Here is a 197169-nt window from a genome sequence, read left to right on the forward strand (position 1 = left end):
TCCTAGCTTCGCTGAGCTGGAACAAGCGGTTCGCGGTCGCTAAGTCATGGAAAATAATCAGCCGATTATTATCAAGCGCGTCAAGCGCATCGCCGGCGGGCATCACGGGGGCGCCTGGAAAATCGCCTTCGCCGACTTCGCGACGGCAATGATGGCGTTCTTCCTGGTGTTGTGGCTGTTGTCCACCGCGACACCGGAACAGAAGCTCGCCATCGCCGGTTACTTCAAAGACCCGATCGGCTTTTCCGAAAGCGGTACGCCGTACATCATCGATCTGGGCGGCACGCCGACCCTGGCGCCGGAAAACACCCTCAACCCCGAGGTGAAATCCCAGCCGCAGCCGGACAAGGTGACTGTCGACGCCGAGCAGGTCGAAGGCATGGCCGAGATGGTGGAGAAGGAACGCCTCGAACTGTTGCTGCAAGAACTGCAGAACAAGGTCGAAGAGAATCCGCAACTGAAGAAATTCAAGGACCAGATTCTGTTCGAGATCACGCCGGATGGTTTGCGCATCCAGATCGTGGACGCCGAAAACCGCCCGATGTTCGACTCCGGCAGTGCGCGCCTGAAACCGTACTTCGAAGACATCCTGCTGGCCATGGCCGACACCATCAAAGCGGTGCCGAACAAGATCAGCATCAGCGGCCACACCGACGCCAAGCCGTACAGTGGCCAGGGTGATTTCGGCAACTGGGAGCTTTCAGCCAACCGTGCCAACGCTGCACGTCGTGCGCTGGTGGCGGGCAGTTATCCTGAGCAGCAGATCGCACGCGTGGTCGGTTATGCCTCGTCGGCATTGTTCGATCGCGAGAACCCGCTCAACCCGGTCAACCGCCGCATCGACATCATTGTGCTGACCAAAAAAGCCCAGCGTGCCATCGAAGGTTCGCAAGGAGCGGAGCCGACTCCGGAGCCGACGCAAGGGCAGGGTGGTCCGGGTGAAGTGCCGGCCGATCCGAATGCATTGCCGGCGGATAAAGAACCGTTGCCGGCGCATGAGCTTCGCGAGCGTTTGAATCTGTTCGATGACCCGGCACCGAAACCGGCCGAACCGCCGAAGCAGTGACCCACAAAAAAGCCGACAGCGATGTCGGCTTTTTTATTTCACGGGTTTGAAGGCCGTGTGAGGTCCCTTGTAGGAGCCAGCTTGCTGGCGATGGCGGCCTGGCTGGCGTGGGTTTTTTGGTGTGTACATATCCATTCCTGCGGTAACGGCCGCCTATGGTTTCGCTTTTACAGCGAGTCACTTGGAAAAGCGCCAAGTAACCAAGCGCTCTTGCCCCTTTCGTTCGGTGCCTCGCTGTGGCTCGGCATGCCCTCGCTCCGGTCCTGCTCCGTGGGCCCGCCGCCATCGGCCATCCATGGCCGGGGGCGGCTACCGCGGCATCCTTGCCGCGGTGCCCACTGCGCAGAACCTCCACTCGGCCTCTCGAGGGGGCGTGCACCGCCAAAGCAAAAGCGAGGCGGCCTGAAAGCCGACCTGATTGCCAGGTTATACGCATCCCTCCTGTAGGAGCCGGCTTGCTGGCGATGGTCGTCAACGATAACGCGTGCTGTCTGGTTCAATGCAGCGCGCTTGAGTCCATCGTCGGAACGCCGCCCGCAGACAAGCCGGCTCCTACGGGTATTGCGTCGTGCCATGCCGGTGCTTTTGAGGAATTTGCGTTTGCTTGGTAGTTGTAGGAACGATCTGAAATTTCGTACCGGGGTTCTCAGTCGTGCAAGCATCTGTCTATGGTTCCACCGTTGCTGCCAATGTGGCGACCGATCTTAGCCAGTCGAATACAGATGAAACCTCTCGAACGTATCTGGAGTTTTTGACCATGGCTAAGTACCACCCGCTCCAAGGCAACTTCAGCGTCGGCCCGACGCTATACATCGACACCGAAGCCCGCGCTACAGATCTCCTCGAAACTGCCGTCCACCGACTCAAAGCCGCACGTAATCTGCTCAACAGCGTCACTTGCCTGTGTGTCAAAGAAGCCGAAGGTCACGACCTGGAGCATTTCGCCAACGCCGCACACATGTTGATCCAGGACGGCTGTGATGCCTTGGATGTGCTGGGCTGGACGCTGGAAAAAGCCGCACGCTGAAAACGAAAAAGCCGCGAAATGATCGCGGCTTTTTTTTGTCTGCGGGAGTCGGCTTAGTAACTGCTCTCCGGCAAACTCGCAATAATCGAGCGATAGCTGTTCATCCGTTGCTGCTGCACGCGGCCCTCTTCCAGTGCCTTGAGCAAGGCACAACCCGGTTCGCGGTCGTGCTTGCAGTCGCGGAAGCGGCAGGTGCCGATCAGGTCGTTGAACTCGATGAAACCGGCTTCGACGTCGGAGCGGCTGACGTGGCCCAGGCCGAATTCGCGGATACCCGGGGAGTCGATCAACTCACCGCCACCGGGGAAGTGGAACAGCCGCGCGGTCGTGGTGGTGTGAGTGCCCTGGCCGGACAGCTCGGACAACGGGCCGACGCGGGTTTCGACTTCCGGCAGCAGGCTGTTGACCAGCGACGACTTGCCGACGCCGGACTGGCCGACGAATACGCTGATGCGTCCGTCCAGTTGTTCCTGAAGTTGCTCCATGCCATTGCCGTGGTGCGCCGACACTTCCAGTACCGGATAACCCAGCGTGCGGTAAACCGCGAGCAAGGCATTCAGCGCCGGGGCGTTCTGCTCGTCGATCAGGTCGAATTTGTTCAGCAGCAGCAACGGCCGGATGCCGGCGTGCTCCGCAGCGACCAGATAGCGGTCGATCAAATTGGCGTGAGGCTCGGGCAGCGGCGCGAAGACGATGACGATCATGTCGACGTTGGCGGCCACCGGCTTGAGCTGGCCACGACTGTCCGGGCGGCAGAGTTCGGTTTTGCGCGGCAGTTGCGCCACGATCACCCCGATGCCCTGGTTGCCGGCACGCCAGACCACCTGATCGCCGGTCACCAGCGCCGGCAGGTTGGCGCGCAAGTGGCAGCGGAACACCTGGCCGGCCAAATCGCCATCGAGGGCTTCGACTTCGACCTGCACACCGAAGTGCGCGATCACCAGGCCGGTCTGTTCCGGACCCAGGTCGCCACCCTCAAGTGCCTCGACAGCCGAGGACTCGCGTTTGGCGGCGCGGGCAGCGCGTTCGCCCTGAATCTTTTCGATGCGCCAGTTTTGACGACGATTGAGTTGGCGTTTGGCCATGGGTGTTCCGTATCAAGAATGCAGCGATTAGGTAAAACGGCCGCGAGTTTAGCACGCCCGGCCACCTCCCTAGGCTAAACTGCGCAGCATTGCCTAGGAGCCGACACATGCAAAACCCGCAGAATCTGATCTGGATCGACCTGGAAATGACCGGTCTGAACCCTGATACCGACGTCATCATCGAGATGGCCACCATCGTCACCGACAGTGATCTGAACACCTTGGCCGAAGGCCCGGTGATCGCGATTCACCACAGCGATAAAATCCTCGCCGGCATGGACGAGTGGAACACCCGTCAACACGGCGGCTCGGGACTGACCCAGCGCGTGCGCGACAGCCGCATCAGCATGGCCGAAGCGGAAGCCGAGACCATCGCTTTCCTGGAGAAGTGGGTGCCGAAGGGCAAGTCGCCGATCTGTGGCAACAGCATTTGCCAGGATCGCCGCTTCCTTTATACGCACATGAAATCCCTGGAAAGCTTCTTCCACTACCGCAACCTCGACGTCTCGACTCTGAAAGAGTTGGCCGCACGCTGGGCGCCGGACGTGCGCGACAGCTTCAAAAAGGGTAGCACCCACCTGGCGCTGGACGACATCCGCGAATCCATCGCCGAGCTGCAGCACTACCGCAAGCATTTCATCAAATTCTGATCAGGCGGTGCCTGTTCCGGCGCCTTCGCGGGCAAGCCTCGCTCCTACAGGGGCGCGTTGTGCCCGTAGGAGCGAGGCTTGCCCGCGAAGGGAGCAATGCGGCCTATCTCCGTGATCGCCCCCTTTTGGTGCTGCACCTAAATGGCTAGACTGCGCGCCTTCCTGCAAGGACCGCCACCATGTTGCTGATGCTTTACCTGATCGCCATCACCGCCGAAGCCATGACCGGCGCACTGTCTGCCGGCCGTCGCGGCATGGACTGGTTTGGCGTGGTGCTGATCGCCTGCATCACGGCGTTGGGCGGCGGTTCGGTGCGCGACGTGCTGCTCGGTCACTACCCGCTGACCTGGGTCAAACACCCGGAATATCTGGTGCTGACCTCGGTTGCGGCCATGGTCACTGTTTTCACGGCTCGCTGGATGCGCCACCTGCGCTCACTGTTTCTGGTGCTCGACGCCGTGGGGCTGGTGGCGTTCACCCTGATCGGCTGCATGACCGCGCTGGAAATGGGCCACGGCATGCTGGTGGCCTCGGTCAGCGGCGTGATCACCGGGGTGTTCGGCGGCATCCTGCGCGACATTTTCTGTAACGACATCCCGCTGATCTTCCGCCGCGAACTCTACGCCAGCGTCTCCTTCGCGGCGGCGTGGTGCTACATGCTGTGCATCTATCTGCAACTGCCCGGTGAACAGGCCATTCTCATCACCCTGTTTGGTGGCTTCTTGCTGCGGTTGTTGGCGATTCGTTTTCACTGGGAAATGCCGAAGTTCGTTTATAACGACGAGCAATGAGCGGCAATGCTTACGTTCGTCAAGAACGGCACGAGTGATCTATAAAGCTGCGGTATATATGTAGCGTTTGTCAGGCGAGTAATTAAATAAGCTGTGGTTTTCCACTGTTTAAAAAGGTTACTTGCATGTCTGATTCAGACTCGACAAACGCGCAGCCCGACGCGCATCAAACATTGATAATAAAGTCGATTCCCGAGTGGTTGATTCGCGCGCCTGCCGAAAGACGCCTGGCATTGAAAAACGCCGGGGTTGTTTTTCCTGACTGGTACCGCTCGGCATCCGCCGCCAGTCATGAGGCCTTGAAGCAGGCGACTCAACGTAGCTGGGTTTCGCAAACCCGGGTGGACCGCCTGTTTGAAGGCCTTGCCGACGTTCGCGCATTTGCCGAGCCGTTGCTGGTTCAGGCCCTGAAAAGTCAGTTCAAGATAGAACTGAATGTCAGGAAAACGTACCTGCGACTCTATGTCCCCAAAGATTTACCGGTCCGCTATGAAGTGACGACGATTTCACTTCTGGATGCTGCCTTGCATAACTTCGAAATGAAGGAGACGGCAGCACATTACTTTGACAGTGCTTCGTGTTTTATCACTGAGCCCGGTGCGGCCGGGCAGTTCGATATTCTTCAGATTAACAGTCGCTTGTCTGTCGCGGCATTTGCCTCGCTGTGCCGACAACTTGATATCGGAGGGCGCTATAACCAGCAACTTGAGGCGCTGTTATTACCTGCGGATGCTGCGGCCAGAGCGATGCTGGCAAACAAAGTCATTGCCAGTCAGCAGGATCGATTCCGGGTGGCGACACTCCTGGCGCGAATGAAAGGGGACATTGGGCACGCTGAACAGGTGCTGTTGCCGGGCCTGCTCACAGAGCAAAAAATACCGATGCCTGGCGCAACAGCGCTGCGTTTGTATCAACTGAGCCTCCTGGGAACGGCGTTGACCGGCATCGTGCTGTTCTCGGCGGATCCAGAACATTCTCGCGAAGTTGAACCGGTGATTGCCTACATCCCCGATGACCCTGAGCACCCGCTGAAAACCTATGCCTCCTCCCGCGAACTTGTGGACGAACTGACCCGGCAATTGCGCTCTACCGATTACCAGCGTTTTTTTGCCCGGTTTGTCGCTCACGACCAACGAGGTGCCTTTTTCGCCACGTTGCTTAATTTGCTCAACGCCGCAGCCCCCGATGCGCGTCCCAACCTCAGGATGCAAACACAGCGCGTGGGTCCGCAATTGTGGACCTGGCTGTACCAATCCAGGTTGAACCAGATCCTCAATGACGCGCACGTCATGGCCGTGTCTACCGCAGACGAAGACCGCAAGTCGCGCTGGGAACAATGGGACCGCCTGGAAAAAGTCGCCACCGTTGTGCTGGAGGTCGCGACGCTGGCGGCGATCCCGTTCGTGCCGTTTCTGGGCGAACTGATGTTGGCCTATACCCTGTACCAACTGCTGGACGACACGTTTACCGGCATCCTTGATTGGGCCGAAGGGCAGTTGATCGAAGCGTCGGCGCATTTGCTGTCCATTGCTGAAACGGTCGCCCAGTTGGGCGCGTTTGCCTTGGGCGGCCTGGCCGTCGGCAAACTGCTGTCCGTCACCCCCGGCGCTTTCGTCAGCCGTTTGAAAGTCGTTGATATGGGGGCAGGCCAGCAACGATTGTGGAATCCCGATCTGAGTGCATATGAGCGTGCGGTGCGCTTGCCAGCCGACTCCCGGGCCGATGCGCTCGGTTTGCATCGGCATCAGGGCGCGAGGGTGCTGCCTCTTGATGGGAAAACCTATGAAGTGGTGGCGCCCGAGACTGACGGGAATGTCTATCGCATTCGCCACCCGGACAGGCCGGATGCCTACAAACCACAACTTGCTCACAACGGCGCAGGAGCGTGGGCGCATGAGGTTGAGCGCCCCATGGAGTGGCGGCGCGCACAGCTGTTTCGGCGCCTGGGGCATTCGGTGGCCGAGTTTTCGGATGTCACGGCTGGACGCATTCTGGCGGTAAGCGGCATCGACGAGGCAGTGCTGCGCGACATGCACGTTCATACCCGGCGCCCCCCGGCCTTGCTCGAAGACACCATCCGGCGTTTCAAACTCGATCAGCAGATTCAGGCGTTCATCGCGCAGATGCAAAGCACCGATTCGCGGGTGTATTTGAAAGCCGATCCGCAGATGCAGGTGCAACTGCTGCGAGCTCAGGGCGTCAGCCTGCAGGACAGCCAGCTGCGAAGCGGCGATGTGGTTCGACGCGTGGTTGAAACACTTGAGGAAGCGCAGCTGAAAAAACTGCTGGGTGAAAGCCCGGCGTTTGGCGATTCTTTGCCAGGAGTCGACGTGCGAGCCGCCCGGCTGCGCCTCAGAATCGCGGGTTGGGCACAGGAACATCTCGGCAGTTTGTTCGAGGCAAGTGAGCGCCACTTTGAGCTGAGCAGTGATGAAAACACCCAGCAGATACGCCGGATTTTTCCTGATCTGCCCAAAACCATCGCTGAAGAATTATGGCGTCATGCAGAGGCTGCCGATCGTCTGCACATGCAGCGCAACCTCGGAATCACCCGGCGAATGGCGCATGAAGCGCTGTTCTATCTACGGGAAGTACGCCTCAGCAGGGCGTACGAAGGGCTTTATATGGAGACGAGTGCAAATCCGGACTCCGACAGGTTGGCGCTGCATAGGCTCGAAAGCCTGAACGGCTGGTCGCCAGAGGTGCGCATCGAAGTGCGTGACGGCGATTTTGACGGTGCATTGGTGGACAGTATCGGTGGTCCCGAGGCCCCGATTCGCAAAATCCTGGTCAGACAGAATGGCCAGTACCAGGCCTACGATGGCTTCGGCAAGGAGCTGCATGCATTCGACGATCTCTACGGCGCCGTCCAGCATGCCCTTCCCGATGCTCAGCGCCGGGCGTTGGGTTTGCCTCATGTCGGGCAGGGCGCGGGGCTCCGGCAGGCGGTCAGGCAACAAACACTGATGCCTCGCTCGCAAGCCAGGGCCTTGCTGGGACAGCCGCCATTGGAGGCGGGTGCTCGTTCGCCCATGGGGCTGGCCGTGGGGCGTTCCGGCTATCTGTTGGGTGGTGGCGATTTTGTGCCGGAGCCGGCGCGTTCCGTAGGGCAGCGGCTTCAAGCGCTGTACCCGACGCTCTCCGAGGAAGAAATGACGACGCTACGCAGCGAGCGATTGATCGGGGAGCCGGTGTTGGCCGTTGCGCGCCTGGGGAACGAGTACGTGACGTTGGTCAATGAATTGGAGATGTGGAGCCATGACGTGCCGCCCCGTCATCCGACCACGGGATCGATACTCACAGAGAATGAAATCTCTATTCAGCGCCAGGGCAGAAACCTGTTCGCGCAGGAGTTGCAGGCGAATTGGAGTCGCAGACTGACGACGGCCAACCGCTACACATCGACCACGCTTGATTACGATCTGGAGATACTCGGTGAGTTACCGGTGTTGTCGGCAGACTTCAGCCATGTTCGTGAATTGTCTTTGAGCAGCAGCGCCGGGTTGGGCGGGCATTCCTTTCTCGCCAGCTTCCCGGGTGTGCGGTACCTGACATTGTCAGGCTTCGCGCTGGAGACTTTGCCCTTGGAAATCTATCAGATGAGGGCACTGGAGACGCTGACCCTTGATGACTGTGCTATCGAACTGAATGAGGCAGCAGTCGAAGGCCTTGCACATATGGAGGGTTTGACGCTGTTGCACCTCGATAACAACCGGCTTGGGTTGACTCCCGATGTTCGTTACATGAGCAGGCTGGACAGTCTTTACTTGAAAAGCACAGGTTTGATGGAGGTGCCTGTCGGATTGTTCGATCTTGAACAGCTGGCATTTGCCGATCTGAGATTCAATCAGATCACCACATTGCCGGATGAGCTGTTTGAAGTTGCAGATGCTCGAGAGGTTAATTACAACTTGTTGGGTAATCCGTTGAGTGAGGCCTGTAGGTCGCGTATTGAGAATTATATTGAGAGCTCAAGTCTTGATAAAAAGATAATGATTCAATTTGACGGTGCGCTGGATGAAGAAATTGATTGGCAGGAAGCGCCTGATTCGGACGACAGCGGAGTTGATGAGGGTGATCCGGACTGAGTCTGCTGTAATGCTTTGTAAGTGATTGGTTGGGTGGAAAGTTTCATGTTTAAGTTTGTGGCAATTACTGCATTGAGGCGCTGATTTTTTCTTGTTATTAATCGGTGATACGACCCGTTGAATCGATTAATAACCAGCAAGGAATGCGTCATGAGTAATGTTCAAGGCTTGACTGCCGCTGTAGAAAGTAACAAACCTTCCATGTCAGGATTATCAAAACTGGAAGTCCGCTTCGAAGCCCCCGGTGTCGAATCAAAAAAAGTGTATGCCAATGGGCGAATGCAAGTTCGCGTCTGGGTATTCGTCGAAGCGGTAGATGAAAATGGTGATGCGGTTGAAATCGACCTTTCCCCGCTTCAATTCTCCGCAAAGCTGATTCATTTCCACAATGGTCAGCCATTGGAAGGGGAGTCGTATCAAAATCTGCCGCTGACGGGCTGGAATGCCAGTCGCTACGAAAACGGGTACACCCATGACATGCCCGGAGGCGTTCAGTCCGGTAGCGCAGGGAGCAGCAGCGGAACACCCATCGAGTTCTGGGTTTCATCGTCTATTGAAGGGCAAGCACAAGTCGCGGCTGAAGTGACGGTGCAGGGAAAGGTTTACCGAAGCAATAACACCCTGAATCCGGATGGCCGGAAGATTTCCAGAAGCGTTGTGATTCATGCGGAAAAAAGCCCTGTTTATGGTGTAGAGAAATTTACGTGGCAGTCGCATGAACTCCGCGGATCGTTTGAGGGCGATCTGTTGTTTCGATACCACTTGGGGCTTTATTCAGACGGCAAGCAAGTAAAATTGTTGCGTTGGGAAAGTCGTCAGTATGAAGTCGGCGGCACCTACCCTGTTTTATTCTGTGACACAGGATTGATTCTGGGGCGGGATGCGCCAAGGTCTTTCATGGGGGTAATGGCTCCTTCTCGGGCAACGGAGCTGGATGTCTATGTTTCCGGGGCGCGAAAAGTTGAAGTCAATCAGCGTGCCGGGGAGTTGACCGTCATCAAAGGAATTCCTCCCGCTTATGTTCGTAGTGAGGATGTAAGGGTTTCACCCTTTTACTTTACTGCTTTCGATGAGTTTGGTAATGCGCACAGTCTGTCGATAGAAATAGATATTCCCAATGACGAATTTATTTTGAGAAGAGGCTGAGAGTCAATTGATTCGAAGCTTTGATTAAAGCGTGTGGCGCGGCTTGTAGTGTCGCGTGACTCTTCAATATTCATGAGTTCAAAGGGTATCTGATAATGACAGTCACTGAAGTGGCGAACGTCTATTCCAATGCGTTTAATTTTGATGAGTTTCTCGCCGGCGGGGTCGATCCCCGTACCGGTATTTACACCTGTTCGTTGATGTTGGGTGACATCAAGTCCGCAGACTTGAACGGTCCCTCTTTGCCAATCAGCTTGTCCTACAGTCCACTCAACAGTACCGACAGCGGTTTCGGCATCGGTTGGTCGATGGCAATGACCCGTTACGACGCGGGCAATGAAATACTCGGTTTGTCCGGTGGCGGAAGTTTCAAGACGAAGCAGACAGCCACCCACCTGGTCTTCGATGAGTTGAAACTTGAGACGCTCAAGGTCGAACGGTCTGGACCGGGGCGTTTTGACGTCATCCATAAAAATGGTATGCGTGAAGAGCTGAAGATCTTTGAGGGCAGCGATGTCGCGGTGCCGATGAGGATCGTTGGCGCCAATGGCGCTGCCATCACGCTCGACTACACCGCCATCAACGGGCAACCGGCGCTGGTCGCCGCGCGGGATTCACAACGTACGTTGCTGACTATCTCCCGTGCCAAGGGCAAGGTTACGCTGACGCAATACCCCGGCTCCGAATGTGAAGCCAGCTTTGTGTTGTCGCTCGCTAACAACGCGGTGGCCTCCATTGATTTGCCCGTAGGCGGGTCCTGGTTTCTGACCTATGAGCCTTTCGGCAATCTCCAGTGCCTGACCCAGGTCGATTCGCCGCTAGGGGCGCGAGAGATAATCGGGTATCAGGAAGCGGGGCATCAATTCCCGCCCGGTTCACCGATTCGCTCCATGCCTTATGTGATCTCCCACACCGTGTACCCACGGCAGAATCAGCCCGCGATCACAAAAAATTATGAGTTCTCGCAGAAGAATTTTCAGGGCTTCGATGACGACGGTAGGCGTTGGTCCCCGGACGGTGACACGCTCTACAAGAGCTCGTCGGGCTATGAGTATTCTTCCACCGAAAAACTGATGGCGGGCACAAAGGTCCACAGCTCCACGGTGCGCACCTACAACAAATATCATCTGCTGGTTTCGCAGGTGACGACCTGTCAGCAGATGATCACCACCCGGTCCACGGTGTACCACATCGATTCGGGCAAGAGCTTTCTCGAGCAACCTGCGCAGTTTCGATTGCCCAAAGTCCAGACGTTACGCTACGAAAACCGCACCGCCGGAACATCGCGCGAAGAGCTTACCCACACCGAATTCGATGGGGCAGGCAACCTGCTCAAACAGGTCGGGCCGGATGGCGTCACGACCCTGTCCGAATTTTATCCCGCTGCCGGAGCGGAGGGGTGCCCTGCCGACCCATTGGGGTTTGTCCGGTTCGAGAAGCAGAGAACCATCATCCCGGCATCGCAAGCATCGGATAAACCAAACGCCGCCTCGACGGTGATGCGTTATCGCTATGCCTTGCACGCCTCGTTGCAAGGTTCGCCGGTGACCGCCGTGCTGCCTGTCGAGGAAAGCTTTTATGAGCTGAACGCAGACGTTGAAATTCTGCGTTCGAAGACACAACGGGTTTACGTCAATCAGCCTGATGATCCGCTACGCCATGGCTTGCTGCAAAAACAAACCGTCACGCAAAACGCCTTGGCGACGGTTACCGAGTTTTCCTATGTGCTCGACAACAACCGGCTTGAAATTCAGAGCACCCTCAAGGGTTTCGATGGCACCGTCAAAACCGCGGCTCAGACACTGTCATCGCTTAACGGCATGAAGCTGGGCGAGCGCGGCGAAGACCAGGGAGCGGTTGCCTACACGTTCGATGTCATTGGCCGGCCCCTGAGCGAAACGTTTTCGCCGGGCACGGCCAACACCGCCACCCGCCGTATGGTTTATCAGGCGGCCAGCAATAAAGCACCGGCGACGATGCTCACGACAGATCTGCTCGGCGTTCAGCAAAAAGTCGTGTACGACGGCCTCGGGCGCGTCGTCGCAGTCGAAGAGCAGGATTGCGATAACCCGGACGAAGTGGCCAGGACCCAATTGCTCGTTATCTATACAGCGCGCCACGATGCGCTGGGCCAGTTGGTGGAGCAAACGCATTCTGATTGGTGGGACGGGGTTGCCCGGCCGGTCAAGACCGGGTTTGTCTACGATGGCTGGGGACAGGTCAAGACCACGCTTCACGCTGACGGGCGCAAGGAGCATTGCACAATCGACCCTGTGGCCCGCACAGAAACCCGCTGGCTTGAGGGCATGGGCAAGTCTGTCACCGGCCTCAATGCTTTCGGGAAGCCTGATCGTATCGAGTCGTTCAATATTGCGGGTGAAACCCAAGGCGCAATCGTTCATGGCTATGACGGCATCGGCCGAGCCATCAGCCAGACCGATCCTGTCGGCAACACCACCACCTATGAGTACGACGTGTTCAATCGGTTGCGGCGCAGCGTCTTGCCCGACGGGAACACCGTGCAGACCGACTACGCTCTGCACAGCCAGGCGTCGCTTGCCACTGAAGTGAAAGTAGCGGGCCAACGCCTTGGGCGGCAGACATTCGATGGCTTGGGCCGCTTGAGCGAAAGCACCGTGGGTGGACGCGCGGTCACTGCGGGCTACGCGGCAGGATTCACGCAACCGATCTGGCAGAAAAGCGCCAGCGGTGAAAAAGTCGAGTTCGTTTATGCGCGTGATTTCGGCGGGCGCGTGACGCAACGCAAGGCGACCGGACTGGACGCCGGATTCACTTACAGCCCACTGCACGGGCAATTAGCCAGTTGTGTCGAGCAGGAGCGGGAAACGCGCTTCGAATATCACCCTTCCGGACGCCTGAAAAGTGAAACCACTGCGCACGCGGGCGTGGACCGGACGGCGTCGTACACGTACACGTTCGGTGGTCGGCCACTGACTTGCGTCGATGTGCTCGGTCAGGCACACAAGACGGAGTACGACGAATGGGGGCGGGCAAAGTCGTTTGAGCAGAATTCGCTCAAGGCTGACTTTATCTACAACGCCGTGGGCCTGCTGGAGCGGGTCGACTCGCAGGATACTCAGGCCAAGCGTTCCATGACGACTCGCCTGGTCTACGACGATCAGGGGCGAGAAATTTCGCGCAGCTTTGAGGTCAAGGGCGCTGCTACTCAGACCCTGAAATCGAGTTACGACCTCGCTGGCAAGCTGACGCAGAAGGTACTGGGCATCGGTGAAGACGTGCTGCGCGACGAACGCTTCGACTACGACGTCCGAGGTCGACTGGGCCACTACACCTGTAGCGGAACGCTGCGGCCACGCGATCCCTTTGGCAAAGACATTATCAAGCAGACCTACGTTTACGATGCGCTGGATAACATCGTCAGCCTGCAAAACGATTTTCCCGGTGGCAGCAACACCACGACATTCTCCTACAGCGCTGTCGATCCCACGCAACTGATCGAAGTTCAGCACTCTCACGCGGATTATCCGGCGCCGGTTACGCTGCAATATGACGCCAACGGCCAGATGATCCAGGACGATCAGGCTCGTGCGCTGAGCTACGACGCACTGGGGCGATTGACGCAAATCGCTACGGCATCCGGGGCGGTGATGCGCGGCTATAGCTACGATGCGCGCGATCGTCTGGTCGAGTTGTCACAACCCGTCGGGCCGGGTACCCAGCGCTTCTATCATGATGGGCGGGTGATCAACGAGATCAGCAGTGCTGACCGTCGTACCTGTGGGCGCCAGTCCGGTTTATTGCTGGGGGAGCAGCAACAGGGCGCGGGCGCTGGTTTGACGCTGTTTGGCACAGACCTGCAGCAAAGCGTTTTGATCGCCGAGTCCGGTGCACAGCGCGACGAAGTTGCCTACAACCCCTACGGATTTCGTCCTGCCGAAGGCGGGCTATTCAGCCAGGCAGGATTCAGCGGTGAGCAGCTTGACCCGTTGACCGGGCTTTATCTGCTGGGCAATGGTTACCGGGCCTACAGCCCGACGTTGATGCGTTTCCTCAGTCCGGACAGCTTGAGCCCGTTTGGCGCGGGTGGATTGAACCCATACGCTTACTGCCTCGGTGACCCGATCAATCGGGTTGATCCAACCGGGCATGTTTCCTGGCAATCTGCCTTGGGCGTTGGCCTTTCGCTGTTCAGCATCGCGACAAGCATCCTGACCTTCGGCACAACCACGCCGCTGGCGGTCGCGAGCCTGACGTTGGCGCTGGCGTCCGGGATCGCCGGCATTGCGAGTGAGATTGCCCATGAAGTGATGCCGCAATCGGAGCTGGGTGACGTCCTCGGCTACGTGAGCCTGGGGTTGGGGCTGGCGTCTTTTGCGGCTGGTGCCGGGGCGGCCGTTCAGGGCGCGGGCAAGGTCGCGGGAGCGTTCCGGTCAGGCTTGAACGGCGATGCGCGAGGGGCGGCCAAGGCGATGGCCAGCGGGACGGGCGGAAGAAGCGCAAGGGCTGGATCATCTACTCAGTCCGCAGAGGCATCCTCCGCAAAGTGGGTTTACAAGACTTACAATGCGCAGCGCAACCTTCCGGGTTTTGAGTCACTGGATGATGCGAGCAGGGCAAAGTTTTTCCGGTTCAAGGATGCGATCAAGGATGAGGGGATGACACCGGGCCAGGCAGCCGAACTGCTAGGCGGAAAAACCTACTACAACGAAATGGTGCCGTTCAAATCACCCAACCCCAAGCAACTCCTTGAGCCCGGATACTTCAATGACAGCGGTTATACCGAGATCAGGCTCAACCAGGGAATGCGTCTGTTTTTCTATGTGAACAAAGACACTCGGACAGCGACCATGCACAAGTTTGGCCATACGCAAAAAGGAGGTTGACGCCGGGTGGGGTGCAAAATCAGGCGTTGCGCAGTTCATGCTGACGCAACGCCCACTCCACATGCTCCCTAACCAACTCCGACGGGTATTCCCTTCGCGCCTTCAATGCTTCCAGCACCGGAATCGTTGAAGGCGCATTCCCCAGGCCCACCGCCAGATTACGCAGCCAGCGCTCATACCCCGCCCGACGCAACGGCGAGCCTTCGGTGCTGCTCAGAAACCGGTCTTCATCCCACATGAACAGTTCGGCCAGTTCAGCGTTGTCCAGGTTGTGCCGTGGCTTGAAGTCGCTTTCGCCGGACGGACGGGCAAAACGGTTCCACGGGCAGACGATCTGGCAGTCATCGCAGCCGAACACCCGATTGCCGATCAATGGCCGCAGATCCTCGGGGATCGCGCTTTTCAGTTCGATGGTCAGGTAGGAAATGCAGCGCCGGGCGTCTAGGACATAAGGGCCAACAAAGGCGTTGGTCGGGCAGATGTCGAGGCACGCGGTGCAGCGGCCGCAATGTTCGGTGGCGTGCGGTGGGTCTTCCGGCAGCGGCAGATCGACAAAGAGCTCACTGAGAAAGAAGTAACTGCCGGCCTTGCGATTCAAGACCAGCGTGTTTTTGCCGATCCATCCAAGGCCGGCCTTTTCGGCGATGGCTTTTTCCAGCACCGGTGCACTGTCGACAAATGCGCGGTAGCCGAACGGGCCGATGACCGCCTGAATCTTTTCTGCCAGTTGTTGCACGCGTTTACGGATCAACTTGTGGTAATCGCGGCCCAAGGCATAACGCGACACGTAGGCTTTTTCCGGTTGAGCCAGCAATTGCGCCATTTGGGTGTCGCCCGGCAGGTAATCCATGCGCAGGGACACCACCCGAAGCGTGCCGGGCACCAGCTCTTCCGGGTGTGAGCGTTTGCTGCCATGGGCGCCCATGTAGTCCATTTCGCCGTGGTAGCCGGCTTCGAGCCAGCGCGCCAGGTGCTGCTCATGCTCGGCCAGATCCAGGCCGCTGATGCCGACTTGCTGAAAGCCCAGCTCGCGGCCCCAGTCCTTGATGGATTGGGCGAGGGCGGGCAGGTCTGTGGTAATAGCGGGCATGAGGCGAGAGAAACCGGAGCTGAGGTGCGTATAATTCTGCCAGACATCGGAGCCCGAAGACGCATGCCGCACACTAAAGATGATTTACCCGACGTGCTGTACAGCTCCGCGCAAGTGCGAGCGCTCGATGCGAGCCTGATTGCGGCCGGTACGCCGGGCTTCGAATTGATGCAGCGGGCGGCGCGGGCAACCTGGCGTGCGCTGGTCCGGCACTGGCCGACGGCCAACGAACTGACGGTGGCCGCCGGTCACGGCAACAACGCCGGTGATGGTTATCTGGTCGCGGTGTTGGCCAAGCGTGCCGGCTGGCATGTGCGCGTGCTGGCGGTCGGTGACCCCCAGCGTTTGCAGGGTGATGCAGCCTTGGCCCACGCCGAGGCCCTGTCCGAAGGCGTCGCCGTTCAAGCCTGGAGTGCACAGTCGGAGTTGCGTGGCGTTGTATTGGACGCCTTGCTCGGCACCGGCCTGACAGGCAAGGTGCGCGAGCCTTACGCCAGTGTCATCGCGGCGATCAATGCCAGCGGCCTGGCGGTTGCGGCGGTGGATATTCCTTCGGGCCTTTGTGCGGATACAGGAAGCGTACTCGGTGCGGCCGTCCGGGCGGACCTGACCGTGACCTTCATTGGTTTGAAACTGGGCCTGTTCACGGGTGAGGCGGCGGACGTGGTGGGCGAGTGGGTCTTTAATGATCTGCAAGCTTCGCCTGAGTCTTTGAGCGGGATCGCCATCAGTGCTCGTCGTCTGACGGCCGGTAACTTGCCGTGTCTGGCGGGGCGTGCGCCGACCGCCCATAAAGGCAAATTCGGCCATGTCTTGCTGATTGGCGGTGATCGCGGTTTCGGCGGTGCCATTTTGCTGAGTGCACAAAGTGCGCTGCGCAGTGGCGCCGGCATGGTGTTGGTGGCCACTCGCAGCGAACATGTGCCGGCGGCATTGGCCAGAATTCCTGAAGCGATGGTGCTGGGCACTTCGTCGGCGAATCAACTGATGGGTTTGCTGCAAAAAGTTTCCGTGCTGGTGGTCGGTCCGGGCTTGGGGCAGGCTTCGTGGGGACGCAGTCTGCTGTCGGCGGCGGCCAATGCACCGCTTCCACAAGTCTGGGACGCCGATGCGTTGAATATGCTGGCTGACGAACTCGTGAGCCTGCCCAAGGACTGCGTGATCACGCCGCATCCGGGGGAGGCGGCGCGGTTGCTCGGGATCAGTACCGCCGAGGTTCAGGCCGACCGTCCGTCCGCCGCTCACGCATTGAGCAAAAAATATACAGCTGTAGTGATTTTGAAAGGCGCCGGCAGTCTTGTCGCCAGTCCCGACGGGCGCCTGGCGGTGTGTCATCAGGGCCATCCGGCCATGGCCGCTGCCGGTCTGGGCGATGTGCTGGCCGGTCTGGTCGGCGCGTTGCTGGCCCAGGGCATGGACGCATTCGATGCGGCCTGCCTTGGCGTCTGGCTGCACGCCAATGCCGGCGCGCAACAAGGTAAATCGGGCCGTGGGCTGGCGGCCAGTGATCTGATTCCAGCCATTCGTCAGTTGTTGGAGGAGCAAGCACCGTGTCTGAAGTAACCCTGTACCTGGCGGATGAAGAAGCGATGACCGCGTTTGGCGCCCGCATCGCGAAAACCACCGAAGGGCACGGTCTGATTTTTCTGGAAGGGGATCTGGGGGCGGGGAAAACCACGTTGTCCCGCGGCATCATCCGGGGGCTGGGGCATGAGGGCGCGGTAAAAAGTCCGACGTTCACCCTGGTCGAGCCCTACGAGATTGGCGACATCCGCGCCTTCCATTTCGATCTCTATCGTTTGGTCGACCCTGAAGAACTGGAGTACCTCGGCATCCGCGACTACTTCGAAGACGATGCCTTGTGCCTGATCGAGTGGCCCGATAAAGGTGCAGGCTTTTTGCCAAAGCCCGACCTGACCATTACCATTAGCCCGCAAGACAGCGGGCGTTCGCTGAAAATTTTGTCCCAGGGCTCGCGTGGCGAGTCGTGGTGTGCCGCTTTGGCATTGGAAATCAATTAAATGATGGGGTCAGGTATGCGCTTTCGCGCGATGGTAGCTGCCGTAGGGATGTTGTTTTTGGCGGTGACCGTCGACGCTGTGGCCGAAACGAAGGTCAACAGCGTCCGTCTGTGGCGGGCGCCGGACAACACACGGTTGGTGTTCGACCTGACCGGGCCGGTGCAACACAGCGTTTTTACCCTGACAGCCCCGGACCGACTGGTGATCGACATCAATGGCGCCACCCTCGGTGCGCCGCTGAACGTCTCCACCGCCAACACCCCGATCACCGCCATGCGCTCGGCCCAACGCACGCCGACCGACCTGCGGGTGGTCATCGACCTGAAAAAAGCCGTCACGCCGAAGAGCTTCACCCTGGCGCCGAACGCCCAGTACGGCAACCGCCTGGTGGTCGATCTGTTCGATAACGCCGCCGACGCCGCGCCGATTCCTGCGCCGACCAACGTCGCGACCGTCGCGCCGGTACCGGTCACTCCGGTCGATCCCCCGGTCAAGCTGCCGCCCGCGCCGGCCGGCAAGCGCGACATCATTGTCGTGATCGACGCAGGTCACGGCGGCGAAGACCCGGGCGCCTCTGGCTCTCGCGGCCAGCGTGAAAAAGACGTGGTGCTGGCCATCGCTCGCGAATTGCAGCGCCAGGTCAATGGCATGAAAGGCTTCCGCGCCGAACTGACCCGTACCGGCGACTACTTCATTCCGTTGCGCGGCCGTACCGAAATCGCCCGCAAGAAGGGCGCTGACCTGTTCGTTTCGATCCACGCCGATGCCGCGCCTTCGGCCGCCGCGTTCGGTGCCTCGGTGTTCGCCCTGTCTGATCGCGGCGCCACGTCGGAAACTGCCCGTTGGCTGGCCGACAGTGAAAACCGCTCCGACTTGATCGGTGGTGCTGGCAACGTCAGCCTCGACGACAAGGACCGCATGCTCGCAGGCGTGCTGCTCGACTTGTCGATGACCGCCTCGCTGACGTCCAGCCTGAACGTCGGCCAGAAGGTTTTGAGCAACATCGGCCGCGTCACGCCGCTGCACAAACAGCGCGTGGAACAAGCCGGGTTCATGGTGTTGAAGTCGCCGGACATCCCGTCGATCCTGGTGGAAACCGGGTTCATCTCCAACGCCAACGAAGCCTCGAAACTCGCGGCGTCCAGCCACCAGCAAGCGCTGGCTCGCTCGATCAGCAGCGGCGTACGCCAGTTCTTCCAGCAGAATCCGCCACCGGGTACTTACATCGCCTGGCTGCGCGATTCCGGGAAAATCGCCCAAGGGCCGCGTGATCACCGGGTGAACCCGGGTGAAACCCTGGCGATGATCGCCGTGCGTTATCAGGTGTCCCCGGCCACCTTGCGCGCCGCCAATAACCTGAAAACCGACGAGCTGAAAATCGGTCAGACCCTGACCATTCCCGGCACCGAACTGGCATCCAAAGAATGAATCAGGCCGTGATCAACAGCGCTCGCATCGAGCTGCTCAGCCCGCGATTGGCGAACCAGATTGCCGCCGGCGAGGTGGTCGAGCGCCCGGCTTCGGTGATCAAGGAGTTGCTGGAAAACAGCCTCGATTCCGGCGCCAAGCGCATTGACGTCGATGTCGAGCAGGGCGGCGTCAAGCTGCTGCGGGTGCGCGACGATGGCAGCGGCATTTCTGCCGATGACCTGCCGCTGGCCCTGGCCCGTCACGCCACCAGCAAGATCCGCAACCTGGAAGACCTTGAGCAGGTGATGAGCCTCGGGTTCCGTGGTGAGGCACTCGCCTCGATCAGCTCCGTGGCGCGCTTGACCCTGACGTCCCGCACCCGCGATGCCGATCAGGCCTGGCAGGTCGAAACCGAAGGCCGGGACATGGCGCCCCGCGTGCAGCCAGCCGCTCATCCGGTGGGCACTTCGGTGGAAGTGCGGGATCTGTTCTTCAACACTCCGGCGCGACGCAAGTTTCTCAAAACCGAAAAAACCGAATTCGATCACCTGCAAGAAGTGATCAAACGCCTGGCCCTGGCGCGCTTCGACGTGGCGTTCCATTTGCGCCACAACGGCAAAACCATCCTCAGCCTGCACGAAGCCCATGACGATGCGGCTCGCGCCCGGCGTGTGGCGGCGATCTGCGGCTCGGGGTTCCTGGAACAGGCGCTGCCGATCGAAATCGAGCGCAATGGCCTGCATTTATGGGGCTGGGTGGGCTTGCCGACCTTCAACCGCAGCCAGGCGGACTTGCAGTACTTCTTCGTCAACGGCCGCGCCGTTCGCGACAAACTCGTGGCCCACGCGGTGCGCCAGGCCTATCGCGACGTGCTGTTCAATGGTCGGCACCCGACTTTTGTGCTGTTTTTCGAAGTCGATCCGGCCGGTGTCGACGTCAACGTGCACCCGACCAAACACGAAGTGCGCTTCCGTGACGGGCGCATGGTCCACGATTTCCTCTATGGCACTTTGCACCGTGCCTTGGGCGATGTGCGACCGGATGATCATCTGGCGGCACCGGTGGCGACCGCCATCGTTCGTCCGAGCGGCCTCGAAGCCGGTGAATTCGGTCCGCAAGGCGAAATGCGCCTGGCGGCCAATGCGCTGCTGGAGCAGCCCCAAGCGCAACCGTCGTTCAACACGCCGGCGGGCTCGGGCGCTGGTGCCGGTTATCAGTATCAATACACGCCGCGTCCTCAGTCCGGCGTACCTGCGGCTGAAGCCCAGGCAGCGTATCGCGAGTTTTTTGCGCCGTTGCCGGAAGCCAATGCTGTCGCGCTGCCGGCCGGTCAGGACGATATTCCACCGTTGGGTTACGCATTGGCGCAACTCAAGGGTATCTACATCCTTTCGGAAAACGCCCAAGGCCTGGTATTGGTGGACATGCACGCCGCTCATGAGCGGATCATGTACGAACGCCTGAAAGTCGCCATGGCCAGCGAAGGCCTGAGCGGTCAGCCGCTGTTGGTTCCGGAATCGTTGGCGGTGAGCGAGCGCGAAGGCGATTGCGCCGAAGAAAACGTCGCGTGGTTCCAGCGTCTGGGCTTTGAACTGCAGCGTCTCGGCCCGGAAACACTGGCCATTCGACAGATTCCGGCCTTGCTCAAGCAGGCGGAAGCCAATCGATTGGTTAGCGACGTGCTGGCGGATCTGATGGAATATGGCACCAGTGACCGGATTCAGGCGCACCTGAACGAATTGCTTGGCACCATGGCTTGCCACGGCGCGATTCGGGCGAATCGGCGTCTGGCCCTGCCGGAAATGAACGGTCTGCTGCGTGACATGGAAAACACCGAGCGCAGCGGTCAATGCAACCATGGCCGACCGACCTGGACCCAATTGGGCCTGGACGATCTGGACAAACTGTTCCTGCGCGGTCGTTGATGAGCCAGCTCCCTCCTGCGATTTTCCTGATGGGCCCGACCGCAGCGGGCAAGACCGACCTGGCCATCGAACTGACCAAAGTCCTGCCTTGCGAGCTGATCAGCGTCGATTCGGCGCTGGTCTATCGCGGCATGGACATCGGCACCGCCAAGCCCTCGAAAGAGATTCTGGCCGAATTTCCCCATCGGCTGATCGATATTCTCGACCCGGCAGAGAGCTATTCCGCCGCAGATTTCCGCCGTGACGCCCTTGAAGCGATGGCCGACATCACCGCGCGGGGCAAAATTCCGCTGCTGGTGGGCGGCACAATGCTCTATTACAAGGCTTTGGTCGAAGGCCTGGCGGACATGCCGGCGGCCGATCCTGAAGTGCGCGCACAGATCGAAGAAGAAGCTGCGCGCCTTGGCTGGCAAGCCCTGCACGACCAATTGGCGATCATCGACCCGGAATCGGCAGCGCGTATTCACCCGAACGATCCGCAGCGACTCAGTCGAGCGCTGGAAGTTTATCGTGTCAGCGGTCAGAGCATGACCGAGCTTAGACTGAGACAATCTGCGCAAAGTACTGAAGCAGCCGCTTCGGGACTGCAACAATTGCCCTATACTGTCGCGAACTTGGCCATTGCTCCGGCAAATCGTCAGGTACTGCACGAGCGAATTAAACAAAGATTCACTTTAATGTTGGAACAGGGATTCATCGACGAGGTCGTAGCCCTGCGTAAGCGAAGTGACCTGCATTCCGGGTTGCCGTCTATACGTGCAGTAGGCTACCGACAAGTCTGGGACTACCTGGATGGCAAGCTGACGCAAGCCGAGATGCAGGAGCGTGGAATCATTGCCACGCGCCAATTGGCAAAACGTCAGTTCACCTGGCTGCGCAGTTGGGCTGATTTACACTGGTTGGACAGCCTGGATTGCGACAATCTGCCGCGCGCCTTGAAATACCTGGGGACCATCTCCATATTGAGCTGAGTCCTTGCAATTGCCGTCTATCCTTGGGGGTGTGACGGCCACAAGCCATCTGTTTACCTATTTTTTATATTGAATCCTTAAAGGAGTGCGGCACATGTCAAAAGGGCATTCGCTACAAGACCCTTACTTGAATACTTTACGTAAAGAGAAAGTTGGGGTGTCCATCTACCTGGTCAACGGGATCAAACTGCAAGGCACGATCGAGTCTTTCGACCAGTTCGTTATCCTGCTGAAGAACACCGTCAGCCAGATGGTTTACAAACACGCTATCTCTACAGTGGTGCCGGTTCGTCCAATTCGTCTGCCTAGCGCAACCGAATCCGAAGCAGGCGACGCTGAGCCAGGTAACGCCTGATAGGAGTCTCCTTTGTTCTTTGAGCGCCACGGTGGTGGTGAGCGAGTGATCCTCGTTCACTTGGATGGACAGGACCCTGAGGCGCGCGAAGATCCGCAGGAGTTTCAGGAATTGGCTAATTCGGCCGGCGCCGAGACCGTTGCGTTTTTTAACGTGCCGCGTCATCGGCCAACCGCCAAATTCCTGATCGGTAGCGGCAAGGTCGAGGAACTGCGCGACCTGGTCCATGCCGAAGAAGCCGATCTGGTGATCTTCAATCACACGCTTACGCCCAGTCAGGAACGTAACCTCGAACGTGTTTTCGAGTGTCGCGTGATCGACCGCACCGGTCTGATTCTCGATATTTTCGCCCAGCGCGCCCGTACCCATGAAGGCAAGCTCCAGGTAGAACTGGCCCAGCTTGACCACATGAGCACCCGGCTGGTTCGTGGCTGGACTCACCTTGAGCGTCAAGGTGGCGGTATCGGCATGCGTGGCCCGGGTGAAACCCAGCTGGAGACCGACCGTCGCTTGCTGCGGGTTCGTCTGCGACAGATCAAGGGCCGCCTGGAAAAAGTGCGCAGCCAGCGCGAACAGTCGCGACGTGGCCGTACGCGTGCGGATATCCCTACCGTGTCTTTGGTGGGGTATACCAACGCCGGCAAATCCACGCTCTTCAATAACGTGACGAAATCCGACGTGTACGCGGCTGACCAGTTGTTTGCCACGCTGGACCCGACCTTGCGCCGTCTGGAACTGGCCGACCTGGGGCCGATTGTCCTGGCCGACACCGTGGGTTTCATTCGTCACTTGCCCCACAAGCTGGTCGAGGCATTTCGGTCTACGCTCGAAGAGTCGAGCAACTCCGACCTGCTGTTGCACGTGATCGATGCGGCCGAACCGGATCGCATGTTGCAGATCGAGCAGGTGATGGTGGTGCTGGGCGAGATTGGTGCCCAGGACTTGCCGATCCTCGAGGTCTATAACAAACTCGATTTGCTTGAAGGCGTTGAGCCACAGATCCAGCGCGACGAAAGCGGCAAGCCTCAACGGGTCTGGTTGTCGGCGCGTGATGGCAGTGGTCTGGAATTGCTCGAACAAGCCATTGCCGAGTTGCTGGGCAGTGAGATGTTTATCGGTACCTTGCGCTTGCCGCAACGATTCGCTCGACTGCGTGCGCAGTTCTTCGAACTCGGAGCGGTGCAGAAAGAAGAACACGACGAAGAAGGTGTCAGCTTGCTGGCCGTTCGATTGCCACGCTCGGAGCTCAATCGGCTGGTCAGCCGTGAAGGCGTTGTGCCGACAGAGTTCATCGAACAACACACTTTGCAATAAAAGCCTGAGAAAGCGGTTGTGCCGCGGTGACAGGCATTCTGTAGCATTGGTCGGCGCGCCGTGGGTGCGTCTTTGCTTTATCAGATGGAGAGCGCTATGGCTTGGAATGAGCCGGGTGGCAACTCGAATAATCAGGATCCTTGGGGTGGCAAGCGTCGCAATAACGGCGACCGCAAGGGACCACCGGATCTCGACGAGGCCTTCCGAAAGCTGCAGGAAAGCCTGAATGGGTTGTTCGGTGGTGGTAAGAAACGCGGTGATGACGGCGGTGGTCCGGGCAAGAGTGGCGGCTTTGGCGGCCTGCTCGGCATCGGCCTGGTCGTGTTGGCGGCCGTTTGGCTGTACAGCGCGGTCTATGTAGTCGACGAGCAGGAGCAAGCCGTGGTGCTGCGCTTCGGCAAGTACTACGAAACCGTCGGCCCGGGTCTGAACATCTATTTCCCGCCGATCGATCGCAAGTACCTGGAAAACGTCACGCGTGAGCGTGCGTACACCAAGCAGGGGCAAATGCTGACTGAAGACGAAAATATCGTCGAAGTACCGCTGACCGTGCAGTACAAGATCAGCAACCTGCAGGACTTCGTGCTGAGCGTCGATCAGCCGGAAATCAGCCTGCAGCACGCGACAGAAAGTGCCTTGCGCCATGTGGTGGGTTCCACCGCGATGGACCAGGTGCTGACCGAAGGTCGTGAATTGATGGCCAGCGAGATCAAGGAGCGTCTGCAACGCTTCATGGATACCTATCGCACCGGCATCACCGTCACCCAGGTCAACGTACAGAGCGCAGCGGCACCGCGTGAAGTGCAGGAAGCCTTCGATGACGTGATCCGCGCCCGTGAAGACGAGCAGCGTTCGCGCAACCAGGCTGAAACCTATGCCAACGGCGTCGTGCCGGAAGCCCGTGGTCAGGCCCAGCGCATCATCGAAGATGCCAACGGCTACCGTGACGAAACTGTCTCGCGCGCCAAGGGTGAGGCCGATCGCTTCACCAAACTGGTCGCCGAGTACCGCAAGGCACCTGAAGTCACCCGCCAGCGTCTGTACCTGGACACCATGCAGGAAGTCTTCAGCAGCACCAGCAAGGTTCTCGTGACCGGCAACAAGAATGGCCAGAGCAATCTGCTGTACTTGCCGCTGGACAAGATGGTCGAAAGTGGTCGCAACACCAGCACTTCGGTGACCGGTGCGGCAGCCACCAGCAATGAAGCGAATGCACGTGCGGCAGCTGATCTGCAGCAACAGCCTGCACGTACCAGGGAGAGTCGCTGATGAGCAATAAATCGCTGATCGCCCTTATTGTCGGCGTCGTCGTGGCGATCGCAGCCTGGAACTGCTTCTACATCGTGGCTCAGACCGAGCGTGCGGTGTTGCTGCAGTTCGGTCGCGTGGTTCAGACCGATGTTCAGCCGGGCCTGCATGTGAAAGTGCCTTACGTTAACCAGGTGCGCAAGTTCGACTCGCGCCTGATGACGCTGGATGCGCCGACACAACGCTTCCTGACGCTGGAAAAGAAAGCAGTCATGGTCGATGCCTACGCCAAGTGGCGCGTGAAGGACGCTGAGCGTTACTACACCGCGACTTCCGGCCTCAAGCAGATTGCTGACGAGCGTCTTTCCCGTCGTCTGGAATCGGGCCTGCGTGACCAGTTTGGTAAGCGCACGCTGCACGAAGTGGTGTCGGGTGAGCGCGATGCGCTGATGACCGATATCACCGCTTCGCTGAACAAGATGGCGGAAAAAGAGCTGGGCATCGAAGTGGTTGATGTTCGGGTCAAGGCCATCGATCTGCCGAAAGAAGTAAACCGCAGTGTGTTCGAGCGTATGAGCTCCGAGCGTGAGCGTGAAGCTCGCGAGCACCGCGCCAAGGGTAACGAGCTGGCAGAAGGCATTCGTGCCGACGCCGATCGTCAACGCCGCGTGCTGCTGGCTGAAGCCTATCGTGAGTCCGAAGAGGTTCGCGGTGATGGTGATGCCCAGGCCGCTGCGATCTACTCCAAGGCCTACGGCCAGGATCAGGAGTTCTACGGTTTCTACCGTAGCCTGCGTGCCTACCGTGAAAGCTTCGCGAACAAATCCGACGTCATGGTCCTGGACCCAAGCAGCGACTTCTTCCGTTACCTGGAAAAAGCCAAGCCTTGATACGACGTTGACCTGAATCATCCCCCGCCTGGCGGCTAAAGCCTCGGGCGGGGTGATCCTTTGGGAAAACGTGTGTATGATGCGGCAGCCGGGAAATTCCCGGCTTTTTTGCGTCTGCACGTTTGATTGCTGTTGTTTATGCAGGCGCCCGAGTTGAATGACTCGACAGGTTTTTCGAGGAAAGTGATTGGCGAAGCTTATTTTCAGGCTTTTCGCCGCGTTGTTTATGGGTGGCTTGTAAACAAAGCCGATCATTTTCTGCTTCACTCAAGGCTCGCCCATAGGCTTGCCGCCCGGACCATAGGGGAATGGCGTAATGGCAACGGTAGACCGCTGGCTGCTGCCAGATGGCATCGAAGAAGTACTGCCACCGGAAGCGGCGCGCATTGAAGTCGCGCGTCGTCAGGTGTTGGATCTGTTCCAGAGCTGGGGTTACGAGTTTGTCGTGACTCCCCATATCGAGTACCTGGAATCCTTGCTGACCGGCGCGGGCCAGGACCTCGATCTGCGTACCTTCAAGGTCATCGACCCGCAATCGGGCCGGCAGATGGGTTTCCGTGCCGACATCACGCCGCAAGTGGCGCGCATCGATGCGCATACCCTGCGTCGCGAAGGTCCGAGCCGTCTGTGCTATGCCGGCAGCGTACTGCACGCTCAGCCACGCGCCTTGTCGTCCTCGCGCAGCCCGATTCAACTGGGCGCCGAGTTGTACGGCGATGCCAGCCCGAGCAGCGACGTGGAAGTCATCAGCCTGATGCTGGCCATGCTGCAACTGGCCGACGTGCCGGAAGTGCACATGGACCTCGGTCATGTCGGCATCTACCGTGGCCTGGCCCGCGCGGCCGGTTTGTCCGGTGAAGTTGAACAACAGTTGTTCGATGCGTTGCAACGCAAGGCCATCGACGAGGTCATTACCTTGACCGAAGGCTTGCCTGCCGATCTGTCGGGCATGCTGCGTGCGTTGGTCGATCTGTGTGGCGGCCGTGAAGTGTTGAGCGCTGCTCGCGAGCGTCTGGCGAATGCGCCGGCGCCGGTTTTGGCGGCTCTGGACGATTTGCTGGCGATTGCCGAGCGTTTGTCCGTGCGTTTCCCGGAACTGCCGCTGTACTTCGATCTGGGCGAGTTGCGCGGCTACCACTACCACACCGGTGTGGTGTTCGCGGTGTTCGTGCCGGGCGTTGGTCAGTCCATCGCTCAGGGCGGTCGTTACGATGACATCGGCGCTGACTTCGGTCGCGCTCGTCCGGCAACCGGTTTCTCTACCGATTTGAAAACCCTGGTGACCCTGGGGCGTGCTGAAATCGAGCTACCGTCTGGCGGTATCTGGATGCCTGACAGTACGGATGCAGCACTCTGGCAGCAGGTTTGCCAGTTGCGCAGTGAGGGTCAGCGTGTCGTTCAGGCATTGCCTGGGCAACCTTTGGCCGCCGCCCGTGAAGCGGACTGCGACCGGCAATTGATTCAGCAGAACGGGCTTTGGCAAGTATCGCCACTGGCTTCTTGAGTTTTCCTGCCGGCCCTTGGCCGGCACCAAGTTTGCGCGAATGAGGACAAGTGTTATGGGTAAGAATGTCGTAGTCCTGGGCACCCAATGGGGTGATGAGGGCAAAGGCAAGATCGTTGATCTGCTGACCGAACATGCTGCCGCCGTAGTGCGCTACCAGGGTGGCCACAACGCTGGTCACACCCTGGTGATCGATGGCGAAAAAACCGTCTTGCACCTGATCCCGTCGGGCGTGCTGCGCGAAGGCGTGCAGTGCCTGATCGGTAACGGCGTGGTGGTTGCACCCGACGCTCTGCTGCGGGAAATCATCAAGCTGGAAGAGAAAGGCGTACCGGTGCGTGAGCGTCTGCGTATCAGCCCGTCCTGCCCGCTGATCCTGTCCTTCCACGTTGCGCTGGACCAGGCCCGTGAAAAGGCCCGTGGCGAGCTGAAGATCGGTACGACCGGTCGCGGCATCGGCCCGGCCTACGAAGACAAGGTTGCGCGTCGTGGCCTGCGTGTCGGCGACCTGCTCAACATGCCGCGCTTTGAAGACAAGCTGCGTGAACTGGTGGATTACCACAACTTCATGCTGGTGGGTTACTACAAAGAGCCGGCCATCGAGTTCGAAAAGACCCTGGCTGAATGCAAGGAATACGCTGAGCTGCTCAAGCCGCTGATGCTGGACGTGACGGCCGAGCTGCACGACCTGCGTCGCGCCGGCAAAGACATCATGTTTGAAGGCGCCCAAGGTTCGTTGCTGGACATCGACCACGGTACCTACCCGTACGTGACCAGCTCTAACACCACCGCTGGCGGCGTTGCTACCGGTTCGGGTGTTGGCCCGATGTTCCTGGACTACATCCTGGGCATCACCAAGGCTTACACCACGCGTGTAGGTTCGGGTCCGTTCCCGACTGAACTGTTCGACGAAGTCGGTGCGCACCTGGCCAAACAAGGTCACGAGTTCGGCGCGACTACCGGCCGTGCCCGTCGTTGTGGCTGGTTTGACGCTGTTATCCTGCGTCGCGCTATCGATGTGAACAGCATCTCGGGCATCTGCCTGACCAAGCTGGACGTACTCGACGGTCTGGAAACCATCAACATCTGCGTCGGCTACAAAGATGCCGAAGGTAACGCTGTTGCCCCGACTGACGCTGATAGCTACGTGGGTCTGCAGCCTGTGTACGAAGAAGTGCCGGGCTGGACCGAGTCGACCGTGGGTGCCAAAGCCCTGGAAGAGCTGCCAGCTAACGCACGCGCCTACATCAAACGCGTCGAAGAGCTGATCGGTGCACCGATCGACATTATTTCGACGGGTCCGGACCGCAACGAAACCATCGTTCTGCGTCACCCGTTCGCTTAATAAGTCGTTGATGTAAAAAACAAAGGGCCCTTAATCGGGCCCTTTGTCGTTTATGCCTGTTGGACGGCATGACCTTTGCTGTGATCTTCATTAAGAGCGCGTCTTCTGGCGTGCTATCAATTTAATGGCGTCAATGCAGAGGGATATCAAGTGTCGGCGGTTCTCTCATTGTTACAAAGCCGTCTATTGCGGCCTGTGTTCGTTACCCTTGGTATCGCCCTTTTGGTGCAGGTGCTGGTGGCTGTTGCTCTGACGCGGAGCACAGTGACTGCGCTGGAAGCTGATTTGGGTGTGCGCTTGGGTGCCGACAGTCAAAAACTTTCCGGCGAGCTGGAGCAGGCGGGGCGCGAAGTCACGTCGAGCCTCGACAACCTCTCCACCAGCACGCGTCAGCGCCTCACGGCCGGTTTGTCCTCGCGGCTGAAGGACGAGCAGGTGCAGCTGCGTGCGACCCTGGAAAAGGACCTGAAGGACTCCGCCAATGATATGGCGCAGCTTCTCGCCTCCGTCGCGCCTCGCGCCATGTGGGACAGCGACGTTCCCACCCTGTCCGAATTCGCCCGCCGGGCCCAGCGCAATCCCAACGTGTTGTTCGTGATCTATGACGACGCAACGGGGCAGCACCTGACGCGCTACCTCAACCGCGAAAACCCGATCAACAAGGCCCTTCTGGAGAAAGGCCAGGGCGAGCGTGCGCTGGATAAAGTGCTGGATGCGGCGAAAAACGATCCATCGGTCTACTACGTCGAAGCCTCGATCAACCCTAATGGCGTGGAAATCGGCAAAGTCTTGATGGGCGTCTCCACTGCCTCGGTGGAAACCGATCTGGTGGCGTTGGACAAGCGTTTCTCGGCACTGATCTCCAGTAGTGATCAACTGGTCGGCGACAGTCTCAAAGGTGCGGCGGCTGATAGCGCCACGGCGATGCGGGCGCGTCTGACGTCTGCTCAGTCCACCGCCTCGGAAATGAAGGCCAACACCACCAGCACCGTGCAGGAAGCCGCGGCGACCTTGCGCTGGCGCATCGGTATGGGCCTGGCACTGGTCGGTTGCGGTGTGCTGCTGTTGCTGGCGGTGGTTTTGGGTCGGCGTGTAGTCAATCGCTTGAAGCTGCTGATTGCCGCGATGGACGACCTGGCGGCGGGTGAGGGTGACCTGACCAAGCGCGTGCAGATCAACAGCAAGGACGAAATCGGCGACATGGCCTCGGCGGTCAATCGCTTTGTGGATAAGTTGCAGCCGATCGTGCGCGAAGCGGGCGATGTGGCCCAGCGTACCGGCGTGGAAATCGGCGCCATGACCCTGCGTAACGCCGGTGCCGATGCGGCGGCGGGCATGCAGCGTGACGAAGTGGCCGAAAGTTTGCGCGCCTTGTCGCAAATGGCTGATGAGGCCCAATCTGAAAGCCACGCCATGCAGGCAGCCTTGAAGCAAGTGGTGGATATCCGTTCGGCCACCGATGAAAACACCCGGACCTCGGCGAAGGTCGGCAGCCTGATCGAAGCGTTGGCCGGGCAAGTCGATACCGGCGCGAAAGTCATCGAGCGACTGGCGCAGCAAAGTGAGCAGATTGAAGTGGTGCTGACCGTGATTCACGGGATCGCCGAGCAAACCAACCTGCTGGCACTGAACGCTGCCATCGAAGCGGCGCGTGCCGGTGAGACCGGTCGCGGCTTTGCCGTAGTGGCGGACGAAGTGCGGGCACTGGCGAGCAAGACTCAGAGTTCGACGGGCGACATTCAGGCGCACATCGTGGCGTTGCAGCAAGGTGCGCGTGAGGCGGTGGAAGTGATCGGCCAGGCCGGGCGCCAGGCCAGCGAGGGTTTGCTGGTGTTGCGTGACAGTGCGCAGTTGCAGCAATCGGTGCAGGTGTCGGTCGAGCAGGTGCATGCGGCGATTGGTCTGGCGACGCAAGCAGCGGCTCATCAGGCGCAAGGTGCGCAAGCGGTGCGGGGTCGGGTTGAAACCATTCATGCACAGGCTGAGAAGGCGGCTCAGGCGGTGGTGGAAACCACGGCTAGCGGCAAAGTGCTGGATGGCCTCGCGGCGCAGCTCAAGGCGAGCCTGGGGCAGTTCCGGGCTTAAGATTTGTATTGGCGGGTCTGACGCCTTCGCGGGCAAGCCTCGCTCCTACTGGGGTTGCACAATCCTTGTAGGAGCGAGGCTTGCCCGCGAAGCTTTTCAACGGCTCAAATACATCCGGGTTGTTAACAGGTACACGGGCAACCCCGACACCAATATCAACAGCGCCGCATAAGGCGCCGCCGCCGCAAATTCCACATTCGCGGTATGCGCCCAAACCTCTGTCGCCAGCGTATTGAGCCCGGTCGGACTCAGTAGCAGGGTCGCCGTCAGTTCCTTCATCGCATCCAGAAACACCAGCGCAAACGCCGCGCCCAGCGCCGGGAAGATGATCGGCAGCGTCACCCGACAAAACGCGCTGAATGACGAGGCGCCCAGCGTGCGAGCCGCCTCTTCCAGCTGTGGAGCGGCCTTGTTCAGTGCCGTGCGAATCGGTGCCTGCGCCAATGGTAGAAACAGCAGCGCATAAGCGATCAGCAGTAACGCCGATGTCTGGTACAGCGCCGGCACATAGTGCAGGGCGAAATACACCAACGTCAGCGCAATCACCAGGCCTGGCAGCGCATGCAACAGGTACGGCAAGCGCTCGGCCCAGATGGCCAGTTGGCCTTTGTAGCGCACCACCAGCAGTCCCACCGGCACCGCCAATACCAGGCACAGCGCGGCGCCACCCAGCGAAAGCGCAAGGGACGACAGCAGCGCCTCGCTGATCGCCGCCACCGGAAACGCTGCCGACGAGCCTACCGCCAGCCAGTACACCAGCATCCCCAGTGGAATGCCGCTGCCGATGATCGCCAGTGCCAGACAGTAAATCTGCCCAACAGCCCCCCAAGGTCCCAGCTGCACCTGTTCCGCCTGCCGCGCCGCGCCCTGGCCGGTGCGCACGTGCCGACCCTTGCCACGGGCTCGCAGCTCAAGCCATAAGAGCATCAGGCATAGCGCGAGCAGCACGGCGGAAAGCATTGCCGCATTGGCATTGCTGAATTCCAGTTCGAATTGCTGATAGATCGCCGTGGTGAACGTCTGCAAGCCAATAATCGACAGCGCGCCGAACTCAACGAGCATGTGCAATGCGATCAGCAGTGAACCGGCGAGCAGCGACGGCCACAGCAGAGGCAGGGTGATCCTGAAAAACACGCCCCAGCGATTCTGCCCGAGCGTGCGCGCGGACTCCTCAAGCGAGGGGTCGAGATTGCGCAGGGTCGCCGCCACCGGCAGAAAAATCAGCGGGTACTTGGACAGGGTCATCACCAGAATCGCCCCGCCCAAACCCTCGAAGTGCGCGCTCAGCGAGACCCAGGTAAAGCTGCTGACAAACGCCGGCACCGCAAACGGCAGGCACAGGATCACGCCCCACAATCGTCGGCCTGGCAGATTGCTGCGTTCCAGTAGCCAGGCCAGCGACAAACCGATCACGCCACAGGCGACCGTTACACCGACCATCAGCTCCAGGGTGTTGCGCAGCAAGCCAAACACGTAGGGCCGCCACAGCAAATGCAGTGCTTGGGCCCAACCGGCCTGCCAGGTCTTGAGCCCGACATACACCAGCGGCAACACGCTGAGCAGTACCAACAGCAAAACCGGCAGCAGCAGCCAGATCGACGGCCGCTTGCGCCGTGGCACGTAGCTTCCGCGCATGGCTGGGGCAGAGAGCGGTGCGCTCATCAGTTCAAGCCAACGTCGCGTTCCAGGTCCAGGGCTTCTTCGGCGTTGCCGAGGTCGGCTGGCGTGACTTTCGGTGCTTCAAGCTCGCTGAACGGCTTGAGGCCGCGGTCCGATTCCATGCCTTTGTGCAGCGGGTATTCGGCGGTGGTCTGGGTGATCACGCGCTGACCTTCTTCGCTGGCCATGTAGGCGAGGAATTGCTGGGCTTCTTTTGGGTGTTTGCTGGACTTCAGCACGGCAGCGCTGGAAACAGTGATCAGTCCGCCGACGTCGCCGCCGGTGAAGTAATGCAGTTTCGAGTCGAGCTGGCCTTTTTCGCGTTGCAGGGCGAACCAGTAGTAGTTGTTCACCAGCACGGTCGCGACTTCGCCGTTCTCCACGGCTTTCAAGGCGACCATGTTGTTGCTGTAGGTCTTGCCGAATGCGCGCAAGCCGGTCAGCCATTCTTCGGCTGCATCCATGCCGTGCACTTTGATGATTGCCACGGCCTGTTCCTGGAACGCGCCGCTGGTGGGCACGAAGCCAACCTTGCCTTGCCATTTCGGGTCGGAGAATTCCATCACCGATTTGGGCAGGTCTTTTTCATCGATCAGTTTGGGGTTGAACGCAACCACGCGGACTCGCGCGGTGATGCCGATCCAGGTGCCATTGCCGGCGACGTAGTCTTTCGGCAGAACGGCGAGGGTGGCGGCATCGGTTTGCGCCAGCAGGCCTTGCTCGCCGAGTTTGTTCAGCGGTGGCGATTCTTCGGTGTAGATCACATCGGCCGGGGAGCGATCGCCTTCTTCGACGATCTGGCTGGCAAGCTGGTTGCTGCTGCCTTTGCGCACGTTGACGTGGATGCCGGTCTTGGCTTCGAAAGCTTTGGCGACGGCGTCGCCGACTTCCTTGTGTTGACCGTTATAGAGTGTCAGGGAAACTGGATCAGCAGCCTGGGTGAGGGGGGTAGCGAGTGCCAGGCCGAGCAGGGTGATGGTCAGGCCGCGGCGCAGGGTATTTCGAAACATCATTCGCAGGGTTCCTCACTGTCGCATTGCAAAAACTTGAAACAATGATAAACGATATTGTTTCTCAAGTGCGCCTTGCGGAGGGTGCCTGACTCCTGTAGGAGCGAGCCTGCTCGCGATGGACGTGAACGATGACGCTTGCTGTCTGGCCAAACGCGGCGCCTGTGAGTTCATCGCGAGCAGGCTCGCTCCTACAGGGGGGTGTGGTTTTTCGAATGCCAGAAACGCAAAAACCCGCTTTCGCGGGTTTTTGTGAAATTCCAGAGCAAGCTCTGAAATTTGAATTGGTGCCCAGAAGAAGACTCGAACTTCCACGACCGTAAGGTCACCAGCACCTGAAGCTGGCGTGTCTACCAATTTCACCATCTGGGCATAATCTTCAGCGTTGCCGCTGTTGATGTGGCGCACTATACGGAGAGCAGTTTGATCTGTAAACCCCTGATTTGGTTTTAATAAATCAGAACCGCAGAATGCAAAAAACCCGCTTTCGCGGGTTTTTGTGCGAGCCTTGAAATTGATCTAATCTCAAGCTCTGAATTGGTGCCCAGAAGAAGACTCGAACTTCCACGACCTTGCGGTCACCAGCACCTGAAGCTGGCGTGTCTACCAATTTCACCATCTGGGCAGTATCGGCAACGTCTCCGTCGTCGATGGCGCGCACTATACGGAGCGTCTTTTTAACTGTAAACCCCCAGCGTCAAAAAAACCTGGAAAATTTTACCAGCGGCATTTAAATCAGCTTTGCGCTGTCGATAAAGGGCTTTAGATGGGCTCTCGTAGCCTGAAATTTCCCGTTTCATTACGCCTATGCCAAACTAACCCGCATATAGACAAGGTGAAAACTCTCTAATGGCCGATTGGCAGTCCCTCGATCCCGAGGCCGCTCGTGAAGCGGAAAAATATGAAAACCCTATTCCTAGCCGCGAACTGATCCTTCAGCACCTTGCTGATCGGGGTTCGCCTGCTAACCGCGAGCAACTGGTCGAAGAGTTTGGTCTGATCACAGAAGACCAGATCGAAGCCCTGCGCCGCCGCCTGCGCGCCATGGAGCGCGATGCTCAACTCATCTATACCCGTCGTGGCACATATGCGCCGGTGGACAAGCTCGACCTGATCCTGGGCCGCATCAGCGGTCACCGTGACGGCTTCGGCTTCCTGGTCCCGGACGACGGCAGTGACGACCTGTTCATGAGCCCGGCGCAAATGCGTCTGGTGTTCGATGGCGACCGTGCGCTTGCCCGTGTCTCCGGTCTGGACCGTCGCGGTCGCCGCGAAGGCATGATCGTCGAAGTGGTCTCCCGCGCTCACGAAACCATCGTCGGCCGTTACTTCGAAGAGGGCGGTATCGGCTTCGTGGTGGCGGACAATCCGAAGATCCAGCAAGAAGTGCTGGTTACGCCGGGCCGCAATGCCAACGCCAAAGTCGGTCAGTTCGTCGAAGTGAAGATCACTCACTGGCCGACGCCACGCTTCCAGCCGCAAGGCGACGTGGTCGAAGTCGTGGGCAACTACATGGCGCCGGGCATGGAAATCGATGTCGCCCTGCGCACCTACGATATTCCGCACGTCTGGCCTGAAGCGGTCTTGAAAGAAGCCGCCAAGCTCAAGCCGGAAGTCGAAGAGAAAGACAAAGAGAAGCGCATCGACCTGCGCCATCTGCCGTTCGTGACCATCGACGGTGAAGATGCGCGCGACTTCGATGACGCAGTCTACTGCGAAGCCAAACCTGGCAAGCTGCGCCTGTTCTCCGGTGGCTGGAAGTTGTACGTGGCGATTGCCGACGTTTCCAGCTACGTGAAAATCGGTTCCGCGCTGGACAACGAATCCCAGGTTCGCGGCAACTCCGTTTACTTCCCGGAGCGCGTAGTGCCGATGCTGCCTGAGCAGCTGTCCAACGGCCTGTGCTCGCTGAATCCACATGTCGATCGTCTGGCCATGGTCTGCGAGATGACCATCTCCAAATCCGGCGAAATGACCGACTATTGCTTCTACGAAGCAGTGATTCACTCCCATGCCCGTCTGACCTATAACAAGGTCAGCACCATGCTGGAGACGCCGAAAGTTACCGAGGCTCGCCAGCTTCGCGGCGAATACACCGACGTTCTGCCACACCTCAAGCAGCTGTATTCGCTGTACAAGGTGCTGTTGGCGGCCCGTCATGTGCGTGGCGCGATCGATTTCGAAACGCAGGAAACCCGGATCATCTTCGGTTCCGAGCGCAAGATTGCCGAAATCCGTCCGACCGTGCGTAACGATGCACACAAGCTGATCGAGGAATGCATGCTGGCGGCCAACGTGGCCACTGCCGAATTCCTGAAGAAGCACGAAATTCCTGCGCTGTATCGCGTCCACGATGGTCCGCCACCGGAGCGTCTGGAAAAACTGCGCGCCTTCCTTGGCGAGCTCGGCCTGTCCCTGCACAAAGGCAAGGACGGCCCGTCGCCGAAGGATTACCAGGCCTTGCTGGCAAGCATCAAGGACCGTCCGGATTTCCACCTGATCCAGACCGTCATGCTGCGTTCGCTGAGTCAGGCGGTGTACAGCGCTGATAACCAGGGCCACTTCGGCCTGAATTACGAAGCCTATACCCACTTCACTTCGCCGATCCGCCGCTACCCGGACTTGCTCACGCATCGGGCGATCCGCAGCGTCATTCATTCGAAAATGGACACCCCGCACGTTCGCCGTGCCGGCGCGATGACCATTCCGAAGGCGCGCATCTATCCGTACGACGAAGCCGCGCTGGAGCAGCTCGGCGAGCAGTGCTCGATGAGCGAGCGCCGTGCCGACGAAGCGACCCGCGACGTGGTGAACTGGCTCAAGTGCGAGTTCATGAAAGACCGCGTGGGCGAGTCGTTCCCGGGTGTGATCACCGCCGTGACCGGTTTTGGCCTGTTCGTCGAGCTGACCGATATCTACGTCGAAGGCCTGGTGCACGTCACTGCGCTGCCGGGCGATTACTACCACTTCGACCCTGTGCATCACCGCCTCGCCGGTGAGCGCACCGGTCGTAGCTTCCGCCTTGGCGACACCGTTGAAGTGCGCGTCATGCGCGTCGACCTCGACGAGCGCAAGATCGACTTCGAGATGGCTGAAAAAACCATCAGCGCACCGATCGGCCGCAAAAAGCGCGGGACTGAAACCGCTGCACCTGCTGGCAAGACTGCAGCAGAGCCGGCGCCGGCGAAAACCGGTCGTCGTCCTGCCAAGGAAAAAGCAGTCGAAGCCTATCGCCCAAGCGATGCGGCAGCGAAAAATGCTGAGCTGCGCAAAAGCCGTGAAATGAAGCAGGCGTTGCTGTCTGAAGCGAAAAGCGGTGGTAAAGCGGCGTCTGGGGGAAAGACCGGGTGGTCGGCGCCTGACAAGGCTCCCGGCAGCAAACCGAGCAAACACCGTAAAGGCCCGCCGAAAGCGGGCTCGGCCCCAGCCAAAAGCGGCGGGGCGCGTAAACCTAAGGCCAAGTCATGAGTCAGTTGGAAAAAATCTACGGCGTGCATGCGGTAGAAGCATTGCTGCGTCACCACCCGAAACGCGTCAAGCAGATCTGGCTGGCGGAAGGCCGCAGTGATCCGCGGGTTCAGACGCTGATCGCGCTCGCGGCCGAAAACCGCGTGGCCGTCGGCAATGCCGAACGTCGCGAGCTGGATGCCTGGGTTGAAGGCGTGCACCAGGGCGTGGTGGCGGACGTGAGTCCGAGCCAGGTCTGGGGCGAGGCAATGCTCGACGAACTGCTCGATCGCACCGATGGTGCACCGCTGTTGCTGGTGCTCGACGGCGTGACCGATCCGCACAACCTTGGCGCTTGCCTGCGTTCGGCCGATGCGGCCGGTGCGCTGGCGGTGATCGTGCCGAAAGACAAGTCGGCCACGCTGACTCCAACGGTGCGAAAGGTTGCGTGTGGCGCGGCGGAAGTGATTCCGTTGGTCGCCGTGACCAACCTGGCGCGTACGCTTGAAAAGCTCAAGCAGCGCGGCTTGTGGGTCGTCGGTACGGCGGGCGAAGCCGAGCAGAGCCTGTATCAGCAAGACATGACCGGGCCGACCATCCTGATCATGGGCGCGGAAGGCAGCGGCATGCGTCGCCTGACCCGCGATCTTTGCGACTACCTGGTGCACCTGCCGATGGCCGGCAGCGTCAGCAGTCTCAACGTTTCCGTGGCGACCGGCGTCTGCCTGTTCGAGGCCCAGCGCCAGCGCAGCGTAAAAGCCGCCACTGGCAAGAAGCCCTGACACTCCCTTGTAGGAGCCGGCTTGCTGGCGATCCAAGCGCCACGGTACTTCTGAAGCACCGCGTTGCCTGAATCGCCAGCAAGCCGGCTCCTACAGGTATGGGGTAATTGGTGGTTGTTCAAATAATCACCAATTGCCTTGCACCTCTTCTGTCCCTTCTCTACAATTGCGCCCCTTGCTGTGACGGCAGGCACGCATGTGTCTATCGCAAGCAAGTCCATAAGTGTCATTCACTCCTTGTCTGACCGCTTTTGAGCGGCAGGCTACAACCCGTAAGGAGCATTCATGCGTCATTACGAAATCATCTTTTTGGTCCACCCGGATCAAAGCGAGCAAGTCGGCGGCATGGTTGAGCGTTACACCAAGCTGATCGAAGAAGACGGCGGCAAAATCCACCGTCTGGAAGATTGGGGCCGTCGTCAACTGGCCTACGCAATCAACAATGTTCACAAGGCTCACTACGTGATGCTGAACGTTGAGTGCACTGGCAAGGCCCTGGCCGAGCTGGAAGACAACTTCCGCTACAACGATGCAGTGATCCGTAACCTGGTCATCCGTCGCGAAGAAGCCGTTACCGGCCAATCCGAGATGCTCAAGGCTGAAGAAAACCGCAGTGAGCGCCGTGAGCGTCGCGACCGTCCTGAGCACTCCGACGCCGAAGGCGTTGATGGTGATGACAGCGACAACAGCGATAACGCTGACGAGTAATCCACGGACCTTTTGAGGAGCCTATTACATGGCACGTTTCTTCCGTCGTCGTAAATTCTGCCGCTTCACCGCTGAAGACGTGAAAGAGATCGATTACAAAGATCTCAACACTCTGAAAGCCTACGTATCCGAGACCGGCAAAATCGTTCCAAGCCGCATCACCGGTACCAAAGCTCGTTATCAGCGTCAGCTGGCCACCGCTATCAAGCGCGCCCGCTTCCTGGCCCTGCTGGCCTACACCGACAGCCACGGCCGCTGAGACCGGGCAGTCGACACGTAGCAAAGGATTGAATGCATGCGTGCCATAGCTGAGTTCATCATGCGCGGCCGTATGCAGGCCACTCTCGTAGTGGCCGGATGCGCAACATTGCCGTTGTTGTATTGGTTGGGTGCTGCCGCTGGATGCCTAGTGCTCCTGCGGCGCGGATTGAAGGACGCCCTTGGCGTACTTGCTCTGGGACTGCTGCCGGCGTTGATCTGGTGGCTTTACTCCGATGACCCACGGGCACTTCTGGTGCTGCTGGGGTCTTCGAGCCTTGCGTTGGTTTTGCGCGCAAGCGAGTCCTGGAACCGCGTGCTGCTGGTCAGCATAGCGATGGGAGTGGTGTTTGCAGTGGTGCTGGGGACAGTTTTTGCTCCCCAAATCGAGATGCTGGCGCAGGCCTTGATAAAGGTCATGCCGTCGCTACTCGGTGATGTCTACCAGAAGTTGTCGGTAGACGAGCAAGCGCATTTTGCGTCCCTGATTGCACCGGTCCTGACTGGCCTGATTGCGGCCTTGTTGCAAATCGTCAGTGTGCTGAGCCTGATTGTCGGGCGCTACTGGCAGGCGTTGTTGTACAACCCGGGTGGTTTTGGTCGCGAATTTCGCGCCATCCGATTCCCGCTGGGGCTGGCGATGTTACTGCTGGCGTTCATGCTTCTGGGGCCGAACATCGGCCCGCAGATGGCCATGTTGACGCCGTTGTGCAGTGTACCGCTGGTGTTCGCCGGGCTGGCCCTGATTCACGGGCTGGTGGCGCAAAAGCGACTGGCCAGGTTCTGGCTGGTGGGGTTGTACGTCACGCTGTTGCTGTTCATGCAGCTGATCTATCCGTTGCTGGTGGTCCTGGCCATCGTCGACAGCCTGATTGATTTTCGCGGTCGTTCGACGCCGAAAGACGTCGATAGCGCGAACGGTGAAGGTTAAAAGTTAAGAGGATTTTCACATGCAACTGATCCTTCTGGAAAAAGTCACCAACCTGGGCAACCTGGGTGACAAAGTAAACGTTAAGGCTGGTTACGGTCGTAACTACCTGCTGCCTTACGGCAAAGCTACCGCCGCGACCCCAGCCAACCTGGCTGCGTTCGAAGAGCGTCGCGCTGAGCTGGAAAAAGCCGCAGCAGACCGTAAAACTTCGGCTGAAAGCCGTGCCGCCCAACTGGCTGAGCTGGAAGTGACTATCACTGCCACCGCTGGTGACGAAGGCAAGCTGTTCGGTTCGATCGGTACTCACGACATCGCTGATGCACTGACCGCCTCTGGCGTTGAAGTTGCAAAAAGCGAAGTTCGTCTGCCGAACGGCACCATCCGCAACGTAGGCGAATTCGACGTAGCCGTGCACCTGCACGCCGAAGTTGAAGCCACCGTACGCGTTGTCGTGGTAGCAGCTTAAGCAGCACTTGTCGGCTGGCACCCTCGGGTGCTTGCCGGTAACATCGGGCACGATCCTGTTTACAGGTCGTGCCCTTTGTCTTTCTGCAGTTCCTGATTTTCACAACTATTCAAGTGGCCATGAACGATATCTCCGCTCCCGAGCAATACGATCTGCAAACCGCTTCCCTGAAGGTGCCGCCGCATTCCATCGAGGCCGAACAGGCCGTGCTCGGTGGTTTGATGCTGGACAACAACGCCTGGGAGCGCGTGCTTGATCAAGTCTCCGACGGCGATTTCTATCGACATGACCACCGCCTGATTTTCCGCGCGATCGCCAAACTCGCCGACCAGAACTCCCCGATCGACGTCGTGACCCTTGCCGAGCAATTGGACAAGGAAGGTCAGACCTCGCAGGTCGGCGGCCTCGGTTACCTCGGTGAACTGGCGAAAAACACGCCGTCCGTCGCCAACATCAAGGCGTATGCGCAGATCGTTCGCGCGCGAGCGACGTTGCGGCAGTTGATCGGCATCGCCACCGAGATTGCCGACAGCGCCTTCAACCCGGAAGGTCGCACGGCTGAAGAGATTCTCGACGAAGCCGAGCGGCAGATCTTCCAGATCGCCGAGGCCCGGCCTAAAACCGGCGGCCCGGTGAGCGTCAATGACCTGTTGACCAAGGCCATCGACCGCATCGACACCTTGTTCAACACCGATAACGCCATCACTGGCTTGTCCACCGGTTACACCGACCTCGACGAGAAGACCAGCGGCCTGCAGCCGGCCGACTTGATCATCGTCGCCGGCCGTCCGTCGATGGGTAAAACCACCTTTGCGATGAACCTGGTGGAAAACGCCGTGTTGCGCAGCGACAAGTGCGTGCTGGTTTACTCGCTCGAGATGCCAGGCGAATCGCTGATCATGCGTATGTTGTCGTCCCTCGGCCGTATCGACCAGACCAAGGTCCGTGCCGGTCGCCTGGACGACGACGATTGGCCGCGCCTGACATCGGCGGTCAACCTGCTCAACGACCGCAAGCTGTTCATCGACGATACGGCGGGCATCAGCCCGTCGGAAATGCGCGCGCGGACCCGGCGTCTGGTGCGTGAGCACGGCGATGTCGCCCTGATCATGATCGACTACCTGCAATTGATGCAGATTCCGGGTTCCGGTGGTGACAACCGGACCAACGAGATTTCCGAGATCTCGCGTTCCTTGAAGGCCCTGGCCAAGGAATTCAATTGCCCGGTGGTGGCGCTGTCCCAGCTCAACCGCTCCCTGGAGCAACGACCGAACAAACGGCCGATCAACTCCGACCTCCGGGAATCCGGAGCGATCGAGCAGGATGCCGACGTCATCATGTTCGTGTACCGGGATGAGGTTTATCACCCGGAAACCGAACACAAAGGCATCGCCGAAATTATTATCGGCAAGCAGCGGAACGGCCCAATCGGCACGTCGCGACTGGCGTTCATCGGTAAGTACACCCGCTTCGAAAACCTGGCGCCGGGTAGCTACAACTTCGACGACGAGTAAATTATGTAGCGCCTGTCAGGGCCTCATTCGCGGGCAAGCCTCGCTCCTACAGGGGATCACATTCCTCTGTAGGAGCGAGGCTTGCCCGCGAATGAGGTCGCCACCAATTTCCGACCATAACCGTCGGAATTGGTCATTTTTTGTGCTATATTCCGCGCCCGCGATTTTTCATCTCAACACCGGTCATCGTCATGCAAACAGCCAAGCCGTTATTTGACTATCCCAAGTACTGGGCCGAATGCTTCGGTCCAGCGCCATTCCTGCCAATGAGCAGGGAGGAGATGGATCAGCTCGGCTGGGATTCATGCGACATCATCATCGTCACCGGTGATGCCTACGTTGACCATCCGTCGTTCGGCATGGCGATCATCGGCCGGCTGCTGGAGTCCCAGGGCTTCCGCGTCGGGATCATTGCCCAGCCGAACTGGCAGTCCAAAGACGACTTCATGAAGCTCGGCGAGCCGAACCTGTTCTTCGGTGTCGCGGCCGGCAACATGGACTCGATGATCAACCGCTATACCGCCGACAAGAAAATCCGTTCCGACGACGCCTACACCCCCGGTGGCCTGGCGGGCAAACGTCCGGATCGCGCGAGCCTGGTTTACAGCCAGCGCTGCAAGGAAGCCTACAAGAACGTGCCGATCGTACTCGGCGGTATTGAAGCTTCCCTGCGCCGCATCGCCCACTACGACTACTGGCAGGACCGGGTGCGCAACTCGATCCTGATCGACGCCTGTGCCGATATCCTGCTCTACGGCAACGCCGAGCGTGCGATTGTCGAAGTCGCCCAGCGCCTGTCCTACGGCCACAAGATCGAAGACATCACCGATGTGCGCGGCACCGCGTTCATCCGTCGCGACACGCCGAAAGACTGGTACGAAGTCGACTCCACGCGCATCGACCGTCCGGGCAAGATCGACAAGATCATTAACCCGTACGTCAACACCCAGGACACCCAGGCCTGCGCCATCGAGCAGGAAAAGGGGCCGGTTGAAGACCCGAGCGAAGCCAAAGTCGTACAGATTCTGGCCAGCCCGAAAATGACCCGCGACAAGACGGTGATCCGTCTGCCGTCGGTCGAGAAGGTCCGTGGCGATGCAGTGCTTTACGCTCACGCCAACCGCGTGCTTCACCTGGAAACCAACCCGGGCAACGCGCGCGCGCTGGTGCAGAAGCACGGCGAAGTCGACGTCTGGTTCAACCCGCCGCCGATTCCGATGACCACCGAAGAAATGGACTACGTGTTCGGCATGCCTTACGCACGTATTCCACACCCGGCGTACGGCAAGGAAAAAATCCCTGCCTACGACATGATCCGCTTCTCGGTGAACATCATGCGTGGCTGCTTCGGCGGCTGCACCTTCTGCTCGATTACCGAGCACGAAGGCCGGATCATCCAGAACCGTTCCGAAGAGTCGATCATTCGCGAAATCGAAGAGATCCGCGACAAGGTGCCAGGTTTCACCGGCGTCATTTCCGACCTCGGCGGCCCGACCGCGAACATGTACCGCATCGCCTGCAAGAGCCCGGAAATCGAATCCGCGTGCCGCAAGCCATCGTGCGTGTTCCCTGGCATCTGCCCGAACCTGAACACCGACCACTCGTCGCTGATCCAGTTGTATCGCAGCGCCCGTGCGTTGCCGGGTGTGAAGAAGATTTTGATCGCTTCCGGTCTACGCTACGACCTCGCCGTCGAGTCGCCGGAGTACGTCAAGGAGCTGGTGACCCACCACGTCGGTGGTTACCTGAAGATCGCCCCGGAACACACCGAGGAAGGTCCGCTCAATCAGATGATGAAACCGGGCATCGGCAGCTATGACAAGTTCAAGCGCATGTTCGAGAAGTACTCCAAGGAAGCCGGGAAAGAGCAGTACCTGATTCCGTACTTCATTGCCGCTCACCCGGGCACGACCGACGAAGACATGATGAACCTGGCCCTGTGGCTCAAGGGCAACGGCTTCCGTGCCGACCAGGTGCAGGCGTTCTACCCGTCGCCGATGGCCACCGCCACCGCGATGTACCACTCGGGCAAGAACCCGCTGCGCAAGGTCACTTACAAGAGCGACGCCGTGACCATCGTCAAGAGCGAAGAGCAGCGTCGTCTGCACAAGGCGTTCTTGCGTTATCACGACCCGAAAGGCTGGCCGATGCTGCGTGAAGCGCTGACCCGCATGGGCCGCGCCGACCTGATCGGGCCGGGTAAGAACCAGTTGATCCCGCTGCATCAGCCTGCGAGCGACAGCTACCAGAGCGCCCGTCGCAAGAACTCGACGCCGGCCGGCAGTCACAAGGTCGCGGGTGAGAAGACTACCAAGATCCTGACCCAGCACACCGGTCTGCCACCACGTGCCAGCGATGGCGGTAACCCGTGGGACAAGCGTGAACAGGCCAAGGCAGCGGCATTTGCCCGCAACCAGCAGGCGGCCAAGGAGCGCAAGGATGCCGCCAAAGGCAAAGGGCCGAAGCCTGCGCGCAAGCCGGTTGTGCCGCGCTAAGCCTCACTTGAGCTGAACAGAACGCCAACCTTCGGGTTGGCGTTTTTGTGTGCGGCAACCAAGCGGGCGTTTTCAGAGTCAGATAATGGGTTGTAGCTACTGGCCTCATCGCGAGCAGGCTCGCTCCCACAGGTTTTTCTTTGGATGCAGAATTTGTGAACGACAGAGATCATTGTGGGAGCGAGCCTGCTCGCGATGAGGCCACTACAGCCGCAGCCAATTCCAGCTGACAGCCCACTGGTCGCCACATTTGCGTGCAGCGCCCCCAAACCAATTTCCCGCATCGCCCGATTTTGGTGCTGTACTGCCTCAAGCAACCGGAGAAAGCGCCAGCGCCACTGGATGGCATAAGTCTTGCGCGCTTTCGATAACGCTTAAGGCTCGCAGGAGGCACGCCGTGTCGATTCATGTCGCATTGCACCACGTCACGCATTACCGCTACGACCGCGCTGTCGAGCTCGGTCCGCAGATTGTTCGCCTGCGCCCGGCCGCCCACAGCCGTACGCGGATACTGTCGTATGCGCTGAAAGTCTCGCCCGAGCAGCATTTCATTAACTGGCAGCAGGACCCTCAGGGCAATTACCTGGCGCGTCTGGTGTTCCCGGAGAAAACCGAGGAACTGCGGATCGAGGTCGATCTGCTGGCGGAAATGGCGGTGTTCAATCCGTTCGACTTCTTCCTCGAACCCTACGCGGAAAAAATCCCGTTTGCCTACGCCGCGGACGAGCGCAAGGAACTGGCGCCGTACCTGGAAACCCTGCCGCTGACGCCGAAATTCAAGGCTTATCTGGACGGCATCGATCGCACGCCGCTGCCCAGCGTGGATTTCCTCGTCGCGCTCAATCAGCGCCTGAGCGAGGACATCGGCTACCTGATCCGCATGGAGCCGGGCGTGCAAACGCCCGAACACACCCTCGAACATGCCTCCGGTTCCTGTCGCGACTCGGCGTGGCTGCTGGTGCAGCTGCTGCGTAACCTGGGCCTGGCGGCGCGTTTTGTCTCCGGTTATCTGATTCAACTGACCGCCGACGTCAAAAGCCTCGACGGTCCGTCGGGCACCGACGTGGATTTCACCGATTTGCACGCCTGGTGCGAGGTCTATTTGCCCGGTGCCGGCTGGATCGGCCTGGACGCGACCTCAGGCCTGTTTGCCGGTGAAGGACACATTCCGTTGGCGTGTAGTCCCGATCCGGGCTCTGCGGCACCGATCAGTGGCCTGGTGGAGCCGTGCGAGTGCGAATTCACCCACGAAATGTCCGTTGAGCGGATTTGGGAGGCGCCGCGCGTCACCAAGCCCTACACCGAAGATCAATGGCTGGCGATCCAGGCGCTGGGCCGGCAGATTGATGCCGACCTGCTGGAAGGCGACGTACGCCTGACCATGGGCGGCGAGCCGACCTTCGTCTCCATCGACGATCCGGACGGCGCCGAGTGGAACACCGCCGCGCTGGGGCCAGACAAGCGGCGTTTGTCCGCCGAGCTGTTCCAGCGAATGCGCAAACATTACGCACCCAAAGGACTGGTGCATTTCGGTCAAGGTAAGTGGTACCCCGGCGAGCAACTGCCACGCTGGTCGCTGAACTGCTACTGGCGTCGCGATGGTGTGCCGATCTGGCACAACAGCGCGCTGATTGCCGATGAGCAAGAAGACTACGGTGCCGATGGCGAACTGGCTGGGCGTTTTCTGGCGAGTGTCGCCGAACGCCTGAAAATTCCGACACGCTTTGTGTTCCCGGCCTACGAAGACAATTTCTATTACCTCTGGCGCGAAGGCACTTTGCCGCAGAACGTCAGCGCCGAAGATTCGCGTCTGGAAGAACCCTTGGAGCGTGCGCGACTGCGCAAAGTCTTCAGTCAGGGGCTGGATAAAGTGATCGGCCAAGTGTTGCCACTGGCGCGCACGGCCAAGGGCGATCAGTGGCAAAGCGGCCGCTGGTACCTGCGCGACGAGCACTGCCGGTTGGTGCCGGGGGATTCGCCACTGGGTTATCGCTTGCCGCTGGGCTCGCAGCCGTGGGTGAAAGCCGCCGAGTATCCGTTCATCTACCCCAACGATCCCAATCAGGAATTCCCGACGCTCCCGGATACTCAGCAGTTGAGCCGCCCCGCCGCCGCGGCCGAAGCGGTCGAGCGTGATCTGGAAATCGACGAATCCGCCGATTGGCTGACGCGCACCGCCTTCTGCGCCGAGGCGCGGGAGGGGCGGTTGTACTTGTTCATGCCGCCGCTGGAGCGAGTCGAGGATTATCTGGAGCTGGTCACTGCAATCGAGGCCACGGCTGAGGAACTGCATTGTCCGGTGCTGCTGGAAGGCTATGAGCCGCCAAGCGATCCGCGCCTGAGCAACTTCCGCATTACCCCGGACCCAGGCGTGATCGAGGTCAACGTGCAGCCGTCCGCCACCTGGGATGAACTGGTCGAACGCACCGAGTTTCTCTACGAAGAAGCGCGCCAGACGCGGCTGACCACTGAAAAATTCATGATCGACGGCCGACACACCGGCACCGGCGGCGGTAACCATTTCGTACTGGGCGGCGCGACACCGGCTGACTCACCGTTCCTGCGCCGTCCCGATTTACTGCGCAGCCTGATCAGTTACTGGCATAACCACCCTTCGTTGTCCTACCTGTTTTCCGGATTGTTCATCGGCCCGACGTCCCAGGCGCCGCGCGTCGATGAAGCGCGCAACGATGCGTTGTACGAGCTGGAAATCGCCTTCGCCCAGATGCCTCAACCCGGCGAGGAATGCGCGCCGTGGCTGGTCGACCGGCTGCTGCGCAACCTGTTGATAGACGTGACGGGTAACACTCATCGCGCCGAATTCTGCATCGACAAGCTTTATTCGCCCGATGGCGCAACGGGGCGCCTTGGCTTGCTGGAGTTGCGCGCTTTTGAAATGCCGCCCCACGCGCGCATGAGCCTGGCGCAGCAGTTGTTGCTGCGAGCGCTGGTTGCGCGGTTCTGGCGCGAGCCTTATGCGCCGCCGAAACTGGCGCGCTGGGGCACGGAATTGCACGACCGGTTCCTGTTGCCACACTTTATCGAGCAGGATTTCGCTGATGTGATCGTCGACCTCAATGCCGCGGGTTATCCGGTGCGGGCCGAGTGGTTTGCCGCGCATCTGGAGTTTCGCTTTCCCAAGGTCGGCGATTACGCCGTCAGCGGCATCGAACTGGAAGTGCGTCAGGCGCTGGAGCCTTGGCATGTACTGGGCGAGGAGGGCGCGGTCGGCGGCACGGTGCGCTACGTGGATTCGTCCCTGGAGCGCTTGCAGGTGAAGCTCACCGGCCTGGCACCGCAGCGCTATTTGCTGACCTGCAACGGCGTTCCGGTGCCTTTGCAGCCGACCGGCCGGGTGGGCGAGTTCGTCGCAGGCGTGCGCTTTCGTGCCTGGCAGCCGGCCAACTGTCTGCAACCGACGATCCCGGTCCATGCGCCGCTGGTGTTCGACCTGCTCGACACCTGGATGCAGCGTTCGCTGGGGGGGTGTCAGTACCACGTCGCCCATCCGGGCGGGCGCAACTATGACAGCTTGCCGGTGAACGCCAATGAAGCCGAGAGTCGGAGGATGGCGCGTTTCTTCCGCATCGGACACAGCCCGGGGAAACTTCCTATACCGATTCTGGAAATAAACGACGAGCTGCCGATGACTCTCGATTTACGACGTTTCTAAACCGTACGCGACGCTCGGATTTTTCGTATATCCGGGCGTCATGAGCGTGCGTTAGTCTGACCGTTCCTTGCTGTCTGCCGAGCTTTCCATGCCTGACCTGCTTGACCGCTACCCGCTGACGGCGGGCACTTATCACGAACTGCTCGACGACAGTGGCGCCGTACGTCCGCACTGGCGTCGGTTGTTCGACCAGTTGCAACGCAGCACGCCCGCGCAGCTGGTGCAGCGTCAGGCACTGCTGACCCGGCAGATCCAGGAAAACGGCGTGACCTACAACGTCTATGCCGATCCCAAGGGCGCGGACCGGCCGTGGGAGCTGGACTTGCTGCCGCACGTGATCGCTGCGGACGAATGGGAGCACTTGTCGGCCGGGATCGCCCAGCGGGCTCGACTGTTGAATGCTGTGCTGGCGGACTTGTACGGCCCGCAACGGTTGATCGCTGAAGGCTTGTTGCCGGCTGAGCTGGTATTCGGTCACAACAACTTCCTCTGGCCCTGTCAGGGCATCACGCCGCCCGATGGGGCCTTTCTGCATCTGTATGCCGTGGATCTGGCGCGCACGCCCGACGGTCGCTGGTGGGTGACGGCGGATCGGACCCAGGCACCGTCCGGCGCCGGTTACGCCCTGGAAAACCGCACGATCGTGTCCCGGGCCTTTCCTGAGTTGTACCGCGATTTGAAGGTGCAGCATCTGGCCGGGTTCTTCCGCACGCTTCAGGAAACCCTGGCCCGTCAGGCGCCAAGCGACGATGAAGTGCCGTTGGTGGTGCTGCTGACGCCGGGGCGTTTCAACGAAAGCTATTTCGAACACCTGTATCTGGCGCGGCAACTCGGTTATCCGTTGGTGGAGGGCGGCGACCTCACGGTGCGCGATGCCACGGTTTACCTGAAAACCTTGAGCGGCCTGCGCAGGGTCCACGCGATCATGCGTCGGCTCGACGACGACTTCTGTGATCCGCTGGAGCTGCGCACCGACTCGGCGCTCGGTGTGCCGGGCCTGCTCGAAGCCGTGCGACAAGGACGGGTGCTGGTGGCCAACGCGCTCGGCAGCGGCGTGCTGGAATCGCCGGGGTTGCTGGGCTTCCTGCCGAAGATCAATCAATTCCTGTTCGGCGAAGAGTTGATCCTGCCCTCTATCGCCACGTGGTGGTGCGGCGAAGCGCCGGTGCTGGCCCAGGCGCTGGAAAAACTGCCGGAATTGCTGATCAAACCTGCGTTCCCCTCACAGAGCTTCGCGCCGGTGTTTGGCCGCGATTTGAGTGAAAAACAGCGTCTGGCGCTTTCCGAGCGCATGCAGGCACGACCTTATGCCTATGTGGCGCAAGAACTTGCGCAATTGTCCCAGGCGCCGATCTGGCAGGCCGAGGGTGGCCAGTTGCAACCCCGAGCCATCGGCATGCGCGTGTACGCGGTGGCGAGTCGCGACGGGTATAGGGTTCTGCCTGGCGGTTTGACCCGGGTGGCCGCCGAGGCCGACGCTGAAGTGGTGTCGATGCAGCGCGGCGGTGCGAGCAAGGACACCTGGGTGCTGGGGGACCGGCCACCCAGCGGCGAACAATGGAAAGCCCAGCGCAACATTGGCGTGCACGATCTGGTGCGACGCGATCCGTATTTGCCGTCGCGAGTGGTGGAAAACCTGTTCTGGTTCGGCCGTTACTGCGAGCGCTGCGATGACAGTGCGCGGTTGCTGCGGATCATGCTGGCGCGCTACGTCGATGGCGATGACCCGCAAGCGCTGGAGGCCGCGGTCGATCTGGGTGAGCGGTTGATGTTGCTGCCCGAAGAAGGCGAGCTGCCTGAACGGTTGTTGGCGGCGCTGCTCGGTGACGACTGGCCGTTCAGCCTGCGTTCCAACCTGCAGCGCTTGCAGTGGGCGGCGTCGCAAGTGCGCGGCAAGCTCTCGCGAGAGAACTGGCAGGCGCTGGTGGAGTTGCAGCGTGAGGCCGTCGAACTGGAAACCGAAGAACCGGATTTCGGCGAGTTGCTGGATTTCCTCAACCGTCTGGTGATGTCGCTGGCGGCGCTGTCGGGTTTTGCGCTGGACGACATGACCCGGGACGAAGGCTGGCGCTTCCTGATGATCGGTCGACGGATCGAGCGCCTGCAATTTCTCAGCGGCAGCCTCGCGGCGTTTCTGCGCGGTAGCGGCGCCTTTGATCAGGCCGGGCTGGAGTGGCTGCTGGAACTGGGTAACAGCAGCATCACCTACCGCTCGCGGTATCTGGCGGTGGCGCAATTGATTCCGGTGCTGGACCTGTTGCTGCTCGACGAACAAAACCCGCACGCGGTGCTGTTCCAGTTGAAGCTGGTGACCCGCACCCTCAAACGTTTGAACGATGATTTTGCTGTGCCGCGCGAAGCCGGCTTGCCGTTTCTGGTGGAGCGTCTGGCGCGCTTTGATCTGGGGTGTCTGGAGAATTCGCTGTTCGGTGAAGCCAGCGTACGCGCCGCCATCAATGGCCTGGCCGACCTGCTGCAAGAGATCGCCGATGCGAGCGGGCAGGTGTCGGATCGTTTGGCATTGCGCCATTTCGCCCACGTCGATGATGTCAGCCAACGCACGGTGTCCGTCTGATGAGCGCTCATTACCAGATTTTCCATGACACCCATTATCACTACGACAGCCCGGTGTCCCTCGCCCAGCAGTTGGCGCATCTGTGGCCGCGCTCGTGCGCCTGGCAGCGTTGCACTGCGCAACAATTGCAGATCAGCCCCGACCCGACGGCGCGCCGCGACGAACTGGATGTATTCGGCAACCCGCTGACCCGGCTGGCGTTTGAACGACCTCACGATGAGTTACTGGTCAACGCCAGTCTTACCGTCGAAGTGCTGGCCCGGCCAACGCTGGATTTCAATCTATCGCCGGCCTGGGAAGAAACCCGCAACGCACTGACCTACAGCAGCCAGCCGCTTTCGTCCGACGTGCTCGAAGCGTGTCGTTACCGGTTCGAATCGCCCTATGTGCATTTGAAGCGCAACTTCGTCGAGTTCTCGGAAAGTTGTTTTCCGGCGGGGCGGCCGCTGTTGCTCGGCGTCCAGGCGTTGATGGAAAAAATCTTCAGCGAATTCACCTTCGACGCCGAGGCCACTCAAGTGGCAACGCCTCTGGTGGAAGTGCTGGAGCGCCGTCGCGGGGTGTGCCAGGACTTCGCTCACCTGATGCTCGCTTGCTTGCGTTCCCGTGGGTTGGCGGCGCGTTACATCAGCGGCTACCTGCTGACTCAGCCGCCACCGGGCCAGCCACGGCTGATCGGTGCCGATGCATCACACGCCTGGGTTTCAGTGTTTTGCCCGGTGTTGGGTTGGGTGGATTTCGATCCGACCAACAATGTGCAACCGGCGCTCGAACACATCACCCTGGCCTGGGGCCGGGATTTTTCTGATGTATCGCCGTTGCGCGGGGTGATTCTGGGGGGCGGAAATCACGATCCGGAAGTCCGGGTCACCGTGATGCCACTGGAGTAACAAAGATCCACCCTGTAGGAGCGAGCCTGCTCGCGATGGACGTCAACGATGACGCGTCCTGTCTGGAAAAACGCGCTGTCTTCGATATCTTCGCGAGCAAGCTCGCTCCTACACGGGACACAGATCCGGTGGGCCTGATCAGATCATCGGGCCCTGAGGGTCTCAGGCGTCGGGCGCCTGATCTTTCGGTGCTTCAACATCACTTTCTGCGGTCACTTCACCGTCTGCTTCCGGGTTCAGTGCGGCGGCGTCTTCTTCAGCTGAAGCTTTCTTGCGCTGAAGCTTTTCCTCTTTCTTCTGCTCCTTGGCCAAGTCTCTCTGACGTTTGGCGAAGGAATAATTAGGTTTAGCCATGGGCGATCCTCTGGGGTCGAAGGTGAGGTTGAGCGGCGCATATTCTGCCCTGTATCGGTGCCTAGCCGTTAGCTGGGTTTTTGCTCGGCCCATTTTGGCAGTACCGAAGGCTGCCAGGCGTCCAGTGCATCGAGCAGGGTGTGCGGCGATTCGCTCACTTGCAGCATGTCACGGTGTGCTTCGCGAACGAAGCCTTCGCCGACGATATGATCAAGAAAACCGGTCAACTTGCTGTAGAAACCGTTCACTTCCAGCAGTCCCAGTGGTTTGCCGTGGTAGCCGAGCTGGCCCCAGGTCCAGACTTCGAACAGTTCTTCCAGAGTGCCCAGGCCACCGGGCAGCGCGATAAAAGCGTCGCTGAGTTCGGCCATCCGCGCCTTGCGCGCATGCATGCCGTCGACCACTTCCAGGCGCGTGAGGCCGCTGTGACCGATTTCCTTGTCTTTGAGGCTTTGCGGGATGATCCCGATCACTTCACCGCCGGCCGCCAGTGCGGCGTCGGCGACGATCCCCATCAGCCCGACGGCACCGCCGCCATAGACCAGGGTCAGCTTGCGCTCGGCCAATGCTCGCCCGAGGGCGACAGCCGCTTCACGATAAGCCGGGTTGGTGCCGGTGCTGGCACCGCAAAATACACAAACGGACGCTAAAGACATGCCTTACTCCATGGTCAGGATGGCCACAGAGTAAAGGCAGAGGCGCTATGCTCCAAGGTCTAAACTTCACGCCGGGACGTTTCACAGGTGCCACTGGCGCCACAGGCGTAAGCGGCGAGCAAACTGCACAACAGGCTATTGATGGACATGACAGACGCTCCGTATAAGTGATGACGACCTGATGATAGGGCCGCCCTAGACGTCTGGCTGGTAGATTGTTTCGATAGGTGTCATAGCCCGAAAGTTGTATACAATTTTTGATTCAGGTCATAGGAACTTGCGAAGTTTTCAGGCAGTCTTCTGTCCATTCGCACTTTTGTTAACCCTGCCTTGGAGATTCACCATGTTTGCCAAACTTGTTGCGGTATCCCTGCTGACACTGGCCAGCAGTCAATTGATGGCTGCCGAGTGCAAGACGACCATCGATTCCACCGACCAAATGGCCTTCAACACCAAGGCCATCGAAATCGACAAAAGCTGCAAGACCTTCACCGTTGAACTGACCCACTCCGGCAACCTGCCGAAAAACGTCATGGGCCACAACTGGGTGCTGAGCAAAGAAGCGGACATGCAGCCGATCGCTACCGATGGCCTGTCTGCCGGCATCGACAAGAACTACTTGAAAGAAGGTGATGCGCGCATTATCGCCCACACCAAAATCATCGGCTCCAAGGAAACCGACTCGGTGACCTTCGATGTGTCCAAGCTTGATGCTGCCGAGAAATACGGCTTCTTCTGCTCGTTCCCGGGCCACATTTCGATGATGAAAGGCACGGTTACGCTGAAGTAAGCGAATTGTGCACATAAAAAAAGCGTCCACTTGGGACGCTTTTTTTGTGCCCGGCGTTTGACCGTGTAATCGTTCTTCGCGGGCAAGCCTCGCTCCTACAGGGGCGGTGTCGAAACCCTGTAGGAGCGAGGCTTGCCCGCGAAGGCGTCGGATCAGGCGCCACCTAAATCAAGGGGCGAAAGGCATCACCCGCTTGTGATGGGTCTTCCTGTACGTATCGCAAATGATCTTGAACGCTTCCTCACGCACCGGCTCACCGTGCAGGAACGCGTCGATCTCGGCATACGTCACGCCATGGGACGCTTCGTCCGGTTTACCCGGCGACAGGTCTTCAAGGTCCGCCGTCGGGACTTTTTCCACCAGCGATTCCGGCGCGCCGAAACTGCGGGCAATCGCCCGGACCTGATTTTTTACCAGGCCGCTCAACGGGGCCAGGTCGCAGGCGCCGTCACCGAATTTGGTGAAGAAACCCATCACCGCTTCCGCCGCATGATCGGTGCCGATCACCAGGCCATGGGCCGCGCCGGCGATGGTGTACTGGGCGACCATGCGCATCCGCGCCTTGGTGTTGCCGAGGACGAAATCCACCGAGACCGCGTGCTTGCCTTCGAACGCGGCCACTTCATTGGCCAGGGATTTGACCGCCGGGCCGATGTTCACGGTGTGACGCTCATCTGGCTTGATGAAGTCCACCGATGCCTGGGCGTCGTGTTCATCGAACTGGGTTTCGTACGGCAGGCGCACGGCGATGAACTTGTAGTTGTCATCACCGGTGCGGGTGCGCAGTTCACACATGGCGCGCTGCGCCAGCAGGCCGGCGGTCAGGGAATCGACGCCGCCGCTGATCCCGAGCACCAGGGTCTTGAGCCCGGAATTGACCAGGCAATCCTGGATGAAACTGATGCGCCGCGCGATTTCAGCCTCGAGGGCGGCCTCGTCGGCGAATGGCGGTTGAACCTTGAGCTGCTCAGCAATCTCACGCTGTACGGCTTGCATGAATTCACTCCTTGCTTGGTGTGCTGGAAAGGGCGGCAGGAACTTTGAAAACGTGTCGCAAATAGGCAACGAAATTCGGGTCTTTACAGTGAGTCTTGCCAGGCTCGTCGGAGATCTTTGCCACCGGCTGGCCGTTGCAGGCCGCCATTTTAAGCACGATGCTCATCGGTTCGACACCCGGAATATCGCACGTCAGGTTGGTGCCGATGCCGAAGCTGACATTGATCCGACCGCGCAATGCGCGAAATATTTCCAGCGCCTTGGGCAGCGTCAGGCTGTCGGAGAACGTCAGCGTCTTGCTCATCGGATCGATACCCAGCTTTTGATAGTGGGCGATCGCCTTTTCCGCCCAGATCACCGGATCTCCGGAGTCATGTCGCAGACCGTCAAAAAGCTTGGCGAAGAACAGGTCGAAGTCGTTGAGGAAGGCATCCATGGTGATGCAGTCCGTCAAGGCAATCCCCAGCAGGCCGCGGTACTCGCGGACCCAGCAATCGAGGGCGGCGGCCTGGCTGTCGATCAGCCGCGGGCCCAGTTGCTGGTGGGCCATGATCCACTCGTGGGCCATGGTGCCCAGCGGTTTCATGTCCAGCTCTCGCGAAAGGTGCACGTTGCTGGTGCCGACGAAGCGCCCGGGGAAATCGTGCTTGAGCACGTTCACCACTTCTTCCTGCACACGGTAAGAGAAGCGACGGCGAGTACCGAAATCGGCTACCTGCAATTCGGACAATTCGTCGCTGCCGGCATTCGCGGTCAGCCAGTCGAACTTGCGATAGAGCTGCTCACGCGCCTGCACCAGCACGATTTCCCGGTAGCGATAGCGGTTGCGCACTTCGCTGACGATGGACAGCAGCGGCACTTCGAACAGGATCACATGCAGCCACGGTCCGCGCAGGCGGATGAACAGTTCGCCGTTTTCGATGCCGGTGTGGACGTAGCGCAGATTGAAGCGGAACAACCCGAGAAAACGCAGGAAATCCGGCTTCATGAAGCTGATGCGCTCCATGAAGCTCAACTGGTCGGCGCTCAGGCTCAGCTCGGCCAGGCGCTCGATCTGAAAGCGGATTTCCGCCAGGTACGGGCGCAAATCCTCACTGTTACGGCAACGAAACTCCCATTCGACTTCCACGTTCGGGTAGTTGTGCAGCACCGCCTGCATCATCGTCAGTTTGTAGAAGTCGGTGTCGAGCAGGTTCTGCACGATGCGATCGGCAAACACACTCTCGCTCATAACGGGGTTCTCCAGGCTGGCCGCAGCCCGTGGCGGCGACGTTGCAGCTGTTTCAATGATGGGGGCTAGTGGCGCATATCAGCGCGGGGTATTGCCAGTGTTTTTTTGTGAGGGTTGTGCCGCTGCTGATGGCCTCTTCGCCGGCAAGCCCGGCTCCTACAGGACCTTTGTCTGGCCCGAAACCTGTAGGAGTACGGCTTGCCGGCGAAGGCGTCCTCAAGGCATTACAGGGCTGTCGATCTGTTCCAGCATCCACTTCACAAAATCCCGCACCTTCGGCACTTCCGCCGAATGCTCCGGGTATGCCAGGTAATAGGCGTCGGAACTGGGCATTGCATGCTGCCAGGGAATGACCAGTTTGCCGTCGGCCAATTCCTCTTCCACCAGAAACCGCGGCAACAACGCTACGCCGCAGCCGACCTGTGCGGCACGGATGCACATATAAAAGGTTTCGAAGCGCGGGCCGTGGTAGCTGTGTTCGGTGTGGTAACCCTGGCTGTCGAACCAGTCGTGCCAGGCCTGCGGCCGGGAGGCGTTTTGCAGCAGGACCAGGTCGGTAAGTTGCGTCGGATCGGTGAACGGCGTGGCCGGCAGGCTGCTCGGTGCACACACCGGAACAAGCTCTTCGCCGAACAACTTCAGGCATTCGGTGCGGGGCCGTGAGCCCTGGCCGAAATAGAACGCCAGATCGCTGCGACCTTGCAGCAGGTCATCGGCTTCCTGCTCGCTGCACAGGTCCAGATGAATCGACGGATGGCGCAGTCGCCAGCCCTTCAAACGGGGGACCAGCCAGCGGGCGCCGAACGTCGGCGGGGTCGAGACGCGCAGGACTTCGGTCTCACCGCCGTAGGAACGCAGGTAATGGGTCGACATCTCGACTTGCGTGAGGATTTTTCGTACCTCAACCAGATACAAATCACCGGCCGGGGTCATTTGCAGGCGTCGGCGTACTCGACGAAACAACAGGTGCTGCAACAATTCTTCGAGTTGCGCGACCTGTTTGCTGACGGCGCTCTGGGTCAGGTTCAGCTCTTCGGCGGCCCGCGTGAAGCTCAAATGCCGGGTCACGGCCTCGAAACACTGCAGCGCGGTGATCGACGGCAGGTAGCGTTTATTCAGCATGGGTTGTCCTTTTTTCTTGTTTCTTGCTGACCAGCAATTCGCAGCATGAATAAACGGAATGATATCTCTCTTAAAGGTCGTTTGTTGGGTAACCTCCGGCGAGCTAAAACTACAGGTCTGATCAGCCGTGATATTCCGGCTGCACGTTTTCTGTTTTAGCTCGAGGAGTGACCCATGGTTGCCGCATTGCTTGATCGTCTTGGTGTGAACCCGGCCCTGTACCAGAACGGCAAAGTGCCGGTGCATTCGCCGATCGATGGCAGCAAGATCGCCTCTGTGAACTGGGAAGGCGCCGCTGAAGTCGAGCAGCACATCAGTCGCGCAGATCATGCGTTCGAATTGTGGCGCAAGGTCCCGGCCCCGCGCCGTGGCGAGCTGGTGCGTCAACTGGGCGACATCCTGCGCGAATACAAGGCCGACCTCGGCGAGCTGGTGTCCTGGGAAGCGGGCAAGATTACTCAGGAAGGCTTGGGTGAAGTTCAGGAGATGATCGACATCTGCGACTTCGCCGTCGGTCTGTCCCGTCAACTGTACGGCTTGACCATCGCCTCCGAGCGTCCAGGCCACCACATGCGCGAAACCTGGCACCCGCTGGGCGTCGTGGGCGTGATCAGTGCGTTCAACTTCCCGGTCGCGGTCTGGGCCTGGAACACCACGCTGGCGCTGGTCTGCGGCAACCCGGTGATCTGGAAACCGTCGGAGAAAACCCCGTTGACCGCACTGGCCTGCCAGGCGCTGTTCGACCGCGTACTGAAAAACTTCAGCGATGCACCTGCGCACCTGAGCCAGGTAATCATTGGCGGTCGTGATGCTGGCGAAGCACTGGTCGATGACCCGCGTGTCGCGCTGATCAGCGCCACCGGCAGCACCCGCATGGGCCGCGAAGTGGCACCGAAAATCGCCGCACGTTTCGCCCGCAGCATTCTTGAACTGGGTGGCAACAACGCCATGATCCTCGGCCCAAGCGCAGACCTGGACATGGCCGTTCGCGCCATCCTGTTCAGCGCCGTCGGCACTGCCGGTCAGCGCTGCACCACGTTGCGTCGCCTGATCGCTCACGAATCGGTGAAAGAAGAGATCGTCACCCGCCTGAAAGCCGCGTACTCGAAAGTGCGTATCGGCAACCCGCTGGAAGGCAACCTGATCGGTCCGCTGATCGACAAACACAGCTTCGACAACATGCAGGATGCGCTGGAGCAGGCCCTGAGCGAGGGCGGCCGGGTCTTCGGCGGCAAACGTCAGCTGGAAGACAAGTATCCAAATGCTTACTACGTCTCGCCGGCCATTGTTGAAATGCCGGAGCAGAGCGACGTGGTTTGCCACGAAACCTTCGCGCCGATTCTTTATGTGATCGGCTACAAAGACTTCGACGAAGCCCTGCGTTTGAACAACTCGGTGCCACAAGGCCTGTCTTCGTGCATCTTCACCACTGACGTGCGTGAAGCCGAGCAATTCATGTCGGCGGTGGGCAGCGACTGCGGCATCGCCAACGTCAACATCGGCCCGAGCGGCGCGGAAATCGGCGGCGCGTTTGGTGGCGAGAAAGAAACCGGCGGTGGTCGTGAGTCGGGCTCCGATGCCTGGCGCGGGTACATGCGCCGCCAGACCAACACCGTGAACTACTCGCTGGAGTTGCCGTTGGCGCAGGGCATTACGTTCGACTGATGGGCCCCTTCGCGGGCAAGCCTCGCTCCTACACAGGATCACTCAACACCTGTAGGAGCGAGGCTTGCCCGCGAAGCTTTTGCTTTGTTGTTTGTTAGGTTTCTGTTGGAGTCTGGCAATGCCGTTACGCGAAGAGTGTCTGTGGGAAAAACTGACGCCGCAAAGGCCCGACAATGCTGCGCTCAAGGGCGAAGTAACGGTCGATGTCTGCGTCATCGGTGCCGGGTTCACCGGTCTGTCGGCGGCGGTGCATCTGCTGGAACAAGGCAAAACGGTGTGTGTGCTGGAAGCTCATCGTGCCGGTCATGGCGGTTCTGGACGCAACGTCGGGCTGGTCAACGCCGGCATGTGGATTCCACCGGACGAGATCGAAGCCGGGTTCGGCGAAGCGGTGGGCAGTCAGCTCAATCGCATGCTGGGTGCCGCACCGTCCCTGGTGTTCAGCCTGGTCGACAAATACAACATCGATTGCCAGTTACGCCGCGAAGGCACGTTGCACATGGCGCACAACGCCCGTGGCGAAGCGGATTTGCGCAGTCGTGAAGAACAATGGAAACGTCGCGGCGCTCCGGTGGAACTGCTGACCGGTCAAGCCTGCGAACAAGCAACCGGCACCAAAAAGATCGCCGCTGCGTTGCTCGACAAGCGTGCCGGCACGATCAACCCGATGGCTTACACCACGGGGCTGGCCAAGGCGGCTATCGGCCTTGGTGGTCGGCTGTTCGATCATTCTCCCGTGACCAGGCTCGAACGTCAGGGCCAGCGCTGGTCGGTGCAAACGGCGCAGGGTTCGGTGCTTGCCGAGCAAGTCGTGATTGCGTCCAACGCTTACACCGAAGGTGACTGGACGGAACTGCGGCGCAATTTCTTCCCCGGTTATTACTATCAAGTGGCCTCGGTGCCGCTGACTGACGACGCCGCGCAGCAAATCCTCCCGGGTGGCCAGGGTTCGTGGGACACCCGGCAGGTGCTCAGCAGTATTCGTCGCGACAAAGACGGTCGCCTGTTACTCGGCAGTCTGGGTAATGGCAATCAGAAGCCGACCTGGTTCCTCAAGGCTTGGGCCGACCGGGTTCAGCAGCACTATTTTCCGTACCTCAAACAGGTGGAATGGGAGTGCACCTGGACCGGTTGCATCGCATTTACTCCCGATCATTTGATGCGTCTGTTCGAACCGGCGCCCGGTTTAGTGGCAGTCACCGGTTACAACGGTCGGGGCGTGACCACGGGGACCGTCGTCGGCAAAGCCTTTGCCGATTATTTGTGTAACGGAAATCCTCAGGCGCTGCCGATTCCCTTCGCACCCATGCAGCCACTGGCGGGGGTGGGGCTGCGTAGCTGTCTATATGAGGCGGGGTTTTCGCTGTATCACGCGGGCCAGTGCCTGCGGATCGTGATTTGATTGTTGAAATTTGTTGCTGGAAGCGGCGCTTTTCGGCGCAGCGGCTAGCCTGTAAAAGGTGCGGGTTGTAGCAGTACCGCACCAGCAGTGTGCACTTCGGTGACGCACGTTGTTACAGGCTGGTTGCACGTCGTTTGGCGCCGCGGTTGCAATGATGGCGCGCGTGGGTTGCGCCTTAAAAAATAAATGGTTTCACCTTCCGCGGTTTAGACGGTTGCACGCCCAATGAAAATGGGCTCGAAACAGTCGAAATAACAATAAAGCAGCGACTTTTTTCAGAATAAAAAACCGATGGCACGGCCCTTGCTCTGAGCATTCAGTGAAGTCGCAGTGCCAACTAAAAAAAAACCTTGGAGCACCACCTCATGTCCCAGACGTTTTACAAGAAAGGCTTTCTGGCCCTCGCAGTGGCAGCTGCGCTGGGTGTTTCTGCGTTTGCACAGGCTGACGTAAAAATCGGTGTTGCGGGTCCTATGACAGGCGCCAACGCAGCATTTGGCGAGCAGTACATGAAGGGTGCACAGGCAGCAGCCGACGCAATCAACGCGTCGGGCGGCGTCAACGGGGAAAAAATCGTACTGGTCAAGGGCGATGACGCCTGCGAACCGAAACAGGCTGTGACGGTCGCCAAGGACCTGACCAACCAGAAAGTGGCAGGCGTGGTTGGTCACTTCTGCTCCTCGTCGACCATCCCGGCCTCCGAGATCTACGACGAAGCAGGCATCATCGCAATCACTCCGGGTTCCACCAACCCACAGGTGACCGAGCGTGGCCTGAGCGCCATGTTCCGTATGTGCGGTCGTGACGACCAGCAGGGCATCGTTGCCGGCGACTACATCGTCGACGTGCTCAAGGGCAAGAAAGTCGTGGTTCTGCACGACAAAGACACCTACGGCCAAGGTCTGGCCGATGCCACCAAGGCTCAACTGGCCAAGCGCGGCGTAACGCCGGTTCTGTACGAAGGCCTGACTCGCGGCGAGAAAGACTTCAGCGCCGTGGTAACCAAGATCCGTGCAGCCGGTGCCGATGTCGTCTATTTCGGCGGCCTGCACCCGGAAGCCGGTCCACTGGTTCGCCAACTGCGTGAACAAGGCCTCAAGGACGTCAAATTCATGTCCGATGACGGCATCGTTACTGACGAACTCGTGACCACCGCCGGTGGCCCGCAGAACGTTGATGGCGTGTACATGACCTTCGGTGCCGACCCACGCCTGCTGCCAGACAGCAAAACCGTGGTAGACACCTTCCGCAAAGCCGGCACCGAGCCAGAAGGCTACACCCTGTACGCCTACGCTTCGGTTCAGACCCTGGCGGCTGCTTTCAACGGCGCCAAGTCCAACAGCGGCGAAAAAGCGGCTGAGTGGCTGAAGAAAAACCCGGTTAAAACCGTGATGGGCGAGAAGACCTGGGACGCCAAGGGCGACCTGAAAGTCTCCGACTACGTGGTTTATCAGTGGGACAAGGATGGCAAATACCACCAACTGGAAAAACAGAAGTGATATGAGCTGTTGATCTGCCCGGCGCCTTGAGCGCCGGGCAATCGAAGAACATGTCCGTGCAGTACCTGTCTTTTCTCGTAGAGCTGCACACAACCGTGTTGCGCGGGTGGCTGAACCCCGGTCCGTCGCACCTCGCTTCTGTGCAGTCTCTCAAATGCGTGAGATTGCGTTATGGATGGTATTTTCCTGCAGCAACTGGTCAACGGCCTGACCCTCGGGTCGGTCTATGGCCTGATCGCCATCGGCTACACAATGGTCTATGGCATCATCGGCATGATCAACTTCGCCCACGGCGAGGTTTACATGATTTCCGCTTACCTCGCGGCAATCAGTCTGGCTCTGCTGGCATACTTCGGTATTGAATCCTTCCCTCTGCTGATGCTTGGCACACTGGTCTTCACCATCATCGTCACAGCGGTATATGGCTGGGTCATCGAGCGTGTCGCCTACAAACCCCTGCGTAACTCCACCCGACTGGCACCGCTGATCAGCGCCATCGGTATTTCGCTGATCCTGCAAAACTATGCACAGATCGCACAGGGCGCCCGTCAACAAGGCGTACCGACCCTGCTGACCGGTGCATGGCGAGTGGAAGTCGGAAGCGGCTTCGTCCAGCTCACCTACACCAAGATCTTCATCCTGGTTGCCGCATTCGCCGGCATGGCCCTGCTGACCTACGTCATCAAGTACACCAAGCTCGGCCGCATGTGCCGCGCCACCCAGCAAGACCGCAAGATGGCCTCCATCCTTGGGATCAACACCGACCGCGTCATTTCCTACGTGTTCATCATCGGTGCGGCAATGGCGGCCCTGGCCGGCGTGCTGATCACCATGAACTACGGCACGTTCGACTTCTACGCAGGCTTCGTCATCGGCATCAAGGCGTTCACCGCAGCGGTACTCGGCGGGATCGGCTCGCTGCCTGGCGCGATGCTCGGCGGGATCATCCTCGGGATTTCCGAGTCGCTGTTCTCGGGTCTGGTCAACTCGGACTACAAAGACGTTTTCAGCTTCTCGCTGCTCGTTCTCGTTCTGGTCTTTCGGCCCCAAGGCCTGCTCGGCCGTCCTCTTGTGTCGAAGGTGTAAGCGATGTCTTCAACCACTAAAAAAACCATTGATCTCAAAAGAAGCCTGGTTGACGCGATTCTTGCCGGTCTTGTCGCCCTCATCGTGTTCGGCCCGATTGTTGGCATAGTCCTCGACGGCTATGGCTTCAATCTGGAAACGACCCGAGTGGCGTGGATTGTCGCCATTGTCATGGCCGGCCGCTTTGCCTTGAGCCTGTTCCTGCAAACGCCGAAAGGCCTGAGAATTCTCGAAGGCTTTGAAACCACCGGTTCGGGGGTTCATGTACTGGCACCCGATTACAAATCCCGGCTGCGCTGGATCATCCCGCTGATGATCGTCATCGCCGTGGTGTTCCCGTTTTTCTCCAACTCCTACCTGCTGGGCGTGGTCATCCTCGGGTTGATCTACGTGCTGCTCGGGCTTGGTCTGAACATCGTGGTTGGCCTGGCCGGCCTGCTCGACCTCGGTTACGTGGCGTTCTACGCCATCGGCGCCTATGGGTTGGCACTCGGTTATCAATACCTGGGGCTGGGTTTCTGGACGGTGCTGCCACTGGCGGCGATCACGGCGGGGCTGGCCGGTTGCATCCTCGGTTTCCCGGTATTGCGCCTGCACGGTGACTACCTGGCGATCGTGACCCTGGGCTTCGGTGAAATCATCCGCTTGATCCTCAATAACTGGCTGACCCTGACCGGTGGCCCGAACGGTATGCCGGCGCCCCTGCCAACCTTCTTCGGCCTCGAGTTCGGCAAAAGGGCGAAGGACGGTGGTGTTCCGTTCCACGAGTTTTTCGGCATCGCCTATAACCCCGACGTGAAGTACTACTTCATCTACGCGGTATTGTTCCTGGTCGTGCTGGCCGTGCTGTACATCAAGCACCGTTTGACTCGCATGCCGGTTGGTCGCGCATGGGAAGCCTTGCGTGAAGATGAAATCGCCTGCCGTTCCATGGGTTTGAACCATGTGCTGGTCAAGCTTTCGGCGTTCACCATCGGTGCGTCGACGGCCGGCCTCGCTGGCGTGTTCTTCGCCACCTACCAGGGCTTCGTCAACCCGACCTCGTTCACCTTCTTTGAATCGGCCCTGATCCTCGCCATCGTGGTACTCGGCGGCATGGGCTCGACCATCGGCGTGGTTATCGCAGCCTTCGTGCTGACGGTGGCCCCGGAACTGCTGCGTGGCTTCGCGGAATACCGCGTGCTGCTGTTCGGCATCCTGATGGTGTTGATGATGATCTGGCGACCGCGCGGCCTGATTCGGATCAGCCGTACCGGTGTGACCCCGCGTAAAGGAGTAGCGCCATGAGCGAAGTCGTACTCTCGGTCGAGAAGCTGATGATGCACTTCGGCGGCATCAAGGCGTTGAACGATGTCAGCCTGAAGGTCAAGCGCAACTCGATCTTCGCCCTGATCGGCCCCAACGGCGCCGGCAAGACCACCGTGTTCAACTGCCTGACCGGGTTCTACAAGGCCTCGGGCGGCAAGATCGAACTCAACGTGCGCGGCGAGCGCACCGATGTCATCAAAATGCTCGGTGAACCGTTCAAGGCGACTGATTTTGTATCGCCGAAAAACTTCATCAGCCGGCTCCATTACAAGATGTTCGGCGGCACTCACCTGGTGAACCGTGCCGGCCTGGCGCGGACCTTCCAGAACATTCGCCTGTTCAAGGAAATGTCGGTGCTGGAAAACCTGCTGGTGGCCCAACACATGTGGGTCAACCGCAGCATGCTCGCGGGCATCCTCAATACCAAGGGCTATCGCAAGGCTGAAAGCGATGCGCTGGACCACGCCTTCTACTGGCTGGAAGTGGTGGACCTGGTGGATTGCGCCAACCGTCTGGCCGGTGAGTTGTCCTACGGCCAGCAGCGTCGTCTGGAGATTGCGCGGGCCATGTGCACCCGGCCGCAGATCATCTGCCTCGACGAACCGGCCGCCGGCCTCAACCCTCAGGAAACCGAAGCGCTGAGCGCGATGATCCGGCTGCTGCGCGACGAGCACGATCTGACCGTGGTGCTGATCGAACACGACATGGGCATGGTTATGAGCATTTCCGACCACATCGTGGTGCTGGACCACGGCGTCGTCATCGCCGAGGGTGGCCCCGAGGCGATTCGCAACGATCCGAAAGTGATTGCAGCCTACCTGGGCGCCGATGAAGAGGAGGTGGTGCTATGAGCAAACCGATCCTCGAACTCAAAGACCTGGACGTGTTTTACGGCCCGATCCAGGCCCTGAAAAAAGTCTCGATGCACATCAACGAAGGGGAGACCGTCAGCCTCATCGGCTCCAACGGCGCGGGCAAGTCGACCCTGCTGATGTCGATCTTCGGCCAGCCGCGCGCGGCAGACGGGCAGATCATCTATCAGGGCGTGGACATCACTCATAAGTCGTCGCACTACATTGCGTCCAACGGCATTGCACAATCACCGGAAGGCCGGCGCGTGTTCCCCGACATGACCGTCGAGGAAAACCTGCAGATGGGCACCATCCCGATTGGTGACAAGTACGCCAAGGAAGACATGCAACGCATGTTCGAGCTGTTTCCGCGTCTCGAAGAGCGGCGGACCCAGCGGGCCATGACCATGTCCGGCGGCGAGCAGCAAATGCTCGCCATCGCCCGTGCGTTGATGAGCCGGCCGAAACTGCTGTTGCTCGATGAGCCGAGCCTGGGGCTCGCGCCGATTGTGGTGAAACAGATCTTTGCCACCCTGCGGGAACTGGCCAAGACCGGCATGACCATCTTTCTGGTCGAGCAGAACGCCAACCACGCCCTGCGGTTGTCGGATCGGGCATACGTGATGGTCAACGGCGAGATCCGCCTCAGTGGCACCGGCAAGGAGCTGCTGGTGAACGAAGAGGTGCGTAACGCTTATCTCGGCGGGCATTGAGTCCTGTTGAAATACCCAAAGCCCCGACGAGCAATCGTCGGGGCTTTTTTACGCCTCCAATACACCGCAAATCCCTTGTGGGAGCGGGCTTGCTCGCGAAGGCGGTGTTTCAGTCACGTTGATGCCAGATGTGCCACCGCCTTCGCGAGCAAGCCCGCTCCCACAAAGTTGTCGGTGAATTGTGGAAAACAAATTTGCCAAGCTCTCAAAGCGCGACATAAAGCCGCTGCAAATAGTTGTTTTGTCACGGTTTTGACTTGTCCCCGTTTGCTGTGGAACTGGCTGTGAATAACGTGGGAGTAGCTGGCTGAGAGCCTTTTAAATCGTGGCTTGTAGCGATGTGGTTGTTTTTTGATCAGGCGTTTTTGCCGGGCTTGAGGTCAGCGTTGTCAACCTTTTTATTGATTGCGAAAGAGGCCTGAAACACACGATGGCAGCCTGTGGATAAGTCTGTGGTTAAACTCTGGAAAGACTCGGCTAAGGGCCGTAGTTACTGGCTTGGCGCCATCGTTGGCAAACCCGGTCAATCGTGCAAAACGCCTTGGGCTACACAGCCCGCACTTCAGGGTCAAGCGAAAAACTTTCTGATCTGCCCGCAAAGCCTTGTGCACAGCGGCTTCCAGCTTTTTCACTTGCCCCCGGAAACTGTGGACCGGCCTGTGGATAACGTGCGCGTACATAGCTACAGGCCACGGTGTATATGGCGTTGCTCGCGTTGGTTGTTTTTCGTACAGATTTTCTGATAGTTGCCGCTGTCGGCAAGGCCGGGCATGCTGCCAGCTGATTTTCTAATCCAATGGCGGCCCGTCGGCCGAAGCAAGGAGAACACGATGTCCAACACCCTGTTTATTACCGGCGCGACTTCCGGTTTTGGCGAAGCCTGTGCCCGTCGTTTTGCCGAGGCTGGCTGGAAACTGGTGCTGACAGGTCGTCGTGAAGAGCGCCTCAATGCCTTGTGCGCCGAGTTGTCGAAGCAGACCGAGGTCCATGCCCTGGTGCTCGACGTGCGTGATCGCAAGGCCATGGAGGAGGCGATCGCCAACCTGCCACCATCCTTCGCCAAGCTGCGCGGGTTGATCAACAACGCTGGCCTGGCGCTCGGCGTGGATCCGGCGCCGAAGTGCGATCTTGATGATTGGGACACCATGGTCGACACCAACATCAAGGGCCTGATGTACAGCACTCGCCTGCTGTTGCCGCGTTTGATCGCCCATGGCCGTGGCGCCGGCATCATCAACCTCGGTTCCATTGCCGGCAACTACCCGTATCCGGGCAGCCACGTGTATGGCGCGAGCAAGGCCTTCGTCAAACAGTTCTCCCTGAACCTGCGCTGCGACCTGCAAGGCACGGGCGTTCGCGTCAGCAACATCGAGCCGGGCCTGTGTGAGAGTGAGTTCTCGCTGGTGCGCTTTGCCGGTGACCAGGAGCGTTACAACGCGACCTACGCCGGTGCCGAGGCGATCCAGCCGCAAGACATCGCCGAGACCATTTTCTGGGTGCTCAATGCGCCGGCGCACATCAACATCAACAGCCTCGAGTTGATGCCGGTGAGCCAGACGTGGGCCGGGTTTGCGATTGAGCGTAACAAGGGGTAAGACTGCGTAACGTCCATTCGCGGGCAAGCCTCGCTCCTACAGGTCTATGCAAAACCTGTAGGAGCGAGCGGTGCGGCGGTCCGACTTGCCCGCGAATACGATCTATTTGTCAACGAAGATAGTCGACCAACCCGCGATAGCAGGTCGCCAAGTGATAAGGCGTAGTCGACGGCATATCCTGCCGGCTCACTTCACCGTTCTCGTCACGACACTCATACCAGCCGCGCCCATGCAGAGAACGCTGTTGCAGCGCCTGCAACTGGTGCAATACCGATGCCCCGCTGTCCGGGCGCAGCGTCAACGCACGCAAGTATTCAGCTTGAGCCCAGATGCGTTGGGTGGCATCTTTCGAATGCCCGTCGAGCGTGAGCATCGCGCGCACGGCGCCACTCGATTGATCGACGCCCAGTTGCTCGGTGAACGCAAAGGCGCGCTCCACAGAGGCGTGCAGTTTCGAACCGCGCAACAGCGGCGAAGACTCCAGCAGGAAATACCATTCGAACTGGTGTCCCGGTTCAAACCAGTTATCCACAGACCCCAGCGGCTTTTCCATCAGCACACTGTGTTGCGGGTCGATAAAGCGTTGTTGCATGGCTGTGCATAACTCGACGAGCGCACGCTGCACGGCGAGGTCTTCACGCACTGAAAGCGTGGCAAGAAACGCTTCGGCGAGGTGCATCAGCGGGTTTTGCAGCGGTCCGGTATTCAGCAACGACCAATCACGCTCAAGGCAGGCTTCGTACAAGCCATCGCCCGAACTGAAGCGCTGATCAAGCACTTCCAGCACCGCGTTGAGCACCGACTCCACCAGAGGTTCGCGGACCTTGTCCCAGTAATGGGCGCAGGCGAAGAGGATGAAGGCGTGGGTGTAGAGATCTTTGCGCTGATCCAGCGGCGCGCCCTGCGGGTCGATGCTGTAGAACCAGCCACCGTGTTCGGCATCGTGGAAATGTTGCTGCAACGAGCGGAACAACGCAGCCGCACGCTCTTTCGCGCCCGGCACCTGGCCGATCAGGCTGGAAAACAGATACAGCTGCCGCGCGCAGGCCATGGCCCGGTAGCGTTGCGGTGGCAAGGGATGATGCTCGGCATCCAGTGCTTCGTAGGGCAGCGCCAGTTCGGCATTCCAGCCGGGGCCTTGCCAGAGGGGCACGATCACGTCCTGGAAATGCTGTTGCACCGCGGCAAACAGAGCGGTCAATTCAGGCTGGGAAGCGGAGCGGGGAGCATGAGGCATTGGCTGGCGTCGTCACGGCAGGGTCGAATGCGCGACATGTTATCAGGCCTGAGAGATGTGGTGTCTGTCAGGCCTCTTCGCGGGCAAGCCTCGCTCCTACAGGAAGAGGCTATTACCGGCAAAACCGAATCAACCCGCCAACAACCAGACCCCGGTCGCCGCCGAAGCCGCGCCCGCCAGACGAACCAGCGGTGCCGCTGCTTGCGGCAACACGCGAACCAGCGCATAACCCGCCGCATGCAACGCCGCCGTTGCCGCCACAAACCCTGCGGCATAGGCCCAAGGGCTCGACATGTCCGGCAATTCCAGCCCATGCGCCACGCCATGGAACAACGCAAACAACGCCGTCGCACCCACCGCCACGCTCAGTGGCGGACGTACCGCCAGCGCCACCGCCAGCCCCAGCGCCAGTACCGACGCCGCAATCCCGCTTTCCAGCGCTGGCAGGTTCAGCCCTTCAAAACCGAGCAGGCCGCCGATCAGCATGGTGCCAACGAACGTGCACGGCAGCGCCCAGCGTGCAGCGCCTTTCTGCTGTGCCGCCCACAGCCCGACGGCAACCATCGCCAGCAAGTGATCGAGGCCGCCAATCGGGTGGCTGATGCCGGCGATCAAGCCATTGTCGCCGTGACCGGGGTGGGCGAAGGCGATGGCCGGAGTCAGCAGCAGGGCCATGGCGCCCAGGATGCGTTTAAGTGTCATGGATAAGCTTCCTTGTTGATAAGTTTGATCGTGATCAGGCTGCGGTCAGCAGGCCCTGGCGCTCGATGAAGGCGATGATTTCTTCCAGGCCCAGCCCGGTTTTCTGGTTGCTGAAGACAAACGGTTTGCCGTTGCGCATGCGCTTCGTGTCGCTGTCCATCATCGAAAGCGACGCGCCTACCAGCGGTGCGAGGTCGACTTTGTTGATCACCAGCAGGTCGGATTTGCAGATCCCCGGCCCACCCTTGCGCGGCAGCTTGTCGCCCGCCGAGACGTCGATTACGTAAATCGTCAGGTCGGACAATTCCGGGCTGAACGTGGCCGAAAGGTTGTCGCCTCCGGACTCCACCAGAATCAGATCCAGCCCCGGAAAGCGTCGGTTCAGTTGATCCACGGCTTCGAGGTTGATCGAGGCGTCTTCGCGGATCGCCGTGTGCGGGCAGCCGCCGGTTTCCACGCCGATGATCCGTTCCGGCGCCAGGGCCTGGTTGCGCACCAGAAAATCGGCGTCTTCGCGGGTGTAGATGTCGTTGGTCACGACCGCCAGGTTGTAGCGCTCGCGCAACGCCAGGCACAGGGCCAGCGTCAGGGCGGTTTTGCCGGAACCGACCGGGCCGCCGATGCCGACGCGCAGAGGTTGTGTGTTCATGTGATTCTCCAAAATAACAGGCCCTAGGAACGGAACAGACGGCTGTACTGGCGCTCATGGGCCATGCACGCCAGGGACAGGCCGAAAGCGGCGCTGCCATAGTGGTCGGGGTTGATTCGGGTGGCGTCCTGCTGGGCTTGTTGCAGCAGCGGCAGCAGTTCACTGGTCAGGCGTTGCGCGGCTTGCTGGCCCAGCGGCAGGGTTTTCATCAGCACCGCCAACTGGTTTTCCAGCCAGCTCCAGAGCCACGCGGCCAGCGCGTCTTGCGGGCTGATGTGCCAGGCGCGTGCGGCCAGCGCCCAGCCGAGGGCCAAGTGCGGTTCGGGGCGTTGTTCGAGAAAGGCACGGGCCGGTACGTCGAGTTCCGGCAAACCGTTGAGCAGTTGCTGTAAGGAATAGCCCATTTGTCGGCTCTCCTGATGCAACTCGCGGGTTTCCCGGCTGGCGCGGTGTTCTTCGCAGCGTTGCAGCAGTTCGGCCCAGTTTTCTGCGGCGGCGGCCACGCAATGGGCGAGCAGCAGGGGCGCCTCGAAGCGTGCCAGGTTCAGCAGCAATTGATCGCTGATCCAGCGACGGGCGCTGTCTGAATCATTCACCCGGCCGTTATCCACCGCCATTTCCAGACCTTGGGAATAGCTGTAGCCGCCAATCGGCAATTGCGGACTGGCCAGGCGCAACAGCGCCCAGGCCGGGTTCATTGGCGTACGCCGAACTGATGCAGTTTCGGCGGGTAGTTGAAGTCTTCGTCGCCATGCCGAGAGTGGTGATGGCCACCGCCATAGGCGCCGTGCTCCGGCTGGAACGGTGCTTCGATGTTTTCGACCTTGGCTTCAAGTTGTTCGAGCATGGCCTTGAGCACGTAGTCGTCGAGCAGGCGCAACCAGCCATCACCGACTTGCAGGGCGACGTGGCGATTGCCCAGGTGATAGGCCGCGCGGGTCAGTTCGAAGGCATTGGCGCAGGTGACGTGCAGCAGTTGTTCGGGGCGGGCACAGACGCGGACGATGCGACCGTCTTCAGCCTGTAGGCATTCGCCATCAGTGAGGGGCGACTGACCGCGCTCCAAAAACAACCCGACGTCTTCACCCTCGGCACTGAAACAGCGCAAACGGCTTTTGCTCCGGGCTTCGAAGGTCAGGTGCAACTCGGCGGCCCAGACGGGTTGAGGGTCGATTCTGCGATGAATCACCAGCATCGGAAAACTTCCAGCTATGGACAATAGTCAGGCTAGAGCAAGGGGCTTGCCAATCGGCGCAAGTGTAGGAAATGCCTGTCGGCGCATGGATGGCGTTTCAGTTTGTTGCGGCAATTTGGTGCGTGGCTGGGGAAGGCGCACCAAATGACGGCGCAGGGTGTGCTCCAGATTGTTCGCGATCCCGCATTCACCACCCAACCTTGTAGGAGCCGGCTTGCCGGCGATAGCGGTCGACCAGACGACATCTTTATTGGCTGAAGGGCGCCATCGCCAGCAAGCCAGCTCCTACAAAGGAGGTGGTGGTTCAGATGCACCGTGTTGTCTGAATCGCCAGCAAGCCGGCTCCTACAGGAGATCGGCGTGCAGGAGGGTTATTCCGTGCTGCCCAGGCCTTGCCAGTGCTTGAGGCCGATGAAGATAAAGCGCAGCTGCTGAGTGATTTTCGCTTGTGGTGTCAAATGCGCGGGCAACGCCTCGGCCGGCGGATCAATGATTTCCGGCAGGGTCGCAAACACACTTTTGACGATGAGATCGGCCATGACACTCAGACCGGCGATGTCCAGGTGCTGCAGCTTTGGCATCAGCGACAAATCGGCCGCAAGGTCCGAGCTGATGTCTTCGCGCAAGCGACCGATGGCCAGGCGCACCGGTAGCGAACCGCCGTACTGCTCGCGGGCCAGAAACAGGAATTGCGAACGATTGGCCGACACCACGTCGAGAAAAATCCGCACCGAGGCATCGATGATGCCGCCCATGACGAACTCGTTGTGACGCACCAGGCGGATGGTTTCGCGGAAGGTTTGTCCGACTTCGCTCACCAGCACCAGGCCCAGTTCATCCATGTCGGCGAAATGCCGGTAGAAACCGGTGGGGACGATGCCGGCGGTTTTCGCCACTTCGCGCAGGCTCAGGCTGCCGAATCCTCGGCCGCACTCCATCAAATGGCGGGCAGCGTCCATCAAGGCATTGCGGGTTTGTTGTTTCTGTTCGGCGCGGGGCAGCATCGCAAGGGTGTTTTCTGGACAAGACAGCGGCGCACTCTAGCAAATCGGCTTTGCCGGCGTCGAACGACTATCGGGAGTGATGCGAGGGAATGCGTGGCTTCTATAAAGTCAAAAGCCCAATCCGTGGATTGGGCTTTTTTTCAAGGCCGCCATGGGCTTAGCTCACAGCGCTGTTGCGTTCGATTACGCGGTCACCACCACCTTCAGCCAGGGTTTGGCCTTGTGGGGTACGGTCGGAACCGTCGGCAGCCAGGGTTTGGCCTTGTGGAGTGCGGTCGGAACCGTCAGCAGCCAGGGTTTGGCCTTGTGGAGTGCGATCGGAACCGTCAGCAGCCAGGGTTTGGCCTTGTGGAGTGCGGTCGGAACCGTCAGCAGCCAGGGTTTGGCCTTGTGGAGTGCGGTCGGAACCGTCAGCAGCCAGGGTTTGGCCTTGTGGGGTGCGATCGGAGCCGTCGGCAGCCAGGGTTTGGCCTTGTGGAGTGCGGTCGGAACCGTCAGCAGCCAGGGTTTGACCTTGTGGAGTGCGGTCCGAACCATCTTGAGTGATCAGGCCTTTTTCTTTCAGGCGATCATTACCACCTTCGGCAACGGTTTGACTGAACACCGAGTGGCTGTCTTTCACTTGTGGGGTGGCCTGGTCAGCGGCTGGCAGGGCGAAAGCGGTGCTGGCCAGCATGGAGAGGGTAAGGCTAAACAGTAGTTGGCGTTTCATGATCATGTGCTCCGTGGGAGGGCGGCAAAGTGGGTACGAGGCCAATGCTACTCTCGATAAGTCGATATAAAAGTTCATAAACGCAATGGTAATAATCAACAGAATTGATTGTTCCGTGCGAAGGCTCTAGACCGGGCCTTTCCGGCGGATGTTTTCGCACTGATGTGGGTATTTTCTACTCACGTGCGTCGCACAAAAGTGCGGGGTCGGTAACGCCGGATTTCGAGTGCAGGGTGTCCCCGACCGATTATTTGAACGTTAAGCCGCATTTCGATTAAACCTGCGCGCCGTTTCCCAGTCCTAGGCTTCATGCCAGGCCGGTTCTGGCCTGAGGTTTCACACGCGCGTCGCGGTCAGGGCGCTCAGTCGTATTCAGGAGCCCTGTGCAATGACGCGCACCCCGAAAGTTTTTGCCTGGACCTTTGCCAGCCTGGTTGTGTTACTGGCGATACTGGTTCTGATCATCGCGTTCTTCGATTGGAACCGGATCAAACCGACCCTCAACGCCAAAGTCTCCGAAGAGCTGCATCGACCGTTTGCCATCAATGGCAACCTCGCGGTGGTCTGGCAGCGTGAGCTTGACGAAGGTGGGTGGCGCGCCTGGGTGCCGTGGCCGCATGTGGTGGCGCAGGACCTGAGCCTCGGCAACCCGGACTGGTCGAAGCAGCCGCAAATGGCCACGCTCAAACGCGTCGAGCTGCGTATTTCGCCGCTGGCCTTGTTGGCGCAACGGGTGACGATCCCGCGCATTGACTTGACCGAACCAAACGCAGACCTCCAGCGCCTGGCCGATGGCCGCGCCAACTGGACCTTCAAGTTCGACCCGAAAGACCCGAACGCCGAACCTTCCAGTTGGGTGGTCGACATTGGTTCGATCGGCTTCGACAAAGGCCACGTCACCCTCGACGACCAGAGCCTGAAAACCCAGCTCGACCTGATCATCGACCCGCTGGGCAAGCCGATCCCGTTCAGCGACATCGTCGGCGAAAAAGCCGCGAAAACTGCGCAGGAGAAGGGCGCGGCTCCCCAGGATTACGCGTTTGCACTGAAGGTCAAAGGCCAATACCACGGCCAGAAACTGACGGGCGAAGGCAAGATCGGCGGCCTGCTGGCCTTGCAGGATTCGGCCCGGCCGTTCCCGCTCCAGGCCCAGGTCAAGATTGCCGACACCAGCGTCGAGCTCGCCGGTACGCTGACCGACCCGCTCAACCTTGGTGCGCTGGACCTGCGGCTGAAACTGGCCGGCAGCAGCCTGGGCAATCTCTATCCGCTGACCGGCGTGACCCTGCCGGATACACCGCCCTACGCCACCGACGGCCACTTGATCGCCAAGCTGCATGAGCCGGGCGGCGCGGTGTTCCATTACGAAGCGTTCAACGGCAAGATCGGCGAGAGCGACATCCATGGCAGCCTGGCCTACGTCGCAAGCCAGCCTCGGCCGAAACTCAGCGGTTCGCTGCTCTCCAATCAACTGTTGTTTACCGACCTTGCGCCCTTGATCGGCGCCGACTCCAACGCCAAGCAAAAGGCCCGAGGCGGCGAAAGCAAGCAGCCGGCGGACAAGGTGTTACCGGTCGAAGAGTTCAAGACCGAGCGCTGGCGCGACATGGACGCCGACGTCGAATTCACCGGCAAGCGCATCGTCCACAGTGAAAAACTGCCGTTCAACGATCTCTACACGCACCTGGTGCTGACCGATGGCGTGCTCAGCCTCGAACCCCTGCGTTTCGGCGTGGCCGGCGGCAAACTGGATGCGCAGATTCGCCTGAACGGTCGCACCGAGCCGCTGGAAGGCAACGCCAAGCTGACCGGGCGCGGTTTCAAGCTCAAGCAGCTGTTCCCGACCTTTGAACCGATGAAGACCAGTTTCGGCGAGCTCAATGGCGATGCCGACATCAGTGGTCACGGCAACTCGGTGGCCAAGCTGCTGGGTTCGGCCAATGGCAATCTGAAGATGCTGATCAACGACGGTGCCATCAGCCGCGAGTTGATGGAACTGGCTGGGCTGAACGTTGGCAACTACGTGGTCGGTAAAATCTTTGGCGACAAAGAAGTGAAGATCAATTGCGCGGCGGCCGACTTCGACATCAAGACCGGCCTGGCCACCACTCGGTTGTTTGTCTTCGATACCGAGAACGCGATCATCTACATCGATGGCACGGCGAACATGGCGACTGAGCAACTGGACCTGACCATCACCCCGGAATCCAAGGGCTGGCGCCTGATTTCCCTGCGTTCGCCGCTGTACGTGCGAGGCAAGTTCATCAAGCCGGATGCGGGCGTGAAGGCGGTGCCCCTGATATTGCGCGGGGCGGGGATGGTGGCCTTGGGCGTGATTGCGGCACCGGCGGCGGGGTTGCTGGCGCTGGTGGCGCCGAGTGGGGGTGAGCCGAATCAGTGTGCGCCGTTGCTGGAGCAGATGAAGGCGGGCAAGGCACCCGTCACCGTTAAGCCCACCAAATAAATCGATGACGGTCTGACAGGCGCTACAAATCTTTCAGGATGTCGGCCACAGGGAAGTGATCGCTACTCCGGTGTGAGTGACAAGCGCGGCGAAAAGTTTGATGTGATTGGCGATCTTGGCAGCAAGCCAGACAATCGGGCTTCCTCCTGCAACCACGCAAAAAATGCCCGCACCGGCGGATGGCGTTCACGACCCGGTACGCACAGCGCGCTGTAGCCGGCGCCATTCACCTGAATGTCACTCCGGTAAGCCACCAACAAACCACTGGCCACGCTCTCGGACACCAGGATATTGCTCGCCAGCACCAGGCCTTGTCCGGCGATCGCTGCTTGCAGCGCGTAATGCTCTTCGTCGTATTCGCGGACCGCCGGGTTTGCCGTCAGCCAGGTTTCTGCTGACTGCGAGCACCACGCTTCCCAGCCATGGGCGTACAGCTTCGAGTTGTGCCAACGCACGCTGATCAACGTCGGTGCCCGGATGCTGGCCTGTGCAACCTGTTCCGGCGAGCCATAAACGCCGAACGATTCATCGAACAGGCACAGGCCATAAAGGTTCGGGTAGTCATCGAGGCTATAGCGCACCACCAGATCGACGCTGGCGTCCTGATGCAAATCGATGACTTCGCAATGGGTGTCCAGCCGCACGCTGATGTTCGGATGCCGGGCGTAAAACCGCCCCAGTCGCGGTACCAGCCACAAGGCGGAAAAAGCGGCGGTGGTGGAGATTGTCAGGCTGGTGCCGCTGCGTTGCGGGCGCAAGGTGTCGACGCTTTGCGCCACTTCCAGAAAAGCGCCGTGCAGGCTGTGGAACAGACGCTCGCCGCATTCGGTCAGGCGCACTTGCCGTGGCAGTCGCTCGAACAGCGGCACGCCGAGCCAGGTTTCCAGCGAGCGGATCTGGTGGGAAACCGCCGTTGGCGTCACCGACAGTTCTTCGGCGGCGGCCTTGAAACTCAGCAGGCGTGAGGCGGATTCGAAGGCGCGCAGGGCGGTCAGTGGCAGCGAGGCAAACATTGAACACTCCATGGATGAAATGAATTCATCCAAGCTGATTTTTGCTCATTTGAGGCGAGACGGTCGCGAGCACAAGCTGCATGCCACACGCCGTTTGAGTTTAGTCCTCAGGAGTTTCAGATGAACACAATTCTTGCCATTCACGCCAGTCCACGGGGCGAACGTTCCCACTCCCGTCGCCTGGCCGAAGTGTTTCTCGGCGCTTGGCAGGTCCGCCATCCGCAAGCGCAACTGACTCGTCGCGAAGTCGGACGGGCGTTGATTCCTCCGGTCAACGAAGCGTTTGTGGCCGCCGCGTTTTACCCCGAGCCCGAGGCGCGGCCGCTGACGATGCAGGCCGACCTCGCGTTCAGCGATGAACTGGTCGCCGAGTTGCTGGGCCACGATCTGCTGCTGATTTCCACGCCGATGCACAACTTCAGCGTGCCCAGCGGCCTCAAGGCGTGGATCGATCAAATCGTGCGGCTCGGGCTGACCTTCAATCACACGCTGGACAATGGTGTCGCGCAATACGAGCCGTTGGTGCACGGCAAGAAAGCGCTGATCGTCACCAGCCGTGGCGGGTTCGGTTTCGGTCCCGGTGGTGAACTGGAAGCCTTGAACCATGCCGATACGCTGTTGCGCACGGCGCTGGGGTTTATCGGCATTACCGACGTGACTGTCGTGGCCGCCGAGGGTGAAGAATCCGCCGAGCGCACCTTCGAGATCTCCGTCGCTGAGGCCGAGCAGCGTTTGCTGACGCTGGCCAGGGAGTTCTAGATGGCCTGGGTGTTTTTGCTGATTGCCGCCGGGTTCGAAGTCACCTTTGCCATGGGCATGAAGTATGCCGAAGGCTTCACCCGGCTCTGGCCGTCACTGATCACGGTAGTGGCGGCAGTGGGCGGGATTTACTTCCTGACCCTGGCGATGCGCGAATTGCCGGTGAGCATCGCTTACCCGATCTGGACCGCTATCGGTTCGCTGGGCACGGTGTTTCTCGGGTTTGCGTTGCTCGGCGAAAGTCTGACGGCGGTCAAGCTGGTATCGGTCGGATTGATCGTGGCGGGGGTGGCGGGGCTGAAATAGAGCGGATGTCATAGACTGGTCGTCGAGCTGTCACATTCGATGTCGATGCTGGGCTGATGTCTTGTATTCAGCCTTGCGTCACCTCACCGATCACAAGGACGTTTGCCCATGTCGCAAGGTTCTGCCACGCGTTATCCGTTGGTGCTGGTCCCGGGAATGCTCGGGTTTATCCGTCTGGTGCTTTATCCGTACTGGTACGGGATCGTGGAGGCGTTGCGCCAGGGAGGGGCGACGGTGATTGCAGTTCAAGTGTCGCCGCTGCACTCGACTGAAGTGCGCGGTGAACAATTGCTGGCCCGGATCGATGAAATCCTGCGCGAAACCGGTGCCGAGAAGGTCAACCTGATCGGCCACAGCCAGGGCTCGCTGACCGCCCGTTATGCCGCCGCCAAACGCCCGGATCGCGTGGCTTCCGTGACCTCGGTGGCAGGCCCCAATCACGGCTCGGAACTGGCGGACTACTTGCACAAACATTACCCGGCGGACAGCGCGAGGGGGCGGCTGCTGGCGTTTTTTCTTCGGATCATCGGTGCGTTGATGAGTTTGCTGGAGACGGGTTATCGCGGGCCGAAGCTGCCGGTGGACATCCACGCGTCCCATGAATCGCTCACGACGGCGGGTGTGGCGTTGTTCAACCAACGTTATCCACAGGGCTTGCCAGAAACATGGGGCGGGCACGGGCCGGAAGAGGTCAATGGCGTGCGCTACTACTCGTGGTCCGGCACGTTGCAGCCAGGCAAGACCGATCGCGGGCGCAATCTGTTCGACGGGACCAACCGCAGTTGTCGGCTGTTTGCCAAAACCTTCGTGCGTGAAGTCGGGCATTGCGACGGGATGGTCGGGCGTTACAGCTCACATCTGGGCACGGTGATTGGCGATGAGTATCCGCTGGATCACTTTGACATCGTCAACCAATCGTTGGGGTTGGTGGGGAAGGGGGCCGAGCCGATCCGGTTGTTTGTGGAGCATGCGGCGCGGTTGAAGGCGGCGGGGGTTTAGCCGTCAGACCGCATTATCGTTCTTAGCGGGCAAGCCTCGCTCCTACAGGGACAGCGCATGAACTGTAGGAGCGAGGCTTGCCCGCGAAGGCGCCATGTCAGGCGACGCTAACCTTGCGTCCCAACACCATGGTCCAACGCTCCGAAACAATCACCCCACCCAACGTCAACATCCCGCCCACCAGGTGATACATCGCCAATTGCTCATGCAACACCAGCGCGGCAATCAGTGCGGTAATCACCGGCAGTAAATTGAAAAACAGCGTCGTCCGGCTCGGTCCCAGACGCACCACGGCCTGCATCCATGCCAGCGGCGCAACCATCGACGCCAGCAGGCAGGCATACAGAACCAGCGGAATGTTTTGCAGCGTCGGACCGATTTTCGGCGACACGGCGAACAACGGAAACAGCACCACCACCGCCACCCACACCTGCAGATACAACAACACCAGCGGCGGCAAACGCAGCTGCCATTTTTTCAGCAGCGTGCTGTAAATCGCATAGGCCAGCGTGGCGATCAGCATCATTGCATCGCCCAGGTTCACCCCGTGCTCAAGCAATGCACTGAGGCTGCCGGACGACACCACCACCAACACACCGCCAAACGACAACACCGCACCGGCCAGCGCGCCGGCGGTCAGGCGCTGGCCCAGGCTGACGATGGCCATGGCCAGCGACATCAACGGCATCAGCGACAGGATGATGCCCATGTTAGTGGCGGAGGTCAGCGTCGCCGCGAAGTACGCCAGGCTCTGATAAACCGCCATGCCCAGCACGCCGAGGATGAAAATCTTCCCCAGGTTCGGGCGTATGGCCGACCAATGGGCGATCACCGGTTTGAGCATAAAGGGCGTGAACAACAATCCGGCCAGCAGCCAGCGGTAAAAACCGATCTCCGCCGGGAAGATCGCCCCGGCCGACATTTTGGTGATCACGGTATTGCCAGCCCAAATGAAAATGGCCAGCAGGGGATAAGCGTATTGCATCAGGAACAACCAGAACGTTAATGAGGGAGAATTATCGCCTGTCCGGATGCAAGCCTATACTGCGATCCAGACAACCTGACCCTGATGACAGACAGCATGAGCAGCAAACACATCGACCTGCTGGATTTCAGCGAATTGCCCGCGCCGGTGTACTTCCGCTACGCCGACTTCAATAGCCACGAATATGCCTCGGCCCACCGTCACCCCTGGGGTACTCTGGAGTATTCGGCCAACGGTGTGTTGCACATGGAAATCGGCAGCAGCCGTTTCATGTCGCCGCCGCAATATGCCGTGTGGGTGCCGCCGCAGATCGAGCACAGTTTCTACAGCAATCAACCGATCAACTACCGCGCCGTCTGCCTGGCGCCGGCGCTGTGCCACGAGCTGCCGAAGCAGGCCTGCACCCTGGCGATCAGCGACATCCTCAAGGCAATCCTCAAGGACTTCGCCGCCCGTGACGTGAAGATTCCCGAGCAAGAGACCGACCAACGCCTGGCCCAAGTGCTGGTGGATCAGCTGCAGCAGGCGCCCATCCACCAATGCTACTTGCCCTACGCCAGCAGTCCCGGGCTGCTCGGGATTCTGGAAGCCTTGCAGGTTGAGCCCGGAGATAACCGGCCACTGTCGGCATGGGCCGAGCAGATTCACGTCAGCGAGCGCACCCTGGCGCGGCAGTTTGTGCGCGAGTTGGGCATGAGTTTCGGCGAGTGGCGGCAGCGTTTGCGTTTTCTGGCGGCGATCGAAGCACTGGACAGTCATCGCAGCATTCAGGAAATCGCGTTCGACATGGGCTACAGCACCGGGTCGGCGTTTATCGCCATGTTCCAGCGCCAGGCCGGGTGTACACCGGAGCAGTATCGCCGAAGCCATCTGCCGGGCAGGAAGCTGTAACAGGCTTTGTCTACACTCCAGAACGAGGCCGTGCCCCTCGGTGCGGCAACAAGGAGAAAACTCCATGACGATGTTGCGTGTCCCTTTGTTGATGATCGGTTTGCTGCTCTGCTCCCAGGGCTTCGCCGCCACTGCCCAACAGAACAAGATGACCACCTGCAATGCCGACGCTACCGCGAAAAGCCTCAAGGGCGATGAGCGCAAAGCCTTCATGAGCACCTGCCTTAAAGCCGCGCCAGCCGCCAATGACGAGAAAGCCTTGACCCCTCAGCAAGAGAAGATGAAAACCTGCAATGCCGATGCCGCGACCAAGGCCCTCAAGGGTGATGAGCGCAAGGCGTTCATGAGTGATTGCCTGAAGAAAAAATAAACGGATTTGCGGGGATTGTGAGGGCCCCATCGCGAGCAGGCTCGCTCCCACAATGGATCTGCATACACAGGACAAATGTGGGAGCGAGCCTGCTCGCGATGAGGCCGGCCAGAGCGCTGCAGAAATCGCCTCTGCCCCCGACCAAGGTCGCCCCACACAATCCCTAGTGCTGACACCCGAACGCTGGCAGACTGCCAATCCTTTTACGCCGTTCGTTTTGAGGCTGTATGCCAACGTTTTCTCAACGCCAAGTCTTGCTGCTCATCAGTTGGGTCATCATCTTTGGTGGTTTGCTGCTGGTGATTCCGTTGCGCTTGCTGCCAAGCCTTCTGGCCGGTCTGCTGGTGTTCGAACTGGTCAACATGCTCACCCCGCAATTGCAGCGACTAATCGAAGGTCGGCGTGCGCGCTGGCTGGCGGTGGCGTTACTGGGGACGTTGGTGGTCAGTGTGCTGACGCTGATCTTCGCCGGCGCCTTCAGTTTCCTGCTGCATGAGGCGGAAAACCCCGGCGCTTCCCTCGATAAATTCATGCTCGTGGTCGACCGCGCTCGCGGTCAGTTGCCGCCGTTCATCGACGCCTACCTGCCGGCCAGCGCCGCCGAGTTTCGCGTGGCGATTGGCGAGTGGATGAGCAAACACCTCAGCGACCTGCAACTGGTGGGCAAGGACGCGGCGCACATGTTCGTGACGTTGCTGATCGGCATGGTGCTCGGCGCGATCATCGCCCTGCAACGGGTGCCGGACCTGACCAAGCGCAAGCCGCTGGCCGCCGCACTGTTTGATCGCTTGCACCTGCTGGTCCAGGCGTTCCGCAACATCGTGTTCGCACAGATCAAGATTTCCCTGCTCAACACCTTCTTCACCGGGATTTTCCTGGCGGTGGTCCTGCCGATGTTCGGCATCAAACTACCGCTGACCAAAACCCTGATCGTGCTGACCTTCCTGCTCGGCCTGTTGCCGGTGATCGGCAACCTGATGTCGAACACGCTGATCACCATCGTCGGTTTGTCGCTGTCGATCTGGGTGGCGGTGGCTGCGCTGGGTTATCTGATTGTTATCCACAAGCTCGAATACTTCCTCAACGCGCGCATTGTCGGCGGGCAGATCAGTGCCAAGTCGTGGGAGTTGCTGTTGGCGATGCTGGTGTTCGAGGCAGCGTTCGGCCTGCCGGGGGTGGTGGCTGGGCCGATTTATTACGCGTATTTGAAGAGTGAGTTGAAGCAGGTGGGGATGGTTTGATCCGGTCGATATTTATTGCCTGTTCTGACGCCTTCGCGGGCAAGCCTCGCTCCTACAGGGTTTGTGTCGTTCACCGATAATGGTTACGACACCAAACCTGTAGGAGCGAGGCTTGCCCGCGAAGGGCTCACCTCGGTTTTGGATCAGTCCATCGGCCCATAACGCTTGGCCGCTTCAATCGCCAAACCACTGCCGATGCTGCCAAAGATGTTGCCTTCCACATGCCGCGCATTCGGCAACATCGCCGAGACGCTGTTGCGCAATGCCGGAATCCCGCTCGAACCACCGGTGAAGAACACCGTATCCACCTGATCGACCCGCACGTTGGCGTCGTTCAGCATCTGGGTCACGCTGTTGCGCACGCGCTCCAGCAAGTTGTCGATGGCCGATTCGAACAACGCCCGGCTCAACTCCACGCTCAGGCCCGGCTCGATGCGGTCCAGCGGCACATGGCGGCTGTCGGCGTGGGTCAGCTGGATCTTGGTTTCTTCCACTTCCATCGCCAGCCAGTGCCCGGCGCGTTGCTCGATCAGCTTGAACAGACGGTCGATGCCGCCGGTGTCTTCGATGTCGTAGCGCATGCTGCCCAAGGCCAGGGTCGACTTCTGCGAGTACACCGAGTTGATGGTGTGCCAGGTCGCCAGGTTCATGTGGTGGCTGGTCGGCATGTAGGCACCACTCTTCATCCGGCTGCCGTAGCCGAACAGTGGCATCAGGCCTTGCAGGCTCAACTGCTTGTCGAAATCGGTCCCGCCGATGTGCACGCCGCCGGTGGCGAGGATGTCCTCGTGACGGTTGTCGTGGTTGCGGCGCTCGGGAGACAGGCGCACCAGCGAGAAGTCGGACGTACCACCGCCGATGTCGACGATCAGTACCAACTCTTCCTTTTCGATGGTCGACTCATAGTCGAACGCTGCCGCAATCGGCTCGTACTGGAACGACACATCCTTGAAACCGATGGCGCGGGCCACGTCCACCAAGGTGTTTTCCGCTTCCTGGTCAGCCATTTCGTCGTCATCGACGAAGAACACCGGACGACCCAGCACCACTTCATCGAACTCGCGACCAGCGGCGGTTTCAGCACGTTTCTTCAACTGACCGATGAACAACCCGAGCAAGTCCTTGAACGGCATCGCCGTGCCGAGAACGCTGGTGTCGTGCTTGATCAGCTTGGAACCCAGCAGGCTCTTGAGCGAGCGCATCAGCCGGCCTTCGTAGCCTTCCAGGTACTCGTGCAGCGCCAGACGGCCGTACACCGGGCGGCGTTCTTCCATATTGAAGAAGACCACCGAGGGCAGGGTGATCTTGTCGTCCTCCAGCGCGATCAGCGTTTCCATGCCGGGGCGCAGCCAGCCGACGGTGGAGTTGGACGTGCCGAAGTCGATACCACAGGCACGGGCTGGAGATGCGTTTTTCATGTCTATCAGGTTCCGGTTAAAAAACGGCCGCGCAGTGTATGCCAGTGCGGCGCAGATTCGAAGGCCGACTATCCGCTAAATCTCGGTAATTAGCGCCTTGATAAGACGGCCCGATGCCCCAAACTTGTCTGCATTGGCCCTGGCAGCCATTGGGATGGTAAAAAGAACCGCCCGCCGCTGCCGATAAACTTCTGATACGCGCCCCGGTCACAATCTTGAGATCGGTCAACCCTGCGGCTGCCAATGAGCGCATGCTGCCGGTGACGGCGCGATTTTGATAATGGATGGTGATTCCACGATGGACTTCAAAGACTATTACAAGATTCTCGGTGTGGAACCGACCGCGGACGATAAGACGATCAAGGCGGCTTATCGCAAGCTGGCGCGCAAATACCACCCCGACGTCAGCAAGGAAAAGGACGCCGAGTCCAAATTCAAGGACGCGTCCGAAGCCTATGAAGCGCTGAAAAGCGCCGACAAGCGCGCCGAATACGACGACTTGCGCAAATACGGCCAGCACGGCCAACCGTTCCAGGGCCCGCCAGGTTGGCAGGGGCGTGGCGGCGGTGGTTTTGGTGGTGGTCAGGACTCGGGCGATTTTTCGGACTTCTTCAGTTCGATCTTCGGTAACCGTGGTCCTGGGTTTGGTGGTGGAGAGTCGCGCCGCAGTGCCGGACGTCGAGGGCAAGACGTGGAAATGGAACTTGGGATCTTTCTGGAAGAAACCCTCTCGAACGAATCGAAGAAGGTCACGTTCCAGGTGCCGCAGTACAACGCTGCCGGCCAGCACGTCAGCAACACCAGCAAAAGCCTGAACGTGAAAATCCCCGCCGGCGTGACCGACGGCGAGCGCATCCGCCTCAAAGGCCAGGGTGCACCGGGCATCGGTGGTGGCGCCAACGGCGACTTGTTCCTGATCATTCGCTTTGCGCCGCATCCGAAGTTCGACGTCGAAGGCGAGAACCTGATCATTACGCTGCCGCTGGCTCCGTGGGAATTGGCGCTGGGCACCGAAGTGGCCGTGCCTACACTGACAGGCAAGATCAACCTCAAGGTGCCGGCCGGTAGCCAGAACGGCCAGCGTATGCGTGCCAAGGGCCACGGCTTGCTGAACAAGGCCGGTCAACGCGGTTATCTGTTCGTGCAATTGAAGGCGGTCATGCCAAAAACCTCGAGCGATGAGGTCAAGGCGTTGTGGCAGGAACTGGCGAAAAAAGCCGCATTCGACCCGAGAGAAAACTTCTGATCCAAGAGACGGAGTAGCCCATCATGAGCAACCCCCTGATCGTTCAACTGGACATGGCAGAATTCTGTGAGGCGACCGATTTGTCGGACGTCTACGTGATCGAAATCGTCGAGCACGGCATCCTCGAACCTCAGGGCAAGCAGCCCAAGGATTGGCGTTTCACCGATTATGAGCTGGCGCTGGCCAAGCGTGCCGCGAAGCTGCGGCACGACCTGGAGCTGGAGTGGGAAGGCGTCGCCCTGGCGCTCGATCTGCTTGAAGAGGTGCAGCAACTGCGGGCCGAGAACCGGATGCTCAAGCAGCGGTTGGCGCGGTTGGTTGTCGAATAGCTGAAGCCAATTCGATTCCTGTAGGAGCCGGCTTGCTGGCGATGAACGATGATGCGGTGAGTCAGACAGACCGCGTTGCCCCCATCGCCAGCAAGCCGGCTCCTACAGTTCATGACCGTGCACGGCGGTCTATCTCGGCAACACCACGGTAAACAGCGTCCCATCAGTTTCGTTCGAACTGACCTCGATCGTCCCGCCGTGCGCATCGACCACTTCCTTGACGATGAACAACCCCAGGCCAAGGCTGGTGGACGGCTGGCCGAGTTCTTCATCGGCGCTGCGTACCAGCGGATCGAAGATCGTACCGATCGCCTCCTCGGGTATCGGCGCTCCAAAGTTATGCACCGTTAGACGAACGGTGTCTGGTTCGCCGGTGAGGGTCACTGTCACATCGCGTTTGTTCGACCCATGCTGCAACGCATTGCCGATCAGGTTTTGCAGCAGTTGCGCCAGGCGTCCGGCATCCCACACGCCTGTCGTGTCGCCCTCTGTATGAACCGTCGGATCGCATTCGGGATTACCGGCACAGGCTTCGGCAATCGCGGCGTGGGCGGCATCGGCCAGGTCCATCGGCTTCGGTTCAATCGGCAGGCTCTTGCCCAGGCGACTGCGCACCAGCTCCAGCAAATCGCCGACCATCACCGCCATATGCCGCGCACCGCGCTTGATGTTGACTGCGCAAGCCAAGGCATCGCCTTCAAGCGTGGTTTTGCGCATCAGCATTTCGGTGGACAGGCTCACGGCCTGCAAGGGGGCGCGCAGGTCATGGCCGAGAATAGCCAGGAAGATATCCCGCGAATGATTGACCTGTTCGGCATAGGCCGCCGTGGATTCGGCAAGGGCTTCATCGATGGCTTCGTTGAAACGGATCATGTCCTGGAAGTAAGCGAGGTCCGGTGATTCCAGACTGTTGACCCACAACCGGATCACACAGGCACGCAGGTGACGGAATTCGCTGGTCATCTGCATCAGATCGAAGCCCACGGTATGGCGCAGTTCACCATGGCTGGCGCCGGCTTCGTCCAGGCTCGGGGTTTTCTCCGGACCTTCGCCCCTGGCCTTGGCGAGTTGCTCGCTGGCGGTTTGCGCGGTGGTCATGTCCCGCGCTGCTGCCAACAGAATTTCCCTGGCGTGATCACGCAAGGCCACTCGATCCATATTTTCGGCCGCCGGGGTAATCGTTCTGGCGAACTGCTCCCATTCATCGACGATACGGTCTACGTGTTGCCTGATGAATTCGGATAGGCGCATGGTCGGTTTCCTGATGGCAATCCGAGGCATCTTAGCCCCTTTGGCACCCCCTAAAAACTACCACTGCGCCGGCGACCATTTTTTGGTGGCCCCAGGGTGCTAATTAAATATTTTTTAGATCCTGAAATTAAATGCATTGTTGGGCTGGCGCGGTTTTCCAAGTGGTTTTTTAAGCTTTTGTTTTTAATCGCACTCAATAGTCTGGTGGTTCTTTTCATCGCATAAGGATTTGCGAAATGAACGAACTATCGGACGCTCCGGCGTTGCAAGTTATTACCGGGCATGGAAGAAGCAAAGCCAATGTTCATCATGATTATCTGCTGGGCAAACTGCCTTCGCCGCTAAAAGACGCACCTGTTTCGCGACTGCTTACGATGGCCGATTCGACCGCGGATTTTCCACAGTGGTATTTGAATGCACGCGCCATCGACCGTCAGTACCTCAAGCAACTGACGGATGAGCGCTGGCGCCTTCAGGTCCCGTTGGACGACGTGTTGGAGAATGTACAGCGGGACATTCTTGCCTTTGCCGAACCTTTGCTCGTTAAAACATTAAAGGACCAGCTGAATCTGGATCTGGACGTCAATGCGACGCTCATTCGCCTGTACATCCCGGCAAAACTGGGCTTTGGCATTGATACCAATGCCAGTCGGCTCAGGCAATCGACGTTGCTGGAAGCGGCGCTTCACAATTTCGAGGCGCCTGAAACGCAGGCCGGTGCGTTTCGCGATGGCTCCGGCATCTTCACCCGGGACCACGAAAACGAGTTACAGCGGCATGCGCTGAAGGTCGAACAATTCGCGGCCCTGTGCCGGACGCTTGATATCGGCGCGCACTATCAGCGTCACATCAAGGCAGCACTGATGCCCGAAGATATCGCGGCCAAGGCAATAATCGAGCGGCACTGCATGGCCAGTGAAAAAGCCATCTTCAACGAATCTGCGCTGATTGCGTATTTGAAAAACGACATCAGTTCCTATGGCTACGGGAAACTTCAGCAAATTCGTGACAATGAAAAAGGCATTGCGTGGAATCATCGTCCTTTGCAATGCCATCGACTTTCGTTAATGGGCTTCAGGATGTCCGGCATCCTGTTGTTCAGTGCAGTGGCAGACCCCACTGAAGTTAAAAGAATTTACGACAGTCTGGTTCCCCGGCACCAACGCACACTGATGGAATGGTCCAGGCGTTTGACGCTGCTACCGGGCCAGGAGTTTGAGCAGTTCAAATTACTCGAAGCGTTTTTCGCCAATGGCCCCAGCGGTCTTGTCGAAGCCACTTTGCAAAGGGAGGATGGTTTTCAACAAAGCCGTCTCGACGGGACGTTGATCGTTTATGTCCCGGATGATCCTGACCATCCCTTCAAAGAGTATGCGTCGCTCACGGACTTCATGAAGGCGCTTTCGAGTCAGTTGCGCTCGCCGGACTATCAACAGTTTTTCAGCCGATTCGTGGCACAAAAAGACCATGGCAAATTCTTTGCCCGGGTTCGCGAGCGTTTCACCACGTTCATCTGGACGCAGCGTGAGCCGTTGGACATGGGGCCGTGGTGGCGAGAGACCGCGGTTGAAAACGCCAACGCAGAGCCCATCACCAACATCATTACTGGCGATCTCTGGCCGCAGATCGGTCGCTGGCGCAGGGACAAGGCGATTGCGGATGCGCGGCACATCGCGGTGCCGACCGACGATGAAGACGCGACCACCCGCTGGAATCGGTTGACCGGTTATCTGAGCATCGGCTGGAACGTGTTCAACTTCGGCGCGATGTTGGTTCCTGGCCTGGGCGAAGCGATGTTGGCGGTCATGGTCGGGCAGATGCTGTTCGAAACCATGGAGGGTATCGAGGCGTGGAGCAAGGGCGACAGGGACGAAGCGGCGGCCCATCTGACCGGTGTCATGATCAATTTTGCGCAACTGGCAATCATGGCGGCGGGGCATGTGTTGCCCGCCGGTGCGGCGGCGTCGGTCAAACCCTCGGCCTTCATCGATCAGTTGCAAAAGGTTGAGTTGCCTGACGGCAAGACACGCTTATGGAAGCCAGATCTGTCGCCCTACGCCCATGACCTGACGTTGCCGAAAGCGGCGACGCCAGGTGAGCTGGGGCTGTTCCGGCACAGCGAAAAAACCATCCTGAGGCATGAAAACAAGTACTTCGAAGTCAGAAACGACCCACTCACGGGGCAGCCTCGCCTGCAACATCCGGATCGGCCGCAGGCGTATCAGCCCACACTCGAACACGACGGTACGGGTGTGTGGAAGACCGAACTCGACCGACCTGTCGAGTGGGACAAAACCACGCTCATGCGGCGCCTGGGGTTGGCGGTCGAGGATTTGTCCGAGGCCACGCTGGAGCAGATTCGTATTGCCAGCGGTGTCGAAGAAGGCTTGTTGCGCCGGCTGCATGTCGTCAACGAGCCACCGCCAGCGCTGCTGACCGACACGATCGAACGCTTCAAGATCTGGGCTGATGTGCAAAAGCTGCCCGGGCAGATAATGCTTGATGAGGTTCCCGAAGCGTTCATCGAGCAGGTGCCCCGTTTGCTGGTCGAACTGCCGCGATGGCCTGAGCAAAAAAGCATCGAGATTTTTGACGGCGCCGAGCAGTCGGGGCGCTCGATCAAGTACGGCAATCTCGACGCATCGCCGGCCAATACGCTGACGATAAACCGTGCCGAGGTCGGTGCCGGGAAACTTCCGGAGCTTGCCGTGAAGTTTGTGAACGAGGCCGACATCCATGCGATGTTCGGACAGGGCATTTCTACTGACGAGCGCATCCGCATCGATGCCTTGAAAAACAAGCTCGCGGGGCGGGCAGGCAGTCATCCGGGACCTTTGTTTGACGCGCTCAATCGCCGTTTGCAGCAGACAGACAACCGGCAGGTGCTGGCGCTCCAGGACGCGTTCAGCAACCTCCCCACGGTGATCGCCCGTGAGTTGCTGGCCGACATCGAACCGCAAGACTTACTCGGTATCACCGAGTCTTCGCGCATCCCCTTGCAGCTCAGTGAACGCACGCGGCTGGCCTTGCGCACGTTACGCGCCGCACGTGCTTACGAAGGGCTTTACCTCGATGGCGCGTACGGTGTCGATAGCGAGCGATTGGCGTTGCACTCGTTGCAAGTGTTGCCCGACTGGCCCGCAAACGTACGGATCGAAATCCGTGAGTCTTCATTCGATGGTCCGTTGCGCGACAGTGTCGGCCCGGCAGATGCCGCCGTTCGCCGAATCCTTGTCAGCGAGGACGGTCAGTACCAGGCCCGCGATGCCGATGATCTGCATCTGCATGGGGCCGATGACCTCTATGCGTCTGTGTTGCATGCCCTGCCTGATGCTGAGCGCAACGCGCTGGGGTACCAGATCAATCAAGGCACGACGCTCAAGCGCGCCATTCAAAAAACGCCATTGCCACGTGACAGGTTCAACGCGCTTCTGGCGGATAACCCTGTTCGAAAACCTGCGTACGATCCAGCCACGATGCGTCTGCGTGGGGGCATGCGCGGGATGGCTCAAGGTCTGCGTCGAGTTCAGGGGCAAGTAACGCCGCAAGAGCGGGTCCGCGTCGTTCGCCCAGGATGGACGGAGGCAGAAGCACAGTCCTATCTGCAAGCGGGGGGCCGAGATGTCAGTCCTGAACAGAGGGCGAGCGACCTCGAAGCGGAATTCAATCGGTTGAACACCCATTTCCAACGCTGGCTGAAATCACCGACCGAGGCATTCCGCTTTACGCCCGCCGGCATCGCCGAATGGCAGTCCAGAAACGCGGTGTACAAAGCGGTCAGGGAATGTTGGCAGCACACCGGCTTGCGCGATGTGGACTCGTACGGCGAGTTGCGAGGCTTCGTGCTCGACCTCGAGAACCTGCCGTTGGGAGGGCGTCTGCGCACCATGCCCACACTGGAGGGCAACTTCGATCACGTCACCCGCCTCAATCTGACCCTGACCGAATTGACCGACGCGCAGGTTTCCTTGCTCGATCATTTTCCGCGATTGCGCTCGCTCAACATCAACGGCAATTCGCTCACCCGGTTTCCTCGTGCCATCGGCCGCATGCGCGCGCTGACGGAGCTGAACCTGCGCGCAAACCGCATTGTCCTGGATGCGCAAGGCGTCGCAGACCTGTGCAACTTGACGAGGCTTCAGATCCTGGACCTGCACAGCAATCCCCTCGGCCAGGTTCCGGATATTGGCAGCATGCGCATGTTGCATACGCTTATCCTGGCCGATACCGGCATTCGGACCTGGCCGGACGGGTTATTCGCGCAGCCGCGGTTCCGGCATTTTTACCTGGACATGCAGCGCAACGAAATTACCTATGTGCCCATGGTCACGCGTGGCTCGGTCCAGGCGGAATTGCTGGCGCGCACGGTGTTGAGCCGGGAAACGGATTTTTTGCCGGCCTTCAATCTGCAAACGCTCAGGGAGTACATCGCGTCCGTCGGCATGGACCCCGATCGACCCTATCCACCTCGCGGCGTGCGCGACAGTCTGGACTGGGAAACCGGCATGACCCGGCCGGAATGGGTGGCCAAACAGGAGGTGTGGAACAGCGTCGAGGACGAGATCGGTTCGGTCGGTTTTTTCAACGAGATTCGCAAACTCACTGAATCGGGGCATTTCAAGCACGACCTCGGGTTTCGGGTCGACATGACCGCCAAGGTCTGGCGAATGCTCGATGCGATGTCGAAAAATACCGAGCTGCGGCAAAAACTCTTCACCCTGACCACCGTGCCCACGGCGTGTGTCGATGCCGGCGCGCAGCTGTTCAACGCCATGGGGATGGAGGTGCTGATTCATGAGGCCTATGAACTGGCCAATCCCGCGCTGGTGGAGGGTGAGCTGGTGTCGCTGGCGCGGGGCAAGTCACGTCTGGATGAACTAAGCAGGATTGCGCGAAAAACGATTTCCGAGCGGGAGGCGATGGGTGAGGAATTCAGGCGCGTCAATGCGACGGGCGAGGTCACCGGCACGATTGATGAGGTTGAAGTTCACCTGGCATTCATGACGGACCTTGCCGACCGGTTGGACCTGCCCTGGCAGTCGCGAAAAATGCAGTTCAGAAAAATCGCCGGCGTCACGAACGCGATGATCGAAGATGCTTTCCAGCGTGTACTTAACCTTGAGGCGGGTGAATTGCTCGACGATTTGCTGATCGAGCAGCCGTTCTGGTCATCCTACGTGGAGGGCTCCAACCGGGCGGCCATCAAAGGTTTCAGACGGCGGATTGAAGCCACGATCGAGTTCTACTCAGCGCTTGAAAAACGAGCAACCGACACAACGCTTTCCCTTGAGCAAAAGGCTCGCTTGAAGGAAGAGCTCAGGGTGCTCGGCGCTGAGTTGAACAAACCGGAAAGTGAGTTTGCGCCGGGACGGGTCATGACCGAAGCGCAATACGCCGCCGAACTGGAAGTCATCGACGAAGACAAGAAAGCCTTTATCAAAACGTTCACACGCCAGGCAATCGAACGGGCAAAACTGCAACGGGTAGAAATCCCTTTCGCCGTACAGCCGAACAGTTGATCGCTTCTGTTTTACGCCGGAGCCAGGCACGCCAGGCTCCGGTGATTTGGCCGATTAAAACAGGAAGTAACGCTGGGCCATCGGCAGCACATCCGCTGGCTCGCACCAAAGCAGAACGCCGTCGGCCTTGACCTGATACGTCTGCGGGTCGACATCGATACTCGGCAGGTAGTCGTTGTGGATCAAGTCGGTTTTCTGCACGTCGCGGCAGCCTTTGACCACAGCGATTTTCTTCTTCAAGCCCAGTGCTTCGGGAAGTCCTGCCTCCTGCGCCGCCTGGCTGATGAACGTCAGGCTGGTGGCGTGCAACGAGCCGCCGTAGCTGGCGAACATCGGGCGGTAGTGCACCGGTTGCGGCGTCGGAATCGAGGCGTTGGCATCACCCATCAGGCTGGCCGCAATGGCACCGCCCTTGAGGATCAACGTCGGTTTGACCCCGAAAAACGCGGGGCGCCACAGCACCAGATCGGCCCATTTGCCCACTTCGATTGAGCCCACTTCATGGCTGATGCCGTGGGTGATCGCCGGGTTGATGGTGTACTTGGCGATGTAGCGTTTGGCGCGGAAGTTGTCGTTGCCTTCGCCATCCCCCGGCAGTGGGCCGCGCTGTTTTTTCATCTTGTCGGCGGTCTGCCAGGTACGCGTAATGACTTCGCCGACGCGGCCCATGGCCTGGCTGTCGGAGCTGATCATCGAGAACGCGCCGAGGTCGTGGAGGATGTCTTCGGCGGCAATCGTTTCGCGGCGAATGCGGCTTTCGGCGAAGGCCACATCTTCGGCAATGCTCGGGTCCAGGTGATGGCAGACCATCAACATGTCGAGGTGTTCGTCGATGGTGTTGCGGGTGAAGGGCCGGGTCGGGTTGGTCGAGCTTGGCAGCACGTTGGTAAAACCGCAGGCCTTGATGATGTCCGGTGCGTGACCGCCGCCCGCGCCTTCGGTGTGGTAAGTGTGGATGGTGCGGCCCTTGAAGGCGGCGAGGGTGGTCTCGACGAAGCCGGATTCGTTGAGGGTGTCGGTGTGGATCGCCACCTGCACGTCGTACTGATCGGCCACCGTCAGGCAGTTGTCGATACTCGCCGGGGTGGTGCCCCAGTCTTCGTGCAACTTGAGGCCGATGGCGCCGGCCTTGACCTGCTCGATCAACGGCTCCGGCAGGCTGGCGTTGCCTTTGCCCGTCAGGCCGATGTTCATCGGGAAGGCGTCTGCCGCCTGAAGCATCCGCGCCAGGTGCCACGGTCCGGAGGTGCAAGTGGTGGCGTTGGTGCCGGTGGCCGGGCCGGTGCCGCCACCGATCATGGTGGTGACGCCGCTCATCAGCGCCTCTTCGATCTGCTGCGGGCAGATGAAGTGGATGTGGGTGTCGATGCCGCCGGCGGTGAGGATCATGCCTTCGCCGGCGATTACTTCAGTGCTGGCGCCGATGGCGATGGTGACGTTCGGTTGCACGTCCGGGTTGCCGGCCTTGCCGATGCCTGCCACGCGCCCGTCCTTGAGGCCAACGTCGGCTTTGACGATGCCCCAGTGGTCGATGATCAGCGCGTTGGTGATCACCGTGTCGACGACTTCGGCGGCCAGCAGCTGGCTTTGGCCCTGGCCGTCGCGGATGACTTTGCCGCCGCCGAATTTCACTTCTTCGCCGTAGGTGGTGAAGTCTTTTTCCACCTCGATCCACAGCTCGGTGTCGGCCAGGCGGACCTTGTCACCGACGGTGGGGCCGAACATGTCGGCGTAGGCTTGACGGGAAATCTTCATGTGCTTGCCTTAGGAATTAATTGAATGGGAGATCGCATTCGCGGGCAAGCCTCGCTCCTACAGGGTTCGTGCTGCGGACGACACATGACCTGTAGGAGCGAGGCTTGCCCGCGAAGAGGCCGGTACAGGCTGCACATGACTTACAGGTCACCCATGACCCGCCCGGCAAACCCGAACACCCGGCGATGCCCGGCCAGGTCCACCAGCTCGACCTCGCGGCTCTGCCCCGGCTCGAAGCGCACAGCAGTGCCGGCGGGGATGTTCAGGCGCATGCCGCGACTGGCGGCACGGTCGAAAGTCAGGGCATCGTTGGTTTCGAAAAAATGGTAGTGCGAGCCGACCTGGATCGGGCGGTCGCCACTGTTGGCCACTTTCAGGCTGACGGTGCGGCGGCCGACGTTGAGTTCGATGTCGCCGGGCTGGATCTGGTACTCACCGGGAATCATCAATGGGCTCCTTGGAGAATCTTGTAGTAGAGGGCGGTCGGCTTGTAACGACCGCTCGGGTCGCAGGCGTAGTCGGGAATTTCTCCCGCACGGGTGTAGCCCAGAGCCTTGTAGAAATCCTCGGCCGGGGAACCGGCTTGGGTGTCGAGGTAAAGCATGCCGCGCTTGTGCTGGAGCGCGGCCTGTTCCAGGGCGTTCATCAATTGTTGGCCCAACCCGCGGCGGCGCGCGTGTTCACGCACCAGCAGCTTCTGCACTTCGGCGCGGTTCAGGCCGTTGGCTTTCTGGCACAAAGTCAGTTGCACACTGGCCTGTACTTGCTCGTCCTTGACCACCACCCACAGCAGCACGTTGCCCTTGTTCAACTCCTCTTGAACGCCATCGAACCAGGCGCGTGCCTGTGTGGCATCCAGATCGGCCATGAACCCGACACTGGCGCCATAGCTGACCGCGTCGAGCAGCAGATCAATCAAACCCTGACGATAATGCGCAAAGCTTTCAACATTGACGCGGCGCAGTTGGGCGGCGTTCATCGGGCATTACTCCTTGTTGGCGGGCGGCGGCTCCGCGCCAGGATTGAGGGTCAGTTGCATGAAGGTCAGGTCCAGCCAGCGGCCGAACTTGGTGCCCACCTGCGGCATCTGCCCGGTGATCACGAAGCCGACGCGTTCATGCAGGCGGATGGAAGCGGCATTGCCGCTTTCGATGGCGGCGACCATCACATGCTTGTCGCAGCCTTTGGCACGCTCGATCAACACGTCCATCAATTGCGGACCCAGTCCATTGCCGCGTTGATCGCTGCGTACGTAGACCGAGTGCTCGACGGTGTGGCGGAAACCGTCGAACGGTCGCCAGTCACCGAATGAAGCGTAGCCGAGTACGTTGTTATCGCCGTCGACGATCACCAGGATCGGATAGCCCTGGGCTTGCCGGGCGCTGAACCAGGCCTGGCGGTTGCCGAGGTCCACGGCTTGTTCGTTCCAGATCGCCGTGGTGTTGAGCACGGCGTCGTTGTAGATGTCGCGGATCGCCGGCAGATCGGCGTGCACCGCATCGCGGATGTGGTAAGTCATGGCGCGGCCTCAGGCGATGGGTTGGTGGACGGTGACCAGTTTGGTCCCGTCGGGGAAGGTGGCTTCGACCTGGATCTCCGGGATCATTTCCGGGATGCCTTCCATCACTTGTTCGCGGCTGAGCAGGGTGGTGCCGAAGTGCATCAGCTCGGCCACGGTCTGGCCGTCACGCGCGCCTTCGAGCAGCGCTGCGGAGATGTAGGCCATGGCTTCCGGGTAGTTGAGTTTCACGCCGCGCGCCAAACGCCGCTCGGCCACGAGGCCGGCGGTGAAGATCAGCAGCTTGTCTTTTTCGCGTGGGGTCAGGTCCATCGTTTGGAATCCATAATCGGCAGATTAAAAAATCACTACAACCTCTGTAGGAGCGAGGCTTGCCCGCGAATGCTGCGCCTCGGTTTAACTGATTGACCGCGTTATCGTTCTTCGCGGGCAAGCCTCGCTCCTACAGGGGGATTGTGTTCAGGTGCTCCATATTCTGGGTGGCAGGGCTTCTCGACTGAGCAACGCAGGCCTGAGCAATCGCCACAAGTCAATCAACCAGCCTCGCGCCAACAGCGCCTCGCTGGCCAGGCACCGAGCCACCAACAGGCCCGGCAACTGGGTCAAATCCCCGCGTACGTCATTGGGCAGCGAGCGACAGGTTTCCAGCAGTTCACTGTCAATCTCCCCCGTCACCAACAACGTCGCAAACACCGGTTGCCCGTCCAGGCCAATCGGCGAATCGAGCAACCCGTCATCCCCGACAATGCGCTGGCGTTCGTGCCAGAGCAACTGGCCATCGCGGCGGATATCCAGCTGCGCCTGAAAATGCCCGAGTTCAAAGCGCTCGCCACTGGCCGGACGACCCAGCGCCACCACGTCCCAGTAGAACAGGCGCGCATCACCTTCCAGATCAATGGCGGTGCGCAGTTCGGCTTGAGCTGCGCTGAAGATAATCGTCTCTTGTGGCAACCATTCCAGTGTCGCGCCGGCCGCCACCTTCAAATTCAGCTGCTGATAAGCCGGCCCTGCCGCGCGATACCACTTGGCCGCGCCGGGGCTGGTGATTTGTGCCCACGCATCGCGGCCAACGCTGGCGCTGATGTCCAGCCGATCACCGCCGGCAATCCCGCCGGGCGGATGCACGATGATGTGCTGGCAAACCTCGGGCCCCTCGGCGTACAGATGCTTTTGCACCCGCAACGGCCCTTTATGCCGACGCTGAACCGGGCGTGTGCTGTCGCCGAATCGGGCATAGCCCAGTTCCAGCTCGGCATGCCAGCTAGGCGTGAACAGCGTTGTGTGGGCAGGTAAATTCATGATGTCTAATTATCGTTAGGACGCTACAGATTAGATCGTAACCAAGCCACGCACACCCTCGGCTTCCATATTTTCGCCGCGACCCTGCTGCACGATCTCGCCGCGGGACATCACCAGGTATTGATCGGCCAGTTCAGCGGCGAAATCGTAGAACTGCTCCACCAGCAGAATCGCCATGTCGCCGCGCGCCGCAAGCTTCTTGATCACCGCGCCGATCTCCTTGATCACCGACGGCTGGATGCCCTCGGTCGGCTCGTCGAGGATCAGCAACCGAGGCCGGCTGGCCAGCGCCCGGCCGATTGCCAGTTGCTGCTGTTGGCCACCGGACAGGTCACCGCCGCGTCGTTGCTTCATTTGCAGCAACACCGGGAACAGCTCGTAGATGAACGCCGGGACTTCTTTCGCTTCGCTGCCCGGAAATCGCGACAGGCCCATCAGCAGGTTTTCCTCCACCGTCAGCCGACCGAAAATCTCGCGGCCCTGAGGCACGTAAGCAATTCCAGCATGCACCCGCTGGTGCGGCTTGAACGTGGTGATCGGTTTGCCTTCCCAGTTCACCGCGCCTTCTTTGGCCGGCAGCAAACCCATCAGGCATTTGAGCAGCGTGGTCTTGCCCACACCGTTGCGCCCGAGCAGGCAGGTGACTTCACCGACCTTCACGTCAAACGTCAGGCCGCGCAGGATGTGGCTACCGCCGTAGTACTGGTGCAGCTTGTCGACTTGCAGCATTTCTGAAATCTCCTCAATCCCTGTAGGAGCGAGGCTTGCCCGCGAAAAACGATGACGCGGTCTTCCAGTTGCACCGCGGCGCTCCCTTCGCGGGCAAGCCTCGCTCCTACAAAAGCAACATCATCTTCCGAGATAAACCTCGATCACCCGCTCGTTATCCTGCACCTGCTCCAGCGACCCTTCGGCCAGCACGCTGCCCTGGTGCAACACGGTGACGTGGTCGGCAATCGAGCCGACAAACCCCATGTCGTGCTCCACCACCATCAGCGAATGCTTGCCCGCCAGGCTCTTGAACAGCTCGGCAGTGAACTCGGTTTCGGCATCGGTCATGCCCGCCACAGGCTCGTCGAGCAGCAGTAATTGCGGGTCTTGCATCAACAACATGCCGATCTCCAGGAACTGCTTCTGCCCGTGGGACAACAGGCCCGCCGGGCGATTGACCGAGGTGGTCAGGCGAATGGTTTCCAGCACTTCGCTGATGCGATCTTTCTGTTCGCCACTCAGGCGAGCCCGCAGGCTGGCCCACACCGACTTGTCGGTTTTCTGCGCCAGTTCAAGGTTTTCAAACACGCTCAGCGCTTCAAATACTGTCGGTTTCTGAAACTTGCGACCGATGCCGGCCTGAGCAATTTGCACTTCGCTCATCTGCGTCAGATCGAGGGTTTCACCGAACCAGGCTTTGCCATGGCTGGGGCGCGTCTTGCCGGTGATCACGTCCATCAGCGTGGTTTTGCCCGCGCCGTTGGGACCGATAATGCAGCGCAATTCGCCGACGCCGATGTACAGGTTCAAATCGTTCAGCGCCTTGAAACCATCGAAGCTGACGCTGATGTCTTCCAGGGTCAGGATGGTGCCGTGGCGGGTATTCAGGCCGGGGCCGACGCGTTGCCCGAGGCCGATGGCATCGCGGCTGGTGCCGGCGTCCTTGTTCGGCTGCGGTGGATAGAAGGCCGGCTCGAGCATGAATTCAGCCGTCGCAGTCACTCTCATTGGTCACCCCTTTTCTTCAGCAGGCCGATCACGCCTTTGGGCAGGTACAAGGTCACGACGATGAACAGCGCGCCGAGGAAGAACAGCCAGTACTCGGGGAAGGCTACGGTGAACCAGCTTTTCATGCCGTTGACCACGCCGGCACCGAGCAACGGGCCGATCAGCGTGCCGCGACCGCCGAGTGCGACCCAGACGGCGGCCTCGATGGAGTTGGTCGGCGACATTTCGCTCGGGTTGATGATGCCGACTTGCGGCACGTACAGCGCGCCCGCCAGACCGCACAACACTGCGCTCAAGACCCAGACAAACAGCTTGAAACCGCGCGGGTCATAGCCACAAAACATCAGGCGGTTTTCGGCATCGCGCAGCGCGGTCAGCACTCGACCGAATTTGCTTTGCGCCAACCGCCAGCCGATAAACAGGCTCGCCACCAGCAACACCACCGTGGCGAAAAACAACACCGCGCGCGTCCCCGGTTCGGTAATGCCAAAGCCAAGAATGGTGCGGAAGTTGGTGAAGCCATTGTTGCCGCCAAACCCGGTTTCGTTGCGGAAAAACAGGAGCATCCCGGCGAAGGTCAGGGCCTGGGTCATGATCGAGAAATACACGCCTTTGATCCGCGAACGGAAGGCAAAGAAGCCGAACACCAACGCCAGCAATCCGGGCGCCAACACCACCAGACACATCGACCAGAGGAAGCTGCTGGTGCCGGTCCAGTACCACGGCAATTCGGTCCACGACAGGAAAGTCATGAACGCTGGCAAGGCATCGCCCGAGGCCTGGCGCATCAGGTACATGCCCATCGCGTAACCGCCAAGGGCAAAGAACAGACCGTGACCGAGGGACAGCAGGCCGGCGTAACCCCAGACCAGATCGAGGGCGAGGGCGACGATGGCGTAGCAAAGAATCTTGCCCACCAGGGTCAGCGTGTAGGCCGAGACATGGAAGGCGCTGTCTGGCGACAGCAGCGACAGCAGCGGCAACGTCAACAGCAAAACAAGGATCACCGCACCGACGGCAATCGTGACTTTGGGGCCGGCTTTTTGGCTGGCTGTGAGCATCAGGGGCTGGTTCATCAGTCGATCACCCGTCCTTTCAGTGCGAAGAGGCCTTGCGGACGTTTCTGGATGAACAGAATGATCAGCGCGAGGATCAGGATCTTGCCGAGTACGGCGCCGATCTGCGGTTCGAGAATCTTGTTGGCGATGCCCAGCCCGAACGCGGCGAGCACGCTACCGGCCAGTTGACCGACGCCGCCGAGCACCACCACCAGGAACGAGTCGATGATGTAGCTCTGGCCGAGGTCCGGGCCGACGTTGCCGATCTGACTCAGCGCCACGCCGCCAAGGCCGGCGATGCCGGAGCCGAGGCCGAAAGCGAGCATGTCCACGCGCCCGGTGGGCACGCCGCAGCAGGCGGCCATGTTGCGGTTCTGAGTGACGGCGCGCACGTTCAGGCCCAGGCGTGTCTTGTTCAACAGCAGCCAGGTCAGCACCACCACGAACAGAGCGAAGGCGATGATCACGATGCGGTTGTACGGCAGCACCAGGTTTGGCAACACCTGTATCCCGCCCGACAACCACGCCGGGTTGGCCACTTCGACGTTCTGCGCGCCGAACACCAATCGAACAAGCTGGATCAGCATCAGGCTGATACCCCACGTGGCGAGCAGGGTCTCCAGTGGGCGGCCGTAGAGGTGGCGAATCACTGTGCGTTCCAGCGCCATGCCAATCGCCGCCGTGACGAAAAACGCCACCGGCAACGCGATCAATGGGTAGAACTCGATGGCTTGCGGGGCAAAGCGCTGGAACAGCAACTGCACGACGTAGGTCGAGTAGGCGCCGAGCATCAGCATTTCACCGTGGGCCATGTTGATCACGCCGAGCAGGCCGAACGTGATCGCCAGCCCGAGCGCCGCGAGCAGCAGGATCGAACCGAGGGACATGCCGCTGAAGGCCTGGCCGAGCATCTCGCCGATCAGCAGTTTGCGTTTGACTTGGGCCAGGCTGGTTTCGGCGGCGGTACGCACATTGGCGTCAGCTTCGACACCCAGCTCCAGCAAACTCTCCAGTCGAGTGCGAGCCAGTGGATCGCCGGTTTCACCGAGCAGGCGCACAGCGGCGAGGCGCACGGCCGGGTCGGTGTCCACCAGTTGCAGGTTGGCCAGCGCGAGGCTGAGCGCGGCGTGAACGTTTTCGTCGTGTTCGCCAGCCAGTTGCTGGTCGAGGAATTTCAGCTGCGCCGGTTTTGCGCTTTTCTGCAATTGCTGCGCGGCGGCCAGACGGGTTTTGGCGTCGGTGGCGAGCAATTGGTGGCTGGCCAGTGCGGTGTCGATCAGACCCCGCAGGCGATTGTTCAGGCGCAAGGTTTTCGGTTGGCCGTCGACCGTCAGTTCGCCTTGTTGCAGGGCGTTGATCAGCTCGACACGAACCGGATCGGGCTGCGCGGCCCAGGCTTCCAGCATTTTTGCTTGCTGCACAGGGTTGGCGGCGACGAAGTCTTCGGCGTCGCCGGCATGCGTGGCCATCGGCAACAGCAACGCGAGGGTAAGGATGAAACGGTAAAAAGCGGTGGGCATATCAAATGTCCTGGTCATACGCGGACCTTGTAGGAGCCGGCTTGCTGGCGATGGCGGTGCATCAGGCAAACCGTGTGACGCTGATCGCCAGCAAGCCGGCTCCTACAGGATTTGTGTCGGGCACGAACGATGTATTCGGCCCGACATCCAGGTGGCTTAGTTGCTCTTCACCGCATACTCCGGCTTCTTGTCGTTGCCAGGAATGAACGGGCTCCACGGCTGGGCACGGATCGGGCCTTCGGTCTGCCACACCACGTTGAACTGACCGTCCGCCTGGATCTCGCCGATCATCACCGGCTTGTGCAGGTGGTGGTTGGTCTTGTCCATGGTCAGGGTGTAACCGGACGGCGCGGCAAAGGTCTGGCCGGCGAGGGCTTCGCGGACTTTGTCGACGTCGGTGGATTTGGCTTTTTCCGCTGCTTGCGCCCACATGTGGATGCCGACGTAGGTGGCTTCCATCGGGTCGTTGGTCACCGCTTTGTCGGCGCCCGGCAGGTTGTGTTTCTTCGCGTAGGCTTTCCAGTCGGCGACGAATTTCTTGTTCGCCGGGTTCTCCACCGACTCAAAGTAGTTCCACGCCGCGAGGTTGCCCACCAGCGGTTTGGTGTCGATTCCGCGCAGTTCTTCTTCACCGACCGAGAACGCCACGACCGGAACATCGGTGGCTTTCAGGCCCTGGTTGGCCAGCTCTTTATAGAACGGCACGTTGGAGTCGCCATTGACCGTGGAGATGACCGCAGTCTTGCCACCGGCCGAGAATTTTTTGATGTTGGCGACGATGGTTTGATAGTCGCTGTGACCGAACGGGGTGTAGACCTCTTCGATGTCCTTGTCGGCCACGCCTTTGGAATGCAGGAACGAACGCAGGATCTTGTTGGTAGTGCGCGGGTAGACGTAGTCGGTGCCGAGCAGGAAGTAACGCTTGGCGGCGCCGCCTTCTTCGCTCATCAGGTACTCGACTGCCGGGATCGCCTGTTGGTTCGGCGCGGCGCCGGTGTAGAATACGTTCGGCGACATCTCCTCGCCTTCGTATTGCACCGGGTAGAACAGCAGGCCATTGAGCTCTTCGAACACCGGCAGCACCGATTTACGCGACACCGAGGTCCAGCAACCGAACACAACGGCGACCTTGTCCTGGGTCAGCAGCTGACGACCCTTTTCTGCGAACAGCGGCCAGTTCGACGCCGGGTCGACCACCACCGGTTCCAGCATCTTGCCGTTCACGCCGCCCTTGGCGTTGATCTCGTCGATGGTCATCAACGCCATGTCTTTGAGGGACGTTTCGGAGATCGCCATGGTGCCGGACAACGAATGCAGAATACCGACCTTGATGGTCTCGGCGGCCTGGACAGTCCAGGTCATGCCCATCGCGGCAATGCTTGCCGTGAGTGTAAAAGCCTTGATCAAGCTGCGACGCTTCATTGTGCGATCTCCATGAACTTATGAGTTTTCTTGGTTGGCAGATGCGGACTACTGAAGGGTCTTTAGCAAGGGGTGTGCCTGTTCGGTAAAGGCCGGTAAATCTCGTGATAGAGCCATTGGCTGGCCGGAGCGCGCACCAGACTGGGGCCTGTTTGCAAGGCGGGTGCGCCTGAGTGCGCAGCATTGGTGCCGAGGGAGTTCAGTGCCAAAACCCGGCAGGCGATAACTATGTACCACCTGCTGTGCTGCGAAATCTTGATCATCGTGGTTTCGAAATCAAGTGAGCAGCGCATGGATAGCACCTCTGGCAATACACCTTCAATCCCCCAGGAACCGGCCAAATTTCCCGCACTGGGACCGACGTTCATAAGCGCCGATGATGCAGCCTATTGGGCACACCGACATATCGGCGCGCGTCGTGACAGAGCCTACGGCGGCGTGATCGTGCAGCGTGGCGATGGAAAATTTCAGCCCACGTTGCCTGTGGCCGGGAGGATGGGGCATTTCGATTTTGACACCTTGCTGTCTACCGGCCGCGTCGGAGAGCTATTTGCCCCACCGGGCTACAGTGGTGCGGCGTATTACCTGTCCCATTCGGCCAGCCACGCTGAAGTTCTGCGTGCTCATCCGCAGTGGACAGCCGAACAGATCAAGTTAGACCTCGGTTTTTTTTCGAGAGGGCATATCCTGACCCACATGCAGGACCCGGGCGCCTATGGCCAGCGCCACTATCTGTCGGGGCCGGATGACTCGTTGATCAAGTACGAGTCCACTCAGCCGGCAGAGGAGAAAAAACTCTTTGAACAGGGGTTCAAGTCTTTCGGGCCGTTCACCGATGTTGAACTTTTGATTCAGAAACTGGCCTCGATCGGCACGCTGAGCGTACTGGTGCCCAATGATCAGTGGGGTGGCGTACGAGGAAACGTGCCGGCGAACTGGACCCTTGGTACCGCCCTGGGACACAACCGGCCCGTCTCACAGCCTTTTTTTTGTGCCGTCTCCGATCAAGTGGACAAGGCTATCGAAGCCGCGGCAACGAGCGTATCCACAGTCTTCGGTAGTGTGTATCTGGGTTTTGTCGTCACGTCTGCCGGAAGTTCGGAATGCATGGCGACCTATCCGGTTCTCTCCAGCCAACTGAATGTGGCCATCGAGTTGTTCAATACCTTTCCGAGGAGATCCGATCACAAGCTGGAGAGGTTGCTCGATTTCGACCTGCATGGCGTTTACTTCCTGTCGCACAGTGATGGCGCGCAGAGTGCCAGCGATCCTTGGCTTTATGAGCACTTTATTTCACCGGAGGAGTTGGCTGCGGGTATCAAATTTTCGCTATGGGATGTTTATCGGCAGGAATACCCAGACTTCCTGAATGTGTACACCAGAACCCGGGATGGTGCCGTGTTGCAGTACCGCCCCTCGGCGAACATCCGTGAAGCTCTGTTGAAGGAGAGCGCGGATTTCAACGCTCGACTGAAGGCTGGCACGCTCAAGCCAGCAGACTACGTCAAGCAGGTGGCCGCAGCCGGCCAGCTGACAGTGCTGAAGGACAGCCAGTTGTGGGATGTTGTCGGGGACGTTGGCGCCGACTGGCAACCCTATGCCAGGTCGAGGCGTTTGAGTCCCGCTTTTCTCATGGCGGACGATGCCGCACGTTTTGCGCACGAGTACATCGGCAGCCGGCGTGAACAAGGCTTCGCCGGGATGATTGTGCAGGATCAAAACAAACGCTTCGTTGCCACAGAACCGGTTTTTTCCGCAGAAGCACGGTTTGTGCTGGACAGGCTGTGCCCCCTCGATGCCACCGGCGCACCGATCATGTTGCTCGAGGGATACTCGTTTCACGGACTGTACGCCTCGCGCTGGCAAGCTGACTCAAGCGCCATTGTGCGTTCCGACGAACAAGAGCAATTGACGCAGGCGCAGATGTTCACCACCGAAGACATTCGCTCGGTGCTCGACAAGAGCGCGCATGTTGTCGACTTTTATCTCTCCGGATCGCCAGACAGCCTGCTGGTTTACAGTCCCGATCTATCGAAAGTGGCCGCCCGCAACAAAGTGCATGAGCGAGTTGCCCTGCTCGCCGATGGCTCCACCCTGATCGACCGGGCGCTGGCGTCCGGCACGCTTGCCCCCGATGCCGTTGTCGACGAACTGGCCGGAACCGGCCGATTGCGTGTGGTAGCCGGCAATGATGTGTGGGGGCCACGAGGAACGGTGCTGGGTAATGAGTCAACTCCCGCAGGCGTTTCCCCTCCGTTGCTCGGGGCGATTTTTACCAGCGCCGAAGAAGCCGTATTGAGCGCCCGTCATCGCGCAAGGCTCGATTACCGAACGGCTGCGGCGGGTTGGGGATTCATTCTCAAGCACAAGGACCGCGATGAGTATGTGGCGACCGAAATGGTGCCGGTCGGGCGCCTGGGGGCATTGAACCAGGCGAGCGACTTTGGCGCTCCCGTATTGGTCGACGAATTTCGCACCTTCGCGCTCTATTACTCGGCAAGCTGGATTCCCGGCGGGTTATCGACAGTGGATGCCTGGTTTGCGCGGCACTTTGCGTGCGTGACCGATCTGGCGGCGGCCATCTATGACGACAAGGGCACCCAACGACTTACGCATTTTCAAGACCTGAACGTTTTTGTCGCGACACTGGATGGGGCCTTGTTGCGGTATCAACATTCGGCCACCTCAACCCGGTTCGACACGAAAGGTTTGCAGCAATTGAGGTCGCTGTTGGTCAACGGCACACCTCCCTATGCCGACGTCATTCAATTGATCGCCAAGGCCAGCGAGCTGAAGGTGTTGCACACCAGTGAACTGTGGGACGAGGCGGGTATTGTCGGTGCGGATTGGAAACCCTACGCGCAGATCCAGCGGCGAGCGCTCAGCCCGGTCTTTGTGTCGCAGGATGATGCAGTGCGTTATGCGCTGACGCAGTTGGACTCGCGGCGTGAGCGGATCTACGGTGGCCTGGTGCTGCGTCGGCTCGATGGTTTGTTTGTTGCGACTTTACCGGTGGCTGTCGAGATCGAAAACTTCCCTGCCAGCTGGATTCGTCTGGACGAATTGATCGAACAGGGGGTGTTTCTGGCGGGAAGCACGGTCGTCGCTCGCTACCATTCGCGAATGCAGGTCGAACCGGTTTTTGCGCTGTCGAACCGCGAACGGGACGTGTACCTCGCTATGTTTTCCACCGATTTCATGTCGGCAATCCTGAGCGGTTCCGCGCTTTCGCCGTCTCTATCGCCCGGCAGGGAATATTTGCTGGGACTGGATGGCAGCCTGATCAGCTACACCCTCAGCGCCAGTGCTGCCGAAAAGCAACTCGCACGATCATTGGCCCCCGCCAGTCAATTGCAGCGCAGGCACACCCCGATAGAACTGCAAATGCGCAATGGCACGCTAACCCCGAGTGAGTATGTCAATCAGGTTGCAAGCGCCGGCAGGTTGCAAGTGATCAAGGGTAGCCGGCTGTGGGGCAAGGTCCGGCAGTTGTCAGCATGGAGCGCTTATTCCAAGGGAGGCCCATCGCAAGTGCATCGGTCGGCCATTGCTGATCCGGCGCTCAGTCCGGTCTTCACGCAATTGAACGACGCCGTACGACATGTCCACCGTGCGGTGGGCGCTCGAACCGGATTGAGGTTCGGGTTCGTGCTCAAGTCGCTGAACGCCGAGCGATATGTGACGACGATGCCAATCGACGGGCGACAAGGAGGTTTTGCTGTAGAGAAGGTATTTCCCGATGGCTTATTACCTCTGGGATACAGCGTTGAGGGAATCTATCTGTGTCCTTCGACCGGGACGGGACGACTGCCGCACGACTTGGATCAGAGTTTCATCTCTCCTCGGGATCTGATGTATGGGTTGGACGCTGTCCGTGTGCGCACCGGGGCAGTGACCACTTTTCTCAACGTCTTTGTGTCCTGTGCCGATGGCGCCTTGTTGCGATACAAACCCAAGGCCGGCGCACCGGAGTGGACCCGGTTACAGGTCGCGGTCGCCTACGAAAAGGTGCTGCAATCAGGGCACGAAACGCTGTTCGAGTATCTACGCAAAGTGATCGCGAACGGTGAGTTGCAGGCAGTGGTGCGCAGTGCTTTCTGGTCGCCGTTCAGGGTGGATGCCAAGGGTGTCAAAACCGGCATCGGGCTGGTGAGATGGGCGCCGGATCACCGCTTTGCCCTCGGGCCGGTATTTGCGCACGCCGATGATGCGGCTCGTTCGGCCCAAAGACTGATTGGCGAGTACGTCGGCCAGCAATATCTCGGAGGCGTCCTGATACACCAGGCATCGTCTTCGTTCGTTGCGGTCGAGCCGCTTGAGGACGGCCTCGACAGTGGTGCTGCCACCGCACTGTTTTACTCAGGGCCGGGAGGGCCGATTGCCCCGGTCGCGGTACCAGGCGTGCAGCCGTTGCCATTGCCGGTTTTTCCGCAGGATTTCAAATGGGTGGCTGTTCATCAGTTCTACAAGCGCTTCAATCTGTTCGTGAAGGACCCCAGCGCGGCTGATCAACTGCTGCTGGACAATCTGGCCCTGGCCGACTTGTGGTTCAGCAGGGACGTTGTGAAAAAGAGCGGTGCCTCCGGTGGCAGCTGCTATTTCACCGGGCGAGGCGGGGCTCTCTTCAAATTCACCCCCAGCTTCTCATCGCAGGAAACCGGATTTTTCAGCGAAGAGGCAAAGGATGGAGTCGCTGCATACCTCGCCAGACTCGCCGGCGTGGGACGGCTGGAAGTAGTGGATACCGATGGTTACTGGCGCCGTCGCGGGCTTGTGAGCGCCAACTGGAAACCTGCGTTGCCTGGTCATGACGAACTGTAGAGGATCGTATTTTCACTGATGGAAGCCTGAGAAACTGACGTCCTCAAGTGCTCAGCGACGTCTCATCAGGCCGATGAAAAACAACCCGCCAATCGCCGCCGTGGCCACGCCAATCGGTAAATCCTCGGGGGCGATCAGCGTGCGCGCAGCGACATCGACCCACACCAGAAATACGCTGCCCAACAATACGCACACCGGCAGCAATCGCCGGTGTTCGGCCCCGACCAGTCGCCGCGCAATGTGCGGCACCATCAGCCCGACAAATCCGATCGACCCACTGATCGACACCAGCACTCCGGTCATCAACGAGGCAATCAAAAACACCCGCAACCGTACGGTGCGGGCGTTGAGCCCAAGGGTCACGGCCGTCTGTTCACCGGCCATCAAGGCGTTCAGTGGTCGAGCCATGCCAAGCAACAAAACCAGCCCGAGCAGCACACTGGCGGCCGGCACCGCGAGCAATTCCCAGCGTGCCAACCCGAGCCCGCCGAGCATCCAGAACATCACCGCCGAACTGGCGCGATGATCGCCGAGAAACAGCAGCAGATTGGCGATGGCCATCATCACGAACGACACCGCCACACCGCACAGCAGCAGCCGATCACTGTCCAAGCGACCGTTGCGGTTGGCGATCATCAGCACGATCAGCATGCTCAGTAGCGCGCCAATAAATGCGGCAATCGGCAACGTCAGCAGGCCGACGATTTCACCGACATGCAGCACCACGATCACCGCGCCGAGGGTGGCGCCGGAGGTTACGCCGAGCAGGTGCGGATCGGCCAGCGGATTGCGCGTCACCGCTTGCAGCACCGCACCGATCAGCGCCAGGCCGGCACCGACCAAGGCGCCAAGCAACATGCGCGGCACGCGGATCAGCCACACGATGTGCTCCTGCCCGGCCGTCCAGCTCACCTCGCCAAAACCGAACACCTTGTGCAGCAAAATTCGCCACACCACGTCCACCGGCACCCGCGCCGGGCCGAAGCCCAGCGACACCACGCACGACACCAGCAACAACGCGCCGAGGGCTATCAGCAACAGGGCGTAGCGACGATTGATCATTCGCCGTGGAAACCTTTGGCCAGGGTTTCAACCGCCAACACGTTGTCGATCCCCGGCGTAGCCTGCACATACGGAATGACGATGAAGCGCTGGTTCTTGATCGCGTCAACCGATTGCAGCGCCTTGTTATCGAGCAGGAATTGCGTCTTCTGTTCAGCAGTAACTTCACCGTAATCGACGATCACGATCACCTGCGGATTGCGCTCGACCACGTTCTCCCAATTCACGCGGGTCCAGCTCGCTTCGACGTCATCCAGAATGTTGCGCCCGCCCGCCGCGTCGATCAGCGCTTGCGGCATGCCCAGGCGACCCGAGGTCATGGCGCGGTCTTCGCCACTGTCGTAGAGGAACACCCGGGGTTTGTCCGTCGGCAGATCCTTGCGCACATCAGCGACTTGCGCCTGCATGTCGGCGATCAATGCATTGGCGCGATCCTGCACGTCGAAGATTTTGCCGAGGTTGCGCAGGTCGTTGTAGGTGTCCTCCAGGCTGGCCGGTGGACGCTTCATCACGAAGGCGCAGGACTCGGTCAGCTCATAGACGTTGATGCCCAGCGGCTGCAAGGTTTGCGGCGTGAGATCACCGCCCACGCGCATGCCGTAATCCCAACCGGCGAAGAAGAAATCGACGTTGGCGTTGAGCAGGGTTTCCACTGACGGGTACTTGGCCGCCAGCTCCGGCAGGCCGTCGAGGATGGCTTGCATCTGGGGCGTGACCGACTTCCAGCCACTGACACCGCTGTAACCGGCCATGCTCGGTTTGAGGCCGAGAGCGAGCATCATCTGCGTCATGTTGATGTCGTGGCTGACCGCGTGTTTCGGCGCTTGCGTGAAGGTCACGTCGCGGTTGCAGCTCTGGATCGTCAGCGGATATTTCGTTGCTTCGGCAAACGCTTGGCTACTGCCCAGCAACAGAGCAACGCACAGCAGGGAACGCAAAGTCATGGTTGGGTTATCCAGGTGATTCGTGGGTAGCCGTGCAAAGGGTGTTCATCGATCAGCGCTTCGACGCCGAACACATCACGCAGCAGCGGGGCGGTCAGGACTTCTTTTGGTGTGCCGCTGGCGACGATGCGGCCGTGATTGAGCACGTACAGCCGATCACAGAACGCGGCGGCGAGATTGAGGTCGTGGATGCTCGCCAGGGTGCCGATCTGCAGGCGTTTGACCAGTTGCAACAGTTCCAGCTGATAGCGCGGGTCGAGGTGGTTGGTCGGCTCGTCGAGGATCAACACTTGCGGTTGCTGGGCCAGGGCGCGGGCGAGGATCACGCGTTGTTTTTCGCCGCCGGAGAGCGTGGCGAAAGCGTGGTCTTCGAAACCGTTGAGGCCGACGGATTCCAGTGCTTGCATCGCGAGATTCCGGTCTTCGAGGGTGTCGCCGTCGAACAGGCCTTTGTGCGGTGTGCGGCCCATGGCGACCACTTCATCGACGGTCAGGCCGAAGGCGTCGGGGAATTCCTGCAGCACCACGGCGATGCGTTGCGCGCACCAGCGCGAGGGTTGTTTCCAGACGTTGTGGTGGTCGAGCCGGACCTCACCGTTTTCCGGTTTGCTGAAGCGATAGGCGCACCGCAGCAGGCTGGTCTTGCCGCTGCCGTTGGGGCCGATCAACCCGACAAACTCACCGGCGGCCACGTGCAACGAGGCATCACGCAGTTGGAACTGGTGATGACAGTGGCCCTGGGGTGTCCAGGCGAGGTTGGTGAGGTTCAGCGAGGTCATGCATTTACTCAGAGATATTTGGTGATGCTGATGGCCCCTTCGCGGGCAAGCCTCGCTCCTACAGGATTCGCGTCGATCACAAATTTTTTGTTCGACACATAAACTGTAGGAGCGAGGCTTGCCCGCGAAGGGGCCCTTGAGTCAAAAGGTGTAATCAGCTGTGACGAAGAACGAACGCGGCTCACCCAGAATCCACTGCTGCCCCTCATTGTATTGGCTTTGCGCATACTGGCGGTCAAACAGATTGTTCACCTGCAGCCCCAGCGTCGTATTGCGCAGCGCTTTCCATGACAACGTGGCATCGACGACGGTGTAGCTCGGCAGCTCGTTCTGGTTGGCCATGTCGGCATAACGCGCGTCAACGTAACGCACGCCAGCCCCGGCCTTCAGGTCTTCGCTGAGTGCTTTGCTCAGCCACAGATTCGCCGTGCGACGAGGCACGTCCACCGGACGATTGCCGTTGCGCGACACCGGCACGCCGGCGACCACTTCTTCGAAATCGTCGTACTTCGCTTTGACGATGGCCGCGTTGGCCTGCAGTTGCCAGGCGTATGGCAATTGCAGATCGAGGCTGGCTTCCAGGCCATTGGACGATTGTTGGCCGACCTGTTGTTTTAGCGTCGGGTTGCCCGGATCGTCGGTCAGCAGTTTCTTTTTGACGATGCGATAAGCCGCCAGCGTCCACTCGCCGCGTTGATCCCAGAACATCTGCTTCACACCGATCTCGGTCTGTTTCGCCGTGGCCAGGTCATATTGCTGCTGGCTCGGGCTCAGGGAAATCAGGCCGCCGACACCGTCGGTGCTGGTGGCGTACTGACCGTAGAACGAAGTGTCCGGGGTCACGGCGAACACCAACCCGGCTTTCCAGTTGTTGCCGGTCAGGGTCTTGTCGCTCTGGCTGCCATCGACCAGGTTGTCGCGATCGACGTGCACGTAGTCGCGACGCACACCGGTCACCAGCGACCAGCGCTCGCTCAACTGCGTGCGGTTTTCGGCAAAGGCCGACATCTGTTTGGTGGTGCTCTGGAACTGGTCGCGATACGGATTGGCACTTTCAAAACTGCCACGTTGTGGATGATACAAATCGATCGGCTGGCCATCGGGCAACACGTCATTGAACGGCGAGTTGCTGTCGAGCTGGAAGCGGATGCGGTTGTAATCGACACCGGTCACGGTCTGGCTGTCGAGACCGAACAGAGAATGCTTGAAGGTGAAGGTCTGACGGTCGCCGACCTGTTCCTGCCGGTGGCCGATGCCGAAATAGCCACTGCGGCTGAGCTGCTGTGCGTCGCGGTCGAAGTTGTAGTTTTCGGCGTTCTGCCAGCGGCGCTGGGCCTTGAGGTAATACAGCTCGTTGCTCGCGCTGACGTTATCGGAAATTTGCCAGTCGCTGGTCAGGCGCGTCCATTGATCGTTGTAGTGCTGCTTGTCGTTGCTGACGTTGTAGTTCTTGTCGCGCAGACCTTCGTGGAAGCGGCCGTTGATCAATGGCGTGCCGAAGTAGTTCATCGGGTTCTGGTCGCCGTAGTCGTGGGCGAGGGTGAATGCCAGATCGTCCGTGGCCTGCCAGCGCAGGGCCGCGCTGACGAAGTCGCTGGAGGAATCGCCGCGATCGACCCAACCGTTGCTGCGCAGGCGATTGAGGTTCAAGCGGTAGCTCAGGGTATCGCTCAGCGAGCCGCCGCTGTCGAACGCTTGTTGCTGACTGTCGTAAGAGCCGTAACCGAGACGCACGTGGTTTTCGATCTCGCCTTCGAAGGGCTTTTTCGGGATCACATTGACCACCGCACCCGTCGCGCCTTCGCCGTACAACACCGAAGCCGGGCCGCGCAGCACATCGATACGCTCCACCGACCAGGTGTCGACCGGGAAGGTCACGGTGCCCATGCCGGTGTACATCCGGTTGCCGTCATACAACTGCATCACCGAGTTCTGCCCGGTAAAGCCTCGTGCAGACAACGAGGTCCCGCCGTCGCCCGGCGTGCCGGTGCGGCTGATCCCGGTGCTGCGCGAGGCCGCGTCCTGCACGCTGCGGTCACCGCGCGCGCGGATCTGTTCGCCAGTCAGGCTTTCCACACTGGCGGGTGTTTCCAGAGCCGTGAGGTTCAGACGCGAACCGGCGGTGGTCGGCGTGTCGAGGTTGACGGTTTCGTCGTCAACGGCCGGTGCGGTGATGGTGCCGGCGGGCAGCGTCAAGGATTGCGCGTGGGCGTTGTTGTGCAGGGCGAGCAGGCAGAGGCCGGACAAGAGGTACTTGTTCATCGGGTGGGTGACACTTCTTCCAAAAGAAAACCCGCAGCAATGGCTGCGGGTTGGGCGGTGCATTTGCGTTATACAGTAACACTAAAAATGACCGTGCGATAAGCGCCCGAAGTCTACAGATCCCTCTAATACGCGCATCTCGCCTGTTTCATGATGAAGATGAGGCTGATTCAGTTTGTCGGGTGAATCGCGACAACAGCACTCGATCCAGCAACCAGACCAACACCAGCGAAGCGCCCACCAACGGAAACGCCACTGCCAGCACCAGCATGATCGCTACCCCTGTTTTCCATTTCGGCAGGTCGTGGCGCAGCGGTGGAACACCGAACTTGCCTTGTGGCCGACGCTTCCACCAGATCACCACGCCGCTGACGGCACTGAGCAGAATCATCAGGCAGATCAGCAGCACGATGATCTGGTTGAGCACCCCGAACATCTTGCCTTCGTGCAACATCACGCCGGTTTCCGTGGCGCGGGCCACGGGGCCGTAATGTTCCCAGCGCACGTCGGCGAGGACGTTGCCGGTGTACTGATCGACATGCAGGGTCGCGTCGTTGCGCGGGTCATCGGCGAATACGGCAATGGTGAATACGCCGGTGGCCGTGGTCGGGAAAGTAATGCTGTAACCCGGCTCGACCTTGCGTTGCACGGCGATGTTCTGCACGTCTTGCAGGCTGATGGTCGGGGCGGCGGGGCCGGGTTGCGCACTGTCGTGGGCCATGTGTTCGGCGTGGTCGCCGGACATCGGCATCGGCGTGTTTTCCATCGCCCATGGCACGGTCTGGCGCGTGGCGGTGTTGAGGCTGCGGGCCTCGACGTCGGACTTGGGCATGTCATTCCACATGGCATCCGGGAACACGTTCCAGACCCCGGCGTATTGCTTGCCCCAGAACCCGGTCCAGGTCATGCCGCTGAGCAGCATCACCAGCAGAAACGCTGCGCCCCAGAACCCGGTGACGGCATGCAGGTCGCGCCACAGCACGCGACCGCGACTGCTCAGGCGCGGCCATAAAATGCCGGCCGCCTGGCCTCGCGGCCACCACAGGAAGACCCCGGAAACCACCAGCACGATGCCCCAGCCAGCGGCCAGTTCGATCAGCCGGTCACCGACCGTGCCGATCATCAACTCGCCATGAATCGCTCGCGCTATCGCTTGCAGATTCTTCTTGGCGTCTTGCTCGCCGAGGATATCGCCGTGGTACGGGTCGACGAAAACGTTCAGCTCATTGCCGCCATTGAGCACGACAAATTGTGCACTGCGTTCGGCGTTGACCGGCGGCAGGTATTGCTTGATCGTCGCTTGTGGATACGCGTCTTTCACCCGCTTGAGCAAGTCGTCGGCCGGGACGCTGTGATGGCCGGCCGGGACGTTCATCAGGCTGTCGTACATCAACGAGTCGAGTTGCGGCTTGAATAGGTAAATGACACCGGTCAGGGCCAGCATCACCATGAATGGCGCGACGAACAGACCGGCATAGAAATGCCAGCGCCAGGCCAGGTTATAGAAATTCGGTTTGGGCTGTTTCATCGGTTGTGCTCCGCTTGGCTTGGTACTTTTGTTGTTGTCTGGTGACTGCTGTGCAGTCATTCGCGGGCGAGCCTCGCTCCTACAGGTCCAGTGGCGTTCGCACCGATTGTGATCGACGCGAATTTTGTAGGAGCGAGGCTTGCCCGCGAAGCTTTTAGAAGCTCATATCCACCTTGGTCCAGAGCGTTCGCCCCGGTTCTTTAATGGCCTGCGGGTCATTGGCCGGGTAGCCAAAACCGGCGTTGCCGGCCAGGTTCAAATGCTCGGCGTACGCCTTGCCGAACAGGTTGTCGACGCCGCTGCTGACCTTCCAGTTCTTGTTGATCCGATAGGCGCCATTGAGCGAGAACACGCCGAACCCCGAGGACTTGTCGAAGTCCTTGCCGACCACGTTGCCCTTGTTCTGATCAATGCGGTTTTGCGCCGCGACCACTCGCCACAAGGCGCCGGCGCTCCAGTTGTCTTCGCTGTAGGTCAGGCCGAATCGCGCGTCCAGCGGCGGCATTTGCGGCAATGCCTTGCCGTCGCTGCTGTTCTTGCCCCAGGCGTAGGCCAGGGTTGCGTCGGCCTTCCAGTTCGACGTCAGCTTGTAGGCCGCCCCGAGTTCACCGCCCATGATCCGCGCGTCGATGTTCTCGGCTTGCGAGGTCGTGCCCATCATTCCCGACTTGTAATTGAACAGGATGTAATCGCGCACCTGTCCGACGTAACCCGAGGCCCAGGCTTCGAGGTCTTCGGTCTTGTATTGCAGGCCGAAGTCGAGCTGGGTGGTTTTTTCAGGCTTGATCGAGTCGAAGGCGTTTACCGAGCCGGCAGGTCCCGAGTTGGGCGAAAACAGCTCCCAGTAGTCCGGGAAACGCTGGGTGTGACCGAGGCCTGCGTACAGCGTGGTCGGGCTGTCGGCCAGATCATGCTCGTAACGGACGAAGCCGCTTGGCAGGGTGTCGGCGCGGGTGTCGTCGGCGGTCGGGTTGGCGCGGGTCATCATCCCCGAGCCAGTGGTCTGCCGAAAATCCTTGGCCGAAGCACGGTCCAGTCGCGCGCCGGTAATCAGTCGATCACGGTCGGCGGCGTACCAGGTCAGTTCGCTGAACACGCCGTAGTTATGGAAATCGGCGTCCTTGTTGCGCGGCAGATCCTTGTAGGTGTCGATGCCCATGGCGCTGCGCTTGCGGTGTTCGCTGGTCTGCGCGTCGATGCCGCTGATCAATTGCACATCGGCCCAGCGCCACGTGGCTTTGATCCGCGCGCCCAGGGTTCGACGATCGACACTGGAAGCCATCGGGCCGGCCATCATCCCGGTGCCGGACGGCGTGCGCAGGGTGTAGTTGTCCATCACGTGGTCGGCGTAGTTGTAGTAGATCTGTGCTTCGACCTTGTCGAGCACGTCGCCGATATTGGACTTCTCGAAACGCAGGCCGAGGCTTTCGCGCTTGAACTGCGCGCCGTCCATGCCGCGTCCGGCGTAACGGGCTTCGCCATCGCCTTTGCCGGCGGTCAGCTCCAGCAGGGTGTCGGCGTCCGGGGTCCAGCCGAGTGCCACGTCGCCATTCCACTTGTCGTAACGCGAGGCCACGGTGTCGTTGTTGCCGTCCCGATAGTCGTCGGAATGCGCGGTGTTGCCGATCACTCGCACGTAACCCAATGACCCGCCGGCAGCGGCGTCCACTACTTTGTCGAAACGGCCGTTGGAGCCGGCCAGTATGCTGGCATTCACTCGGGTGCCGAGTTCGCCGAAGCTTTCCGGGTCACGGTCGAACAAGATGGTGCCGGCGGATGCGCCCGGCCCCCAAAGTACCGTTTGCGGGCCTTTGATGACGGTGAGTTTGTCGTAGGTTTCCGGTGAGATGTAGGAGGTCGGTGCGTCCATCCGGCCGGGGCAGGCGCCGAGCATCTGGCCGCCGTTGGTGAGGATGTTCAGGCGCGAGCCGAACATGCCGCGCAGCACCGGGTCACCGTTGGTGCCGCCATTGCGCACCAGATCGAAGCCGGGGATGGTCTTCAAGTAGTCACCACCGTCGCTGGCCGGCACCGGTTGGCGTGGGTCTTTGGGGTTGGTGACGATGGTCAGCGGCGAACTCGGTGCGATGGCGGTGATCACCGTCGGGCTCAGTTCTTCACTGTGGCCGGCATGATCATCGGCCAGCACCATCGGTGTCAGCAGTACGCCGCAAAGAACGGCGGTGGCGTGCCTGAAACGAACGCGCGTTTCGTTCAGGGCAAAAGAAGCTTGGGCGGCGCTCAAGCGTGTGTCAGCAGAAAACCTGGACATGACAATTTCCATCGAACAGTCGTAAACGACACGGCCGGCAGCCTGCGCAATGCCTGTGGGGGGCGGGCGTGCTCGCGATGTGGGTGGGTCAGCCCCACCGCTTTCGCGAGCAAGCCCGCTCCCACAGGTTGCTTTGCTGTCTTCTAACCGTGTGAGATTGGGGAGGTGTTTACGCGACGATGGGCGGGGCGCGGGTGCGGGCGCCGGGGAAGAAGGTTTGCCGGGCGTGGCCCAGGCGGGTGGCGGGTGTACTGAAGGTGCTGGTTTTTGGGGCGTCGAATGCAACGAAAGACTGGCCGCCCGTCAGCGCCGGGCAGTTGAACAGCAGGCTGCAATAACCGCACTTTTCCCAGATCGCATGATGGGAGGTTTTGGGTGGGCAGTGCTCGGCGGCGGGTGTCGCGCCGTGCTCGCCGTGCGCCATCGCTGACATGTCCATGCTCATGTCCATCGACATGTTCATGGACATCGAAGAGGCGCGCTGATCCATCGGCATCGACTGAGAAATCAGCGGGCCGATGAAGATCATCAACATGGCGAACAGGCTGATCCAGCTGCCGCGTGTCAGGCTCAATGGCTGACGACGGGGCGCGGATGGCCTGGCGCTAAGCGGGCGCATGGGCGTATTCGGCTCTGGCGATTACGGGTTGTGTGCGTGCACTTGCACGCCGCCCGGTGCGGTTTTCTGCACCGAGACTTCGACCGTCACGTCACCGGACTTTTCGAAATGCATCGTCAGCGGGAACCGCTTGCCGTCGCTCAGCAGGCTGCGGTCTTTCAGTTCCAGCAGCATCACGTGGTACGCCATCGGTGCAAACGTGACGTCGCCGCCAGCCGGGATTTCGACGGTTGGTACCTGCTGCATTTTCATCAGATCGTTCTGCATCACGTGCTCGTGCAACTGGGCGATGCCCGCAATCGGCGAGTCGACGCTGAGCAGTTTGTCGGCGGTTTTGCCGGGGTTTTGAATCACGAAGTAAGCCGCAACGGTCGGCGCGTTCGGTGGCAATTCCTGTGACCACGGATGAGCGATTTGCAGTTCGCCAGCCTTGTATTCATGGGCATTGGCAAAGCAGGCAGGCAGCAGCAATGCAGCCAGAACGATGAGTTTGTTCAACATGACAGTTCTCCAGAACGATTCAAAACGCAGGTCAATTGCGAGAAGAAATCACACCAGAGGGGATGCGCGGGGGTTGAGATTCGGCCATTGCTGGCGCGGAGTAGGGGTGTCGAGAGCGGTGGCGGGCAGGCTTCGATGGGACTCGAAACGCGCGAAATACAACTGCGGCACATGCCCGGGCAACGCCACCAATGGCGCAGAACCGGAACAGCACCAGCAATGCTGCATGTTGGAATGAATGTCGTTCTGCGGAGCTTTCTGATCAAGCGTCCCCAGAGAAATCGCCACCATCTTCGTGCCGGTGGACGAGCAGAAACTGCCCCACAACACCTGTTCGGCCGGCGATTTCGCCGTCTGCGCCATCGCTCCGGTCATCGGCATGGCGAGCATGTTGAACAGCACTGCGAAGCAGGCTATCCAGGCAATTGCGAGCCGTTGTCGGGACATGGGACAGATCCGGTTGGGTGGGAGATCAGGCGCGGCTATTTAGCCTGATCAGTGCCGATAAGTAAAAACGCGGCCTGCGGTTTGGTGTCGCAGCGTGTTTCAAATGAGTGTAGCGGCTCCCATTTGAAATGCCGGGGGCTGGCCCGGGAATAATTACTGATCGGTCAGAGTATTTCGGCGAGCGCCTCCAACACCTGCACTACCGACCCAAACTCCCGCTCCACCCCCGGCAACACCGGCCGCTTCAACACCAGCACCGGCACCCCACGCTCCCGCGCCACTTCGAGTTTCGGCTCGGTGGCGGTGCTGCCGCTGTTTTTGCTGATCAGCACATCGATCTGCCGGCGCTCGAACAACTCACGTTCATCCTCGATCAGAAACGGCCCGCGTGCGCCGATCACTTCGCAGCGCTCGTTGCCCGGATAAACGTCCAGGGCGCGCAGCGTCCAGAATTGCTGCGCAGGGATTTCATGCAGGTGTTGCAAGGGTTCGCGGCCGAGGGTGAACAGTGGTCGGCGGAACGGTTTGAGTGCTTCGATCAATTCGGCCCAGTCACTGACTTCGCGCCAGTCATCCCCGGCTTGTGGTTGCCAGGCCGGGCGGCGCAGTGCCCAGCAGGGAACGCCGGACATTCGCGCGGCGGTCGCGGCGTTCTGGCTGATTTGCGCGGCGTAGGGATGCGTCGCGTCCAGCAGCAGATCGATCCCTTCGTCGCGGATGAATTGCGCCAGGCCGTCCGCGCCGCCATAACCGCCAACGCGAACCCGACAGGTCAGATCGGTCGGCACACGACCGACGCCGGCCAGGCTGTAGATGTGTTCCGGCCCCAGCGTGCGGGCGATGGCCAGCGCTTCCGTCACGCCGCCGAGCAGCAATAGGCGTTTCATTGAAAAGCTCCTGCGTGGCCGACAATCCCGCCTTGTCGATCGATGGCAAACACTTCGACTTGAACCTGTGCCGGCACCACACTGCGGGCAAAATCCAGTGCGTGCTGGCATACCGCGTCGCCGAGTGCGATGCCGGCGGCGCTGGCCATGGCCAACGCCTGTTGACTGGTGTTGGCTTCACGCATTGCCTGCTGCAACGCTTCATCCGCGCCGACCGCTGCGGCCCATTCGGCCAGTTGCGGCAGGTCGATGCTCGAATGCCGACTGTGCAGATCCATGTGCCCGGCCGCCAGTTTGCTGATCTTGCCGAAACCACCACAAATGCTGAGTTTGGCCACTGGCACTTTGCGCAGGTGTTTGAGCACCGCACCGACGAAGTCGCCCATTTCGATCAGGGCGATTTCCGGCAGGCCGTAGACTCGGCGCATGGTGTCTTCGCTGGCGTTGCCGGTGCACGCGGCGATGTGCAGGTAACCGTTGGTTTTCGCCACGTCGATGCCCTGATGGATCGAGGCAATGTACGCCGCACAGGAAAACGGCCGGACGATGCCGCTGGTGCCGAGAATCGACAGGCCACCGAGAATGCCCAGCCGTGGGTTCATGGTTTTCAACGCCAGCGCCTCGCCGCCCTCGACGTTTACCGTGACTTCGAAACCGCCGGGGTAATCGAGCTCTTGCGCGAGCGAGGTCAAATGATCGCTGATCATCTTGCGCGGCACCGGGTTGATCGCCGGCTCGCCGACGCCCAGCACCAGGCCCGGTCGGGTGACGGTGCCGACACCACGACCGGCACAGAAACGAATGCCCGGTTCTGCGCTCAGGCGCACTTGGGAATAGAGCAGCGCGCCGTGGGTCACGTCCGGATCGTCCCCCGCATCCTTGATCGTTCCTGCTTCGGCGCCGTCATCCAGCAACCGGCAGAATTCCAGGCGCATCTGCACGCGCTTGCCTTTGGGCAGGACGATGTCCACGGCGTCTGCACTCGTTCCGCCGAGCAGCAACCGAGCGGCCGCCAGGCTGGTGGCGGTGGCGCAGCTGCCGGTGGTCAGGCCGCTACGCAACGGTGCGGGTTGTTCGGCGGTTTCGTCACGCATCGAAAGGTTTGACCACGTCGAGCAAAGTAATCGGCAAGGCCTGGCGCCAGGTATCGAAGTCGCCCAGCGGTTGCGCCTGGGCGATATGAATACGCGTCAGCTCGCCGCCATGTTGCTCGCGCCAGGCCATCAGGGTCATTTCACTTTGTAGCGTGACCGCGTTGGCGATCAGTCGGCCACCGGGTTTGAGCCCTGCCCAGCAAGTGTCCAGCACACCTTCGCGGGTGACGCCGCCACCGATGAAGATCGCGTCCGGGCGTTCCAGACCGGTGAGGGCTTGCGGCGCACTGCCGCGAACCAATTGCAGGCCGGGCACGCCGAGCGCGTCGCGGTTGTGCTCGATCAACAGTTGCCGACCTTCATCGGCCTCGATCGCCAGCGCCCGGCAACCCGGATGGGCGCGCATCCACTCGATGCCGATCGAACCGCTGCCGGCGCCGACGTCCCACAACAGTTCACCGGGAACCGGGGCCAGGCGCGCGAGGGTGATTGCGCGCACATCGCGCTTGGTCAGTTGACCGTCGTGCCTGAACGCCGAATCCGGCAGGCCGGCCAGTCGCGAAAGGCGCGGCGTGTCGGGGGCGGCGATGCACTCGATGGCGATCAGGTTGAGGTCGGCGATTGCAGGGGCGGCCCAGTCGTTGGCGACACCGTCGATGCGTCGCTCGGCCTCGCCACCCAAATGTTCCAGCACGCTCAGGCGACTCGGCCCGAAACCACGTTCACGCAACAACGCCGCTATTGCGGCGGGGCTTTGCCCATCGTTGCTGAGTACCAGCAAACGAACACCGCTGAACAACTGCGCGTTTAGCGCCGCGACCGGGCGAGCGACCACCGATAGCGTGACCACATCCTGCAACGGCCAGCCCATTCGCGCGGCAGCCAGAGAGCAGGAAGAGGGCGCCGGCAGGATCAGCATTTCCGCGCTGGGCAATTGCCGGGCGAGGCTGGCGCCGACACCGAAGAACATCGGATCGCCGCTGGCCAGCACGCACACCGGCTCACCCCGCAAGGCCAGCAACGCATCGAGGGAGAACGGCGTCGGCCAGAGTTTGCGTTCGCCACGGATGCAGGGCGGCAGCAGGTCCAGTTGCCGCTGACTGCCGAAGATCTTCGAGGCAGCCAGCAACGCATGCCGGGCATTCCTGCCCAAACCCTTGAAGCCGTCTTCACCAATGCCTGTCACGGTCAGCCAGCGTGCCATGTGTGATCTCTATTCATCTGCATAAAGCGGCACATGATAACGCGGCGGACGTGGAGGCGAGTAATAGAATGTTTTAAGTTGGTTTGATTAGTCTGTAGCTGGTCGTAGTTAAGTTATGTAGTTTGAATGTTCATGCACTCATTTGATAATGGTTGAAAGGAATTGACTATGGTTATTGATAAAACAGGGAGCCTGGACTTGATGGCTTATTCCGATGCGTTCAACCGAGACTTCGCGCCACGGCAAACAAAGAACTCTCGACTTTACGCCTCTCAGGATCAGCAAGGCGCTGCCGGGTCGCTATTGGGCGGCAACCTGGTCAGCACGGCCAGGGGCGTGTCGCGTCAGGACAAGCGTGACGTCAACTCCAGCGTGCGTTATGCGCAGTGGTATGCGAGTCAGCAGCGAAGTAGGGACACAGATCCGCAAGGCTGGTTTTCCTTGTTTGCCGTGGTGTTATGGGACTTGGGTTGGGAAATTGACGAACGCAGGGTTGTCGAGAAAAGTTACAGTCACTTTGCAGGCAAAGTGACTCAGATTTATTTGAACAGAATTGCCGCTGTTAACAGTCAGATGGCGATAGTTACAAAAGACATGTTTGAATCATTGTTGGCTAATTCGTCGGCGCTTTGGTCATTGGCCACTGAAAGTCGGCGTGGCAGGGAGTTTTCCATTGCTCCCGCTGAGTACGACAAACAAGGGAAGTTATCACTGGACCTGAATGACTTTTCGCTTCGGGCGCTGGCACAGCGGGAAGATTTTCTGTTTTGGGACTGGAAGGAAGGCAACGTGACGCTCACGCATCGAGCCGCTCCCTTGACCCTGAACAGAGCCCGCTTCGACGAAGTCCGCCCGGAGTTGAACGATCGGCTCGACCGGATCGCTGACGCCATTTTCGAGTTTTATTCAGAGCGCCTGTGAGGGAGGCCGCCTGATGGATTCAAGGTCGGAGCAAATGCGACACGTGGTCTTATGATGCTGCGTGGCAAAGCAGGCATAATACCGCTCGCCTCCGACGGGGGGCGCTCCCACTTCAGATCCGGTCATCCCTTTGAACGAACTCCCTATGTCCCGCGCTTTACGCCCCTCGGCCTGTCCGGGGCTGCTGCGTATCGTCCAGGCCAGAGACGGCGGTATCTGCCGGATAAAACTGGCGGGCGGCACCCTCACTTCCGAGCAGGCCAACGCTGTCGCCGAAGGTGCACAGCGTTATGCCGGCTCAGTGATCGAGGCCACTAACCGGGCCAATCTGCAGATTCGCGGCATCGTCAAAGAGCAGGAAGCGTTGATCGAAAGTCTGCTCGCCGCAGGCCTTGGCCCTTCGCATGCGGCGGGCGACGATGTGCGTAATCTGATGTTGAGCCCGAGCGCGGGTATCGATCGGCAGATGCTGTTCGACACGCGTGAATTGGCCGCTCAGATCCTCGCCACCCTGCAAGGGCAAGAACGCTTTCACGACCTCAGCGCCAAATTCGCCGTGCAACTGGATGGCGGCGAACGCCTGGCGATGCTCGAACACCCCCATGATCTGTGGTTGTCCGCGGTCGAGCGAGAGGGCGAACGGTGGCTGGCTTTCGGTCTGGCGGGATGCCCCACCGATCAACCGGCCGGTCGTGTTCCGCTGGAAGATGGCCACGCGTTGGTGGTCGCCGTGCTTGAACTTTTCCTGGAACTGGCGGGGCCTGAACACACGCGGATGCGCCACTTGCTGGTCGACGTCCCTCAAGCCGAATTTCTCGCTCGCCTCGCCGAGCGACTGCCTTTCCAGCCCGTTAGCATCTGGCAACGTTCAGTCAGTAACGAGGTGCTGCACATTGGCGCGCACCCGCAGGCGCAAGCCGGTCATGTCTATGTCGGGGGCGTGCCGCCTCTCGGACGACTCGATAGCACCATGCTTCGGGGCGCCGCTCGACTGGCGCAGGAATACGGCGATGCAACGCTGCGGTTCACGCCATGGCAAAGCCTGTTGTTGCCGAACATTCACCACGACAACGCCGATGAAGTCATCCGCCGCCTGCACGCGTTGGGCCTGGTCTGCGATGCCGGTCAGGCCTTGTCGCGGTTGATTGCCTGCACTGGCTCGACGGGCTGCGCCAAGGGCCTGGCGGATACCAAGCAAGACGCCCTGCAACTCGCCGCGTTGCTGCAACGCCATGGCCAGCGGCTGAGCGTGCATCTGAGCGGTTGCCCGCGTTCCTGTGCCGCCGCGCACAGTGCGCCGGTCACTTTGCTGGCCGTCACCCCCGGTCATTACGACCTCTATTTTCGCGAAGCGGGGCAGCCGGGTTTCGGCGCCCTGCACGCACGCAACCTTACTATTGAAGCGGTCGACGCCTTGCTCGACGCCCGCTCACGGAGCCCCCTTGATGCTTGATTACATCCGCGACGGTCAGGAGATCTATCGCAACTCCTTCGCGATCATTCGTGCCGAGGCCAACCTCGAGCGAATCCCGGCCGATCTGGAAAAACTCGCGGTGCGGGTGATACACGCCTGCGGCATGGTCGATGCGATTGACGGCCTGCAATTTTCGGAGGGCGCGGGCAAGGCCGGGCGCGATGCTTTGGCCGCCGGTGCACCGATCCTGTGTGATGCGCGGATGGTCTCCGAAGGCGTGACCCGCACGCGTTTGCCGGCGAACAATGAAGTCATCTGCACCCTGCGCGATGAAAGCGTTCCGGAGCTTGCCCGTGAACTGGGTAACACCCGTTCCGCCGCCGCGCTGGAACTGTGGCGCCCGCACCTGGAAGGTAGCGTGGTGGTGATTGGCAACGCGCCGACCGCACTGTTTTATCTGCTGGAAATGCTCGACGCTGGCGCGCCGAAACCGGCACTGATCCTTGGCTTCCCTGTAGGCTTCGTCGGTGCCGCCGAATCCAAGGCCGCACTCGCCGCCGACAGTCGCGGCGTGCCGTTCGTCATCATGCAAGGCCGGCTGGGCGGTAGCGCCATGGCCGCCGCCGCCGTCAATGCCCTCGCCACGGAGATCGAATGATGCAGCAACCTGGACGTTTGATCGGCCTCGGCGTCGGCCCCGGTGATCCGGAACTGATTACCGTCAAGGCCCTGCGCCTGCTGCGCGAATCGCCGGTGGTGGCGTACTTCGTTGCCAAGGGCAAAAAGGGCAACGCCTTCGGCATCATCGAAGCGCATTTGCAGGACGCTCAAACCCTGCTGCCGCTGGTGTATCCGGTGACCACCGAAGCCTTGCCGGCACCGCTGTCCTATGAACAAGTGATCAGCGATTTCTACGATGCGGCCGGCGAAGAACTCGCCGCGCACATGGATGCAGGCCGAGACGTGGCGGTGATCTGCGAAGGCGACCCGTTCTTCTACGGTTCCTACATGTACCTGCACGATCGCCTGGCCGAGCGATATGAGGCCGAAGTCGTGCCCGGTGTCTGTTCGATGCTCGGCGGCGCTTCGGTACTTGGCGCGCCGTTGGTGTATCGCAATCAGAGCCTGTCGGTACTGTCCGGCGTATTGCCGCACGACGACCTCAAGCGGCGTCTCGCCGATGCGGATGCGGCCGTGATCATGAAGTTGGGGCGCAACTTTCCCAAAGTCCGTCAGGTGCTGGAAGAACTCGGGTTGGCCGAGCGTGCGCTGTACGTCGAACGCGCGACCATGGCCAATCAGAAGATCGTGCCGCTGGATCAGGTCGAGCCGATGTCCTCGCCGTACTTCTCGCTGATCATCGTTCCAGGCGAAAGGTGGCAAGGCTGATGACTCGTCCAGCTCCGGCGATTGTCATTCTCGGCAATGGCAGCCTCGCGACCGCGCGCAAGATTCAGCAGGTGTACCCGGGTGCCTTGATCCACGGACTGGCCGAGCGGGTCGAGGGCGCGGACCGCATCTATCACGAGTTCGGCGCGACCCTGCGTGAGCTCTATCAGCAGGACACGCCGATCATTGCCCTGTGCGCCGCTGGCATTGTGATTCGCACCCTGGCGCCGTTGCTCCTGGAAAAGGGCGCCGAGCCACCGGTGCTGGCCGTTGCTGAAGACGGCAGCGCAGTGGTGCCGTTGCTGGGAGGTCTGGGCGGCGTGAACGTGCTGGCGCGAGAAATTGCGGCTGCACTGGACGTGGCGGCGGCGATCACCACCAGTGGCGAATTGCGCTTCGGCACCTGCCTGCTCAATCCACCCAGCGGTTATGCCTTGGGCGATCTGGATCTGGGCAAGCGCTTCGTTTCCGATTTGCTCGCCGGTGAAACGGTGCGCATCGAAGGCGCGGCCCCGTGGTTGGCGCAGGCGCAGTTGCCCGAGGACCCGCGGGCGCGGCTGGCCGTTCACGTCGGTCATGCCGAGCGTACGCCGGCGGCCAACGAGCTGTTGATCTATCCGCGCAACGTGTTGGTGGCCGTCGGTACCGGCGTGGCCGATCTGCCGAGTGCGATTCGCGAGGCATTGCATCAGGCAAAGATCGCCGTGCAATCGGTGGCCTGTCTGCTGGCCGCCGATAGCGAAATGTCGAGTGCGGCGCTGCGTGAAGCGGCGCTTGAGCTGGGCGTGCCGCTGCGTTTTGGCAACGATGTCGGCGCAGTCAGTGAGCTGGCACGCAACGCCCTCGGTCAGTCTGTGAAGATCTTCGGCGACGACACCCTTGCTATCGCAGTGGCCGAGCAACCTCTGGACCCATTGTCGATCGGTCGTCCTCGCGGTCGCTTGGCGGTGATCGGCCTTGGCCCTGGTGCTGCCGAGCTGATGGTGCCGGCGGTCAAGGCCGAACTGGCGCGCGCCAATGATGTGCTCGGTTACGAAACCTATGTGCGCATGGCCGGCCCGTTCCGTGCGGATCAAGTCATGCATTGCACCGACAACCGCGAAGAGATGCAGCGTGCGCGCCACGCATTTGAACTGGCGGCGCAAGGACGGTCGGTGGTGGTGGTTTCTTCCGGTGATCCGGGAGTGTTCGCCATGGCGGCTGCGGTGCTCGAAGCACTTCACGAGTCCAGCGATGCCGCGTGGCACAACGTCGATCTGGAAATTCTGCCGGGGGTTTCTGCTTCACTGGCGACGGCTGCTCAGGCCGGTGCGCCGCTGGGGCATGACTTCTGTGTGCTGTCGCTGTCGGACAACCTCAAGCCTTGGGAGATCATCGAGAAGCGTCTGGACCTTGCATCACAGGCCGACCTCGCCCTGGCGTTCTACAACCCGATTTCACGGTCCCGTCCATGGCAACTTGGCCGGGCGCTGGAGATCGTCGCGCAATACCGCACACCTGCGACGCCGGTGGTGTTGGGGCGTGACATCGGTCGCCCGGGGCAGACGCTACGAGTGACGACGCTTGGCCAGTTGACCCCGGACCAGGTGGATATGCGCACCATGGTCCTGGTGGGTTCGTCTACGACCTGCGTGTTTTCGCGTATGGGTGGTGGTGACTGGGTGTACACGCCGCGTTGGTATGGAGAAAAGCCTGCCACCTGAAGCGTTGCGCTTCGCTAAAAAAAGCCACGGCCGGGTTTCCACTCGATTTGCCGTGGCTTTTTCTTTGCACTGTCGTAAAAAACATTCGCCAGAGGATGTAGGTTAATTCCTGAGTGAATAGAGGATATTTACCTTCTAGCTCTCTTGGTGAGTCGGATTATTTACCTTTCTGCGTAAGTTCAGTTCTTGTTTTTTTAATGGGGCGTGCAGGCGTGTGCGGATCTATTGGGTTTTTCTGCTGTTTGGTTTTTATTGATTTGTTGTAATTAATTATGGTTCGTTACATCTCGATATTTGCAGGTTGTTTTGTTGTTTTTTTATAAGTCGGGGCGCTGTTGAATCTATTGGGTGGGTGCGATAGTTTTTCGACGGAGCCAGTTCGGCTTTTATATATATTTGAATTTAAGGTTTATAAGATGAATAAAATGAATGAAGCAGAAGCCAGTCTTTATTTCGATCAATGTCTTGAACAATGTCGAGCCAAACTTGAACTTGCCGGTCCGAAAATCCAGGCGCGCTCTGCAGTAAAGTTGCCGATTGATCGGGATGAATTGAATGCCGCCATCATGGGCAGTGGCATCGTTGGTTTTCTGGAGGGGATGTCGAGGCGTAACAAACGCATTGTAAAAAACACCTACGCCTATGCCGATATTGCCTCAAAACTTCTATTTCCGGGGAAGGCAGAGAAGGTTGCTCGCTACGAGTGCTTTAAAAAATTGCTGTTTGCCACGGGCTGGACTGAGTATCACAGTGCGTTCACTCAGTACAAGTCAAGTACTGCCAAGTTGACGATGGATAATGTTGCGCTGGATATTGTTTATTCTGTCGCCGGTGGCGTTGCGGGTTCTGCTGGGGGCGCGTTGAAAGTTGTAGCGGAAAAAACCATTGAGGCGCTGAAAAAGCAACCTGATGCGGTCAAGCTATTTGAACGTCATGCTGTTGAATCCAGTGGTGCGAACTTCGGTGTGTCTGTGTGCAAACAAGACGAAGACGCTGAAGTTACGATGGCCGTAGGCACAGTGCGTTACGACTCATCGGTCAACAATACCAAAGTTATTTTTGTCGAATGGAACAGCTCTGACGTTGAGATGTATCAAGGTAAAGCGCTCTTTACCATTCATGAGGAGGACTTGCGCAAAGAGGCTGAGTGCATCAAATACCTCGACGATCTTCGCGAGGCTGTGTTCATGGAGTTTTCGCCTGTTTAAAAGAACCGGGTTGCCAGAGGCATCAAGCCTCTGGCATTCCATCGTCCTACGGCACCAGATACCCTTTCACACCGGTGAAAATGATCTGCGCCGCCAGTGCACACACAAACAACCCCATCAGCCGACTGACAATCTGCAAGCCCTGGTCGCCGAGAATGCGTTCGATGCGGTTCGACAGGTAAAGCACCACACCAACGGTAAAGCTGGCCAGGGCAATGCTGAGGATGGCGGTGAGCTTGTCATCCCAGTGGGGCTGGCTCACGCCCATCACCAGCAAGGCGCCGATGGTGCCGGGGCCGACGGTCAGGGGGATGGTCAGCGGGACGATGGTGACGTCCTGCTGCACGTTATCGGTCTGGACCGCCGACTTGCCCTGGGCCATGCCCAGTGCCGAGATAAACAGCACGCTGCCGGCACCGATGCGGAACGCATCCACGGTAATGCCGAAAACACTGAAAATGTACCGTCCGAACAAATACAGCAAGACACTGGAAATCAGTGTGGCCGTTGCCACTTTCCAGGCCAGCCGCCGTTGTTCCTTGCGCGAATAACCGCGGGTCAGGCTGATGAAACAGGACAACACGAAGAACGGGCTGTAGAGCACCAGCATCTTCAGGTAAACGCTGAACAACACGTGGAGCATGATGCAGGCTCACTGGCGAGAGAAGTCGTGGGGGAGTCTATCAGGCGTTGCAGGGTCTGTCGGCTCAGGACGGTTGTGTTGCCGTCCGTTGCTGCTGATCGCGCTGGGCGACCCAATGTTCGATCAGCTCGCGCAACTGCGACAGCTCGACCGGTTTGGCCATGTGGCCGTCCATGCCAGCCTGACGTGCGCGCTCTTTATGCTCAGCGAGGATGTGTGCGGTCAATGCCACCACGGGGGTGCGAATCCGTTGGTTGCCGACTTCCCAGGCACGCAATTGCTGGGTGGCCGAGAAACCGTCGAGGATCGGCATTTCACAATCCATCAGCACCAGGTCGTAACGTTGGGCTTTCATTGCCTGCAAGGCTTCTTCGCCATTGCTGGCGGTGTCCGGTTGCAGGTTGAGTTTGCCCAGCATGCCGCGAATCACCTTGGTCGAGATGCTGTTGTCTTCGGCCACCAGAATGCGGAAGTCGCTGGGAACCTTGACCGGCAGGGTCGGGCCGGTGGATGGGAATTGCGATACCGCGAGGCCCTTGTTGCGTTGATTCAGTTCATCCGCCAGCGTGGTCTTCAGGGTGTAGCCGGCCACTGGTTTGGCGAGGATGCGCTTGATCCCGGAGTTGCGCGCGATGATCTTGCTCGGCGCATTGCTGATGCCCGTGAGCATGATCAGCAGGATGTCGTGGTTCAGGCTCGGGTCTTCCTTGATCTTGGCCGCCAGTTGCATGCCGGTCATGCCGGGCATGTTCTGGTCCAGCAGGACCACGTCGAAGTAATCGCGCAGGTGAGCCTTGGTGCGCAGCAGCGCCAGGGCTTCCTTGCCGGACGGCACCGCGCTGACATTCAGGCCCCAGGCGCTGCACTGCTGCACGAGTACCTTGCGGCAAGTGTCGTTGTCGTCCACCACCAATACCCGTGCGCCTTGCAGCGGGCCATCGAGGTCGGACGTCGGGTGTTCGAGGCGGTCGGGGTCCAGCGGCAAGGTCAGCCATAAGGTGCTGCCCTGGCTGGCGCCGCTCTTGATGCCGAACTCCCCTTGCATCAGGCGAATCAACTGACGGGCGATCACCAGCCCCAGGTTGCCGCCCAGGCGGGTGGTCGAGAGGAAGTTCTTGCTGTGCAGTTCGGCGTGCATCAGCGCGTCGCGTTCTTCGGCATCCATCGGCTCGCCGCTGTCTTGTACGGCAATGCGCAAACGCGGTTTGGCCGTGCGCTCGTCGAGGGCGACGACAATCAGAATCTCGCCTTCGTCGGTTTTCTTCAGGGCGTTTTCCAGCAGGCTCAGCAGCGTCTGGCGCAGGCGCGTCGGGTCACCGCTGATGACCCGCGGCACTTGTGGCTGGATAAAGCTGATCAGCTCGACGTTCTGCTGTTCGGCCTTGGCGCGGAAGATACTCAGGCAGTCTTCGATCAGTGCATTGAGATCGAACTGCACATCGTCGAGCTCGATTTGCCCGGATTCGAGCTTGGAGATGTCGAGAATCTCGTTGATCAGGGTCAGCAGTTCGTTGCCGGCGCTGTGAATGGTTTGCACATAATCGCGCTGCTTGACCGAGAGTGGCGTGCCCAACAACAGTTCGGTCATGCCCAGAACGCCATTCATCGGGGTACGGATTTCATGACTGATCTTCGCCAGGAATTCGGCCTTGGCATTGATCTCGGCGTTGCTGGCGGCCAGATCGCGGCTGACGCTGAAACGGTCTTCGGTGATGCTGCGCTGGCGTTCGCTCAGGGCAATGCTCATCAACAGGCCGCTGATGCAAATGAACACCAGCAGGGCAATGATCAGGCCTTGCGGTTCTACCAGCGTCAGGCCCAGCAGCGCCGGCAGGATAATCAACGTGCCGACGTTGAACACCACCATGGCGGCCACGAACAGCCGGGCCGGGCGATAGCCTTTTTGCCAGTGCCAGGCGCTGACGAACAACATGGTGAGCCCCGCGAGGGCGACCAGCGCGTAGGTGATGATGTTCAGCGGTAGCGTGTTGACGAACAACAGCAACAGACCGCAAGCCACAATGAACAGGATGTCGCCCAGCAGCAGCTTGTTCAGCGGGTGCGGGCCGAGCGGGGCGAAGAAACGGTAGGCGAACATCAGCCCGCACGGTGCGGTCAGCAGCAGGGCGAGGTAAGCGCCCGGTGTTTGCACCGCATGCCAGTCCGACAACCATGGGCCCGCGAGATTCAGCAGCAGCGCCAGGCTCAGCATCAGCAGCGCTTCACAACCTGCCAGCCACAGGCTGCTGCGCGACCGGGTGTAAGCGTAACGGATCAGGTTGTGCAGGATCAGCATCCCGATGCATCCGAACAGCAGACCGTAAATCAGCGTCTGGCTCTGATTGGCTGCGGTCATGATTGCCGATTGCAGGGTGATGTAAGGCCGCATCTGGTGGTCGGACACCAGGCGCAGATAGACGTCGAGGGGTTTGTCGCTTTGCGGCAACGGCAACATGAAGTCGCTGTTGGGTAACGGCCGTTCTGCCTGAGGCTGTTCGGTGCCGGTGTTCAGTTGCTCGATCAGCTTGTCGCCGTCCAGCACATAAAGATTGAGGTGCGACAGGTCGGGAGCGAACACCCGCAGCAACTGCTCATGCTTGCCGGGTGCCAGTCTGAAGCGCAGCCAGAGTGCACCACCGGGCTCGGCCGCGGTGAGGCGTTCGAGTTCGATGGGGCTGAATTGATTGGTGAAACGAGCGGAACGGATGTCGCTGAGTTGCAGGTCGCCCTGTTCGTCAAGCAATAGCGCCCAGCCACTGCCTTGCGCGGCCTGGGCCGGAAGCATGCAGAGCAGCGTCAGCAGCGTGACTGTGAAACCTATGGCAATCCTGAGCCAGCGCACGGCGAAATCCCTTCGTAGGTTGATGCCAGAATATAACTATGCGCGGCGCCGGAATAGTCCGGCAAGGGCCTGAATCCCAAGCCCTGCCGAATGGATCGCTTATTCCTGATTTTCGCCACGCTCACGGGCAATGGCACGGTAGCCAATGTCCTTGCGATAGAAGCAGCCTTCCCAGTCAATCTTCGCGGCCAGCTTGTAAGCCTGCTGCTGGGCAGCATCAACGCTGGCACCCATGGCAGTGGCGCAAAGCACCCGACCGCCGGCCGTCACCACTTGACCGTCCTTGAGCGCAGTACCGGCGTGGAAGACTTTGCCTTCCAGCGCTGCGGCTGCATCCAGACCGTTGATGGCGACGCCTTTAGCGTAGTCGCCAGGATAGCCGCCTGCCGCCAAAACAATACCGACGCTCGGACGTGGATCCCATTGGGCTTCGACCTTGTCCAGCGCTTGCGCCAGGGCCGCCTCGACCAGCAACACCAGGCTCGACTGCAAGCGCAGCATAACCGGTTGGGTCTCAGGGTCGCCGAAACGGCAGTTGAATTCGATGACTTTTGGGTTACCAGCCTTGTCGATCATCAAACCAGCGTAGAGGAAGCCCGTGTAAACATTGCCTTCCTCGGCCATGCCGCGCACGGTCGGCCAGATCACCAGGTCCATGACGCGCTTGTGCACTTCGCTGGTAACGACTGGCGCAGGGGAGTAAGCACCCATGCCGCCGGTGTTCGGGCCGGTGTCGCCGTCGCCGACGCGTTTGTGGTCCTGGCTGGTGGCCATCGGCAGGACGTTCTTGCCGTCGACCATGACGATGAAGCTGGCTTCTTCGCCGTCCAGGAATTCTTCGATGACCACGCGCGAACCGGCTTCGCCAAACGCGTTACCCGCGAGCATGTCGCGCACGGCGTCTTCGGCTTCGGCCAGTGTCATGGCAACGATCACGCCTTTACCGGCGGCCAGGCCATCGGCCTTGATCACGATCGGTGCGCCTTTTTCACGCAGATAAGCCAGGGCCGGCTCGATCTCGGTGAAGTTCTGGTAGTCGGCCGTCGGGATCTTGTGGCGTGCCAGGAAATCCTTGGTGAACGCTTTCGAACCTTCCAGCTGCGCGGCGCCAGCGGTCGGACCGAAGCAGTCCAGGCCACGGGAGCGGAACAGGTCGACGACGCCGGCAACCAGCGGCACTTCCGGACCGACGATGGTCAGGGAAACGTTTTTCTCGGCGAAGTCGGCGAGTTGCTCCAGTGCGAGCACATCGATAGCGACGTTTTCGCACTTGGCTTCAATGGCGGTACCGGCGTTGCCCGGAGCCACGAAAACTTTCTGCACGCGCGGATCCTGAGCCACTTTCCAGGCCAGGGCGTGTTCACGGCCACCGCTGCCAATGATCAAAACATTCATTTCAAAAACCTCGGATGACGCTAATTCTGTTGAGCGCCGCAGGGGCGCTTTTCTGTGGGAGCTGGCCTGCCGGCGATGCAAACAACTCGGTTTATCGGCTAAACCGAGGGGATGCTATCGCTGGCAGGCCAGCTCCCACAGTTGGTCGTCGTGCTTAGTGACGGAAGTGGCGCATGCCGGTGAAGACCATGGCGATGCCGGCTTCATCAGCTGCTGCAATCACTTCGTTGTCACGCATCGAGCCGCCTGGCTGGATCACCGCAGTGATGCCGACCTTGGCCGCGTTGTCCAGGCCGTCGCGGAACGGGAAGAACGCGTCGGATGCCATGACCGAACCCGCCACCTGCAAGCCGGCATGTTCAGCCTTGATCGCAGCAATGCGCGCGGAGTTCACGCGGCTCATCTGGCCAGCGCCGACACCGATGGTCTGACGGTTCTTGGCGTAGACGATGGCGTTGGACTTGACGTACTTGGCGACTTTCCAGGCGAAGATCAGGTCGTGGATTTCCTGTTCGGTCGGTGCACGCTTGGTCACGACTTTCAGGTCATCGGCGCTGATCATGCCGATGTCGCGGCTCTGTACCAGCAGGCCACCGTTGACGCGTTTGTAGTCCCAGGCAGCAGCGCGGTCAGCCGACCACTCGCCGCAGGCCAGCAGGCGCACGTTGGCTTTTGCCGCGACGATGGCGCGGGCTTCTTCGCTGACGCTCGGGGCGATGATCACTTCGACGAACTGACGCTCGACGATCGCCTTGGCGGTCTCGGCATCCAGCTCGCGGTTGAAGGCGATGATGCCGCCGAACGCGGATTCAGTGTCGGTGGCGTAGGCCAGTTCGTAGGCCTGACGGATGCCGCCTTCGGCGTCCGGGCTCACGGCAACACCACACGGGTTGGCGTGCTTGACGATCACGCAGGCCGGCTTGACGAAGCTCTTCACACATTCCAGCGCGGCGTCGGTGTCGGCCACGTTGTTGTAGGACAGCTCCTTGCCTTGCAGTTGGGTCGCGGTGGCGATGCCGACTTCGGCAGGCTTGGCTTCAACGTAGAACGCCGCGCTCTGGTGCGGGTTCTCGCCGTAGCGCATTTCCTGAGCCTTGATGAACTGGCTGTTGAAGGTGCGCGGGAACTCGCTGCGACCTTCGGTGCTGAGGGTGTCAGCGGCCTGGTTCACGGTGCCCATGTAGTTGGCGATCATGCCGTCGTAGGCAGCGGTGTGTTCGAAGGCCTTGAGCATCAGGTCGAAACGCTGAGCGTAGGTCAGGCCGCCGGCCTTCAGGCTTTCCAGCACGTTGGCGTAGTCGCTGGCATTCACCACGATGGCCACGTCTTTATGGTTTTTTGCCGCGGAACGGACCATGGTCGGGCCGCCGATGTCGATGTTCTCGATGGCGGTCGGCAGGTCACAGCCTGGCTTGTTGATGGTGGCTTCGAACGGGTACAGGTTGACGGCCACCAGATCGATCGGCTTGATGCCGTGTTCGTTCATGATCGCGTCGTCGATACCACGACGACCGAGGATACCGCCGTGGATTTTCGGGTGCAGGGTTTTCACCCGACCGTCCATCATTTCTGCGAAACCGGTGTAATCCGCGACTTCCACTGCGGCAACGCCGTTGTCACGCAGCAGCTTGAACGTTCCGCCGGTGGAGAGGATCTCGACGCCCAGGGCTTCGAGCTCTTTGGCGAATTCGAGGATCCCGGTCTTGTCGGAAACGCTGATCAAGGCGCGGCGGATCGGCAGGCGGGTAGTCTGGTCGGTCATTTCAATTTCCATCAAAAGCAAAGGAGTCAGCAAAAAAGGCGACCGTTTCTACGCGGGCGCCTTTCTGGTTTGATTGAATGCTTACAGCAAATCGTACTGCTTGAGTTTCTTGCGCAGGGTGCCTCGGTTCAGCCCGAGCAGCTCGCTGGCCTTGGTCTGGTTACCCTTGACGTAGTTCATCACGCACTCGAGCAGGGGCGCCTCGACTTCGGAGAGCACCAGGTTGTACACATCCGTGACGGCAGCGCCCTCAAGGTGGGCGAAATAATTGTGCAGCGCCTTCTCGACACTCCCGCGAAGGGTCTGGCCTTCTTCGCTCGGCGTATTGAGGTGCTGTTTCAAATTCACGTTGTCGCTCACGGGTGTTGTTCCACTCACTAAAGTCTCGGTCATCATCGTCATGCGGCCACCTCTTCTCCGTCCCCTGTCAGGCTCTTGTAACGTTCGGCGAAGAAGCCCTGAACGTTGGCGCATTGTGCTTCCGTATCTTCCAAACGATTGAAGTGGGCGCGAAACTCCCTGGCGCCCGGCAAGGTTGCGAGATACCAGCCCACATGCTTCCGAGCGATCCGGACACCCATGACATCTCCATAGAAGACGTGCAGTGCAGCCAGATGCTCTAGCAGAATGCGTTCCACCTCGATCAGCTCCAGCGCCGGGAGTTTCTCGCCGGTACGCAGGAAATGGTCGATCTCGCGAAAAATCCATGGCCGCCCCTGGGCAGCCCGTCCAACCAACAGTCCATCGGCACCGGTCGCGTCGAGCACGTAGCGGGCCTTTTCCGGCGAATCGATGTCGCCATTGGCGAAGACCGGCATCGACACGGCCTGCTTGATCGCGGCAATGGTGTCGTACTCGGCTTCACCGGTGTACAGATCGGCGCGGGTGCGGCCATGGACCGCCAACGCCGTAATGCCTGCCTGCTCGGCGATCTTCGCCACCGTCAGACCGTTCTTGTTGTCCCGGTCCCAGCCGGTACGGATCTTCAAGGTAACCGGCACATCAACCGCAGCCACCACGGCCTGCAGGATCTCGGTCACCAGTGCTTCATCCTTCAACAATGCGGAACCGGCGGCCTTGTTGCAGACCTTCTTTGCCGGACAGCCCATGTTGATATCAATAATCTGTGCGCCCAGTTCGACGTTGGCCCGGGCCGCATCCGCCAGCATCTGCGCATCGCCACCGGCGATCTGCACCGAGCGTGGCTCGGGATCACCTTCGTGGATCATGCGCATGCGCGATTTGCGGGTGTTCCACAAGCTCATGTCGCTGGTGACCATTTCCGAGACTACAAGTCCTGCGCCCAGTCGCTTGCACAGCTGACGAAAGGGTTGGTCGGTGACACCCGCCATAGGGGCGAGAATCAAGCCGTTGTGCAATGTGTATGGACCGATGCGTACCGCCGACATAGGACTTTCCAGTTGTGGGGCCGGATCATGAGAGTTCGAAAAAGGGTTGGCATGATACCCGCTCTCGATGACTGGATAAAGGCTGAATTGAACAAAATCTGAACAGTTATTCTGTTATTGCCAGCAGTTTGGTATGAGCGGTCTCTGCCAGAAATGTGCCGTCAAACCCGTAACACTGAAGCGTTTCACTCGGGTGAGTGAAAGCTCAGGCTGTAGTTCACGGCTTTGGCGCCTGGGTCGAGGATGTCCAGGGCGATGTGGATCGGCGTTTGCGGCGGCATTTCCGCCATGCCTTCGAGATCGCCGTTGAGGTACTCGCCAGGCTTGAAGCGGCGGCTGGCGATCAGGTGACCGTTGAGGTCGGCAAAGCGCAGCTCCAGCAACGGGAACGGCTGGGAGAAGGGCGCGCGGTTGTAGATGATCGCGTCGACCACCAGCGCGCCATTGAATTCCGGATGGCTGCGTACCACCAGGTTGCTGCTCTTGATTTTCGCGATGTCGACTTTTGACGGCACGGTGCAGCCGATTTGCGGGCAGAACTGCTGGAACCACGGACGGTACTGATCCTGACGAGCCAGTTCGTCAAAATGGTAAGCGATGTATTGACCCGCGAGTGCGCCAGCGCCGAGCAGGATCAGCAGCAACCAGAAAAACCGTCGGCCCCAGGGCGAGCGGCGTTTTTGCCAGTCAAGTTGCAACGGGTCATCGGTCAGGTCTTGCAGCACCTCGGCACGTACGCCCGGTTCGCTGCGTTCACGGCGTTTGCGCAGCGGCTCGATCGAAGGCAGGTCGTCGTCGATATCGTCACTGGCGTCGGTGGCTGACAGGCGTTCGTGATGGAGCGGGGCGTCGAGTGGATCGTTCAGGCGCAGTTGCGGCGGCAGAGTCTCGTCGTCTAGTTCCACGGGTTCCATGGACAGCGAGGGTTCGGTGCGCGAAGGTTTGCTCGGCTCGATTGCCGGCTCCGGCGTGAGGGGGACTTCGGCAGCTTCTGTCGCTTGCGCCGCTTCGGCGCGATCGGCAGCGGATTCGCTGAACAGGCTGTCGGACCACGGCTCTTCGTCGTGCTCGGCGTTATCGCGGCGGGCGCTCAGGCTGTCTTCGCGGTGGCGACCGAATTCGGTGGTCGGCTGGATTTCCCGCTGTTCCAGTCGAGCGAGTTCTTCATCCAGGTCCAGGCTGTCCAGGTCCAGTTCGGCGGCAGTCCACTGCTTCTGGCTGATGGCCCGAGGTTCTGGCTCGGCTGTCTCGACGATGGCCGGAGCCGCCGGGGGGATCACTTCCTTGCCTGCCTGCTCAAGCAGTTGCTTGGCGGCGTTGAACACCTGCAGGCACGAGCCGCAACGAACCACTCCACGGGCCACGCTCAACTGAGCATGGCTGACGCGGAAGCTGGTTTGGCAATGCGGGCACTGGGTGACGAAGCTGTCGGTCATGCGGCGATCCGGATTATGCAGGCGCTCATTCTAGCGCCGACGGCCAGTGATGCGCACCCAGCCATCGCGATTGGCGATCGGGTCCAGATCGAAGTCCTGCGCGTAGGCGGCGGCTACTTCATCACCTTGCTCGGCGAGGATGCCCGACAGCGCCAGGCGACCACCCGGCTTGACCAGGCTCGACAGTTGCGGTGCGAGGGAGACCAGCGGGCCGGCGAGGATGTTGGCCACCAGCACGTCGGCCTTAACCTGTGGCAGATCTTCCGGCAGATACAGCGGGAAGAGCGCATCGGCGATGTTGTTGCGACCGGCGTTGTCGCGCGAGGCTTCCAGCGCCTGCACGTCGATGTCAGTGCCGACGGCTTCCTTGGCGCCGAGCAGCAGGGCGGCAATCGCCAGGATCCCCGAGCCGCAACCGAAGTCCAGCACGTTGCAGTCTTTCAGGTCCTGATCGTCGAGCCATTCCAGGCACAGCGCGGTGGTCGGGTGCGTGCCGGTGCCGAACGCGAGGCCCGGGTCCAGCAGGATGTTCACGGCGTCGGGTTCAGGCGCGGCGTGCCAGCTCGGCACGATCCACAGGCGTTGGCCGAAGCGCATTGGCTGGAAATCGTCCATCCAGCTGCGTTCCCAGTCCTGGTCTTCGATGACTTCGCTGTGATGCTCGGGCAGCGGGCTGCCGGTCAGCAGCTCCAGATGTGCCAGGACCGAAGCGGCTTCGGTGCCGCCTTCGAACAGGGCCAGCAGGTGCGTGTGCGACCACAGCGGGGTGGTGTTGAGTTCCGGTTCGAAGATCGGCTGGTCTTCGGCGTCCATGAAAGTCACCGACACGGCGCCCACTTCAAGGAAAGCGTCTTCGTAGGTTTCGGCTTGTTCTGGGCTGATGGCGAGACGGACTTGCAGCCAAGGCATGGCGGGCACCTTTGAAAAATATTGATTGCAGCCTAGCGGGCTGCGAGAAGCGCGCAAGTTTACGCGAGCGCGACGCAGAAGACGACAAGGTCGACATATGCGTGTTCTTCGTAGGAGCGAGCGGTGCGACGGTTCGACTTGCCCGCGAAGGGGGCGCATCAGTCGTGCAGGCATACTGCGGCGCCTGGTTCGCGGGCAAGCCTCGCTCCTACAGGGGGATATGAAACCTTCAGAAACAACAAAGCCGCCCGAAGGCGGCTTTGTTGATCAGGCTAAAAGCTTAGTGCTTTTCGCCAGCCAGCTTGTGTTCCAGGTAGTGAATGTTCACACCACCTTTGCAGAAGCCTTCATCGCGGGTCAGGTCGCGGTGCAGCGGGATGTTGGTCTTGATCCCGTCGACAACGATTTCGTCCAGCGCATTGCGCATGCGCGCCATGGCTTCGTCACGGGTTGCGCCGTAGGTGATCAGCTTGCCGATCAACGAATCGTAGTTCGGCGGAACGGCATAACCGCTGTACAGGTGCGAATCGACGCGAACGCCGTTGCCGCCTGGAGCGTGGAAATGCTTGACCGTGCCTGGGCTTGGCATGAAGGTTTTCGGGTCTTCGGCGTTGATCCGGCATTCCAGCGCGTGACCGCGGATGACCACGTCATCCTGGGTGAACGACAGCTTGTTGCCGGCGGCGATGCTGAGCATCTCCTTGACGATGTCGATACCAGTGACCATTTCCGAAACCGGGTGCTCTACCTGGACACGAGTGTTCATCTCGATGAAGTAGAAGTGACCGTTTTCGTAAAGGAACTCAAAGGTGCCGGCGCCGCGGTAGCCGATGTCGATGCACGCCTTGACGCAGCGAGCGAGGACTTCCTGGCGTGCTTTCTCGTCGATGCCCGGTGCCGGCGCTTCTTCGAGAACCTTCTGGTGACGACGTTGCAGCGAGCAATCGCGGTCGCCCAGATGAATGGCGTGGCCCTGGCCGTCGGAAAGTACCTGAACTTCCACGTGACGTGGGTTGGTCAGGAATTTTTCCAGATAGACCATCGGGTTGCCGAACGCCGCGCCTGCTTCGGAGCGGGTCAGTTTCGCCGAGGAGATCAGGTCTTCTTCGCTATGCACAACGCGCATGCCGCGACCACCACCGCCGCCAGCGGCTTTGATGATCACCGGGTAACCGACTTCGCGACCGATGCGCAGAGCGGTTTCTTCGTCTTCCGGCAGCGGGCCGTCAGAACCCGGAACGGTTGGAACGCCAGCAGCGATCATCGCGTGCTTGGCCGATACCTTGTCGCCCATCAGGCGAATGGTGTCGGCTTTCGGACCAATGAAGGCGAAGCCGGAGTTCTCGACCTGCTCAGCGAAATCAGCGTTTTCCGCAAGGAAACCGTAGCCTGGGTGAATGGCGGTGGCGCCGGTCACTTCAGCCGCGGCGATGATTGCCGGGATGTGCAGGTAAGAGTGGGCGGCCGAGGCCGGACCGATGCAGACGGATTCGTCTGCCAGGCCCAGGTGCATCAGCTCTTTGTCGGCCTTGGAGTAAACGGCGACGGTCTTGATGCCCATCTCTTTGCAGGCACGCAGAATCCGCAGTGCGATCTCACCGCGGTTGGCGATCAGAACTTTTTCCAACTTCGCAGTCATCAAAGTTTCTCCGCGGTTCAAACGATGGTGAACAGCGGTTGGTCGTACTCAACCGGCTGGCCGTCTTCGACGAGGATGGATTCGATCACACCGCTGGTTTCAGCTTCGATGTGGTTCATCATCTTCATGGCTTCGACGATGCACAGGGTGTCGCCTTTCTTCACGGTCTGGCCGACTTCAACGAAGGACGGCGAGCTTGGCGAAGATTTGCGATAGAAGGTGCCGACCATTGGCGAACGGGCAACGGCGCCGTTCAGGGCAGGGGCGGACGGTGCAGCAGGAGCGGCAGCGGCGGCAACCGGGGCAGCAGCGGCAGGCGCTGGAGCCGGAGCGTGCATTGGCGCCGGAGCGTAGTATTGCTGAGCCGGGGTTTTGCTATGGCGGCTGATGCGAACGGACTCTTCGCCTTCCTTGATCTCGAGCTCGTCGATGCCGGACTCTTCCAGCAGTTCGATCAGTTTCTTAACTTTACGGATATCCATGAATCATCAACTCCCAAGGGTCGGTCAGGGGCGTATAGCTTGTTGTTCAAGCTGCTCTAGTGCAGCCTCCAGGGCCAGTCGATAACCGCTGGCGCCAAGGCCGCAGATCACTCCCACCGCTACGTCGGAGAAGTAAGAGTGATGGCGGAAAGGTTCGCGTTTGTGCACGTTAGACAAATGCACTTCGATGAATGGGATGCTCACCGCCAGCAGCGCGTCACGTAATGCGACACTTGTGTGTGTAAAAGCTGCTGGATTGATCAGAATGAAGTCCACACCTTCGCTGCGGGCAGCGTGGATGCGGTCGATCAATTCGTACTCGGCGTTGCTTTGCAGGTGCAGCAAATGATGGCCGGCTTCACGAGCGCGGCGTTCCAGGTCCTGATTGATCTGCGCCAGTGTCGTAGCGCCATAGGTGCCCGGTTCACGGGTGCCGAGCATGTTCAGGTTGGGGCCGTGCAGAACCAATAGGGTCGCCATCTGCTGTTCCTCGTTATCCGTGTGCATTTGTCAGAACCCGGCGACTATGCCGCAAAGCCTTTGTGACTGTCCAGTTCTATGCAATAGCCAGCACGATGGCCGATGTTTGCGCGAAATATGTGACCGGGTGATTAAATCCGGTCATTTGCTTTGGATACACGTTCGGCGAAGTCCGTGGCGCTGATTTCGCCGATCACTCGTACATCGGCGCGTTCGACACCGTCCTTGCCGAAAAACATCAGCGCCGGTGGGCCGAATAGTGTGTAGCGGTCGAGGAGGGCGCGTTGCTCGGCGTTGCTGGCGGTGATGTCGAAGCGAATCAGCCGATAACCCTTGAGGCGTTCGACGACCTGCGCGTCGTTAAGCACTTTGTGTTCGATGACTTTGCAGCTGATGCACCAGTCGGCGTACCAGTCGAGCAGCAGTGGCGTACCGGAGGATTTGGCTTCGGCGAGGACGCGATCGAGTTCGGCCGGAGTCGTGACGGTTTGCCAGTCGCTGGTGTTCTGCGATTGCTCGTTGCTGCTGACGACACGCGGCTGGCCGATTGGGTTGAACGGATCGGTCTGGCCACTGAAGGCGCCATACCAGCAGGCCAGTGCATAAAACAGCAGGAACATTCCGAGTAACTGGCCCAGGCGTTTTCGCGGAGGTTTGTAGACGAACTCCAGCGCGCCCATGAACAAGCCGACACCGCCGGCCAGCAAACCGATCAGCAACAAAGTGATCTGCCCCGGCAGCACGCGACTGAGCAGACCGATCGCCAGACCCAGCAACAACACGCCAATCGCGTTTTTCACGTAGACCAGCCATGGCCCGCTTTTCGGCAGCCAGGCGGCGCCACCAGTGGCCACCAGCAACAGCGGTGCCCCCATGCCGAGGCCGAGCATGAACAGTTTCAAGCCGCCGCCCAACGCATCGCCACTGGCGCTGATGTACAGCAGCGCCCCGGCCAGCGGTGCCGAGACGCAGGGTGAAACCAACAGGCTGGAAACCACGCCCAGCACCGCCGCGCCCCACAACGAACCGCCTTCGGTGCGCCCGGCGATGCGATCCAGCCGGCTGCTGATCGCGTGCGGCAACTTGAGTTCGAAGACACCGAACATCGCTAGGGCAAACAGCGCAAAAAACATTGCGAACGGCACCAGCACCCACGCCGATTGCAGCCGCGCCTGAAGGTTGAGCTGCGCGCCGAACATCCCCATCAACGCACCGAGCAGGGCGAAGCAGGCGGCCATCGGCAGCACGTAAGCGAGCGACAGGTTGAAGCCGCGCAAGCCACCCACCTGGCCACGCAACACCACGCCGGAGAGGATCGGCAGCATCGGCAGCACGCAAGGGGTGAAGGTCAGGCCAAGGCCCGCAAGGAAGAACAATGCCAGCTCCCGCCAGCTCCAACTCGTGGTGGCGCCGCCACTGCCGTCGATACTCAGGCGTTCGGTCTCGGGCGGATAGCACAGGCCTTTGTCGGCACAGCCTTGATAGGTCACCGCCAGCGTGAAGGCGCGTTGATCGCTGCGCGGCAGTTCGACATCGAGAATCCCGTGGTAAACCTCGACGTCGCCGAAGTACTCATCGTGTTTCTGCTCGCCTTTGGGCAGCTGTGCCGGGCCGACTACGATCTCGGCAGGGTCGGCGCGAAACTGAAAGCGATGGCGGTAGAGGTAATAACCCTCGGTGGCGACAAAACGCAGCTTGATCGATTGTGGCGTGCTGTCTATCAGGCTCAGTTGAAAGGCTTCGCGCACCGGCAGGAAGTCGGCGCTGTTGTTGATCGAGCCCAGGGTGGAACTGGGTCGACTCTCCAGCAAACCGGCGGCGGTGGCCGGCAGGGCGAGCACTAAAAGCAGCAGGCAGAGCAAACGGCGCATGACGATCTCGCGTATCGGAATTGGGGGCATGATAGCGGACAGTTGCACGGATTGCCCCGCCCCTGTAAGAGCGAGGCTTGCCCGCGAAGAACGATGACACGGTTCGCCTGATAAACCGTGTCGTTTGGTTCGCGGGCAAGCCTCGCTCCTACAGGTATGTGGCGGTCTGTCAGACGCGGAATGCCTGAACGGCCGTATGCAACCGCCCGCCCAACACCAACAAATGCTCGCCTTGCTCACGCCCCTCACCGATACGCAGCAAGTTATCCCCGCCCAATTGGTGAATCCGCTCACTGTGATCGCGGATTTCGCTGACGGCTCCGCTCTGCTGAGCCGTGACATCGGCAATGCGTACGGCGGTGTCGGAAATCGTCTGGATCGCCCCGACGATTTTATCCAGCGCGCCATCAGCCGCCTGGGCCTGGTTGGCCGTCGCCTCCGCGTGTTCAACCTGCGCGCGCATGCCTTCCACCGACTCTCGGGCCGCTGTCTGCAGCCCGGCGATCAAGTTCTGGATCTCCGCCGTAGCGCCTGCGGTGCGCTGCGCCAATGACCGAACCTCTTCCGCCACGACGGCAAACCCGCGTCCCATTTCCCCGGCGCGGGCCGCTTCGATGGCGGCGTTCAGGGCCAGCAGGTTGGTCTGGTCGGCAATCGAGCGGATCACCGTCAGCACGCCGCCGATGGTGGCGGACTCCTCGGCCAGGTGTTCGATCATCTGTGCATTGCTTTGTACTTCGCCCACCAGCGCATGCAGCCCGGTGAGGCTCAATCCGATGACTTTCTGTCCATGTTCCACCGCCAATCCAGCATGGCGGCTGGCGTCGGCAGCCTGGCTGGCATCGCCGGCGACTTGTTGAATGGTCGCTTCCAGTTCACCGAGGGAGTCGCGGATCAGCGCGGTGTCACCCGCCTGATGTTCGGCGCCGCTGTGCAAATCATTGCTCAACTCGGCCAGGGTGCGGCTGCTGCCGGCAACCTGCTCGGCGTTGAGGCGAATGGTTCCGACCAGATCGACGAGGTAGGCGCGCAGTCGATTGAGCGAGGCCTGGATGTCATGCAGTTCGCGATTGGTCTTGCCCAATTCGATGTCGCGGCTGAAGTCGCCTTCGGCCCAGGTCGAGAGTGCCGGCGCGAGGTTGGTCAGCGTCCGGGCCAGGCGCCGCTGCAGGGTGTCGATGAGTAATGCGATCAGCAGAATCAGGCCGATCATCACCCCTTGCATCAGCCGCACTTCGCTCTGGATCTGCCCGTGCTGGGCACGGACTACCGGTTCCAGCCCGGCGATGGACTGTTGCACGGCAGCGATTTTCTGGTGCGTCGCGGCGCTGAGGTCGGCGCGTTTCTGGATCTGCTCGCGGGTTCGCGCCAGCTCTGCGGGATAGCGCGTGAGCAGGCTGTTGAGCTCGCGTTTGAGGCCGACGCCGGCATCTTCCGCAACGGTTTTTTCGGTGTTCTCCAGGCCCATCATTGCAGCGAAATCGTTGGTGCCCGATTCACTTTTACTGGTCACGCCCAAGAGCGGCAAGGCGTTCAGAAGATCGGCTTGCGTGCGGATGTTGGTGACTTCGCGCTCGACATCGGCGGCCAGTTCGCTGCGGCCGCTGCTGACCAGTTTGTCCCGCGCCAAAGAGAGTTTGCCCAGGTGTTGGGAGGCCGCGAGCAATGGCGTCAGATAGTTCGCGTTGCTGCTGGCGTATTGACTCAACTGGTCGAGGCTGGCGCCGAGTTCGCGTTCGGCTTGCAGCAACAGCGCCTGAGGATCGCCCGCGAGTTTGCCGGCGGCCAGCAGGTCGGTTTTGCTGAATTCATCCAGGTTCGACAGGCTCGGACGCAAGCTGTCGGCCAGCGTCGGCGGTAACTCGGTGAGTTCCTTTTGCAGGCCGTCGATGGCTTGGCTGGCGCTGCTCAGGCGCAAGGCATCGCCGCTGGCCAGGTAGTCCTCGATGTTGCGCGCCACTTCATTCTGAAATTGCTGGGACAACCCGAGGTAGCGCTCCATCAATAGATAGGGGCGCTCCAGGGCTTTTTGCGACCACCAAAGCGTGGCGCCGAGGGCCACGCACACGGCGACTAGAAGGAGGGTGTTGAGATTGGTCAGCAGCTTCAGACGCATCAAGGGACTACCAACGGCGAAATGGTAAGTGCCTGAAGTTATTGCGTTTCTGTTACAGGGTTATGACTGAATGGGTCGATTCCGATGAAAAAGTGGCACTTTGCTTTGACGTCCGTGCGGCTTGTACGCGGTTGCGTCCGGCATGCTTGGCACGGTACAGCGCCTCGTCCGCCTGGCTGGCCATCATCAGGCCGTCGGAGTCTTCACACAGCTCGACCACCCCGGCGCTGAACGTGCACCAGAGGTCCTGGGGCTGAGCGGGGTAATGGATTTCGGCGAAGCGCTGACGGATTTCGTCGAGGACTTTGCAGGCCGCTTCGATATCGGTGTCCGGCATGACGATGGCAAATTCTTCGCCGCCGTAGCGGCCGATGAAATCGGTCTTGCGCAATCGTTGCTTGAGGAACAGCGCCAGGCTCTTGATCACACGATCGCCCATGGGGTGGCCGTGGCTGTCGTTGACCCGTTTGAAGTGGTCGATGTCGAGCATCGCAAAGCTCAGCGGCTTGCTCTCGCGGCGGGCGCGGAAGCTGCAGTCTTCGAGCAATTGCAGAATGTGTGTGTGGTTGTACAGCCCGGTGAGGCTGTCGCGGACCATCCGCGCTTTCAGATTGCGCGCCCGCGCCGCGCGGTTGCGCACGGTGGTGATCAGGTGCCGGGGCTTGATCGGTTTGGTCAGGAAGTCGTCGCCGCCCTCGCTCATGGCGTCGAGCTGCTTGTCCAGATCGTCTTCGGCCGACAGGTAAATGATCGGCACGCTGACATAGCGGTCATTGTGGCGGATCACTTTGGCCAGTTCCGTACCGGTGCAGGCCGGCATGTACATGTCGAGAATGATCAGGTCGGGCTGGAAATCCGCCAGTTCGGCCATGGCCTGGATCGGCTCGATCAAGGTGCGCGTGACGATCCCGGCGCTGTTGAGCAGGCGCTCGGTGTGCAAGGCCTGTGCGCGGGAATCGTCGATGATCAGCACTTTATAAGGTTCGTACTGTGCGACGCAGGTCAGGACTTCGATTTTCTCCAGCAGGCTCGAGGCTTCGAGGGTGCCGGTGAGAAACTCCTGGCCACCGGCACGCACGGCGGCGAGGCGGGTCGGGGTGTCGGTTTCGAGCAGGCTGAAAAACAGCAGCGGCAACGGTTCATCCAGACCGACCTGGGCTTCGGCGGCCAGTTTCAGGCCGACGCCGGGGCCGCTGAAGTCCACGTCCATGACAATCGCGGCAGGCAAACGCTCGACCATCGAGGAGCGAAACGCCGACACGCTGTCGAGGGACTGGGCGCTGAGGCCGAAAAATTCCAGTTGTTTGGCCAGTCGCTCGGCACGGTCGTGATCCTGCAGCATCACGTAGATCGGCTTGCGCAACGGCGGCAGGAAGGTTTGTTCGAGCTGATCGCCATGGCGCAGGCCGGTGCGCGACAGACGCTGCATCAAGCGATTGAGGTCAGTGATCAGGCCGCTGCTGAGGCGTCCGCGATTGGCGTCGACAGCCTCCAGCGACTGGCCGATGTGGCGTGCCAGCTGCGTGTGTTCCGGTTGTTCGAAGCGCTCGGCGAAACGCAGCAGGCGCAGGTTGGCTTCACTCAATTCCGATAAGTCGGTGGTGGACCACTCACTGCGTTGCAGGCGCTGCCAGATCTCAAGAATTTGACGTGCCTGATGAATTACCCGCTGGGCAAAGTGGTGCTTGAGGCGCTCACGGCTGGGGTCTTCTGGCTCGGTCATATCCTGACTACTAGTTAGGGTGCATGCTGAGATCGACTGGTGGCTCTATGCTAGCACCTCTTTTCAGTCGCATGAGTGTCGTATGTCAATAATCTGCAATGTGACGTCATTCAGTTTCTGACTGGCGGGTCTGAAAATGTGTGTCGGTGATCTGACATTACCCATGATCAGGGCCTCTCCTGCCTGTTTTCGCGAATCGTCTGTTTCATCCCGGCGAGCGATACTTGTCAGGGAGTTCTGATTTTTCGCCGGCAGACTTGAACCGGATTTTCGGCTGGTAGGGTGTCAGGGAAACCCTTAGATGCCATCGGCCCATCATGACCCAGTGTTTCAAAGAACATCCCAGCGACGAGCAGCGCCTGAATCACAACAGCACGCCCGTTGCTGATTGTGAATGCAAAGAGGAACTGCTCTATGGGAGCAAGACGTTTGTTACCGACGTCCCGATTCTGACGTGCGCGTGCCTATGGCGACACTACCAGCGGGAGGCGGAGGGCATCGTCGCACCTGGAGGGGTATTGATTGCCGACCCTGTTGAGCGCAACCGCGCTATCAATGCTGCGTACGCGCGACTCTGGTTGCACGATTCCAGGTTTCAGTGGGCCGGGCTGGCGGCGTTTGCCTCCAAGCAGGTTGGCTGCGGATTGCTGCATGCGGCGGACAGCATCGATCTCATCCGCGATGAGCATGAGTCGCGGGAGCGTATGCGTGACAGCCGCCGAGAGCATGGTTTGCTGACGCCTGACAGGATGGCCGGGCAGGCGCAAGAGTTGCGTGACTATAAGGAAGCGGATGCGCGCAATCCGGTGTCCTCTTTGGATTTTCATTCAACGGGTGAGGAACTGTCGCTGGTGCAGCAGCAGTTCAGGCATGTGCACGACATGATGGCGCTGGGGAACACCACGCTGTTTCTGGATGTTTTTCCGTTGCATGAGTTTTATGCGAAACGGGGTTTGAGGGAGTTGAAGAAGTGCCTGGACGCCCGGAAGAGAATTTACGGGCATCCGAAGTTCCCGGTGTTGTGGCCAGCGGGGGAGGAAACGCTGAAGTTCGGGGTGGCTCACTTCGAAATTTTGCTGGGCTTTGAGGCGATAGAGGACGGAGACATCGCCGCAAGTGTTGAGCATTTGGCGCGGCATGAGCAGAACAATATCCTCCAGCCGACGATTTACCAGAACCGTCAATTGGTGGCGTTGCTGCGTGCCAACCACGCTTCCTACGTCACGGGGTTTCCTTCAGGCGTTGCGCAGGCAATTGAGTTGACGCTTACCAGTCAATGCCAACGTGTCGAGGATGGGCGCACCATCGATTTTGGCGACAACCCGTTGGCGGACTTGTCCGACATCAAGCAGCGAATGGCATTCGTGCTGCAGGCCGCCGCACGTTTTGACCAGATGCTCGGTGACCACAACCGTTATGCATTGGAGCAGTCGATCAACGAGATCGCAGCAAGCGGTAGTAGTCAATGACTCTTCGACCACATTGGTTCGGCTGGCGCTGCGGCGCCTATCTTCTTGTCCTGGCTGTCCTGACGTGGGCCTCCATTCAGCAACTGACGCAACCTCTCTGGGATGAACCCGAAATCGTCTTGGAAATAGGCGGGACGTATGAAGATCTACGCAGAAAATCTTCAGCGCCCTTTAGTCCGGAGATACGCGGACATATCTGGTCCGGTATCCCCATGACCGATGCGAAATTGCGGTTCGTCGACCCGCAATTTGGGTTCACCACTCCCGCCGCGCGCTTCTTTAGTGTCGGATTTGACGACAACATCATTTTCGGTATCCGCATGTCCCCGCAGATCGAGCCACTACTGCTCGATGATGCCCTGGAAGTAGCGCTGGATTTACAAGACCAGTGGCGCGGGGGGGGATGGAGGGTGGCCGGTAGGACACGCTATCCACCCTTTGCCGACACGCCTGAATGGCGAGCGCAGCTGCGAGACATAGGAGGCTCGGTTTACTGGAAGGCCGGCAAAAAATATCAAGTCTTGATGTACGTCCACCGTTTCAAATACGACCAACGGCCTGATGAAGAGCGCTACCTCATCACACTGTCGATCAGCAAACCGTGGACGCCTTTCGCAGAAGATGGGGATGAAGACGCTCTAATCGAATTGGATCAATCCATCCCGCTCACCCCCTTGTTTCCCAAAAAAACCAAAGGAGCCCCACCATGCCAACCCCCGCCTTCATGACCCTCCACGGCGAACACCAAGGCCTGATCAGCGCTGGTGCTTTTACTGAGGCGTCGGTGGGCAACATCTATCAAAAGGGGCGTGAGGACCAAATCATGATCCAGGCCCTGAGCCACGGGATCTTCGTACCGAAAGGGTCGGGCGCAGGTCGTCGGATGCACAAGCCCTTGATCGTCACCAAGGCCATCGACAAAGCGACACCGCTGATCAACAACGCTTTATGTTCTGGAGAGTTGCTAAAAATATGCCGCGTCGAGTGGTATCGCACCTCGGCTCAGGGAACCCAGGAACACTTTTATACGATGGAACTGGAAGACGCGGTCATCATCGGTGCCGAAGTGCTTATGCCGCATTGCCAGGATCCCGGTACCGCTCACCTCACTCAAGTGGAGAAAGTCCATTTCAGTTACCGGCGCATCAATTGGCGGCATGAAGTCAGTCGAACCATGGGTTCCGATGAGTGGAGCACTGAGGTGCCGGGATGAGATTGGTCAACGAGCTCGATCTGTCAGAGTGGGAGCGTCAACATGCCTGGCCCAGTGAACAAGCGCTGGAGCTTGTGCGCCAGGCGCTGCAAGATCGGCAGCTTATCGATGGAATGGACGAGTTGCGTGCCGGCCTGCTGATCGATATCGAGAGCGAGGTGCTCGACCCGATCGAGCGTGGAGAATGGCGGTTGGTCAGGCCTGAAGCCGATTACGCTGATTGGGTAATGCCGGAGCGGACGTTTGATCCGAAGGTAATGGAGCTGATGCAAAACCCGCCTGTCCAGCCGTCGAGAACGCCAAGAGTCTTTCGCCTCCTGGACAGCGCAACCGGTGAGCCGCTGGCGCTGCATGACTACATTGCGACGGTGGATGGGGACACGGCGCCACGCAGGACCGACGGCAAGGGCATCGCTCATCTGTTTACATCAACGGGGTGGCAGCAAATTTCAATGAAGGTCATTGGCGTTTAACCCTGGCAGGGCGACTAGAATTCATCGGCGCACGGTTGTCACAGACCTGACGCTAATTTCTGCGGATAACCCGACGACGGGTGCCGGGCAAAGGCACGTTGTTGTATGGTTGTGGTCGAACCGATGAACTCAAGTGATTGAAAGGATATCGCCATGCTGGACTGGAAGAACCGCGCGGGCAGCGCGCCTGAACGTGCCGCTGAACCGAAATCGGCTACCCGCAGTTACATCGGTGGCCTTTTGTTCAGTCGGGCGCTGGCCACGCTGATCGGCCTCTATCTGATTGTGGCCTTTGTGCTTGGCTGGTACTGGAGCCAGGAGCCGGCGCTGTTCCCGGTACAACAGAATGCTCAAGTGGCGGCCGAGAAAGAAGGCAAGCAAATGGTCATCGGCTACACCACGGTCGAAACACTCAAGACCGTCGCCGATACCTTGCTGACCAAACCGGGCGGCTACATCTCCAACGACCGTTTCCCGCCGGGCCTGTGGATGGACAACACGCCGAGCTGGGAATATGGCGTGCTGGTCCAGGTCCGCGATCTGACGCGGGCGTTGCGCAAAGACTTTGCCCGTTCGCAGTCGCAATCGGCCGAAGACGCCGATCTGGCGAAAGCCGAGCCGCGTTTCAACTTCGACAATAAAAGCTGGGTGCTGCCCTCCAGCGAGTCCGAGTATCAGGAAGGCATCAATTCCCTGAGCCGCTATCAGGCGCGCCTGTCCGACCCGTTGCAGAAAAACGCGCTGTTTTATGCTCGCGCCGACAACCTGAACAACTGGCTGGGCGATGTGGGCACTCGTTTGGGTTCGCTGTCGCAACGCCTGTCGGCCAGCGTTGGCCGGGTCAAACTGAACACCGCGCTGAAGACCGAAGTGGTCGCGCCGGGTCAGGTGCCACAGGTTGACGAGGAAATCGTCGAAACCCCGTGGATGCAGATCGACAACGTGTTCTATGAAGCTCGCGGTCAGGCCTGGGCCTTGTCCCACTTGCTGCGTGCCATCGAAGTCGACTTCGCCGATGTGCTGGCGAAGAAGAACGCGACCGTCAGCGTGCGCCAGATCATTCGTGAACTGGAAGCGTCGCAGGAACCGGTCTGGAGCCCGATGATTCTCAACGGTAGCGGCTTCGGCGTACTGGCCAACCACTCGCTGGTCATGGCCAATTACATTTCCCGGGCCAACGCCGCAGTGATCGATTTGCGTCAACTGCTCAATCAGGGCTGAGTCATGGTCGATAACGCCAGAGAGGCCGCCCACCGCGCGGCCTCGGATGCCGAACAGATCGCCTGGGTCGACGAGCAGGACAACCTGCTCGGCGCTCTGGTCCGCTCGGACCTGCGCGAGCGCGGGCTGATCGGGCGCGGCACCTACATCATGCTGTTCAATTCGGCAGGCGAACTCTGCGTTCACCGGCGCACCCTGAGCAAAGCGATTTATCCGGGGTACTGGGACGTGGCGGCGGGGGGCATGGTGCTCGCCAGCGAAACCTACGCCGAATCGGCTGCCCGCGAGCTTGAAGAAGAGTTGGGTGTGAGCGGGGTGGAACTCACTGCCCATGACCATTTTTTCTTCGAAGACACCGGCAATCGTTTGTGGTGTTCGGCGTTTTCGGCGGTGTGGGACGGCCCGTTGATCCTGCAACCGGAAGAGGTGCTCGAAGCGCGCTTTTTGCCAATCGATGAAGTGCTTCGGGAAATCGACGAAAAGCCTTACTGCCCGGACTCTCTGGCCGCGTTGAAGCGCTATCTCCGGGCTCGTGGCGAGGACGTCGCAAAAGAGGCATAAATTGGCGCCGATTGGCTCTTAGCAAGTCGGCTTTTTGCCGTTACACTGCGCGACCTTTTCAAGCTGAACCGTATTGCTCTTTGTAGGAGCGAAGCTTGCTCGCGATGGACGTTAACGATAACGCGTGCATCCAGATTGTACGCATCGTCCTTGCGTTCTTCGCGAGCAAGCTTCGCTCCTACAGGGTTGTTTCGGTTCAGTAGCGCTGCCCCTGCCTGAGTGGGGCTTCGCGGTCGATGGCACCTGCCCAGGTTGCCGCGACCAGTCTTTGTCCTCCCAAGAGGATTGCCGGTGGCCAAAAAAGCCGCATCCTTCGCCGCCCTTGGTGGCCTGGTATTTTCCACCGACGCAGGTCGTCATTGCCCGGATTGCAGTAAGCCGGTGGACGCCTGTATCTGCAAACAGACCGTTATCCCGGCCGGCGACGGCATCGCTCGCGTGCGTCGCGAAAGCAAGGGCCGTGGCGGCAAGACGGTGACCACCATCACCGGCGTGCCGTTGGCTGAAGACGCGCTCAAGGACCTGGCCACCACGTTGAAGAAACGCTGTGGCACCGGTGGGGCGTTGAAAGACGGAATCATTGAGATCCAGGGCGATCATGTCGAGCTGCTGTTGGGCGAGCTGATCAAACTCGGTTTCAAGGCAAAGAAGTCCGGCGGCTAGCAGCCTCTGTGAAAACCACCCTCGGCTTGACCCGGTCCCGGTTTCCTTCTGGCCTGGCGTCGCCTACATGGTTTTCACAGAGCCTGTTCTGACCGGTTTCTAAACTCACTGCGGTCAGCGAGGTCTATCCCCTCGTTGACGAACCGTCATTTTCATCCTTTAGACTGCGCCGGCCTGAACCCAGGCGACGCTCTATGACTTCTTTATAGGGGACTTCAATGTCCGTACGACGCACACGCAAAGACGATGGCAGCCAATGGACAGTTGCGGACAGCCGCAGTGTTTACGGGATTCGCCATTGGGGGGCCGGGTATTTCGCGATCAATGACGCCGGTCGCGTCGAGGTTCGTCCGAACGGTCCGGCCAGTTCGCCTATCGACCTGTTCGAGCAAGTCGACCAGCTGCGTAAAAGTGGCTTGTCCTTGCCTCTGCTGGTGCGTTTCCCGGACATTCTGCAAGACCGCGTGCGTCAGCTGACCGGCGCCTTCGATGCCAACATCGAGCGCCTGGAATACCAGAGCAAGTACACCGCGCTGTACCCGATCAAGGTTAACCAGCAAGAAGCGGTGATCGAAAACATCATCGCCACGCAGAACGTGTCCATCGGCCTGGAAGCTGGCTCCAAGCCTGAGCTGCTGGCCGTGCTGGCACTGGCGCCGAAGGGCGGCACCATCGTGTGCAACGGTTACAAGGACCGCGAGTTCATTCGACTGGCGCTGATGGGCCAGAAGCTTGGCCACAACGTGTTCATCGTGATCGAGAAAGAATCCGAAGTCGGCCTGGTGATCGAAGAAGCCGCCTCGCTGAAGGTCAAGCCGCAGGTCGGCTTGCGCGTGCGCCTGTCGTCCCTGGCTTCGAGCAAGTGGGCGGACACCGGTGGCGAGAAATCCAAGTTCGGTCTGTCGGCGGCGCAACTGCTGTCGGTGGTCGAGCGTTTCCGCGCGGCGGGTCTGGACCAGGGCATTCGTCTGCTGCACTTCCACATGGGCTCGCAGATCGCCAACCTGGCGGACTACCAGCATGGTTTCAAGGAAGCGATTCGTTACTACGGCGAACTGCGCAACCTCGGCCTGCCGGTTGACCACATCGACGTCGGTGGTGGTCTGGGCGTCGACTACGACGGCACGCACTCGCGTAACGCCAGTTCGATCAACTACGACATGGATGATTACGCCGGTGTCGTGGTCGGGATGCTCAAAGAGTTCTGCGACGCGCAGAGCCTGCCGCACCCGAACATTTTCTCCGAAAGCGGCCGTTCCCTGACCGCCCACCACGCCATGCTGGTGGTGCAAGTCACCGACGTTGAAAAACACAACGACGACGTGCCGAAGATCGACAACAAGGAAGAGCTGCCGGAAACCGTGCAGTGGCTGGTTGACCTGCTCGGCCCGACCGACATCGAAATGGTCACCGAAACCTACTGGCGCGCCACTCACTACATGAGCGACGTGGCCACCCAGTACGCCGACGGCAAGCTGACCCTGGCGCAAAAAGCCCTGGCCGAGCAATGCTACTTCGCCGTGTGCCGTCGCCTGCACAACTCGTTGAAGGCGCGTCAGCGTTCGCACCGTCAGGTGCTCGACGAACTCAACGACAAGCTGGCCGACAAGTACATCTGCAACTTCTCGGTATTCCAGAGCCTGCCGGACACCTGGGCCATCGGCCAGGTCCTGCCGATCCTGCCGCTGCACCGTCTCGACGAAGAGCCGCTGCGCCGCGCGGTGCTGCAAGACCTGACCTGTGACTCCGACGGCAAGATCAAGCAATACGTCGACGAGCAGAGCATCGAGACCAGCCTGCCCGTGCACGCTCTGAATGAGGGCGAAGACTACCTGCTGGGGATCTTCCTGGTCGGCGCTTACCAGGAAATTCTTGGCGACATGCACAACCTGTTCGGTGACACCGACTCGGTGAACATCTACCAGAATGCCGACGGCAGCGTGTACCACGCGGGTATCGAAACCCACGACACCATCGAAGACATGCTGCGTTACGTGCATTTGTCGCCGGAAGAGCTGATGACCCACTACCGCGACAAGTGCGCCAGTGCGCGCATCACCGCGGCCGAGCGCACCCAGTTCCTCGACGCCCTGCGTCTGGGCCTGACCCGTTCGTCTTACCTGTCTTCCTGAGGTAAGTCGCCGTTCTCGCCAGGTTGTCTGAAAATGTTCCGCACGCTGCGGAAATTTCAGATGACCTGGTGCGGCGGTTCTCTGTTTTCAAGCGAAACGTCCCACACTCCCGGCTATCAAAGCCATATGGTCTTCTTTTCGCGTAGGCCATTTCCTAAGTTGTACTTCGGCACTCTACTCGGCCATGTCTCTCGGCGAGAATCCCCGGCCGCCCCTCCTGTAGAGAATCGCCGATGTTCGATCCAGTCAACGAACCTTCATTTCGTCTGGATGTAGCCGGTCTGCCCGACCCTTTCGAAGTCCTGGCCTTTACCGGTAGAGAAGCGATCAGCGAGCCCTTTGTGTTCGATGTGGATCTGCTGATCAATGACCCGATGCTGGACCTTGCAAGCCTGCTGTACCGTTCGGCCGTTTTGCATTTCGGGCCAGAGGGCAGCGCTTTCCATGGCCAACTGCATGAACTGGTCCAGCGTGACCATGGTCCGAGCGTGAGGCTTTGCCACGTGCGTCTGGGGCCGAAGCTGACGTGCCTGTCCCAGCGTTTCAGCCAGCGGATTTTCAGTACGTTGTCGGTGCCCGAGATCCTCAGCCAGGTGCTCAAGGAACACGGCATTACCGGTAAGGACCGACGCTTCGAATTGACTGGCGATTACCCGCCCCGTGATTTCTGCACGCAGTATCGGGAATCGGATCTGCAGTTTCTCCAGCGTCTGTGTGCTCAGGAACACCTTCACTACCATTTCGAGCATCAGGGCGATGGGCATTGCGTGGTGTTCGGTGACGGCCACGGGCATTTTCGTCTCGGCGAAAACGCGGTGTTCGCGGTCGGGCAAGCTTCTCCTGCAGTGCGCCGGTTTCAGCTTCAGGCAGAGCAACGCACCGCGCAAAGTGCCGAAGGCTGCACGGACCTGCCGACGCTGCGCAGCGGTCAGTTGATGCCCTTGTCTGGCCATCCGGTCGCCGATTGGAATCATCTGTGGTTGCTGACCCATGTCGACCATCAGGGCAGTCAGGATCCATTGGCCCCGTACAGCAACCAGATCCGTGCGATTCACTGGGAGTTGCCTTTCGTCTCGCCGCATTGCGCGGTGAAACCACGGATGCACAGCCTGCAACGAGCCTGGGTGGTCGACGTCGATGAGCCACGGCCCGATCCTTCCAGACCGATTGCCGTGCAGTTTGACTGGCTCTATCAGGGTGAAGGCGCGACGCCCAGTCATTGTTGGCTGCCGTTGGCGGCTGAGCTGGAAGGGCCGACCGCCTCGGCGCTGAGCGAAGGGACCGAAGTGGTGGTGAGCTTTATCGAGGGCGATCCGGATCAGCCGCTGATTTGCGGGTTTCTTCACGCGCCGTCGTCGCTCGAAGAGGTTGAGGAGCCCAGCCCGACTGAGGACGGATCAACCCATGACGGCTTGCTGGAACTCCTGCGCTCGGGCGAGCCCTTGGTGTTGTTGTGCCTGTTGCCCGGCGGCGGCAGCTTCAGTCACTGCCCGCAGGCGCTTTGCACCTGTCGGGCGGCGACGCTGTTTGGCCAGAGCGGTGCGGCATGATTGGCGCAACCCCGCAATGGCTGTTGCTGGATGTCCCGAGTGCAGCTCAAGCGAGCGCAACACTGCATCAGGTGTTCGCGCAGGCCCAGTGGTTCTGGTTGTTCGAGGGCACCGAACTGCAGGCACTGCGCGAAGACGGCCCGGTACTCATCGACCTTCGAACGTGCCCGGCACTGGCCGAGTTGTGCTACAGCCAAATGCAGGTCTGGCGTGGCTTGCTGATCGTCAGCGAGGTGTCGTCCTCACAGTTGCTGGAGCATTTGCGCCGCATGCTCATCGTCTCTTGCGGGCTGCACCATCGGGCCTTGTTGAGTTATTACAACCCGAACACCGCCAGTTACTTTTTCGATGCCTGTGATGCCCGGGAACTGAGTCGTTGGCTGGGCCCGATCAGCCAGTTGCACTGGTTCGGCGGGACCTGGGCCGATCACGCGATCGGCAGCGAGGGCTGGCAACAGTTGCTCAACCCGGGGCTCGCCGTCAGCCCGCTGGCGGTCGAAGAAAGCCTCAGTTCACGTCAGCGCGAAACCCTGCAAACCTGCCTGCTGGAGCAGCATGCCTGGCACTGGAGCCAATCCATCGGGGCCGATTTCAGCCGCCTGTGGTCCCATGTGCAGGAAGGGCTGGCGCTGGGTTTCAGCGAGCGGCCGGTACTCGATGGCTGGTTATGGCTGCGCCTGCAGAACCCCCGAGCTTCGCTGGTGCAGCCGTTGTCGGGGCTCACGCAGCAGGAGCGCCTCGATAGCCTGCGCAAATGCTGGCAGAACAATCAGCCTCAATGAACCCGACCCGCGAACCAGCCATCGTTGTTGCGCAGCACCCAGGCGATTGTGCCGAGGGTCGCGCTGCGCAACACCATGAACAACAGGAAAGTTATCCACAGCCCGTGGTTGCCCAAACCTTGCAGCGCCCAGGCAAATGGCAGCAGCAGGATCACGGTCAGCAGCATGCCGTTGCGCATTTCCCGGGCGCGGGTTGCGCCGATGAACAGCCCGTCGAGCAAATAGCTCCAGACCGCGATCAACGGCAGGGCGGCGAGGTAGGGCAGGTAGACGAACGCCGTGTCGCGTACGTTCTGAATGTCGGTCTGCATCTCGATGAACAAGTGCCCGGCAAACAGGAACAGCACGGCAAACCCCAGGCTCGCCAACAGCGACCACCCGCAAGCGACGACCAATGAACGACGCAGTGCGTCCCGGTCGCGGGCGCCAATCGCGTGCCCGCACAGCGCTTCCACGGCATGGGCCAACCCATCGAGCGCGTGGGCCGTCAGCAGCAAACCATTGAGCAGCAAAGCGTTGGCGGCGACCGTGGCGTCACCCAGCCGCGCACCTTGTACGGTGATCAGGAAAAACACCGATTGCAGCAACAGGCTGCGGATGAAGATGTCGCGGTTCACGGCCAGGAGTGGTCGCCAACTCTGCCACAGCGCCAACGCGGCCCAGGCGATGTGACCGGAGTAGGCGCGCAGTGCCTTGCGGGTCATCAGCAGGCCGATCAGCGCGCCGGTCCATTCGGCGATCACCGAGGCCCGGGCCGCACCGACCACGCCCCATTCCAGGCCGAGGACGAACCACAGGTTCAGTGCAATGTTGACCAGGTTGGTGCTCAGTAAAATCGCCAGCGGCGCCCGGGCGTTTTGCGTGCCGAGGAACCAGCCGACCAACGCGTAACTGGCCAGCGCCGCAGGCAGACCGAACAATCGCGTGTGGAAGAATTCGCGGGTCAGTTGATCCAGTTCCGCCGAAGGTTGCATGAAGTGCAGCGCGACACCGCTCAACGGAATGCCCAGCGCACCCAAGGCAATGGCCAGTCCCATGGCCAGCAACAGGCCTTGCAACAGGATCTGCCGCAACGCCGCGCCATCCCCGCGTCCGGCGGCCTGGGCGGCAAACCCGGTGGAGCCCATGCGCAGAAAGCCCATGGCCCAGGCGAGAAACGTGTACAGACTGGCCCCGACCGCGACTGCGCCCAACTGATGGGCGTGGGGCAAGTGACCGATCACCGTACTGTCGACCAGCGCCACCAGCGGCACGGAAATGTTCGAAAGAATCATGGGCGCGGCGAGCGCCCAGACCCGGCGATGGGTCGGGCGGTCGCGCCAGTCGGCAATCAGGTTGGACATGCAGGCTCCTTGGGGAGCGGGCATTGTAGCGATACATCCGGCATCTGCGCCGATCCATTGTGGGAGCGAGCCTGCTCGCGATGGTGTGTCAGCCGACACCTGCGTAGCTGACACACCATCGCCGGCAAGCCGGTCTCACTCCTACAGGAGATTGGTGGTGTCAGTGGATTATCCAGCTAAGCAACCACAACCCCAGCAGCAACCAGATGATCCCCATGATGATCGACGCATTCATGAACGCCCGGATCGCCGACCACAACAGCATCAGCCCCAGGATCAGCGCAATGATGCTGATGATCGACGTGTCCATGCCCAGCGCGCTGGACAACCCTTCGACGAAGTTACTGCCGGCGTTGCTCAACTGATTGAACAGGCCGCTGAGGGCGTCAACGATAAAACGGATGACCGAGCCGAGCGCCTGGCCGAGCCATTCGAAAAAACTGTCTACCTGCATGTCGTTAACGTCCTGATGTAAGTGGTTGAGCCTTGGGCCAGTCATCGCAGCGCCGAGTTCCCCGATACGGCAATCGTATGAGTATGACGCAAGATTCTGCTTCGTTGATGCACTTGTAGGAGCAGAGCTTGCTCGCGAAAGCGGTGGAACATCCAACATAAATGCCGCCATTTACACCGCCATCGCGAGCAAGCTCAGCTCCTACAGGAGCTAACGCCACTTGCCATCCCCGGCCATCCCCCCGAAGCTATACGCCTTCAGGAGAGCCCGATGAACCTTGTTGAACTGACCGAACGCCTGCACGCCATCCGTGACCGCAATGACTGGCGGCAATTTCACAGCCCGAAAAACCTGGCCATGGCCGCGAGCGTGGAAATGTCCGAGCTGGTGGAGATCTTCCAGTGGCTGACCGAAGACCAGTCGCGCCAGTTGCCGGCGGACAAACTCGCCCATGCCGGGCAGGAAGTCGGCGACATCGTGCTCTATCTACTGCTGCTGTGCAGCGAGTTGGGGTTGGACATGAATGAAGTGGTGCGCAGTAAACTCGCGGACAGTGAACGGAGGTTCAGCTGATGAGCGACCGTCATTTCGATCAACTGGCGACCCGCTTCGCCGAAAAGATTTACGGTGGTGCCAAAGGTGCGATCCGTCTGGCGGTGCTTCAGGCCGACCTGGCGGAAACCCTGCCGGACCGCCCCTTGCGCGTACTCGACATTGGCGCCGGCCTGGGCCACATGTCGTTGTGGCTGGCCCAGCGCGGGCATGACGTGACACTGGCCGAACCTGCCGAACCCATGCTTGAAGGGGCGCGCCAGCGCTTTGCTGATGCAGGCCAGACGGCCACTTTTATTCAGGCGCCGTGGCAGGACCTTCTCGGTCAGCTCACCGAACCCTATGACCTGGTGCTGTGCCATGCCGTACTGGAATGGCTGGCCGAACCCCACGCGATTCTGCCGGTACTGCATCAACTGACGAAGCAGGACGGCTGGTTGTCCCTGGCGTTTTACAACCGCGATGCACTGATCTACCGCAACCTGCTCAAGGGCCACTTCCGCAAAATGCGCAAGAACGACATGGCCGGCGAAAAGCAAAGCCTGACGCCGCAACAACCCCTTGATCCGCGTGAATTGGCGGTGCAACTTGAAGGTCTGTGGCAGGTCGAAACCCAGAGCGGGGTGCGTGTTTTTCACGACTACATGCCAGTGGAATTTCAGGCTCGCGCCGAACTGGTGGACTTGCTCGAAATGGAACTGGCCCACCGGCGTCACCCAAGTTTTGCCGGGCTTGGGCGCTACCTGCACTGGATCTGTCGGCCGATCTGATCGGAGCGCGAAATGAAACGTCGTACCGGGTTATTGGTGATCTGTCTGGGGTTGGTTGCCTGCCAGGGCAGCAACCCTTATGTGGCGACCTCCAACCCCTTGCCGCCGGCACCGCCCGAGGCCGCCAACACGTTCGACCGCAGCGCCTATCCGGCCCCGCCGCGTGACTATGGCCGCTACCGCAGTTGGGCCTGGCTCAATGGGCAACTGCCGCCGGGTTCGGCGTGGGCGGACTCGGCGCAAGTCGCCGAAGCCGTGAGCAACGCCCTCGATCAGCGCGGCTTGCGCCCGCTGCACGACAATCGTCCGGCGGACCTGTTCGTCAGCGCCAATCTGCATCTGGAAACCCGCTTGCGGCAGGTTCAGGACGACTACGGTTACTACGGCGGCGGGTATGGCGGCTACAACCGCTACGGCAGCGGTTATGGCATGTACAACACGGTGCCGATCGTTCGCACCTATTCGGAACAGGTCGTGGTGGTACAGGTGGACATGTTCGATGCTCAAAGCGGTCAACCCGTCTGGAGTTCGAGCGCCGAAACCAGCAACAAAGGCAGCCAGAGTGCACGCGCCGATGCCATTCGGGAGGCTGTGGAAAAGGCCATGTCGGCGTATCCTCCTAGTTAGCTTCTGCAAAAAAGAAGCGTTTCACAGGTTCATGTCTTCAATCGGAGAATCATCATGTTCCGCCGTCTCGTTTTACTGGCAGTGGCCGCGCTCCTGACAGCCTGCGCCGCCAACCAGGTCAATCATGACTTCGACGCCAGCCGCGATTTTGCCGCCTATCGCAGCTGGAGCTGGAAAGACCCTGCCCTGCAATATCGCCCCGATGACCCACGGATCAAGAGCGACCTGACCGAACAGCGCATCCGCCAATCGGTGGCCGATCAGCTGGACCAGCGTGGCCTGCGTCCGGCCGCTGCGGGCAAAAAAGGTGATGTGAGCGTGCAAACCTACCTGATCGTCGAAGACCGTCAGCAACAAGTGACCACCAACTACGGCGGCGCTTGGGGTAACCCGTGGAATGGCTACTGGGGCGGGCCGATGTACAACGAAACCCGCAACATCAGCTACAAAGTGGCGATCATCCAGATCGACCTGCTCGACGGCAAGGACGGCAAACTGGTGTGGCGCGGCAGTGACGAACAAATCCTCAGCCGCACGCCGAACCCGTCGGACCGCAGCACAGCGATACGTGAGACGGTCGGGCGGATACTCGCCAATTACCCACCCAAATAAACACCACATCCCCTGTAGGAGCGAGGCTTGCCCGCGAAGGAGTCGCTTCGGTCATTCAGTTAGACCGAGTCGCCTCATTCGCGGGCAAGCCTCGCTCCTACAGGGGGTTTTGTTGTCTGGGCTGGCAGTTGGCAGCCAGAAAGACAAAGCCTATCCGGTGATCCGATCATCTACAGCTATCGGCAACTCAATACAGAACCGAGCGCCCTCGGCCGAGTTGCTCGCACGCAGTGTTCCACCCATGTTCTCGATGATGCCAATGCTCACCGACAACCCCAGCCCCGTACCCACACCCACCGGTTTAGTGGTGAAAAACGGTTCGAAAATCCGCTCCAGCAACTGCGGATCGATACCGCCACCGTTGTCCTCGACCCACAGTCGCACTGAATGCTCGTCACGTTCGGTGTGCAGCGAAATCCACGGTTTGAAATCCCCATCCGTTTCGCATTTGCTCAGCAATGCATCCCGCGCGTTGACCATCAGGTTAATCAGCACCTGTTCCAGCTGATCGACATTGCCACGCACCTGAACCTGGAAACCGGTCTCGCTGACCCTGAGCTCGACGCCTTTGCCTCGCAACTCCTCGGCCAGCAGCGACAGCGTGCCCCCGATGGCGTCAACCGGATTGAAGGGATGCTGCTCGGCCTCCGAGCGGCGGCCGAACACCCGCATGTGATCGACCACCCGCGCCGCACGCTGGACCTGGGCATCAATGCGGTTGAGTTTGTCGATCAGGTAGTCGACCTGCACTTCACCGCTGTCCAGGCGCTTGAGCACGTTGACGATGGCCAGACGCATCACGTTCAGCGGCTGGCTGATTTCATGCGCCAGGCCCGTGGCCATTTCGCCAAGGGTGGCCATTTTCGCGCTCTGGGCCGTCGCGGCGTCCTGTTGCTGGTTTTTGATGTCGCTGATGTCGAGCATGAAACCCACCAGCCGCCGGTCTTTGCCGACGCCCATGGCTTGCCCTTGCAGGCGATACCAGGTCGGCGTGTCGGGGTGATGCAGGCGCACGCAGAGCAATAAAGGTGTGCCGTCGTCCTGCAAGTCTTGCAGGCGACTGCGCAGCGCTTTGCGGTCGGCAGGGTGGACCTGCTCGAGCCAGGCGTGCAGGGGCATGCGTGTGCTGATCAGGTTCAGTGTGTTGGCCAGCGACGACGCCAATTGCACCTCGGCGCTGTCGCTGAAAATTTCCCACCATCCGCTGCCGAGCAAGGCTTGCAGCGATTCCAGTCGCTCCAGTTGCAGATGGTGCTGATGCTCACGCAAACGCTCCAGCAATGGCCCGGCGAGCGCGGCGGCGAGCTGCAGCCAGTCGCGCTCTCCGACGTCGGGTGCACGTTGTTGCACCGGGTAAAAACCACAGAGCAACCACGCGACCACGCCTTGTGCATCGTGGTAAGGCACCGCAAGCCCTTCGGCATTACCGAAGAGGCTGTGCAGGCGCGGGTGCTCGCCGAGGGTCAAATGCTGCGGGGCGGAGCCGTTCAAACTGTCGAGCCCGGTGCCCAGGCGTTGACCGTTTTGCCACAGTCGGGGCGCATCAAAGGCAGCGTAATGTTGGTGGATCTGCCAGCCGTCTTCCTGTTCATCCAGCAACGCCACGGCCATGCATGGGATTTGAAAACGCCGAGCCAGATGTTGCAGTTGTTCCAGCAGTACGTCGGGCAGGCGCGCCAGGCTGCACAGGCGCAACTGATCGCCGATCTGTGTCGCGAGCAACTGACAGAGTTCGCGGCTGCGCGCTTGCCGGCGTTCGTACAACAAATCGCCGATGTCCAGTAACTGCAGCAGCCAGGCATCGGCCAACGGCTGCACCCAGCCGCGCAGGTGCAGGGGTTGTCCGCTGAGGCTGAAAAAGTCCAGATCCAGACTTTGTCCTTGCCAGTCGGCCGGTGTGCCTTGGACGGCGAGGCTGCTGTGCGGCATGAGGTAATCGTGTAGAAGCGGCGCCTGCGCGGCGGGGTGCTGCTGGGCCAGGCCATGGCGCAGCGGGCCAGCCAGATGAATGACCCGGCCTTCGGCGTCCAGGCGCATCTGTAAGCCGACACCTGGCACGCTCAGGGCGCTGGGGACTTCCGGTGGCGGTGGTGGATGGCGGTTGAGCAGACGCCCGAACAGCTTGTCCCCGGAACTCAAGGTTGCAGACTCGAACGGGCGGCAAGGGGCGCCGGCAGATCAGGGAGCTTCAATATCCCGCCCACATAAGTGGCACGGGTGAGATCGAAATTCAGCCCGGCGGGAATCCAGTCCAATTGCCGGCTCGGTTCCGTGATGGCCACGGCACTTGTTTGCTTGCGGGGGAGGTTTGTTTTCATGAGTGCGTCTACCCTGACTATCACTATGTAATGTCAGCATAGAATCATTCAGCCAAAACGGACGTTTTTTACCCGATACAGTGCTTTGTCCTACTGATCAGGCTGATGCGAACGATCAGGCAACCGGTCGCCAATGCCCGGCCATGTGCTCCAGATCCCCGGCACCCAGCAACTGAAAATCTCCACTGGACCCCGCCGCACTGGCGAGCAGTGTCACCTCGCCGGGCAGGCGTACCGGTTTGCGAAACTGCACGGCAATCTCGACGTTCGCCGTGGGCAAATGATCGGTAAGTGCAGCCAGCGTTCGCGCCTTGTTCCATAACCCATGGGCAATGGCCGTCGGGAAGCCGAACAGTTTGGCGCTCACCGCACTCAGGTGAATCGGGTTGTAGTCGCCGGACACTTTGGCGTATTGCCGACCGATGTCCGCCGGCGCTTTCCAGCGGGTGACTTCGCTCAACGGCAACGTCGGGGCCAGCACTTCCTCGACCGGTTCGCCTTCGAGTTTGACCCCGCGACAGAGCATCCGGCTTTCAGCCTCCCACAACGGCCCCAACTGATCATCGAGCGTTGTCAGCAGCTCGAACGTCGCGCCCTTCGCATGGGGTTGCAGATTCTGCACCTGCACGCTGATGCGCGCGCGGTTCACGCCGCCCATGGGCCGCAAGACGCGAATGCGGTTGCTCAGGTGAATCAACCCCAGCAGCGGAAACGGAAAATCCCTGGCAGTCAGCAGTTGCATCTGCAGCGCGAACGCCAGGATGTGTGGATAAGTCGGCGGCAACAAACCGTTGTCGGCAAACCCGCAGACGTTGCGATAGGCCGCCAGGCGTTTCGGGTCAATATCGACCCAGCAACGCAAACCCGAATCGGGCAGCGTGGTGCCGGTGATCTTGCGGCGCGTAGCGGCCTGCACATACAACCCTGGCAGGCTCGGTTCGCGGTTGAGTGTGTGCCAATCGGTGATCATCGCTAAGCCCCCAAGACACTTTGTCCACAGACCCGCAGCGCTTGCCCGGTGAACGCGCCGGTGCCAGGTTGCGCCAGCCAGGCCACCGCTTCGGCGACGTCCTGCGGCAGGCCGCCCTGGCCCAGCGAACTCATGCGTCGGCCGGCCTCACGCAAGCCGAAGGGAATGTGCGCGGTCATTTGCGTCTCGATGAACCCCGGAGCCACCGCGTTGATGCTGATGCCCCGCTCATTGAGCAACGGCGCCCAGGCCTGGGCCAGACCGATCAAACCCGCCTTGCTCGCCGCGTAATTGGTTTGCCCGCGATTGCCGGCGATGCCGCTGATGGACGCCAGCAAAATCACCCGACCGTTATCGTGCAAGGTGCCGCTGTCGAGCAGAGCCTTGGTCAGCACTTGTGGTGCATTGAGATTGACCGCGAGCACCGCGTCCCAGAATTCCGGAGTCATGTTGGCCAGGGTTTTATCGCGGGTGATGCCGGCGTTGTGCACCACGATATCGACGCCGTCAGGCAATTGCTCGATCAACTGCGTGGCGGCGTCTTCGGCGCAGATGTCCAGGGTGATGCTGCGTCCGCCGAGGCGTGCGGCGAGGGCGTCGAGATCGGTTTTCGCCGGTGGCACGTCGAGCAGGATCACGTCGGCGCCGTCACGGGCCAGGGTTTCGGCAATCGATGCACCGATGCCGCGCGCCGCGCCGGTGACCAGCGCCTTGCGCCCCGACAACGGGCGCGTCCAGTCCGTCACGGGCGTGGCGCAGGGGTTCAGGTGAATCACTTGTCCGGAGACGAACGCACTTTTGGGTGAAAGGAAAAACCGCAGCGGGCCTTCCAGTTGATCCTCGGCACCTTCGCCGACGTGGATCAGTTGCAAGGTGCCGCCGCTGCGCAGTTCCTTGGCCAGCGAACGACTGAAGCCTTCCAGGGCTCGCTGGACGCTGGCGGCAAACGGATCGCTCAACGTCTGCGGCGCGCGCCCGAGAATGACCAGGTGCGCACAGTGATCGAGGTTTTTCATCAGCGGCTGAAAGAACTCGCGCAGTTGCTTGAGCTGATCGGTTTGCACCAGATGACTGGCGTCGAACACCACCGCCTTGAGTTTCGGGCCGTGGCCGGGAATCCACGCGGTGGCGATCGAAGGTTCGCTGCCGTAGCTGTAAATCGCATCGGTCAGGCGGTTGGCGAAGGCGCTGACTTTTTCCGCCAGCGGCCCGTCGCCGATCAGCAGCGCCCCCTCGACAGGCCGTAACCGGCCCGCCTGCCAGCGTTCCAGCCGAACCGGCGACGGCAGCCCCAAGGCCCCGACCAGACGATGGCCGATGGATGAATTGGCGAAGTCGATATAGCGGTCAGACATGGAACGCGCTCCAGTAGCTGGGGTTCAAAGTGTGGACCACGAATGGCAATCAGTCGTTCGATCCACGAGATAAGGCCTACGCTTGGACATTGCAGATTGGTTTTATCCCGGGATTTTTATGGCGCGATCCTTGTAGGAGTGAAGCTTGCTCGCGAAGGCGGTATATCAGCTACATGGATGTCGACTGACCCAACGCCTTCGCGAGCAAGCTTCGCTCCTACAGGGGTGGCGCGCATGTGGATTTTCATCAGGAGCTTTTTCATGACTCAGCTGCGCCGCGTCGCGATCATCGGCGGTAACCGGATTCCCTTCGCACGCTCCAACGGGCCGTACGCCACCGCGAGTAACCAGGCGATGCTCACCGCCGCGCTCGAAGGCCTGATCGAACGTTTCAACCTGCACGGCCTGCGCATGGGCGAAGTGGCGGCGGGCGCGGTGCTCAAGCATTCCCGGGACTTCAACCTGACCCGCGAATGCGTGCTCGGCTCGCGGCTGTCGCCGACCACGCCGGCCTATGACATTCAGCAAGCGTGCGGCACCGGGCTGGAAGCGGCGTTGCTGGTGGCGAATAAAATCGCCCTGGGCCAGATCGAGTGCGGCATTGCCGGTGGCGTCGACACCACGTCCGACGCGCCCATCGGCATCAACGAAGGTTTGCGCAAAATCCTCCTGCAAGCCAACCGCGCCAAGACCACGGCCGACAAACTGAAAACCTTTTTGCAGCTGCGACCGGGGCATCTCGTCCCGGAGTTTCCGCGCAACGGCGAACCCCGCACCGGCCTGTCGATGGGCGAACACTGCGAACTGATGGCACAGACCTGGAGCATTTCGCGCGCCGAGCAGGATCAACTGGCGCTGGAAAGTCATCAGAAAATGGCGGCCTCCTACACCGAAGGCTGGCACAATGACCTGATGACGCCGTTCCTCGGCCTGACCCGCGACAACAACCTGCGCCCGGACCTGACGCCGGAAAAACTCGCGTCGCTGAAACCGGCGTTCGAGAAAAGCGCCAAAGGCACGCTGACCGCCGGCAACTCGACGCCGCTCACCGACGGCGCGTCGCTGGTGCTGCTGGGCAGTGAAGAATGGGCGAAAGAACGCGGCTTGCCGATCCTTGCGTATTTGCGCGATGGCGAGGCGGCGGCGGTGGATTTCGTCAACGGTGCCGAAGGGCTGTTGATGGCGCCGGTGTACGCGGTGCCGCGTTTGCTGGCGCGCAATGGCCTGACCTTGCAGGACTTCGACTACTACGAAATCCACGAAGCTTTCGCCGCACAAGTGCTCTGCACCTTGAAGGCCTGGGAAGACCCCGAGTACTGCAAAACCCGTCTCGGCCTCGACGCGCCACTGGGCTCCATCGACCGCAGCCGGCTCAACGTCAAAGGCAGCTCACTGGCGGCGGGACATCCGTTTGCAGCGACGGGCGGGCGCATTGTCGCCAATCTGGCCAAGCTGCTCGATGCCGCTGGAAAGGGACGGGGGCTGATTTCGATTTGTGCGGCGGGCGGGCAGGGCGTCACCGCAATCATCGAACGCTGAAGATTTAACTGAATAAAACCGGGAACCTGTGGGAGCGAGACCGGCAAGCCGGTCTCGCTCTCACAGGGGATCACCGATATTGAATAGATGAGTGACATGGCCTAACGTCCGCCTAATCAGCAACCTCGCGACACAAGGCCAGTCAATGCCGACTAACGGACAACAATCCCTCGAACGGACCATCCCGGCCCTGACCGTGTTGCCGCGTCCGTTGTACGCACGTGCCGAAAGCCTCAACGCCGGTTCATGGACGCCGTCTCACCGCCACGACTGGGTGCAATTCTCCTACGCCATCAGCGGCGTCCTCGGTGTGCACACCGCCGAGGGCAGTTTTTTTGCGCCGCCGCAGTGGGGGATCTGGATTCCGGCGGATCTCGAACATCAGGTCGTGACCTCGATGCGCGCCGAAATGCGCAGCCTTTACGTGCGTCGCGAGGATTGCCAATGGGCGGACGGGCGTTGCCGGGTGCTGGAAGTGACGCCGCTGGCGCGAGAGTTGATCAAGAGTTTTTGTGCGCTGCCGGTGGAATATCCACAGGGCGACAGCCCGGAGGCGCGGCTGGTGAATGTGCTGCTGGATCAACTGGCGAATTTACCGGAGGTCGGTTTCTCGCTGCCCCTGCCGCGCCATGAACGCTTGCTGGGCTTGTGCAACGAATTGATCGAAAACCCGGAACACAACGTGACCTTGCAGGAATGGGCACAACGATTGGGTACGTCGGAGAAGACCCTGATGCGCTTGTTCCAGCGTGAAACGGGGTTGAGTTTTCGTGGCTGGCGGCAGCGGATGCGGCTGCTGTCGTCGTTGAATTTGCTGGAGGCGGGGGACAGCGTGACGAATGCGGCGTTGGCGTGTGGGTATGACTCGACGTCGGCGTTTATTGCGGCGTTCAAGGGGTTGTTCGGGTTTACGCCGGGAGAGTTGTTTCGGCAGTGATGACGCCTTCGCGGGCAAGCCTCGCTCCTACAGATTAAATGTCGGTCCCAAATCCATGGTCGACCTATAACCTGTAGGAGCGAGGCTTGCCCGCGAATGGCCGCGAAGCGGCCACCGGGATTTTTGGATCAGGTACGGAAACGGCGAACCAACCCATCCAGCTCATTCGACAACCCGGCCAGGCTCTGCGAGTCCAACCGCGCCGAGTTCGCCAGTTCTGCCACCAACTGCGCATCGCCATGAATCTGGCTGATGTGCCGATTGATGTCTTCGGCCACCTGATGCTGCTGTTCAGCCGCCGTGGCGATCTGGGTGTTCATGTCGCGGATCACGTCCACCGATTCGCGGATCTGCCCGAAGCTGCTGCGCGCCTCACCGATGCGAGTCACCGACTGCTGGGACACTTCCAGGCTCGCATGCATCTGCTGAGTTACCTGGCTGGTGCGCTTGGCGAGGTTGCCAAGCAGGCCGTCGATTTCCGCCGTGGAGTCTGCGGTGCGCTTGGCCAAGGCCCGCACTTCGTCCGCCACCACCGCAAAACCGCGACCTTGTTCACCGGCCCGTGCGGCCTCGATAGCAGCGTTCAGCGCCAGCAGGTTGGTCTGTTCGGCGATTGAACGAATGGTCCCGAGGATCGACTGAATGTCGTTGCTGTCACGCTCAAGTTGTTGCATCGACTGTGCCGACTGTTCGATTTCCTGGCTCAGGCGATCAACGCTGGTCACGGCGGCATCAATCTGTTGCTGACCTTCACGTGCCTGGCGCTGGCCACTGTCGGCCGACTCGGCCGCCTGGCTGCACGAGCGCGCGACTTCGTTGGCGGTGGCGACCATTTCGTGGAACGCGGTCGACACCATGTCCACTGCTTCACGCTGGCGTCCGGCCGCTTCGGCCATGTCGCTGGAGACCTGGGTCGAGCTCTTGGAGGTGGCGAGGATTTTGGTCGCGGCGCCGCCGATGCTTTGAATCAGGTTGCGAATCGCCGCCAGGAACTGGTTGAACCAGTTGGCCAGTTGCGCGGTTTCGTCGCTGCCACGGATTTGCAGGTTCTTGGTCAGGTCGCCTTCACCTTGGGCAATGCCTTCCAGGCCATCGGCCACACTGCGGATCGGACGCACGATGACGCTGGCGAAACTGGCGCCGACGACGGCGAAGACCACGGCCAGTACGGCTGCGATGATTGCGATCAACCAGGTCAGTTGGGTCGCGGTACTCATCACATCGCTCTGCTTGATCAGGCCGATGAAGGTCCAGCCCAGTTGCTCGGACGGCCAGACGTTGGCCATGTAGCGCTCGCCATTGAGCTCGACTTCGACCAGGCCTTTGCCGGCCTTGGCCAGTTGCGCATAACCCTCGCCGAGGCTGCCCAGTGCCTTGAAGTTGTGTTCCGGTTGTTTCGGATCGACCAGCACGGTGCCGGAGTTTTCCAGCAGCATCAGGTAGCCGGTTTCGCCGAGCTTGATCTGTTTGACCAGTTCGGTGAGCTGTTTGAGCGACACGTCGATGCTGACCACGCCACCGTTGGTGCCCAGCTTGTTGTCGATGGTGCGTACGGTGCTGACGTAGGACGTATCATTTTCGGCCCAGTAATAGGCCTCGGTACGGAACGGCTTGCCCGGTTTGGCCTGGGCCGCCTTGTACCACGGACGCTGGCGCGGGTCGTAGTTGGCCAGCTTGGCATCGTCCGGCCACGACACATAACCACCGGCCGCAGTGCCGAGGATCGCGTAGGCGTAGGACGGATGGGCGTTGCCCAGGTCCTGCAGGAAGCCGAAGACTTTTTTGTCCGCCTCGCCTTGGGGAACGCTGGCGGCGTCGGCCTTCATGTAGGTCTTGAGGCTGTCGTCGGAGTTTGTGATCAGCGGTTGCTTGGCCAGGTATTCGACGTTCTGGCTGATGCCGTCGAAAAACAGTTGCATGGCATTGCTGACCTGACGGATTTCACGACCGCTGTTGTCGACGAACTCGTCCTTGGCATCACTGCGCAAGTTCAACACAACGAGGGTGGCGACCAGCACCACGGGCAGGCAGGCGATGATTGCAAACGCCCACGTCAACTTCTGTTTGATGTTCATCCGCGCTCCAGATTTTCTTGTAGGCCCACGCAGTGCAGATGACTCGCGGATTTATTGGCAGCCGTAAACGTTTTGTTGAACCCGATCCCTTGGGCACGCCATCGTTTTCTGTCGGAACGATCGTCGGACAATTCACTTTGTTACAGATGACTTCGGCTGCTAAAGGAGGAAATTGAGGGCTGTTGAAAAAAATCTTGCGAGCGGTAGGGACCGGTATGTCGGATTCTGTCGCAAATCCCCTCGCATCCCTTCTCCAACAAGTGCTGCCGGCTCGGCTATGATCCTTGGCGGTCGATGAGCATCGGCGGGTTTGCCGGGTTTTTTCGGCACATTGTGTGCATCCGCAACGTTCATAGGTCGGTAACCCCTCCCCCGAATGAGTGGATTGCCGTATAACGAATGACTTTCGCGTGTTTGGTAATAAAGGACCCACAATAAAAGCTGATGAAGACTCCAAAACGCATTGAACCCCTGATCGAGGACGGTCTGGTCGACGAGGTGCTGCGCCCACTCATGAGTGGTAAAGAAGCAGCTGTTTATGTGGTGCGCTGCGGCAACGAGTTGCGTTGCGCGAAGGTCTACAAGGAGGCGAATAAACGCAGTTTCCGCCAGGCGTCCGAGTACCAGGAAGGTCGCAAGGTACGCAACAGCCGTCAGGCTCGGGCGATGGCCAAGGGCTCCAAGTTCGGCAAGAAAGAAACCGAAGACGCCTGGCAGAACGCCGAAGTGGCGGCGCTGTTTCGTCTGGCCGGTGCGGGTGTGCGGGTTCCTCAGCCTTACGACTTCCTTGAAGGTGTGCTGCTGATGGAACTGGTGGCCGACGAGTACGGCGATGCCGCCCCGCGTCTGAACGACGTGGTGCTGGAGCCGGACCAGGCGCGCGAATATCACGCATTCCTGATCTCGCAGATCGTGCTGATGTTGTGTACCGGCCTGGTGCACGGTGACCTGTCCGAGTTCAACGTACTGTTGACGCCAACCGGCCCGGTCATCATCGACTTGCCGCAAGCGGTCGACGCGGCGGGCAACAACCACGCGTTCAGCATGCTGGAGCGTGACGTGGGCAACATGGCGTCCTACTTCGGGCGGTTTGCCCCGGAGTTGAAAAAGACCAAATACGCCAAGGAAATGTGGGCCTTGTACGAAGCCGGCACCTTGCACCCGGCCAGTGTCTTGACCGGCGAGTTCGACGAACCGGAAGAGTTGGCCGACGTCGGCGGGATCATGCGCGAAATCGAGGCGGCACGCCTGGATGAAGAACGCAAACAAGCGATACGCGCAGCAGATGATGCGCCACCGAGCAAAACCGAAGAACCGCCTCCACCGTGGATGCAGTGATCGGTTGACGAAAAACCCGGCTTCGGCCGGGTTTTTTGTTCGGGATGAAGACTCGGGACCGCGTCGTTTGGTTCGCGGGCAAGTCGGATCGCCGCACCGCTCGCTCCTACAGGTTCAACGCTGTCCTTGTAGGAGCGAGCGGTGCGGCGATCCGACTTGCCCGCGAAGACGTCAACCCAGGCAACCCAAATGTGTCATACCCACCACACTCAAGGACTGAATGTGAACACCTCCATCCGCAACGCCCGACTGATCATTGCCGCCCGTCTGGTCTCGGACTTCGGCGCGTTCCTCAACATGGTCGCCCTGGCCACCTACGTCTACCTGCTCAGCAACAGCGCCATGAGCGTCGGTATCTTCCTCGCCAGTCGCGTGGGCGGAGGGATTTTCGCCAGCCTGATCGGCACGAGTTTTTACCGCCGCTGGGCCGGGCGCTTGCCGTTGATCGCGTTCGACCTGCTGCGCGCCGGATTGCTGGGCCTGCTGCTGGTGTTGCCAGTCAGCCAGCAAGCGCTTTTGCTGCCGGTGATCGCTTTTGGCCTGGGCTTGGGCAATTCAATGTTCGCCATCGGCCTCAACAGCCAGTTGCCGCACTTGATCGATGGCGAGCAGTTGCTCAAGACCAACGCCTGGATCACCTCCGCATCGTCGGCGGCGATGGTCGGCGGAAGCCTGGTGGCCGGCTTGTTGGTGGCGGCGTTCGGCTTTGAAACAGTCTTTGCGCTGAACGTGGTCACTTACCTGCTGGCCGCGTTGTTCATCCTGCCGCTGCGGTTTGCCGGACCATCTCCCAGTGCAGGGCCCGATCATGAACGAGGCGAATGGTCAGCGCTGCGCCAAGGGCTGCGCACCACACCGGTGGTGGCCGCGATGCTCGCGGTCACCATGGCCGACACTCTGGGCAGCGCTGCACACAACGTGGGTTTGCCGATCATTTCAAAACTGCTGACTCCCGAATCGGCCAGCACCACGCTGGGCCTGATGCTGGCGGTCTGGGCCAGCGGAAAATTGATCGGCGCACGGATTGCCAGTCGCCTGAAAGGCTCGGACAACGTGAACCTGGAGCGACGGTTTTTCTTCGGCGTGTTGCTGATGTCCTGCGGCTTCATCCTGATGTTCCAGCAGCAAACGCTCTACGGTTTGTTGCTGTTCTCACTGCCGGCGGGGCTGGGTGACGGCTTCTCGGAAGTCGGCCTGATGTCGCGTCTGCAACGTGAACCGGACAACCTGCGCCTGCCGATTTTCAGCTTTCTGACGTTGCTGCAAATGACCGGGTTCGGCATTGGCATGCTGGTCGCCGCGCCGTTCTATTCATGGTGGACGCCCGGCGCGGTGGTGTTGTTGTTCCACGGCATTCCCCTCACCACCCTGTTGATGGTGAAGGTGCTCGCGGTCAGGGGTGAGCGGGTACGGCGCAGCAGCCCGACTCAAGATTTTTGAGGATCGGGCAGTCCGGGCGGTGATCGCCCTGGCAGTGCTCGACCAGGTCCTGCAACGTGTCGCGCAACTGACCGAGTTCGAGGATTTTCTGGTTCAGCTCGTCGATGTGCTGACGAGCCAGTGCTTTCACATCGGCGCTGGCGCGTTGGCGGTCCTGCCAGAGGGTCAGCAGTTTGCCGACCTCTTCCAGGGAAAACCCCAAATCCCGCGAACGCTTGATAAAGGCCAGCGTGTGCAAGTCGTCAGCGCCGTAAACCCGGTAACCGCTGTCGGTGCGATGAGCCGCCTTGAGCAAGCCGATGGACTCGTAATAACGGATCATCTTCGCGCTCAGGCCACTTTGGCGGGCTGCTTGGCCGATGTTCATCGGTTGTCCTCCAGATCCTTGGGTTTCCAGGTTTTCAACAGTAACGCATTGCTCACCACGCTGACGCTCGACAGCGCCATCGCCGCGCCGGCCAGCACCGGGTTGAGGAAACCGAATGCGGCCAGCGGAATGCCGATCAGGTTATAAACGAAGGCCCAGAACAGGTTCTGACGAATCTTCGCGTAGGTCTTGCGACTGATGTCCAGCGCTGCCGGCACCAGTCGAGGATCGCCGCGCATCAGGGTGATGCCCGCTGCGTGCATGGCGACGTCGGTGCCGCCGCCCATGGCAATGCCGATGTCGGCGGTGGCCAGGGCCGGGGCGTCGTTGATGCCGTCACCGACCATCGCTACCACGCCGGTCTTTTTCAGTTCCGCGACAGTGGCGGCTTTGTCGGCCGGCAGTACTTCGGCGTGCACGTCGGTGATGCCCAATGCCTCGGCGACCACTTTGGCGCTGCCGCGATTGTCGCCGGTCAGCAAGTGGCTGCTGATGTGGCGGGCGCTGAGTTGTTGCACCGCTTGCAGCGCACCTGATTTGAGGGTGTCACCGAAGGCGAACAAACCCAGCACGGTCGGCGTGGGGTTTTGCTCGATCAACCAGGACAGGGTCCGGCCTTCGGTTTCCCATGCGGTAGCAGCGTCGGCCAATGGGCCCGCGCTCAACCCGCTTTCTTCCAGCAGGCGACGATTGCCCAGCGCCAGGCGCCGACCTTCGAGGTTGCCGGCAATGCCGCGTCCGGTCAGGGACTGGCTGTCGCTGACATCGGCCACGGTCAACCCGCGTTCGGCGCATGCATCCAGAACTGCCTTGGCCAATGGATGCTCACTGCCGCGTTGCAGTGCGCCGGCCATTTGCAGCAGGGCGGCTTCGTCTCCGTCGATGGCGTTCAAATGGGCGATACGCGGTGCGCCCGAGGTCAGCGTGCCGGTCTTGTCGAACACCACCGCGCTGACTTCATGGGCACGTTCCAGTGCTTCGGCATCCTTGATCAGAATCCCGTGGCGCGCAGCCACACCGGTGCCGGCCATGATCGCCGTTGGCGTCGCCAACCCGAGGGCGCAAGGGCAGGCGATCACCAATACCGCAACGGCGTTGATCAGCGCGGTTTCCATTGGTGCGCCGTATAGCCACCAACCGATCAGGGTCGCCAGTGCGATCAGCAGCACCGTCGGCACAAACACCTGGCTGACTTTATCCACCAGTTTCTGGATCGGTGCTTTCGCCGCTTGCGCGTCTTCGACCAGGCGGATGATCCGCGCCAGTACGGTTTCCGCACCCAAGGCCTGGGTGCGAACCAACAAGCGACCTTCACCGTTGATGGCGCCGCCGGTGACCTTGTCGCCGGGTTGTTTCGGCACCGGCAGGCTTTCGCCGCTGATCAGCGCTTCATCGGCATGGCTCTGACCTTCGACCACTTCGCCGTCCACCGGGAAACGTTCGCCGGGTTTGACCAGCACCAGATCATTCAGGCGTAAGGCGCTGATCGCCACGTCCTGCTCGCGACCGTCGATGACTTGAATCGCCCGCTCCGGGCGCAAGGCTTCGAGGGCGCGAATGGCACTGGCGGTCTGGCGTTTGGCGCGGCTTTCAAGGTATTTGCCCAGCAGCACCAGCGCAATCACGACGGCGGAGGCTTCGAAATACAGGTGCGGCATGCGTCCGGCGGCGGTGGCCCATTCGTAGAGGCTCAAGCCATAACCGGCGCTGGTGCCGAGGGCGACCAGCAGGTCCATGTTGCCGGCACCGGCGCGTACGGCTTTCCATGCCGCCACATAAAAGCGTGCGCCGAAGATGAATTGCACCGGTGTGGCCAGGGCGAACTGCACCCACGCCGGGAGCATCCAGTGCACGCCGAACGGTTGCAGCAGCATCGGCAATACCAGCGGCAAGGCGAGGGCGATCGCCATGATCAACACCCAACGTTCGCGGTGCAGGCGCTGATGTTGCGTGTCGGTTGACGGGTGTTCGACTTCCCAGACGCTGGCGTTGTAACCCGCCTTGGTCACGGCTGCGATCAGGGTTTGCGGATCGATCTGCCCGAGCAGTTCGAGGTGGGCGCGTTCGTTGGCCAGGTTGACGCTGACGCTTTTGACGCCGGGCACTTTGGCCAGCGCCCGTTCGACCCGACCGACGCAGGACGCGCAGGTCATGCCGTCGATGCTCAATTCCAGACTCTGCTGCGGCACGCTGTAACCAGCCTGCTGCACCGCGTCCATCAACGCCGGCAGGCTGTCGCTGGGCGCTTGAACCCGCGCCTGCTCGGTGGCCAGGTTAACGCTGACCGCCGTGGCGCCGATGACTTTGCTCAAGGCACGCTCGACACGCCCGGCGCAACTGGCGCAGGTCATGCCGGCAATCGGCAGATCAAACGTGGTGGATTCGGACATCGGTCGCACTCCCTGTAGTAGATGCCTACAGGATCAACCTTGCCATGCTGGCAAGGTCAAGCGCAAAGATTGGCGTGGTGATCCTCTGTAGGAGCGAGCGGTGCGGCGATCCGACTTGCCCGCGAAGGCGTCGTATCAGTTGACAAGGATGTGTCTGAAATACCGCCTTCGCGGGCAAGCCTCGCTCCTACAGGTTGGAGGTGGATCAGTAGTCGAGGGCTGTCGCCTTGAGGTACATCCCTTCCTGCGTCATCGCAATCCGGAACTTCAACACATCCCCGGCCTTGAGGCTGATGTTCTGCGAGCCCGGCGCCAGCATGCCTGGATTGCAGCCCGGTGCCTGGCCCGGCAGCAATTTCAGTCGCAGCGAAACGTTGCCTGGCGGCAGGTTGAACGAGGTGCTTTGTTCCTGAAACAGCCGCGCCGACAGTTGATCCTGGATGTACACGCCGATTTCGCAGTTGGTCGACACTTCCAGGCGCTCGCGGGAAATGATCAATACGCCGTAATCCTCCCCGGCAGCATTGACCGAGGGCACGGCGGCGAAAAGGCTGAGGAAGCCAAACAGGCTGAGAGCTGACCAGCGCATGGCTGAATCTCCTGAGATCGAGTCATAGATGCACGCAGCTTGGCCGAGCGCGACGCCGATTGCCAGCCCGGCAGCTCACTTCAGAACTTGACCTTGCCATGGTGGCAAGCTCGAGACTGTTCGCAACCTCACTAAAGGAGTCATTCCATGCAAGTGTTCAACGTTCAAGGCATGTCCTGCGGTCACTGCGTCAAAGCCATCACTCAAGCGTTGCAAGCCAAGGATCCTGCGGCCAGCGTGCGGGTCGATTTGGCGGCAAAGGAAGTCGGCGTCGAAAGTGCGTTGACCGCGGATCAAGTAATCGCCGCGATCAGCGAGGAAGGCTACGAAGTGAAAGTCGCCTGAAGCAACACGCAAACCACTGTAGGAGCGAAGCTTGCTCGCGAATGCGGTTTGTCAGACGGCATTGACGTGGCTGACCCACCGCATTCGCGAGCAAGCTCTGCTCCTACAAGGGCCGGTGTTTTTTCAGGGGTTTTTAATAGTTAGCGAGCTATCGGAATGTTCAAGGCGTCGATGCGCGGCTAGACTGTGTGCCCGCCGACCTCCGTCCCACTGGATACCCGATGAACTTCCGTACCATTTTGATTCTTGGCGCACTTAGCGCTTTTGGCCCGCTGGCAATCGATTTCTATCTGCCGGCGTTTCCGGCCATGGCGCTGGCGTTCGGCACCGATGAACAGCACGTTCAACTGACGCTGGCGGCGTATTTCCTCGGATTGTCCATCGGTCAGCTGATGTACGGCCCTGTGGCGGATCGTTTTGGTCGACGCATTCCGTTGCTGACGGGTGTCGGTCTGTTCACCGTCGCGTCCCTGGCGTGCGCTTATGCGCCGAACCTGGAATGGTTGCTCGGCGCGCGGTTCGTCCAGGCGCTGGGCGGTTGTGCGGGGATGGTGATTTCAAGGGCGATCGTCAGTGACAAATGCGATGCGGTGGGCTCGGCGAAAGTCTTTTCACAACTGATGCTGGTCATGGGCCTGGCACCGATTCTCGCGCCGATGCTCGGCGGGTTGCTGGTCAACACCACGGGCTGGCAGTCGATCTTCCTGGTGCTGACCGGTTTCAGTGCATTGGCCGGGCTGGCCGTGGCGCTCGGCTTGCCGGAAAGCATGCCGGCGAATATGCCACGCCAGCCATTGTCGGGCGCGCTGCGTCAGTACGGTCGCCTGTTGTCGGATCCGGTGTACCTCGGCCACGCCCTGACCGGTGGCATCGCCATCGCCGGGATGTTTGCCTACATCGCCGGTTCGCCGTTCGTCTTCATCAAACTCTACGGCGTGCCGGCCGAGCACTTCGGCTGGTTGTTCGGCACCAATGCGGCGGGGTTCATTCTGGTGGCGCAGGTCAACGCACGGTTGCTGGCCAAGCGTGGCCCGGCGTTCCTGCTGGCGCGCACCGTATGGATCTACCTCGCGGCGGGCCTGACGCTGCTCGCGGTCAGTTCGCTGCACACCGAGCATTTGTGGCCGCTGCTGATTCCGCTGTTTATCTGTATCGCCAGCCTCGGTTGCATCCTGCCCAACGCCTCGGCTTGCGCCATGAACGGGCAGGGCGCGCGCGCCGGCAGTGCGTCGGCAATGCTCGGTTGCCTGCAATTCAGCGTCGCCGCCGGAGCCGCGTCGCTCGTGGGTATTTTGTACGACGGCAGTGCCATGCCGATGGCCATGGTCATCAGCCTGTGCGGAGTTCTGGTGGTGAGCATAGCGATGCTCACCCGGCGTCTGCAAAATGCCCGGGCATTGGTGAAAGCCCAGGTGTGAGGAAGGTCTCAGCCGGCAGCGCGTTGCTGCTGGACGGGAATCTGATGAGGGGCGTGCAATCGTGCTTCGAGGGTTCGGGTGAACTCGCGCGCTTCGGCTTCGCTACGGAACGTCACCGCGTGTTGGTCCAGGCGGACCTGCCACTGGGATTTTGCCAATTCTTTTATCAGGATCTTCATTGCTGACCTCCTCGGTTAAAAGATTGCATCGCAGAGGACACGATTGTAGACCCGAATACGACCACAATGATGACAGCGGTCAACCTTCGGACTGACGGTGTCGTCCATTCGGACGACACTTGTATCAATCTGTTTCAGAAGCCTTCGAGGACAATCTTGCCCTTGGATTTGCCGCTCTCCAGCAGCTCATGCGCACGCCGCAAATTCGCCGCGTTGATCGTTCCGAAGTGCTCGCCCACCGTGGTTTTCAACGTCCCGGCATCGATCAGCGCTGCCACGCGATTGAGCAGTTTGTGTTGCTCAATCATGTCCGCGGTTTCGAACAGCGAGCGGGTGTACATGAACTCCCAATGCAGCGACAGGCTCTTGCGCTTGAGCTTGGTCACGTCCAGCGCCTTCGGATCATCGATCAGCGCCAGTTTGCCCTGCGGTGCCAACGCCTCGACCAATTGATCCAGATGCTGATCGGTCTGGGTCAGGCTGGCGACGTGGGTCACCGAGTTCACGCCTGCACGTTTGAGTTCTTCGCTCAGCGGTTGGCTGTGATCGATCACCAGATCGGCGCCCAGCTCACGCACCCAGCTCTGGGTTTGCGCACGGGACGCGGTGCCGATGACCTTCAGCCCGGTGAGCTGGCTGGCCAGTTGCGTAAGGATTGAACCGACACCGCCGGCCGCACCGACGATCAGCAAACTCTGGCCTTCATCGGTGTTGCCTTCGCGCACTTGCAGGCGTTCGAACAACAACTCCCACGCGGTGATCGCGGTCAACGGCAGCGCGGCGGCTTCGGCGAAACCGAGGGTTTTCGGCATGTGGCCGACGATCCGCTCGTCCACCACGTGCAGCTCGCTATTCCCGCCGGCGCGGGCGATGGAGCCAGCGTAGAACACCTTGTCGCCGGCCTTGAACAACGTCACTTCACTGCCGACCGACTTGACCACACCGGCCACGTCCCAGCCCAGCACTTTGGCCGCGCCACCTTCAGGCTGCACGTTCTGGCGGACTTTGGTGTCCACCGGGTTGACCGAGATGGCTTTGACTTCCACCAACAGGTCGCGCGGGCCGGCAACCGGCTCTGGCAGTTCGATGTCTTGCAGGGAGTTGGCGTCGCTGATCGGCAACGAGGCGTAGTAGGCAATGGCTTTCATGAGGGGCTCCGCAAAAGTATTTAAGAGAATCAGGCCACGACGCGCAGGCGTTTGAGATCGAAGTGCTCGATCAGGTCGCCGGCCGTGGCACGAAAATGCTGGATGTGTGCACTGGCGTCATGGGCTTGCAGCGCTTCGTCGCTGCTCCACTGCTCGATCATGTAGAAGGCCTGCGGATTGGCCAGGTCCTGATGCAGGTCGTATTGACTGCAACCGGCTTCGGCACGGGTCGGTTCCAGCAGTGCACGCAGGTGCTGTTCGAGTGCGTCTTGCTGACCGGCTTTGGCGATCAGGGTGGCGATGGCGGTAAACGGCTGGGACATGTTCGACTCCGATAACGGGGTGATTTCGATGGGGCAGATGATTGGCTATTTCTCTGCAAGATAAAACCCGCTAAAAGAGCAGTCTCTTTCAATATTTTTTTGATAATCGAGGCTGGAAATGTTGCGTTTCGATGACTTGCAGTTGTTTGTCCGGGCGGCGGACCTGGGCAGTCTGTCGGCGGCGGCGCGAGGGATGGACATGTCGGCGGCGGTGGCCAGTGCGGCGTTGAAGCGCATCGAACAGCAACTCGGTGCGCGGTTGCTCGCCCGCTCCACCCGCAGCCTGCGCCTGACCGCCGAGGGCGAGGGGTTTCTCGAATACGCCCGGGCGGCCCTGAGCAACCTCGATGAAGGTCGCCGCTTGCTGGCCAGCGGTCAGGACCAGGTCAGCGGAGTGTTGCAGCTGTCAGCACCGTCGGATTTCGGTCGCAACCTGTTGCTGCCGTGGCTGGACGAGTTCCAGCGCGAGCATCCGAAGCTCACGGTGCGCCTGCTGCTGGGCGACCGCATCGCCGACCTGTTCCGCCAGCCGGTGGACATTGCCCTGCGCTACGGCGAGCCGGAAGACTCAAGCCTGGTGGCGCTGCCCATCGCACCGAACAACCGCCGCGTGCTGTGTGCCGCGCCGAGCTATCTGGCCCGACACGGCGAGCCCCGGCAACTGGAGCAACTGGCGCAGCACAATTGCCTGCTGTTCATGCTTGGCAGCCGGGTTCACGATCACTGGAGTTTTCACGACGGCAAACGCGAAGTCAGCCTGACGGTCAGCGGTGACCGTTTCAGTGATGATGCCGATGTGGTGCGCCTGTGGGCCGTGGCGGGCGCCGGGATCGCCTACAAATCCTGGCTCGATGTTGCCGCCGATGTGTTGGCCGGTCGCTTGAAAGTGCTGATGCCGGAGCTGATCTGTGAGCGCGCACCGCTGAATTTGCTGTGCGCCCATCGCGCACAATTGAGTAAGCCGGTGAACCTTTTGCGGGAAATGCTCGCCAGCCGATGCGCCGGTTTAAGTAGTCAATTTCCGGTATTGGCGGTCACCGATCATTAGTCGCAGGTAAAAAGCGAAATTTCACTCAGGAACTATCACCACCAAGGGTTTTCAGAGGGCAGGAACCGACGGTTAACACGCATATACTAGCGCTCGCCTCAGGTACGCACGGTCGATCTCGCCTTGGCGAGTCCGCGTTCGAGTCGGCCTGGCCCGCAGTCGATCGCCGAGCCTTTGCAAAACCCTCAAGGCAATGGCTTGTGTGAGTGGGTGGCTTTGCCCGGGTTGTCGCGGTTTCCGCGTCTTGGCCGACGACACATTACTGGTCAAGATGTCTCTGAGCAGTAGACGAAACGATTCAACAGGGAGTGAATACATGGAACATGCACCTTGCATCAGCCAGATCGCCACGTTGCTGGCTGACCCAAAGCGCAGCGCAATGATGTGGGCCTTGATGGACGGCTCTGCGCGACAAACCGAAGAGCTGGCCTTGCTGGCCGGCCTGTCACCGTCTTCGGCCAGTGCACACCTGGGGCGTTTGTCCGCCGGAGGTCTGTTGAAAGTCGAAACCCGTGGCCGCAAGCGGTTTTTTCGCCTGGCCGCGCCCGAAGTCGGCGCTGCGATAGAAGCACTGGCCAGTGCGACGATTGCCAGCACGCCCCGGGGCATGCCGGACGTTTTCAAACGCGCCGCACCTCTCTCCAAACCTCAGGCGGCACCTTCGTCGCTGTTGCGCGCACGACTCTGCGACGATCATTTGGGGGGCACTTTGGCCGCCGATCTTTACCAGCGTTTGCTGGATACGGGCTGGATCGAACAGTTCGAGCAGCGGGTGTCGATCACCCACAAGGGCGCCACGCAATTGGCCAAGCGCGGTGTGTACGTCCAGGCGCTGGCGCACAGCACCCGTCGAGCCGCTTGCGCTTGCCCCGACTGGAGCGAAAGACGTCCGCACATGGGCGGTTCACTCGGCGCGGCGTTGCTGCAATTGTTCATGCAGTCCGGCTGGCTGAGTTTGCCGAACGATTCGCGAGCCTTGCACGTCACCGCGACGGGGCAGCGTGAAATCCATCGCTTTGCCAAGGAAACCGAGCTGGAAATGGCGTTGTAGTACACCAATGTGGGAGCGAGACCGGCTTGCCGGCGATGGCGGCGTGTCAGTGGACAAATTCGTGTCTGACACATCGCCATCGCCGGCAAGCCGGTCTCGCTCCCACAGGGGAACTGCGGAGTTTTACGGTTTGACCAACCGCGCATCCAGGCTGTTTTGCGCCAGGCGTTTGGCCTGATCCTGGGTCATGCCCAGATCGGTGTACAGCGCATGGAAGTTCTCGGTCACATACCCGCCGAAGTACGCCGGGTCGTCCGAGTTCACCGTGACTTTCACGCCGCGCTCAAGCATGTCGAGAATGTTGTGCTGGGACATGTGATCGAACACGCAGAGCTTGGTGTTCGACAACGGGCACACGGTCAACGGGATCTGCTCGTCGATGATCCGCTGCATCAGGCGCTCGTCTTCGATGGCGCGCACGCCATGGTCGATGCGCTGGATTTTCAACAGGTCGAGGGCTTCCCAGATGTACTCGGGCGGGCCTTCTTCACCGGCGTGGGCGACGGTCAGGAAGCCTTCGTGGCGGGCGCGATCAAACACGCGCTGGAACTTGCTCGGCGGGTGACCCATTTCCGAACTGTCCAGGCCGACGGCCACAAACGCATCGCGGAACGGCAGCGCCTGATCGAGGGTTTTCTGCGCTTGTTCTTCGCTCAAGTGACGCAGGAAGCTCAGGATCAAACCGCTGGTGATGCCCAGTTGCTGCTCGCCATCCTTCAGTGCGGCGGCGATGCCGTTGAGCACCACTTCGAACGGGATACCACGGTCGGTATGGGTCTGCGGGTCGAAGAACGGTTCGGTGTGAATCACGTTCTGCGCCTTGCAACGCAACAGGTAGGCCCAGGTCAGGTCGTAGAAATCCTGCGAAGTGCGCAGCACGTCGGCGCCCTGGTAATACAGGTCGAGAAACTCTTGCAGGTTGTTGAAGGCGTACGCCTTGCGCAGGGTTTCGACATCGCTCCACGGCAGGGCGATCTTGTTGCGTTCGGCCAGGGCGAACAGCAACTCGGGCTCCAGCGAACCCTCCAGGTGCAAGTGCAGTTCTGCCTTGGGCAGGGCGTTCAGCCAATCGTACATTGTAGAAATCTCATCAGGTGCAATGCCGGCATTCTACAGGTGCTGACTGCAACAATTGGTAAAACCTGACCAAGAGGTTCATTACCCCGCCTCTTGCTCTCGCCGATAAGCATAGGTGTCGGCGAAGCGTGAGAGCAGGAATTCGGCGCAGGTGGTGGCCGGGTATTTCGCCGGGTGAAGGGCATCCTGACAACCGGGCAGGCATTCGATGCGCGTGTCGGGGTGCGGCTCGGCGAAGAACGGCATCGAGTAACGGTCCACACCCAGCGGGCTGATCACCCGGTGCGGCGTCGACAGATAACGGTCGTTGCTCCAGCGCGCCATCATGTCGCCGAGGTTGACCACGAAAGTGCCTTCGATGGGCGGCGCGTCGATCCAGTCGCCTTGCACGTTGCGCACTTGCAGGCCACCGGCCGCGTCCTGATACAGCAGGGTGATGCAGCCGTAATCGGTGTGGGCGCCGGCGCCTTGCTGATCTGCGGAGCTGGCGGTGTGGCGCGGCGGGTAGTGGATCATCCGCAGCACGCTGACCGGTTCATGGAAGCGCGTGTCAAAGAAGTCGCGCTCGATGTTCAGCGCCATCGTCATCGCGCGCAACAGGGTTTGAGCCAGCGCTTGCATGTCGACGTAGTGCTGCTCCATCAGCGCTTCCCAACCGGGCATCGAGGGATGACGGTTGGGGCCGCGCAGCGGTTTTTCTGCCAGCACTTGCGGGTGATCGGCCGGCAGGTGCAGGCCCATATCGAAGGTTTCTTTCAGGTCGCTGGGCTTGCTCGGGTCGAGCTGTTCGGTGGCGATGGCGCCGTAGCCGCGATGGTGTCGGGTCTGGGTGATGTCGATGCTGAGCTTTTCGGCGGCGGCCAGGGCGAAGAAGCGTCGGGCGTGATCAAGCACGGCGTCGATGCGTGCGGCACTGATCGGGTGACCCTTAATGTAGAAAAAGCCCCACTCGCGGCAGGCGCGGTCGATGCGTGTGGCGACGGATTGCCAGGCGGTCTGGTCATCGCTGTAGAGCGGGGCGATGTCGATGATGGGGAGGCTGTTCATGCGCAGTCCTTAAAAACACTGTAGATCCAATGTGGGAGCGGGCTTGCTCGCGAAAGCGGTGTGTCATTCAAAGATGATGTCGACTGAAGCACCGCATTCGCGAGCAAGCCCGCTCCCACATTTATTTGTGTTGGGCTTGAGGGTTACTTTGGTATCTCGGCTTTCATGCCTTCAACGTAGTAATTCATCGAGGCCAGTTCCGCGTTGCTCGCCGTCGCGCCCGCCGCAATTTTCTCCACGCCCGCCTGATCCTTGATCGGCCCGGTAAACGGATGCAGCGCACCGCTCTTGATGTCCGCGATGATCTGTTCGGCCTCGGCTTTCACCGGCGCCGGCACCAGGTCGCTGATCGGCAGTTCAACCGTGCCTTCCTTCAAGCCGCCCCAGTAATCCTGCGACTTCCACGCATGCTCGATCACGCTTTGGGTCGCCTGAATGTAGTGCGGTGCCCAGTCGTTGACGATCGAGGTCAGCACCGCTTTCGGCCCGAAGTGCGCCATGTCCGAAGCGTAGCCCACGGCATACACCCCGCGACGCTCGGCGGCCTGGATCGGCGCCGGGCTGTCGGTGTGCTGGAACACCACATCCACGCCTTGATCGATCAACGCGTTGGCGGCGTCGGCTTCCTTGCCCGGGTCGAACCAGGAATTGACCCACACCACTTTGATCTCGGTACCGGGGTTGTATTTGTTCAGGGCCAGTTGAATGGCGTTGATGTCGCGGATCACTTCCGGAATCGGGAACGAGGCGACGTAGCCGATCTTTTTGGTCTTGGTCATTTTCGCCGCGAGGAAGCCGCCGACGTAGCGACCTTCATAGGTGCGCGCCAGGTAGGTGCCGAGGTTCTTGTCCTGCTTGTAGCCGGTGGCGTGCTCGAAGGTCACCTTGGGAAACTGTTTCGCGACTTTCAGGGTCGGGTTCATGTAGCCGAAGGAGGTGGTGAAGATCAGGTCGTAGTTGTCCTTGGCCATGTTGCGGATCACCCGCTCGGCGTCGGCGCCTTCGGCGACGTTTTCCACGTACTGGGTGGTGATCTGCGAGCCGAATTTTTCGGCCAGCGCCTTGCGTCCCTGTTCATGCTGATACGTCCAGCCATGATCACCGATCGGGCCGATGTAGACGAAGCCGACTTTCAGCGGGTCAGCGGCGCTGACGGTCAGGCTGGCGCTCAGACCGAGGGTTGCAACGACGGCGCACAGCAGCTTCTTCAACGGACGTTTATGCATGAATTCCCACTCCATTTTGTTTTGAGGTTGGAGGGGGTAATGCAAATTACTGACCAACAGGACAACAAATATCCGAAGCCGTGTAACGGCCTTCGCGGGCAAGCCTCGCTCCTACAAAAGCAACGCCGACCTGTAGGAGCGAGGCTTGCCCGCGAAGAGGCCCACAAGGCCAATAAAGTGCATGGCCATGCAGGGTTGCCATCCACTGGTGCGCTAAGGTGTCACGAAACGCCCGCAGTCAGTCGGCGGTCAACATCGCCATTGGGGCTTTAAAAAGCATCGCCGGCAAGCCGGCTCCTACAGTTATCGCGCATAACCTGTAGGAGCCGGCTTGCCGGCGAAGGCGTCCGATCAGACGCCCGCGATCAACTGCCGGGCCGCCTGGCTGTGATCGGCGATCAAGCCTTTGAGATCCAGCCCCTCAACCTGCCCGTCGATCACTCGCCACTTGCCTCCTACCATCACCCGATCCGCCCGATCCGCACCACACAACAGCAATGCCGAAACCGGGTCATGGCTACCGGAAAACCGCAGCTCATCCAGCTTGAACAACGCCAGATCCGCCTGCTTGCCCACCGCCAATTCACCGATATCGGTACGCCCGAGCAAACTCGCCGAGCCCTTGGTCGCCCACCCCAACACCAATTCCGGCGTGATCTTTTCGGCGCCATAACGCAGCCGCTGGATGTACAGCGCCTGACGGGTTTCAAGCATCATGTTCGACGCATCGTTGGACGCCGAGCCATCCACGCCGAGGCCCAGCAACGCGCCGGCGGCGGTCAGCTCCAGCGTCGGGCAGATGCCGGACGCGAGGCGCATGTTCGAGCTCGGGCAATGGCAAATGCCAGTGCCGGCCGCGCCGAGGCGGGTGATTTCATCCGGGTTGAAGTGGATGCCATGCGCCAGCCAGGTGCGCGGGCCGAGCCAGCCGACGCTGTCCAAATAATCCACGGTGCGCAGGCCGAAGCGTTGCAGGCAGAAGTCTTCTTCGTCGAGGGTTTCCGCCAGGTGCGTGTGCAGGCGCACGTCGAGTTTGTTCGCCAGTTCGGCGCTGGCCGTCATGATTTCCGGGGTCACCGAAAACGGTGAGCACGGCGCCAGGGCGATCTGGATTTGCGCGCCATCGCCACGCTCGTGGTACTCGGCGATCAGGCGCTGACTGTCGTCGAGGATCACTTCGCCTTCTTGCACGGTCTGCTGCGGGGGCAGGCCGCCGTCCTTCTCGCCCAGGCTCATGGAACCGCGCGTCAGCATGGCGCGCATGCCGAGGTCGCGGACGCTTTCGACTTGCACGTCGATGGCGTTTTCCAGGCCTTTCGGGAACAGATAATGGTGATCGGCGGCGGTGGTACACCCGGACAGCAGCAACTCGGCCAGCGCGACTTTCGTGGCAAGAGCGAGTTTTTCAGGGGTGAGGCGTGCCCAGACCGGGTACAGGGTTTTCAGCCAAGGGAACAACGGCTGATTGACTACCGGCGCCCAGGCGCGGGTCAGGGTTTGATAGAAGTGGTGATGGGTGTTGATCAGCCCCGGCAGGATCACATGCTCGCGAGCATCGAATACTTGTCCACAGGGGGCGGACGGTTGCTGGCCGGCGGCGAGCACTTCGACGATCAAGCCGTCTTGCACAACCAGGCCGCCACGGGCATCGAGGCCATTGGCAGTGAAGATCGCGAGGGGATTTTTTAACCAGGTACGGGTCGCAGGCATGTTGGCCGGCTCCTCTGAAAGTTGGGTTCAGGTTAGCCAGCTCAGTGATTACCCTGTCTGCTGATCCAGGGTCGCCGCGGGGACGAGGTGCGCAGTGTCAAACAAAACCGTGCAGCGGGCAAGCCCACCCCGACAGGACGACGAATAATCTGTAGGAGCCGGCTTGCTGGCGATAGCATCGCCTCGGTATCACTGAAAGACCGAGGCGCCTGCATCGCCAGCAAGCCGGCTCCTACAGAAATGATGTCTTACCAGGGAATGTTTTCACCCCTGTAGTTCACGAAGTGGTGCCCACCCTTGCCGGTGTAAGCATTCACCTGATCCACCAACCCACGCACACTGGTTTCCACGTCGATGTCAGCGCCTTCACCGCCCATGTCGGTTTTCACCCAGCCCGGATGCAGCGACAGCACTGTCAGTTTCTGATCGCCCAATTGCGTCACAAAGCTGTTGGTCATCGAGTTCAATGCCGCCTTGCTCGCCTTGTACAACGCCAGTTCCGGCGCGTCCGGCATGGTCACGCTGCCGAGCACCGAACTCATGAACGCCAGCACGCCGCTGTCCGGGCGAATCTGCCCGACAAAACGTTGTGCCAGGTTGATCGGCGCCACCGCATTGGTGAAGAACAACTGACCCACTTCCGCCAGCGTCGCACCGCCCGGCGTCTGCACGTCAGGGCCTTTTACGCCGGCATTCACGAACAACAGATCAAACACTTCGCCCTTGAGCTGCTGACTCAGGGCAATGACGGCCTGCTGATCATCCATGTCGAGTTTTTCGATCCGCACCTTGCCCAGCGCCTGCAAGGCGTCGGCGTTCTGCGGGTTGCGTACGGTGGCGGTGACTTGCCAGCCGTCGGCCAGCAGGGTTTTCACCAGACCGAGGCCCAGGCCCCGGGAAGCGCCGATGATGAGTGCGGTTTTTGCCTTGGACATGTGTGGCTTCCTTGATGAATGAGGATCACGGATTTAATGGACAACGTTGCCCGAGCCGTTGCTGCAACTCGTTGCGCAACGCGCCGAGTTCGTCCATTCGGGTTTCGATCAGTTTGAGTTTGTCTTGCAGCAATTGCGTGACGGCGCTGTCCGGATCGGGCGACTGCCATAACGCGGCGACGCTGTTGCCGATCTCGCCGAGGGTAAAGCCCAGCCGTTGAGCGGTCTTGATGTAGAGCACCAGTTGCACCATGTCATCCGGATATTCGCGATAACCGTTGGCGCTGCGTTGCGCCGCGATCAATCCGCGCTGCTCGTAGAAGCGCAGCGTGTCGCGGCTGACGGCGCTGGCCTGGGCTAATTCACCGATGCGCATACTGATGTCTCGAGAGGGCTTGACCTTGGAGCATACTCCAGGCTTTAGGCTTGTTGCTCCCTGAATTTATGGAGCAGTGCCGATGTGGACTTCAACGCAATATCGCCAAGTGGTGCGGGGCAGCGCCTGGTATGACTTGATCGTGACGGCGGCGTTTGTCACGCCGTGGAGTTTTACTGCGTTGCATGGGTTGTTGGCGGGGTTGAGTCAGGCTTTGGATTTGCCCGGCGAACTGCCGGCGTTTGAGCCGATGCACATGTTGATGGCGAACCTGTTGGGCTCGATCGTGTGCGTGTGGTCGGTGCTGCGGATTCGTGATCCGCAGCAGGTTTATGGCCGGTATGACGCGGTGGGCAGATTCCTGTTCTCCACTTGGCAGCTCTATGCCTTGCTCCATGGCGCCAGTTCGCTGTTGGTGATTTTTCTGGTTTTTGAATTGGCTTGGGGCGTTGCTCAGGTGTTGCCAGTGCGGACGCCTTCGCGGGCAAGCCACGCTCCTACAGGATTTGCATAACACCCGTAGGAGCGAGGCTTGCCCGCGAAGGGGCCGGAGCAGACAACCTCTAATGCCCACCCTGCCAAGGCTGCCCCAACGACACCGGCGCATACAATCGTGTGCGCACGGCATCCCGCGACAGCAGCACCAACACCACAATCGTCGCGACATACGGCAGCATCGCCAGCAGACTCGACGGGATCGCCAGCCCCAACCCCTGCGCCACCAGGTGCAGGATGCTGGCGAGCCCGAACAGATACGCCCCCAGCAGCAATCGCCACACCCGCCAACTGGCAAACACCACCAGCGCCAGGGCAATCCAGCCGCGACCGGCGCTCATGTTCTCCGCCCACATCGGCGTGTAGGCCAGCGACAGATACGCCCCGGCCAACCCCGCCATCGCGCCGCCGAACAGCACCGCCAGCGTTCGTACGCCCAACACCGGCAAGCCCATCGCACAGGCCGCATCCGGGTTTTCGCCGACGGCCTGAATGATCAGCCCGACACGACTTTTCACAATCACCCACGCCACCAGCGCAAACAACGCGAACGACAGATACACCAGCAGATCCTGTGCAAACAGCATCCGGCCGATCAGCGGGATCTCGCTCAGTAAAGGGATCGCCACCGGCTCAAAACCCGCCAGCGGTTTACCGACCCACGCCGCACCGACAAAGGTCGACAGGCCCACACCAAAGATCGTCAGCGCCAACCCGGTGGCCACCTGATTGGCGTTGAACACCAGCGCCACCAACGCAAACAGCGACGACAGCAACATCCCGGCGAGCATCGCCAGCAACACGCCCAGCCACAGGTTGCCGCTGTTCAGCGCGACGATAAAACCGATCACCGCGCCAAACAGCATCATGCCTTCCTGGCCGAGGTTGAGGACGCCGCTCTTCTCACAAATCAACTCACCCAGCGCCACCAACAGCAACGGCGTGCCGCAGCGCACCATGGCGTAGAAAATATTGCTCAACAAATCGATATCCATCACAGCGCTCCTGCTTGTACGACGGTGGCTGATGCGCGACGCGTCCAGCGCCAATGCAAACGCGCTCGGTAGAGAATCAGCACGTCACTGGCCAGCAGGAAAAACAGCATCATGCCCTGGAACAATTGCGTGATCGCTTGCGGCAGATTCATGCTCATCTGCGCGTTCTCGCCACCGATGTACAGCAATGCCATCAACAGGCTGGAAAACAGAATGCCGACCGGATTGAGCCGCCCGAGAAATGCCACGGTGATCGCGGCGTAGCCATAGCCGGGCGAGACTTGCGGCACCAACTGACCAATCGGCCCGGTGACTTCACACACGCCGGCCAGCCCTGCCAATCCGCCGCTGACCAACAGCGCCAGCCAGATCAGCCGTTTCTCGCGAAACCCGACAAAACCCGCCGCACGCTTGTCCAGCCCGAGCACTTTGATCTGGAACCCGACAAAGCTTTTCTGCAACAACACCCACACCGCCACCAACGCGAGCAGGGCAAAATACACGCCGGCATGTACTCGACCGTCCTCCATCAACAACGGCAAACGGCTGGCATCGCCGAACATCGCCGACTCCGGAAAATTGAACCCGGCCGGATCCTTCAGTGGCCCGTGCACGCAGAACAACAGCAGGTTCAGGGCGATGTAATTGAGCATGATGCTGGTGAGGATTTCGTTGGCGTTGAAGCGCGTGCGCAGCCACGCCGTCAGCCCGGCCCACGCCGCGCCGGCCAGCGAGCCGACGAGCAGGATCAACACCAATGCCCAGCGACTTTGCAGACCGATGATGTTCACCGCCAACGCACTGCCGGCCAGCGCGCCGAGCAGCAACTGGCCTTCGGCGCCAATGTTCCAGATCCGTGCCTGATACGCCACGGCCAGACCCAAGGCGCAGAGCAGAATCGGCAACGCCTTGACCAACAATTCGGAGACGCCATACAAGTCGCTGACCGGGGCGATCAGCAAGGTGTGCAAGGTCAGCAACGGGTCATGGCCCAACGCGATAAACAGCAGCGAGCCGCAGGCCAATGTCAGGGCCGCCGCCAATAACGGCGAGCACCACAGCATCAGGCGCGATTGCTGGCCACGGGGTTCGAGGGAAAGCAGCATGTGAAACTCCGTTAAACCGTTGCGGGCGCAAGTGATTGAGGGGCGTCGAACTGGCCGGCCATCCAGCCGCCGACGTCGATCAGTCGGGTGTCGACGGTCGCCCTGAGCGGCGACAACCGTCCGCTGCACAAGGCGCCGAGGCGGTCGCTGATCTGGAACAGTTCGTCGAGGTCTTCGGAGATCACCAGGATCGCTGCGCCGGCATCGCGCAAGGCGATCAGCGCGCGGTGAATGGTTGCGGCGGCGCCGACGTCCACGCCCCAGGTCGGGTGCGCGGCCACCAGTAATTTCGGTTGCTGAAGAATTTCCCGACCGAGGATGAATTTCTGCAAGTTGCCACCGGACAGACTGCGGGCCGGCGTTTGCGCATCGGGTGTCTTGACGCCGAAGCGGCGGATGATTTCTTCGGCCAGCGTTTTGACCTTGGCCCGCCGAATCAGCCCGTTGCGCAGCAGGCCTTGTTGAAAAGCGCTGAGCAGGGCGTTGTCGGCCAGGCTCAACTCCGGCACCGCGCCGTGACCCAACCGTTCGGCGGGGACGAAGGCCAAGCCAAGTTTTCGACGGGCATCCGGCGGTAAATGAGCCACCGCTTGCCCGTCAAAACGCAGGGTTGCACCGTCATTGCGGTGCAGGCGTTGTTCGCCACTGAGCAGCGCCAGCAGCTCATCCTGACCATTGCCTGCCACTCCGGCGATGCCGACGATTTCGCCACGGCGTACGTGCAGGTCGATGTCCTTCAGCGAGCAGCCAAACGGATCGGGGTTGTGCCACGACAATGCGTTCACGTTCAAAAATGCCTCACCGCCCACGACCTTCGGGTAATCGGTGATCAGATCGGCCGCTTCCCCGACCATCAACTTCGCCAGTTGCTGATCCGAGCACTGCGCCGGCACGCAATGCCCGGCCACACGACCGCCGCGCAGCACCGTGGCGCTGTGGCACAACGCACGCACTTCACCGAGCTTGTGGCTGATAAACAGGATGCTGCAGCCCTCGGCCGCGAGCCGGCGCAGGGTGACGAACAATTCGTCGGCCTCTTGCGGGGTCAGCACCGAGGTCGGTTCATCGAGAATCAGGAGGCGGATGTCCTGCATCAGGCACCGAATGATTTCCACCCGCTGGCGTTCGCCTATCGACAGGCTGTGGACCAGTCGCTCCGGTTCCAATGCCATGCCGTAGCGACGGGACACTTCGCGAATTTTTGGCTCAAGTTGTTTTGGTGTACCGGCGGCCGCGCCCATCGCCAGCGCAATGTTTTGCGCCACGCTGAGGGTTTCGAACAACGAGAAGTGCTGGAACACCATGCCGATTCCCAAACCGCGAGCCTGAGCCGGGTTGCGCATGGTCACGTGCCGGCCTTGCCAGATCACTTCGCCAGAATCAGCGTGGGTGACGCCGTAGATGATTTTCATCAGCGTACTTTTGCCCGCGCCGTTTTCGCCGAGCAGCGCATGGATTTCGCCGGGCGCAATACTCAGGTCGATGGCATCGTTGGCCAGGCAACCCGGATAGCGTTTGCTGATTCTGCGCAGTTGCAGGCGAGGCGTTTGGTCAGGGATCGGCACGGGGTTGGGCATGACAGGCTCGGGTCGATGGAGTTGTGCCTGTGGATAAAGCAATTTCCTGGCCATTGAGTCAGGAAAATTGAAAATGCTTGCCGGCCAAGGCATCGGGCGCGCCGCTTCGCCACATTTCGATCCCGACGCAGCACCACATAAGGGCGAAGCAGTAGATCAGGCTCCGGTTTTGCGCAGGCCGATTTGGTCAAAAAACGAGCAACCCTTTGCAAGCCATGCCGGATATGGGGTCGCGCCAGCCATGAACGGGTTATCCACAGATTGCTCCACAGTATTTGTGCGCAAGCGCAAAGCTCGGGCATAAGCACTGAGCGGCTTTCTTCTAAAGGCGATAAACCACGCTAACTGATTGTTTTTACGTGGATTTAGTCTTTTTGAAGACGTATTGGACAAAAAGTGAGCAATGCCCGCAAAGCCGCATGACAGAAGGGTTACAGCGGTATGTGCTCAGGTTATCCACAGCCGGGTGCACAGTAGATGTGGGCAAATACACGGGATCGATGGAAGGGCGTTGTGCGTTGTTGGTGCGCTCAGCGCTGCAACAGAATGCGCCCGCGACTCAAATCGGCCAGTTGCGTTTGCAGGGTGTCGATCTGCGCTTCGCCCATCGCCAATTTCAGCTCCACACCGTTGGCCGTGAACGTTTCCTCCACGACCAACCCGCCAAGCTCGGCCACCCGCAGTTTCACCAGCGTCAGTTCGCCAAACCCGCAGGCGCAACTCAGCGGTACGCGGCTGATCAGCTCAATTTTCGGTGCCGCTTGCAGGCACTTGTTCGCGCCGCCGCCATACGCCCGGGCGAGGCCGCCGGTGCCGAGTTGAATGCCGCCATACCAGCGGATCACCAGCACCGCGACCTGGTCGCAATCCTGCGCATCGATGGCCGCCAGAATCGGGCGCCCGGCGGTGCCGCCAGGCTCTCCGTCATCGGTGCTGCGGTATTGGGCGCCGAGTTTCCACGCCCAGCAATTGTGCGTGGCGTTCAGATCGCTGTGTTGCTCGATGAACGCCTGGGCTTCAGCAGGGCTGCTGATCGGTGCGGCGAAGGTGATGAAGCGGCTTTTGCGAATCTCTTCGCGGTATTCGCAAAAGCCGCTGAGGGTAAAAGGCATAAGAGTCTTAAATGGCTGGAGTCAGGCCGCAGCCTTTGAGAATGATGCGGATCAGGTTGTCGCCGGCGTCTTCCATGTCTTGCTTGGTCAGCTTGGTGCGGCCGCTGACCCGGCAAATCTGCGTGGCAAAGTCGGCGTAATGCTGAGTGCTGCCCCACAACAGAAAGATCAGGTTGACCGGGTCGACCGGGTCCATTTTGCCAGCGTCGATCCACGCTTGAAACACCGCCGCCCGGCCCTGGAACCAGGCGCGGTAATCCTGGTTGAAATATTCGGTCAGGCACTCACCGCCGCTGATCACTTCCATGGCGAAAACTCGCGAGGCTTGGGGCTGGCGGCGGGAGAATTCCATCTTGGCGCGAATGTAGCGCGTCAGCGCTTCGGCCGGATCATCCTCGGCGGTGAGGGTGTTGAAGGTGCTGTCCCACAACTGCAGGATGTTGCTCAACACCGCCACGTACAACCCCAGCTTATTGGTGAAGTAGTAATGCAGGTTCGCCTTGGGCAACCCGGCATTCAGGGCGATGGTGTTCATGCTCGTGCCTTTGAACCCGTGACGGGCGAACTCGTCTTCGGCGGCTTTGATGATGGTCTCTTCGTTCTTCTGACGAATGCGGCTGGCAGGTTTGCCGCCGTGAGCGGGGACTTCAAAGGTCATAGGCACTTCCGAACAGGTGGGTGGGTGCAACCAATGCGTTGATAGCGCAACCACAGGCTCCAGACAAGTCCCGACACGATAAAACCTGACCACCACAAATCACTGTAGGAGCGAAGCTTGCTCGCGAAGGCGGCGTGTCATCTGTATTAATGTCGGCTGACACACCGCCTTCGCGAGCAAGCTTCGCTCCTACAGGTTTCCACCTTATTCAACGTGTTGCAGCCAGGCTCTCTAAAAAGCTTTCCAGCACCAAATGCGGGCGACGTCCCTTGCGTGTCACCGATGCGAGGCTCAAGTCATAAAACCGTGCTGTCGGTTTCAGCGCGCGCAAGCGCCCTTGCTGCACCCAGAGGCTGGCGTAGTGATCCGGCAGGTAACCGATGTAGCGCCCGGTGAGAATCAGAAACGCCATGCCTTCGCGGTCTGACGCACTGGCGGTGCAATTGAGTGCCTGGTAATGCGCCTGAATCTCGGCCGGCAAGCGGAAGGTCGGGGCGATGGCGTCCTGACTGTTGAGGCGCTCGTCATCCAGTTGTTTGTCGTCGACATAAAACAACGGATGACCAACCGCGCAATACAGCAGCGAACGTTCACTGTAGAGCGGCTGATATTCCAGCCCCGACAGGGCGCTTGCCTGCGGCACCACGCCGACATGCAAGCGGCCGTCGAGCACGCCTTGCTCGACTTCATTGGGCGCGATCATGCGGATCTGAATCTGCACGTCCGGTCCGCGTTCCTTCAATTGCGCCAACGCATGAGTGATGCGCATGTGGGGCAGGGTGACCAGGTTGTCGGTGAGGCCGATGGTCAATTCGCCGCGCAGGTGTTGGTGCAGACCGTTGACCTCGGTGCGGAAACTTTCCAGCGCACTCAATAGCTGCAATGCCGATTGATACACCTCGCGACCTTCTTCGGTCAGGGAAAACCCGGCGCGACCTCGTTGGCACAGGCGCAGGCCGAGGCGCTGTTCCAGGTCGCTCATCTGCTGGCTGATCGCCGAGCGGCCGATCCCGAGCACCGACTCCGCCGCCGAGAAACCACCGCATTCCACCACGCTGCGAAAAATCCGCAGCAAGCGGATATCAAAGTCGCTGACTTGTGCCAGCGGATCGGGGCGTCGAGTGCTCATAGTTTAGCGCTGGCCTGACTGAACGTTAGAAAAGTTGGATTTCACCGACTTTATCCCCGTGGCAATTTAGCTGCAAGAACGCTTTTCATCTCCACGCCGCTTATTGCCTTGCGAGGTTTTGCCCATGAACTTGCCTGAAAACGCCCCGAATTCCCTGGCCAGCCAGCTCAAGCTCGATGCTCACTGGATGCCCTACACCGCCAACCGAAATTTCCAGCGCGATCCGCGACTGATCGTGGCGGCTGAAGGCAGTTGGCTGACGGACGACAAGGGTCGCAAGGTCTACGATTCGCTGTCCGGTCTGTGGACCTGCGGCGCCGGGCACACCCGCAAGGAAATCCAGGAAGCGGTTGCCAAGCAGTTGGGCACTCTCGATTACTCGCCGGGCTTCCAGTACGGTCATCCGCTGTCGTTCCAACTGGCGGAGAAAATCACCGACCTGACGCCGGGTAATCTGAATCACGTGTTCTTCACCGACTCGGGTTCCGAGTGCGCTGACACTGCGGTGAAGATGGTCCGCGCTTACTGGCGTCTGAAAGGCCAGGCGACCAAAACCAAAATGATCGGCCGCGCCCGTGGTTACCACGGTGTGAACATCGCCGGCACCAGCCTCGGCGGCGTCAACGGCAACCGCAAAATCTTCGGTCAGGCGATGATGGACGTCGATCACCTGCCGCACACCTTGCTGGCGAGCAATGCTTACTCGCGCGGCATGCCAAAAGAGGGCGGTATCGCTCTGGCCGATGAGTTGCTCAAACTGATCGAGCTGCATGACGCTTCGAACATCGCCGCCGTATTCGTCGAGCCAATGGCCGGTTCCGCTGGCGTGCTGGTTCCGCCTGAGGGCTACCTCAAGCGTCTGCGCGAGATCTGCGATCAGCACAACATCCTGCTGGTGTTCGACGAAGTGATCACCGGCTTCGGTCGTACCGGTTCGATGTTCGGCGCTGACAGCTTTGGCGTGACCCCGGACCTGATGTGCATCGCCAAGCAAGTCACCAACGGTGCGATCCCGATGGGCGCGGTGATTGCCAGCTCCGAGATCTACCAGACCTTCATGAACCAGGCGACGCCTGAGTACGCTGTGGAATTCCCGCACGGCTACACCTATTCCGCGCACCCGGTGGCTTGCGCCGCTGGTCTTGCCGCACTCGACCTGCTGCAAAAGGAAAACCTGGTGCAGAGCGTGGCCGACGTTGCGCCGCATTTCGAAAATGCACTGCACGGCCTTAAGGGCTCGAAAAACATCATCGACATTCGTAACTACGGGCTGGCCGGTGCTATCCAGATCGCTCCGCGTGACGGCGATGCCATCGTGCGTCCGTTCGAAGCGGGCATGGCGCTGTGGAAAGCCGGGTTCTACGTGCGCTTCGGCGGCGACACCCTGCAGTTCGGCCCAACCTTCAACAGCAAGCCGCAAGACCTTGATCGTCTGTTTGACGCGGTCGGCGAAGTGCTGAACAAAATCGACTGATTTCCCCTTCTATATAGAGGCGCCCGTTGACGGGCGCCTGTGGACAACTTTTCTGGAGCCCCGCATGAGTCTTATCCCGCATTTGATCAACGGTGAACTGGTGACCGAAGACGGTCGCACGGCCGACGTGTTCAACCCGTCTACCGGCCAGGCGATTCACAAACTGCCATTGGCCAGCCGCGAAACCATCCAGAAGGCCATCGACTCGGCCAAGGCTGCGTTCCCGGCCTGGCGCAATACTCCGCCGGCCAAACGTGCGCAGGTAATGTTCCGCTTCAAGCAACTGCTGGAACAGAACGAAGCACGTATCGCCCAACTGATCAGCGAAGAACACGGCAAGACGCTGGAAGATGCTGCCGGTGAATTGAAGCGCGGTATCGAGAACGTCGAGTTCGCGTGCGCGGCGCCGGAAATCCTCAAGGGCGAGTACAGCCGTAACGTCGGCCCGAACATTGATGCCTGGTCGGACTTCCAGCCATTGGGCGTGGTCGCCGGTATTACTCCGTTCAACTTCCCGGCGATGGTGCCGCTGTGGATGTATCCGCTGGCAATCGTCTGCGGCAACTGCTTCATCCTCAAACCTTCCGAGCGTGATCCAAGCTCGACGCTGTTGATCGCTCAGTTGTTGCTGGAAGCCGGTCTGCCGAAAGGCGTGTTGAGCGTTGTGCATGGTGACAAGGCTGCAGTGGACGCGCTGATCGAAGCGCCGGAAGTCAAAGCATTGAGTTTCGTTGGCTCGACGCCGATTGCCGAATACATCTATGCCGAAGGCACCAAGCGCGGCAAACGCGTTCAGGCACTGGGCGGCGCGAAGAACCACGCGGTGCTGATGCCGGATGCAGATCTGGATAACGCCGTCAGCGCTCTGATGGGGGCGGCGTACGGTTCCTGCGGCGAGCGTTGCATGGCGATTTCGGTAGCCGTGTGCGTTGGCGACCAGGTGGCCGATGCGTTGGTGGCCAAGCTGACTCCGCAGATCAAGGCATTGAAGATTGGCGCAGGTACCACTTGTGGTCTGGACATGGGGCCGTTGGTTACCGGTCAGGCTCGTGACAAAGTCAGTGGCTATGTAGAAGACGGCGTTGCCTCCGGTGCAACCCTGGTCGTGGATGGTCGTGGTCTGAGCGTGGCCGGTCATGAAGAAGGTTTCTTCCTGGGCGGTTGCCTGTTCGATAACGTCACGCCAGAGATGCGTATCTATAAAGAAGAGATCTTTGGGCCAGTGCTGTGCGTCGTCCGGGTGAACAGCCTGGAAGAGGCGATGCAACTGATCAACGATCACGAGTATGGCAATGGCACCTGCATCTTTACCCGTGATGGGGAAGCTGCGCGGTTGTTCTGTGATGAGATCGAAGTCGGCATGGTTGGCGTCAACGTGCCGTTGCCGGTGCCGGTGGCTTATCACAGCTTTGGCGGCTGGAAGCGTTCGCTGTTCGGCGATCTGCATGCGTATGGCCCGGATGGCGTGCGCTTCTACACTCGTCGCAAGGCCATTACTCAGCGTTGGCCACAGCGTGCGAGCCATGAAGCATCGCAATTCGCATTCCCTAGCTTGTAAGTAGAAGGGAAGAAGGCCGAGCCCCTTGGGGCTCGGCCTTCGTGTTTTCGGGCTTTTTTGACCCGTATGACAGAAATGTGAAAATAGGTGTTGACGGCAGATTCTGGAAGTCTATAATTCGCCCCACTTCCGGCGCAGTCGAAACGGAAAACTCCTTGGTAAACAATGAGTTACGCAGTTTTCGACAGCGAGTTGCTTCAGATCATCGAAGCCCAGAAGGAGTTGAAAGAGCGGTGTTGTGTGGCTCTTTTGACGGTTCGATCTTCTCGGTCGAAAGCGGAGAAAAAGAGGTGTTGACAGCAGCGAGTAACGCTGTAGAATTCGCCTCCCGCTAACGAGAGATCGGAAGCGCAAGTGGTTGAAGTTGCAAAGGAAACTTTGAAAGCTTCTGAAAATAACCGCTTGACAGATGTAGAGGACGCTGTAGAATGCGCGCCTCGGTTGAGACGAAAGATCTTAACCAACCGCTCTTTAACAACTGAATCAAGCAATTCGTGTGGGTGCTTGTGGAGTCAGACTGATAGTCAACAAGATTATCAGCATCAC

Annotated in this window: 163 protein-coding genes, 2 tRNA genes and 1 pseudogene (1 of these 166 running past the window's edge); 82 read left to right on the plus strand and 84 right to left on the minus strand. The window is 60.2% G+C overall.

The features are described 5' to 3' along the window. The 3 genes from motA to IB245_RS05550 all read left to right on the plus strand — a co-directional run. A protein-coding gene (motA, locus tag IB245_RS05540) for a flagellar motor stator protein MotA (protein ID WP_008027935.1) crosses the window boundary here: on the plus strand, positions 1-43 show its end. Its footprint begins 809 nt before the window's first position; the window shows 43 of its 852 coding nt (coding positions 810-852); its start codon lies off the left edge, out of view; it ends in the stop codon at positions 41-43. A 3-nt stretch (positions 44-46) separates the two neighbouring features. After that, a complete protein-coding gene (motB, locus tag IB245_RS05545; RefSeq protein WP_192226918.1) occupies positions 47-1066 on the plus strand; it encodes a flagellar motor protein MotB in 1020 nt (339 codons plus the stop codon). 757 nt (positions 1067-1823) lie between these two features. Further along, entirely contained in the window at positions 1824-2093 is a 270-nt protein-coding gene (locus IB245_RS05550) for a hypothetical protein (protein WP_192226919.1), read from the plus strand. A gap of 53 nt (positions 2094-2146) precedes the next feature. Here IB245_RS05550 and rsgA read toward each other — a convergent pair whose 3' ends face one another. Further along, entirely contained in the window at positions 2147-3178 is a 1032-nt protein-coding gene (gene rsgA, locus IB245_RS05555) for a small ribosomal subunit biogenesis GTPase RsgA (RefSeq protein ID WP_008035286.1), read from the minus strand. A 107-nt stretch (positions 3179-3285) separates the two neighbouring features. Between rsgA and orn the strand changes: the two genes are divergently transcribed. From orn to IB245_RS05580, 5 genes are all read left to right on the plus strand, one after another. After that, positions 3286-3828, plus strand: a complete 543-nt coding sequence (gene orn / locus IB245_RS05560) for an oligoribonuclease (protein WP_192226920.1) — start codon at positions 3286-3288, stop codon at positions 3826-3828. 179 nt (positions 3829-4007) lie between these two features. After that, positions 4008-4619: a trimeric intracellular cation channel family protein gene (locus IB245_RS05565; RefSeq protein WP_008035291.1), complete on the plus strand. Its 612-nt coding sequence runs from the start codon at positions 4008-4010 to the stop codon at positions 4617-4619. Positions 4620-4744: 125 nt separating this feature from the next. Next, positions 4745-8707 (plus strand): leucine-rich repeat domain-containing protein, encoded by a 3963-nt coding sequence (locus tag IB245_RS05570; protein ID WP_192226921.1) that lies wholly within the window; start codon positions 4745-4747, stop codon positions 8705-8707. A gap of 150 nt (positions 8708-8857) precedes the next feature. Beyond that, entirely contained in the window at positions 8858-9853 is a 996-nt protein-coding gene (locus tag IB245_RS05575; protein WP_192226922.1) for a hypothetical protein, read from the plus strand. Positions 9854-9948: 95 nt separating this feature from the next. Beyond that, positions 9949-14718: an RHS repeat domain-containing protein gene (locus IB245_RS05580; protein ID WP_192226923.1), complete on the plus strand. Its 4770-nt coding sequence runs from the start codon at positions 9949-9951 to the stop codon at positions 14716-14718. Between the two features lie 19 nt (positions 14719-14737). Here IB245_RS05580 and queG read toward each other — a convergent pair whose 3' ends face one another. Beyond that, positions 14738-15808: a tRNA epoxyqueuosine(34) reductase QueG gene (gene queG / locus IB245_RS05585; RefSeq protein WP_008043118.1), complete on the minus strand. Its 1071-nt coding sequence runs from the start codon at positions 15806-15808 to the stop codon at positions 14738-14740. Positions 15809-15871: 63 nt separating this feature from the next. Here queG and IB245_RS05590 point away from each other — a divergent pair, with 63 nt between their 5' ends. The 12 genes from IB245_RS05590 (at position 15872) to IB245_RS05645 (ending at position 30876) form a co-directional block, all read left to right on the plus strand. Next, a complete protein-coding gene (locus tag IB245_RS05590) occupies positions 15872-17371 on the plus strand; it encodes an NAD(P)H-hydrate dehydratase (RefSeq protein ID WP_192226924.1) in 1500 nt (499 codons plus the stop codon). Next, positions 17359-17829, plus strand: a complete 471-nt coding sequence (gene tsaE / locus IB245_RS05595; protein ID WP_008035315.1) for a tRNA (adenosine(37)-N6)-threonylcarbamoyltransferase complex ATPase subunit type 1 TsaE — start codon at positions 17359-17361, stop codon at positions 17827-17829. The genes IB245_RS05590 and tsaE overlap by 13 nt, the downstream gene beginning before the upstream one ends. Positions 17830-17877: 48 nt before the next feature. After that, positions 17878-19257: an N-acetylmuramoyl-L-alanine amidase gene (locus tag IB245_RS05600; protein ID WP_412548040.1), complete on the plus strand. Its 1380-nt coding sequence runs from the start codon at positions 17878-17880 to the stop codon at positions 19255-19257. After that, positions 19254-21164 carry a DNA mismatch repair endonuclease MutL gene (gene mutL / locus IB245_RS05605; protein WP_008035318.1) on the plus strand — a complete coding sequence of 637 codons (1911 nt, stop codon included), beginning with the start codon at positions 19254-19256 and terminating at the stop codon, positions 21162-21164. Before IB245_RS05600 ends, mutL begins: the two co-directional genes overlap by 4 nt. Then, on the plus strand, positions 21164-22135 hold the full coding sequence (miaA, locus tag IB245_RS05610; protein WP_008035319.1) for a tRNA (adenosine(37)-N6)-dimethylallyltransferase MiaA: 972 nt from the start codon (positions 21164-21166) through the stop codon (positions 22133-22135). Before mutL ends, miaA begins: the two co-directional genes overlap by 1 nt. A gap of 94 nt (positions 22136-22229) precedes the next feature. Continuing rightward, positions 22230-22490 carry an RNA chaperone Hfq gene (hfq, locus tag IB245_RS05615; protein WP_007902656.1) on the plus strand — a complete coding sequence of 87 codons (261 nt, stop codon included), beginning with the start codon at positions 22230-22232 and terminating at the stop codon, positions 22488-22490. A gap of 12 nt (positions 22491-22502) precedes the next feature. Continuing rightward, positions 22503-23804, plus strand: a complete 1302-nt coding sequence (gene hflX, locus IB245_RS05620) for a ribosome rescue GTPase HflX (RefSeq protein ID WP_008035321.1) — start codon at positions 22503-22505, stop codon at positions 23802-23804. Positions 23805-23900: 96 nt separating this feature from the next. Then, positions 23901-25073 carry an FtsH protease activity modulator HflK gene (hflK, locus tag IB245_RS05625; protein ID WP_008035322.1) on the plus strand — a complete coding sequence of 391 codons (1173 nt, stop codon included), beginning with the start codon at positions 23901-23903 and terminating at the stop codon, positions 25071-25073. Next, a complete protein-coding gene (hflC, locus tag IB245_RS05630) occupies positions 25073-25942 on the plus strand; it encodes a protease modulator HflC (RefSeq protein ID WP_008035323.1) in 870 nt (289 codons plus the stop codon). Before hflK ends, hflC begins: the two co-directional genes overlap by 1 nt. A gap of 316 nt (positions 25943-26258) precedes the next feature. Then, complete coding sequence (locus IB245_RS05635) at positions 26259-27446, plus strand: ATP phosphoribosyltransferase regulatory subunit (protein WP_008035324.1); 1188 nt, start codon at positions 26259-26261, stop codon at positions 27444-27446. Positions 27447-27501: 55 nt separating this feature from the next. Further along, positions 27502-28791 (plus strand): adenylosuccinate synthase, encoded by a 1290-nt coding sequence (locus IB245_RS05640; RefSeq protein WP_008035326.1) that lies wholly within the window; start codon positions 27502-27504, stop codon positions 28789-28791. A 150-nt stretch (positions 28792-28941) separates the two neighbouring features. Then, positions 28942-30876: a methyl-accepting chemotaxis protein gene (locus IB245_RS05645; protein ID WP_192226926.1), complete on the plus strand. Its 1935-nt coding sequence runs from the start codon at positions 28942-28944 to the stop codon at positions 30874-30876. Between the two features lie 96 nt (positions 30877-30972). Here the strand turns inward: IB245_RS05645 and IB245_RS05650 are convergent, their stop codons facing one another. The 4 genes from IB245_RS05650 to IB245_RS05665 all read right to left on the minus strand — a co-directional run bounded on the left by IB245_RS05650 (position 30973) and on the right by IB245_RS05665 (position 34170). Then, positions 30973-32538: an ABC transporter permease gene (locus tag IB245_RS05650; RefSeq protein ID WP_192226927.1), complete on the minus strand. Its 1566-nt coding sequence runs from the start codon at positions 32536-32538 to the stop codon at positions 30973-30975. Further along, positions 32538-33548 (minus strand): iron ABC transporter substrate-binding protein, encoded by a 1011-nt coding sequence (locus IB245_RS05655; protein ID WP_192226928.1) that lies wholly within the window; start codon positions 33546-33548, stop codon positions 32538-32540. Before IB245_RS05655 ends, IB245_RS05650 begins: the two co-directional genes overlap by 1 nt. 282 nt (positions 33549-33830) lie before the next feature. Next, positions 33831-33917: transfer RNA gene (locus IB245_RS05660), tRNA-Leu, on the minus strand. A 166-nt stretch (positions 33918-34083) separates the two neighbouring features. Next, positions 34084-34170, minus strand: a tRNA-Leu gene (locus IB245_RS05665). Between the two features lie 224 nt (positions 34171-34394). On the opposite strand from IB245_RS05665, the gene rnr reads away from it, so the two are divergent. From rnr to IB245_RS05720, 11 genes are all read left to right on the plus strand, one after another. Then, positions 34395-37013 carry a ribonuclease R gene (gene rnr / locus IB245_RS05670; RefSeq protein ID WP_192226929.1) on the plus strand — a complete coding sequence of 873 codons (2619 nt, stop codon included), beginning with the start codon at positions 34395-34397 and terminating at the stop codon, positions 37011-37013. Then, on the plus strand, positions 37010-37774 hold the full coding sequence (gene rlmB, locus IB245_RS05675; RefSeq protein ID WP_192226930.1) for a 23S rRNA (guanosine(2251)-2'-O)-methyltransferase RlmB: 765 nt from the start codon (positions 37010-37012) through the stop codon (positions 37772-37774). Before rnr ends, rlmB begins: the two co-directional genes overlap by 4 nt. Positions 37775-38059: 285 nt before the next feature. After that, on the plus strand, positions 38060-38482 hold the full coding sequence (rpsF, locus tag IB245_RS05680; protein ID WP_008035342.1) for a 30S ribosomal protein S6: 423 nt from the start codon (positions 38060-38062) through the stop codon (positions 38480-38482). Positions 38483-38510: 28 nt separating this feature from the next. Continuing rightward, on the plus strand, positions 38511-38741 hold the full coding sequence (rpsR, locus tag IB245_RS05685) for a 30S ribosomal protein S18 (RefSeq protein WP_002551829.1): 231 nt from the start codon (positions 38511-38513) through the stop codon (positions 38739-38741). 36 nt (positions 38742-38777) lie between these two features. Next, positions 38778-39671, plus strand: a complete 894-nt coding sequence (locus IB245_RS05690) for a hypothetical protein (RefSeq protein WP_008035345.1) — start codon at positions 38778-38780, stop codon at positions 39669-39671. A gap of 19 nt (positions 39672-39690) precedes the next feature. Then, positions 39691-40137: a 50S ribosomal protein L9 gene (gene rplI / locus IB245_RS05695; protein ID WP_008035347.1), complete on the plus strand. Its 447-nt coding sequence runs from the start codon at positions 39691-39693 to the stop codon at positions 40135-40137. 119 nt (positions 40138-40256) lie between these two features. Beyond that, positions 40257-41651: a replicative DNA helicase gene (gene dnaB / locus IB245_RS05700; RefSeq protein ID WP_008035349.1), complete on the plus strand. Its 1395-nt coding sequence runs from the start codon at positions 40257-40259 to the stop codon at positions 41649-41651. Between the two features lie 191 nt (positions 41652-41842). Next, a complete protein-coding gene (locus tag IB245_RS05705) occupies positions 41843-44146 on the plus strand; it encodes a YgiQ family radical SAM protein (RefSeq protein WP_192226931.1) in 2304 nt (767 codons plus the stop codon). A 397-nt stretch (positions 44147-44543) separates the two neighbouring features. After that, a complete protein-coding gene (locus tag IB245_RS05710) occupies positions 44544-47819 on the plus strand; it encodes a DUF2126 domain-containing protein (RefSeq protein ID WP_192226932.1) in 3276 nt (1091 codons plus the stop codon). An 88-nt stretch (positions 47820-47907) separates the two neighbouring features. Next, a complete protein-coding gene (locus IB245_RS05715) occupies positions 47908-50394 on the plus strand; it encodes a circularly permuted type 2 ATP-grasp protein (RefSeq protein WP_192226933.1) in 2487 nt (828 codons plus the stop codon). Next, the gene (locus IB245_RS05720) at positions 50394-51284 is read left to right on the plus strand and encodes a transglutaminase family protein (protein ID WP_192226934.1); all 891 of its coding nucleotides are present in this window, start codon (positions 50394-50396) and stop codon (positions 51282-51284) included. Before IB245_RS05715 ends, IB245_RS05720 begins: the two co-directional genes overlap by 1 nt. Positions 51285-51446: 162 nt before the next feature. Here IB245_RS05720 and IB245_RS05725 read toward each other — a convergent pair whose 3' ends face one another. Further along, positions 51447-51638, minus strand: coding sequence for a hypothetical protein (locus IB245_RS05725; protein ID WP_008035362.1), 192 nt, complete (start codon positions 51636-51638; stop codon positions 51447-51449). A 68-nt stretch (positions 51639-51706) separates the two neighbouring features. Continuing rightward, on the minus strand, positions 51707-52294 hold the full coding sequence (locus tag IB245_RS05730) for a TIGR00730 family Rossman fold protein (protein ID WP_008035363.1): 588 nt from the start codon (positions 52292-52294) through the stop codon (positions 51707-51709). 343 nt (positions 52295-52637) lie between these two features. Between IB245_RS05730 and azu the strand changes: the two genes are divergently transcribed. After that, complete coding sequence (azu, locus tag IB245_RS05735; RefSeq protein WP_008035372.1) at positions 52638-53084, plus strand: azurin; 447 nt, start codon at positions 52638-52640, stop codon at positions 53082-53084. Between the two features lie 168 nt (positions 53085-53252). On the opposite strand, the gene nadE is transcribed toward azu, so the two are convergent. The 3 genes from nadE to IB245_RS05750 all read right to left on the minus strand — a co-directional run bounded on the left by nadE (position 53253) and on the right by IB245_RS05750 (position 56433). Beyond that, positions 53253-54080: an ammonia-dependent NAD(+) synthetase gene (gene nadE, locus IB245_RS05740; RefSeq protein ID WP_192226935.1), complete on the minus strand. Its 828-nt coding sequence runs from the start codon at positions 54078-54080 to the stop codon at positions 53253-53255. 4 nt (positions 54081-54084) lie between these two features. Further along, on the minus strand, positions 54085-55311 hold the full coding sequence (pncB, locus tag IB245_RS05745; protein WP_008043148.1) for a nicotinate phosphoribosyltransferase: 1227 nt from the start codon (positions 55309-55311) through the stop codon (positions 54085-54087). Positions 55312-55527: 216 nt separating this feature from the next. Continuing rightward, the gene (locus IB245_RS05750) at positions 55528-56433 is read right to left on the minus strand and encodes a LysR family transcriptional regulator (protein WP_008043152.1); all 906 of its coding nucleotides are present in this window, start codon (positions 56431-56433) and stop codon (positions 55528-55530) included. A 174-nt stretch (positions 56434-56607) separates the two neighbouring features. Between IB245_RS05750 and IB245_RS05755 the strand changes: the two genes are divergently transcribed. The 8 genes from IB245_RS05755 to IB245_RS05790 all read left to right on the plus strand — a co-directional run bounded on the left by IB245_RS05755 (position 56608) and on the right by IB245_RS05790 (position 66552). Continuing rightward, positions 56608-58098: an aldehyde dehydrogenase family protein gene (locus IB245_RS05755; protein WP_192226936.1), complete on the plus strand. Its 1491-nt coding sequence runs from the start codon at positions 56608-56610 to the stop codon at positions 58096-58098. 118 nt (positions 58099-58216) lie between these two features. After that, a complete protein-coding gene (locus tag IB245_RS05760; RefSeq protein WP_008035381.1) occupies positions 58217-59500 on the plus strand; it encodes an NAD(P)/FAD-dependent oxidoreductase in 1284 nt (427 codons plus the stop codon). Positions 59501-59865: 365 nt separating this feature from the next. Further along, on the plus strand, positions 59866-60999 hold the full coding sequence (locus tag IB245_RS05765; RefSeq protein ID WP_008035383.1) for a branched-chain amino acid ABC transporter substrate-binding protein: 1134 nt from the start codon (positions 59866-59868) through the stop codon (positions 60997-60999). 171 nt (positions 61000-61170) lie between these two features. Further along, positions 61171-62085 (plus strand): ABC transporter permease subunit, encoded by a 915-nt coding sequence (locus IB245_RS05770; protein WP_008035385.1) that lies wholly within the window; start codon positions 61171-61173, stop codon positions 62083-62085. Between the two features lie 3 nt (positions 62086-62088). Then, a complete protein-coding gene (livM, locus tag IB245_RS05775) occupies positions 62089-63372 on the plus strand; it encodes a high-affinity branched-chain amino acid ABC transporter permease LivM (RefSeq protein WP_008035387.1) in 1284 nt (427 codons plus the stop codon). Beyond that, positions 63369-64244, plus strand: coding sequence for an ABC transporter ATP-binding protein (locus IB245_RS05780; RefSeq protein ID WP_192226937.1), 876 nt, complete (start codon positions 63369-63371; stop codon positions 64242-64244). Before livM ends, IB245_RS05780 begins: the two co-directional genes overlap by 4 nt. Continuing rightward, entirely contained in the window at positions 64241-64957 is a 717-nt protein-coding gene (locus IB245_RS05785) for an ABC transporter ATP-binding protein (RefSeq protein ID WP_008035391.1), read from the plus strand. Before IB245_RS05780 ends, IB245_RS05785 begins: the two co-directional genes overlap by 4 nt. 830 nt (positions 64958-65787) lie before the next feature. Next, on the plus strand, positions 65788-66552 hold the full coding sequence (locus IB245_RS05790; RefSeq protein ID WP_008035394.1) for an SDR family oxidoreductase: 765 nt from the start codon (positions 65788-65790) through the stop codon (positions 66550-66552). A 109-nt stretch (positions 66553-66661) separates the two neighbouring features. Here the strand turns inward: IB245_RS05790 and IB245_RS05795 are convergent, their stop codons facing one another. From IB245_RS05795 to IB245_RS05825, 7 genes are all read right to left on the minus strand, one after another. Continuing rightward, positions 66662-67789 carry an AGE family epimerase/isomerase gene (locus IB245_RS05795; RefSeq protein WP_192226938.1) on the minus strand — a complete coding sequence of 376 codons (1128 nt, stop codon included), beginning with the start codon at positions 67787-67789 and terminating at the stop codon, positions 66662-66664. Positions 67790-67918: 129 nt separating this feature from the next. Continuing rightward, on the minus strand, positions 67919-68491 hold the full coding sequence (locus tag IB245_RS05800; protein ID WP_192226939.1) for a HupE/UreJ family protein: 573 nt from the start codon (positions 68489-68491) through the stop codon (positions 67919-67921). Positions 68492-68525: 34 nt separating this feature from the next. Further along, a complete protein-coding gene (gene ureG / locus IB245_RS05805) occupies positions 68526-69140 on the minus strand; it encodes an urease accessory protein UreG (RefSeq protein ID WP_008035409.1) in 615 nt (204 codons plus the stop codon). 23 nt (positions 69141-69163) lie between these two features. Beyond that, positions 69164-69838: an urease accessory protein UreF gene (locus IB245_RS05810; protein ID WP_192226940.1), complete on the minus strand. Its 675-nt coding sequence runs from the start codon at positions 69836-69838 to the stop codon at positions 69164-69166. Then, positions 69835-70335, minus strand: coding sequence for an urease accessory protein UreE (gene ureE / locus IB245_RS05815; RefSeq protein WP_008035414.1), 501 nt, complete (start codon positions 70333-70335; stop codon positions 69835-69837). The genes IB245_RS05810 and ureE overlap by 4 nt, the downstream gene beginning before the upstream one ends. A gap of 371 nt (positions 70336-70706) precedes the next feature. Then, entirely contained in the window at positions 70707-71339 is a 633-nt protein-coding gene (locus IB245_RS05820) for a TetR family transcriptional regulator (protein ID WP_008035416.1), read from the minus strand. 157 nt (positions 71340-71496) lie between these two features. After that, positions 71497-72051, minus strand: a complete 555-nt coding sequence (locus tag IB245_RS05825) for a hypothetical protein (protein WP_192226941.1) — start codon at positions 72049-72051, stop codon at positions 71497-71499. A 388-nt stretch (positions 72052-72439) separates the two neighbouring features. Between IB245_RS05825 and IB245_RS05830 the strand changes: the two genes are divergently transcribed. Further along, the gene (locus IB245_RS05830) at positions 72440-74515 is read left to right on the plus strand and encodes an AsmA family protein (RefSeq protein WP_192226942.1); all 2076 of its coding nucleotides are present in this window, start codon (positions 72440-72442) and stop codon (positions 74513-74515) included. A gap of 62 nt (positions 74516-74577) precedes the next feature. Here the strand turns inward: IB245_RS05830 and IB245_RS05835 are convergent, their stop codons facing one another. Then, positions 74578-75540 (minus strand): LysR substrate-binding domain-containing protein, encoded by a 963-nt coding sequence (locus IB245_RS05835; RefSeq protein ID WP_225609800.1) that lies wholly within the window; start codon positions 75538-75540, stop codon positions 74578-74580. 108 nt (positions 75541-75648) lie between these two features. On the opposite strand from IB245_RS05835, the gene IB245_RS05840 reads away from it, so the two are divergent. From IB245_RS05840 to IB245_RS05850, 3 genes are all read left to right on the plus strand, one after another. Further along, complete coding sequence (locus IB245_RS05840; RefSeq protein ID WP_192226944.1) at positions 75649-76287, plus strand: FMN-dependent NADH-azoreductase; 639 nt, start codon at positions 75649-75651, stop codon at positions 76285-76287. Beyond that, a complete protein-coding gene (locus IB245_RS05845; RefSeq protein ID WP_008031171.1) occupies positions 76288-76593 on the plus strand; it encodes a DMT family transporter in 306 nt (101 codons plus the stop codon). It abuts the gene before it with no gap. A gap of 108 nt (positions 76594-76701) precedes the next feature. Then, complete coding sequence (locus IB245_RS05850; RefSeq protein ID WP_192226945.1) at positions 76702-77592, plus strand: esterase/lipase family protein; 891 nt, start codon at positions 76702-76704, stop codon at positions 77590-77592. A gap of 97 nt (positions 77593-77689) precedes the next feature. On the opposite strand, the gene IB245_RS05855 is transcribed toward IB245_RS05850, so the two are convergent. Continuing rightward, positions 77690-78577, minus strand: a complete 888-nt coding sequence (locus IB245_RS05855) for a DMT family transporter (RefSeq protein ID WP_008045208.1) — start codon at positions 78575-78577, stop codon at positions 77690-77692. Between the two features lie 96 nt (positions 78578-78673). On the opposite strand from IB245_RS05855, the gene IB245_RS05860 reads away from it, so the two are divergent. From IB245_RS05860 to IB245_RS05870, 3 genes are all read left to right on the plus strand, one after another. Next, entirely contained in the window at positions 78674-79468 is a 795-nt protein-coding gene (locus tag IB245_RS05860) for an AraC family transcriptional regulator (RefSeq protein ID WP_192226946.1), read from the plus strand. A gap of 64 nt (positions 79469-79532) precedes the next feature. Next, entirely contained in the window at positions 79533-79838 is a 306-nt protein-coding gene (locus IB245_RS05865) for a PsiF family protein (protein WP_192226947.1), read from the plus strand. A 227-nt stretch (positions 79839-80065) separates the two neighbouring features. Beyond that, a complete protein-coding gene (locus IB245_RS05870) occupies positions 80066-81079 on the plus strand; it encodes an AI-2E family transporter (protein ID WP_008038685.1) in 1014 nt (337 codons plus the stop codon). A gap of 143 nt (positions 81080-81222) precedes the next feature. Here IB245_RS05870 and IB245_RS05875 read toward each other — a convergent pair whose 3' ends face one another. Then, the gene (locus IB245_RS05875) at positions 81223-82497 is read right to left on the minus strand and encodes an Hsp70 family protein (RefSeq protein ID WP_192226948.1); all 1275 of its coding nucleotides are present in this window, start codon (positions 82495-82497) and stop codon (positions 81223-81225) included. A gap of 298 nt (positions 82498-82795) precedes the next feature. On the opposite strand from IB245_RS05875, the gene IB245_RS05880 reads away from it, so the two are divergent. After that, positions 82796-83743 (plus strand): DnaJ C-terminal domain-containing protein, encoded by a 948-nt coding sequence (locus IB245_RS05880; protein WP_008038686.1) that lies wholly within the window; start codon positions 82796-82798, stop codon positions 83741-83743. Positions 83744-83766: 23 nt separating this feature from the next. After that, the gene (locus tag IB245_RS05885) at positions 83767-84072 is read left to right on the plus strand and encodes a chaperone modulator CbpM (protein WP_008038687.1); all 306 of its coding nucleotides are present in this window, start codon (positions 83767-83769) and stop codon (positions 84070-84072) included. Between the two features lie 129 nt (positions 84073-84201). On the opposite strand, the gene IB245_RS05890 is transcribed toward IB245_RS05885, so the two are convergent. Beyond that, positions 84202-85323 (minus strand): sensor histidine kinase, encoded by a 1122-nt coding sequence (locus IB245_RS05890; protein WP_192226949.1) that lies wholly within the window; start codon positions 85321-85323, stop codon positions 84202-84204. Positions 85324-85559: 236 nt separating this feature from the next. Between IB245_RS05890 and IB245_RS05895 the strand changes: the two genes are divergently transcribed. Beyond that, positions 85560-90842 (plus strand): dermonecrotic toxin domain-containing protein, encoded by a 5283-nt coding sequence (locus tag IB245_RS05895; RefSeq protein ID WP_192226950.1) that lies wholly within the window; start codon positions 85560-85562, stop codon positions 90840-90842. A 54-nt stretch (positions 90843-90896) separates the two neighbouring features. On the opposite strand, the gene ureC is transcribed toward IB245_RS05895, so the two are convergent. The 11 genes from ureC to urtA all read right to left on the minus strand — a co-directional run bounded on the left by ureC (position 90897) and on the right by urtA (position 101134). Beyond that, entirely contained in the window at positions 90897-92597 is a 1701-nt protein-coding gene (ureC, locus tag IB245_RS05900; protein ID WP_008031192.1) for an urease subunit alpha, read from the minus strand. A 140-nt stretch (positions 92598-92737) separates the two neighbouring features. Further along, positions 92738-93043, minus strand: coding sequence for an urease subunit beta (locus IB245_RS05905; protein ID WP_192226951.1), 306 nt, complete (start codon positions 93041-93043; stop codon positions 92738-92740). After that, positions 93043-93576 carry a GNAT family N-acetyltransferase gene (locus IB245_RS05910; protein ID WP_192226952.1) on the minus strand — a complete coding sequence of 178 codons (534 nt, stop codon included), beginning with the start codon at positions 93574-93576 and terminating at the stop codon, positions 93043-93045. The genes IB245_RS05905 and IB245_RS05910 overlap by 1 nt, the downstream gene beginning before the upstream one ends. Positions 93577-93582: 6 nt before the next feature. Further along, on the minus strand, positions 93583-94116 hold the full coding sequence (locus IB245_RS05915) for a GNAT family N-acetyltransferase (RefSeq protein ID WP_192226953.1): 534 nt from the start codon (positions 94114-94116) through the stop codon (positions 93583-93585). A gap of 9 nt (positions 94117-94125) precedes the next feature. Continuing rightward, a complete protein-coding gene (gene ureA, locus IB245_RS05920) occupies positions 94126-94428 on the minus strand; it encodes an urease subunit gamma (protein WP_007907366.1) in 303 nt (100 codons plus the stop codon). Positions 94429-94575: 147 nt separating this feature from the next. After that, positions 94576-95415, minus strand: a complete 840-nt coding sequence (locus IB245_RS05925) for an urease accessory protein UreD (protein ID WP_192226954.1) — start codon at positions 95413-95415, stop codon at positions 94576-94578. A gap of 30 nt (positions 95416-95445) precedes the next feature. Next, positions 95446-96144: an urea ABC transporter ATP-binding subunit UrtE gene (gene urtE / locus IB245_RS05930; protein WP_008031204.1), complete on the minus strand. Its 699-nt coding sequence runs from the start codon at positions 96142-96144 to the stop codon at positions 95446-95448. A gap of 120 nt (positions 96145-96264) precedes the next feature. Further along, positions 96265-97134 carry an urea ABC transporter ATP-binding protein UrtD gene (gene urtD / locus IB245_RS05935; RefSeq protein ID WP_008038696.1) on the minus strand — a complete coding sequence of 290 codons (870 nt, stop codon included), beginning with the start codon at positions 97132-97134 and terminating at the stop codon, positions 96265-96267. Further along, positions 97131-98210, minus strand: coding sequence for an urea ABC transporter permease subunit UrtC (gene urtC / locus IB245_RS05940; RefSeq protein WP_008038697.1), 1080 nt, complete (start codon positions 98208-98210; stop codon positions 97131-97133). The genes urtD and urtC overlap by 4 nt, the downstream gene beginning before the upstream one ends. Continuing rightward, positions 98210-99712 (minus strand): urea ABC transporter permease subunit UrtB, encoded by a 1503-nt coding sequence (gene urtB / locus IB245_RS05945; protein ID WP_192226955.1) that lies wholly within the window; start codon positions 99710-99712, stop codon positions 98210-98212. The genes urtC and urtB overlap by 1 nt, the downstream gene beginning before the upstream one ends. Before the next feature lie 156 nt (positions 99713-99868). Then, the gene (urtA, locus tag IB245_RS05950; protein ID WP_008031211.1) at positions 99869-101134 is read right to left on the minus strand and encodes an urea ABC transporter substrate-binding protein; all 1266 of its coding nucleotides are present in this window, start codon (positions 101132-101134) and stop codon (positions 99869-99871) included. Between the two features lie 228 nt (positions 101135-101362). Between urtA and IB245_RS05955 the strand changes: the two genes are divergently transcribed. Further along, positions 101363-105955, plus strand: coding sequence for a DUF4329 domain-containing protein (locus IB245_RS05955; protein WP_225609801.1), 4593 nt, complete (start codon positions 101363-101365; stop codon positions 105953-105955). A gap of 51 nt (positions 105956-106006) precedes the next feature. Here IB245_RS05955 and IB245_RS05960 read toward each other — a convergent pair whose 3' ends face one another. The 12 genes from IB245_RS05960 to cbiE all read right to left on the minus strand — a co-directional run bounded on the left by IB245_RS05960 (position 106007) and on the right by cbiE (position 119554). Further along, positions 106007-107017, minus strand: a complete 1011-nt coding sequence (locus IB245_RS05960) for a FecCD family ABC transporter permease (protein ID WP_008038700.1) — start codon at positions 107015-107017, stop codon at positions 106007-106009. Next, positions 107014-107961 (minus strand): ABC transporter substrate-binding protein, encoded by a 948-nt coding sequence (locus tag IB245_RS05965; RefSeq protein WP_192226956.1) that lies wholly within the window; start codon positions 107959-107961, stop codon positions 107014-107016. The genes IB245_RS05960 and IB245_RS05965 overlap by 4 nt, the downstream gene beginning before the upstream one ends. Further along, positions 107958-108740, minus strand: a complete 783-nt coding sequence (locus tag IB245_RS05970) for an ABC transporter ATP-binding protein (RefSeq protein WP_192226957.1) — start codon at positions 108738-108740, stop codon at positions 107958-107960. The genes IB245_RS05965 and IB245_RS05970 overlap by 4 nt, the downstream gene beginning before the upstream one ends. Before the next feature lie 141 nt (positions 108741-108881). After that, positions 108882-111002 carry a TonB-dependent receptor gene (locus IB245_RS05975; RefSeq protein ID WP_192226958.1) on the minus strand — a complete coding sequence of 707 codons (2121 nt, stop codon included), beginning with the start codon at positions 111000-111002 and terminating at the stop codon, positions 108882-108884. A 148-nt stretch (positions 111003-111150) separates the two neighbouring features. Further along, positions 111151-112530, minus strand: a complete 1380-nt coding sequence (locus IB245_RS05980) for a PepSY-associated TM helix domain-containing protein (RefSeq protein ID WP_192226959.1) — start codon at positions 112528-112530, stop codon at positions 111151-111153. 154 nt (positions 112531-112684) lie between these two features. Then, positions 112685-114802, minus strand: coding sequence for a TonB-dependent copper receptor (locus tag IB245_RS05985; protein ID WP_192226960.1), 2118 nt, complete (start codon positions 114800-114802; stop codon positions 112685-112687). A 169-nt stretch (positions 114803-114971) separates the two neighbouring features. Further along, positions 114972-115421 (minus strand): DUF2946 domain-containing protein, encoded by a 450-nt coding sequence (locus IB245_RS05990; protein ID WP_192226961.1) that lies wholly within the window; start codon positions 115419-115421, stop codon positions 114972-114974. 21 nt (positions 115422-115442) lie between these two features. Further along, positions 115443-115922 carry a copper chaperone PCu(A)C gene (locus tag IB245_RS05995; protein ID WP_192226962.1) on the minus strand — a complete coding sequence of 160 codons (480 nt, stop codon included), beginning with the start codon at positions 115920-115922 and terminating at the stop codon, positions 115443-115445. Between the two features lie 48 nt (positions 115923-115970). After that, positions 115971-116369 (minus strand): DUF2946 domain-containing protein, encoded by a 399-nt coding sequence (locus tag IB245_RS06000; protein WP_192226963.1) that lies wholly within the window; start codon positions 116367-116369, stop codon positions 115971-115973. Positions 116370-116533: 164 nt separating this feature from the next. Next, on the minus strand, positions 116534-117256 hold the full coding sequence (locus IB245_RS06005) for a cobalt-precorrin-6A reductase (RefSeq protein ID WP_192226964.1): 723 nt from the start codon (positions 117254-117256) through the stop codon (positions 116534-116536). Continuing rightward, entirely contained in the window at positions 117253-118350 is a 1098-nt protein-coding gene (locus IB245_RS06010; protein WP_192226965.1) for a cobalt-precorrin-5B (C(1))-methyltransferase, read from the minus strand. Before IB245_RS06010 ends, IB245_RS06005 begins: the two co-directional genes overlap by 4 nt. Beyond that, on the minus strand, positions 118343-119554 hold the full coding sequence (gene cbiE, locus IB245_RS06015) for a precorrin-6y C5,15-methyltransferase (decarboxylating) subunit CbiE (RefSeq protein ID WP_192226966.1): 1212 nt from the start codon (positions 119552-119554) through the stop codon (positions 118343-118345). Before cbiE ends, IB245_RS06010 begins: the two co-directional genes overlap by 8 nt. Positions 119555-119722: 168 nt before the next feature. Here cbiE and IB245_RS06020 point away from each other — a divergent pair, with 168 nt between their 5' ends. From IB245_RS06020 to IB245_RS06045, 6 genes are all read left to right on the plus strand, one after another. Continuing rightward, entirely contained in the window at positions 119723-120475 is a 753-nt protein-coding gene (locus IB245_RS06020) for a hypothetical protein (RefSeq protein ID WP_192226967.1), read from the plus strand. Between the two features lie 145 nt (positions 120476-120620). Next, positions 120621-121928: a precorrin-3B synthase gene (cobG, locus tag IB245_RS06025; protein WP_192226968.1), complete on the plus strand. Its 1308-nt coding sequence runs from the start codon at positions 120621-120623 to the stop codon at positions 121926-121928. Further along, a complete protein-coding gene (locus tag IB245_RS06030) occupies positions 121921-122547 on the plus strand; it encodes a precorrin-8X methylmutase (protein ID WP_008038718.1) in 627 nt (208 codons plus the stop codon). Before cobG ends, IB245_RS06030 begins: the two co-directional genes overlap by 8 nt. Beyond that, positions 122547-123278, plus strand: a complete 732-nt coding sequence (locus tag IB245_RS06035) for a precorrin-2 C(20)-methyltransferase (RefSeq protein WP_032832463.1) — start codon at positions 122547-122549, stop codon at positions 123276-123278. Before IB245_RS06030 ends, IB245_RS06035 begins: the two co-directional genes overlap by 1 nt. Then, positions 123278-124981 (plus strand): precorrin-3B C(17)-methyltransferase, encoded by a 1704-nt coding sequence (gene cobJ / locus IB245_RS06040; protein ID WP_192226969.1) that lies wholly within the window; start codon positions 123278-123280, stop codon positions 124979-124981. The genes IB245_RS06035 and cobJ overlap by 1 nt, the downstream gene beginning before the upstream one ends. Positions 124982-125397: 416 nt before the next feature. Beyond that, the gene (locus IB245_RS06045; RefSeq protein ID WP_192226970.1) at positions 125398-126189 is read left to right on the plus strand and encodes a hypothetical protein; all 792 of its coding nucleotides are present in this window, start codon (positions 125398-125400) and stop codon (positions 126187-126189) included. A 46-nt stretch (positions 126190-126235) separates the two neighbouring features. On the opposite strand, the gene IB245_RS06050 is transcribed toward IB245_RS06045, so the two are convergent. From IB245_RS06050 to gcbA, 14 genes are all read right to left on the minus strand, one after another. Next, positions 126236-126832 carry a MarC family protein gene (locus tag IB245_RS06050; protein WP_008031249.1) on the minus strand — a complete coding sequence of 199 codons (597 nt, stop codon included), beginning with the start codon at positions 126830-126832 and terminating at the stop codon, positions 126236-126238. 64 nt (positions 126833-126896) lie between these two features. Continuing rightward, on the minus strand, positions 126897-129674 hold the full coding sequence (locus IB245_RS06055) for a hybrid sensor histidine kinase/response regulator (protein ID WP_192226971.1): 2778 nt from the start codon (positions 129672-129674) through the stop codon (positions 126897-126899). 99 nt (positions 129675-129773) lie between these two features. After that, complete coding sequence (gene purD / locus IB245_RS06060) at positions 129774-131069, minus strand: phosphoribosylamine--glycine ligase (RefSeq protein WP_008038723.1); 1296 nt, start codon at positions 131067-131069, stop codon at positions 129774-129776. Between the two features lie 154 nt (positions 131070-131223). Further along, on the minus strand, positions 131224-132831 hold the full coding sequence (gene purH / locus IB245_RS06065) for a bifunctional phosphoribosylaminoimidazolecarboxamide formyltransferase/IMP cyclohydrolase (RefSeq protein WP_008038724.1): 1608 nt from the start codon (positions 132829-132831) through the stop codon (positions 131224-131226). Between the two features lie 81 nt (positions 132832-132912). After that, positions 132913-133233: a DNA-binding transcriptional regulator Fis gene (gene fis, locus IB245_RS06070; protein ID WP_007907419.1), complete on the minus strand. Its 321-nt coding sequence runs from the start codon at positions 133231-133233 to the stop codon at positions 132913-132915. After that, entirely contained in the window at positions 133230-134240 is a 1011-nt protein-coding gene (gene dusB / locus IB245_RS06075; RefSeq protein WP_150633367.1) for a tRNA dihydrouridine synthase DusB, read from the minus strand. Before dusB ends, fis begins: the two co-directional genes overlap by 4 nt. A 185-nt stretch (positions 134241-134425) precedes the next feature. Then, the gene (locus IB245_RS06080) at positions 134426-135676 is read right to left on the minus strand and encodes a DUF3426 domain-containing protein (RefSeq protein ID WP_192226972.1); all 1251 of its coding nucleotides are present in this window, start codon (positions 135674-135676) and stop codon (positions 134426-134428) included. 30 nt (positions 135677-135706) lie between these two features. Further along, positions 135707-136585: a 50S ribosomal protein L11 methyltransferase gene (prmA, locus tag IB245_RS06085; protein WP_192226973.1), complete on the minus strand. Its 879-nt coding sequence runs from the start codon at positions 136583-136585 to the stop codon at positions 135707-135709. Positions 136586-136865: 280 nt separating this feature from the next. Next, positions 136866-138224: an acetyl-CoA carboxylase biotin carboxylase subunit gene (gene accC, locus IB245_RS06090; protein WP_008031262.1), complete on the minus strand. Its 1359-nt coding sequence runs from the start codon at positions 138222-138224 to the stop codon at positions 136866-136868. A 17-nt stretch (positions 138225-138241) separates the two neighbouring features. Next, the gene (accB, locus tag IB245_RS06095) at positions 138242-138706 is read right to left on the minus strand and encodes an acetyl-CoA carboxylase biotin carboxyl carrier protein (protein WP_008038728.1); all 465 of its coding nucleotides are present in this window, start codon (positions 138704-138706) and stop codon (positions 138242-138244) included. Positions 138707-138730: 24 nt separating this feature from the next. Then, positions 138731-139186 (minus strand): type II 3-dehydroquinate dehydratase, encoded by a 456-nt coding sequence (gene aroQ / locus IB245_RS06100; protein WP_008031265.1) that lies wholly within the window; start codon positions 139184-139186, stop codon positions 138731-138733. 131 nt (positions 139187-139317) lie between these two features. After that, complete coding sequence (locus tag IB245_RS06105; RefSeq protein WP_192226974.1) at positions 139318-141057, minus strand: protein-disulfide reductase DsbD; 1740 nt, start codon at positions 141055-141057, stop codon at positions 139318-139320. 169 nt (positions 141058-141226) lie between these two features. Next, positions 141227-143173: a methyl-accepting chemotaxis protein gene (locus IB245_RS06110; RefSeq protein WP_192226975.1), complete on the minus strand. Its 1947-nt coding sequence runs from the start codon at positions 143171-143173 to the stop codon at positions 141227-141229. Positions 143174-143225: 52 nt separating this feature from the next. After that, on the minus strand, positions 143226-144896 hold the full coding sequence (gene gcbA / locus IB245_RS06115; protein WP_008031270.1) for a diguanylate cyclase GcbA: 1671 nt from the start codon (positions 144894-144896) through the stop codon (positions 143226-143228). A gap of 317 nt (positions 144897-145213) precedes the next feature. On the opposite strand from gcbA, the gene IB245_RS06120 reads away from it, so the two are divergent. From IB245_RS06120 to IB245_RS06165, 10 genes are all read left to right on the plus strand, one after another. Further along, positions 145214-146365: a DUF2515 family protein gene (locus IB245_RS06120; RefSeq protein ID WP_192226976.1), complete on the plus strand. Its 1152-nt coding sequence runs from the start codon at positions 145214-145216 to the stop codon at positions 146363-146365. Further along, positions 146362-147093 (plus strand): hypothetical protein, encoded by a 732-nt coding sequence (locus IB245_RS06125; RefSeq protein WP_225609802.1) that lies wholly within the window; start codon positions 146362-146364, stop codon positions 147091-147093. Before IB245_RS06120 ends, IB245_RS06125 begins: the two co-directional genes overlap by 4 nt. Then, on the plus strand, positions 147072-147578 hold the full coding sequence (locus IB245_RS06130; RefSeq protein WP_192226977.1) for an Hcp family type VI secretion system effector: 507 nt from the start codon (positions 147072-147074) through the stop codon (positions 147576-147578). Before IB245_RS06125 ends, IB245_RS06130 begins: the two co-directional genes overlap by 22 nt. After that, positions 147575-148051, plus strand: a complete 477-nt coding sequence (locus tag IB245_RS06135; RefSeq protein ID WP_192226978.1) for a hypothetical protein — start codon at positions 147575-147577, stop codon at positions 148049-148051. The genes IB245_RS06130 and IB245_RS06135 overlap by 4 nt, the downstream gene beginning before the upstream one ends. A 153-nt stretch (positions 148052-148204) precedes the next feature. Beyond that, complete coding sequence (locus IB245_RS06140) at positions 148205-149272, plus strand: DUF2333 family protein (RefSeq protein WP_008031276.1); 1068 nt, start codon at positions 148205-148207, stop codon at positions 149270-149272. A 3-nt stretch (positions 149273-149275) separates the two neighbouring features. Further along, a complete protein-coding gene (locus tag IB245_RS06145; protein ID WP_192226979.1) occupies positions 149276-149833 on the plus strand; it encodes an NUDIX hydrolase in 558 nt (185 codons plus the stop codon). A gap of 291 nt (positions 149834-150124) precedes the next feature. Beyond that, entirely contained in the window at positions 150125-150496 is a 372-nt protein-coding gene (locus IB245_RS06150) for a translation initiation factor Sui1 (RefSeq protein WP_008031278.1), read from the plus strand. A 218-nt stretch (positions 150497-150714) separates the two neighbouring features. Continuing rightward, on the plus strand, positions 150715-152628 hold the full coding sequence (gene speA / locus IB245_RS06155; RefSeq protein WP_192226980.1) for an arginine decarboxylase: 1914 nt from the start codon (positions 150715-150717) through the stop codon (positions 152626-152628). A gap of 233 nt (positions 152629-152861) precedes the next feature. Continuing rightward, positions 152862-154178 carry a contractile injection system protein, VgrG/Pvc8 family gene (locus IB245_RS06160; protein ID WP_192226981.1) on the plus strand — a complete coding sequence of 439 codons (1317 nt, stop codon included), beginning with the start codon at positions 152862-152864 and terminating at the stop codon, positions 154176-154178. After that, positions 154175-154960 (plus strand): DUF4123 domain-containing protein, encoded by a 786-nt coding sequence (locus IB245_RS06165; RefSeq protein WP_192226982.1) that lies wholly within the window; start codon positions 154175-154177, stop codon positions 154958-154960. Before IB245_RS06160 ends, IB245_RS06165 begins: the two co-directional genes overlap by 4 nt. On the opposite strand, the gene IB245_RS06170 is transcribed toward IB245_RS06165, so the two are convergent. Continuing rightward, the gene (locus tag IB245_RS06170; RefSeq protein ID WP_192226983.1) at positions 154954-156303 is read right to left on the minus strand and encodes an MATE family efflux transporter; all 1350 of its coding nucleotides are present in this window, start codon (positions 156301-156303) and stop codon (positions 154954-154956) included. The two genes, IB245_RS06165 and IB245_RS06170, sit on opposite strands and share 7 nt — an antisense overlap. A gap of 160 nt (positions 156304-156463) precedes the next feature. Then, on the minus strand, positions 156464-156757 hold the full coding sequence (locus IB245_RS06175) for a hypothetical protein (protein ID WP_008031285.1): 294 nt from the start codon (positions 156755-156757) through the stop codon (positions 156464-156466). A gap of 270 nt (positions 156758-157027) precedes the next feature. Between IB245_RS06175 and IB245_RS06180 the strand changes: the two genes are divergently transcribed. The 4 genes from IB245_RS06180 to IB245_RS06195 are packed head-to-tail and all read left to right on the plus strand — an operon-like array spanning position 157028 to position 159318. Further along, positions 157028-157330, plus strand: coding sequence for a MazG-like family protein (locus tag IB245_RS06180; RefSeq protein ID WP_007951009.1), 303 nt, complete (start codon positions 157028-157030; stop codon positions 157328-157330). After that, positions 157330-158079: a methyltransferase domain-containing protein gene (locus IB245_RS06185; RefSeq protein WP_192226984.1), complete on the plus strand. Its 750-nt coding sequence runs from the start codon at positions 157330-157332 to the stop codon at positions 158077-158079. The genes IB245_RS06180 and IB245_RS06185 overlap by 1 nt, the downstream gene beginning before the upstream one ends. Positions 158080-158091: 12 nt before the next feature. Then, positions 158092-158706, plus strand: a complete 615-nt coding sequence (locus IB245_RS06190) for a DUF4136 domain-containing protein (RefSeq protein WP_192226985.1) — start codon at positions 158092-158094, stop codon at positions 158704-158706. Positions 158707-158760: 54 nt separating this feature from the next. Further along, positions 158761-159318 (plus strand): DUF4136 domain-containing protein, encoded by a 558-nt coding sequence (locus tag IB245_RS06195; protein ID WP_008031292.1) that lies wholly within the window; start codon positions 158761-158763, stop codon positions 159316-159318. 150 nt (positions 159319-159468) lie between these two features. Here IB245_RS06195 and IB245_RS06200 read toward each other — a convergent pair whose 3' ends face one another. The 3 genes from IB245_RS06200 to IB245_RS06210 form a co-directional block, all read right to left on the minus strand. Beyond that, positions 159469-161457, minus strand: a complete 1989-nt coding sequence (locus tag IB245_RS06200) for a sensor histidine kinase (protein ID WP_192226986.1) — start codon at positions 161455-161457, stop codon at positions 159469-159471. Positions 161458-161751: 294 nt separating this feature from the next. Continuing rightward, positions 161752-162606, minus strand: a complete 855-nt coding sequence (locus IB245_RS06205; RefSeq protein WP_192226987.1) for a MaoC family dehydratase — start codon at positions 162604-162606, stop codon at positions 161752-161754. Between the two features lie 2 nt (positions 162607-162608). Then, complete coding sequence (locus tag IB245_RS06210; protein WP_192226988.1) at positions 162609-163961, minus strand: 3-oxoacyl-ACP reductase; 1353 nt, start codon at positions 163959-163961, stop codon at positions 162609-162611. Positions 163962-164222: 261 nt separating this feature from the next. Between IB245_RS06210 and IB245_RS06215 the strand changes: the two genes are divergently transcribed. Then, positions 164223-165500, plus strand: coding sequence for an acetyl-CoA C-acetyltransferase (locus tag IB245_RS06215; RefSeq protein WP_192226989.1), 1278 nt, complete (start codon positions 164223-164225; stop codon positions 165498-165500). A gap of 145 nt (positions 165501-165645) precedes the next feature. Continuing rightward, positions 165646-166437, plus strand: coding sequence for an AraC family transcriptional regulator (locus IB245_RS06220; protein WP_192226990.1), 792 nt, complete (start codon positions 165646-165648; stop codon positions 166435-166437). Between the two features lie 128 nt (positions 166438-166565). On the opposite strand, the gene IB245_RS29320 is transcribed toward IB245_RS06220, so the two are convergent. Continuing rightward, positions 166566-167333, minus strand: coding sequence for a methyl-accepting chemotaxis protein (locus IB245_RS29320; protein WP_390959830.1), 768 nt, complete (start codon positions 167331-167333; stop codon positions 166566-166568). Positions 167334-167423: 90 nt separating this feature from the next. Next, a pseudogene (locus IB245_RS29325) lies at positions 167424-168512 on the minus strand (cache domain-containing protein); the annotation flags it as partial. 444 nt (positions 168513-168956) lie between these two features. Here IB245_RS29325 and IB245_RS06230 point away from each other — a divergent pair. Continuing rightward, entirely contained in the window at positions 168957-169850 is an 894-nt protein-coding gene (locus IB245_RS06230) for a PA4780 family RIO1-like protein kinase (protein ID WP_008038756.1), read from the plus strand. Between the two features lie 189 nt (positions 169851-170039). Then, positions 170040-171290 carry an MFS transporter gene (locus IB245_RS06235; protein WP_192226992.1) on the plus strand — a complete coding sequence of 417 codons (1251 nt, stop codon included), beginning with the start codon at positions 170040-170042 and terminating at the stop codon, positions 171288-171290. On the opposite strand, the gene cueR is transcribed toward IB245_RS06235, so the two are convergent. The 3 genes from cueR to IB245_RS06250 all read right to left on the minus strand — a co-directional run bounded on the left by cueR (position 171244) and on the right by IB245_RS06250 (position 174636). Next, positions 171244-171657 (minus strand): Cu(I)-responsive transcriptional regulator, encoded by a 414-nt coding sequence (gene cueR / locus IB245_RS06240; protein ID WP_008031313.1) that lies wholly within the window; start codon positions 171655-171657, stop codon positions 171244-171246. The two genes, IB245_RS06235 and cueR, sit on opposite strands and share 47 nt — an antisense overlap. Then, a complete protein-coding gene (locus IB245_RS06245) occupies positions 171654-174047 on the minus strand; it encodes a heavy metal translocating P-type ATPase (protein ID WP_192226993.1) in 2394 nt (797 codons plus the stop codon). The genes cueR and IB245_RS06245 overlap by 4 nt, the downstream gene beginning before the upstream one ends. 205 nt (positions 174048-174252) lie before the next feature. Beyond that, the gene (locus IB245_RS06250; protein WP_192226994.1) at positions 174253-174636 is read right to left on the minus strand and encodes a hypothetical protein; all 384 of its coding nucleotides are present in this window, start codon (positions 174634-174636) and stop codon (positions 174253-174255) included. Between the two features lie 147 nt (positions 174637-174783). Here IB245_RS06250 and IB245_RS06255 point away from each other — a divergent pair, with 147 nt between their 5' ends. Together IB245_RS06255 and IB245_RS06260 are read left to right on the plus strand one after the other, a co-directional pair. Continuing rightward, on the plus strand, positions 174784-174981 hold the full coding sequence (locus IB245_RS06255) for a cation transporter (protein ID WP_008031318.1): 198 nt from the start codon (positions 174784-174786) through the stop codon (positions 174979-174981). Positions 174982-175202: 221 nt separating this feature from the next. Next, the gene (locus tag IB245_RS06260) at positions 175203-176399 is read left to right on the plus strand and encodes a multidrug effflux MFS transporter (RefSeq protein WP_192226995.1); all 1197 of its coding nucleotides are present in this window, start codon (positions 175203-175205) and stop codon (positions 176397-176399) included. An 8-nt stretch (positions 176400-176407) separates the two neighbouring features. Here IB245_RS06260 and IB245_RS06265 read toward each other — a convergent pair whose 3' ends face one another. From IB245_RS06265 to IB245_RS06275, 3 genes are all read right to left on the minus strand, one after another. Then, entirely contained in the window at positions 176408-176578 is a 171-nt protein-coding gene (locus IB245_RS06265) for a hypothetical protein (RefSeq protein WP_008038760.1), read from the minus strand. 134 nt (positions 176579-176712) lie between these two features. Further along, positions 176713-177726 (minus strand): zinc-binding alcohol dehydrogenase family protein, encoded by a 1014-nt coding sequence (locus IB245_RS06270; RefSeq protein WP_008031324.1) that lies wholly within the window; start codon positions 177724-177726, stop codon positions 176713-176715. Between the two features lie 29 nt (positions 177727-177755). After that, entirely contained in the window at positions 177756-178049 is a 294-nt protein-coding gene (locus IB245_RS06275) for a putative quinol monooxygenase (RefSeq protein ID WP_008031327.1), read from the minus strand. 118 nt (positions 178050-178167) lie between these two features. On the opposite strand from IB245_RS06275, the gene IB245_RS06280 reads away from it, so the two are divergent. Beyond that, positions 178168-179097, plus strand: a complete 930-nt coding sequence (locus tag IB245_RS06280; protein ID WP_008038763.1) for a LysR family transcriptional regulator — start codon at positions 178168-178170, stop codon at positions 179095-179097. 316 nt (positions 179098-179413) lie between these two features. Then, positions 179414-180148 carry an ArsR/SmtB family transcription factor gene (locus IB245_RS06285; protein WP_008038764.1) on the plus strand — a complete coding sequence of 245 codons (735 nt, stop codon included), beginning with the start codon at positions 179414-179416 and terminating at the stop codon, positions 180146-180148. Between the two features lie 123 nt (positions 180149-180271). Here the strand turns inward: IB245_RS06285 and IB245_RS06290 are convergent, their stop codons facing one another. From IB245_RS06290 to IB245_RS06315, 6 genes are all read right to left on the minus strand, one after another. Next, a complete protein-coding gene (locus IB245_RS06290) occupies positions 180272-181225 on the minus strand; it encodes an adenosine deaminase (protein ID WP_008031333.1) in 954 nt (317 codons plus the stop codon). Positions 181226-181306: 81 nt separating this feature from the next. Beyond that, positions 181307-182272, minus strand: coding sequence for a 2-oxoglutarate and iron-dependent oxygenase domain-containing protein (locus tag IB245_RS06295; RefSeq protein ID WP_192226996.1), 966 nt, complete (start codon positions 182270-182272; stop codon positions 181307-181309). A gap of 143 nt (positions 182273-182415) precedes the next feature. Beyond that, positions 182416-183498: a BMP family ABC transporter substrate-binding protein gene (locus IB245_RS06300; RefSeq protein WP_192226997.1), complete on the minus strand. Its 1083-nt coding sequence runs from the start codon at positions 183496-183498 to the stop codon at positions 182416-182418. A 351-nt stretch (positions 183499-183849) separates the two neighbouring features. Further along, entirely contained in the window at positions 183850-185208 is a 1359-nt protein-coding gene (locus IB245_RS06305) for an 8-oxoguanine deaminase (protein WP_192226998.1), read from the minus strand. Between the two features lie 248 nt (positions 185209-185456). Continuing rightward, positions 185457-186143: an SDR family oxidoreductase gene (locus IB245_RS06310; RefSeq protein ID WP_192226999.1), complete on the minus strand. Its 687-nt coding sequence runs from the start codon at positions 186141-186143 to the stop codon at positions 185457-185459. Positions 186144-186168: 25 nt separating this feature from the next. Beyond that, the gene (locus tag IB245_RS06315; protein ID WP_192227000.1) at positions 186169-186519 is read right to left on the minus strand and encodes a MerR family transcriptional regulator; all 351 of its coding nucleotides are present in this window, start codon (positions 186517-186519) and stop codon (positions 186169-186171) included. 82 nt (positions 186520-186601) lie between these two features. Here IB245_RS06315 and IB245_RS06320 point away from each other — a divergent pair, with 82 nt between their 5' ends. Next, positions 186602-187033, plus strand: a complete 432-nt coding sequence (locus IB245_RS06320) for a hypothetical protein (protein ID WP_192227001.1) — start codon at positions 186602-186604, stop codon at positions 187031-187033. 49 nt (positions 187034-187082) lie between these two features. Here IB245_RS06320 and IB245_RS06325 read toward each other — a convergent pair whose 3' ends face one another. The 6 genes from IB245_RS06325 to IB245_RS06350 all read right to left on the minus strand — a co-directional run bounded on the left by IB245_RS06325 (position 187083) and on the right by IB245_RS06350 (position 193591). After that, positions 187083-188009 carry an ABC transporter permease gene (locus tag IB245_RS06325; protein WP_192227002.1) on the minus strand — a complete coding sequence of 309 codons (927 nt, stop codon included), beginning with the start codon at positions 188007-188009 and terminating at the stop codon, positions 187083-187085. Beyond that, the gene (locus IB245_RS06330) at positions 188009-189115 is read right to left on the minus strand and encodes an ABC transporter permease (protein WP_192227003.1); all 1107 of its coding nucleotides are present in this window, start codon (positions 189113-189115) and stop codon (positions 188009-188011) included. Before IB245_RS06330 ends, IB245_RS06325 begins: the two co-directional genes overlap by 1 nt. Before the next feature lie 11 nt (positions 189116-189126). Beyond that, positions 189127-190692, minus strand: a complete 1566-nt coding sequence (locus tag IB245_RS06335; RefSeq protein WP_192227004.1) for an ABC transporter ATP-binding protein — start codon at positions 190690-190692, stop codon at positions 189127-189129. Between the two features lie 530 nt (positions 190693-191222). After that, on the minus strand, positions 191223-191804 hold the full coding sequence (locus tag IB245_RS06340; protein ID WP_192227005.1) for an IMPACT family protein: 582 nt from the start codon (positions 191802-191804) through the stop codon (positions 191223-191225). A 7-nt stretch (positions 191805-191811) separates the two neighbouring features. Beyond that, a complete protein-coding gene (locus IB245_RS06345) occupies positions 191812-192462 on the minus strand; it encodes a TetR/AcrR family transcriptional regulator (RefSeq protein ID WP_008031358.1) in 651 nt (216 codons plus the stop codon). Between the two features lie 208 nt (positions 192463-192670). Further along, positions 192671-193591: a LysR family transcriptional regulator gene (locus tag IB245_RS06350; protein ID WP_008031360.1), complete on the minus strand. Its 921-nt coding sequence runs from the start codon at positions 193589-193591 to the stop codon at positions 192671-192673. Positions 193592-193715: 124 nt separating this feature from the next. Here IB245_RS06350 and IB245_RS06355 point away from each other — a divergent pair, with 124 nt between their 5' ends. Then, positions 193716-195065 (plus strand): aspartate aminotransferase family protein, encoded by a 1350-nt coding sequence (locus IB245_RS06355; protein ID WP_192227006.1) that lies wholly within the window; start codon positions 193716-193718, stop codon positions 195063-195065. 64 nt (positions 195066-195129) lie between these two features. Beyond that, complete coding sequence (locus tag IB245_RS06360) at positions 195130-196623, plus strand: CoA-acylating methylmalonate-semialdehyde dehydrogenase (RefSeq protein WP_008031364.1); 1494 nt, start codon at positions 195130-195132, stop codon at positions 196621-196623. Positions 196624-197169: the final 546 nt, after the last annotated feature.

This window comes from Pseudomonas sp. PDM02, assembly GCF_014852285.1.
Taxonomy (GTDB): Bacteria; Pseudomonadota; Gammaproteobacteria; order Pseudomonadales; family Pseudomonadaceae; genus Aquipseudomonas; species Aquipseudomonas migulae.

What these genes read in the sequence shown, in the direction of transcription:
- IB245_RS05975 (WP_192226958.1), bottom strand. Translation starts at nt 111,002, where the DNA reads ATGAACAAGTACCTCTTGTCCGGCCTCTGCCTGCTCGCCCTGCACAAC.
- IB245_RS06160 (WP_192226981.1), top strand. Translation starts at nt 152,862, where the DNA reads ATGTTCGATCCAGTCAACGAACCTTCATTTCGTCTGGATGTAGCCGGT.
- IB245_RS05880 (WP_008038686.1), top strand. Translation starts at nt 82,796, where the DNA reads ATGGACTTCAAAGACTATTACAAGATTCTCGGTGTGGAACCGACCGCG.
- IB245_RS06190 (WP_192226985.1), top strand. Translation starts at nt 158,092, where the DNA reads ATGAAACGTCGTACCGGGTTATTGGTGATCTGTCTGGGGTTGGTTGCC.
- IB245_RS05570 (WP_192226921.1), top strand. Translation starts at nt 4,745, where the DNA reads ATGTCTGATTCAGACTCGACAAACGCGCAGCCCGACGCGCATCAAACA.
- IB245_RS05550 (WP_192226919.1), top strand. Translation starts at nt 1,824, where the DNA reads ATGGCTAAGTACCACCCGCTCCAAGGCAACTTCAGCGTCGGCCCGACG.
- IB245_RS05960 (WP_008038700.1), bottom strand. Translation starts at nt 107,017, where the DNA reads ATGATCAATCGTCGCTACGCCCTGTTGCTGATAGCCCTCGGCGCGTTG.
- IB245_RS06320 (WP_192227001.1), top strand. Translation starts at nt 186,602, where the DNA reads ATGTGGACTTCAACGCAATATCGCCAAGTGGTGCGGGGCAGCGCCTGG.
- IB245_RS05985 (WP_192226960.1), bottom strand. Translation starts at nt 114,802, where the DNA reads ATGTCCAGGTTTTCTGCTGACACACGCTTGAGCGCCGCCCAAGCTTCT.
- cobJ (WP_192226969.1), top strand. Translation starts at nt 123,278, where the DNA reads ATGACTCGTCCAGCTCCGGCGATTGTCATTCTCGGCAATGGCAGCCTC.
- IB245_RS05565 (WP_008035291.1), top strand. Translation starts at nt 4,008, where the DNA reads ATGTTGCTGATGCTTTACCTGATCGCCATCACCGCCGAAGCCATGACC.
- IB245_RS06165 (WP_192226982.1), top strand. Translation starts at nt 154,175, where the DNA reads ATGATTGGCGCAACCCCGCAATGGCTGTTGCTGGATGTCCCGAGTGCA.
- IB245_RS05780 (WP_192226937.1), top strand. Translation starts at nt 63,369, where the DNA reads ATGAGCGAAGTCGTACTCTCGGTCGAGAAGCTGATGATGCACTTCGGC.
- IB245_RS05825 (WP_192226941.1), bottom strand. Translation starts at nt 72,051, where the DNA reads ATGAAACGCCAACTACTGTTTAGCCTTACCCTCTCCATGCTGGCCAGC.
- dnaB (WP_008035349.1), top strand. Translation starts at nt 40,257, where the DNA reads ATGAACGATATCTCCGCTCCCGAGCAATACGATCTGCAAACCGCTTCC.
- hflK (WP_008035322.1), top strand. Translation starts at nt 23,901, where the DNA reads ATGGCTTGGAATGAGCCGGGTGGCAACTCGAATAATCAGGATCCTTGG.
- urtA (WP_008031211.1), bottom strand. Translation starts at nt 101,134, where the DNA reads ATGAAGCGTCGCAGCTTGATCAAGGCTTTTACACTCACGGCAAGCATT.
- IB245_RS05635 (WP_008035324.1), top strand. Translation starts at nt 26,259, where the DNA reads ATGGCAACGGTAGACCGCTGGCTGCTGCCAGATGGCATCGAAGAAGTA.
- IB245_RS05895 (WP_192226950.1), top strand. Translation starts at nt 85,560, where the DNA reads ATGAACGAACTATCGGACGCTCCGGCGTTGCAAGTTATTACCGGGCAT.
- IB245_RS06120 (WP_192226976.1), top strand. Translation starts at nt 145,214, where the DNA reads ATGACCCAGTGTTTCAAAGAACATCCCAGCGACGAGCAGCGCCTGAAT.
- IB245_RS06185 (WP_192226984.1), top strand. Translation starts at nt 157,330, where the DNA reads ATGAGCGACCGTCATTTCGATCAACTGGCGACCCGCTTCGCCGAAAAG.
- IB245_RS05715 (WP_192226933.1), top strand. Translation starts at nt 47,908, where the DNA reads ATGCCTGACCTGCTTGACCGCTACCCGCTGACGGCGGGCACTTATCAC.
- IB245_RS05760 (WP_008035381.1), top strand. Translation starts at nt 58,217, where the DNA reads ATGCCGTTACGCGAAGAGTGTCTGTGGGAAAAACTGACGCCGCAAAGG.
- IB245_RS06205 (WP_192226987.1), bottom strand. Translation starts at nt 162,606, where the DNA reads ATGATCACCGATTGGCACACACTCAACCGCGAACCGAGCCTGCCAGGG.
- IB245_RS05890 (WP_192226949.1), bottom strand. Translation starts at nt 85,323, where the DNA reads ATGCGCCTATCCGAATTCATCAGGCAACACGTAGACCGTATCGTCGAT.
- IB245_RS05790 (WP_008035394.1), top strand. Translation starts at nt 65,788, where the DNA reads ATGTCCAACACCCTGTTTATTACCGGCGCGACTTCCGGTTTTGGCGAA.
- IB245_RS06255 (WP_008031318.1), top strand. Translation starts at nt 174,784, where the DNA reads ATGCAAGTGTTCAACGTTCAAGGCATGTCCTGCGGTCACTGCGTCAAA.
- IB245_RS05970 (WP_192226957.1), bottom strand. Translation starts at nt 108,740, where the DNA reads ATGACCTCGCTGAACCTCACCAACCTCGCCTGGACACCCCAGGGCCAC.
- IB245_RS05765 (WP_008035383.1), top strand. Translation starts at nt 59,866, where the DNA reads ATGTCCCAGACGTTTTACAAGAAAGGCTTTCTGGCCCTCGCAGTGGCA.
- ureE (WP_008035414.1), bottom strand. Translation starts at nt 70,335, where the DNA reads ATGCTGGTGATTCATCGCAGAATCGACCCTCAACCCGTCTGGGCCGCC.
- IB245_RS05980 (WP_192226959.1), bottom strand. Translation starts at nt 112,530, where the DNA reads ATGAAACAGCCCAAACCGAATTTCTATAACCTGGCCTGGCGCTGGCAT.
- IB245_RS06295 (WP_192226996.1), bottom strand. Translation starts at nt 182,272, where the DNA reads ATGAACAGCCTCCCCATCATCGACATCGCCCCGCTCTACAGCGATGAC.
- IB245_RS06315 (WP_192227000.1), bottom strand. Translation starts at nt 186,519, where the DNA reads ATGCGCATCGGTGAATTAGCCCAGGCCAGCGCCGTCAGCCGCGACACG.
- IB245_RS06330 (WP_192227003.1), bottom strand. Translation starts at nt 189,115, where the DNA reads ATGCTGCTTTCCCTCGAACCCCGTGGCCAGCAATCGCGCCTGATGCTG.
- accB (WP_008038728.1), bottom strand. Translation starts at nt 138,706, where the DNA reads ATGGATATCCGTAAAGTTAAGAAACTGATCGAACTGCTGGAAGAGTCC.
- IB245_RS05915 (WP_192226953.1), bottom strand. Translation starts at nt 94,116, where the DNA reads ATGACTTACCACATCCGCGATGCGGTGCACGCCGATCTGCCGGCGATC.
- urtB (WP_192226955.1), bottom strand. Translation starts at nt 99,712, where the DNA reads ATGCCCACCGCTTTTTACCGTTTCATCCTTACCCTCGCGTTGCTGTTG.
- IB245_RS06270 (WP_008031324.1), bottom strand. Translation starts at nt 177,726, where the DNA reads ATGAAAGCCATTGCCTACTACGCCTCGTTGCCGATCAGCGACGCCAAC.
- rpsR (WP_002551829.1), top strand. Translation starts at nt 38,511, where the DNA reads ATGGCACGTTTCTTCCGTCGTCGTAAATTCTGCCGCTTCACCGCTGAA.
- IB245_RS06220 (WP_192226990.1), top strand. Translation starts at nt 165,646, where the DNA reads ATGCCGACTAACGGACAACAATCCCTCGAACGGACCATCCCGGCCCTG.
- IB245_RS05655 (WP_192226928.1), bottom strand. Translation starts at nt 33,548, where the DNA reads ATGATGTTTCGAAATACCCTGCGCCGCGGCCTGACCATCACCCTGCTC.
- IB245_RS06105 (WP_192226974.1), bottom strand. Translation starts at nt 141,057, where the DNA reads ATGCGCCGTTTGCTCTGCCTGCTGCTTTTAGTGCTCGCCCTGCCGGCC.
- IB245_RS05640 (WP_008035326.1), top strand. Translation starts at nt 27,502, where the DNA reads ATGGGTAAGAATGTCGTAGTCCTGGGCACCCAATGGGGTGATGAGGGC.
- accC (WP_008031262.1), bottom strand. Translation starts at nt 138,224, where the DNA reads ATGACTGCGAAGTTGGAAAAAGTTCTGATCGCCAACCGCGGTGAGATC.
- IB245_RS06145 (WP_192226979.1), top strand. Translation starts at nt 149,276, where the DNA reads ATGGTCGATAACGCCAGAGAGGCCGCCCACCGCGCGGCCTCGGATGCC.
- cobG (WP_192226968.1), top strand. Translation starts at nt 120,621, where the DNA reads ATGTCCCGCGCTTTACGCCCCTCGGCCTGTCCGGGGCTGCTGCGTATC.
- miaA (WP_008035319.1), top strand. Translation starts at nt 21,164, where the DNA reads ATGAGCCAGCTCCCTCCTGCGATTTTCCTGATGGGCCCGACCGCAGCG.
- IB245_RS06355 (WP_192227006.1), top strand. Translation starts at nt 193,716, where the DNA reads ATGAACTTGCCTGAAAACGCCCCGAATTCCCTGGCCAGCCAGCTCAAG.
- IB245_RS05650 (WP_192226927.1), bottom strand. Translation starts at nt 32,538, where the DNA reads ATGAGCGCACCGCTCTCTGCCCCAGCCATGCGCGGAAGCTACGTGCCA.
- IB245_RS05800 (WP_192226939.1), bottom strand. Translation starts at nt 68,491, where the DNA reads ATGACACTTAAACGCATCCTGGGCGCCATGGCCCTGCTGCTGACTCCG.
- queG (WP_008043118.1), bottom strand. Translation starts at nt 15,808, where the DNA reads ATGCCCGCTATTACCACAGACCTGCCCGCCCTCGCCCAATCCATCAAG.
- IB245_RS06135 (WP_192226978.1), top strand. Translation starts at nt 147,575, where the DNA reads ATGAGATTGGTCAACGAGCTCGATCTGTCAGAGTGGGAGCGTCAACAT.
- ureG (WP_008035409.1), bottom strand. Translation starts at nt 69,140, where the DNA reads ATGAACACACAACCTCTGCGCGTCGGCATCGGCGGCCCGGTCGGTTCC.
- nadE (WP_192226935.1), bottom strand. Translation starts at nt 54,080, where the DNA reads ATGCAAGCCGTACAGCGTGAGATTGCTGAGCAGCTCAAGGTTCAACCG.
- IB245_RS05845 (WP_008031171.1), top strand. Translation starts at nt 76,288, where the DNA reads ATGGCCTGGGTGTTTTTGCTGATTGCCGCCGGGTTCGAAGTCACCTTT.
- IB245_RS05830 (WP_192226942.1), top strand. Translation starts at nt 72,440, where the DNA reads ATGACGCGCACCCCGAAAGTTTTTGCCTGGACCTTTGCCAGCCTGGTT.
- IB245_RS06125 (WP_225609802.1), top strand. Translation starts at nt 146,362, where the DNA reads ATGACTCTTCGACCACATTGGTTCGGCTGGCGCTGCGGCGCCTATCTT.
- IB245_RS06180 (WP_007951009.1), top strand. Translation starts at nt 157,028, where the DNA reads ATGAACCTTGTTGAACTGACCGAACGCCTGCACGCCATCCGTGACCGC.
- purD (WP_008038723.1), bottom strand. Translation starts at nt 131,069, where the DNA reads ATGAATGTTTTGATCATTGGCAGCGGTGGCCGTGAACACGCCCTGGCC.
- IB245_RS06305 (WP_192226998.1), bottom strand. Translation starts at nt 185,208, where the DNA reads ATGCCTGCGACCCGTACCTGGTTAAAAAATCCCCTCGCGATCTTCACT.
- IB245_RS05840 (WP_192226944.1), top strand. Translation starts at nt 75,649, where the DNA reads ATGAACACAATTCTTGCCATTCACGCCAGTCCACGGGGCGAACGTTCC.
- IB245_RS05820 (WP_008035416.1), bottom strand. Translation starts at nt 71,339, where the DNA reads ATGCTGCCCCGCGCCGAACAGAAACAACAAACCCGCAATGCCTTGATG.
- dusB (WP_150633367.1), bottom strand. Translation starts at nt 134,240, where the DNA reads ATGTCGGCGGTACGCATCGGTCCATACACATTGCACAACGGCTTGATT.
- livM (WP_008035387.1), top strand. Translation starts at nt 62,089, where the DNA reads ATGTCTTCAACCACTAAAAAAACCATTGATCTCAAAAGAAGCCTGGTT.
- urtC (WP_008038697.1), bottom strand. Translation starts at nt 98,210, where the DNA reads ATGAACCAGCCCCTGATGCTCACAGCCAGCCAAAAAGCCGGCCCCAAA.
- ureC (WP_008031192.1), bottom strand. Translation starts at nt 92,597, where the DNA reads ATGAAGATTTCCCGTCAAGCCTACGCCGACATGTTCGGCCCCACCGTC.
- motB (WP_192226918.1), top strand. Translation starts at nt 47, where the DNA reads ATGGAAAATAATCAGCCGATTATTATCAAGCGCGTCAAGCGCATCGCC.
- IB245_RS05730 (WP_008035363.1), bottom strand. Translation starts at nt 52,294, where the DNA reads ATGTCTTTAGCGTCCGTTTGTGTATTTTGCGGTGCCAGCACCGGCACC.
- IB245_RS06140 (WP_008031276.1), top strand. Translation starts at nt 148,205, where the DNA reads ATGCTGGACTGGAAGAACCGCGCGGGCAGCGCGCCTGAACGTGCCGCT.
- orn (WP_192226920.1), top strand. Translation starts at nt 3,286, where the DNA reads ATGCAAAACCCGCAGAATCTGATCTGGATCGACCTGGAAATGACCGGT.
- IB245_RS06130 (WP_192226977.1), top strand. Translation starts at nt 147,072, where the DNA reads ATGCCAACCCCCGCCTTCATGACCCTCCACGGCGAACACCAAGGCCTG.
- pncB (WP_008043148.1), bottom strand. Translation starts at nt 55,311, where the DNA reads ATGAGCGAGAGTGTGTTTGCCGATCGCATCGTGCAGAACCTGCTCGAC.
- IB245_RS06235 (WP_192226992.1), top strand. Translation starts at nt 170,040, where the DNA reads ATGTGTCATACCCACCACACTCAAGGACTGAATGTGAACACCTCCATC.
- IB245_RS06230 (WP_008038756.1), top strand. Translation starts at nt 168,957, where the DNA reads ATGAAGACTCCAAAACGCATTGAACCCCTGATCGAGGACGGTCTGGTC.
- cbiE (WP_192226966.1), bottom strand. Translation starts at nt 119,554, where the DNA reads ATGGCACGCTGGCTGACCGTGACAGGCATTGGTGAAGACGGCTTCAAG.
- IB245_RS05875 (WP_192226948.1), bottom strand. Translation starts at nt 82,497, where the DNA reads ATGAAAAACGCATCTCCAGCCCGTGCCTGTGGTATCGACTTCGGCACG.
- IB245_RS05600 (WP_412548040.1), top strand. Translation starts at nt 17,878, where the DNA reads ATGTTGTTTTTGGCGGTGACCGTCGACGCTGTGGCCGAAACGAAGGTC.
- IB245_RS06080 (WP_192226972.1), bottom strand. Translation starts at nt 135,676, where the DNA reads ATGACCGACAGCTTCGTCACCCAGTGCCCGCATTGCCAAACCAGCTTC.
- IB245_RS05795 (WP_192226938.1), bottom strand. Translation starts at nt 67,789, where the DNA reads ATGCCTCATGCTCCCCGCTCCGCTTCCCAGCCTGAATTGACCGCTCTG.
- rnr (WP_192226929.1), top strand. Translation starts at nt 34,395, where the DNA reads ATGGCCGATTGGCAGTCCCTCGATCCCGAGGCCGCTCGTGAAGCGGAA.
- IB245_RS05850 (WP_192226945.1), top strand. Translation starts at nt 76,702, where the DNA reads ATGTCGCAAGGTTCTGCCACGCGTTATCCGTTGGTGCTGGTCCCGGGA.
- IB245_RS05750 (WP_008043152.1), bottom strand. Translation starts at nt 56,433, where the DNA reads ATGCTGAATAAACGCTACCTGCCGTCGATCACCGCGCTGCAGTGTTTC.
- gcbA (WP_008031270.1), bottom strand. Translation starts at nt 144,896, where the DNA reads ATGACCGAGCCAGAAGACCCCAGCCGTGAGCGCCTCAAGCACCACTTT.
- IB245_RS06050 (WP_008031249.1), bottom strand. Translation starts at nt 126,832, where the DNA reads ATGCTCCACGTGTTGTTCAGCGTTTACCTGAAGATGCTGGTGCTCTAC.
- IB245_RS05725 (WP_008035362.1), bottom strand. Translation starts at nt 51,638, where the DNA reads ATGGCTAAACCTAATTATTCCTTCGCCAAACGTCAGAGAGACTTGGCC.
- IB245_RS06265 (WP_008038760.1), bottom strand. Translation starts at nt 176,578, where the DNA reads ATGAAGATCCTGATAAAAGAATTGGCAAAATCCCAGTGGCAGGTCCGC.
- IB245_RS06110 (WP_192226975.1), bottom strand. Translation starts at nt 143,173, where the DNA reads ATGCGTCTGAAGCTGCTGACCAATCTCAACACCCTCCTTCTAGTCGCC.
- IB245_RS05720 (WP_192226934.1), top strand. Translation starts at nt 50,394, where the DNA reads ATGAGCGCTCATTACCAGATTTTCCATGACACCCATTATCACTACGAC.
- IB245_RS05575 (WP_192226922.1), top strand. Translation starts at nt 8,858, where the DNA reads ATGAGTAATGTTCAAGGCTTGACTGCCGCTGTAGAAAGTAACAAACCT.
- rlmB (WP_192226930.1), top strand. Translation starts at nt 37,010, where the DNA reads ATGAGTCAGTTGGAAAAAATCTACGGCGTGCATGCGGTAGAAGCATTG.
- IB245_RS06175 (WP_008031285.1), bottom strand. Translation starts at nt 156,757, where the DNA reads ATGCAGGTAGACAGTTTTTTCGAATGGCTCGGCCAGGCGCTCGGCTCG.
- aroQ (WP_008031265.1), bottom strand. Translation starts at nt 139,186, where the DNA reads ATGGCGACCCTATTGGTTCTGCACGGCCCCAACCTGAACATGCTCGGC.
- prmA (WP_192226973.1), bottom strand. Translation starts at nt 136,585, where the DNA reads ATGCCTTGGCTGCAAGTCCGTCTCGCCATCAGCCCAGAACAAGCCGAA.
- urtD (WP_008038696.1), bottom strand. Translation starts at nt 97,134, where the DNA reads ATGAGAGTGACTGCGACGGCTGAATTCATGCTCGAGCCGGCCTTCTAT.
- IB245_RS05910 (WP_192226952.1), bottom strand. Translation starts at nt 93,576, where the DNA reads ATGAACGCCGCCCAACTGCGCCGCGTCAATGTTGAAAGCTTTGCGCAT.
- IB245_RS05855 (WP_008045208.1), bottom strand. Translation starts at nt 78,577, where the DNA reads ATGCAATACGCTTATCCCCTGCTGGCCATTTTCATTTGGGCTGGCAAT.
- IB245_RS06275 (WP_008031327.1), bottom strand. Translation starts at nt 178,049, where the DNA reads ATGTCCCAGCCGTTTACCGCCATCGCCACCCTGATCGCCAAAGCCGGT.
- IB245_RS06345 (WP_008031358.1), bottom strand. Translation starts at nt 192,462, where the DNA reads ATGACCTTTGAAGTCCCCGCTCACGGCGGCAAACCTGCCAGCCGCATT.
- IB245_RS05965 (WP_192226956.1), bottom strand. Translation starts at nt 107,961, where the DNA reads ATGACTTTGCGTTCCCTGCTGTGCGTTGCTCTGTTGCTGGGCAGTAGC.
- IB245_RS05870 (WP_008038685.1), top strand. Translation starts at nt 80,066, where the DNA reads ATGCCAACGTTTTCTCAACGCCAAGTCTTGCTGCTCATCAGTTGGGTC.
- IB245_RS29320 (WP_390959830.1), bottom strand. Translation starts at nt 167,333, where the DNA reads ATGGCCGAAGCGGCCGGACGCCAGCGTGAAGCAGTGGACATGGTGTCG.
- mutL (WP_008035318.1), top strand. Translation starts at nt 19,254, where the DNA reads ATGAATCAGGCCGTGATCAACAGCGCTCGCATCGAGCTGCTCAGCCCG.
- IB245_RS05865 (WP_192226947.1), top strand. Translation starts at nt 79,533, where the DNA reads ATGACGATGTTGCGTGTCCCTTTGTTGATGATCGGTTTGCTGCTCTGC.
- rpsF (WP_008035342.1), top strand. Translation starts at nt 38,060, where the DNA reads ATGCGTCATTACGAAATCATCTTTTTGGTCCACCCGGATCAAAGCGAG.
- IB245_RS05705 (WP_192226931.1), top strand. Translation starts at nt 41,843, where the DNA reads ATGCAAACAGCCAAGCCGTTATTTGACTATCCCAAGTACTGGGCCGAA.
- IB245_RS06350 (WP_008031360.1), bottom strand. Translation starts at nt 193,591, where the DNA reads ATGAGCACTCGACGCCCCGATCCGCTGGCACAAGTCAGCGACTTTGAT.
- IB245_RS06260 (WP_192226995.1), top strand. Translation starts at nt 175,203, where the DNA reads ATGAACTTCCGTACCATTTTGATTCTTGGCGCACTTAGCGCTTTTGGC.
- IB245_RS06035 (WP_032832463.1), top strand. Translation starts at nt 122,547, where the DNA reads ATGCAGCAACCTGGACGTTTGATCGGCCTCGGCGTCGGCCCCGGTGAT.
- IB245_RS06045 (WP_192226970.1), top strand. Translation starts at nt 125,398, where the DNA reads ATGAATAAAATGAATGAAGCAGAAGCCAGTCTTTATTTCGATCAATGT.
- rplI (WP_008035347.1), top strand. Translation starts at nt 39,691, where the DNA reads ATGCAACTGATCCTTCTGGAAAAAGTCACCAACCTGGGCAACCTGGGT.
- hflC (WP_008035323.1), top strand. Translation starts at nt 25,073, where the DNA reads ATGAGCAATAAATCGCTGATCGCCCTTATTGTCGGCGTCGTCGTGGCG.
- urtE (WP_008031204.1), bottom strand. Translation starts at nt 96,144, where the DNA reads ATGCTGCAAGTCGACAAGCTGCACCAGTACTACGGCGGTAGCCACATC.
- IB245_RS06340 (WP_192227005.1), bottom strand. Translation starts at nt 191,804, where the DNA reads ATGCCTTTTACCCTCAGCGGCTTTTGCGAATACCGCGAAGAGATTCGC.
- IB245_RS05770 (WP_008035385.1), top strand. Translation starts at nt 61,171, where the DNA reads ATGGATGGTATTTTCCTGCAGCAACTGGTCAACGGCCTGACCCTCGGG.
- IB245_RS06335 (WP_192227004.1), bottom strand. Translation starts at nt 190,692, where the DNA reads ATGCCCAACCCCGTGCCGATCCCTGACCAAACGCCTCGCCTGCAACTG.
- IB245_RS05690 (WP_008035345.1), top strand. Translation starts at nt 38,778, where the DNA reads ATGCGTGCCATAGCTGAGTTCATCATGCGCGGCCGTATGCAGGCCACT.
- fis (WP_007907419.1), bottom strand. Translation starts at nt 133,233, where the DNA reads ATGACGATGATGACCGAGACTTTAGTGAGTGGAACAACACCCGTGAGC.
- IB245_RS06210 (WP_192226988.1), bottom strand. Translation starts at nt 163,961, where the DNA reads ATGTCTGACCGCTATATCGACTTCGCCAATTCATCCATCGGCCATCGT.
- ureA (WP_007907366.1), bottom strand. Translation starts at nt 94,428, where the DNA reads ATGGACCTGACCCCACGCGAAAAAGACAAGCTGCTGATCTTCACCGCC.
- purH (WP_008038724.1), bottom strand. Translation starts at nt 132,831, where the DNA reads ATGACCGACCAGACTACCCGCCTGCCGATCCGCCGCGCCTTGATCAGC.
- IB245_RS05925 (WP_192226954.1), bottom strand. Translation starts at nt 95,415, where the DNA reads ATGAATTTACCTGCCCACACAACGCTGTTCACGCCTAGCTGGCATGCC.
- IB245_RS06215 (WP_192226989.1), top strand. Translation starts at nt 164,223, where the DNA reads ATGACTCAGCTGCGCCGCGTCGCGATCATCGGCGGTAACCGGATTCCC.
- IB245_RS06020 (WP_192226967.1), top strand. Translation starts at nt 119,723, where the DNA reads ATGGTTATTGATAAAACAGGGAGCCTGGACTTGATGGCTTATTCCGAT.
- IB245_RS06300 (WP_192226997.1), bottom strand. Translation starts at nt 183,498, where the DNA reads ATGCATAAACGTCCGTTGAAGAAGCTGCTGTGCGCCGTCGTTGCAACC.
- IB245_RS05580 (WP_192226923.1), top strand. Translation starts at nt 9,949, where the DNA reads ATGACAGTCACTGAAGTGGCGAACGTCTATTCCAATGCGTTTAATTTT.
- IB245_RS05835 (WP_225609800.1), bottom strand. Translation starts at nt 75,540, where the DNA reads ATGGAGTGTTCAATGTTTGCCTCGCTGCCACTGACCGCCCTGCGCGCC.
- IB245_RS06195 (WP_008031292.1), top strand. Translation starts at nt 158,761, where the DNA reads ATGTTCCGCCGTCTCGTTTTACTGGCAGTGGCCGCGCTCCTGACAGCC.
- IB245_RS06310 (WP_192226999.1), bottom strand. Translation starts at nt 186,143, where the DNA reads ATGTCCAAGGCAAAAACCGCACTCATCATCGGCGCTTCCCGGGGCCTG.
- IB245_RS06360 (WP_008031364.1), top strand. Translation starts at nt 195,130, where the DNA reads ATGAGTCTTATCCCGCATTTGATCAACGGTGAACTGGTGACCGAAGAC.
- IB245_RS06010 (WP_192226965.1), bottom strand. Translation starts at nt 118,350, where the DNA reads ATGCGTGACGAAACCGCCGAACAACCCGCACCGTTGCGTAGCGGCCTG.
- rsgA (WP_008035286.1), bottom strand. Translation starts at nt 3,178, where the DNA reads ATGGCCAAACGCCAACTCAATCGTCGTCAAAACTGGCGCATCGAAAAG.
- IB245_RS06280 (WP_008038763.1), top strand. Translation starts at nt 178,168, where the DNA reads ATGTTGCGTTTCGATGACTTGCAGTTGTTTGTCCGGGCGGCGGACCTG.
- IB245_RS06245 (WP_192226993.1), bottom strand. Translation starts at nt 174,047, where the DNA reads ATGTCCGAATCCACCACGTTTGATCTGCCGATTGCCGGCATGACCTGC.
- IB245_RS06285 (WP_008038764.1), top strand. Translation starts at nt 179,414, where the DNA reads ATGGAACATGCACCTTGCATCAGCCAGATCGCCACGTTGCTGGCTGAC.
- IB245_RS05755 (WP_192226936.1), top strand. Translation starts at nt 56,608, where the DNA reads ATGGTTGCCGCATTGCTTGATCGTCTTGGTGTGAACCCGGCCCTGTAC.
- IB245_RS05810 (WP_192226940.1), bottom strand. Translation starts at nt 69,838, where the DNA reads ATGAACCCGGCCTGGGCGCTGTTGCGCCTGGCCAGTCCGCAATTGCCG.
- IB245_RS05590 (WP_192226924.1), top strand. Translation starts at nt 15,872, where the DNA reads ATGCCGCACACTAAAGATGATTTACCCGACGTGCTGTACAGCTCCGCG.
- IB245_RS05860 (WP_192226946.1), top strand. Translation starts at nt 78,674, where the DNA reads ATGAGCAGCAAACACATCGACCTGCTGGATTTCAGCGAATTGCCCGCG.
- hfq (WP_007902656.1), top strand. Translation starts at nt 22,230, where the DNA reads ATGTCAAAAGGGCATTCGCTACAAGACCCTTACTTGAATACTTTACGT.
- IB245_RS05885 (WP_008038687.1), top strand. Translation starts at nt 83,767, where the DNA reads ATGAGCAACCCCCTGATCGTTCAACTGGACATGGCAGAATTCTGTGAG.
- IB245_RS06170 (WP_192226983.1), bottom strand. Translation starts at nt 156,303, where the DNA reads ATGTCCAACCTGATTGCCGACTGGCGCGACCGCCCGACCCATCGCCGG.
- IB245_RS05955 (WP_225609801.1), top strand. Translation starts at nt 101,363, where the DNA reads ATGTACCACCTGCTGTGCTGCGAAATCTTGATCATCGTGGTTTCGAAA.
- IB245_RS05990 (WP_192226961.1), bottom strand. Translation starts at nt 115,421, where the DNA reads ATGCGCCCGCTTAGCGCCAGGCCATCCGCGCCCCGTCGTCAGCCATTG.
- IB245_RS05785 (WP_008035391.1), top strand. Translation starts at nt 64,241, where the DNA reads ATGAGCAAACCGATCCTCGAACTCAAAGACCTGGACGTGTTTTACGGC.
- cueR (WP_008031313.1), bottom strand. Translation starts at nt 171,657, where the DNA reads ATGAACATCGGCCAAGCAGCCCGCCAAAGTGGCCTGAGCGCGAAGATG.
- IB245_RS06250 (WP_192226994.1), bottom strand. Translation starts at nt 174,636, where the DNA reads ATGCGCTGGTCAGCTCTCAGCCTGTTTGGCTTCCTCAGCCTTTTCGCC.
- azu (WP_008035372.1), top strand. Translation starts at nt 52,638, where the DNA reads ATGTTTGCCAAACTTGTTGCGGTATCCCTGCTGACACTGGCCAGCAGT.
- IB245_RS06030 (WP_008038718.1), top strand. Translation starts at nt 121,921, where the DNA reads ATGCTTGATTACATCCGCGACGGTCAGGAGATCTATCGCAACTCCTTC.
- IB245_RS06325 (WP_192227002.1), bottom strand. Translation starts at nt 188,009, where the DNA reads ATGGATATCGATTTGTTGAGCAATATTTTCTACGCCATGGTGCGCTGC.
- IB245_RS06290 (WP_008031333.1), bottom strand. Translation starts at nt 181,225, where the DNA reads ATGTACGATTGGCTGAACGCCCTGCCCAAGGCAGAACTGCACTTGCAC.
- speA (WP_192226980.1), top strand. Translation starts at nt 150,715, where the DNA reads ATGTCCGTACGACGCACACGCAAAGACGATGGCAGCCAATGGACAGTT.
- IB245_RS05995 (WP_192226962.1), bottom strand. Translation starts at nt 115,922, where the DNA reads ATGTTGAACAAACTCATCGTTCTGGCTGCATTGCTGCTGCCTGCCTGC.
- IB245_RS05905 (WP_192226951.1), bottom strand. Translation starts at nt 93,043, where the DNA reads ATGATTCCCGGTGAGTACCAGATCCAGCCCGGCGACATCGAACTCAAC.
- IB245_RS06000 (WP_192226963.1), bottom strand. Translation starts at nt 116,369, where the DNA reads ATGTCCCGACAACGGCTCGCAATTGCCTGGATAGCCTGCTTCGCAGTG.
- IB245_RS06005 (WP_192226964.1), bottom strand. Translation starts at nt 117,256, where the DNA reads ATGAAACGCCTATTGCTGCTCGGCGGCGTGACGGAAGCGCTGGCCATC.